The organism is Sphingobacteriaceae bacterium GW460-11-11-14-LB5 (assembly GCA_002151545.1).
Taxonomy (GTDB): Bacteria; Bacteroidota; Bacteroidia; order Sphingobacteriales; family Sphingobacteriaceae; genus Pedobacter.
Window position 1 is genome coordinate 2,710,561 of sequence record CP021237.1, and the last position, 230,686, is coordinate 2,941,246.

159 protein-coding genes, 1 tRNA gene, 1 other RNA gene and 1 pseudogene (2 of these 162 running past the window's edge) are annotated in these 230,686 nt (G+C 39.5%); 63 read left to right on the forward strand and 99 right to left on the reverse strand.

Annotated elements, in window-relative coordinates:
• Window positions 1–520, forward strand: partial view of a hypothetical protein gene (locus CA265_11045; GenBank protein ARS40159.1) — the 3' portion only. It extends 134 nt beyond the left edge of the window; only the last 520 of its 654 coding nucleotides appear in the window; its start codon lies off the left edge, out of view; the stop codon is at window positions 518–520.
• Window positions 521–527: 7 nt separating this feature from the next.
• Window positions 528–1,826, forward strand: a complete 1,299-nt coding sequence (locus tag CA265_11050; protein ID ARS40160.1) for an ABC transporter — start codon at window positions 528–530, stop codon at window positions 1,824–1,826.
• A gap of 281 nt (window positions 1,827–2,107) precedes the next feature.
• Here CA265_11050 and CA265_11055 read toward each other — a convergent pair whose 3' ends face one another.
• Window positions 2,108–2,464, reverse strand: coding sequence for a hypothetical protein (locus CA265_11055; GenBank protein ID ARS40161.1), 357 nt, complete (start codon window positions 2,462–2,464; stop codon window positions 2,108–2,110).
• A gap of 269 nt (window positions 2,465–2,733) precedes the next feature.
• Between CA265_11055 and CA265_11060 the strand changes: the two genes are divergently transcribed.
• Complete coding sequence (locus tag CA265_11060) at window positions 2,734–3,336, forward strand: hypothetical protein (protein ARS40162.1); 603 nt, start codon at window positions 2,734–2,736, stop codon at window positions 3,334–3,336.
• Window positions 3,337–3,404: 68 nt separating this feature from the next.
• Here CA265_11060 and CA265_11065 read toward each other — a convergent pair whose 3' ends face one another.
• From CA265_11065 to CA265_11125, 13 genes are all read right to left on the reverse strand, one after another.
• Complete coding sequence (locus tag CA265_11065; protein ARS40163.1) at window positions 3,405–4,934, reverse strand: hypothetical protein; 1,530 nt, start codon at window positions 4,932–4,934, stop codon at window positions 3,405–3,407.
• Window positions 4,935–4,939: 5 nt separating this feature from the next.
• On the reverse strand, window positions 4,940–6,565 hold the full coding sequence (locus CA265_11070; GenBank protein ARS40164.1) for a hypothetical protein: 1,626 nt from the start codon (window positions 6,563–6,565) through the stop codon (window positions 4,940–4,942).
• A gap of 32 nt (window positions 6,566–6,597) precedes the next feature.
• Window positions 6,598–8,019, reverse strand: a complete 1,422-nt coding sequence (locus tag CA265_11075) for a hypothetical protein (GenBank protein ID ARS40165.1) — start codon at window positions 8,017–8,019, stop codon at window positions 6,598–6,600.
• A gap of 2 nt (window positions 8,020–8,021) precedes the next feature.
• The gene (locus CA265_11080; GenBank protein ID ARS40166.1) at window positions 8,022–8,882 is read right to left on the reverse strand and encodes a hypothetical protein; all 861 of its coding nucleotides are present in this window, start codon (window positions 8,880–8,882) and stop codon (window positions 8,022–8,024) included.
• Between the two features lie 13 nt (window positions 8,883–8,895).
• Window positions 8,896–10,374: a hypothetical protein gene (locus CA265_11085; GenBank protein ID ARS40167.1), complete on the reverse strand. Its 1,479-nt coding sequence runs from the start codon at window positions 10,372–10,374 to the stop codon at window positions 8,896–8,898.
• A 10-nt stretch (window positions 10,375–10,384) separates the two neighbouring features.
• A complete protein-coding gene (locus CA265_11090) occupies window positions 10,385–14,008 on the reverse strand; it encodes a hypothetical protein (protein ID ARS40168.1) in 3,624 nt (1,207 codons plus the stop codon).
• A gap of 57 nt (window positions 14,009–14,065) precedes the next feature.
• Window positions 14,066–15,223 (reverse strand): hypothetical protein, encoded by a 1,158-nt coding sequence (locus tag CA265_11095; GenBank protein ARS40169.1) that lies wholly within the window; start codon window positions 15,221–15,223, stop codon window positions 14,066–14,068.
• 120 nt (window positions 15,224–15,343) lie between these two features.
• On the reverse strand, window positions 15,344–15,910 hold the full coding sequence (locus CA265_11100; GenBank protein ARS40170.1) for a hypothetical protein: 567 nt from the start codon (window positions 15,908–15,910) through the stop codon (window positions 15,344–15,346).
• A gap of 301 nt (window positions 15,911–16,211) precedes the next feature.
• A complete protein-coding gene (locus CA265_11105) occupies window positions 16,212–18,638 on the reverse strand; it encodes a hypothetical protein (GenBank protein ID ARS40171.1) in 2,427 nt (808 codons plus the stop codon).
• Between the two features lie 141 nt (window positions 18,639–18,779).
• Entirely contained in the window at window positions 18,780–22,385 is a 3,606-nt protein-coding gene (locus tag CA265_11110) for a hypothetical protein (GenBank protein ARS40172.1), read from the reverse strand.
• A gap of 372 nt (window positions 22,386–22,757) precedes the next feature.
• Window positions 22,758–23,663, reverse strand: a complete 906-nt coding sequence (locus CA265_11115; GenBank protein ID ARS40173.1) for a hypothetical protein — start codon at window positions 23,661–23,663, stop codon at window positions 22,758–22,760.
• 187 nt (window positions 23,664–23,850) lie between these two features.
• On the reverse strand, window positions 23,851–25,890 hold the full coding sequence (locus CA265_11120) for a polyphosphate kinase 1 (GenBank protein ID ARS42961.1): 2,040 nt from the start codon (window positions 25,888–25,890) through the stop codon (window positions 23,851–23,853).
• Window positions 25,891–25,898: 8 nt separating this feature from the next.
• On the reverse strand, window positions 25,899–27,113 hold the full coding sequence (locus tag CA265_11125) for a phosphohydrolase (protein ARS40174.1): 1,215 nt from the start codon (window positions 27,111–27,113) through the stop codon (window positions 25,899–25,901).
• Between the two features lie 373 nt (window positions 27,114–27,486).
• Between CA265_11125 and CA265_11130 the strand changes: the two genes are divergently transcribed.
• The 3 genes from CA265_11130 (at window position 27,487) to CA265_11140 (ending at window position 31,656) form a co-directional block, all read left to right on the forward strand.
• A complete protein-coding gene (locus CA265_11130) occupies window positions 27,487–27,750 on the forward strand; it encodes a hypothetical protein (protein ID ARS40175.1) in 264 nt (87 codons plus the stop codon).
• Between the two features lie 20 nt (window positions 27,751–27,770).
• Window positions 27,771–29,957: an alpha-galactosidase gene (locus CA265_11135; GenBank protein ARS40176.1), complete on the forward strand. Its 2,187-nt coding sequence runs from the start codon at window positions 27,771–27,773 to the stop codon at window positions 29,955–29,957.
• Window positions 29,958–30,033: 76 nt separating this feature from the next.
• Window positions 30,034–31,656, forward strand: coding sequence for a heparan N-sulfatase (locus CA265_11140; GenBank protein ARS40177.1), 1,623 nt, complete (start codon window positions 30,034–30,036; stop codon window positions 31,654–31,656).
• A gap of 164 nt (window positions 31,657–31,820) precedes the next feature.
• On the opposite strand, the gene CA265_11145 is transcribed toward CA265_11140, so the two are convergent.
• From CA265_11145 to CA265_11305, 33 genes are all read right to left on the reverse strand, one after another.
• Entirely contained in the window at window positions 31,821–32,708 is an 888-nt protein-coding gene (locus CA265_11145; protein ARS40178.1) for a hypothetical protein, read from the reverse strand.
• 222 nt (window positions 32,709–32,930) lie between these two features.
• Entirely contained in the window at window positions 32,931–34,238 is a 1,308-nt protein-coding gene (locus tag CA265_11150; GenBank protein ARS40179.1) for a hypothetical protein, read from the reverse strand.
• Window positions 34,239–34,636: 398 nt separating this feature from the next.
• Window positions 34,637–36,334 carry a hypothetical protein gene (locus CA265_11155; GenBank protein ID ARS40180.1) on the reverse strand — a complete coding sequence of 566 codons (1,698 nt, stop codon included), beginning with the start codon at window positions 36,332–36,334 and terminating at the stop codon, window positions 34,637–34,639.
• Between the two features lie 19 nt (window positions 36,335–36,353).
• A complete protein-coding gene (locus tag CA265_11160; GenBank protein ID ARS40181.1) occupies window positions 36,354–38,342 on the reverse strand; it encodes a hypothetical protein in 1,989 nt (662 codons plus the stop codon).
• 14 nt (window positions 38,343–38,356) lie between these two features.
• Window positions 38,357–40,117, reverse strand: a complete 1,761-nt coding sequence (locus CA265_11165) for a hypothetical protein (GenBank protein ID ARS40182.1) — start codon at window positions 40,115–40,117, stop codon at window positions 38,357–38,359.
• A 24-nt stretch (window positions 40,118–40,141) separates the two neighbouring features.
• On the reverse strand, window positions 40,142–41,800 hold the full coding sequence (locus CA265_11170; GenBank protein ARS40183.1) for a hypothetical protein: 1,659 nt from the start codon (window positions 41,798–41,800) through the stop codon (window positions 40,142–40,144).
• 30 nt (window positions 41,801–41,830) lie between these two features.
• Window positions 41,831–42,583: a hypothetical protein gene (locus tag CA265_11175; protein ID ARS40184.1), complete on the reverse strand. Its 753-nt coding sequence runs from the start codon at window positions 42,581–42,583 to the stop codon at window positions 41,831–41,833.
• Between the two features lie 10 nt (window positions 42,584–42,593).
• Window positions 42,594–44,096 (reverse strand): hypothetical protein, encoded by a 1,503-nt coding sequence (locus CA265_11180; protein ID ARS40185.1) that lies wholly within the window; start codon window positions 44,094–44,096, stop codon window positions 42,594–42,596.
• A 13-nt stretch (window positions 44,097–44,109) separates the two neighbouring features.
• The gene (locus CA265_11185) at window positions 44,110–47,280 is read right to left on the reverse strand and encodes a hypothetical protein (protein ARS42962.1); all 3,171 of its coding nucleotides are present in this window, start codon (window positions 47,278–47,280) and stop codon (window positions 44,110–44,112) included.
• A 38-nt stretch (window positions 47,281–47,318) separates the two neighbouring features.
• Window positions 47,319–48,350, reverse strand: a complete 1,032-nt coding sequence (locus CA265_11190) for a hypothetical protein (protein ID ARS40186.1) — start codon at window positions 48,348–48,350, stop codon at window positions 47,319–47,321.
• Window positions 48,351–48,354: 4 nt separating this feature from the next.
• Window positions 48,355–49,023 (reverse strand): hypothetical protein, encoded by a 669-nt coding sequence (locus tag CA265_11195; protein ID ARS40187.1) that lies wholly within the window; start codon window positions 49,021–49,023, stop codon window positions 48,355–48,357.
• Window positions 49,024–49,035: 12 nt separating this feature from the next.
• Window positions 49,036–50,661, reverse strand: coding sequence for a hypothetical protein (locus tag CA265_11200; protein ARS40188.1), 1,626 nt, complete (start codon window positions 50,659–50,661; stop codon window positions 49,036–49,038).
• 16 nt (window positions 50,662–50,677) lie between these two features.
• Window positions 50,678–53,647 carry a hypothetical protein gene (locus tag CA265_11205; GenBank protein ID ARS40189.1) on the reverse strand — a complete coding sequence of 990 codons (2,970 nt, stop codon included), beginning with the start codon at window positions 53,645–53,647 and terminating at the stop codon, window positions 50,678–50,680.
• Between the two features lie 1,500 nt (window positions 53,648–55,147).
• Window positions 55,148–59,254: a hybrid sensor histidine kinase/response regulator gene (locus CA265_11210; protein ID ARS40190.1), complete on the reverse strand. Its 4,107-nt coding sequence runs from the start codon at window positions 59,252–59,254 to the stop codon at window positions 55,148–55,150.
• A gap of 292 nt (window positions 59,255–59,546) precedes the next feature.
• Window positions 59,547–62,231, reverse strand: coding sequence for a heparinase (locus CA265_11215; GenBank protein ID ARS42963.1), 2,685 nt, complete (start codon window positions 62,229–62,231; stop codon window positions 59,547–59,549).
• 200 nt (window positions 62,232–62,431) lie between these two features.
• The gene (locus CA265_11220) at window positions 62,432–63,799 is read right to left on the reverse strand and encodes a sulfatase (GenBank protein ID ARS40191.1); all 1,368 of its coding nucleotides are present in this window, start codon (window positions 63,797–63,799) and stop codon (window positions 62,432–62,434) included.
• A 176-nt stretch (window positions 63,800–63,975) separates the two neighbouring features.
• Entirely contained in the window at window positions 63,976–65,301 is a 1,326-nt protein-coding gene (locus tag CA265_11225) for a sulfatase (GenBank protein ID ARS40192.1), read from the reverse strand.
• A 30-nt stretch (window positions 65,302–65,331) separates the two neighbouring features.
• Complete coding sequence (locus CA265_11230) at window positions 65,332–66,849, reverse strand: hypothetical protein (protein ID ARS40193.1); 1,518 nt, start codon at window positions 66,847–66,849, stop codon at window positions 65,332–65,334.
• Window positions 66,850–66,924: 75 nt separating this feature from the next.
• Window positions 66,925–67,752: an ATP-binding protein gene (locus tag CA265_11235; protein ARS40194.1), complete on the reverse strand. Its 828-nt coding sequence runs from the start codon at window positions 67,750–67,752 to the stop codon at window positions 66,925–66,927.
• A gap of 23 nt (window positions 67,753–67,775) precedes the next feature.
• Window positions 67,776–70,538: a hypothetical protein gene (locus tag CA265_11240; GenBank protein ID ARS40195.1), complete on the reverse strand. Its 2,763-nt coding sequence runs from the start codon at window positions 70,536–70,538 to the stop codon at window positions 67,776–67,778.
• A gap of 200 nt (window positions 70,539–70,738) precedes the next feature.
• A complete protein-coding gene (locus CA265_11245) occupies window positions 70,739–71,431 on the reverse strand; it encodes a hypothetical protein (GenBank protein ARS42964.1) in 693 nt (230 codons plus the stop codon).
• A gap of 70 nt (window positions 71,432–71,501) precedes the next feature.
• Window positions 71,502–72,353, reverse strand: a complete 852-nt coding sequence (locus CA265_11250; protein ARS40196.1) for a hypothetical protein — start codon at window positions 72,351–72,353, stop codon at window positions 71,502–71,504.
• A gap of 207 nt (window positions 72,354–72,560) precedes the next feature.
• Window positions 72,561–73,631, reverse strand: a complete 1,071-nt coding sequence (locus tag CA265_11255) for a hypothetical protein (GenBank protein ARS40197.1) — start codon at window positions 73,629–73,631, stop codon at window positions 72,561–72,563.
• 41 nt (window positions 73,632–73,672) lie between these two features.
• A complete protein-coding gene (locus CA265_11260) occupies window positions 73,673–74,872 on the reverse strand; it encodes a glucuronyl hydrolase (GenBank protein ID ARS40198.1) in 1,200 nt (399 codons plus the stop codon).
• Between the two features lie 42 nt (window positions 74,873–74,914).
• Complete coding sequence (locus tag CA265_11265; GenBank protein ARS40199.1) at window positions 74,915–77,866, reverse strand: silent information regulator protein Sir2; 2,952 nt, start codon at window positions 77,864–77,866, stop codon at window positions 74,915–74,917.
• 172 nt (window positions 77,867–78,038) lie between these two features.
• On the reverse strand, window positions 78,039–79,484 hold the full coding sequence (locus tag CA265_11270; GenBank protein ARS40200.1) for an alpha-L-fucosidase: 1,446 nt from the start codon (window positions 79,482–79,484) through the stop codon (window positions 78,039–78,041).
• A 422-nt stretch (window positions 79,485–79,906) separates the two neighbouring features.
• Complete coding sequence (locus CA265_11275; GenBank protein ID ARS40201.1) at window positions 79,907–80,281, reverse strand: hypothetical protein; 375 nt, start codon at window positions 80,279–80,281, stop codon at window positions 79,907–79,909.
• 27 nt (window positions 80,282–80,308) lie between these two features.
• A complete protein-coding gene (locus CA265_11280; protein ARS40202.1) occupies window positions 80,309–81,760 on the reverse strand; it encodes an alpha-L-fucosidase in 1,452 nt (483 codons plus the stop codon).
• A 17-nt stretch (window positions 81,761–81,777) separates the two neighbouring features.
• Window positions 81,778–83,673 (reverse strand): RagB/SusD family nutrient uptake outer membrane protein, encoded by a 1,896-nt coding sequence (locus CA265_11285; GenBank protein ID ARS40203.1) that lies wholly within the window; start codon window positions 83,671–83,673, stop codon window positions 81,778–81,780.
• Window positions 83,674–83,683: 10 nt separating this feature from the next.
• Entirely contained in the window at window positions 83,684–86,833 is a 3,150-nt protein-coding gene (locus CA265_11290) for a SusC/RagA family protein (protein ID ARS40204.1), read from the reverse strand.
• A 33-nt stretch (window positions 86,834–86,866) separates the two neighbouring features.
• The gene (locus CA265_11295) at window positions 86,867–87,787 is read right to left on the reverse strand and encodes a hypothetical protein (protein ID ARS40205.1); all 921 of its coding nucleotides are present in this window, start codon (window positions 87,785–87,787) and stop codon (window positions 86,867–86,869) included.
• Window positions 87,788–87,798: 11 nt separating this feature from the next.
• Complete coding sequence (locus CA265_11300; protein ID ARS40206.1) at window positions 87,799–88,521, reverse strand: Tat (twin-arginine translocation) pathway signal sequence containing protein; 723 nt, start codon at window positions 88,519–88,521, stop codon at window positions 87,799–87,801.
• A 513-nt stretch (window positions 88,522–89,034) separates the two neighbouring features.
• Window positions 89,035–89,976, reverse strand: a complete 942-nt coding sequence (locus CA265_11305; protein ARS42965.1) for a sugar kinase — start codon at window positions 89,974–89,976, stop codon at window positions 89,035–89,037.
• Window positions 89,977–90,326: 350 nt separating this feature from the next.
• Between CA265_11305 and CA265_11310 the strand changes: the two genes are divergently transcribed.
• The 10 genes from CA265_11310 (at window position 90,327) to CA265_11355 (ending at window position 107,399) form a co-directional block, all read left to right on the forward strand.
• On the forward strand, window positions 90,327–91,532 hold the full coding sequence (locus tag CA265_11310) for a glucuronyl hydrolase (GenBank protein ARS40207.1): 1,206 nt from the start codon (window positions 90,327–90,329) through the stop codon (window positions 91,530–91,532).
• Window positions 91,533–91,601: 69 nt separating this feature from the next.
• A complete protein-coding gene (locus tag CA265_11315) occupies window positions 91,602–93,044 on the forward strand; it encodes a hypothetical protein (GenBank protein ID ARS40208.1) in 1,443 nt (480 codons plus the stop codon).
• A 116-nt stretch (window positions 93,045–93,160) separates the two neighbouring features.
• Window positions 93,161–94,264, forward strand: coding sequence for a clostripain (locus CA265_11320; GenBank protein ARS40209.1), 1,104 nt, complete (start codon window positions 93,161–93,163; stop codon window positions 94,262–94,264).
• 131 nt (window positions 94,265–94,395) lie between these two features.
• Window positions 94,396–96,276 carry a hypothetical protein gene (locus tag CA265_11325; GenBank protein ID ARS40210.1) on the forward strand — a complete coding sequence of 627 codons (1,881 nt, stop codon included), beginning with the start codon at window positions 94,396–94,398 and terminating at the stop codon, window positions 96,274–96,276.
• Between the two features lie 51 nt (window positions 96,277–96,327).
• Window positions 96,328–97,896, forward strand: a complete 1,569-nt coding sequence (locus tag CA265_11330) for a hypothetical protein (protein ARS40211.1) — start codon at window positions 96,328–96,330, stop codon at window positions 97,894–97,896.
• A 48-nt stretch (window positions 97,897–97,944) separates the two neighbouring features.
• Complete coding sequence (locus CA265_11335; protein ID ARS40212.1) at window positions 97,945–99,933, forward strand: heparinase; 1,989 nt, start codon at window positions 97,945–97,947, stop codon at window positions 99,931–99,933.
• Window positions 99,934–100,030: 97 nt separating this feature from the next.
• A complete protein-coding gene (locus tag CA265_11340; GenBank protein ARS40213.1) occupies window positions 100,031–101,983 on the forward strand; it encodes a heparinase in 1,953 nt (650 codons plus the stop codon).
• Between the two features lie 774 nt (window positions 101,984–102,757).
• Window positions 102,758–104,317 carry a hypothetical protein gene (locus tag CA265_11345; protein ID ARS40214.1) on the forward strand — a complete coding sequence of 520 codons (1,560 nt, stop codon included), beginning with the start codon at window positions 102,758–102,760 and terminating at the stop codon, window positions 104,315–104,317.
• A 224-nt stretch (window positions 104,318–104,541) separates the two neighbouring features.
• Window positions 104,542–105,447 (forward strand): hypothetical protein, encoded by a 906-nt coding sequence (locus CA265_11350; protein ID ARS40215.1) that lies wholly within the window; start codon window positions 104,542–104,544, stop codon window positions 105,445–105,447.
• Between the two features lie 338 nt (window positions 105,448–105,785).
• On the forward strand, window positions 105,786–107,399 hold the full coding sequence (locus tag CA265_11355; protein ARS42966.1) for a hypothetical protein: 1,614 nt from the start codon (window positions 105,786–105,788) through the stop codon (window positions 107,397–107,399).
• 120 nt (window positions 107,400–107,519) lie between these two features.
• Here the strand turns inward: CA265_11355 and CA265_11360 are convergent, their stop codons facing one another.
• The 8 genes and pseudogenes from CA265_11360 to CA265_11395 all read right to left on the reverse strand — a co-directional run bounded on the left by CA265_11360 (window position 107,520) and on the right by CA265_11395 (window position 120,343).
• Window positions 107,520–108,842 (reverse strand): hypothetical protein, encoded by a 1,323-nt coding sequence (locus CA265_11360; protein ARS40216.1) that lies wholly within the window; start codon window positions 108,840–108,842, stop codon window positions 107,520–107,522.
• Between the two features lie 18 nt (window positions 108,843–108,860).
• Entirely contained in the window at window positions 108,861–109,763 is a 903-nt protein-coding gene (locus tag CA265_11365) for a nucleotide pyrophosphatase (protein ARS40217.1), read from the reverse strand.
• A 321-nt stretch (window positions 109,764–110,084) separates the two neighbouring features.
• Window positions 110,085–111,010: pseudogene (locus tag CA265_11370) on the reverse strand (xylose isomerase).
• A 370-nt stretch (window positions 111,011–111,380) separates the two neighbouring features.
• On the reverse strand, window positions 111,381–111,950 hold the full coding sequence (locus CA265_11375) for a hypothetical protein (GenBank protein ARS40218.1): 570 nt from the start codon (window positions 111,948–111,950) through the stop codon (window positions 111,381–111,383).
• 110 nt (window positions 111,951–112,060) lie between these two features.
• A complete protein-coding gene (locus tag CA265_11380; protein ARS40219.1) occupies window positions 112,061–113,437 on the reverse strand; it encodes a hypothetical protein in 1,377 nt (458 codons plus the stop codon).
• 4 nt (window positions 113,438–113,441) lie between these two features.
• Complete coding sequence (locus CA265_11385) at window positions 113,442–115,427, reverse strand: hypothetical protein (GenBank protein ARS40220.1); 1,986 nt, start codon at window positions 115,425–115,427, stop codon at window positions 113,442–113,444.
• 165 nt (window positions 115,428–115,592) lie between these two features.
• Window positions 115,593–117,248, reverse strand: coding sequence for a hypothetical protein (locus CA265_11390; GenBank protein ID ARS40221.1), 1,656 nt, complete (start codon window positions 117,246–117,248; stop codon window positions 115,593–115,595).
• A gap of 11 nt (window positions 117,249–117,259) precedes the next feature.
• On the reverse strand, window positions 117,260–120,343 hold the full coding sequence (locus CA265_11395) for a hypothetical protein (protein ARS40222.1): 3,084 nt from the start codon (window positions 120,341–120,343) through the stop codon (window positions 117,260–117,262).
• Window positions 120,344–120,677: 334 nt separating this feature from the next.
• On the opposite strand from CA265_11395, the gene CA265_11400 reads away from it, so the two are divergent.
• Together CA265_11400 and CA265_11405 are read left to right on the forward strand one after the other, a co-directional pair.
• Window positions 120,678–121,694, forward strand: coding sequence for a GntR family transcriptional regulator (locus CA265_11400; protein ARS40223.1), 1,017 nt, complete (start codon window positions 120,678–120,680; stop codon window positions 121,692–121,694).
• 10 nt (window positions 121,695–121,704) lie between these two features.
• A complete protein-coding gene (locus CA265_11405) occupies window positions 121,705–123,303 on the forward strand; it encodes a solute:sodium symporter family transporter (protein ID ARS40224.1) in 1,599 nt (532 codons plus the stop codon).
• Between the two features lie 4 nt (window positions 123,304–123,307).
• Here the strand turns inward: CA265_11405 and CA265_11410 are convergent, their stop codons facing one another.
• The gene (locus CA265_11410; GenBank protein ARS40225.1) at window positions 123,308–124,276 is read right to left on the reverse strand and encodes an AraC family transcriptional regulator; all 969 of its coding nucleotides are present in this window, start codon (window positions 124,274–124,276) and stop codon (window positions 123,308–123,310) included.
• Window positions 124,277–124,412: 136 nt separating this feature from the next.
• Between CA265_11410 and CA265_11415 the strand changes: the two genes are divergently transcribed.
• Both CA265_11415 and CA265_11420 read left to right on the forward strand, forming a co-directional pair.
• On the forward strand, window positions 124,413–124,967 hold the full coding sequence (locus tag CA265_11415; protein ID ARS40226.1) for a dihydrofolate reductase: 555 nt from the start codon (window positions 124,413–124,415) through the stop codon (window positions 124,965–124,967).
• Between the two features lie 28 nt (window positions 124,968–124,995).
• Complete coding sequence (locus tag CA265_11420) at window positions 124,996–125,385, forward strand: hypothetical protein (GenBank protein ARS40227.1); 390 nt, start codon at window positions 124,996–124,998, stop codon at window positions 125,383–125,385.
• Between the two features lie 41 nt (window positions 125,386–125,426).
• Here the strand turns inward: CA265_11420 and CA265_11425 are convergent, their stop codons facing one another.
• The 9 genes from CA265_11425 to CA265_11465 form a co-directional block, all read right to left on the reverse strand.
• Window positions 125,427–126,023 carry a hypothetical protein gene (locus CA265_11425; protein ID ARS40228.1) on the reverse strand — a complete coding sequence of 199 codons (597 nt, stop codon included), beginning with the start codon at window positions 126,021–126,023 and terminating at the stop codon, window positions 125,427–125,429.
• A complete protein-coding gene (locus CA265_11430) occupies window positions 126,024–128,744 on the reverse strand; it encodes a hypothetical protein (GenBank protein ARS40229.1) in 2,721 nt (906 codons plus the stop codon).
• Window positions 128,737–128,928, reverse strand: coding sequence for a hypothetical protein (locus CA265_11435; protein ID ARS40230.1), 192 nt, complete (start codon window positions 128,926–128,928; stop codon window positions 128,737–128,739). The genes CA265_11430 and CA265_11435 overlap by 8 nt, the downstream gene beginning before the upstream one ends.
• 195 nt (window positions 128,929–129,123) lie before the next feature.
• Window positions 129,124–129,573 (reverse strand): polyketide cyclase, encoded by a 450-nt coding sequence (locus CA265_11440; GenBank protein ID ARS40231.1) that lies wholly within the window; start codon window positions 129,571–129,573, stop codon window positions 129,124–129,126.
• A 200-nt stretch (window positions 129,574–129,773) separates the two neighbouring features.
• Window positions 129,774–131,285, reverse strand: a complete 1,512-nt coding sequence (locus CA265_11445) for an alpha-L-fucosidase (GenBank protein ARS40232.1) — start codon at window positions 131,283–131,285, stop codon at window positions 129,774–129,776.
• 128 nt (window positions 131,286–131,413) lie between these two features.
• Window positions 131,414–133,297 (reverse strand): hypothetical protein, encoded by a 1,884-nt coding sequence (locus tag CA265_11450; protein ID ARS40233.1) that lies wholly within the window; start codon window positions 133,295–133,297, stop codon window positions 131,414–131,416.
• Between the two features lie 9 nt (window positions 133,298–133,306).
• On the reverse strand, window positions 133,307–136,738 hold the full coding sequence (locus CA265_11455; protein ID ARS40234.1) for a SusC/RagA family TonB-linked outer membrane protein: 3,432 nt from the start codon (window positions 136,736–136,738) through the stop codon (window positions 133,307–133,309).
• 169 nt (window positions 136,739–136,907) lie between these two features.
• Window positions 136,908–138,068, reverse strand: coding sequence for a hypothetical protein (locus CA265_11460; GenBank protein ID ARS40235.1), 1,161 nt, complete (start codon window positions 138,066–138,068; stop codon window positions 136,908–136,910).
• 69 nt (window positions 138,069–138,137) lie between these two features.
• Window positions 138,138–138,698, reverse strand: coding sequence for a hypothetical protein (locus CA265_11465; protein ID ARS40236.1), 561 nt, complete (start codon window positions 138,696–138,698; stop codon window positions 138,138–138,140).
• A gap of 268 nt (window positions 138,699–138,966) precedes the next feature.
• Between CA265_11465 and CA265_11470 the strand changes: the two genes are divergently transcribed.
• Genes CA265_11470 through CA265_11480 form a run of 3 tightly spaced genes read left to right on the forward strand, consistent with a single transcriptional unit; the run spans window position 138,967 to window position 141,621 of the window.
• Window positions 138,967–139,830: an AraC family transcriptional regulator gene (locus CA265_11470; GenBank protein ID ARS40237.1), complete on the forward strand. Its 864-nt coding sequence runs from the start codon at window positions 138,967–138,969 to the stop codon at window positions 139,828–139,830.
• A 60-nt stretch (window positions 139,831–139,890) separates the two neighbouring features.
• Window positions 139,891–141,072, forward strand: coding sequence for a chromate transporter (locus tag CA265_11475; protein ID ARS40238.1), 1,182 nt, complete (start codon window positions 139,891–139,893; stop codon window positions 141,070–141,072).
• Between the two features lie 33 nt (window positions 141,073–141,105).
• Window positions 141,106–141,621 (forward strand): hypothetical protein, encoded by a 516-nt coding sequence (locus CA265_11480; protein ID ARS42967.1) that lies wholly within the window; start codon window positions 141,106–141,108, stop codon window positions 141,619–141,621.
• Here the strand turns inward: CA265_11480 and CA265_11485 are convergent.
• A complete protein-coding gene (locus CA265_11485) occupies window positions 141,618–142,043 on the reverse strand; it encodes a VOC family protein (protein ARS40239.1) in 426 nt (141 codons plus the stop codon). The two genes, CA265_11480 and CA265_11485, sit on opposite strands and share 4 nt — an antisense overlap.
• A 355-nt stretch (window positions 142,044–142,398) precedes the next feature.
• On the opposite strand from CA265_11485, the gene CA265_11490 reads away from it, so the two are divergent.
• From CA265_11490 to CA265_11525, 8 genes are all read left to right on the forward strand, one after another.
• Window positions 142,399–142,791: a hypothetical protein gene (locus CA265_11490; GenBank protein ID ARS40240.1), complete on the forward strand. Its 393-nt coding sequence runs from the start codon at window positions 142,399–142,401 to the stop codon at window positions 142,789–142,791.
• Window positions 142,792–142,926: 135 nt separating this feature from the next.
• On the forward strand, window positions 142,927–143,553 hold the full coding sequence (locus CA265_11495) for a hypothetical protein (protein ID ARS40241.1): 627 nt from the start codon (window positions 142,927–142,929) through the stop codon (window positions 143,551–143,553).
• A gap of 1 nt (window position 143,554) precedes the next feature.
• Window positions 143,555–144,364, forward strand: coding sequence for a hypothetical protein (locus CA265_11500; protein ARS40242.1), 810 nt, complete (start codon window positions 143,555–143,557; stop codon window positions 144,362–144,364).
• Between the two features lie 72 nt (window positions 144,365–144,436).
• A complete protein-coding gene (locus CA265_11505; GenBank protein ARS40243.1) occupies window positions 144,437–144,811 on the forward strand; it encodes a hypothetical protein in 375 nt (124 codons plus the stop codon).
• A 137-nt stretch (window positions 144,812–144,948) separates the two neighbouring features.
• The gene (locus CA265_11510; protein ID ARS40244.1) at window positions 144,949–145,656 is read left to right on the forward strand and encodes a hypothetical protein; all 708 of its coding nucleotides are present in this window, start codon (window positions 144,949–144,951) and stop codon (window positions 145,654–145,656) included.
• 11 nt (window positions 145,657–145,667) lie between these two features.
• A complete protein-coding gene (locus CA265_11515; GenBank protein ID ARS40245.1) occupies window positions 145,668–146,591 on the forward strand; it encodes a hypothetical protein in 924 nt (307 codons plus the stop codon).
• Entirely contained in the window at window positions 146,582–147,103 is a 522-nt protein-coding gene (locus tag CA265_11520) for a hypothetical protein (protein ARS40246.1), read from the forward strand. Before CA265_11515 ends, CA265_11520 begins: the two co-directional genes overlap by 10 nt.
• Window positions 147,093–147,734 (forward strand): hypothetical protein, encoded by a 642-nt coding sequence (locus CA265_11525; GenBank protein ARS40247.1) that lies wholly within the window; start codon window positions 147,093–147,095, stop codon window positions 147,732–147,734. The genes CA265_11520 and CA265_11525 overlap by 11 nt, the downstream gene beginning before the upstream one ends.
• A gap of 232 nt (window positions 147,735–147,966) precedes the next feature.
• Here CA265_11525 and CA265_11530 read toward each other — a convergent pair.
• Window positions 147,967–148,040 (reverse strand) — tRNA-Met (locus CA265_11530).
• 226 nt (window positions 148,041–148,266) lie between these two features.
• Here CA265_11530 and CA265_11535 point away from each other — a divergent pair.
• Complete coding sequence (locus CA265_11535) at window positions 148,267–150,360, forward strand: hypothetical protein (protein ID ARS40248.1); 2,094 nt, start codon at window positions 148,267–148,269, stop codon at window positions 150,358–150,360.
• A 4-nt stretch (window positions 150,361–150,364) separates the two neighbouring features.
• On the opposite strand, the gene CA265_11540 is transcribed toward CA265_11535, so the two are convergent.
• A complete protein-coding gene (locus CA265_11540) occupies window positions 150,365–151,333 on the reverse strand; it encodes a hypothetical protein (GenBank protein ARS40249.1) in 969 nt (322 codons plus the stop codon).
• A gap of 151 nt (window positions 151,334–151,484) precedes the next feature.
• Between CA265_11540 and CA265_11545 the strand changes: the two genes are divergently transcribed.
• On the forward strand, window positions 151,485–152,753 hold the full coding sequence (locus CA265_11545; protein ARS40250.1) for a heat-shock protein: 1,269 nt from the start codon (window positions 151,485–151,487) through the stop codon (window positions 152,751–152,753).
• 1,076 nt (window positions 152,754–153,829) lie between these two features.
• On the opposite strand, the gene CA265_11550 is transcribed toward CA265_11545, so the two are convergent.
• The 9 genes from CA265_11550 to CA265_11590 all read right to left on the reverse strand — a co-directional run bounded on the left by CA265_11550 (window position 153,830) and on the right by CA265_11590 (window position 163,231).
• Window positions 153,830–154,033 (reverse strand): hypothetical protein, encoded by a 204-nt coding sequence (locus CA265_11550; protein ID ARS40251.1) that lies wholly within the window; start codon window positions 154,031–154,033, stop codon window positions 153,830–153,832.
• Entirely contained in the window at window positions 154,034–155,452 is a 1,419-nt protein-coding gene (locus tag CA265_11555; GenBank protein ARS40252.1) for a sulfatase, read from the reverse strand.
• A gap of 2 nt (window positions 155,453–155,454) precedes the next feature.
• Window positions 155,455–156,957 (reverse strand): RagB/SusD family nutrient uptake outer membrane protein, encoded by a 1,503-nt coding sequence (locus CA265_11560; GenBank protein ARS40253.1) that lies wholly within the window; start codon window positions 156,955–156,957, stop codon window positions 155,455–155,457.
• Between the two features lie 6 nt (window positions 156,958–156,963).
• Window positions 156,964–160,050 (reverse strand): SusC/RagA family TonB-linked outer membrane protein, encoded by a 3,087-nt coding sequence (locus tag CA265_11565; protein ID ARS40254.1) that lies wholly within the window; start codon window positions 160,048–160,050, stop codon window positions 156,964–156,966.
• A 620-nt stretch (window positions 160,051–160,670) separates the two neighbouring features.
• Complete coding sequence (locus CA265_11570; protein ID ARS40255.1) at window positions 160,671–161,447, reverse strand: hypothetical protein; 777 nt, start codon at window positions 161,445–161,447, stop codon at window positions 160,671–160,673.
• A gap of 127 nt (window positions 161,448–161,574) precedes the next feature.
• Window positions 161,575–161,784, reverse strand: a complete 210-nt coding sequence (locus tag CA265_11575) for a hypothetical protein (protein ARS40256.1) — start codon at window positions 161,782–161,784, stop codon at window positions 161,575–161,577.
• A 105-nt stretch (window positions 161,785–161,889) separates the two neighbouring features.
• Window positions 161,890–162,087 (reverse strand): hypothetical protein, encoded by a 198-nt coding sequence (locus CA265_11580; protein ARS40257.1) that lies wholly within the window; start codon window positions 162,085–162,087, stop codon window positions 161,890–161,892.
• Window positions 162,088–162,091: 4 nt separating this feature from the next.
• The gene (locus CA265_11585; GenBank protein ID ARS40258.1) at window positions 162,092–162,280 is read right to left on the reverse strand and encodes a cold-shock protein; all 189 of its coding nucleotides are present in this window, start codon (window positions 162,278–162,280) and stop codon (window positions 162,092–162,094) included.
• A 726-nt stretch (window positions 162,281–163,006) separates the two neighbouring features.
• Window positions 163,007–163,231: a hypothetical protein gene (locus CA265_11590; GenBank protein ID ARS40259.1), complete on the reverse strand. Its 225-nt coding sequence runs from the start codon at window positions 163,229–163,231 to the stop codon at window positions 163,007–163,009.
• A 430-nt stretch (window positions 163,232–163,661) separates the two neighbouring features.
• Between CA265_11590 and CA265_11595 the strand changes: the two genes are divergently transcribed.
• The 3 genes from CA265_11595 to CA265_11605 all read left to right on the forward strand — a co-directional run bounded on the left by CA265_11595 (window position 163,662) and on the right by CA265_11605 (window position 167,660).
• Window positions 163,662–166,370 carry a hypothetical protein gene (locus tag CA265_11595; GenBank protein ARS40260.1) on the forward strand — a complete coding sequence of 903 codons (2,709 nt, stop codon included), beginning with the start codon at window positions 163,662–163,664 and terminating at the stop codon, window positions 166,368–166,370.
• 325 nt (window positions 166,371–166,695) lie between these two features.
• Complete coding sequence (locus CA265_11600; protein ARS40261.1) at window positions 166,696–167,331, forward strand: haloacid dehalogenase; 636 nt, start codon at window positions 166,696–166,698, stop codon at window positions 167,329–167,331.
• A gap of 8 nt (window positions 167,332–167,339) precedes the next feature.
• A complete protein-coding gene (locus tag CA265_11605) occupies window positions 167,340–167,660 on the forward strand; it encodes a hypothetical protein (protein ID ARS40262.1) in 321 nt (106 codons plus the stop codon).
• A 438-nt stretch (window positions 167,661–168,098) separates the two neighbouring features.
• Here the strand turns inward: CA265_11605 and CA265_11610 are convergent, their stop codons facing one another.
• The gene (locus CA265_11610) at window positions 168,099–169,283 is read right to left on the reverse strand and encodes a proline dehydrogenase (GenBank protein ARS40263.1); all 1,185 of its coding nucleotides are present in this window, start codon (window positions 169,281–169,283) and stop codon (window positions 168,099–168,101) included.
• Window positions 169,284–169,377: 94 nt separating this feature from the next.
• Here CA265_11610 and CA265_11615 point away from each other — a divergent pair, with 94 nt between their 5' ends.
• The 10 genes from CA265_11615 to CA265_11660 all read left to right on the forward strand — a co-directional run bounded on the left by CA265_11615 (window position 169,378) and on the right by CA265_11660 (window position 179,242).
• The gene (locus CA265_11615; protein ARS40264.1) at window positions 169,378–169,584 is read left to right on the forward strand and encodes an RNA-binding protein; all 207 of its coding nucleotides are present in this window, start codon (window positions 169,378–169,380) and stop codon (window positions 169,582–169,584) included.
• On the forward strand, window positions 169,584–170,642 hold the full coding sequence (locus tag CA265_11620; protein ARS40265.1) for a 3-dehydroquinate synthase: 1,059 nt from the start codon (window positions 169,584–169,586) through the stop codon (window positions 170,640–170,642). The genes CA265_11615 and CA265_11620 overlap by 1 nt, the downstream gene beginning before the upstream one ends.
• 1 nt (window position 170,643) lies before the next feature.
• Window positions 170,644–171,606: a sterol desaturase gene (locus CA265_11625; GenBank protein ID ARS40266.1), complete on the forward strand. Its 963-nt coding sequence runs from the start codon at window positions 170,644–170,646 to the stop codon at window positions 171,604–171,606.
• A 366-nt stretch (window positions 171,607–171,972) separates the two neighbouring features.
• The gene (locus CA265_11630) at window positions 171,973–172,590 is read left to right on the forward strand and encodes a hypothetical protein (GenBank protein ARS40267.1); all 618 of its coding nucleotides are present in this window, start codon (window positions 171,973–171,975) and stop codon (window positions 172,588–172,590) included.
• Window positions 172,591–172,951: 361 nt separating this feature from the next.
• Window positions 172,952–173,785 carry a prephenate dehydratase gene (locus CA265_11635; protein ARS40268.1) on the forward strand — a complete coding sequence of 278 codons (834 nt, stop codon included), beginning with the start codon at window positions 172,952–172,954 and terminating at the stop codon, window positions 173,783–173,785.
• A gap of 127 nt (window positions 173,786–173,912) precedes the next feature.
• Complete coding sequence (locus CA265_11640) at window positions 173,913–175,052, forward strand: 3-deoxy-7-phosphoheptulonate synthase (protein ID ARS40269.1); 1,140 nt, start codon at window positions 173,913–173,915, stop codon at window positions 175,050–175,052.
• A 224-nt stretch (window positions 175,053–175,276) separates the two neighbouring features.
• Window positions 175,277–176,545, forward strand: coding sequence for a 3-phosphoshikimate 1-carboxyvinyltransferase (locus CA265_11645; GenBank protein ID ARS40270.1), 1,269 nt, complete (start codon window positions 175,277–175,279; stop codon window positions 176,543–176,545).
• A gap of 103 nt (window positions 176,546–176,648) precedes the next feature.
• Entirely contained in the window at window positions 176,649–177,746 is a 1,098-nt protein-coding gene (locus tag CA265_11650) for a chorismate synthase (protein ARS40271.1), read from the forward strand.
• Window positions 177,747–177,755: 9 nt separating this feature from the next.
• Window positions 177,756–178,364, forward strand: a complete 609-nt coding sequence (locus CA265_11655) for a hypothetical protein (GenBank protein ARS40272.1) — start codon at window positions 177,756–177,758, stop codon at window positions 178,362–178,364.
• 125 nt (window positions 178,365–178,489) lie between these two features.
• Window positions 178,490–179,242, forward strand: a complete 753-nt coding sequence (locus CA265_11660) for a hypothetical protein (protein ID ARS40273.1) — start codon at window positions 178,490–178,492, stop codon at window positions 179,240–179,242.
• Between the two features lies 1 nt (window position 179,243).
• On the opposite strand, the gene CA265_11665 is transcribed toward CA265_11660, so the two are convergent.
• On the reverse strand, window positions 179,244–181,559 hold the full coding sequence (locus tag CA265_11665; protein ARS40274.1) for a hypothetical protein: 2,316 nt from the start codon (window positions 181,557–181,559) through the stop codon (window positions 179,244–179,246).
• A 272-nt stretch (window positions 181,560–181,831) separates the two neighbouring features.
• Complete coding sequence (locus CA265_11670) at window positions 181,832–184,234, reverse strand: transketolase (GenBank protein ARS42968.1); 2,403 nt, start codon at window positions 184,232–184,234, stop codon at window positions 181,832–181,834.
• Window positions 184,235–184,422: 188 nt separating this feature from the next.
• On the opposite strand from CA265_11670, the gene CA265_11675 reads away from it, so the two are divergent.
• From CA265_11675 to CA265_11695, 5 genes are all read left to right on the forward strand, one after another.
• The gene (locus CA265_11675) at window positions 184,423–184,815 is read left to right on the forward strand and encodes a hypothetical protein (protein ARS40275.1); all 393 of its coding nucleotides are present in this window, start codon (window positions 184,423–184,425) and stop codon (window positions 184,813–184,815) included.
• 62 nt (window positions 184,816–184,877) lie between these two features.
• Window positions 184,878–186,077 carry an aspartate aminotransferase gene (locus CA265_11680; protein ARS40276.1) on the forward strand — a complete coding sequence of 400 codons (1,200 nt, stop codon included), beginning with the start codon at window positions 184,878–184,880 and terminating at the stop codon, window positions 186,075–186,077.
• 153 nt (window positions 186,078–186,230) lie between these two features.
• Window positions 186,231–186,596, forward strand: a transfer-messenger RNA (tmRNA) gene (gene ssrA / locus CA265_11685).
• Between the two features lie 259 nt (window positions 186,597–186,855).
• The gene (locus CA265_11690) at window positions 186,856–188,124 is read left to right on the forward strand and encodes a recombinase (protein ID ARS40277.1); all 1,269 of its coding nucleotides are present in this window, start codon (window positions 186,856–186,858) and stop codon (window positions 188,122–188,124) included.
• Window positions 188,114–188,656: a DNA-binding protein gene (locus CA265_11695; protein ARS40278.1), complete on the forward strand. Its 543-nt coding sequence runs from the start codon at window positions 188,114–188,116 to the stop codon at window positions 188,654–188,656. Before CA265_11690 ends, CA265_11695 begins: the two co-directional genes overlap by 11 nt.
• 92 nt (window positions 188,657–188,748) lie before the next feature.
• On the opposite strand, the gene CA265_11700 is transcribed toward CA265_11695, so the two are convergent.
• Window positions 188,749–189,315 carry a hypothetical protein gene (locus CA265_11700; GenBank protein ID ARS40279.1) on the reverse strand — a complete coding sequence of 189 codons (567 nt, stop codon included), beginning with the start codon at window positions 189,313–189,315 and terminating at the stop codon, window positions 188,749–188,751.
• 180 nt (window positions 189,316–189,495) lie between these two features.
• Between CA265_11700 and CA265_11705 the strand changes: the two genes are divergently transcribed.
• From CA265_11705 to CA265_11730, 6 genes are all read left to right on the forward strand, one after another.
• Window positions 189,496–189,891 carry a hypothetical protein gene (locus tag CA265_11705; GenBank protein ARS40280.1) on the forward strand — a complete coding sequence of 132 codons (396 nt, stop codon included), beginning with the start codon at window positions 189,496–189,498 and terminating at the stop codon, window positions 189,889–189,891.
• Between the two features lie 303 nt (window positions 189,892–190,194).
• On the forward strand, window positions 190,195–190,761 hold the full coding sequence (locus CA265_11710; GenBank protein ARS40281.1) for a hypothetical protein: 567 nt from the start codon (window positions 190,195–190,197) through the stop codon (window positions 190,759–190,761).
• A 68-nt stretch (window positions 190,762–190,829) separates the two neighbouring features.
• Window positions 190,830–191,963 carry a hypothetical protein gene (locus tag CA265_11715; protein ID ARS40282.1) on the forward strand — a complete coding sequence of 378 codons (1,134 nt, stop codon included), beginning with the start codon at window positions 190,830–190,832 and terminating at the stop codon, window positions 191,961–191,963.
• Window positions 191,964–192,153: 190 nt separating this feature from the next.
• The gene (locus tag CA265_11720) at window positions 192,154–195,513 is read left to right on the forward strand and encodes a hypothetical protein (protein ID ARS40283.1); all 3,360 of its coding nucleotides are present in this window, start codon (window positions 192,154–192,156) and stop codon (window positions 195,511–195,513) included.
• A gap of 101 nt (window positions 195,514–195,614) precedes the next feature.
• Entirely contained in the window at window positions 195,615–197,270 is a 1,656-nt protein-coding gene (locus tag CA265_11725; protein ARS40284.1) for a RagB/SusD family nutrient uptake outer membrane protein, read from the forward strand.
• Window positions 197,271–197,370: 100 nt separating this feature from the next.
• Window positions 197,371–198,867: an arylsulfatase gene (locus CA265_11730; GenBank protein ID ARS40285.1), complete on the forward strand. Its 1,497-nt coding sequence runs from the start codon at window positions 197,371–197,373 to the stop codon at window positions 198,865–198,867.
• 264 nt (window positions 198,868–199,131) lie between these two features.
• Here CA265_11730 and CA265_11735 read toward each other — a convergent pair whose 3' ends face one another.
• From CA265_11735 to CA265_11780, 10 genes are all read right to left on the reverse strand, one after another.
• Window positions 199,132–199,977: a hypothetical protein gene (locus CA265_11735; GenBank protein ID ARS40286.1), complete on the reverse strand. Its 846-nt coding sequence runs from the start codon at window positions 199,975–199,977 to the stop codon at window positions 199,132–199,134.
• Between the two features lie 409 nt (window positions 199,978–200,386).
• Window positions 200,387–200,695 carry a hypothetical protein gene (locus CA265_11740; protein ARS40287.1) on the reverse strand — a complete coding sequence of 103 codons (309 nt, stop codon included), beginning with the start codon at window positions 200,693–200,695 and terminating at the stop codon, window positions 200,387–200,389.
• Window positions 200,696–200,706: 11 nt separating this feature from the next.
• Window positions 200,707–200,991: a hypothetical protein gene (locus tag CA265_11745; protein ARS40288.1), complete on the reverse strand. Its 285-nt coding sequence runs from the start codon at window positions 200,989–200,991 to the stop codon at window positions 200,707–200,709.
• Between the two features lie 89 nt (window positions 200,992–201,080).
• Window positions 201,081–201,878: a hypothetical protein gene (locus CA265_11750; GenBank protein ID ARS40289.1), complete on the reverse strand. Its 798-nt coding sequence runs from the start codon at window positions 201,876–201,878 to the stop codon at window positions 201,081–201,083.
• Window positions 201,879–201,932: 54 nt separating this feature from the next.
• Window positions 201,933–202,739, reverse strand: coding sequence for a hypothetical protein (locus tag CA265_11755; GenBank protein ARS40290.1), 807 nt, complete (start codon window positions 202,737–202,739; stop codon window positions 201,933–201,935).
• Window positions 202,740–202,801: 62 nt separating this feature from the next.
• Window positions 202,802–203,404 carry a hypothetical protein gene (locus tag CA265_11760; GenBank protein ARS40291.1) on the reverse strand — a complete coding sequence of 201 codons (603 nt, stop codon included), beginning with the start codon at window positions 203,402–203,404 and terminating at the stop codon, window positions 202,802–202,804.
• Window positions 203,292–205,250: a mobilization protein gene (locus CA265_11765; protein ARS40292.1), complete on the reverse strand. Its 1,959-nt coding sequence runs from the start codon at window positions 205,248–205,250 to the stop codon at window positions 203,292–203,294. Before CA265_11765 ends, CA265_11760 begins: the two co-directional genes overlap by 113 nt.
• 3 nt (window positions 205,251–205,253) lie before the next feature.
• Complete coding sequence (locus tag CA265_11770; protein ID ARS40293.1) at window positions 205,254–206,099, reverse strand: conjugative transposon protein TraN; 846 nt, start codon at window positions 206,097–206,099, stop codon at window positions 205,254–205,256.
• A 12-nt stretch (window positions 206,100–206,111) separates the two neighbouring features.
• A complete protein-coding gene (locus tag CA265_11775) occupies window positions 206,112–207,302 on the reverse strand; it encodes a hypothetical protein (protein ARS40294.1) in 1,191 nt (396 codons plus the stop codon).
• Window positions 207,303–207,312: 10 nt separating this feature from the next.
• On the reverse strand, window positions 207,313–207,597 hold the full coding sequence (locus CA265_11780; protein ARS40295.1) for a hypothetical protein: 285 nt from the start codon (window positions 207,595–207,597) through the stop codon (window positions 207,313–207,315).
• A 799-nt stretch (window positions 207,598–208,396) separates the two neighbouring features.
• On the opposite strand from CA265_11780, the gene CA265_11785 reads away from it, so the two are divergent.
• The 3 genes from CA265_11785 to CA265_11795 all read left to right on the forward strand — a co-directional run bounded on the left by CA265_11785 (window position 208,397) and on the right by CA265_11795 (window position 212,729).
• Window positions 208,397–209,911 carry a hypothetical protein gene (locus CA265_11785; protein ARS40296.1) on the forward strand — a complete coding sequence of 505 codons (1,515 nt, stop codon included), beginning with the start codon at window positions 208,397–208,399 and terminating at the stop codon, window positions 209,909–209,911.
• A gap of 268 nt (window positions 209,912–210,179) precedes the next feature.
• The gene (locus tag CA265_11790) at window positions 210,180–210,872 is read left to right on the forward strand and encodes a hypothetical protein (GenBank protein ID ARS40297.1); all 693 of its coding nucleotides are present in this window, start codon (window positions 210,180–210,182) and stop codon (window positions 210,870–210,872) included.
• Between the two features lie 30 nt (window positions 210,873–210,902).
• Window positions 210,903–212,729 carry a hypothetical protein gene (locus tag CA265_11795; protein ARS40298.1) on the forward strand — a complete coding sequence of 609 codons (1,827 nt, stop codon included), beginning with the start codon at window positions 210,903–210,905 and terminating at the stop codon, window positions 212,727–212,729.
• A 476-nt stretch (window positions 212,730–213,205) separates the two neighbouring features.
• Here CA265_11795 and CA265_11800 read toward each other — a convergent pair whose 3' ends face one another.
• Window positions 213,206–213,391 carry a hypothetical protein gene (locus CA265_11800; GenBank protein ID ARS40299.1) on the reverse strand — a complete coding sequence of 62 codons (186 nt, stop codon included), beginning with the start codon at window positions 213,389–213,391 and terminating at the stop codon, window positions 213,206–213,208.
• A gap of 84 nt (window positions 213,392–213,475) precedes the next feature.
• Window positions 213,476–213,925: a hypothetical protein gene (locus CA265_11805; GenBank protein ARS40300.1), complete on the reverse strand. Its 450-nt coding sequence runs from the start codon at window positions 213,923–213,925 to the stop codon at window positions 213,476–213,478.
• 710 nt (window positions 213,926–214,635) lie between these two features.
• Between CA265_11805 and CA265_11810 the strand changes: the two genes are divergently transcribed.
• The 3 genes from CA265_11810 to CA265_11820 all read left to right on the forward strand — a co-directional run bounded on the left by CA265_11810 (window position 214,636) and on the right by CA265_11820 (window position 221,190).
• Window positions 214,636–216,102, forward strand: coding sequence for a hypothetical protein (locus CA265_11810; protein ID ARS40301.1), 1,467 nt, complete (start codon window positions 214,636–214,638; stop codon window positions 216,100–216,102).
• Window positions 216,103–216,210: 108 nt separating this feature from the next.
• A complete protein-coding gene (locus CA265_11815; protein ID ARS40302.1) occupies window positions 216,211–218,418 on the forward strand; it encodes a hypothetical protein in 2,208 nt (735 codons plus the stop codon).
• An 834-nt stretch (window positions 218,419–219,252) separates the two neighbouring features.
• The gene (locus CA265_11820) at window positions 219,253–221,190 is read left to right on the forward strand and encodes a hypothetical protein (GenBank protein ID ARS40303.1); all 1,938 of its coding nucleotides are present in this window, start codon (window positions 219,253–219,255) and stop codon (window positions 221,188–221,190) included.
• Between the two features lie 551 nt (window positions 221,191–221,741).
• On the opposite strand, the gene CA265_11825 is transcribed toward CA265_11820, so the two are convergent.
• The 6 genes in view from CA265_11825 to CA265_11850 are tightly spaced (at most 43 nt apart) and all read right to left on the reverse strand, a layout consistent with a single transcriptional unit that may run on beyond the window.
• Window positions 221,742–223,007 carry a hypothetical protein gene (locus CA265_11825; protein ARS40304.1) on the reverse strand — a complete coding sequence of 422 codons (1,266 nt, stop codon included), beginning with the start codon at window positions 223,005–223,007 and terminating at the stop codon, window positions 221,742–221,744.
• Complete coding sequence (locus CA265_11830; GenBank protein ARS40305.1) at window positions 223,004–224,116, reverse strand: hypothetical protein; 1,113 nt, start codon at window positions 224,114–224,116, stop codon at window positions 223,004–223,006. Before CA265_11830 ends, CA265_11825 begins: the two co-directional genes overlap by 4 nt.
• 1 nt (window position 224,117) lies before the next feature.
• Window positions 224,118–225,503 (reverse strand): hypothetical protein, encoded by a 1,386-nt coding sequence (locus CA265_11835; GenBank protein ARS40306.1) that lies wholly within the window; start codon window positions 225,501–225,503, stop codon window positions 224,118–224,120.
• Window positions 225,504–225,517: 14 nt separating this feature from the next.
• On the reverse strand, window positions 225,518–229,051 hold the full coding sequence (locus CA265_11840) for a hypothetical protein (GenBank protein ID ARS40307.1): 3,534 nt from the start codon (window positions 229,049–229,051) through the stop codon (window positions 225,518–225,520).
• A gap of 32 nt (window positions 229,052–229,083) precedes the next feature.
• Window positions 229,084–230,103 (reverse strand): hypothetical protein, encoded by a 1,020-nt coding sequence (locus CA265_11845; GenBank protein ARS40308.1) that lies wholly within the window; start codon window positions 230,101–230,103, stop codon window positions 229,084–229,086.
• Window positions 230,104–230,146: 43 nt separating this feature from the next.
• Window positions 230,147–230,686: the 3' portion of a hypothetical protein gene (locus CA265_11850; protein ID ARS40309.1), read on the reverse strand. The gene runs 24 nt beyond the window's last position; the window shows 540 of its 564 coding nt (coding positions 25–564); its start codon lies off the right edge, out of view — the gene reads right to left on this strand; its stop codon occupies window positions 230,147–230,149.

Below are 230,686 nucleotides of genomic sequence, written 5' to 3' on the forward strand. Positions count from 1 at the left end.
TTTCGAAAGCATAGAAAAAACAATCTGGTTCGAACTTACCTTCGAAACCATTAGCAAAATCAAAGAACAGGAAGTTTGGCCCCAGTATACTTCCAGAGAAAAAATGCTTTCTTTCTTTTACAGTTACCTGGAAAACCTGAAAAACGAACGCAGTTTTGTGATTTACAGTTTAAAGAATCACCATGGTAAATTTTCTACTCCTGATGTTCTGGCTGGCGTAAAACCCATTTTCGAAAATTTTGCTCAGGAAATTATTGAAGAAGGTTTAGATAGTGGCGAACTTGCTGAACGTCGTTTTTTAAGTAAGCGTTACAAAGATGCATTATGGATTCAGTATGCTTTTATTGTTAATTTCTGGATCAACGATGATAGCGAAGGTTTTGAAAAAAGCGACGAAGCCATCGAAAAAGGCATCAATGTCACTTTTGATCTTTTTCAGCATTCGCCAATTGATAATTTATTGGAATACGGAAAGTTTTTATCCAGAAATGGGAAGTTTGCAGATAAGATGAGGTTTTAAATACCAGATGAAGACACAAAAAAGTATTCCAACTACCAAGGTAGAGCGTTCGGCAAAATTTGTTAAAACCGGTATTCAGATTGGGGGCAATTATATTAAACATTACTCCAAAAAATTGTTTAACCCTGAAATGGACCGCGAACAGCTAAACGAAGATAATGCCACCGACATTTATAAATCACTGAGCGAATTAAAGGGAAGTGCCTTAAAAATTGCACAGATGCTGAGCATGGATAAAAATATCCTGCCAAAATCATATGTAGATAAATTTACCCAGTCGCAATACAATGCCCCGCCCCTTTCGGGTCCATTAATTGTCCGGACTTTTACCAAAAATTTCGGTAAAACACCTGAAAACATTTTCGATAGTTTTAACTTAAGCTCCAGCAATGCAGCTTCTATCGGACAGGTGCACCAGGCAACGCTTAATGGTAAAAAACTGGCCGTTAAAATTCAATATCCAGGTGTAGGTGATAGCATTTCTTCTGATTTAAAACTGGTAAAACCTTTCGCTTTCCGTTTATTGGGCATGTCGGAAAGGGAATTGAATATCTATATTAAAGAAGTTGAAGAACGTTTGCTCGAAGAAACAGATTACGAACTGGAAGTTAGGCGTTCAATAGAATTTTCTGAAGCCTGTAAAAACCTCTCTCATGTGATTTTTCCGAAATATTATCCCGAATTATCTGGAAAGCGGATCATTACCATGGATTGGATTGATGGCTTACATTTAAAAGAGTTTTTACAAACCAATCCTTCTCAAGCGCTGCGAAATAAAATCGGTCAGGCGCTGTGGGATTTCTACAACTTTCAACAGCACGAACTCAGGGCCGTACATGCCGATCCACATCCGGGAAATTTTATGATTACGCCGGACGAAAATTTGGGTGTAATTGATTTTGGCTGTATTAAGGAAATGCCTGATGATTTTTATTACCCGTTTTTCTCCTTAATTTCAACTGATGTAATTCATGATAAAAATAAAACGATAGATGCTTTTAGAAAACTGGACATGATTCATGCAGACGATTCTCCTGAACAGGTTGAGTTTTATCATCAATCGTATAGAGAGATGATCAGCCTGTTTGCCAAGCCTTATACCAGTAAATCTTTCGATTTTAGTAAGCCTGACTTTTTTGAGCAACTGTATAGGTATGGTGAAAAGATTTCGAAAATGCCGGAATTTAAGCAGGCACGGGGCGTAAAACATTTTATTTATGTTAACCGGACTAATTTTGGCCTGTATACGATATTACATGAATTAAAGGCAACGGTTAAAACAGATACTTATAAACCTAATGTATAGTGCATAGTTGTCATTTCAAGCTCGGGGCTTCGAGAAGAAATTTATATTACTTTGATATTGGTCCTTCCTTACTGGATGAATACTAACCATTAAGGAATTAAGAAAATTAAGGTTTTTCTAAGATGTTATAGAGGAAGTTATCTCTTTGGAAGATCCGTCATTTCGAGCGTAGCCGAGAAATCTATGAGTAAATTTTAATAATACAACTTATAAACTTCTCTCTCTAAAGTTCGGAATTGCTCTCCAGCCGCAAAAACGACCATTCGATCGAATAAGCTATTTTATGAATTTTTCTTTACTACTTCAACCATATGATCGATATCAAATGGTTTTTCGATATAGTCATCAGCTTTGCAATCTTCGGCCTGTTGTGGTAAGTTATTTGATGTTGAGGTTAGCACGGCCGATACATCTTCGGTTTCAGGGTCAGATTTAAGTTCTTTAATCACCTCTGATCCTTTCTTTTTACCCTTGATGTGATCATCTACAATCACTACATCGGGTTCAATTTCATCTATTTTATCTATCGGCTCGGTTGTCAATGATGCCGTAACATCAAAGCCTTCCTCTTCCAATACCTGGTCCATTATATCGAGGATATCTTTATTATCCTGAACAAGTACAACCTTTTTCTTCATAAATAAACAGACTAAATTCTCACTAAAGATAAAGAAAAAGACTAATCCAATAATAAATCTTAAAATATTTTACAATTGGTTAGTAAATGTTGCAGGTTTTCGTCTTGAATTAATGCCTGTTCGTCGAGTATTACCTATCGATTGTATAAAAACGCAACATGGCCTGCAACGTTTTTCATTTCATTGCGTCTTATCTACAAAACTACAACAAAAAGACTTAAACATTTAAATAACAATTAATTAACATTTAATTATTAAATAAAAATATTATGAAAACCTCAATCAAAACCCTAATCGCAACTTCATTAACAGCAATCGTTTTATCTTCAGCAGTATTTACTACAAGTGTTTCTGCAACAGAAAAAGAACCGGATGCCATTTTAAAAATATCGGCTTTTAAAAGAATTTCTGTAAAAGGAAATGTAGAAGTAACCATTATCCAGCGGAGTAATCCTGGCATTTCTTATACTGATGACAACACCGGAACAGCAAAGGTGATGCAGGATGGTGATAATTTAAAAATCGCTTCTACCAGTACCGAAAAAGCAAAATTAACCGTTTATGTAAACGATTTTTACAGAATTGAAGCTTCAGAAAATGCAATTGTTAAAACAGAAGGAAAACTAAGAACTAAATATCTTCAGATCTTTTTAAAAGGAAATGCACATGCCGAAATCAATACCAGCTCAGAAGGTTTATATACTGTAATTTCTGATCAGGCAGATTTAAAATTAAGTGGTTCTACTGATAACCATACTTTAGTAATGGGTAAATCGCAAAAATTAACCATCGATAGATTTGCAGCTTTGAAAACCAACATCAGCTCTGTAGAAACTGTGGCTGTTGAAAAAGAAATTGCCGCAATCAAATAATCATAAAACACACCAATGAAACAAGGCTTTCTGATCGCAATCAGAAAGCCTTTTGTTTTTAAAGGTGATTATATTATAAACTTCTTTAATTCTATTTTCATTTTCTGCTGGTTTCGGTTAACCTCCAGTTGAATTTTATTCCTGGCTAAAACCCTCAATTGTTGTGTGATCTGATCAACAGATTCGGGCACAAGCTGATTAACTTTTATCAGTTCATCACCCTTTCTCAAACCCGCCTGATAAGCCAAACCATCCTCATCAACATTTTTAACAATAAATTTACCACCCTCTTTCTGGAAACCCAAACCCAGTGCATACAATGGTACAATTGGTGTTTCGAAATTTTTATTCGGACTTAACTGGATATAGTTTAAACTATAATTAAACAGCATATTGAATTTACCGATTAGCGACATGCCCAACAAACCATGACTGTTAAAACCATATGGATTTTGTTCTTTGGGCAAATCGACCGTTACCACGGGGTTGTTAAGATTATAGCCTGCAATACTAATTGCATCAATCCCTCCAATTTGCGCTTTACTAATCTGATTGGTTAAATCCATCGAAGCACTTGATCTTTTATTTCTCAATTTATCAACCAGGCCATTTACATAAGTATTTAAAAAATAATTACCTGAAATACTGCCACCATTACCGGTATCAAACATTAAAATACTGGGATAATTAATGCCATTCACTTTTAATGTAACTTCTAATTTGGCTGTATTTCCATTCAGTTTTACAGGTACTTTATTTCCTGTTGATTGATCAAAATAGCCGAAATTATAAATACTCATCAAGTTATCGTCTAAATTAACGGCAACCTGATAATCTTTTAAAAGATCAAAGCCAATAATGCCATCCATTGGCTGGCCTACTACCTGCGATAAAGCATTTAAATTGGCAACAACAACTTGTTTCCCCCGCACATTTACACCTTCGATATTTAACGCTAATGAATCGATGGTTTTAAATTGTCCGCCCTTACCCGCTGTTTTAATATCGATGGCTTTTTGATTGATTTTTATATTTAAGCTTGTGGCCAGACTTTCATTTATAGTTGTTGCACCCGCACCGCTATCGAACAGGAAATTGTATTTTTTACCTGCTATGGCTACTTCTACAAACATTAAACCTGCTGAACGTTTAACATTTACTTTCGACAGTAATTTAGCTGGTTGCAATTCTTGAAAAACAGGATCAGCAAGCCCCATTAACAGCTCGAAATGACCGATTCTTTCAAAAGTTAAAAACTTGCTCATCCGCAACCAGGAGATCATTTTCGGTCCAGTTTTTGGAACGGCAACCTGTTTTGCATAGATTTTATTGTTCTTTTTAACTACCGTTTCATAATAAACCGTATCTAAAATAACCGGATTTACGAGTTGCGGCACAACCGGATACACATCCCTGTCACTATATTCGGCAATACGAAAAGATGGATCGAGTGCATCGAGGATATTTTTAATATGATGTGTCTTTAAATTTTCACCAAACTGCTGCAATGCATATTTAATCTGAACATCATTGGCTTCCTGTTGTGCAAATGCATGTTGACTAATCAACAAAAGCACAATATATACTATTTTTTTCATGGTAGTTATTTAGTTGAATGAGTAGATTGATCGGCCATTTTCAAGGCCTGATAAGCATTAACGATTCCACCAGAAACAGAAATGTTCTGTAGCTTTTGCTTTCCCTGCCATTCTTCCGGAACGATGGTTACCGTTTTCATTAAAATATTTCTAATCTCCGGAGCTGATAATTTTGGATAATAGGAACGCAATAATGCTGCAATACCACAAACTACGGGAGAGGCCATACTGGTACCATGCATGCCCGAGTACTTATTATCAATCATGGTCGAATACACATCAAAACCCGGTGCAAAAAGATCTACCGATTTCTTCCCATAATTAGAGAAGCCCATAATTTCGCCAAATGGACTGGTTGCCCCTACTGTAATTACATTTTTCGCCTGTTTACCATTGTTATAAAACTGTGAAGGATAAAAAACAAATTGATCAGTATCTTCGGTAAAATTCCCTCCACCTCTTACAATCACGACATCCTTTTTTTCTGCGTACCGAATGGCTTCATCAACCAGGTATTTCAAGGGTGAAACACGTTTTCCAAAACTCATATTGATTAGCTGTGCTCCGTTATCTACGGCATAACAGATCGCTTTGGCTACATCCCGGTCATACTCATCCCCACTTGGCACCACTACACGGATCGGCATAATTTCTACCTGACCAGCAATACCTTCAATACCCAGGTTATTGGTACGGTCTGCAGCGATAATTCCAGCCACATGTGTTCCATGATCAGAACTTTGAAAACTCAATTGATTATTGCCCCAGTTTTGCCCGTCCTTAACGTCTTCCATTACAAAAGCACGGTCATCTTTCGATGCTGCAACCAATTTATTCTGATAATTAATTTTAGCCTGACTGATCATAAAATCGCCCATGGTATATAAAATATTTGCAGGCTGACTTACACTATATTTCGCCCCCTGAGCTCTTAATTTTAAAAGTTCGAAAGCAAAAACTAAATCTTTATCGTTTGCGAACTCCGGTTTTTCTTCGTTAAAAGTCTGAATAGTAACCACCTTATTGGGGTACTTTTTACGGAAATAATGATCAATTGAATCAAATTTAGAAGCCATTTTTTCCGCTAAACCGATCGAAGATGCCGTTCTGTATACATCCGATTTACGTTTAACAAGTTCTAAATATTTTTTCTCTTCCCCTTTTAATTTTGTGGTATCTACATTTTCATATTTACGGACCAAACGCAAATATTCACGGTCATTTTCGTTGGCCGTAACCTGAATATTCCTTTTTCCATCAGCACTGCCTAAGAAGTTCCATCCATGAATATCATCTATGTAGCCATTATGATCATCATCTATTCCATTATCAGGAATCTCTTTTTTATTGGTCCAGATTACTGATTTTAAATCTTCATGGTTAATGTCAACACCGGCATCAATCACGGCCACCAGCACTTTATTAGCGGTCTTTCCTTTCAAAATTTCGGCGTAAGCTTTGTTTACCTCCGTACCATAAACACTATCCTTATCGAAGGATAACAGGTGCCAGTTTTGAGGATGATGTGTAAACAGGTCTTTCTTTTTAGCTGCAGATAAACCACCTTTTTGCTGTGCATTTAGACAAAGCGGTAGCCATAAGACCAGGAATAGTCTTGTTATTTTTTTCATTTTCGTATTGATTTTTGGTTCTTTCTCTAAAGCTATTTGGCTTGGAGCGCTGTTTGAATTAAGGTTTCATAAGCAGGTTCTGATGCCTGTACAGCATGATCTTCGATAATTTTGCCGTCTTTACCAATTAAGATATACCTGGGTATGCCAGTAATGTTATAAGCTTTTTCGAAAGCAGATGAAGTTTTATCTCCGGCATGCAGATCAACACCATTCATATTTTTCGATTTCAAAAAAGCAAGCCACTTCGTTTTGGATTCGGCATTATCGGTAGAGATCGACATAAACACTACATTCGGATTATCTTTATATTTATCGCGGAATTTTAGGAAATATGGGAGTGAATGCATACAAGGAATGCACCAGGTGGCCCAAACATCTATCGCCACGACTTTTCCTTTAAAATCAGCCAGACTAATCATTTTTCCGTTAGCATCTGGAATAGAAAAAGTAGGCGCCATTGCGTTTTTAGCAACCTTACTGTATTTTTCTCTTAAAGAAATCAAATTTTTCTTGGCTGCCTCATCAGTTGTTTTTTCGATGGCCACAACCATAATTTTGTCCAACTCAGGGTTCCATCCTTTTATAGAGAGATGATAAACAATACTCTGGCTCAGCTCTTCGTTGATGATCCGTTCGTTGCTTACATTTTTAAGTATATAGGTCATTTTGCCTAATGATGAATTGTCGCTTAAATCTTCATCTTTGATATTTGCACCCTGACTCAATTTTAAGAACATGTAAAAATTGGACACCAGCGACCTAAGCCCGATAGATTTTAATGAATTAACCGCTGGATGATTTAAAGAGATCTGGTTTGCAATACCGAAGAAACGTTGGTCAGCCTTTTCGGTTGGATGTGCCCTTAAATATTGTAATTTTGCTTCCAGATAGCGTAAATCATTATAGAAACTGGCTACTCGATTAATCCCTGTATCTTTAGATCTGGAAATTAGCTTTGTTTCGGCTTGATAGGCCTGATCAATTTCTGTTTTGGTTGGGATGCCTTTTTTTTCTTTGCTAAAATTTGCCCAGGCCACATTAATTTCATTAATCAATAAATTATTGATGGTTGGTTTTCCTGCCAGTTTAATGTTGGTTTCGGTAAGCATTCCTAGCGTAGCGGCTTTCTGTCCGACAGGCCCTCCTATTACAAAGGCACCTGATTTGCGTTCAGGCAGGATAATTTCGAGACGCTCATTGGGCTGTACGTATACCGGGAAATTATCAATCCAATACACCAAAGCTTCATTTGTAGGGAATTCCAAAACAAATTTGCCGTTTTCATCAAATTTCAAGCTTTTATAAAGCACTCTTCCCTGTTTAGAAAAAGCTTCTACAAAAAATCCAGAACTTTTCTCGTTCGCACCTGTCCTACTGCCATGGATGGTAGCAGAAAATACAGGTAACACAGCAACGGCCGAAATCAATAAACTTAATATTTTTGCTTTCATAACTAGTTAATTACACCTGCATTACCTATGGCCTGCAAATCGATATTGTATTTCGTTTTATAATAATTGATAATGATATCGTATTTCTTTTTAACCAATCCAGCGGTATCATTTGATGGTTTTAAGATGGTCGTATCAAGCTCTGCTTTAGTTTTTGAAGTAATTAAAGCGATGTAAGAAAGAAAATCTCTTATAGGTTTGTTATCCTGTAGAGAAACTAAATAGGATACATAACCATAGGTATAAAAATTAGTTGCGGTAACCCCTGTTTGGGTATAATTTGTTACAGTGGTAAACTCTACGGGAACATCAAGTTTACCTCTGTTAAATATGAAGTTGAAAAACTCAGTGTGCAAATTATTTACATATGTTTTTTTCTGTGCATCGGTCATCAGATCAAAATCTGCTGAAAAGTTGCTGAGGGTAATCTGATTATAATTGGACAAAATAGTGTATTTAGTGGTTGGAGATGCTTTCATCCTTAAATTCTGTCCCAGTAAAACTTTAAATGGAAGGTTATTTTTCAAAAAATCATCAGAATAATAGTTAAGCCAGTTTTTTTGAATAAACGCAAGTGCTTTACCCACATAGGTTTCATCTGCTATATCTGCAGTGTAAGTTTCATTAAAGCCATTAGCCAGATATACAGGATTGGAAGCAAAATCTACGGCACTCCATTTATATAGGAAAAATGTGCCGTACTTTTTGTTCAGTTCTACTAATATCGGATCGTAATCGTGGTTACCTTGTGGCAGCTTATATTGTACATCTATTTGCGAAGGCGTGAGCGTTTCTTCTTTCTTACATCCCCAAAGCACACAGCTTAGTATTGCTGTAAAGACTAAATATTTTATTGTTTTCATTTTCAATCTGAGTTTATGGATTTTGGATCAAATTCGGATTACGTCTTAATGCTTCAGTTGGCACATCTAAGGTATATCGGCTATCGTTTTGACTTAAGGTAACCGTTTGAGGTGAGCCAGCAACAAGCTGGATGGTATGCGTCATTTCGGGCATGCCCCATCGGCGAAGATCAAACCAGCGATGATCTTCCAAACAAAGTTCGCGGCGGCGTTCTGCTTTGTAGTAAGTAAACAGAGCTTGCGGATCAGTTATCATTATTGGCGAATAATTAGCGGTTCTAATCCGGTTTGAACGCAAGAGATTGATATCTGCTAAGGCTTTTGCTATTCCTGAAGCATCGCCGGCTATTCCTTTTTGAATATAGGCTTCGGCACGGTTAAGATATGCTTCAGCAGTTCTAAATGCTTTACCATTGCTAATGCTGGTATTTGCAGTTGAGTATTTCGCGGAGCCCGATTTGTAGCTTACAATTACTGATGTGAGATAAGCTGTACTTCTAAAACTATAGGTAACTCTCAAATCACCGGTTTCAAAGGTATTTAAAAAATTATCTGAAATGGAAAAAGCGGCTTTAGCAGCAACACCAACAGCTAAACCAAATGGCATCCCCGTTAATTCTGTTGAACTTCCATAGCCCCAAATCACTTCTGGGGATGAAACACCGTAAGCGATTGGAAATAGTGGTGTAGTGATGGCATTGTATTGTTGCAAAGTTGGTTTTTGCAGTATAACTGCATCGGCATATTTAATACTGGCATCCCAATTCCCCATATAAAGATAAACCCTCGATAATAATAATTTTGCCGCCGTAGCATTAAATTTATAAATATGGTTACCACTTCCATTTGCCTCAAGCAAAGGAACTGAGCTCAGTAAATCTTTCTCGATTTGTGTATAAACTTCTTTAACTGTAGATCTGGCAACCGGAGAATCAGAGACTTCGGCCGTTAAAATAAGTGGCACACCTAAATCTGTTTCTGGATGTACGCTCGTGCCTACATAGGGTTTACCGAAAAGATTTACCAGCATAAGGTAATAATAAGATCGTAACGCTAAAGCCTGTCCCCGAAGGTTATCTTTTTCAGATTGCGGTCCATCTACGCGATCTACATAATCTAAAATCACATTACAACCTTTTATCCTTGCGTAATAATTGTACCAGGTATTGCTATAGGTTGGAGCAACATCAATCAGCTTATCAATCATGTTGCGCTGCCAGGTATAAACAGGAGCATATTTATTCAAACCAGCAACAATCGTTGCGTTTGCATTGAAATCAGACTGAATATCGTCAGTTAATAAATCAAAGTAATCGTTCAGGAATGATTCGGCAGTTAATGCATAACCTTCGCCAGACAATAGCTGATTTAGTGCCGCTGTTGTGGTAGGGCGTACCAAATCCTGACTGCTTTCTTCCAGGAAGCTTTTTTTGCAGGAAACAGCGCTTATTGTTAAACAGATAAGCATTAGTATTTTATAATATTTTCTCATGATCTACAGATTATAAACCAACATTTAGTGTTAAAGAATAGGTTCTGGGAATAGGTAAACTATTTCCTGTTACTTCAGGGTCTTGTCCATTTAATCGCTTATTTGCCACATAGAATAAATTGGTTACCGAAGCCATTAACTGGAGTGATTTTAAACCTAAATGGGTTACCTGTTTGTTTGGAACAACGTATCCAAGTGCTAAATTTCTTAATCTGATAAAACTTGCATCAACAACCCTGGCATTCGAATAATCGTAAAGCGTTCTCGAATACACGTAACCAGAGGTTCCCGGAACAACTAAACCTGTACTGGCTTGTGGTCCGGCTGTTGGTAACGAAGGAATAATGGTATTGGCCTCATCGCCAGGCTGACGCCACCTGTTAACAAGTTCAGATGAAAGATTCTGGAATGAATATGGTGCAGAACTTGCTGAGGTTGCTGTTGGATAGAGTTCGGCCAGACGTTTTACATTGCCTGTACTGATGTAGAGAAAGGTATTAAGCGTAAATGATTTATACCTGAAATTATTGGTTAAACCACCGGTAAACTTAGGATCTAACTGACCTGAATAAACCATTGCTTTGGTCACATCGGTAACAGCACCTGGGTTACTGGCTACATTTAACCCATTAAAGGTTGGGTTTCCATTAGTGGCATCTAAACCTGCAAAGTCGAATGACCATATTGCAGATGACGGATATCCAATCTTATACAAGCCCCCGGAAACAGCCGTTTTCCAATCTGTTAAAGAGATTGCACCAGACTGCTGCACATTATTGGTAACTTTTGAGGTATTAAAGCCTATATTCCAGTCAAAATCCGATGTTCTGATTGCACCAACATTCAAAGAAAGTTCAAAACCTCTGTTATCTACATTCCCTGCATTGATGGGCATGGTTGTTAAACCATATTCTAATGGAATGGTCTTCTGAACAATAATATCGTATCCTTTTTTAATATAATAATCAAAAGTTCCTGATACCCTGTTTTTCAGGAAGGCAAAATCCAAACCCAGATTTACAGTTTTGTTGCGCTCCCACCTTAGATCTTTATAAGCTAAACTTTTAATCAATAATAAAGGCTCACCAGATACTTGACTCACTGAAGAAACACCTGATGGTATTCTTGCAATTAAATCAGGACTAAAGTTTTCGGCAACATTTCCCTGAAAACCATAACTAACCCTGGCAGAAAGCTGATTTAACCAGATAAGGTTATCAAATAAATGCTCTTCTGCAATATTCCATTTTCCGGCAATAGACCATACCGGTAAAAATCTGTGGTTTGAATACTGACCGAAACGATTTGATGCATCGGTGCGGATATTTCCATTGATTACATATTTCTGATTGAAATTATAAGTTGCGGTTCCAAAATATGATACAAAATTAGAAACACGATCTGTAATCACTGGAATAGTTTGCCCATATATTTGATTTATAATCGCTCCACTCGATGTGGTAATCGTTAAAGGAACTTGTGCAAATGATTTCCCACGGTCGGGCAGATAACCGAAGTTGGTTTGACTTAAACCATCATATTTTGAGCTTCTCACCTCCTGACCAACCATAACGCTCAGGTTATCTTTATTTTGGCGCAATGATTTCGAGTAGTTTAAGTTATTTCTTACAGTAACGGTTTGATTGCTCATTGAAAAGCCGTTGTAAACTCCACCAACAGGCAGTGGAGATGAAAGATAAGCAACAGATCCGGGCAAGGCACTTCCAAATGCGTAACCCCTCATAACCGTAATGTAATTTGAGTTTTCTGTTGCGAAAGTATGAGCAGAAGTTTGATTATAACCGTAACCGAATAAAGACTGAAAAGTAAAATCTTTTAAGAATTTATATTCCAAATTTGCAGCCATATTAATGGTGGTTAACCTATTGGTATTGCCCGTTTGAGATTGCTCGTAGCGCGCATTATAATTATATGACCCTGTTGTAGTATTTGGGGCGGTATAGAAAAAATAAGAGCCATCATCATTAAAAGCGGGTATTGTTCTGCTCGTATTATAGGCATATTTAAAAGGATCAACCTGGTAAAAACCACTTGTTGTGCTTTTAGAACCATTTAGTTTTAAACCGATGCGTAAGTTATTGGTTAAATTGCTGTTGATATTTGCTGAGGCTGTATAACGGTTTTGCTCGTTACCTTTTGAGTTGCCTCTATCATTCATATAACCAATAGAGCTGTAATATGTTGTTTTATCAGAACCACCAGAGACACTTAAGCTGTGGTTCTGACTTACAGGTGTTTGAAATAACGCATCAAACCAGTCCATATTTGTAGTCTCCAATTTATTTACACCAGCAACAAACTGCTCCTGGGTAATTTTCTTATCGAACAAACTGGTCGCTAAACCTTCATATGAAACCGGATCTGGCATTACAGCAAATTGCAGACCTTTGGCATAAACTTCTCTGGATACATCTACACGCTCTTTCGAGTTCATTAGATTAAACTGGCTGTAATTTGGTCTTTGAGAGGTAGTAAAATTTGTAGAATAGTTGATGGTTGGCTTACCAATTTTACCTTTTTTCGTGGTGATTACAATTACACCATTGGCTGCCTTTACCCCATAAATCGCGGTAGATGCGGCATCTTTAAGTACTGTTATATCCTGAATATCTTCAACATTTAAAAAAGCAACGGTACTGCCCACCAGGTTCTTTATCGCATCACTTGAAGACTGTCCGGACAGCGAGTTTAATTGCTGATAATCGAACGGAATCGGATCTTCCTGGATAATCCCGTCCACTACCCAAACCGGTTCTTGATTACCGAGCAGTGTTGAGGTACCACGCACCCTTACTTTTGGTTTTGAACCTATCAGACCAGAAGAATTGGTTACCGCAACACCCGGCAATTGACCCTGCAATAATTTATCGATCTGATTGGTTCCGGCAACTTTAATATCTTCCATTTTAACAGAAGCAATAGCTCCAACAAAATCTCTTTTGGCAATGTTCTGATATCCTGTAACCACTACATCATTAAGCCCTTGTGCCGATTCCTCTAATTTAATATTCAACACCAATACTTCAGTAGTTGCATTTACATTAACTGCTTTTATTTCTGCTTTGTAACCAATATACTGATAGCGAATGGAGCTGTTATCATTAACTAAAAGCACGTAATTCCCATTTTCGTCGGTTGAAGTTGCATTCTGCTGGCCAATTTCCTGTATGGAAACACCAGGCAAAGCGTTATTCTTTTCGTCGGTAATTTTACCTGTTAACCTAATTTTCTTTTGTGATATGGTTGGTTTTCCTGATGTGCTAAAAGCTTTTGTTTTAAAAATCACCACATCTTTATCAATTACAAAGGTGATGTTGGTTCCGTTTAACAGGCTGGTTAATACCAGCTCTAGACTTTTATTTTTTAAAGAAATACTTACCCTTGGATTTTTATCCAACTGGTCGGCATTATAAAAAAACTGCATCCTGGCCTGCCTGCTCACCTGTTTAACCGCATCAGACAGTTTTGCATTTTTAACACTAATGCTAATGTTAGTTTGAGTTTGCGCTTTTAGGGATGAACTGAAAATTATAATTGCACAGATTGCAACACTTATCGTTTTTACTAAAAAGCTTAATCCAGGCGAAAAATAATTTTGTAAATATTTTTTCATTTAATTTTGAATAGTTTGGTTGATTTTTTCGATTTTGGTTTGGTTAGATGTCCGTTTTTAACGTTGATCTACATATATCCTCCTGTTTTTAATGCTGAACTTTACTCCTCCGGTCTGTTCAATAATGTTTAGTATTACTTGTATATCTTTATATCTTTCAATTTCTCCAGAGAAATGGATTTGTTTTATTTTTTCAGACTGGAATTCGACATCATAATCGTACCATAAGCTCAACTGATCCATTACCTCGTCAAGTGTGGCTTCTTCAAATACAATTTTTCCATTAGCCCAGGCCACAAAAGGTGTTACATCTACAGCTGTTTTGCTTAAAACATTGCTTTGCTGATTATATATTGCCTGTTGGTTTGGTGCTAAAATGGTAGTCTGATTGTTCGCACTTTTGGCTTCAACCTTACCCTCAACCAAAGTAGTGCGCGTAATTTTGGTATAGGTATTTACATTAAAAGTTGTACCCAAAACCTTTACATCCATACCATTTGCATGAACAATAAATGGTTTGTCGGGATTTTTTGCCACCTGAAAGTAAGCCTCTCCTTTTTCTAAATACACCTCTCTGCTATTGGCTGCATTTATGTTGACCGGAAAACGAAGTACCGACGCAGCGTTAATCATTACAGTAGTTCCATCAGCTAAAGCCAACTTATACTCGGCTCCCCTCGGAATAATTAACTGATTAAAAACCTGCTTTCTGCTTGTTGTACCGCTTTCTTTATAACTTAACAATTCTTTATTTTTATTGGTAATGCTTGTTCCACCTACCTCTGATAATTTTTGGTCGCCTTGTTCAGAGAGCTCAACCGAACGACCGTCAGATAAAATCAAAGTAGCCCGGTTATGATTGGTAGGTGCCAGTTTGGCTAAGTTTAACGCAACAGGCTCATTATTTTTAATATAATAGAAAATACCTCCGGCCAATAAAAACACAGGTAATAACAAAACTGCAGCGTACCTTAACCATCCTGGCATTAAACGCGCACGCTTTGCTTCGAAATGATGCTGTACCATTTTCCAGGCATGTTGCTCGTCCAATCGGTTAACCAAAAGGCTGGCATTTGCAATCAGTTTATCAGCTTTCAAAGCATCAATCAGTTCTCTTTCCTCCAAACTTAATTGTTCGAGTAATTGCTGGTCGGGCAACTCATTGTTGTTTAACTGTTTGATCACTTTAACCCAGATATTTTCTGTTGCGTTCATTTTCTTAGACGGATTAATATATAGTATAACATATGTTAATTTAGGGTGACAGCAGTATTAAAAAATTATTAAATAATTTTCAACTAACTGATTATCAATAAAATAAATTATATATTTTGATTAGAATTTTCCTTTACCCAATAGGATGGCGATGAAAATTACCGAAAGCGGATCTTCTGCTGCTTTGGCTTTTAGAAAAGCATAAGCCCTTTTCATCTGTGTTTTTACGGTATTAACAGAGATTTGATTTGCCTTAGCAATATCGGCATAACTTAAACCTTCTACCACGTATTGCAGAAACACTTTTTTGCGTTCATCGGGCAAAAGATTAACCAAACCCAAAACCTTTTCGTCCGTGGTTTCCTTTAATTGCAAAGCCTCTTCTTCTTCCAGGTAATCGGTTTGAATGGCTAAGGGTGTTTGCTCGGTTAATTCAACCGAAAGTGGTTGCTTTAGAAAGGTTAAAGAAAGATTTTTAACGGCACGGGTGGCGTACGATTGAAAAGAAGTTTCGATGGTAACTTCTTTTCGCCTGTTCCAAAAGTTGATAAAAAAATCCTGAACAACATCTTCAGCAGCAGCTTCATCTTTAATCATTTGATAAGCAACAAGCACTAAAAACTTATAATGTTTTTTAAACAAGTTTTCGAATGAGGCTATATCAGAGTATTCTGCCAATTTTATTATGAATAAGGATGATTTTAAGGAATATCAATTGTAAAATTAATTTAAAACTTGGCAAAAAGAAATATAGTGGTGTATTTAGAATAATTATTCAGCCACAAAAACAGGGACATTTTGTAAATGCTTTTTATTATTTATTATCTTGAGTGTAATTAAGGATCTGTATTAAACAGTTTGGGTGCTGCGTTTCATAGCCTAAAGATGCTTCACTGCGATCAGCATGACAGACATCCGTTTAATTTATTAAGCTAAAAAAAATCCCCCGGTTTTATACCAGAGGATTTCAAAATTATATTTTATCAACTTAGTGCTGTAATACCTTAGCGATTTCCTTTTCGATAGATTTGATCTCTTTAGGTTTAAGCTTTTTAGCCGCATCTGTTTTGGCAGTTACTTTATTTTCCAGGTATTTCACACCTACCCTTAAAGCTTTTAATCCGGAAACACCTTGAAGTTCATCCAGTTCCAGTTCCTCTAAATCATCGTTTAAATAACCTTGCACCTGCATGTATTTAATGTACTCCATATATTCTTTGGCTTCTTCAGGATTGAAATAAACCATGGCAATTTTATGGGGCTGTGTTAAACGTTCGGTGGTACCTTTAACCAATACTTTATCAATACGTTTTTTAACAACTTCGTAACGGATATTGTAAGCACCTTCTACATCGAAACGGCGTTCATCATTCCTGAAGCTAATGTCAATTGCATTAGAGTGGATAAAGATCAGCTGTGTAGTTTCTAAGGCACGAGGCATTTCGCCAATTAATCCTTTCGATAAACGCGCAATATCGACCATGGAGGTTAACTGCCAAAGGCGGATATTTTTCAGGTACAACAAATCAAATGGCCTGTCTGGCGCAATTTCCTGTCCGATGTAAATATCGTATTCTACCCCGTCTGTTCTGAATTTGGCGAAATAACAAGGGTAAGAAGCCTGTAAATTGGCCTGCGATTTCTCCAGGTATTGACTCACTTCGGTATTGATCAGTTGCATCGAAACTTCCAGCTGCCTGCGGTTGGCAAAACCAGCGCCGGTTTCTGGAACAATAACTTCGAAATAACGATCTACAAACTCAGCTGTTATCGGGTAGTTTCCTTTTATAATGGATAAAAAAGGATAAACTTCGATTTCTAAAAACTCATTCAGTTTGTTTTCTTCATTTGATGAAGCAAAATCACCGATGCGTTTAATCCAATCTTTACAATTGAATAATAGTTTATCGGTCAGTTCTAAAGAAATATGCTTGCGGATGGCCTTTAAAGTATCAATTAAACTGTTTAACTGCACTTCCATGTCATCTTTTAAAGCTTTATTACGCTCTATGGTAGAATTACGGATATCTATTGCACCAAACAACGGATACATATGTTTAAAGGTGATCGTTTCGATTTCCTTTAATTTATGGTAACTGTTATTTTGTTGAAGAAAATGCCAAACCGCTTCGTTAAATTTCCATTGTACCGATGGTTGCAAAGCCGTAAACTTATCCATCAGCACTTCATCCATTTTGGCATCAAATTCTTCAATACTGTATTGGAAAAGCTGCCCGATTAAAGGCATTGCCGGACGCAACCTCGATAACAATTTATCATCAACCAACACTTCCTCACTCGAATAAACCTCTAAAACACCTGCCAGCTGGGTATTGTAATACACCGGCAATACCGAATAAGAACAAACTCCTGCTGCTTTTAAAACCCTCAAAAAAGGATCTTTATCAATCTGATCGTCGTTGATTGAACTCACAAAAATCGACCGTGGGTTTTCTTTATACTTATCAACCAGCGAATAAAAAACCTCTTCTTCGAGATTGGATGATTTTGCAGAATTAATCAGCATACTTTGTGAAAACTCCTGATTATCAAAAACGAGTTTGTTGTTAACGGTTAAAAAAGGCATTAAGCCAAATTCAAGTTTTCCGTTTCCGCTAAGTGTTTTTAAAGCGTGGATTACATGCGTATACGCCTCCGTTTGATAATTGTGATTAACCAGGGCATCGCGGATACCATCAATGGCATGCTGTAAGGTCACATCAGTGATAGAGATGATGCTGAATCCTTCAAAATGGAAATTTTGCAGCGGCAAATGCGCTACCAGATACTCCAGTTCGGTTTCGTCCTGGAAATGTTTACCCAATTCTTCAAAATTAAGCTCAGGCAAATCGCCTTTATGCATAATATCTACAAACTTGGTATCGGTTTGGATATTATAATATTGCGTAAGCTTCGTGTCCTGATTAATGTGTGCATAAATGATCTCATTTTTCAGTACTGAAGTAAAATTGTAAAAACGGCCTAAAATAATATTGTAGATAAACTTAAGCTGTTTTTTCTCAATAGGCTCATTGTCTTTAGTTACCTTATTTTTAGGATCATGATCCTTAAAAAATTTATAGAATGCATTGGTGCTAAAAAAAATCTGATCTGGAATTGGGGTACTTAATGCCCAAAACAAATCATCTTCATTATCCATTAAAGGGGTTAGAATAGTAAAAATTAATTCTAAAGTATCTTTATATTGAGATAAATCTTCGGCACTGATGTTGCCAAGCAGCACATCGTCTTTTTCAATTTTTTGAAGTAAAAACCTGTAAAATTCAGATTTTACCGATTTTTCTGTTTTCAACCTGCCTTTTAAATATTCCACAAGCGGACGGAAAGACAGAGATGATTCTACCTGGCAATGTATACATTCGTTTTTATGTAGTTGTATTACATTGGTATTCATTGTATAAGTTTTGCTATAGTGTAAAATTTATAGTTATCTGTTTAATTACTAATTCATTGCAAAGATACACACTCCTAAAAGCAATGTTCGTCTGCTGAACGTAATACTTGGATATTACATCTATTAATATGTTACACAAATTTAATACCTAAAATTAAGCGATACGTATGGATACCAGCCATCAGACGAGTGTCCCATCACAAATCGCACAACTGTGAGTGATGCTGGTGCAAAGTAAACGCCCCCTCCTACACCGTGGTGCCACAATGTAGAGGCTTCATCTCTTTTCCAAACCCTACCTACATCATAAAAACCAAGTAAGCCAACTTGTCCGGGTAAAACATAACTTACTAAATCGCCAATTTTAGCACGCAGCTCTAAATTATTATAAAACATATGCTCGCCGGCAAACCTAAACTGACGGTAACCTAAAAGGTTTCCTTGACCGCCTAAAAATAAAGCCTGATAAAAAGCCGGTTTACCAATGGTTACTCCACCACCGAAACGATCGGCTAAAATGAATTTTTTCCGACCATCGAGGTTTTTATACAGCGCTATACTCGCTGTAAATTGCCCGTAAGAATTAGAATATTTGTTAACGCCTTTATAAGCCAGCAGCTTAAAATCGACATAACTACCCAGGGTTGGCAATAAATCGTTATCACGCGTATTATTGGTGAAATTTACAAATGCACCTGCAAACATCTTTTCGTTCCGAACGGTAAGCGAATCGGATGAATGCAATTGTGATGGGTTTTCGATAAAACGGCCTGCATTATCTTCCTGATTAAGTTTATAATATTGATACGATGGACCTACACTAAAAGTAGATTTAGGGCGGCGCCACCGGATGGAGGCATCAACCTGGTAAAGGTTGAAACGCGCACGGTAATACCTGATATCGTCGCCATGTTCGTCAAAACTTGTTTCATTCCCCAGTCCAAAGAAATTCTGCACATTGTTTGGCGCGAAAGCATCAGCTTTTAAAACAAAATCGCCCTTACCTAAAGCTTTTAACCACTCTCCTTTATAATTAAACCTAAAAGCCTTGGTTGAAAACGAATGCAAAAAGGAAACGGTCTGCGAATTGCCGTAAGGCTGTTTTCTGAAACCAGGATTGGTCTGTTTGTAAATCAAGCCCAATAAAACACCATCATCATTATTGTAACCTGCATTTAACAACCACGAATTCCGGCGATACATATCTTTTGGAATATAGCTGAAATTGGCAGTATCGTTTGAGATTATTTTTCTGATTTTATTGGCATCCTCTCCATTATAAGTTGCCTTATCGGTTCTGCCATATAACTTTACAGATCCATTGCTGTTTGCAAAATCGTAAACTTTAGTGCCTTTACCACCGATAATCCGCAGTTTAATGTTCGAATTTTTATTGTTCAGGATCAGGCTATCGTTACCATTATGCATGTATACCCTGATCTCTTTGGTTACTTTCGGATCAAATTTCCGGTCGAAAAGCTCGTCTTTAACATTACCCTCTTTAGAAATTTTATTGATTTTTACGCGTAAGCCATTATCATCTGCATCAACGATCTGAATCCGTTCATTTTTATTGGTCACTTCGATATCCACAATGCGGTTAAAGAAATGATAATACTGGTTCATTAACTTTGGCAAGGTGGCTATCCGATTACGCATCTGTGCCAGAAAGGCATCATGGTGTAAGGAATAACTTGGTTCAGGAAGTTTTTTTAGCGCTTTTTCGAAAACGGCATCATTATAATTTGCGCAGAAATCTTTCACAATTTTATCAAATTCCGCCTCGTCGATATTGGCGGTCCAACGACTGCTGATTTCTCTTCCTTCCCATAAAAACCAATTGATATCTTTTATGCCACGCTCATAACCCTGCATCATGGGTAATAAAGAGGAAGATTGTGTGTAACGCTGTAAAAAGCCGTCTGATCTAAAAAATACCTGATCACGATCTCTGGGTACCGGCGAATATACCGAACCATCTTTAGTTTTGGTTTCTTTCCAGCGCCATTGGTCTTCATGTCTGTCCCAATCGCCGAGCAACACATCAAAGGCCCTTGCTTTTACCCAGGCCGGTCCGTCTAATCTATTATCGTTATCGTCTGTTAGTTTTTTATCCATTTTCGGAGAACTGTCTGATTCTCCCGTTGGTTCTCTTTCTTCGAATAAACACAAGGTATTAGCAAAAGCCGATTCAAATTCGCCCAGATTATCATCGGGCGAAACCCAGCCAATAATCGGGTTGCTATGCGCAATCCCCCCGGCCTTAGCCAGCTCAGGCACCACCAGCGCCGAAAACGGGTGTTGTGCCGACATGTTATCCTTTATAATATCTTTGGCAAAGGTTTCACGCAATGCTGCAGGCAATAGTACCTCAGGGTATTTCTCTACACTGCGCAACACATATTCTTTGCCATTTTTATCTTCTAACCGTAATGAACGTGATTGATTGCCACCGCCGCGTTGTGTCGCTTTTAAGCCACCCATCATTTGGGAAACCCTTAGTACCGGAACTTTTGTTCTTGCAGCATATTCTTTACGGTAATTTTCGCCAAAAATAGCCCGGTGAAAACGACCAACACTATCATATTCGGGTTTAATACGTACAAAAATGCTATCAGCTGTAATCGGTTTATCTCTGTTTCTTACTTTTTGAGGGATGGTTTCGAACTTTTTAATGTAACTGTAAACCCTTTTAACGCTGGTATCTGAATAAATATAATATTCGTAACGCATATCGTTGTTTTTCAACTGATCAGCAACCACATAACCTTGCTGCATTTCGTGAAATAAAGATGTTTTGCCTTCTTTATTTGGCGATACTTTTGAACCAGATCCACTAATAATCTGCAAGTGTTTTCCTTTGATTAACTGCAGACCGTGTTCATGCCCGGCAACATAGGTTACGTTAGGGTAATCGCCGAATACGCCGGTTACTGATTTAATCATATCCTTATAGGCCGGATGGTTTAAATCTTCAGGACTTAACAAGGTAGAACGAAGTAAAGGATACACGGAACCTAAAACAGGCAAAGGGATATATAAATTTTTATCTAAAGATGTTAATGGAAAAATATGGTTTCTTAAATTGAAATAACCGCCGTGTGGCCCGTAACTCTGAAATGGATGGTGCGAAGCCAATAGAATAACTTTGTTTTTATTTTCTTCCAGCAATTGTTCCATTTTGACCAAAACCTCATCTTTTGTCCGGCATTCGCATTCGCCGTTGGGATTTGATTTATTGTATGGGAAAAGCCACCATTCGCTATCGTAGGCAATAATGGTTAATTTATCGGTTAATTTAATCGCTACGGGATCAGGACATCCGTTTTCGGGCATCAGCCTCAATAATGAATCACCCTGTGCTTTAAGGAAATCATCCTGCGCTTTAATTTTGGCCAAACCCTTAGGACCAGATTTATCCCAGTCGTGGTTGCCCGGAACAAAATAAACCGCAGCACCCATTTTACGCATAGGCTCGAACTGCGAACGCAGAATCTTTTTAGTTTCCTCTTCTTCTACACTTCCTGGCAGCCCCATTCCAGTGGGGTAAATGTTATCACCTAAATATACTACCGTTGTTTTTTTGGGAAGAATTTGCTTGGCTGCGTTTTTTAAATCCTGCATCTGCGCAGGATTCATTTCGCCTGCATCGCCAAAAAGAATTACACGATATTTTACATCATCCTGCGCTAAGGCAATGAAGTTAATTAAAAATAAGATGGTAAAAAGGGTAAATCTTTTAATCATAGACTCAGCGTTTGTATAAAGATAAGTAATTTAAATTTTATTTTTTTTTGGGTTCAACCCGTTAAGCATCTCCTTTTCTTACCATTAGGTGTTACATCCTTAACTTCTGAATGTTAAACTAAATTGTAATAATAGACTTCTCACCATTAAGAAGTTAAGGACATTAAGCATCAAAACCTTAATTTTCTTAACTCCTTAATGATCACTTTTTAATATAGCTTGTTTTTATCATTAAGAAATTAAGTACATTAAGGTTAAGCAATCACTTACAATCATCATGCTTCTCAAAGTTTCGAGATCAAGGCCTTTATTACAGGAAGATGCTGAAATAAATTCAGCATGACGCATGATTGAGGTAACCAACATCAATGGTTACTTTTTCAATTTAAACATTAAAATATTTCCTGCCGATAAGGCACCGCCCTCATTAGAGATATAAAGGTTCTGATCGCGGTCAAATGCAATACCTTCTGGTTGATTAAAGAAACTTCCTTTTAATGGATAAGTGGCTTTAATTTTAAAGTTTTCATCAGTAACAACCAATAATTTATTCATGGACGAAAGCACATACCACTCGTTAGTTGATGGGTTTTTAGCCAAAGCAGATGGACGAAATTTGATTTTAGCTTCGCCTGATAAATCTGCAATCTCTTTATAAGGTAATGCAAAGGTTCCACTTGCTGTAAATTTGCCATCAGCATATTTAAAGGCATAGATATCGGTCTGATCACTTTTATTTTTCTTAATTTCTTTCGTTAAAACATACACCAGACCTGCTTTCTCATCAGCAGCTAATCCTTCGTATTCGGCTTTGGGAACCAGATCTTTGGTTTTAACCACATTGGCCACATCTGGTTTATTAATCTCAGAAATAGGGAATGAATGTAATTCGCCATTACTTTTTAACACAATTACGGTATTATTTAGAATAGCTACGTCTTCGTAATCGCCTTTACCGCCAAATTTGGTGAATTTCGATTCTTTATCAGTTAAACCCAGATGAAATAAATCACCATCTTCGTCCTGTATTGCAAATACTTCTTTCGGATCGCCGTTATGAAATACAATTCCAGAGATTTCGAAAAGATTTTGGGGCATGTTATATTTTACCGGATTTGCTAAATCATAAGGAAGACTTGATTTTTCTCCCCCGCCTGAAGAAACGGTTTCAGTTGAATCACTTTTTTTATTGTCGCGGTTACCATTTACGCATGATATACCTATAAAGGCAAGGGCAATGAGAAAGCCGGGCGCTAAGAAGTTTTTATTGTATTTCATAGGATAAAAATTTAATGTCCATGGTCTGTGTCCTCACAGACCATTAATAAGTAAAATCATGTAGTCTGTGAGGACACAGACCACGGCGTTAGTAACTGTTTATTTATCGTCCGTCATTCCCGCGCAGGCGGGAATCCTAATGCAATAAGCTTTAAGATTCCCAATCAAGTTGGGAATGACGACCCTACTAAACAGCATTATTTTTTTTTAATAATTGATAAATATCGTGTTGAGACTCGACAAGAGTCCCGCTCCTTTTGACAGGAATATTGTTCATGTTTTCATCTATACAAACGGCCTGCACGTTATCTTGTTTTTGGATTTCGATAATATCTATCATTTCTTGTTTAATCTGCTCATTATAAATAGGAAAACAAACTTCAATTCTTCGATAGATATTCCGGTTCATCCAGTCGGCAGAACCCAGGTATACATCATTCTTGCCTAAATTGTTAAAAATAAAAATACGTCCGTGTTCTAAATAACGATCAACGATACGGGTAATTTTAATGTTCTCACTCATTCCAGGTACACCTGGAATCAAACGACAAATGCTCCGCACAATCATATCAATCTTTACACCTGCCGATGACGCCTCGTAAAGTTTGTCGATTAAAACCTTCTCTTCGAGGTTATTCATTTTAATGGTAATACCTGATGGCTTGCCTTGTTTGGCGTGTTCGATTTCCCTGTCTATCAAGTTAAGAAAAACCTGCTGTAAATTAAACTGCGCCACCAGCAAATGATTAAATTTAATCAGATCGGCAGAGGTGGGCTTAACCCTTTTGGCCAGAAAAATAAAAAGCAGTTCTACCTCACGTAACATCTCTTTATTGGCTGTCATTAAAATATGATCCGTATAAAAAGCGGCTGTACTTTCATTAAAGTTTCCGGTAGAAAACAAACCAGAATAGCGCATTCTATTACCAACCTGGCGTTTCACTAAGGCTACTTTGGCATGCACTTTTAAGGCCGTTACACTGTAAATAATATCTACACCAACTTCCTTCATTTTTTTGGCCCACTTGATGTTGTTCGCTTCATCAAAACGGGCTTTGAGCTCGACCAAAACGGTCACTTTTTTGCCGTTTTTTGCAGCACTGATTAAAGCATTCACAATTTTCGAATCGCTGGCTACGCGATAAAGTGTAACATAGATTTCCCTTACTTCAGCATCAATAGCCGCTTCGTTAAAAAAGCGCAACACGCTATCATAACTCTGGTAAGGCGTATGTACCATAATATCGTTTTTATAAATGGCTTCGGTTAACGATCCATCTATCAAATCGGTATTGCATAGTTTTGGCCAGTTTTGATTAGATAACTTTGGCGAATTGACAGGAAAACCCATAAAATCTTTCAGGTTATGGTATTGTCCACCTTCCATCCTATTGGCTTTTTTTAAATTGAAAAGCTTTTTAAGGAGTTCGAAAACATTGGCCGGTATACCTGGCTGGTGGAGGAAACGTGTAGCCAAACCCGAATCGCGCTTTAACAATTGTTTTTCCAGCTGCTCTGATAAACTACCCGAATATTCGTCTTTCAGATCTATTTCGGCATCCCGGGTAATTTTGAAACTATAACATCCGGTAACTTCACCTTCCGGGAAAATACGGTCTAAATGAAAACGTACGATATCATCCAGAAAAACAATAAAAGTTTCATCTCCTGTTTCCACCTTATAAAAACGGGGAAGCTGATTGGAAGGGATATTTAAAATAACCACTTCTGCATCTTCCTTCTTTTTTAGTGTAATCAGAAAATAGAGCTCATTATTTGAAGGAAAAAAGTTCGTATTCGCATTAATGTAAACGGGCTGCAAAAAAGCCATTACCTGACTTAAAAAGTATCGGGTTATACTTTTCTGAATTTCTGCGGGGAACGCCTGCCCGTAAATTAAATTGATCTTATTTTCTTTGAGCAGGGGAATAAGATCTGATTTAAGTACTTTACCGTAGCGCTGTTGCTGTTCTGAAATCAGCTGATTGGCTGTGCTCAGCAAATTATCGTCAATCTGAATGTCATTATCTTCCTTATTGCTTAATTTTTCTAAAGCGAGTAATACCGGCATCCTTACTCGATAAAACTCATCGAGATTGGAGGAGAATATCGACAAAAACTTAATGCGCTCTAAAAGCGGAACAGTGTTTCGCTCGGCTTCCATTAAAATACGCTCGTTAAACTTTAACCAGCTTAAATCTCTGTTAAAAAAAGAGGTTTCGACTATCTGTTCCATTAAAGTTTACCGTAAGCTGCGTAAGCAATTACAAATGCCAATACTGCTGCAATTAAGCCAAACATGAAAATATTATAAGCCAAACGGATCAGTTTATATTTCCGGCCCAAAACTACACCTTGCGAGTATACATCGGTAATGAGGGTTCCATATAAAAAATCTTTATCGTTCATCACCTTAATCATACCATCGGTATAACTGGGTAAGCTCATTTTATAAAAGTTGCCGAAAAACAATAAATTCACCTTTTTCTTATCCATATCTTCCTGGGTGAATTCTCCCTTCGGAATAGATGGACGGGTTGATAAAATGGATACCACAACACAGGTTAAACTCACCAATAACAAAATAAAGGTAGGTATAATCAGGTTGCCGTGATCTTCCAGTCGCCTTAACAATAAACTCACAATCAACGAAAGCATGATCGAATTTACAGTGATGAGGATATGTGCTTTATTATCCGCCATGTCGCTCAACCGCTGGTTGTTGGCAGAAGTAATCCTGAACATGGTTTCGATACCCTTATCCGGTCTGTCGTCTTTATCCTTCTTCTTTTTGCCCTGTACCACATTAGGTGCGAAGTTTTTAGTTTCGGCCAGTTCCGTACTGATTTCTTCCTGCGCCGTTAATTTACTTTTCAGTTTACTGATATTTTTTTGTTTCTGATCGCTCAGCAGTAAAGTGGCATAATCGGTATGGTAATGATGAGATTCCATAAACTGGATATCTTTTTTGCGCCAATCTAATTTACTGATATCTTTTTTATAAATCAGTTCATTTTCCTTGTGCATTAATTTACCCTTTGCTCTGAAATCGGCCAGGCCTAAATGAAATAAATCTGCGTCGCAAAGGATTTTATCAATTTCATTTTTGGGTTTCTGGGGAATTTTAGTGGCCAGTATTGCACTTTTAACATGGTCACGGATTTCCTGATTCACCTGGTGTTTGGCTAAAAAATGATCAGCCAGTTCTGCTCCTTTTGCTTCGTGGTTTAATGCATCTTCAAAATACCCTGTATCGTGAAAATAGGCCGCAACGGTTACGGCAAAAAAATCCTGCTCATTTAGCTGGTAATGATTGGCAATTTGCTGCGCAGCATTAACCACTTCCTGCGTATGTTCGAGGTTATGATATACCAGACGGGGATCGTTATGGGTATGGAAGTAATCGCCAACGTGCTTTTCTACATCTTCCTGCAATTGTTTATAGTTCATGAGCGTACTGGGGGTTGCGATAATTTAATATGTTGAAGGCAATGCATTTCTTGAAAATCTTTAAAACTGAAAAATCGTGTTATTTTTTATGATTATAAAATTACGCTAATTTTTTAAAAACAACACCGATCTCCCCTCAACAATAATAATGCCTTGTTTATTTTACAATAAGATTTAGAAATGGCCGGGTTTAAAACTATAATTAGACCAATAAAGTTTATTCTTGTTAAAAAAAGATAATAATTTGATATAAATAGCCTACTTATTAAAATCTGAAAGTTCTAATTTGCATCTTTTAAATTCATGATTGATCACCTATAGTATTTTAATCTGATGCCAATAGCCCAAACTTGAATGGTCAAAAATTCAGGATATGAAATGTAAAAACATTCAAGTACCTGCGAGTTTGAATGCTTTATCTAAAAACGGATTACAACCGATCATTTATCTGATACAAAACCGAAGCCGGCAGCGCACAAAAACCTATATAACAGATTTTTACACATACAAAGATTTGCATTGCTTTTTGTACCTGTACTTATCTTTATTACAACTATTTTGGAATATTTTTACGATTAAAACCAGATCGGTCAATAATCCCGATTTCTTAATAGCAGGTGCAGAAAGCATCACCTAAACTTTTTACCCAAATAAATAATGAAAAGAAAAAACACATTTTTTTTTTTACTCTCGATGGCAATAGGTCTGAATAGCTTTGCGCAAAAGACAATAGAAATTGCTACAAAAAACAATGTACTCATCCTGGAAACAGATCGTGATAATACCTTATTATCGACATACCTTGGCAAAAAATTAGAGAATGCGGGCGAATACCCAGGCATACAGGCATTAGATAAATACAAACCTGGCTCTGACGATCTTTTAAATAAACGTGAAGCTTATATTGCCTCAGGCTCACTTAATTTATTAGAACCTGCATTAACAGTAACCCATGCTGACGGGAACAAATCGACGGTATTGACATTTTCAGATGTAAAAACCGAACAGCTGGATCAGAACAGAAAGTTAACCAGCGTTATCCTTAAAGATTTAAAATACAATTTTCAGGTTACACTAAAATACCTGGCCTATTTTAATGAAAACGTGATTGAGCAATGGGCAGAAATTGAACATAAAGAGAAAGGCACCGTAGTGCTCAATAAATATGCTTCCGCAAATCTGACCTTAAGCGGAAAAAAATTCTTTCTTAAAAACCAATATAGTGGCGCTACACGCGAAATGCGATCGGAAGAGCAACAATTGCTACATGGTATAAAAACCATCGATTCGAAATTGGGGACCAGAACAAATTTGCTTCATTCTTCTTCGTTTATGGTTTCGATAGATCAGCCTGCCACTGAAGATATGGGTGATGTAATTGCAGGCTCGTTAGCGTGGACCGGAAACTTTAAATTAGATTTTGAAACCTTTGACGAATATTACCTCAGGATAACTGCCGGAATTAATAATTTTTCGTCGAACTATACTTTAAAGGCCGGCGAAAATTTCGTTACTCCCCGCTTCATTTATACCTATTCATCTGCAGGAAAAGGTTTAGCCAGCAGAAATTTGCACGACTGGGCCAGAAACTATCAAATATTAGATGGAAAAGGCGAAAGATCTACCATATTAAACAATTGGGAAACCACTTATTTCGATTTCAATGATGAAAAACTAAACGAATTAACCAAGGATACCAAAAAATTAGGGGTTGATGTTTTTTTACTGGATGATGGCTGGTTTGGCAATAAATATCCACGCAATGGCGCCACGTCTGGTTTGGGCGATTGGCAGTATAACAAACAAAAATTAAAGAACGGCATTAGTGCTTTAGGTAAAGAAGCCACAGCAAGTGGTGTAAAATTTGGTATCTGGATAGAACCAGAAATGGTGAATCCTAAAAGTGAGCTCTATGAGAATCACCCTGATTGGATTATCAGACAGCCGGAAAGAAAAGAGTATTATATGCGTAACCAGCTGGTATTGGATTTAACCAACCCTAAGGTTCAGGATTTTATTTACAAAACGGTTGATGATATTTTTAAAGAAGTACCGGAAGTGGCTTTTATTAAATGGGATTGTAATTCTTTAATATACAATGCAAACTCTCCTACTTTAAAAAACCAGGATCATTTTTATCTGGAATATATCAGGGGATTAAATAGTGTGCTGGATAGGATTAGAAAAAAATACCCTAAAATACCAATGATGTTGTGTGCCGGAGGAGGCTCGAGGGTAGATTATGCTGCGCTACAACATTTCACCGAATTTTGGCCGAGCGACAATACCAATCCATACGACCGCATCTTTATTCAGTGGGAATATTCGTATTATTTCCCTTCCATTGCTGTAGACAACCACATTACCGATATGGGTAAACAACCCATTAAATTTAAAACAGATGTGGCCATGATGGGAAAACTGGGATATGATGTACGGGTAAATGAGCTCAGTAAAAATGATTTGCTTTTTAGTCAAAATGCGGTTAAAACCTACAATAGTTTCAAGGATATTATCTGGCATGGCCAGCAATACCGTTTACAGGATCCTTACGAAAACAAAATAGCCTCCATTGCCTATGTAAACGACGCTAAAGACCAGGCTATTGTTTTTAACTATCATGTGGCAACCCTTTTTACCAATGGGGTGATCTTACCGATTAAACTAAAAGGATTAGATCCCGCTAAAAAGTATAAAATAGAAGAAATTAACCTGTACCCGGGGGCTAAATCGCCAATTGATAGTACTAAAGTTTACTCCGGAGATTTTTTAATGAAAGTAGGCTTTAATCCGGAAGCAAATGCCTACAGAACAAGTGTGGTTTTAAAGATACAGGCCATTTAGCATTTTCAAAAACATCAACATGATATTAAGGGTGGCTTTTCGCCCCCTTTTTTGATATAGACCTTTATACATCCCTATGAAAAAATACATTTTTAGCATTTGCGGCATTGTCTTGATTGGTGCAGCTACCCTATCCTTCAAAAACAAAAAAAAACAATCTTCTGATCGTCCGAACATTCTTTTCGCCATTATGGATGATGTTACCTACCAGCACATGGGCGCTTATGGCTGTAAATGGGTAAAAACACCAAATTTCGATCGCATTGCTCAGGATGGGCTTCTTTTTAAAAATGCCTATACACCAAATGCCAAATGTGCACCATCGCGATCGTGTATTGTTACGGGCAGAAACTCCTGGCAATTGGAAGAAGCCGGCAACCATTGGTCTTATTTCCCGGCTAAATTTGCCTCGTTTGCAGAGGTTTTGGCACAAAATGGATATGCAGTTGGGTATACCGGTAAAGGCGTTGCACCTGTGGTGGCCAAACAAGCAGATGGTACACCCAGGGAGATGCTGGTAAAAGCATTCAATCAGCTTAAAACAACACCTCCTACAGCCAAAATCAGTAATGTAGATTATGCGGCTAATTTCGATGCATTTTTAAGTACAACAGACAGCAAACCTTTCTTTTTTTGGTATGGAGGTTTAGAACCACATCGCGAATACGAATTTAATTCGGGCGTAAGTAAAGGAGGAAAAAATCTGAACGATATTCCCAATGCTGAAATTTATCCCTTCTGGCCAAAAACCGATTCGGTACGAACCGATCTGCTGGATTATGCATTTGAAATTGAATACTTTGATAAACAATTGGGGAAGATGCTTAAAATGCTCGAAGATAAAGGCGAACTGCACAACACCTTAATTGTGGTTACTTCAGATAATGGAATGCCTTTTCCACGCGTTAAAGGGCAGGCCTACGAATACGCCAATCACTTACCGCTTGCCATGATGTGGGCTGATGGCATTGCCCATAAAGGCCGTAAAATTGAAGATTTTATCAGCTTTATCGATTTCGCCCCTACCTTTTTGGATCTGGCCAAAGTACCTGCTGCTAAAAACCAGATGAAACCCATTACAGGCAAAAGTTTTAAAGATATTTTTAGTGCTGATCAGGAAAAGGTTTCAGAGAAACGCAATTTCGTGCTTGTGGGTAAAGAGCGTCATGATGTAGGCCGCCCTAAAGATGTAGGCTATCCTATCCGGGGTATTTTTCAGGAAAACTATTTATTTATAAAAAATTTCGAAACCGACAGATGGCCAGCCGGAAACCCTGAAACTGGTTATTTAAACGTAGATGGCAGTCCAACAAAAACGGTTTGTCTCAATACGGTTTATGCTACTGATCACAATTTCAATTATTGGTTATGGTCTTTCGGAAAACGACCAGGTGAGGAATTATACGATATTAAGAACGATCCGGCCTGTTTAAATAATCTGGCATCAAATCCGGCCCATCAAAAGAAATCGGCACAGTTAAGAAGTAAATTACTGACTTTATTAAAAGAACAATCAGATCCCCGCCTTTTGGGTAAAGGCAGTGAATTTGACAGATACCAATATGCCGACCAAAGAGGGGTTAACTTTTACGAAAGATATATGGCTAAAGATCCCAAATTAAGCTGGGGATGGGTAAATGATTCAGATTTTCAGGATATTTCAAAAATAGAACGGGCAAAAAATGCACGTAATAAATAAGTATTGATTGATGATTTCCAGTCACTAGCAATAAAACCTAAAAAAATTGACCGGCCCTGAGCCTGAAGCGCAGCAATGTGGAGATAGCTTTTAACCTGGTTCAAAGCTATCTCCACCCCGGTAGAAAAAACGATGTAACTATAGTAGAATAAGACTTTTCAATATTAAACAAGCTGGCTTAAAGACCTAAATCGTTCTTCGTAAGCTCTTGGCGAAATGCCAACAACGTTTTTAAATACACGGTTAAAATTAGTCATGCTTTTAAAACCAGCTTTGTAAGCAACATTAGCTATATAATCGGCCTTTTTACCACTGGCCAGATTTTTACATACCTCATTAATACGTACCTCGTTGAGAAAGGTGATGAAATTGCGGCCGGTATGGCGCTTAAAATAACGGCAAAATGCACCAGAAGACATAAAGGCCTGATTAGATACTTCTTCTAAGGTGATGGGTTTATGATAGTATTGCATAATGTAATTAATCACCTTACTCAGCTGAACGTTTTCATTCTCGTTCATATTTGGTAAATAATCGATTGAACAAAGCGATTCCAATTGATCTGCAAATCTAAATTCATTGATTAAGTCAATAAAACTGATCAGTATCTGTTCATCGTTTGCCTGATTGATTTTCTCTATTTTACGGGCAATTTTAACGGCAGATTTACCACTCAGCTTAAAACCATTGCTGTAATGATTAAAAACATGACGGGTCTCATTCATTTCCGGCAGTTCAAAAAGTGATCCTATCCCCGTTTTGAGGTTAAAATATATCGAGTATACTTCTACCTGGCCAGTGCTGGCTGCACTAAAATGCTCCGCATCACTTTTTAATAAGTGGGGTACATTTGCCCCAATTACAAAAATATCGCCGGGGCGGAAATTATGGATATTATTCCCCGAAAAGACAATGCCCCTGCCTTTAACGATCCAGGTAATCTGAACTTCCTCATGCCGATGCAAATGAGGGTAAAAATGTGTATCACAAATATGTTCAACAATAATGCTCCGCTCATTAGGATATAAAATAGTAAAGGGCAGTACTTTCATCAGATTTCACAAAAAATATGGTGTACAATCTTAGCAGATATGATTACCCCAAGTTAAGTGTGAAAAGAAAATAGCATAAAGATTTAATGGTACAAATAATAAACAAAAGCATGCACACACAAACTACTCTAAATAAGATTGTTAAACTAACAAACAAAAGAAAATGGACAGAAACAAATCACTTAGCTAATGAGAAATGAATAATCGAAACCGAAGTCGCAACTAGAATATTTCTTTGGTAGAAAGATCCTCCAATTTTGGAGAAATGGCCTTACCAATTCCACTAAATAAAATTTTGATCCCCATCACCTTACCTATCGATCGTTCGTAACTGGTTGTCAGCACTTTTTTACCATTTAAGATTACAGCCGCTTTTTTATTTTCAACCCTGATCTCTATATCGCCTCCGTTTAAAGGATCGAATGCTAAGGCACCTAAAAACTGTTCAGATCCCTGTACCCTTTTCTCCGAAAACTTATATTGTGAAAAAGCCACGCAACTGGCCCGGTTTAAGGTTAATAAATGGCGGTGCTTCTCTCCCAAAATAATCACGGTGGTTTCTACACATTGCGTACCCGGACGGCTTTGCTCTGAAAAAACCCTACAGGTGAAAGAGAAATTATCGCCACTAATGTTTGAGGGCTTAATATTACTATAACCCACCAAAAAAGGTTTATTGGTGGCTAAACCAGCTGAATCTAATTGTTCTTTTGAAACGTAAATATTTTTAGGGTTTAAGGGTTTTAAACCTGCAATGGGATATGCCCTGGAGGTATCGTTACCCGAATTGGCTACCCAGCCTTTTGTACGCATGTATACCGCAACGGTATCAATTGGTTTATCCTGGTATAAAAGTGTTGCGTACACCACGCCTGGATTTCTGAAAAATTTAGCCACTTCTTTTTTACCGCTTATGGCAGATGGAAGCGCTTCATCCATAAAATCTATCTTAAACTCTTCATTGTTATTCACCGAAGTGCCCGATTTTAATTTAAAAACTGCTGTATGTGGAACGTTTCCAACAGGATTCTCGCAGACCAATTTTGCATCAATGGGCCCAGCCGAAGATTTCCAAATGAAAAAACTCCCCGTCAGGACGAGTATGATGATGGCAAAAATGCTTATATAAGTATATTTTCTGCTGGTTTTAGGCTTAATTTCGGTAGGGATGGAGACTTCTTCGATGGGTTTATCGACTTCGGTTTTTACAGGAACGGGTTTTACTGCAGCATGTACGAGCTCAAATTCTTGCCAATCGCGATAACCAATAAACTGGGCAAGTGCATCCCTTGTCGCTTTTTGTGGAAAATATCGCTGGGGTGTTTTCAATTGACCAAACAACCTTTTCAGCGTATTTACACTGAGGTACACCTTTGTTTGTTTACCCAATTGACTACTCAGGCTGTTATAATCAGATACCCGCCAGTCTTCAATCGCCTTATCGCCCATTTTTTCGATTAGCTTCTGGCAACAGATATCCATTGCATCGAGGGCAGGTTGATTATGAGGTTGTAAAGCGCTGGTATCCATTCGACTATTTTTTTAACTATAGGGACTAATTAATTAAAACAGATCAATTCTGTAAAAAGTTCACAAATACTAAACTTTTGTTTTGCAAACATATAAAATAGTGATGGCTTATAAATATATATTTTCTAATTAAAATAGCTTTTTTAATCTTACCTGATGAGTTAAAACTTATCCATTATTTTATTGCCTAAAATCTGACTATTAATATTTTTCAAAATTATTGATTCTAAAAAAGTCAGGCATTCAATTTTGGATAAAAGACTTTTAATCTGGTCAAAATTATTCACCTTAAATTTCTCGTCTGTAGCTAAAAAAAAGAGGCATGCCAATTTTGGCAATGCCTCTAAACTAAAACTGATTCTTAAGAAATTATATATCAAATAGAAGTATTAGCTGTATTATCTGTCTGATCTAATCAAAAATTCTTTTTCAAAATCTTTCAAGAATGGTTTACCGCTAATATCAAATACAGGCTCTATTTTAGTTTTTGTCCAATACATCATTATCGCGCCTATATCGGCAACAGCTGGCGCCAACGAATAACCCGTTGTACCTTCATAGGTTGATTGTGAGGGCGCATCGGCACCTAATGCAGACCAGGTATAAGCGCCTGAAAGGTTCATATTATATCCTGTTGGTGCGGTATTCTGAAGTGTTCCTTCTGCACCCTCGTCCATTTTCCAAAAACCAATTAAGCTATTGTAATTAGGGTGTTTGGTAATATCTTTAAGATTTAAATTCGCCTGAATGGTTGGTCCATCCAGTGCAGTTTGAAAATAAGCTAAATTTGCTACATAATAATCCATTGGATCACCTGATCCACAATATTTAAATCCGATTCTTAATGGATCAGTTGATGTAAGCGTTTGGCCATTCCAATTGGCTTCGGTTGCAGCCTTAACTCCATCATAATAACAAATTGCTGTTCTGGTTGTCGCATTTACCCTTTTAACCGTCATGGTAAGCGTATGCCAGGCTACATCAGTTAGCCTACCCTGATCACCTTGAAACCATGTTCCACTATAATAAGGTCTCCACTGGCTTGCCCAGGTACCGAAAGTCCAGCCTGTACCTCCATTTGGGTTTTTTGCTGCATCCTTATATCCTGTTCCTTTTGAAAGAAACCCAACGTATCCTGTACCACCTTTGGTTATTTTAACCTGTGCCTGAACAGTGAAATCTTTATCGTTCCCAGCATTGTACAACCCATTATCCTGAGCAACCTGCGCAAATACGCTTGTGCCTGTAAACAAAACCGAGTTATAGCCTATTTTCTTTAATTCCTGTGATTTCAATGCCGGATTATTAATAACGAGGAAACCACTTGTGGGGTTATCACTGCTTCCGCCGTGGTTGGATGTAATAATAACCAGCCATTCTTCATTGGTGTATGTTTTGCGTGCTTTAATGGCTTTGATAATTTCATCTACATAACCATCGGCCTTTAGTATGGCATCTTTATATGCAGCGTTAGTGGCTACATAACCACCATTTGCACCCGCAGCTTCAGCTTCTCTAAAATTCACGATGGTAGCCCCTATTCCTTCGTACTTATTTAACAGTGCAATGGTAGAATCTTTAGCGGCTTGATCGGTATTTACCAGGGGCCTGTAATCAGCTACTTTTACATAATTCCGCAGGTTGGGCCAGGGAGTGATAAATGCCGTTTTAGTGCCTATTCCACTCATAATGTAATCCAAAATATTTCTTCTGATGGGCACGGCATCATGCTCTCCGGAATTTGGATCGGTTGTGGGCTGAAAATCATCTGTAGAAACCAGGTGTTTGGTATAAGGCACGCCAGTAAGCATTGAGGTCCAGGTGGCTGCATCAGTTGCCACCGCCGATTTAAATGTTGCGTAAGAGTATTTACTGGTAGGCAACAATGCCGTAATGGCTGGCGGTGCAATGGTTTTCAGTTCTGAGCCTGTAACACCATCTATACTAATTAAGATTACCCTTCTTGATGGGGCTACAGAATTATCAAGCTCCTCGTTAAAAGTTGGTGGGTTAGGATATTTCTTACAGCCAGCAAGCGTTACGACAGCTAATGATAGTGCCAGAAAAATCTGTTTTTTATTTAAAAAATAAATCATGTTAATATATTTTTAGCGCTTATTTAAATAGTGTCAGTTCTGATAAAGACATAAATGTTGTGCTTGCACCTGTTCTTACAATTACTTTTACATAACGGGTAGTGATTGTTCCTCCGGGAAATGCATAATTGTAACGGGTTTCGTTTTGAGGTACTGTTGTCGTGCCTGCAAGCGTATAGGTGACATTATCAGGACTGGTGTAAATCTCCACATTTCTCACATATCCATTAGACTGGCCAATTCTTTGCACAAAACTGATTCCTTTTACTGGTGCCGCAGTAGCTCCTGTGCTCACAACGATACTAATTGGAAGGCTTTCTGCCGGTGTAGGCGATGAATATTTAGAATGATAAATGGTAGCGGTATTGTTATCAACCAGATTTGCTAAAGCACCATCTTGTGCAGGTGAACTGGCCGACACTGCTGTTGTTGGTATTGTTGTTGCGACAACTGGTACGGGCCCATCGCCTCCTGTTCCTGTCATAATATTATAAGTCCATATTGCTTTTGCAAGTGGCGGATAATTTGCGGCTTTTATCTTACTTTGCGAAACGTTACTCACGGTAATACCCCATGCACCGAAGAACTGGATTAAATCGGTTTTGGTGTATTCGCAGGCCCACTCATAAAAATTATCCTTTTTGTCCTGATCGTTATTGGCTAAACGTGGTGCATGTCTTGCTTTGGTATAAATATAGGTTAACAAGCCGTAATCAAATTTTTCTAAGAGTTGTACAAAAGGAACCGTGCGTGCAAACGAACCGTTCTCTCTGCCACTATTTAAATCCACGTCGAAGTTTTTAGTGGCGCTTGGCGGCGTAGCAGCATAAGCAAGGGCCACATCATTCCACTCGTTAGGTGCATGCAGAATTTTGAAATCCTGTCCGTAAGCTTTTGCTACTTTGTATGAGAAAAGATTATTGGTCGATTCTCCCAAAGCAGACCAGTTCCAGGTGGTATTTTGCTGGCAATTGTGTCCAAATTCGTGGTAAGTACCCCAGTTTGGATGCGGCTGATTGGTGGTCAGCTGATTTAAACTTACCCAGGTTTGAAACCACTCGCTGCCATTATAGTTTAATAAACCCATAAAAGGAAAACCAGAGTGTCCGGCTGCCGTAGGGAAACCGCTAATCTGAATATCAACTGTACCTCTCCACGGTCCTTGTGGACTTCTGTCGCGCAAATCAGCTGCATTAGGTGATAAACCCATCCAGGCATTATAGTGTTCATCAAAAATCTCATTCCATTTGGTCATCAATGCCGTTGGATTGGTTAGCGGATCTCTTGATGAGGTAAACTTTTCTACAATCAGGTCTCTTGGCACCAGGTAGACTACACTTCTGCAGCGAAGTTCTAACCAGGGCACTTGTGAGGCTTTAACCTGAGCCATCCAGGCGGCATCGTTTGATTTGCCCAATTCGAAATCGGGAGTTACACATGCGCCTGAAATGCTAAATTCTATCGGATTGGGATAAGAAAAGGTCGCATTGATATAAATGTACCCTCCGTAAAGGTTGCGCACGTAATTTACACCGGCAAACAATTGTTTTTTAACCACAATAATCGGGTCTCTTAACAAAGGGCTTACACCCGTTAAATTATCAGTATGTCCGCCTACCTGTACACTTAATCCATCTGCACCTGCAGGCACCACAATTTTGATCAATTCGCCAGGCGGCGCATAATAACCAGTACCAAATTGTGGTTGTGGTGCAACAGAAATCCTTAACATATCGGCGGTTTGGGCGCTAAAGTTTAAGTTTAGCGTAAACTTTGCATCTGTTACTCTTGGTTCGCCATCGCCAACCAAACCAGGAAAAACCCTGGCTTTAGCAAAGGCAGAACGATCAACAAATAACCGGTTGGTATCTACAGTAATGCTTTTGTTGTTTCCTGAGTTATCATCATAACCATCTTCTACTTCGTAGCCGTATTTTTTACAGGCTGATAAAGTCACCACGCCTATCAATATCGTTAGCTTTAATATGCTTTTCATTTGAAATTTCATTTAATACAATCAAATTAGTTCGTTACCACATCAGTAAAAGTTGGAGGCCAGGCTTTGCCCGATAAGTTCCATTCGGTTCGTGGCAGAATGCCTAACCAGTTATAAATCTGGAAAGGTAAGTCTACATTGTTGGGCACTGTACGGTAGGCTGCTCCTACTATTTCCGGATTAATATTTGGCGACAAATCGTTAAATGTTCCCCAGGTAGCATTACTGGTTAAAATAAAATCGTTGTTTTTGCCCGAGCGGTCTTTCAGTAAAAATCCGGTGCCTTCTTTACAAGGCCACCAGCCTTCTAAACTCGAAAAATAAGGATGGTTGGGTGTTACTTCCCGTTTCATATAAGTAATAACATCCGCATCAGACATGGTGGTTTTGTATATGGCCAGATCCCTGATTAAAAAGTTGGTTACTTTTCCACTAGCTGCACCAATACGAAGAAAACCTGTGTTGGTAATATCTTTACCTGTTACATCTACCGGATAGTTGGTACCAACTGGTCGCTTAACGCCATCAGTAAACATGGTTAAATATCTTTTAGTGCCTTCCATATAAACTTTTACGGCAATGGTATGCCATGCACCATCTCTGATTACAGTAACATCAGGACGCAAGAAAGCACCTGCCGCATTGGTCGCATTTCCCCAGTCAAACTGGAAATAGGTGTTAGAAAAAGCAAATGTCCACGCATTTGCAGCAATGGCAAAATTCGATGATTTAGCCAGAAATGTAGGCCAGGTGGTGTTTACGCCTGCGTCATTTCTGATTTTTAACATCATGACATAATCACCGGTACTTCCAAAATTACCAACAGTAGCATTAGACAACAGGGCTGTTACCTGAGTGGTTTCGGTAGACTGGAACCTTGGTGCACTACCTGCATAAGGTACATCAGAGGTGTTTGGTTTACCGATTAACCTGGCTGCGAATTTTGGATTATACAAGGCCACATAAGTATTGCGCGCATCGTCGCCAAAAAGACTGAAATCGGTACGGGGATTAGTTGTTGCGCCACCTTTGTTTGAAGCAATTACCACCAGCCAATTCTCATCGCGAAAAGTAGCACGCGCTTTTAAAGTGGCTACCATTTCACCAATGTAAGTATCTAAGGTGCCAATAGCGGAATTATAAGCTGCGTTAGTTTCACTGTATCCACCTGCTGCACCAGCCGTTTCTGCACTATGAAACTGTGCAACAATTAAATCAGCATTACCATCTTTTAGCTTGGTTACGGCTGATGTTTTTACCTCAGCATCTGAAGTTAAAGTTTGCTTTTCAGATGCATCTCCGGCTAAATTTTGGGTAAAAGCACTGCTTGCAGCATAAGAAACCGTTGTAAATTTTGATTTTTCTTGTTTGATCCTGGTAAATAAACCAGGATAAGTTGTTAAATCGTTTCCGGTAAAACTATCGCCTGTTACTTTGTGGAATTTTGGATCTACCCCGGTGATTAAACTTGCCCAGGCACCCGCATTGCTTACCGGTAACTGCGTGCTATCCGTTAAGCCTACAAAAGAATAAATTGCATTTTTATTGATTTCTGTAATCTTTGGCGGCTTAATTGCGGCCACAGCCGAACCTTTCACCCCATCCAGAATAATGTAAAGCACTTTTGGCTTACCCGAACTTACCCCGGCAGTATCATTTTTAGTGTTGGCCGGAATTACATTATCAAAATTTTTGTTACAGGCACTACCCAGTAACACAAGGGCAAAAAAACAAACCGATATGCAGCCAGTGCCCAGATTTGAAAGTGATATTTTTCTATGTCCCATATTTGTGAGATTATGAATGTTTAATTAGTTAAGCAGTTCTACCCTTAATATATTTTTAACCGGAATGTTATCGAATCTGAAAATGTTTCCAACTAAAATGATTGCCGGATTTCCTGCTGTAGAAGTGGTTTCGATCATTTTTTCTATCGTACCCTGAAATACACCGGTATTGTTATAACCATTTGCCAAAGTACCATCGGCATTTAAAATCATAAATCCCTGGCGCAGCACGTTGCGGTATAAATTAAAGCTTCCTCCAACGATTACTTTTCCGTTATTCAACTGAGCGGCAAAATTCACTATGCCCCCGTTAAGGCTGGGAAAAGTAAAACTTGAGGTTAGGCTGCCATCAGCATCTAACATGGCTACTCCGGTACGGGACTGCCCGTTAAAATTCTTGAAAGTTCCGCCTACCAGTAATTTGTTTGTCGTTGCATTATAGGTAATGGATGTAATTTCATCATCAGCACCTGTTCCAATATTGAATGAATTATCTACAGATCCATCTAAATTTATTCTTACCACGCGGTTTCTGCTCACCCCATTAAAGGTGGTAAAAGTACCCACAAGCACCAGTTTACCGTCGGGCATTTGTATCGCATCGTTAATATTTCCATTTCCGGCATTAGGACTTTGTTTCGTTCCTGCATTGTAATGAAAGCTCTGATCCATTGAACCATCCATATTCATGCGCACCATTTGCCTCATCAGCACCCGGTCGAAAACTTTAGAATCGTAGGTAGACCTTTCGTAAAAAGCCCTTAAATAATAATCAAAATTGCCAATAGCATAAATCTGATCGTTGAAAGTAAAAATCTTCTTAATGGTACCCTGTACTCCACCATTAAAACTCGGCACGGTATCTCTGTTTTTTGACGGGTCGTTAGGTGTGGCATTTACCACATCAATAATGGTAGAATCTAAAGTGCCGTCTACATTTAAGCGTGTAATGCCGTTTATATTGGCCCTGTTTGGTCGCTTGGTATTAAAGGATGAAAAATTACCTGCAATTAGAAATTTGCCATTATCATTACCACTCGAAATCCTGGTTACTGCATTTACCAGATAGTTTGCGCCGATGCCAAACTTTAAGGCTGTTTCTACGGCACCCGCAGCATTTATCTGTGCAACATTACCTATCGGAAGATCCTTAGTCGCCCTGTTTTCATAATCGGTAAAGGCCCCTGTTAAAAAGTAGCCCCCGGCAGGCAAACGTAAAATATCGTAAATTGGATAATTAGAGCCATTAACCACCTGAAAACCAGCATCAAAACTTACCTTACCCGCAATTTGCATGGTTGGACCGAAAAACGTCTGATTATCAAGTGTAGGATCATTAACGGTAATCCAGATGCCACCTGTACTGGCATTTACCGGCACCTTAAACTTTAAGGTACTGTCGGTAAAATTTAATACTTCAGCCTCAATTTCGTTAACATACAGTTTAAACTTACCGGTATATTTTATCAGCCCCCTGATATTTACATCTACTTCGTCGCCGGAGGAAGCAATAGCAGGGCTAAGGGCTTTTGATTTAAATTGAATGCCCAATGGTTCTTTACCATTGGCATAAGGATCCTTCAGTTCTACTTCATTTTTTTTGCAGGCAAACAAAAGCATGGCCAGCAGAAAAAATCCGATTTGAAAAACCCTGGTTGTATATTTATTATAAAGAGATATCATCTTTTAAATCGCTAATCATTAAAAAAATTATTATTGTATTGGCGTTATGCCACTGGCCAGTACATCATTGATGAAAATGTTGTTCACAAATCCAAAATTATGCTTGTTAACCAGGGTACTCCCCGACAAGGTTGCCTGCCTTAATACGTGTATGATTCCGTTGGTTGGCGCAATATCTGAGGTGGCTACCGGGATATTAACCAAACTTTGCTGTGGTTTAGTGAAGTCTTTTATATAAGAAAGAAACAACTGCCTGTAACCTGCATATTTTATACTGGTAGCGCCACTCACCGCATCATTAAATATGACACCGATATTCATGATCCTGCCATTCTCATAAGAGGAAAAAGACTGTCCGGGGAATGCGGTATAAGCAAGTGTATCCAACTGCGGATAATCTTTCAAACGGTTAGTTCCTTTAAAAATGTACTGCGAAAGTGTTTTGCGCCAAACCTCACGTTTAATCTGCGACAATTCTTTAACCGTGTCTCTTCCGTTCTGTATCAGGTATGCATTTAAAGCCCGTACCGATTTATAAATGGAAGAACTTGTTGGTGCAAAAAAAGTAACATTCTCTTTGTCCAGTACATCATCCATTCCGGCAAGTGCAATTACCCTTACTGTCGTATCGAACATGGCTGGTTTCGATTTCAGGTATTGCAATATCGTTCCGTTATACGTTGGAGTGAGCACCCCAGAATCTACATAATACTCTTTATTGCAGGCAGTTACCAAAATCAATACGATAGCTGCGAATATTAAATTAATTTTTTTATTCTTCATCTCTTTAAGTTTATCTCCAGAAATTATTTAAAGTCATATTAGGATTGTTCGCCAGGGCTGATTCGCTGATGGGCCATGTCCAGGCACCTGCATTAAAATCAGCCACACCTATCGGGTGATCGGAATATTCAGAATCCAAAATTCGTTTGGTACGTACCAGGTCGTAGAAATACTGCCCCTCACAAAACAGTTCTCTTACACGTTCGTAATAGATATCGTCTTTTAACTGATCGCCAATAGAACTGAAAGGAATAGCCTGCGCCCTTGCCCTTACTTTATTTACAAAGGTTTGTGCGGTAGTATTATCATCTAAATTTGCCGCCGCTTCTGCGGTTAACAATAATGCATCTGGCAAACGGAAAATAATGCGGCTATCGTCATGCGAAATGGTGTTGTTTGTACCACTCGGATAGGTGTTGGAAAACTTTTTCAACTGAAAAGTATTGTTGCCTATATCGGCATTTTCGAACCACAGGTTTCTTCGTACATCACCATTTCCTGCAGGAAATACTTTCTGCATAAACTTTACGCTGTAATACATTTGTGAGGTAGTGGTGGTCACCGTTCCGCGGAATGGGTATTTAGAGAAGAAGACCGATGGGTTATCATACTGAGAAAGTACCTCTCCATAATTCGCATTCGAAACAATTTCGAAAAGGCTTTCTTTGGTATTGCCTTTGAAAATCTTTTTATTGTTATCTACTGTATAATCCAGCAGACCATAATCGGCATAACTGCTGAGTTCTTGTCCACATTTAACAACTTGTTCGTAATAAGCTGTTTTAATGCCATTATCAAATCCGGCAGCCCACATGTTCATGTGCATAATTAAGGCTAGTGCCGCACCACGCATGGCCCTTGTACCTACCTGGCTGGCATCAACATAGGTTACCGGTAAATCATCTTTAACTGCTGCCATATCAGCAATACAGTTTTTCATTACGGAAATCTGATTGGTTCTGCCTAAAGGCTGATCATTATAGGCATTAGTATAATACGGAACATCACCATACATTCTCACCAATAAGAAATAGCAAAGGTTTCGTAAGAAAATACCTTCAGCCATATATCTTTTCCTGCTTTCATCAGAAATGGCCGAGTTGGGCATTTCACTTACCTCTTTTACCATCAGGTTTGCACTGCCAATTACATCATAATAAGATTTCCACTCGGTTGCCGCTTTAAAATTATAGAAGTAATAATTGCCGTTTGTTGATGCAATAGCGCCCTTTAAATCATTATTGATGAAGTTGGTAAAACCAGCAATATTAGCAGAATTGATTACCGGTGCGCACCTGAGATCGGCAAAAGTATAAAATGTGCTCCCATTATTCAGTATTCTGCTTCTTAATTTAATATAGATGCCGTTTACAAATTTTTCTACATCGGCTTCATTTTGCCAATAATTATTACCTGAAAGGTTATCTATCGGTGTAACATTTAAAAACTTTTTACAGCTCAGCGCAGCAATGCTGATGATGGCTATAAATATTATATAGATAATTTTTTTCATATCGATTTTCCGGTTAAAATTCGAGGTTTAGACCTAGTACATATTGTTTACTCAAAGGATAACCCCCAGAGCTATCGCGACCAAGTGCCGTTACGGCCTCTGGATTAGGGCCAGAATAATTGGTTAAAAAGCCAAGGTTTTGTGCGGTAACATATACGTTAGCACGGTTGATTCCGAACTTGCTTGAAAAAGTCTTGTTTAAAGTATAATAAAGCTTAATGGAGTTCAGCTTAAAATAAGTTCCATCTTCCTGGAAGAGTGTTTGCCCGTAACGGAATGGATCGATAATGGAAGCCCTGGTATAATCAAGCGGATTCGGATAAGTTCCGTTATTGCCTGCCCCGGTCCAATAGCTGTATTGCGATAAGGGCACTAAATTTCCAAGCGTTGTAGGATTATTAAAGTTTCTGAACTGTGCTGCTAATGCATTGTTCAATATGTCCCTTACCAGGGTAAATGATCCGTTTACTTCAACACTCCAGTTTTTATAGTTTAATAATGCGCCTATACCACCGGTAATTTGTGGCTGGGAGTTACCTGCAACTACCCGATCATTCGCATCTAAAATATAATCTCCGTTTAAATCCGTGTAAATCGGATCGCCAGCCCTAAAATAGTTCCTGATGCCAGTACCACCCGTTCTGTAACGTTTACCAGTCATTGGGTCGAAAGGTACATCGGCAGTACTGTTATAAACCCCTTTGGTATTGTATAGGAAATTGGAAAGCGAGTTAATTCCCAGTCGGTAGTAAATGTCTTGCGCAAAATCCGGATCCAATGCAATCAATTGCCTTGCACCATCAGGTAGTGCTGCCAAAACTTCTTTATTGATGGCTAAGTTGGCATAAACATTAAGTTTGAAAAGACTACTTGGGTTTAAGGGTCTGGAGTTTACCTGAAACTCCCAGCCATAATTCACATTACTGGTTTCTACCGTAGTTACATTTGAGAAAGAGTTGATATTAGCAATTCCTTTTTCACGGAAAATGTTATCAACCTGTTTGTAATAGGTATCGAAACTGAAGTTTAATTTGTTTTTGAAAATGCTAAAATCAAGTCCGGCATTTAAAGTCGTATTTTTAGTTGGCTCTAAGCTCAGGTTGGGTAAACGGCTCAGATCTATCACCACCGATTGGTTATTGCTGTAGGTACCGCCACCAAAATATCTTCCGTACACATCATAAATACTTCCGTTAGGCTGGATGTTACTACCATAACTTAAACGGATATCGCCATAATCCAACCAGCGGTTTCCAGCTAAAAAGTTTTCTTTATCGAAATTCCATTTTACGGAAACAGATGGATTTTTTACATAACCGGCCAATGGCCCGTTGGTAGAAGTTCCATCCACACGGTAGTTGAAATCGATTACATATTTCTGTTTATAGTTATAAGAAAACTGACCTGCAAAACCTACTGATCTGAAATCGCTGAAATTATCTAACGTTCCCCCTAAAGTTTGGTTGTAAGCCGGATTGTGGGTAATTGGCCCGCGGATAAAGCTGTTTACGGTACGATCGTTTAAAATGGCATCTGCTTTAAAATTAGAGCTGTTGATTTCGGTAAAGGCAAAAACACTAAAATTGTGTGCAGGCTCATTGGCCTTATCATTTATGGTATACACATAACTCAAACTACTTCTGTTGTACAATTTGGTAGAACGGTCATTGTAGGAATAAAAATTAGCAAAACCGCCATTAAGCGAAGCTGGCACAAAATTATCCCTGGTACCGGTAATGTTTGTATAGTTGATTACGGTACTCGCTTTAAAATTCTTTAATATTTCATAATCCAGCTGTACTACAGCAAAGGTGTTTAAGGTCTTGTTATCGTTATCGCTTTCTGTAGCCCCCTGTACCTGGTTTACCGACGAGTACAAAGATGGTGGCGGTAATAAAGAAGATGAACTCCCTCCTGTGGCCACCCCGGTATTAAAAATACCATTACCACTTCCGGTTTGCTGTCGCTGCACCGAATTATTTAACTGACCTAAAATTTTAAACTTACGGCTGGGATTGTAAGTCATGGTGGTATTTAAAATATACCTCGAATAGCCTGTATTTTGTTGTACACCATCTTCATCGTATAAACCTAAAGCAACCTTATAGTTAAAGGCCACATCTCCACCGGAAATGGATAAGTTGTGATTCTGGTTATAGGTTGGGCGGTAGAAATACGATTGCCAGTTGGTAGAGTTGTTATAATAAGCGTTTAAGCTATCAGAAAGGAAATCTACCGCATTAATGGTACCCAATGCATGGTAGTAGGTAGAATCGTATTGCATAATCTGTCTTAACCTCATGTTACGTTCTTCTACCCCGCCAATTACCGCTCTTAACTGTGGTACAGTGCTTAAAAATGCAGAACCCTGATAGCGCACTACCGGCACTTTAGAACTACCTCTTTTAGTGGTGATTAAAATTACCCCATAAGCACCACGCGAACCATATAATGCGGTTGCCGCAGCATCTTTTAGTAACTGGATCTCTTCAATATCTTCAGCCGGAATCTGTGAGGCAGGCGAAGTACCCGGGCCCGCTTGCTGGAAACCGTAAGAGAATGTGGCGTTATCATCAACCGGCACCCCATCGATTACATACAAAGGAGATGTTGGCGTTAAGTATGCACTGTTACCCGATCCGCTAACGTTGATATTGGATAAACCACGTACCTGAACTGAGCCCCTGAAACCAGGTGCACCTGTATTATTCTGAATGTTTAAACCGGCTACCTTACCTTGTAGCAGCGAAATGGCATCGCCTGCTGGCTGGCCCTGAATTTCACTGCCAGAAATTTTCACGATTGATCCGGTAGATAATGTTCTGGTTTTGGTTACATAACCTGCAGAAACCACTTCAACTGTTTTTAAGGTACTGTTTAATGGCTCTAAAGTAATGTTGATATTGCGTCTGTTGTTTACTTTAACTGTAATGGGCGCCATCCCAACATAACTGAATTTCAGTTCGGCATTTCCGGCTACCGTTACCCTAAAATTTCCATCGTTATCGGTTTGTCCGATAACCTGGTTGCTAGCAACGAGTATAATGGTTACACCCGGAATTGTTTCTTTTTTTACTGAGCTGGCATCAATTACTTTACCAGTAACCGCAATTTTTTCCTGTGCGTGGACCTGGTTAAATAAACCCATCAGCAGCACCATTACGATTGCATAAAAATATCTCATCATGAATATATTTTGCTTAGTTTTTAATCCTGTCTCCATTAGTCGTTAACAAATTTTGGTTTCTCGGTTTTAAACCAGAAGATGATCTCCCAGTCGCCCTTTTCGTAAATATTATAGTTTAACCCTATGATTGATTTTTGTAATATATTGCCAAAACCAATGCGCTCGAACCTGAATAAAGAGCTCGCCTGTGCGCCCGAACTTGTGGTGTACCGGGTTGGATAATCGTTTAAAGGGATAGGATAAGCCACCTGATAGGTCACTTTCTCGGATGTTTTGACCATGTTAAAACCATGTACAACGTTTTCCCATTGTGTGGTGGCAAATTTATTGGGATCGATGGTACGGAAAAGTGTATCGACAAATTTGAAAGAAATGGTATTTCCAGGACCTCCTGTAACTTTATTAAACAATACCTGTACATCTGAGCTACCCAAAAAACGGTTGGTGCGCTCGCCACGGATATTGCTGATTACCGATGGATTAACAGAGGTTCTTACCTCCTGTCCGGTAACTGCATCAAAATTCGACGGCTCGTAAGGTCTTTCTCTGAAAGGTCTCAACCTCATTTTCTGAAAATATCTTTTACCGCCTGAATTAGACATTTCTACATCGAATACATAACCCGAATCTGGTTGCGATTTTACAAAATCTGATTTAGCAGCATCCCACATCAAAAACTGACCTGAATGTTCTCTGATTTCGAAAAGTTTATGGTTTTCTATCCCTCTTTTAGCTTCTATTTCTGCAAGTGATTTTTCATTACCATCATAAGCTTGTTTCCAGATTTTAACCGGAAAATAATCGTTCAGTTCAGGAGCAGATTCGCCGTTGAACCTCCTCATGTTCACAATTTTAAAATTTAAGGGTAAGGATGATGTGCCCGCGTTAAAGTTTCCGCTAAACAAATTATTACGGCCTAAAACCGGCTCGTATACCGTTTTGGTAAACTGCGTATCTTTACTGAGCGAGAGTGCATCATCTGGCAGGTTTTTTCTGCAGCCTGCTATCACTATTACCAACAGCAATAACAGATAAAATAACTTTGATTTATATATAACTAATTTCATTGCGTTATTTGTTTAATTTGGTGGTAAAATCGCCAAAGCCAAAAATGTGTGTTGGGCTTAAAATATTAATGATACCGTTACTGGTTTTGATATTTACAGCATTCGTTACGCTTCTTTGCCAGTTGGTTTTTACGGTCAGATTTTTCGGATCGGAGAAAGTAACCGTTACCGGACCGCCGCCCTGATAACCAGATGCATTTTGCTTTTGATATTGAATATGCATCTGATAGTTAAATTTGATTGAACTTGCATAAGAACCATCAAGGAAAGGCTTGTAAAAATCAGTCGTGTTCCTACCGGTGATGATATACTTATCCATCATGATCTCTAATTCGGTCAGATCAGCATTCTCTAAGGTTACCGGAGTTTTATTCTGTTCGGTTCTAAGCTGGTTAAGCTCATAAAGGGCAGCTGCAAAATTATCGTTGGTCGGTGCAAAAAGCGTCACCTTGCTCTCTGTAAGTGCTGTTTTTAAAGCAGTTGTTCTGTTCAATACCACCAACAGCGAACTAAATGTAGCGGGCTGGGTTTCGAGATATTGAATCACATTGCCATTAAACTCCGTTACCTCATTCTCATAATCGCGGTATGGCGAATCTTTTTTACACGACGACCAAATCAGGCAGGTCATCGCCACTATTAACAAGTGTTTTATTTTGATATTTAATTTCATTGATATGCTAGATTATTGCCAGAAATTATTTTGTGTAATGCCTGGGTTGGCATTGATTACATCCTGCGAAACCGGCCAGTAAATGGCACCTGCGCTTTCGGCCTGTGCAAAAGTTAAAGGCTGTCCGTTCTTGGTAATGAAAGTTCCATTGGTTCGCTTAATCCTGTTGTAACGGACTAAATCGTACCATCTCCAGCCCTCTCCCATCAGCTCTCTTCTTCTTTCAGCAAAAATTTCGTTAATTAAATCTTTAGTGGAACCATCAGGAAACGGAATGTAACCTCTTAATGCTGCAGCTTTGTTTAGCGCGACAATTGCATTATCTCTCTGGCCCATTACGGCTAGTGCTTCTGCTCTTAACAGAGTGATTTCTTCTAATCTTGTAAATAATACTGCTGAAGAAAATACGGCGTAATCGCTGGTATTCGCCACCGCCTCAATGATCTTCACTTTACTGAACATCGGGCGCTGCGTACCATACTGCGTAAAATAATTTTCTCTGTATAAGCCCGTTTGTGGATCAACACTAAACCTCAGATCTAATGGGTTTGTGAAAATTTTGCGAATACTATCTTTAGGGACATAAATCTCCGGTTGTGCCTTAGGTACAAATGGTGCAGCTAAGGTTAACTGCTCAATATGCCCGTTGGCCGATGAATAGCCATAGCCATACTCAAAAGAGTAACCAACTAACTGGGTGGCACGTTTATAGGCAAATGGATTAACCTGCTGCGTTTCATTGGTACGCACATTTAGCGTAAGTTCATTAATCGTCAGGTATCTGCAATTGTAATCGGTAACCCCTGGTTCTACCAGCTGTGTGTAATTATCCAATACAAACTTGGTATAGATATCTGTTTCCAGGTAATTTTGCTGCCAGGCGGTAACATGTGCCAACAAGCAATAAACCGAAATTCGGGTCATTAATGTACCATACCAATTTGGATCGGTGCTTACCGTTAGGCCATAGTAGGCACCCGGAAGAATTACGTCAGTACCGCCATATCTAAAAGGTACAACCTGTGCAGCAGCCAGTAATTCTGATTTACAAAACGATAATACTCTTTCTTTAGAAGCTCTCGGGGCTTTAATAAAATCACCATCATGAGTAGTGGTCAGCAATGGCACATCGCCCCAGATCCGTACCATATAGAAATAAGCAAAAGCACGTAAAGCTCTTGCCTGGGCAATATCTACATTGTTATTTGCCAGAGTGTATCTGTTGTCAGATTTCACAATTTGCGATGAACGCTCTATAAATATCGTTGTGGCATTTACTACGGCGTAAAATCTTCTCCAGTTGGTTAGGCTATTAATTACAGGATAAGAAGCGTTCAATCTCCCTTCTACAATGGCCTGCAAATCTGCACGGTTGGTTGATGCGAAATCGCCATTTCTTAAATCGCCCATTAACCAGTGGCCGTTATCTGAGGCCAATGCATTCCGCATTAAGGCATACATGCCGATTAAATTGGCCTTGGCATCATCAATGGTTTTCCACGAATCTGTTTCTTTCTGCAACCTGGTAGATTGTGTGTCATCAATCTTTTTGCATGCACCACCAAGCAATACCAGGATCAGCGTAAAAGCAATCACACTTTTGTGGTAAATGCTGTTATGTTTTAAATTAAATGTCATGATTTCTTACTATCGATTATAAATCAAGTTTAAAGCCCAATACAAATGTTTTAGGGATCGTGATATTTGCACCATCGTACATCCCGTTATAGTTTACCAGCTCCGGATCTACTCCCGAAAAATTGGTAAGGGTAAGCAGGTTTGTTCCGGTGGCATATAAGTAAGCCCGTTTAATTGTAGATTTCTTTTTAAGCATACCGCTAAAATCATAGCCAATGGTTACCGATCTCAGTTTAGCATAGGAGGCATTTTCTAAGAACAGGTCCTGATCTTCACGATAAGGCACTACAGAACTGAAAGGATTATAAATCGGGTAGCTTTTAGCATTATCGAATGATTGCCATGCGGTAATTTCTCTAACTGAATTAATGTTATTTGCAGACTCACGATTAATAAAATCGTAACGGGCGGCATCATACTGGTTTATTGCTTTTTGTCCAAGCGCAAAAAACACATTGAAATTAACATCGATTTTTTTGTAACTGAAAGTGTTGTTCCAGCCACCAATAACTTTTGGCAACCGATCACCGGTAATTACTTTATCATTTATATCAATGCGGTAATCATTATTATAATCAACCCATCTCGGATCACCTGCTTTTAAAGTAATACCGTTAAAGGTCATTTTCTGACCAGTTGCCGGATTGGTAGGCACCTCCGCATCGGTATTGTAGATGCCACTGTTGGTGTACAACCAATAGGCACTGGATGATGCCCCAACTTTTAACTTATTGTTCTGATAAATCAGCTCCTCTAAACCATTAGGTAATGCGCCAATTTTGTTTTTATTGTAATTGATGTTAAAACCTGTTGACCAGCTAAGGCCATTTTTATTTTGTACAGGTGTACCATTAATTAAGAGTTCGGCGCCACGGTTATTGATGGTTAAACCTGATTTATACTCGGTAATATAACCTAACTCCTGTGGTACCGGTAAGTTAATCACCTGCCTTTTATCATCACGGTTGTATACGCTGACAGCAGCACTTAACCTCCCTTTTAACATGGTAGCAGAAAGGGTAAGGTTGGTCCTGTCAGAAATTGGTAAAGGAATATTGTAACCTACATAACCTGTTCCATATGGACGGGCAACGCCGATAAAGGTACCGTAACCTGGCAAGGTAGGTTCATCTGCCCAGCCATTAACAGTTGTATATTGCGGACCTGCGGCAAAACGGTCATCAACAAACGGACGCACGGTACGACCCCATCCGGCATTCAGATCAAGGGCATTGAAGAAAGTGTTCTTTGATAAAAACTGATTTTTAATGCTCCAGGTACCACTAAATGAGGGTGCAAATAACCAGCGGCTATCTGGCTGTCCGTTCGATGAACCATCGCGGCGCAAAATGGCATCAAAACTAAAAAGGTTTTTATATTTATATTCTCCACTTGCATAAAGCGAGAACAAACTACTGCGCTCTTTGTCTAAAAACCTGAAAACATAAAAATCCCCGTAAGCATTTAAATAATCGCCTGCGTTTGAGTTACCGTTAACCTGAATAATTTTAATAAAATCATTTGGCCCATTATAACCTCTGGCGTAATTATATTTATAGGTATCAGATTGAAATGTTTGTCCAACATCAACCTTTAACTGATGATTAGTGCTGCCTAAATCGAATTGATAAGCAGCATGGTTATCGAGTATTAACCTTTGGTTGTAACCAAAATAATTAGATACATAACTGATTCCCGCCAATAGTGTTGAAGGTAAAAAAACATCTCTGATGCCTTCAGTATAGTCGCCAAGCAAGGAGGTTGTTAAGGTTAAGCGCTTAAGTTTTGCATTTAAAATAAGGTTACCATTTATCCCGGTGGTTCTATTCAGATCGGTACTGCCATCTACGATGTTCAGGTAAGCACCGTAGCTATCAGAATTAGGTGATAGCGGATTAGATAAATCGGGAATATACTGTGTTTCGGCAAAACGGTCGCGTAAACTGCGATTGCGGTTACGGTCTAACCTGATTGCGTTTATGGCACTCGATACCGTTAACCATTTAAATGGCGCCATATTGATCCCAACTGATAAATTATAACGGCCAAGTTTAGTATTATCGGCATTCCCGGCATCTTGAGTTGCCGCACCGTAAAACCTAAAATTAGCGCGTTCAGAACCACCGGTAATCCCCAGGTTAGCATTATAAGTGGGTGATGTTTGATAATATTGTTTGTCCCAGTTTGATGGCCCGAAATAATCCAGATTAGTAGAATCCCTTAAATAGCTGGCATAGGTATTGTAATTTGCTGTGCTCGCATATTTCTGATAGAAGGGCCTTCTGAAGTTATTATCATAAACACCATTGGTGGGTGCTATGGCCGGAGGGGTTACATAACCGTAATACGAATTAAAACTAATATCGCGGTTACCACTCCTTGCTCCTTTTGTGGTAATATAAATGGCACCATTTGCAGCATTCGGACCAAGTTTAGCCAATTCATATGGATCTTTAATCACCACAATCGACGTAATATTATCGATGTTAATCTGAGATAAAAGGTTATTCGCCGGGCCGATACGGGTATAATCATATTTTTGCACATCGTATGCAAAGGGATGATCCTGTGCAAGCGGCACACCATTTAAATAAACAGCTGGCTGTAATGCATACCTATCTTTTTTACTGAATAATAATGATGATGGTCCCTGAACGATCATACTTTGTTCGGTTCCGGGCTCACCAGATGTTTCCTGTACATAAACACCAGCCAAATTGCCCTTTACCATTTGTTGCAAGGAAAGGTTTGGAACATTTTTCGACCTCGCTACATCAAGGGTATCCTTTAGTTTATTGAACCTGAGGAGGGATTTCATCATCTCTCCTATGGTATCCAGTTGTTTGGTTTTCTTTGTGGTATCCTGCTGTTGAATCAGGTAACGATTACCCATAACAGTCTCCCTGGCTGGGCTGGCAAAAGCCATAGAAATTCCAAAAACAGATAAAAACAAGACACCTATAGTGCTTGTAGAAATTTTAACCATTTTAAATAAAATTTAGTATTAAAAATTTTGATTGTGTAGATTAAGACCGGCGGTTAATTGCCGGGATTTTGTAATGCCATAATCTCCCGTCTGTTTAATGTTTCACTAAGAAAGGCGCTCGTTTATCATTAATATCCGGCCTACAACTTTTGCATTGCTTAACTGAACATTTGTGAATGACATTTTGGAAAAGTAAATTTTAATCATAGTTTTTTTGTTATGGGTTTGTTTTGGTTGTTTGTTGGGATGTGTTGTCGGTTACAGCTGTGGCTCAAAAAAAAGAGGTGGTTCGGTTCTTACCGGCACTCTTAAATAGCAAATAAATACTAAACAAAGTTAATTTATACTAAACATAAAACCACTTAGTTATTAACTGATATTAACAGTATTTTAGCTGATCTAACTTTTGCTAATTGAGCAGCTTAATTTTTATTAGTTATTGTTGTTTAGCGTATTAGCGTTTTTAACATATGCCAAAAAGCGAATTTCTTTTTTGATAAAGTTATATGCAGTGAATCCCGAAAAACACAAATCAACAATACAAAGTGATTTCAAAAAGATGGACAGGTAAATATTTAAAAATCAGATTATTACAATTTTTAAAAATCTAAAATGAACAGATTTATTCCTTCAAAATTCTCCGGTATTAATTTTTTGTTAATGAAATAGCATTTTTTAAGAGCAGTTTATAAAGCAGAAAATCTTCAATCGAGTTGACTTTTACATTTTGAGTGCGTTTGTAATAAGGCTACTACAACATTTACGTGCTAATTTTTATTGTTCTGGGTGCTAGTCGGCTACAGCTGATGCAAAAGAGCTGAAAATTTTAGAGGTGTTATGGCCTTCAAATTATTAAATTGCCGTGAATATGGTTTTAATAATAGGTATCGCAGGAATAGATCGCTAGCCTAACAAGATCGTTAAGCATAGCTATTGAGCTTTTCAAGAGCAGATTTAGTTCTTTACAAATCATATGCTTGTATCATCTCAATGCTATTAAATTAAGCCATAGTTTAGAGATATTTTTTTCCGCTCTATGCCGCGGGGGCATGGTACTTTGGAGCGCCAAAGTACCCAAAGCGCTTTGTCAATCCAGCAATGTGGCTCCTCACCATCCACGCTCATCAAAAAAACAGCAGCACTTTGTTTTGTGTTCAATTCCCCTGAAAGCTTTAAATCAGCGATATGAACACAAAACCACTGCGTTTAAGGTTTGGTAGTACCATTTGTTCTAATCTGCAACTGTTTTTTTGATTTTTCTGCCACTTGGGATTGACGGCGTTCTTCGGTAACACCCTTACTTTATCAAAGTTGCTTAGCAAAATGCATAAAAACCCAAATTAAAACATGTGGCCAAATGATAGGACTCTTAGCAATAAAGCACACACTAATAGCGATCGTTGTAAGATGTTTAGTTGGTCTGAAAAAGCCTGTCATCTGATAATTATCGGATGATACCACTCAACCTATCGCTGCACCAAAAATTCGCTGTCATCTATCCTAACGCTCCATTTCATCTTCTCTGGCTAAGTATTCGCTGGGCATACACCCGTAATACTGTTTAAATGCAGTCGAAAAATAAGAAGGAGAATTAAATCCACACATATAGGTAATTTGCGCGATGGTGTATCGTTTGCTCTGCATCAGTTCAACTGCTTTACTAAATCTGATTCTTTTAATAAAATCGGTTGCCGATTCGCCGGTTATTGCTTTAAATTTAAGGTATAAATTGGAACGGCTCATACCAATTTCCCGGCTAAATTTATCTACTGAAAAATCAGAATCGGCCAGGTACTTTTCTACAATCGCTATGGCTTCTTTCAAAAACTCTTCATCTAATGTATTAAATGCTAAATTTTGAGGAACGACCTCTTTACTTCCGCCATAATATTCTTTTAACCGTTTGCGCGATTTTAACAGACTGGCAATTTTAGCGCCAAGCATCTCCACAGAAAATGGTTTGGTAATATAATCATCCGCACCCATTTCTAAACCCTTAATTTGCTGGTTTACTTCTGTTTTAGCGGTTAGCAGGATCACCGGAATATGGGAAGTATTAATATTTTGTTTCAGCCTTTTACAAAAATGCAGTCCATCCAGCTCGGGCATCATCACATCACTGACAATCAAATCAAACTGCTCGTTCTCTAAAATATCCAATGCCATTTTACCATCAAAAGCTATTGTAATTTCATAACTTTCTTTAAAATAATCTTGCAGGTAGTCTAAAATTTCTTTGTTATCATCAACCAAAAGCAGTTTACTTCTTTGTCCGTCGTTTTCATTAAGACCTATTGTTAAAGATTGATCGGCGTACATCAGGTTATTTTCGGCTATAGCCTCTTCTTCGGGTACGATCGAAAGCTCGTAACGCATATTTTCGGTTTTTACATCCTCCTGGTAAACGGCATCTGCCATCGGGATGGAAACTGTAAATTTACTGCCCCTGCCAAGTTCGCTTTCTGCTTTAATCGATCCGTGATGAAGTTCTATCAGTCTTTTGGTAAAGGCTAAACCCACGCCCGAACCTAAATTCATTTCCTGGTTATTCACCTGATAAAAGCGATCGAAAACCTTTGCAATATCATCTTCTGAAATACCCACGCCCGTATCGGTAACGGTGATAATGGCAAAATTATCCTGCGTAGATAGTTCAACACTGATTTTATTATGTGCACCGGTATATTTAAATGCGTTTGATAAGAGGTTGAACAATATTTTCTCCATTGCATCATTATCAAAATAGAAAGATAATTTTGCTTCGCTTGAATGGTAGGTATATTGTACCTGATTTTTATCCGATAGTGGTTTAAATGATTCGTAAACCTCATGGATAAAACTTACGATATCACTTTTGCTAACCTTTAGCTTTCTGGTACCGGTTTCTGTTTTTCTAAATTCGAATAACTGGTCAACAAGGTTGTACAAACGTTTAGCATTGATCAACATCATTTCATGCCGTTTCGTAATCACTTTATCCGTTGAAGGCTTTTTAATCAACTCTTCTAACGGCGCCAGGATAAGCGTAAGCGGCGTTCTTAACTCGTGCGATACATTGGTAAAAAAGTCCATTTTCACCTGGTTGATATAACGTACCTTTTCTTTATCAATCCGTTCTAGTTTAAGCTGGTGTAAGGCCTTAATTCTTTGATCAATAATCCTGTATGCAATATAACTGGCGCCTACGAGGTCGATAAAAACAAACAGATAAAACCAGGTAGCATTATACCATGGTGGTGATATGATGATTTTCAAGGTCCTTACTGCACTGGCTTCACCATTTGGCCCTACTGCTTTAATTAAAAAGTTATAGCTGCCTGCCCTCAGGTTGTTGTAGGTTATTTTTAAATCTTCGGTATGTTGCCAGTCTTTATCAAAACCATCTAATTTATACAGGTATTTGGTCCTGTTGGCCGAGATATAATTGAAGGTATTGAAATGGATGGTAAATTGTTTATACTCTGCCGCAAATTCGAGTTGAGTGCTTTGATCGATATGGTTCTCGAGTATTTTGGTTTCATCGCCACTGGTTACACTGTTATTAAACACCTCGAGGCCTGTAAAAGTTAATTTTAAAGGTAAGGGTTGTTGTTTAATACTCGATGGGTAGAAATAAGAAAGCCCTTTAATCCCGCCAAATAATAACATGCCATCACTGGCTTTACAAAAAGCATAATCGTTAAACTGGTTGTTCTGTAAGCCATCAGTTTCATCAAAGGCTTGCGAAGTTTTCGCTTCAGGGTTGTAACGGATGAGCCCCCTGTTGGTAGAAACCCAGATATTGCCTTCATTATCGGGCTGCAAACCATAAATGGTGCCTTTTATAAAGTCTTTCCGGTTTTTATAGGTCACAAACGATTGCTGGTTCTCATCATATAAAATCAGTCCTTCTCTCGATCCAATCCATATCCTCCCCTTCTTATCTTCTGTAATACAACTAATTACATCATCGCGAAGCTGATTATTGAGATCATTACCAAATAACATATTATCCGGATAAAATAGCGTAACGCCATTGGTGGTACCAATCCATATCCGATGTTTACTATCTTCAAAAAGGTAGGTAATATCATCTGAACTGGGCCTTTTCCCTGCCTTGTCTAAATGAATATGTGTAAAAGTCTGACTTTGGGGATTAAACTGATCTAAGCCCGAGCGTGTTCCGATCCAGATCCGGTTTTTATAATCTTTCAATATGCCATAAACCAGATCGCCTGCTATACTATTCGGATCATTTTCGCTATGGCGGTACCGCTTTACATTACCGGTATTCGGATTTAAGATATTTAATCCACCGTTGTGCATGCCCACCAAAAGGTTCTGATCATTATCAAAAGCGATGGCTTTGATGTTATTTGCACTTAAACTGTTGGCATTGTTCTCGTTATTGGAAAAATAACTAATGTTATTGGTGGCCCTGTTCCAATAATTCAGGCCCTTATCATTCGTCCCGATCCAGAAATTACCTTTCGAATCTTCTTTAATAGCACTTACTACTTCATCATTTAACGATAACCTACCTGTATTCTGGCTGAGCAGGTTAAATTTGATATCGTTTTTATGATAATAGTTAATCCCGCCGTAAAAAGTACCCAGCCAGATCCCGTTTTGTTTATCTTTAAAAAAACAGCGCACCGAATTCTGACTGATGGTATAAGGTTGAGAAATCTGGTGGTAATAATTCTCTAAAGTGTTGGTATTGAGGTCGAAAATAGTCAGTCCCTTAAAAGTACCCAGCCAGATATTTCCATCGGTATCTTTCCCAACACAGCGGATATTGTTATCGGCAATGCTCTTACCCCCCGGCGAGTGCATGAAAACTTTCTTTTCTCCGGTTTCGAAATGGTATTGAATCAGGCCATCCCCTTCGGTGGCTACCCAAAAAACATCTCCATCAATATATACATCGTTAATGGCGGGTTTATCGGTTCCCAGATCAATTTTTACCAGTTTATTTTTCGGACCGGTCATTTTAAAAAGGCCAACTTCGGTACCGATTAAAATGTTTTGTTTCCAGCTTCCAACATATACCACCCTTTTAATGCCTGTGTTAAAAGAGTCGTAATTAACCTGCTTAAACTGCGATTCGCCCGCAGTCAGCTTAAAAACACCCCCAACGACAGAGGTAGCCCAGATATTATGTTGTGGATCTTCAGTAATAGAGGAAACATACCATTCGCCTAAACTACGGGGCAGTTTGTAATTGGTAAAACTATCAGTAGCATAATTGTAACGGCTTACACCCTGATTGCCACCTACCCACAAACTTCCGGTATGATCGATAAAAAGGGTACGCGTATAATAAGACTGTACACTTTTCGGATCTGACTTAACGGGGCGGTAAACTTTAAAGCCTTTACTATCGTAGCGGTTAAGCCCGTCTTGTGTTCCTATCCATATGAAACCTAAAGTATCTTGTTTAATGGCAAATACCGTGCTTTGTGATAAACCTTTTTCGACAGAAATATTTCTAAAATGCCGGCCGTTTATTTGTGCATGAAGTTTAGAAAAAACACATAAAACAAGTATTGCGGTTAACAGATACCGGCCGAAACCCGGTAACCGTTTAGCTAACTTCCTACGATCTAAAATATCTCTCTGCAACATTGTACCTGGCCTTTTATTTGGATTTGGAGCCTCAAGTTAACAATTTCTTAATAAAACTTGAGTAGCGATAAAGCTAAATTGGTTAAAAAACAGACATTAATGCAAGTGATGCTGCCAGAGGCACCATACAACAACCTTAATTAATGCCAAATCAGCAATACATCCATAGGTATGATGTTGTTTAACTGGTTTTTACAAAAAAATAATACTACATAAAGTTTAGCTTAAGTAAACAGCTGCATCGGGTCATATTTTAGTGCATGTAGCTGTATTTTATTTTCATATTGAACTGTTATTTTGATTCGGGATCGAACTTAACCACATCCGGCAGTTCATCCACTACTTCTTGTTTGTTCATTTGAGCACCCTTCATTTCCAATAATAAACTGCTGTTCTTAATTTGAGTACGATAGGCTTTATTGCGATACACAACAGGCAGGTTTCCGTAATTAAACAAGGACGCTAATTGTTTATCAAAAACCTGCAGGGCAGCGGTTTTATTTCCATCCAGTTGTGCCTGTATATCCCAGTTGCCAACTTTTAAATGAGTCAGGCCATTCACAGCTGTAATGGTTTTAATTACCTCCGGTTTTCCGTCTTTAATTTGTATAATGGTTAAGTACCTGAATTTTTGGGCCGGTAAAGAGGTGATACCGGCATGCCATTGGTTCGTGTATTCAATCAATTTTCCATCAGCGTCAGTAAGTTTGTTCCAGTTTAAAGGCTGTTCGTAAAACTGATCGTGTACATTCATTTTTAAGGCGCTGTTGGCAAATATACTGGCCGTTACGTTGCCCACATCGTTTGTTACGGTAAAATTTTGCTGGTTGGCTTTGCCGCTTTGATCCGCCTTGATGGTATAATACGGGGTATGGAACTGTGTTGTCCATTTTACAGGCTTATCAGCTTCCAGCTCATCATAGAGCACAATATAACCGCCATCTAACTGCAACATATGCCTGCGGTATAAGGTTACACCACTTTCGCCGTAACCATTGGCTTTGCCTGGTTTGAGGTTGATTTGCTCAAACCGGTTTAACCAAAATTCGCTTTTAATATCGCCATAGGCATTGCTGGCATCGCCCAAAGCGTACTGAATGTGATGGCCGGAAATGGCACGGGGTATCCAGCCATAACCTTCTTCGCCCAGTTTTTGGTTCAGGCTATCGGCCAGAATGGTATTATAAGATTTTGTTGAACGGTAGTTAAGCAAATTATGCTTGTCGCTGAAATTGCTGTAATATCCGGCGCCGCCGAAAATAATTTTGCCCTTATAATTAATGGTAAAGGCATTTTGCGAGGCATGGCCGTGGCCTGAAGAACCAAAGGGATTGCTCAACAAAAAGCTGCTTAAACTTTTATCGGGATTTGCCAAATCCTGGTACATCGCGACCACGCCTACATCAGCAAATTTGCGGGTTTTGGGTAAATTTGCTGGCGAGGTTACCTGCAATTTCCGATCAGGCTTATAATTCAGCAATCGGTATAAAAGATATTCGTCAGTACCGGTAAAATATTTGGGATTGCGTTTCTTAGCTTCGTCAACATACCAGTTTAAATAAGGATTATCAATCTTGAAAGTTAGTGCATCGGTAAACCAGGCCTGCCCCCTGCCACCAGTTGGGTATTTCTCCCACATATCGCCGGTGGCCGTATTACCAGCCCCCACCGGATTGGTGTATAACATATAATAGGGCAGGTTTTGCATCCATGGCAGGTTAAAATAATTTACACCACTAAAATCGCCAAACATTTGCGACAGATAAATAATAGACCTGAAGTTTACCATAAAATAGCCATTAGCCTCATGCCAGCCCCCATCGGTAGTGCCTAAAACCGGAAATCTTGCTGTCCAAACTTCGTACAGGTAAGTTAACCATTCTTTGGCTTCGGGTACATCGTTTATTACGGCTACGGTAGCAATGGCGAGGTTGGCCATCGTAATTTGCCATACGTGGTTGTCACTTACATGAAGTTCGAAACGATTGGGCAAATGATCGTACACCAGTTTTGCACGTATGGTAATGGCCTTCTTAAACATTTCTTTTTCCTGTGGGCTTAAGAAATCATAACCCGCGTCGTAAAACCAGCCCAAAGCTTCCAGCACCACACCATTGTTAAAATCGCTACCCGTGGCCGGGGCATTGGGATCCATATTGATGATGTTCAAAGCCCTGCGTTTGGCATCCAGAATAAAACGTTTGTCTTTACTTAACTGATAAGCAATACACAGATTGCTGATCGGTTTACCTACAAAATCGCCAAAACCATGATACATGCGGGTTTCGAGTATTTTTTTCTCTATTGTACTTTTATCTGCAGTATCGATTACCCGCATTGGTTTTTCGGCAGGCAGCGGTGCATCCATCAGCCTTGTGGCAAAAACGATAAACTTTTTGGCCTCGGGATTCTGGAGGTTATTTTTATAAAAATCTTCACCTATGCGATGCATGCCCCACAGTAAGGGATGCTGGCCTTCATTGCGTTTTAAGACCTCAGTGATTGGCGGCGCCACCTTTTGATTGGCATATTTGGCATCAACCACAAAATGATAAACCGGCGACCAGATCCATTTATCACTTCCTTTTAAAGCATAGCTGTATTTCCAGAACCATTGACCAGGTTTTAAGGCCTGATGTAAAGGATAAACTGCCCAACGCTGCTCGGCACCGGTAATTACATTGTTTTTAAAATCTTTATCAGTGGCCAGCACAACTTTATAGCGCACATTGCCAATGGCTGGATCTTCGGGTACTTCACTCCCGCTCTCCATGGGGGTAACTATATTTTTGCCATTGGTGGCCGGCCACATCAAGGCAGGCGCATTGGTAGGAACGGTAATTCCGTTTACCGGATAAGGCCATTCTCGGACACGGGCGTGCAGTTTTTCTGCTGTTAATTTAATAACTGCAGGCCTCTGCTGAGCAAAAGAGCTTAGTGAAAATAGGGATAAGATGAGGATGATTATTTTTTTCATCAGTTCTGCTGCTGCGTTTAATGTTTTATTCTTTTTTATTTGGCGTGCCCCTGCGGGTCGGGCTATTCGCTGCAAGTCCTCGCTACGCTGTGGGCTTTCCGCTGCTATCCCTGCCCGACAACCTCCTTTACGTCCCATGCGTCAGGCGGCCTCACGCAAATCATTTACGGCAAAGTGCTGGTCATCAAAACGGAGAAAACCTATAAACCTGCCGTAAACTTATCACCGTTTGTTTTGCACCATTGTTTTAAATAGGCACGCATAGCCATTAATTTCTTTTTGTAAGCTGTATTTTTTACCAGGTTGCTCATTTCTCCGGGATCTTTGCTCAAATCAAACAACTGTTCTTTGATTTCGCCTTGATTATAAACGATGTACTTAAAATCTTTGGTGATTACCGCTCTGCCATTAATTCCCAAAAGCTGATCATTATCGGCAAAATCAGTTTCTATGACCAAAGTATCACGTAAATTCTTCTCAGGATTTGTTAATCGTTTACTGATATCTACACCTTTTAAATCAGCTGGTTTTTGCACACCGGTTAGGCCACAAATGGTCGGAATGATATCTGTACCGTTACACACCAACATATCGTCGGTACGGCTCTTTATAGAACCATCCATTTTGGCAATGATAAAAGGTATTTTAGCTGCTTCTTCGTATAAAATCTGTTTTTGGTTCCAGCTGTGGCCAGCATAACCATCGCCGTGGTCGGCGGTAAAAATGATGATCGTGTTTTTCTCTACGCCATATTTTTTAAGCGAAGCCATCACCATTTCAATGTATTTATCTACTTTTTCGACCAAACGGTTGTAGGCCCAGCGATACTGGCGCCATTTTTCCGGCGAATAATTTACCGAAGGATAGGTCCGCAGGCCGACCGTTTTTTGTAGTTCGCGGAGTACTTTCGGCTCATCATCCGGAATTTTCCAGTTGGCAGGTAGTTGCGGGCACTGATCAGGCGATGGAGCGTTTTCCAATACATCCATTTTCAATTCTTCATCCCTTGCCCATTCACAGATATCGTGTGGATTTAAAAACGAGGCTACCAGCAGAAATGGATTGTTTTTGTTTTCTTTGATAAAACTGGCGCAAAAGGAAGGCGTTGCAGCATCGTTGTAATCTAAAAAATTAGTATTCTGGATGTATTCGAAACCATGTTGTTTTATCTTTTTGGTAGGAATTGGCAGGTGCCACTTCCCTACGTAACCTGTTTTATAACCTCCGTTCTGAAAAATCTTACCCATGGTCAACAGGCTATCGGCCCATAAGCCGTCTTTTTCAGGCGAATTACCCACAAAACCTGTTTCGAAAGGCATTTTACCACTAAAAATAGCCGTGCGCGAAGGTGTACACAATGGCTGTGCGCAATAGGCTTTGGTAAAACGAACCCCGTTTTTTGCCAGTTTATCCATGGCTGGGGTATGCAGATCTTTATTACCGGCAATACTCATCGCATCAGCAGTTTGCTGATCGGTCATGATGATGAGGATATTGGGTTTACTGGTGCTTTGGGCGTTGGCTACTGCAGCTAAAAAAAACAACAGGCTAAGGATGTTATATTTCATTTCTCGAATCGTTTCTGATAACGAATTTAGCTATACCTGTGCAAAATGGGTTTAGAATATGGTTAAAATAAATGCAGTTTTGATGAAAAAGGCCAGTTGCCGATTGAAAAACAGGTTTAAAACCTTTAACAACCGGCCCCTTTCATATTTGTTACAAAGCTTTATAACACGATTAATTATCCCGGATACTGACCAAACAATTTAATCAGGTGTGCTTGCTGCACTTTGTAGGCTGGTTTATCAAATAGGTTTACCCTTTCTGCCGGATCTTCTGAAAGGTTATACAATTCATTCAGTTTCTTGCCGTCTTTTTCAGTTACCCTTAATTTCCATTCGCCATCTTTAACGCCCTCTAAAACACGGTTTACATAATAAATAGGTTGATGTGGCTTATTGTAATTTTTAATGCTTAATAAGTTTTTTACCGATTCGCCATCTAAAGTATAATTCGGCAATTTTGCACCTGTCCAATCGGCAATGGTTGGCAGCATATCAATATTAGATAATGGTGTTCTGATCACAGCGTTTGTCAAGGTATGGCCTTTATAATAAACGATAAAAGGTACACGATGTCCGGCTTCGTAAGAAATGCCTTTCGAACCTCTGAAGATACCTGCAGTGCCGATATGATAGGGCTGAGTAATTCCATCTTCGAACATTCTTTCCGGTGCATTTAGCCATGGTCCGTTATCGCTGGTAAAAATGAAAATGGTATGATTAGCCTGTCCGTTTTTTTCAAGCGTTTGCCAAAGTTTGGCCATCGACTCATCCATATCTTCTATTACGTTACCTAATGCCCCGCCGGCAGAATGCAAACCATTCTTTTTTGCTGCCAAACCCACCGGCAAATGCGGCATATTGTACGTAAGGTATAGAAAAAACGGTTTTTTTTGAGCGGCTGATTCGTTAACAAACCTGATGCTTTCTTTGGTGTATAATCCTGTTAACGTGGTATCTTCAGGTTTATAAATTTCTGGTCGTGTGTTTCTGAAAATTTTGATTACGGTATCTGTTTTTACATAGGGCGCACGGTAATCATGACTGTATAACATGCCGTAAAATAAATCAAAACCTTGTTGGTTAGGTAAATATTCACCATGATCGCCCATATGCCATTTCCCGATTACTGCCGTTTTATAACCTGCAGGTTTCAGCATTTCAGCAATAGTTACTTCTCCTGCCTTTAGTCCGGGCGCTTCACCTGGTCCTACCGGCCAAACCAAATTGGTACGGGTACAATATCTTCCGGTAATTAACGAAGCACGCGATGGTGAACAAGTAGGTGATGTGGTGACAAAATTGGTGGCTAAAACCCCTTTTTTTGCCATACCGTCCAAAAACGGTGTATTGATTAACGGGCTGCCATAACATGAAATGTCGCTATAGCCCATATCATCGGTCAGGACTATTATTACATTGGGTTTCTGCTGCGAATATGCAGATGAGCATACCAACAGAATACCTGCTACAAATGTTTTTCTAAGTATTTTAATTATTATCATTATTTAGTTTTATCTTTTCTTATTCGTTTTTTATTCAAATACCACTACTACTGCTGTGCGTGCGGGTACGTTAACTACAGTGGTATTAGCGCCTACGGCATACTGTTCTCCGGCACCAGCTGAAAAAGTACCACTGGCACTAACGGTAGCGCCTCCAAAAGTAATTCCTGTTTTTGCAGCAATTGAAGCTGCTGTAAGCCGATAGAGTGTCATTTGTGTTGCAGCGTTGCTAAGGTTTACTGTGTACGATAAATCAGATTGATCTCTGTTCACCATCGTAACATAAGTTTTTCCGTTTTTGGTACAGGCATATGCAGTACACAACTTGCCGTTAGCAGTTAGCGTAGCTGGCAATATTTGGCTTCCACTACCTCCGCCATATTTAAAGGCGAGCATGGCATAATAAGTTGGACGCGGTACTATGGCTCCATTTGTTCTTGCTATAGGTGTATAGTTTGATGTGGCGCTGCCGTGAAAATCAACTCCGCGTCCATTATTGACAGCAACCTGCCACATAAAATCCAAAGCCCATAATGCCGAACCAAAAGCATCGCTAATGCCTGCTACGCCACCTTTAGACACGCTGCCACATTCCGTAATACGGTAAGGAAGGCTGTATGAGGTGGCAAGTGTATTGATTTTACCCAATTGTACGGGCGTGGTTTTATAGGTTTTTATAGAAGTAATGGAATCAAAAACTGATTCGGGATCGGTTGCTACAATAGGTGAATAACCGTTGCCATAGTAATGGCCTGAAAGTAATTTGATATCTGCATGGAGATTATCGGCAAATGGCTTTGAAAAAACAGAGATACTATTGGTCATCTTGCTTACGTCAGGCCCTGCCAGCGGGGCAAGGGGTAAACGGTTGCGTACCGAATCGCGGTAAACGCTCCAGTCGGCCATATAACCATTTACATCATAACCTGGGGGGCGAAGACCGCTTTCACTGAGACTTGCCGGTTCATTGCCAAATTGTAATGCATATAAGTTTGTACCTAATGCGTTCGATACATATACTGCTTCTTTTGCATTAAGCGAAGGATTGTAATGCCCCATATTTAAGCCAAATATGAGCTTCCATCCACCGGTAGCACTGACAAATGCGGCCAATTGATTTATATCGGTTGTAGTGAGCGAATCGATACCTGTATTGCTATAGCGAGGGCCACTTGTCCATATGGTTTCGTCACTTGAGCCTCCGCCTATACGTATTACTCCGTTTGCCCCTAAGTTCTGAATCATCTGTAAAAGCACGGCATTATCTGCTCTTAAAAACGAGGGATCGCGGGCAATATAATTGGTTTCGTAACTCAGTCCGGCAAAATTATCAGCTATTGTAAAACCCGGCTGTGTCTGGTTAATGGATACTGATACCGCCTGACCATTGGCTACAGGAGGTGGTGGCAGCGTAGAAAGTATAGACTGCTGTACTCCAGCTAATTTTTCTGGTGCTAATTCAGGGCTTTTTTGACAAGCGGATAATGCAATTAGAACGATACCCAAATACAAAAAGATACCATTTGAAGGTTTAATCATGCTGTTCATAACTGATCATTTCAGGGATTAAAGATTTTCTACAGGATTGTCATTACTTTTTTTAGCGAAATACGACCGGTAATTTTACTGGAACTGGTAAGCCATCACCCTGTTGTGGTTAAACGTTGGAATATATAACATACCTGTTTGTTTATCATAACCTAAATCGGCAGTATTCATCTGACCTTGTACATCCAGCATTTTTTTTATCTCACCATTGGCTTTTACGTGGTAGATTAGTCCGGCCCAACAGGTAACCAAAAAATCGCCGTTTTTCAACTGTTCTAAACCATCACCTGCCTTTTCAAAACCTTTGGCTACAACAACTATTTTCTTTTGTTTATCAATTTTCCATAGCTCGGTATTGGCCAATACAAAAAGGTTTGAATTCACCCATTTTAAGCCATTGGCATTTGGTACATTTTGGAGATAAAGTTCAGCTCGCCCATTTTTTACACAATAGATTTTATTGGTGCGGGTATCTGAAACATATACCGTACCTTTTTCATCTACGGTTACATCATTAAGGAAAACGGCACTGTCGATTTCTAACTTATTAATGATTTTACCGCTGGTTATATCTATACTTACCAATGCCGTTAAATCGGCCACAAAAAGTGTGTTTCGATACCGGGCCAGGCCTTTGGGGGCGTTTAAATTTTCTACCCATTTCGCATTGATGATGGTGCCGTCGGTATGGAGCATAGCTACCCCGCCTTTACCATCCTTAACATTTCCTGCCCCATCAATCAGACTTACATAGAGCTTTTTCTCTTTTGCACTATAGAGTACAGATTCTGGCACGGCCAGTGGCTTACTTTCCCAAAGAGGTTTTGAAAGCTCCTGGGCTTTGACAGTTGTAATGCTAAGGGAAATCAGCACTAATGAGCGAAGCATATTTTTACGGGTCATATTCTGATAAAGTTTGATATCTGTTACTTATCTGCAACCATCATAGGGTAACGATCTATTGATTCCTGTAAACCATTTTTGTTTACCAATATGGTGCTCAACGAAAATTTACGACCCTGTGCTTTTGTCGCACCATTTGATCGGCCATACAATAAATATTCGCCGGTTGACTTGTTTTCGATCTCTAACCTGGCTTCCTGCTCCGGGTTTAGTTGCCCATTGATTACATAATCGCCAATTACAATATTTCCATTCGCATCTGGCTGTACTTTTTTGAACGATAAAGTATTACTTTCATCTATTTGTATCACGGCTAAAAAACGCATCTGCTTTGCTTTACCGGTGTTTTCTACCTTGTACTGAAATTGCTGTTTCTCAAATTTCTTAGCCGGCCGGCCTCTTTGGGGATTCAACCAATCGAAAGGTTTAACAAAAGAGCTATCTATCAAACTTTTTGCCATGGGCAGACTGCCAAAAACATTTACTGATGCATCGCCGTTATCAGTATGGGCAATTAAAGATTGGTCTTTAGGATTTAACGACATATTGGCCCGTTGCAAACCATTGAGCTGGAAAGCCCAGGTTACTGGTTTTTGTGCTGCTAAGTCGTCATAAACCACTACAATATTGGGACGTAAAAGCACCAGGTGCCTACGGAATTTGCTTACTTTAGGATCGTCATCATCGTTCATAATGAAGCCGTTTTCAGCCGTATAAGCATTGGCATTTTTAAGTACAGTAATCCAGTTCAGGGCTGTCGAATCCATCTTTTTATAGGCGTTAGTCGCATCGCCCATTACGTAACTTATGCTTTCACCATCTAAATATCGTGGTAACCAGCCATAATCGCTTTGCGCATAACCCTGTGTTTTGCCATCAACGGTAATGGTGTTGCGAGCGCGGCTATGTTTTTGTGCCAGCAGGTAATGTTTATCCTGCGTGGTAATGCGGTAACCCGTTGGATAAAACAGCGGTTTGCCTTTGTAAACGATATTAAAGCTATTTTGCTCGGCCATACCATGCGAGCCCACGCCAAAAGGTGAACTATAAAACGACAGGAACAAATTCTTTTTGGCGTTGAGCACATCGGTATTCATAACGGCGATACCACTTTGCGGAAAAATTGCCGACTGTGGAATATCTTTCCAGTTTAAGGGCGCTATTTTTTTAGGCTGATGTTGCAGGCGATATTCTGAGAAATCGGTATTCTTAAACTGATAAACACTATCTAACGACTGGTTGGAAATTTTATAGGCATAATTAATGGCAAAGGCATTGTTTTGCTCCTGCCCGAGGATGTAGGCAAATCCGGTTCGTAACCTGTTCAGCTGAGCCCATTCTTCACTTCCATCTGCAAAACCATCTCCGGCAGATTTAATGGGAACAGTATAAGCCAAAGCGTTGGCACAATTTACATAATAAGGATGGCTGAAAGTATTTACCTTGAACAAATCTTTGTATAATAAAAAACTGCCCACCATCGATTCCATATTCACATGCATATAGCCCATATTGCCGTTAGCCCAAACACCATCGGCCAGAAATCCGCCACCAGGTGATCGCGAAAGGCCAATATTGTACAACATATTGAACCAAACATCTGCTTCGGACAGATGATTTTTCATCACCATAGCCGTAATAAACACATCGTGAAAGATGTGCTGAAAAAAATGTTCAGCCACCAGGCCATCGGCAGCGCCGATATTTTCCCTTAAAGCCTCACCTATTATTAATTTGGCCACAGGGGTGATAAAATTTTCATATTGTTTTTTATCACCTGCCGGAATTTTGTCATTGGCGATATCATAGGCCATTGCCAGCGTAGCCATCGACATTGAAGCAGAGAAATCGGCCATTTCATACATTTCTACACCATTTAAAGAAACAATATGTTTTGCAAATAACAGTGCATGATTTAAATATTTATCACTGTGCGTAACCTCATAAGCCATCAACAAATTTTGGATATCGGCACATATGCCTTCCACTTCATAACGTAAACGGAATCTTAAAATCTGTTCTTTTTCTTCAGGTTTAGCTGTGGCCGGAATTTCCTCTCCCTTTACCTTATATGAGGCTATGTTTTTAGCCAAAGTCGCGTCAGCTTTGCTGATGTATTGTGCCATCAGCTGGCCTTGATCAGCAGTTGGGTTTTTGAGGTTTAAAGGCTTAAAAATACGTGGGTGTTGTGCAGGAATCATTTGCATGGCTACATCTTCTTTCGGCGATTCGAATTTTGGTACGCCGGGCAAAATATCAATTTCATAAACCGGCGACCATTGTTTACCCGCTACACGATAACGCCAATACCAGGTTCCGGGTGCCAGCGCTTTGTGGTTATTGTAAAATGGCATCCGCAAGCCATTTGCCGTAATGGTTTCTTTGCCAGATAAATTTTTGCTTTGCCCCAATTGAAAATCGTAGCGCAGATATTCATCTAATTTTTTGTCGCTTGGCGGAGGGGGGAAAACCTTGTACTGCTCATAATCGCCCATTGGCCAGGTAAATACCGGCGGATTGGCAATTAAGGTATGTCCTTTTGTAGGATAAGGAAATTCCCTGTTGCCTTGTTGCCGAATGGCATTCAGGCCTAATGTTTTAATACCAGTGCCAGTACCGGTTTCATTCTTTTTTACTTTGTAGGCATCGGCAAATTGGTAGAAACCTTTAAAAAGTTGTGCTACGCCATTTTGTGCAAAAGCAGTTTGCACCGATAAAAATAACGCCATTAATAAGGCAAATTTCATTGTTACTTTCTGTGCAGAACGATGATATGATTTAAACATTGCTTGTGGGATATGGTTAATTGTAATGCAATTTAGGCAGATGGATTTCGGGAATGTTTAGGATATGTTTAAACTAGTTTTAAGTTTGATGAAATATGGCAGTAGCAGACCTGTTGGAAGATGTTTGGTCATTTCACTTTGATAAGCCGACAAATTTCACGAGATTTTGGGTGTTTCAGTCTTCAATAACAGGTAGTTTGCTAATCAATTGCATAAATTTTCAAATTCCTGATTTCCTGTCTGGATTGCAAACTCCTGAAACCAAAATATCCTGATGTGAGTGGCGCCGGGTCCGTATAATTAAAAAATAACTCGCCATTTACCCAAAAGCTCGAAGTGCCGTTTTTTACAATCGTTTTAATGTGATACACTTTTTCGGCCTCCAGCAAGTGTCCCAGATCAGTATATTCTTTTATAACCGGTTTTGAGCCAGCCAGGTATTTCCTGAAACGGGTTGTGGTATTGTTCCATCCACCCATCCCCACATAATATAAAGAGAGGTTGTCATATTCGTCAAATTTGCCACGGCGGGTAAATAGGGTATCATTTTTAGGATCAGTAGCCATCCAAAACTGGTTCAGATCGCTCACGCGGTCGTTACAGCCCTTTTCCATACGCAGCACCCGATCATACTCTATTTGCAGGTTACCACTTAGTTTTTTGTTGAGCCAAACCGTTACGCCTCCCCAGGTATCTAAAACCATCGCATTTTTGTAAGTGTAAACCGTAGAGGTATGGCCCGGAATATTATCTATTTCAGCAATCCAGGTGTTACAATCTAATGGTTTGGAAAAATCAGACTGGAAGATGAGTTTCTTTTTCACCTGGGCATTAACAGTAGTTGAAGCAGCCAATAACAAGGACAGTATGATGAGGTGTATTTTTTTTATCATTTGCATTTCTAAAATCGATATTATCTGTATTCAAAATGTTTCAGGCATTAAGCAAGCAAACGATCATTCATTATGGAAGATCGTAAACCTTTATATTATCGTATTCGGCAATGGCGCAAGGCATTAACCTGAATCCCCAGGCTCCACCTCCCAATGGTTCATGATCTGTGTAGGTAAAAACAATTTTTCCATCAACGATATAGCTGATTTCTCCACCTGTTTTTTTTATTTCGCAGTGATAAGTTTTATCTGGATTTTTAGAAATTACATCTTCTCCCTCGTACAATAGTTTGCGGCCCGGAGCCTTGCGGAGGTTCGCCGTTTTGCGGTTAGGCTCGAAGAAAGACAAACGATAATTATTCATTTGTCCGGCCATCATTTCGGTAGACAATCCGTATCGCCGGGGAAATGTTTTATCGAAAATGCTTTTCCCGTTTGTACCTAAAGTAGAAAAAACAACCATATGTAATGGTACCGGGTACAAAGCTTTAAAATCGAATTCAATTGAAAAGTTTTTACCGGTTGGAAATTTTTTATTCCAGAAATTAAAACTTCCTCCTAAAAACTGTGGCTGGTTGCCGGCAGTACCTTCTTTCTCATTAACGGTAGCATAATAGCGTGAAATTTCATCACCATACTGCTGCTTCATGGCATTTTCTACAACCTGCTGGTATTCCTTTGCATCATTCTTTTTTGAGATTTTACCTTCATCCATTAATTTTTTAAGCAAAGGGAAATAAGTGGGTTCAAGGATTAGTTTTCCGTCCCTGATGTATCCCTTGCCTTCGCCTTCTGTAACCCAGTCTTTTAATTCTGCTTTGTTGCTAAAATTGTAACTGCAGCGCAAAGTTTTTTCTTTCGGACTTTGCGCAAAAGAAAGTGATGGAATAATAAAGCTGGCAATAAGCAGTATGTTTTTCATTTAAATTATATTTTGTTTCGGCGGATGGAGATACCACCGATGGAACAATGCTGTTTTTTTTGGTATTTTGCTTGCGTGAGGGATAGTAGTGGAAATCCTTTTGGTGAGGTACGAACAAAAAGATTGCAGCGAATAGCCCGACCCTTGCGTAGCTTGGGGCACGCCCAAATCTTTTTGATTACCAATATCCCTCCACCGCTATCCGGTTTATTTCTTAATTATTTCTGTAAAACCACAATGCTCTACGGTAAAACCACCTTTAAAGGGTTTGTAAATTCCGTATTTAAAGTACGGCCCCAACTCATCATTTTTGCCAATGTTCACGTTTTTGATATCGCAAAGCACTTTATCGTCCATCCACATTTTGATGTATCCTTTTTCTAAAATCTGATCTGCTGTTTTACTGTATTTACTATATTTTATTTCCATTTTAAAATGAACCCATTGATTAATGGGCACCGAACTGGTCGGTTCAGAAAAGGCCAAAAACCCGGTTTTACCCTTCTCGCCAATTTCCTTTCCCACCGCTACCTTGCCAGGATATGGCCTTGTTCTGGTTTCGCTGTCTGATACACGCTCCGCGCTACCTCTGGCCATTAAATATAAATATGGCGGACGATAGCTCATTTCGGCAATCGGACCTCCTGCAGCGGCATCAACCCGCCATCCGTTTGGCTTTTTTGTGGCTTTACTTTTACCGATGTGCAAATCGAAATACATGGTATCTAACATCGCCCTCATTTCTTTGATACTCACCTTAATTTGCTCACCTTTCGGGTTTACCAATAGTGTTCTGTCCGGACGACCATGGATTTGGGCGATAATTCCCCCCTTATCCTTCGCTTCTGCTTCAGGAAATCTGGTATACCAATCGTATACGACAACATCGCCGTAATTGCCATGAAACGAATTGATATAGGCTTCACCAATTTCCGACAATTCTTTGATGTCATCATCTGAATAATCCTTTAGGTTTTCCTTAGTGCCAAAGGTGGAAGATAGTTCGATCCTATTGGCCTCGCCGGTACAACTAAATTTATAAACGACATTGCCTTTGTACAGGTTTTTACGATCTTCTGTAATACTGCCATTGGGTTCTTTATCACCAATGGGGATGAATTTATGGTCCAAAATCTGATTTGGGGTAGGAATACTTTTTTGTTCGCTTAATCTCCAATCTATTTTCCGAATACCATCCGTATTATTGGTTTGTGCATAGCCACTTATTACACAAAGTGTACTGCACAAGGTTAGTGAAAAATTTTTTATCAGGTTCATATGTTCTGGTTATGTTGATTTTAATTTCTGCAGGTCTACTTCTATTTATTTTCAAATTTTTTCTTTAGCTGCTGATACTTCAAAAGGGCTTCTAAAAAATAGTAATCGGCATAAATAAGTCCTGCATCTAATTCAGAGTTTTTTAAATAATTTCCGGTAGCATGGTTTAATAGAAAAATGCCTTTTTTGCTTTCATTTAAATAAGCCGCACTGGCCAAACTGGTTAAGATCTTTTCTCCCGCTTTAAAATATTTTTCTGCGTTTTCTGGTGATACGTCTGCTAATTTCATCAAACCCGATGCCAGTAAAGCACCTGCCGAAGCATCGCGCATGGCTGGATATTTTGGCGCACGATAATCCCAGTAAGGCACCATATCTTTTGGCATATTTTTGTTATTCAAAATGTAAGACGCAATACCATCGGCTTGGTTTAAATACTCTTTTTTACCGGTTAACTGGTACATAAAGCTAAAGCCATACAATCCCCAGCTTTGTCCACGGCTCCACGATGCAGTGGCAGGATCGTTATTGCCATTGTTCCAGTCGCGTTTACGCATTTTTCCGGTTTGAGGATCGTAATCTACCACATGTGAGCAACTAAAATCTGCCCGGTACTGGTTCTTCATCGTCGTGTTAGCGTGGTTGATGGCCACCTGATAATAAACACTGTCGCCTGTAAACTCGGTGCCTTTTAACAGCAGTTCGAGGTTCATCATGTTATCAATAATTACCGGGAATTTCCAATCTTTGGCTGGATCCGGATTCCATGACATTAGCGATTTTACTGTTGAGTTGTACCGTTTAATTGCTGTTTTGGATGCTTCGATAATTACCGCCTTGTATTTCGGATTTTTAGTTAAGCGATAACCGTTGCCATAACTGCAATAAATCATAAAACCGATGTCGTGATCGCCATCAAAATATTTATTGTTTTCAACCAGTGCAGTAGCATATTCAGCTTTTTTAAGGATATCTTGATCCTTTGTAAACGCATAGGTTAACCACAAATTACCAGGATAAAAACCACTTGTCCAATCGCCAATGGGCTGAAAACCTTTTTGGGTAGAGCGTGGCAATTTTCCGGTTTGCTGTACCGTTTTAAAAGCATTGTTCAAATACACTTTTTCAAGTGCAAATATCGACGCAATTTTTTTGTCGCTTAACTGGGCACTAACATTTAGTGCCGCGAACATGGCAACTGCGCCAATTGTTATTTTTTTTAAATATGTTTTAGTATTCATTTTTACTATTTGCTGCATTAAATCAAACTTCTCCGTAAGATGTTATTTATCAATTTCTATACTTATCGGTGCTCCGTTATATAATTCGGCCTGATAATTATAAAAAGCTTCATCTCTTTTATCAGCAAGTTCAGCTACAATTTTACTTCCGTTTCCTTCGTTGGTAACCGTTACAAACTCCCCTTTGCGTGGATAAATACCGCCGTAAGAAAAATCGTATTTACCTGCTTTTAGCTGTTGTGAAGTATGAAATATCAACTGCTGTTTATCAATAGTCGGAGCCGGATTGCTCACCGTCAGTTTCCATTTGGCGCCTTGATCTTTCAGGATCATTAAAGCAGGCGACTCGGCTTTTACGGTTAAAGTACCAAGGGTAATGCTTGCGGGTTTAAAAAAGGCCAGCTCCCAGGTTTTTTCACTTGCCACGTATACGCCATGCGCATCGTTATCTTTTTTATAAACAATGTCTTTGGTGTACTTTTCTAATACAGCGCTCATTTCATCGGCAGTAACATTGGGCACTAAACAATAGAAATAGCCTTTGCTAGCATCTGGATTTAAGCCATGGTTAATGGATATGATAAAATTGGGTACTTTACTGGCTATGCTTGGGTCGGTAATATTGATGGCTGTACCTGTTTTAATGTTTAACTGTTCTTTTCCTTCAGGGAAAATGATATAGCCCTTATCTCCGCTGTGCAGCCACATTGGACCGTTGATATCATATTTCAGATTAACCACTTCGCCAGGCTGGATGACCTCTTTATTCCCATCACGAAAAATGGTTAAGGGATTGATTAATGAAGATTGATCTACTGTGGTTACAATATCTTTTTGCTGACCCGGGCGCAATCTTTTAATGTTATTGCCTAAGGCAATGATTTTATCGCCCACAAAATAATAGCTTTTAAAAGCAGTAGCCGAACTGTACTTTTCGCCGGTTAAATGATGATAGATCCCAACACCTTCTTTTCCATCTGCTGTAACTCCTGCCACCTCATTAATGCCGGGCAAAGAAGCCTGGGCATGTCCACCCGGAATGGCATCAGTGCGCCATTCTTCGGTTAAACCTGGTAAGGCGTGCCAATCCATATTGGCCAAAACTTTTTCTGAATATTCGTCACCCTTTATTTTTAAAGGTAAAATCCCATAACCTGCATACCAGGCCTTACGCACTTTTCCAAAATCTTCGGCACCTACGGTGCGTTTCGATTTCAATTTTAGCGACACATAAAAAGGCTTTTCGGCCTCGCCACGGCGATGTATTAAAAACTCATTTACCCAATAAGCATCGGTTCCAGAATATTCGTGTGTATTGCTTTTAATTTTATTGTAAATATCATCCAGTGCAGGTTGGTTACTGATTTTTGTATTTTCACTTTCAGCTGTTTTCAAATCTTCAATGGCTTCGAGGTAAGTTTGGGTAACGAATTTTTTCAAATCTTCTCCGTAAGATCTTCCGCTAATTAAAAAATCGAACCTGTTTTTATAAATTATTTTAGGGTATACCCTTTCCAATCGATCTGCCGGAAACTGATAAGCGCTATTAGGTAATTTAAAATCGGTGTTTTTAAACTGGTTAAAACCTACAAAAGCATCGGTTAACCATTCGAAACCATAGGCAACCATCGCTGCATCAGTCGCATTGGCAATATGATGTGATACCGTACCATCGGGCTGAAAACCTGATTGAATATATTGGTGGGCCGGCACCTTATACTTTGTCATCCAATGGGCTACATCAGCGACCACACCATTCGGACTCCACCCCGGCGAGAAGCTCATTCCCTTAAAAGGTTGATCTTTATAATAATCGCTATACCAGTATTGCACGTAGGTCATTGGGCGGTTATAATCTGCCCACATAATGGGCAATGCCAGCATCATCCGGCTACGGTGGCCCAGGTTGGCATCGGCCCAGGCGCCTGATGACCGTAAAGTATCGGTAATTTTCCCCCAACGCTCCGTTGGGTCGTTTACCGCCCTTCTGTTTGCTACTTCTGCCATGGCAGTTTGGTAAAAACGTACCAAATCGTAATATACACGCTCAGCTTGCTTATCGCCCTGCTTCATTTCGGCCATTATTTTAGGCATTAAATGCACTACCGGGGCAATCAGGGCATCAGAAATTACCCATTGGTGGGTTACTACCTGTTCTTCAAGAAGGTTGTGCAGTTTTAAGTTCGAAAATCCATCACCCGTGCAATTTCCTATTGGTTTTCCATCAATAATTACATCTTTTCCTTCTACCGGCACCGCTTCGGTATAGGCCATCAGGGCAAGATAAATTGCTTTTTTTAACTTTTCCCGATCAGCAGGATTTCCTTCAGGACCATATTTCTTTGAGGTAGCGTAGGCATAGCCCAAACCTCCAATATTGTTGGAAACCGCTTCCCAATCGTATTCTATGCTTTTGCCTACAGGTTTATAAACTGCAGGATTTTTATGGTAAAAGCCATATTGGGTAAATTCGCCCTTAGTGGCTTCTAAATTTTCAATTGTTTTTTCTACCTCGGCATCTGTTGGTTTTTTTCGCCCGAACATTCTTCCGTTTGCCGTAGTTATCGTTTTATCTTTATAACGGTTAAACAAGGTTTGCCATAAGGTTTCTTTAACCACTTTTACCGTCACCGGAAAAGAATTAAGCTGTTTAGCACCGTCTTTTAAAACCACAGTCAGCTGCTGGTTGCCCAAAAACTTTCCATCGAGGTTTTGTTTGGTGCTAAGTATGCCCATAATTCTTCCGGCTGGATCGAAGCGCGTGCTGATAGCGAACAGATTATCTTTTTGGCTGCTAATGGCGAACTGATAACTTTTTGGAATGGGATTGCTGAGCACATCTTTGTTTCGCTCTAAATGGATGCGTCCGATGACTTCTGTATTTTTCGGACTGTTTACCTCAATATCGAAATAATTGGCAAATACTTTTTCCTGTGCAAAAGCCTGATTAATGAACAATATTGCCAAAACTGCAAGTGTGGTTATCTTTTTCATCTAATGTTTTTAATTTTTCTTTTAATTTTTTGAGTGCCCCCCAGGCGTTGCAAGGGATTGAGTTGTACACTTATTTCCTTGTTTCGTAGCACTTAGCCAAACGGATACTGTCTGGTCATGGTTTTAACAGGCTACCTGCCTCACAAATGAACTATTGAACCAATGAACTAACTCAATCTATCGAACCTGTTTTCATTTTACCGGCCGGCGTAAATTTCTTCTGAGCAAATCCATCTAGTTTTACCGCAATAACACTGGCTATTTTATCGGGTGCATTTTTAGGCAAACCATTAATCTCCAGGCTGCCGTCTTCGCTTTGCGTTAATGTTAATTTAGCAAAATCGCCTAAAAGCTGCACCGTTAAAGCCTTTTTGGTTAATCCAGCCAGTTTAAGTTTGCCATTATCTGGCCAGTTAAATACCGATAAGTAAAGTGTAGTACCTTTTTTATCGTCTTTAGCGGTAATGCGGCCCCAATCTACATCGGCTACCGGGTTAGCATGGCTACCATAAACAGCAACACCATATTTTTTAGTCCATTCGCCCATTTCTTTTAAACGGTCTACACTCTCTTGCGGAAAAGTACCATCGGGCTTTGGACCAATGTTTAATAAAAAGTTACCACCTTTTGAGGCAATATCTATCAACTGATGCAACAATACCGCTGTGCTCTTCCATTTATGGTCGTCGGTTCTGTATCCCCAGGTATCATTCATCGTCATATTAGTTTCCCAATCTTTTCCGTCAAGTTCTGCAAGGGATGGAATTTTCTTTTCAGGAGTTTTATAATCGCCATATTGGGGCTTTCTGATCAACCTGTCATTGGTTATCACATCTGGATTATATTGTTTAACCATTTTCATCATCTGTTCGGCCTGTTCTGGTTTCATTAAATTTGGTGTATCCCAAAAAATTACTGATATCGTACCATAATTCGTCATCAGCTCCTTCATCTGTGGGAAAGAAACTTCGTTAAAATATTCGTCGAAGGTTTTGGTTTGTTGCGCTGGATCCCAGCTACCTCTATGTGCTTTAACATAGGCGTCAATTCTGGCGCTATCAGGATTTGCCCAGCCTTGTTTCATAGGCCGAGGTCCGGTTGCCCCGCCAGGATTAACCCAATCCTGATCCTGTGAATAATAAATACCAAAACGCAAACCTTGCTTTTTACAGGCATCGGCCAGTGGTTTAATCATATCTTTACCATAGGCCGAGTGTTCTACAATATTCCATTTGCTGGCTTTTGTTTTGAACAATGCAAAACCATCATGGTGTTTGGCTGTTATCACGATGTATTTCATTCCGGCATTTTTGGCCATCCGTACCCATTCATTCGCATCGAATTTTTTAGGATTGAAATATTTAGCGGTATCCTTATATTCTTGTACCGGCACTTTCATGCGATTCATCAGCCATTCACCATTATTTACTTTTTGTGGGTGTCCCTGATAGAAACCACCAAACTGGGCGTATACGCCGAAGTGGATGAACATTCCGAAACGGGCATCACGCCACCACTCCATTTTGGTATCTTGTGGGATGGCTTTGGTGTCGCTTTGTGCAAAAATGGTTTGGGTAGCGATGAATAAGATAAAGAGGATCAGGGATGATTTTTTCATTACAATTTGTTTATTGCTATTGGTTAGTTTGATAAACGAATATAGCTGCTTATTGCCGGGAGCAGTTTTAATGATGTTTTAAATGCTTTTAATTTTGATGAAATACCCCGTTATATAACCAATTGAGGGCAATTTTGGAAGTAATGGGATGTTTTTTTTCATCACAGATAAGCAAAATGTTTAGTTACAGGCTCAGGATATTATTTTTGACACGGAAACACAGAAACACGTCAGGCAAACTTAATTAATGCCTGGCCTGATTTTATAATTCGGTTTTTCTGTGAGTGAAATTCATGATTTTTCCCATTAACTGATTAAACAAAAAATGCAGGAAAAATAAAATCCCTGCATTAAATACAATTAACTTATCGTAGCTTATTAATTCTAAATATGTTATTGTGGGTTGTCTCGGTGTTAAAATTTTATTGCTTTGCAGCCGCTTTTTTAGCTTCAGCTTCAGCTTTTTCCTTTGCTTTTGCTTCTTTGTAAGTTTTAAATTGTTCTGGCGTAAGAATAGCCGCAACCTTAGCTTCGTAATCCTTATACCATTGTTTCATGCTTGCTTTTTGTTCATCCGTTGCATTTTCGCCCAATGCTTTCATTTCGCCTCTGCGTGTCTGGCGATCGAGCTCCAGTGCTGCTAATTTAGGCTTTTGGTCTTCTGTTATTTTAACTATTGCATCTAATTTAGCCACTTCAGCTGCTACAACTTTATCATATTTACCGGGTGCAGTTTGTGCATAGCTTGCCGTAAATCCAATTACCACAAAAATTAATGTGTAAAATAGTTTCTTCATTTTTTAGTTTTTTATTCTGTTTATTAATCAATTAATTATAGCAAAAGCTAAAGCCTGTGTTTTTTTACCTGATAAATCTTTAGGCAGCGATACCACAACTTCTTCGCCCTCCATTTTCCAGTCTACATTTTTACTGCTTGAAAGCAATCTGATTTGTCCACCTTTTGCGGGCGCATTGCCTTTCCATTTTAGCGTGGCCGGAATTGTCTCTCCTTCTTTAATGCAGCAGATTGCATATTTCGTTTTGTTATCTTTTGAGCGGGTAAACCAGGTTAGTCCATCATGATAGTTACCGGTAATTCGGGTCGCGTAAATGGCTTCGCCATTGGCTTTCATCCAGGCGCCCACTTCTTTCAAGGGCGCCTCCACTTCTTTCGGAAATTCGCCTTCGGGCGTTGGGCCCCAGCTTAACAGCAAGTTGCCCCCTTTGGCTACAATTTCGGCCAAGGTATGGATGACCCAGGCAGAAGATTTTACTTGTTCTTCAGCAGATTTACGGTAACTCCAGCTTTTGGTTAAAGTTACGCAGGTTTCCCAGGGCGTATTCATCTGTTCTTTGGGGATCTGTTGTTCCGGGGTGCGGTAATTTTCGTAAGGACCATGTACCGTTCTGTCTACCACTAATATGCCGGGTTGTTTTTCTCTAGCCATTTTGGCAATGCGCGGCATATCCACCTCCTGGTTAAAGTTAGGATAGTTTGACCTGCCTCTTTCGTTCAGGCCCCATTCTTTACGTTCCAGTTCACTTTTTAATGCCGGACGGATCCAGCCGCCATCGAGCCACAAAACATCTACCTTGCCATAATTGCCTAAAATCTCGCCAATCTGGTTATAGGTAAAATCCTTAAATCTTTTCCACCTATCGGGATATTTGGTTAAATCATAATTGATATTACGTGTTGGCGTAGGAAAACGATCCCACCAGAAATCCTGTGAGTGCCAGTCTGGCTTAGAAAAATAGGCACCAATCATCATCCCCTCTTTGCGGTAAGCATCAAAAATATATTTCAGTACATCTGCTTTCGGATTGCCTTTGAAAGGACCATTAGTGATTTTATAATCGCTTTGTTTGGTATCGAACATGCTGAAACCATCGTGATGTTTAGTTGTAAAAACCACATATTTTATTCCGGCATTTTTAGAGCTCTCGGCCCATTTCTCAGGATTAAATTTGGTCGGATTAAAATCCTTAGCCAGGCCCCAGTACCATTTTTTATAATCTTCGTAGTTTAAAGTGGTATCGCGTTTAGGCCATGGTTCACCACATATTACCCAGGATTCGGGTATACCGGCCTGCGTATATACCCCCCAGTGTAACATCACTCCAAATTTCTGATCCTGCCATTTCTCCAGCTTGGCTTTCACCAATGGATCGCTCGGGTATTCATATTCTTTAGAAGGATCGTAAATGTCTTCTTGCTGGGCAATGGCTAAAGCAGGTGTTAGGGCAAGTAATAATAATACAAGTTTTTTAAACATTTTTTTTCTATAATTAACTAGTAACCAGGATTTTGCTTGATATTTTTATTCACATCAATTTCACTTAATGGAATAGGAAATAACTCATGTTTTCCGGTTATAAAATTTGCAGGGGCAGGATAATTGTAATTAGACCTGATGGCTTTTACTTTTGTATTGGTATCATCAATGGATTGTTTTAAAGCATTCCAACGGATTAAATCAGCTCTTCTTAAACCTTCGTAACTTAACTCCCAGGCACGTTCCTGCTGCACAGCTTTAAAAAAGGCATCTTTGCTTAAACCCGACTGCAGATCGGCATTGGTGCTTGTAGGTTTAGGCAATAATGTAGCTACAGCGGTGGCTCCACTGCCTTTTCCATCGGTAGGTACGATGCTCACCGTAGGTACAGAGGTATAGCCTGTTCCGGCATTCATCATGGCAATGGTTGCTACGCCTTTTGTTGCATTAACGCTAACAGCTCCAACGGCAGCATCGCTCCCGCCACCACCGGTAATTTGAAATTTTATAGATGAGAAAGTTGTGTAGCCAGTGCCCGGTGCGGTTAGGCTTACTGAAATTCCACTTCCAGGTACGTCAATCCCATAAGCACGTCTTCTTACCTGGTTAATGGCTTCATAAGCAAGTGTATTTGGACCGTTGTTTAATTCATTTTCTACTTCTGCACGCATTAATAATAAATCAGCATAACGCATCACTACGTAATTAATCCGTGTTCCCCCTCTTTCAATTAATTCTTGCTTTTGGTATTCCCTGCTCCATTTAGCAGCCCTCCATGATTCATCTGCTCTTGCTAAAGTCTGTGGTTGTTTATTTCCCAAGGCATCGATGGTGTAGTTGGCGATAGAAAAATCCCTTCTGGCATCGCCGGTAGCAAAGCTATCGTAAAAAGGCCTAACCGCCAGGGTCCTGCCATTTGTGGAAAAATAAACACCCAAAGCAGTAACCGGAGTTCCGTATATTACACCTAAGGCATTACCTGAGGTGGTGTTATTGTCTGAATTAAAAAAAGCGATCTGAAAAATATTTTCTGTCGGTTCTAAAACACCCTGACACTGGTTTTTGAAAACCTGCGAGTAGCTGGGATTTAGCTTGTATTGGTTTTGTGCAATCACATCATCAATCTGCTGCTTGGCTAGAGTATAATATTCCCTGTAATTTGCCGGGCGCTCCATTTGTTTGCTGGTACGGCTTAGCGAATAACCACCGGCATAGAGGGCTACCCTGGCTAACATTGCTTTTGCAGCCCATTTGTTAATGCGCTCATCGGTCGGTAATGCAGTGGGTAAAGCATCTGCCGCCTCCTGCATTTCTTTAAGGATGAATTTATAAATTTCGTAACGATCGGTAACTGGCAGTTTAAAATCATCACCTGTTTGTGAAGGTGTGGTTTTAAAAGGCACGTCGCCCCAATAGTGTACCAGTTCTGAATAGTAGAATGCCCTCAAAAATTTGGCTTCAGCCATATTTCTATTTAAAGCATCTTTTTGGGCCTGTGTACCACTACTGTAAATCCCCATTTGTGGGATGCGGGCTAATACCACATTTGCCCGGTCAATACCTTTGTAAAAGGCCGTCCATGTATCCAGAAAGGCTGCGCGTTCCGGTGTACCGTTATAGTGTGGAATTACCCGATAATCATCGGCTAAATTAGATCCTTCGGTTTGGCCTATATCGGTATCGTTATCATAAACCAAAGGGATGTTGAAGCCATAGGTACTGCGATCAGACATGATATCGTACACACCCAAAGTTGCTGAATAGGCCTCTGTTTCGTTTGAAAAGAAATTATCAGAAGTAAAGAATGAATAAGGTTCTGTTTCTACCGCCTTTTTACACGAAACAATTGCGGTGGCCCCAAAAATTAAGCCTGCCAATAATATTTTATTGTTAAATTTCATATTGCTTTTCATCTCTCTTGATTTAAAATGATAGATTAAGACCTGCCAGGAATGATTTTGCTCTTGGATAAGCACTGGCATCGATGCCTGGAGTTAAAGGATTGTTTACGACACTCACTTCAGGATCATAACCTTTATATTTTGTAAATACATATAAGTTATAAGCAGTAAAATAAACACGCGCATTGGCAATTTTTACTGCACTTAACCATTTTTTAGGAAAAGTATAACCCAGGCTAACATTATTGATCCGCAGGAAAGAACCATCTTCAATAATTTCATCATACAAACGGGAGCTACCTCCACCATTGTAAGATGGTATTGTTTTACCCTGGTTTAGCGCAGCGAGTTCTACCGGACTGGTAACCCTTGCTCCCGAAGTGTTGATGGTGGTCCAGCGATCGGCAAATGAGGCAAAAGTGTTTACGTAATCTAAAGTCAGATCAGAATTGGTTAATCTATTGGCATTATATACTTTATTGCCTAGAGAGAAGTTTACGAATACACTCAAATCGAAGCCTTTATAGCTAAAGTTGTTTCCCAAACCACCTGAAAATTTAGGCTTGGCGTTTCCTAAGGGCACCCTGTCGAAGTTGTTGATGATACCATCAGGCACACCATCGGGTCCGCTAATATCTTTAAACTTAATAAAGCCAGGCTGCACGGTAACAGCATCTCTAACCACGCCTGGTTTTAAAGTATAAGCATTGGTTGTTGGATTATAGTTAAAATCGCTTACCTGATATAAACCTTCTTTTACATAACCATACATTACACCCACCGGGCTACCTACCTGCAAAATATAATCGCTGGCAATATTACCATCGGCCAACCTGCTCGTTTCACCATCGCTTAAGCTTAATACTTTTGTGTTGGTAAAAGCTACGTTTAAGTTGGTTGTCCAGTTAAAATTGGTTGTTCTGATGTTTGTGCTGTTCAAGGTCATTTCAAGTCCTCGGCTCGATGTGGTACCTATGTTCTGAAACTGGGTATTAAAACCTGAACTGGCTGGTATACGCGTATTAAACAACAAATCTTTAGAGCGGTTATCATAATATTCGGTGGTTAAGGTGATGCGTTGTTTTAATAAACCAATATCCAAACCAATGTTTAATGCTTTTAACGATTCCCATTTTAATGAAGGATTAGCCAGGTTTTCCTGAAAAGATGCAGATATCAACTGATCGTTTAACGGGTAAACCCCGGCATTATAAATACCTAATGCGGCATAGTTTGCAATACGGTTATTACCTGCAACACCATAACTTAAACGCAGCTTTAAATCAGAGAATATATGCTGTTGTTTCATAAATTTCTCTTCTATAGCACGCCAGCTTACGGCAGCCGATGGGAAGTATCCCCAGGTATTGTTGGCACCAAATTTCGAAGAACCATCAGCACGCAGGGTTGCGGTTAATAAATACTTTCCTTTGTAAGAATAGTTGGCCCTGCTGAAGAACGACAATAGTTTGCTATCTTCTGCTGCTGTAACCGGGAAGGACGTTACCGTACCCAGTTGAAGTTTATCCCAACCTAAATTAATTGAAGGAAAGTTTGTTGAAGCGGTCAGTAAACTTTGATTGTAATTGTAGATATATTCCTGACCCACAGAAACATCGAGTTTATGGTCTTTGTTAAATACGTTGGCGTATGTTAATGTGTTATTGTAATTAAACTGCTGCGCAGTAGAATAACCCACCCCACCAGTAGCTCCGCCCGAACGTTGTGCAAATAATGATCTGGCATCGTTAAAAATCCTGGCTGAGTTATTATTATCGGTAAAGTTTACCAAACCGCGATAAGTAAAGTGTTTATCAAAAAAGTATGACGCTGTTGCATTCATGTTCAACGATTTTAACCTTGATTCACGGTGCTGAGTCTCCAGCGTAACGATCGGGCTTTGATAAAGCACAGAACTAGGATTCGGATCTAAAGGATCTATATCCAAATCGATTAGCGAAAAATCATCATTACCAATACCCACAACCGGTCTGTAGCGCAAAATGGTATTCAGCAGACTTAATCTCCCCTCGCCCGTACCTAAGCCGGTTATTTTCTGGTTGGCATAATTGACAATAGCACTTAAATTAAATTTTTGACTTACGTTGTGTGAAAGACTCACTTTAGCGATATCTTTTGCCGATGCGGTGTTGAGCAAAATCCCATTGTCATCATTGCGCGAGTAAAATACATTAAAGCGGGTTTCTCTGCCCCCACCGTTAATACTGATCTTATGCGCCTGGTTAACAACGGCATCGCCAAACGATTCTTTTTGCCAATCTACCCCTGGCCTGTTGCCATAGCGGATCTGCAGCGAATCGAAGCTGCCATAGTTTTTCAGAAATGAGGCTAAACGTGCCGGATCGGTTGCGCTCACTTCATAACGCAGCAAAGTATATTGCAAAGGATTCATCATCGGTAAAAAGGTAGTCACCTTTTTTACACCTACGTAACCATCATAGTTGATGGATACTTTACCTTCCTTTATTTTTTTGGTGGTAACCAATACGACGCCGTTAGCACCACGGGCTCCGTAAATAGAGGTTGCCGATACATCTTTCAGTACGTCTACAGATTCGATATCCATCGGATCTAAAAAAGACAATCCATCTGTTTGCGGCACACCGTCTACTACATATAAAGGCTCGTTGCTTTGAGTAATCGAAGTTCCACCCCTGATTACAATTGATGGTGCTGCTCCCGGTGTACCATCAGCCATTGATACCTGAACACCTGCTAAACGGCCTTGTAGTGCCTGTCCAACATTCTGTACCGGAACCTTGGCCAGTTCTTCACCTTTTATAGATGATATTGCACCCGTTAAATCTTTACGGGCTACGGTTTGTCCATAACCGGTAACCACAACTTCGTTCAGGTTATTGGCATCATCGATCAGTTTTGCGTTGATGGTTGTTCTTCCGTTAACCCCCTGCTCTGAAGTTTTTGTACCTAAATAAGAGAATACCAAACGGGCGTTTGATTTTACCTTAATGGTGTATCCGCCATCGTTACCGGTTATGGTGGTATTGGTGGTACCTTTTTCGTTTACAGTTGCACCAGGTAAAGGCTGGTTTGTCTCATCTTTCACTATCCCTTTTACGGTAATAACCTCTTGTGCAAAAAGAAAGTTATAACTGGTAAGCAATAGGAATAAAATTATAATTCGTTTCATGTGATTTCCCTTGTCGGTGAATTAATGGTTTAATTAGATTAGCTGAAACCCGGTTTTAATAAACAGGTTAGCGGCCGTTTTAACTGTTGCAGTTAACAGGTATTCATCAAAAGCTTCTGAAGCAGATCCTGCCGTTAAATCTACATTTCCGGCGATACCCAGCAGCTCTATTCCTGCCTGAGCGGTTTTGGTTTCCCTGTTGAGCAATCCGGCATCAATATCATATACCGGATTTAGTGCACCAATCATCGAATCGTTTCCGGTAATCGGGAGTAAATCGCTTCCATCGGCATCGTTTCTTCTGATACTTACCCATGGACGTAAATATTTGAGTGTGGCAATCTGTAGTTTATTGACCATCTGGCGCAATTGGGCTGAATGACGAGCTTCTACGGTTTGTATCCGGGCGGCAGTGGCCAAAGCTGGTGTTCCCATTAATGTAATCAGTTGTCCTTTATAAGCACGTTCACTTAAATCTTCCAGCACCACAGCGGTTCTTAAAAATGTACCATAATTGGTAGCCACATTCGCATTCACTTTGGTATAATCGAAACTGGTATAAGGCATTAAGGGCCTTGGCGTACCACCCAGATCGGTAACGGCTTTGGTGATTACATTAATATGTGCCTGCTCCTGGTCGCGTAAGGTGGTAATAATGGGCTTATCGGCCACCAGTATTAAAGTTGGTGTAGCGGTTAATGCATTATTATAAAACTGAAACTGCATATAACCTAAAACCAAAACCAGGTTTAGCGAATCTATTGTAGCCGCATTTGTAGTCGTTTGGCTATACGCTTTTTGAAACATGCTGCCAAATGTTAAAGGTAAAGCGGCTAAGGAAACTTTCTTGCCCACGTTTAAAAGGTGCTGCAATGCCTTACGCCTTGGACTCAATTCATTATAAACCTCGCCCTCTACTTTTTCTATTTCCTCAATGATATTTAAAATATTCATACTGTTTTGGTTTATAGATTGATTACATTCAATTTTGTTTTGATATATTTTGATGCTTGTTCCAGCACTTTACCTGGCGCGAGGGTAACATCGAGTGCGTTAGCGGCATCGGCACCTAAAGGAGCCAGTTCGGTAAGATCGGCAAAGCTTAGGGCACTTACCTGGCTACGTACATAGGCTGCATGGCGTGCTTCTACGGTTGCGATCTGACTTAAAATAATCAGGTTATAATCGTTTTTACATTTCACTACCGCATCGTTATAAGCGGCAACCCCCAAATCTTCGAATGTTTTGGCTGCATTGAATACGGCTGTAGCATCGGCAAAATCGATAGATGAAAAATCAAATTCAAGTACACCCAAGCCAGCTGCACCTAAAAATTTCTTAAAAAATTCGCGGTGGGCAATTTCATGGAGCCTGATATCATTGAACAACATTTTTTGCGGAGCGGTAAAAGTTGCCGGAAAACTTGCTGCAGCCTTGATGTAAAACGCAGCCTCTAATTGTTCTAAAGCATAAATATAATTAAGCAAACCTGCATCATCTTTAAAATCGATTGTATTATCGGTATTGTTATAAGGAGTAGATGCAGGTGTTTCTTCCTTTTTACAACCGATTAATCCCATTGTTAAAGCCGCTGATGCCCCTGCAAATTGCAAAAACTGCCTTCGCTGCATGTTGCTGATCGAAAAAGAATCTTTTTCAGCTATCGCTTCAGAATTATTTTTAGTCATTTTGTTAGTTGGTTTATAAAGTTCAGTATTGCAATCGGTATCCGGTTCGGTTATTAACTGTATACCTTATCTGTATTATTTGGTTAAATGTTTTAAACCTTTTCAGGTTTGCTTAGTCTGTAAGCCTGTTAGGAAAATGATATGTGGAGATTATTTTCCACAGGTCGGTTGCCATTCATCTTACTGTAACGAATTTAGCATTAGGGATAGAAAAAGAGTTTCAAATTTGTTTAAAATACTATCAAATTTGGCTAAACATGCCTTAAATGACTTATTTCGGCCTTCCCTGGGGTTATTTGGAGCAGAAATGTTGACAAAACAGCTGAGATAAATGGTAAAAAATTTAACCGATTTATATTTTCCTGTAAGCGATATCCTACATTATTCGACAGAAAAAAAAGGATATTCTAAATTTTAGAATATCCTCTCTGTTTAAATTCAATAATTTTTATTCTGACCGATTCCCAGAAAAGGATACAGATTTAGCTGAACTCCTGTTATTTTTCTGAAGAATTATTTTACGACATAATCAAATGCCTTAAATTTTTGAAAAACATTTGCTGCACAACCAAGCAACCCTGCCTTGTTGCCCAACCTGGCCGCAACCACCAGCTCATTACCAGGTGCAATAGGTACCGCTAAAGTTTTTATTCTTCTTTCTATCTCCCGAACATAAAAAGCGCCCGACTCGCTTATGCCTCCACCAATTACAATTTTTTGTGGACTAAACACATTTACAAAACTAATAATGCCCGTAGCCAGATAATCGAAATGTGATTCCATCGCTTCAACGGCATATTCTTCTCTGGCGAGGTATTTTTCTACCATATATTTACCATCAATCTCTTCTGGTGGATTAGGATGAATAGACTGGTAATGGTTAAGCAGGGCCGTTACCGATGCATAAGCCTCTAAACAACCACGACCTCCGCAAGCGCAGGCAAGTCCGTTATGTTGTACAACAATATGTCCCAGTTCTGTACCTCTATTTCTAAATCCGCCGTAAAGTTTATTATCAATCATCACTGCGCCACCTATCCCTGTGCCCACGGTAAGAAAAACCACATCACTACAATCTTTGGCTGCGCCGTAAGTCATTTCTCCAAGGCCCATTAAATTGGCATCATTATCCATTACAATATTATAACGGGTTACTTCCTGCAGGATTTCGCCTAAAGCCAATTGTTTAAACCCAGGTAAATTATCGGCACCGGCAATAATCTTGTTGTTGTAAATAATTCCCGGAAAACCTATACCTACCCCAAGAATGGGGTTTTTAAATTTTTTAGCACAGGTATGGATCGCCTCTACAATCAGCGCAATAATGGCACCTTGTGTTTTCGCATTTTTTAGCGATACAATAATGGAATATAAAATTTCGCCATTTTGGTTTACTACCCCACATTTGAGTGAAGACCCACCAACATCAATTCCGATAGCATACGATTGTTCCATGTTGAAATTATTTAAAGTAATCATATACCGAACCTAGTTTAAATCTTTTTTGCATTGCTTTAATGGATATGTTTTTGTCGTTTCAATTTAGCATTTAAATATAGGCTAAAAATAGAATTCATGATAAGCCTATACATTAAATTTCAGATCAAAATCTTTAAAAATTGATTAATCCATTAAGAAATAGGTTAACAAACAGCCTTAATTACAAATACAAGGTGTATAGCCCTAAAAAATTTGTGCCTTAACCAATTTCAAAATATTTATGATAATAATCAAAAGTGATTCTGTTTGCGCTGTCTTAATTTCACTTCACAAAACAATTATAATTAAGACCAAATTTCTACACTATGAAAAAAGCTTTTTGCTTGGTAGTGGTAGCCGCCACACTGGTATTAAACTGCTGTGCTGCTCCTGTACAAAATGATCCTCCCTTAAATTGGTTAAAGAAAACCACTGACGTGATTGCATTTCAGTTAAATAAAGCTGCACAAACCTATAAACCTGGCAAAAACCCACGCTCCGTTAATCCGAACGGAACCATCAGGATTGCTGGCATTACCGATTGGACCACAGGCTTTTTTCCGGGAAGCCTATGGTATGGTTATGAGCTTACAGGCGATAAAAACCTGGCCCAGGAAGCCAAAAAATTTACGCTCGCACTAGATTCTATACGCCACATCACCAATACCCACGATGTGGGTTTTATGCTTTACTGCTCTTATGGTAATGCTTTCCGCATCACCGGAGATAAAACCTATTTACCCGCACTACAGGACGGTGCCAAACATCTTGCGGCACGTTTTAACCCAAAAGTAGGTGTAATCCGATCATGGGATTTTTCGTGGTGGCATTATCCGGTCATTATCGACAATATGATGAACCTCGAATATTTATACTGGGCGGCAACCGAATTTAAAAATCCGGCTTACGCCAATATTGCCAGTACCCATGCGACCACTACGATGAAAAATCATTTCAGAAAAGATTTCAGTTCATACCATGTGGTAGATTATGATGCTGCAACCGGAAAGGTCCTGGCCAAAAGAACGCATCAGGGGGTAACTGACGAATCGGCCTGGGCCCGTGGCCAGGGATGGGGACTTTATGGTTATACCATGTGTTATAAGAACACTAAAAATCCTGCTTTTTTAGCGCAGGCAGAAAATATTGCCAAATTCATCATGAACCACCCACGTATGCCAAAAGATAAAATACCGGTGTGGGATTTTGACGTGCATAACGCAACCGGTGTCGAAGAGCCTGCGCCGAGAGATGCCTCAGCAGCGGCTGTTATTGCCTCAGGCTTACTGGATCTGAGCACTCAGGTAAAAGATGGTAAGAAATATTTTGATTATGCTGAAGAAATTTTAAAATCACTTTCTTCTGATGAATACCTGGCCAAACCGGGCGAAAACGGTCTGTTTATCCTCAAACACAGTGTAGGTGCCTTTTTATACAATTCAGAGATTGATACACCTTTAGATTATGCTGATTACTATTATCTGGAAGCATTAAAAAGATATACCGAAATAGCGGCAAAGGCTAAATACTGAATGTAAAATCCTCCAAGTTTTAAAAACTAAAAATTCAACCAAATATTTTAAAAAACCAAACTTAAAACTATGCGTAAACAATTTACATTAACCACGCTTGCTGCGGCAACACTTATGCTGCTGGCGGCCTCCTGCAAAAAAGGCAAAGTCAACACACCTGACGAAAACCTTGATGCAAAAATTTCGTTTACATCCGCTATTCTAGGGCAAGCAAACACCAAAGCTTCTGGCAATACCTGGGATGCAAATGATAACATTGGTGTATTTTCCAAAAAAAGCAGTGATGGAACCTTAGTTGATGTCAACAAAAAGTACACGACTACCGGCAATGGTAATTTTACGGCTACAGGAAGCGAGATTATCAATTATCCTAACGATGGTTCATCGCTGAAATTTGCAGCTTATTACCCATACAACGCAACCAATACCAACAACATCTACAAAGTAAACGTAGCATCGCAAACCAGCCTGCCAGCGATCGATTTAATGTATGCCAGTAACGCTACGGGATTTAGCCAAACCAGTACCACTACACCGAACCTCACTTTTACACACCAGTTATCGAAAGTAGAAATTACCGTAAAAGCAGGTGCAGGCGTGAGCAGTGTAAGTGGTGTTACCGCAGCATTTCAAAGTTTTAATACCTTAGCCGATTTTGATTTAATCGCCGGAGCACTGACTAGTGGCCTGGCCCCTGCCAATATTAATGCCAATATAACAGCATCTGGCGCAGATCAACTGGCCTCGGCCATTATGCTGCCATTAGCCGACGCCAGCAACAAAACAATTGTATTTACACTTCCATCAGGCGACAACTTTACCTGGACTCTACCGGCAGGTTCTAAATTTGAAGCGGGCAAGAAAAATACTTATACTATTGTTTTACAAAAAGTTACCACGCCAGTAGCCGTACAACTGGGAACGGCTACCATTACCAACTGGGTAGATGTACCTGGTGGCAGCACAAACCTGAATCCGGATGTGACCACCCCAACGCCTACCGAGAAGCAAATTTTTATGGAAACTTTTGGAACCAAAGATTTAAGCGGATTTCCAAGTTCCCGCCAGGCTGTTACAGCATATGACAATTATGACAATCCTACCTTTGCCTATGCAGGAAATACCACAATCATTGTGGCCGGTAACGGATTTACCACCAATAATGCCAGATTTGTCGGCACTGAAAATAATATTAAAATGAACAATATTAATACCGATGGCTTTACTAATCTGAAGTTGCAATTCAGGGCGACCTTAATCAATGCACCTGCAACTGGTACTACACTTGATTTTGCCAACATCATCACCGTAAGGTATAACGGAGTTGACTATACTGTGCCAGCCGCACCAAGCAATAATAGCACGACGCCGGTAAGTATCGAGGTCAACTTAAGTACCGCAGCAGCCAATGCGACCAGTACTTTGGAATTTATAGGTAATAAAGGAATAGTTGCCCCGGCGACAGGTTCTTTTTTCCGTATAGATGATGTAAAACTACTGGGCACAAAATAATATCAATAAAATATAAGGGGAGCAGTCTTAAAAGGGCTAGCTCCTCTTTCTTATTTTCGGTAACCATGGAACGCTTTTATATTCAACAAATAACATTCAAAAAGTTCATATTTTATATGGGCATCCTTGTGTTTTTATTCTCCTGTAAGCGGTCGGAAGAAGACATTTTTGTTATCAAAAAAGAAGAATTAAAAAAAGTAGTTATCGTGTACATGTCGGCCAATAACAGCCTTGCTTTCAGTGCTTATACCAATATCAATCAGATGGAAGAAGCATTTGACCAAACAAACGGCAAATTGATTGTATATGCTAAAATATTTGGACAACAGCCTACGATATATGAAATTTCAAAGGATAGCAGTCCACAAATTGTAAGCCGTAAAGTAAAAGTATATAACGACCACGATGCCTCGAACCCCGATATCATGAAAATGATATTCAGCGATATACAGGCTTTATACCCCGCCAAAACCTATGCTGCCATTCTTTGGTCGCATGCAACCAACTGGTTACCCAAAAGTGCGACGATTAGCCTGCGTTCTTTTAGTGATGACAATGGCAGTAAAATGGATGTGCAGGACCTGAAGTATGCCTTACCCAACAACCTTGAGTATCTTATTTTTGATGCCTGCTCTATGGCCTCTACAGAAGTATTATACGAGCTTAAAGACAAAACCCGCTACATCCTGGCTTCGCCAACCGAAGTGTTAAGCGTAGGCCTTCCATACAACCGCATTGAAAAAAATCTATTTGAAGACCCCGAGGTGGGATTACCTGCGATTTGTGACAACTATTATCGTTATTATATGACGCAAAGTGGCAATAACCAATCTGCCACATTCTCGCTCATCAAAACAGAAAAACTGGAACAACTGGCACAAACGACACGCAATTTCCTGTACCAGCATTCTTTTACTTATCCTGATTTTAGACGGGCTGAAGTACAACGCCTTGATTTTGATCCCGCTTCACCTATGTCAGGATTTGATTTTATGGATTTTTTTGAAAAAAACTTCCCAGGTATTTCCCTGCAGGGATTACAAGATGCAGTGAATGATGTAGTGTTATACCAAGTGCATACGCCGAATTTTTTGGGGAAACCGATCAATCGGTTTTCCGGTCTGTCCTGCTATATACCCCACCCGGATAATGAATGGGCACATCCTTTTTACCGGAGTTTAGGCTGGTATCGCGCAGCAGGATTTGATAAAATGTTGTAATGCAGTATTACACGTAAATAAGAAGGAGCAGCGATAAGCAGCATGATCGTTTTAGGCTTTCTTCATCAAAATTGATATTCTTTTGATCCATATCGAAAGTACCCGCAACATTATATCTATAATTTTAACAAATGAATAAAAGATCACCTGCCTTTCTAAATCAAAAAGCAATAGCTACTTTATTCGCATTATTGTTTTTTGCTTATTCGTGCCGAAAAGATAATACAGGTCCATTGTCAGGCCCCGTATCTGATAACAGTCTGCGGTTTACCTCCTCTGTGGAAGGTGAAACCGGAACCAAAGCCACGGGCAATACCTGGCAGGTAAATGATAGCATTGGCCTGTTTATGAAAAAAGCAGCTGATGCAGCAGTAATTGCTGCCAATAAAAAATACATCACCACTGGCGATGGCAATTTTTCAGCACAAGGAGACCATGGTTTGAATTATCCTGATGGTTCTGCTGTAAATTTTGTGGCTTATTATCCATATCAACCCGGCATCTCTGGCAATATTTATCCGGTCGATTTATCTTCACAAACCAGCCTTCCGGCCATTGACCTGATGTACGCCAACAATGCCACTGGCTTTAGCAATAAAAGCACCACTAGTCCAAATTTAAGCTTCACGCGCCAGTTGGTGCAGGTAGATCTTACCATTATGGCCGGCAGCAACATCGACCTGAATGGCATTACCGCCAGTTTTCAAAATATGAACACAAGAGCCAATTTTGACCTCAATACAGGTACGCTAACGGCGGGGTCTACGCTGGCTAATGTAAATGCGAATATTAAGTCTATTGCAGGTACCCCCTATTTAATGGCCTCCGTTATTTTATTGCCCCTGGCGGATGCAGCCGGGAAAAAAGTTATTTTCACCCTGGCCTCTGGCAGCACTTACACCTGGACCCTACCTTCAGGTGCTACATTTGAAAAAGGAAAAAAATACCGATACAACGTTACATTGGGTAACGGACAACCCTGGTTACAGCCTTTTACACGTCGCGTATTTCCGGAAAGGGATAGTGCCCAGTTTGCCAACATTGTAGATAAACAATGGGTGGTTATTGGCAATAACAATCCTTATGCTTTTCAAAAAGATTATGGTATTCTTTTTAATGGCGAACCTTCTTATCGTTTTGAGCTAAAAAGTGATGGAACGACAAGAGACAGGGTTGAACTACAATATGCATACGCCACTAACCAGGATTATGCAGGTATTTCTGCTGCTGATTATATTAAAGACCAAAAAACGTTCAGCACCTACCTCCGTGGTAAAGGTATTACACCACAGGCCAGCAAATGGCGATATCAATATGCGATCTATGTGCCTTCTACTACCGATCCAGCTTCATCGGCAATTTTTTCACAAATTCATGGCATGAACGATCGTACGCTGGTCGTATCACCAAATGGCGAACAAACCATGCTTACAAAAGACCAGTTTTTGGAACTGACACAGACCATGATATTTGATGATGGCCTAGGGTATTCCATCGTAAACGGGGCAAAGGGACCAGCCAACGGATGGAAAATGGATGCTGGTGGTTATCCGCCAATGGAAATGGGCTTTGGCAGAGGACAGTTTTATATTTCCGTAACCTCAGACAGCAAATGGGCAACCGATATTGAAGACCGCAATGGCGCCAATATTGATCGTGTCGGGGTATTACAACCAGTAACCTCAGCCGGGGGATATAAAATAGCGACCAATGTGTACCGCATGCCTTTTGCCAATTATCCCAAAGATACCTGGGTTACCTTTGTTATGGATATTGATTATTCCGCTTACAATGGACCAGGCAACCAAATGATCGCACCCGGCAAAATAGACGTCACCATGAGTTACCATCAAAACGGAACAGCTGTAAGCACAAAAATTGTAAATAATGCCACTGTGGCTATTGGCCGAAACGATGCACCAGGCTATTACTTTAAATTTGGCATCTACCAACCTGGAGATGTCCAATCTTTTGTTGTGAACTGTGCAGGATATTCACAAACACCACGTTAATTAAAATATGTTTAAAAACGACTGCCTAACCGCTATAAATATTTTTAACAAATGAATAAAAGATTAACAAGCTTTCTCTATCAAAAAACAATGGCTGTTGTTTTGTTTGCCTTACTGATTATTGTCTATTCCTGCCGAAAAGATGATAAGGGCTCCAACTCGTCTCCGGAGCCAACACCCGGCAGGCAGGTGCAGTTTACCTCATCCGTTGAAGGCGAAACCGGAACCAAGGCCACAGGCAATACCTGGGAGACTAACGACAATATTGGCGTGTTTATGAAAAAAGCCTCCGATGCTTCGGTGCTTGCGGTCAATAAAAAATATACCACCACTACCGGAAACGGGAATTTTACCGCACAGACCAGCGATGCCTTCAGTTATCCAGGTGATGGCTCTGCCATTAATTTTGTTGCTTATTATCCCTACAAATCAACAATAGCTGGCAATATCTACAAAGTAGATGTGTCTTCACAAAGCAACCTGCCTGCTATCGACCTGATGTATGCCAATAATGCCACCGGTTTTAGCCAGGGCAGCACTACGGTTCCCAATCTAAATTTTGCACATCAGTTAGCACGGGTAAACCTGATCGTACAGGCTGGCGGGGGTATTGCCAGTTTAAACGGCATTACGGTCAGCTTTCAAGACTTCTCCACGCAGGCCGATTTTGACCTGAATACGGGTACATTCGCTGCCGGCACTAATCCTGCCAATATCAGCGCCAACATCAGTGGCACTGCGGCTGCCGAACGGGTAGCATCTGCTGTTTTACTACCCATTACTGGCGCTACCAATAAAAAAGTGGTTATTACCTTGCCCTCGGGAGAATCTTTTACCTGGTTACTACCCAATGGCACTAATCTCGAAAGAGGTAAAAACTACACCTATACCGTGGTGCTGCAAAAGAGCATTCCTGTTTCTATCCTTAATGTAGATTATGAAAGCGGAACCCTCAATTCGGGCATTACGGGTATAAGCTCTTCTCATGCCACAGCAGCTGACGCCAATTATATGGTACAAGCAGGCGCTACAGGAAACTATGCCATTGCCCATAAAGTAGTATATGGCGATAATGCATATTATTCTGATGGCGCTTACCGGAGCGAATCGGATGCGATAGCCCTCACCGCCGCCCGCTACGCGCCGGGAGACGAACGTCGGTATGAGTTTAGTGTTCTGCTGAAAGACTGGACGCCCTGGCTTTCCGACCCTATTTATGAAACCAATATTTTTCAGCTAAAAGTATCTGGCAACTCCACTACCGATTCGGGCGTTCCTTTACAACTGCGTGCTTCGAGAAACGCACTGCGGCTGCGCTACAGGGATAATATTCGGGTAGTTAATTTCCTGTCTGATGTTAGGCCTTATGTAAACCAATGGATACATTTTAGAATAGATGCAAAATGGACTAAAGATGCAACGGGATATATCAGAACTTTTATGAAACTGCCCGGACAAAATGATTTTAAGCTGGTGGATGAAAAAACAAATTACGACACTTTTGCCGGCGATCCAGCTGTCGGAAATATTGGATATATCAAATGGGGCGTTTATGGGATCCAGGAAGGGCTTACCCGAATTACCTATCACGACGATATCAGGATTTATAAATTAAACTAATAATTCCGCTAAAAGCTAATACAAGACCTTGAATAAATATTACAGCATATGATGCGTTTAAAAATAATATTACTGGCCATTACCATAATTTCATCGGCATTCAGCTCCACAAAAGCACAAGAAACAGCGGTTAGCAAAAGCAGTTTCGATGTGGTTAACCTGGATGCCAAAGGATTGGAAAAGGTTAAACATCTGGTAGCTGCTGCAAAGTACGAAGAGGGGGCAAAAGAATTGCTTAAATATTACCGCAGCCGCACCAATGTGCGTCACCTTGATTTTGATACGGATGAGATTAAAAAATTAGCAGGCAAAAAGGTAAATGAAAATACACTTGAGCTGGCCAATAATATTTTGCAGCACAAATTTAAACCACATAAAGGTTATCCTACTTTCGATTATGGCAAAGAGATTAACTGGCAATACCGCCCGGTGCAAGATCAATTACTGACCACTTTTTTACACCGCACTGCTTTTTGGGAGCCTTTGGGCATCGTGTACCAAAGTACCGGCGATGAGCAATATGCAAAAGAATGGATATTTGAACTGCGCGATTGGGTTAAAAAAAACAAACAGGGTGCTTACGCCGATGATAAAGATTACGCCTGGAAGGCTTTCGTGGTATCGTTCAGGTTAAATCACTGGTCAGGTTATTTTAATCTTTTTCTTAACTCGCCAAATTTTACCCCTGCATTTTTAATGGAGTTTTTAAACTCGTACAGCGCACAGGCCGATTATGTAATGGCCAATTATACGGATATAGGCAACCATAGACTATACGAAGCGCTGCACATGATGTACGCCGGTAGCACATTCCCCGAAATGAAACAGGCGGCTAACTGGCGTAAAAGTGGCATAACCGTTTTAAATGAAGAAATTAAAAAACAGATACTGCCTGATGGCGTTCAGTTCGAGCTATCGCCCTCCTACCATATTGGCAGCATTAAAATATTTTTGGATGCGCTGCAAATTGCCCAGTTAAATGGAGCAGCAGCGGAATTTCCTGAAAGCTACCGGAACCTTGCCGAAAAAATGGTGCTTGCAGTAGGTAAATATTCATTCCCCGATTATACCTTTCCGCTTTATGGCAATGCATTTTTAACCACCAAAGCGGCTATGCTTAAAAGTTATGCCTTATGGACAAAGGTTTTCCCTAAAAACAAAGTAATTGAATATTATGCTACTGATGGTAAAACGGGCACAGCCCCAGATTATCGTTCCGGCAGTCTTCCTAATGCCGGCTTTTATGCTTTCAGGAGCGGATGGGACATGAAAGCCACCGTAATGCAGATAAAAGCAGGTCCACCTGCAGCGTTCCACTCCCACCCCGATAATGGCAATTTTGTGCTTTGGGTAAAAGGTCGCGATTTTACACCCGATGCCGGGAGTTTCGTGTATGCCAATGTGGGCGACCAGGCAAATACCAAAAGAGATTGGTACCGCTCTACCAAAGCACACCAAACCCTGACCATTGATGATAAAACCATAGAAAACGATGCGAAACTGCAAAAATGGGAAACAGGAAATAATTTAGATATCCTTAGCTATTCCAATCCCAGTTATAAAGATTTAAACCACCAGCGCACGTTTTTATTTATTGATAAAACATATTTCGTCATTATTGACAGGGCAATTGGCGCGGCAACTGGAAAATTAGCCATCCGTTATCATTTAAAAGAAGATAGCCAGGCCACCCTGAATGCCAGCAATAACCGTATTACCACTAATTATGCCGATGGCAATAACCTTTTGATACAGGTATTAAATAAAGATAAAGTAAGTGTAAAAGAAGAGCCAAGTTTTGTATCGTATGTATACCAAAAAGAAACACCAAGGCCAGCTTTTGCTTTCGAAAAAGCAAAGGCTGATGGTAAAACACAGGCTTTTATTTCGGTATTGTATCCTTATAATGGCAGCACCCCACCAGTGGTCAACTTTACTGAAAATCCTGGCCATGATTTTGCAAATGGCAAAATAGACATTACGCTCAATATTAATGGTAAAACGACAATTGTGAAGCAGGATTTAGGTACGAATTAAGATAATGAACTACAAAGACAAAAAAGACCAAAGAGTAGCTTTGGGCAAAATAAATTGAATGAATAATCATATAAATAACTGATCAGACCCGATAACAATGAATATCAGAAAAAAAATATCGCTTTGCTTCTTACTGACCGCTGGCCTATTTGCAAACGCACAAGATGCACCGCTTACCAAACAAAGTTTTGACAACATCAACCTCGCCTACCCCGGCTTAGAAAAAGTAAACAAACAATTTTTGTTGGGCCAATACGATAATGCAGGTAAAGAATTATTGAGCTATTACCGCAACAAGGCAAACAAGAGCGAAATCATTAAAAACAAAACACTAAACAGTGGCGATAAGGAAAGCGCAGACAATGCTTTAGTGCACAAATTTAAGCCACAGAAAGGTTATGGATTTTTCGATTATGGTAAAGATATTAACTGGCAGTTTTGGCCGGTAAAAGATAACGAGGTCCGCTGGCAGTTACACCGCGTAAAGTGGTGGCAATCGCTAGGTAAAGCCTTTAATAGCACTGGAGATGAAAAATACGCCAAAGAATTTATCTTCGAGTTTGGCGATTGGGCTAAAAAAAATCCGCTGGGTTTATCAAAAGACAATGACAGTTTTGCCTGGCGCCCTTTAGAGGTATCAGAAAGGGTAAACATATTTCCGGCTATTTTTGATCTGACGGTAAATGCACAAAGTTTTACACCCGCATTTTTATTGGAATTTCTAAACAGTTTCAGTTTCCAGGCAGATTATGTTCCTAAAAATTACAGCGAGCTGGGAAACCATTTATTATTCGAAGCCCAGCGTGTTGTGGGTGCAGGTTCGCAATTCCCTGAGCTAAAAAATGCACCGGCCTGGAGAAAAAGTGGCATTACCGTGCTAAATAAGGAAATTGAAAAACAAGTATTTAATGATGGTATGCAGTGGGAAATGTCGCCATCGTACCATATCGCTTCAATTGGTATTTTTTTAAATGCATATCGCGCTGCACAGGTAAGCGGACAAGAAAAGGAATTTCCGTCGAGTTATATTGCTAAAATAGAGAAAATGGTATTGGCTACGGCTAACTTTTCCTTCCCGGATTATACTGCCCCCATGTTTGGCGATAGCTGGCCGGGAGATAAAAATGGGATGATGAAAAACTATGCTGACTGGGGCAAAAACTTTCCTGATAACCAAAGTATTGCTTACTTCGCAACTGATGGCAAAAAAGGTACCGCGCCTGATTATTTGTCGAAAGGTTTGCCAAATGCAGGCTTTTATACATTTAGAAACGGATGGAAAAGCGATGCAACGGTAATGACTTTAAAAGCAGGTCCTCCGGGAGAATTTCATGCCCAGCCTGATAACGGAACCTTCGAACTTTGGGTAAAAGGCCGCAATTTTACGCCCGATGCCGGTTGTTACCTCTACAGCGGTGATGCCGAGATCATGAAAAAAAGAGACTGGTTCCGCCAAACCCGTGTACACAGCACACTTACACTGGACAATAAAAACATGGTGATTACCAAAGCCACCCAGAACAAATGGGAAGCCAGTAAACCAATGGATGTATTAACCTACACCAATCCAAGTTATACCGGTTTAAACCACCAGCGCAGTGTGCTATTCATCAACCAAAAATATTTCCTGATTATCGATCAGGCCATTGGCAAAGCAACAGGTACTTTAGGCACACATTTTCAATTAAAAGAAGATAGTAAACCTGTGTTTGATAAAGCAAAAAACAGCGTATACACCACTTATGCTGATGGCAATAACCTTTTAATTCAAAATTTAAATTCAGATCAGGTTTCGCTCAGCGAAGAAGAAGGAAAAGTTTCTTATGTATACATGAAAGAAATCAGCAGGCCTGCCTTTGTTTTCGAAAAAGCGAAAAGTGATGCCAAAACCCAAAACTTTGTGAGTATCCTTTATCCATTTGATGGCGATAAAGCGCCTGTAATTACGGTAAAAGAAAATGAGGGGAACGATTTTGAAAAAGGAAACCTAAACCTTACCCTAAGCATTGATGGTAAAAAAAGCGAAGTAAAAGTAGCGCTGATGAAGTAAAAAAGCCTACCAGGTTTGGAACTTTGCCAGCGTAAGAGATAGCAACGGAAAGCCCACAGCGATTGAAACGAAGCAAGGACTTAGCATGATGAAATGAGCCTGGCTGGTGAGGACACCAGCCAATAGAGAAAGGTTTGGCGCTTTGCCAGCGTGAGGGATAGCAGCGGAAAGCCCACAGCGGAGTAAAACGAAGCGAGGACTTGCAGCGAATAGCCCGACCCCTTGCGCAGCTTGGGGGCACGCCAAAATAAAAAGCCTGGCAAATAAACTTACAATTCTGAAAATGAATTGAGATGAACCTGGCTGATTAGGACACGAGCGAATAGAGAAAGGTTTGGCGCTTTGCCAGCGTGAGGGATAGCAGCGGAGTAAAACGAGGCGAGGACTTGCAGCGAATAGCCCGACCCCTTGCACAGCTTGGGGGCACGCCCAAATAAAAAGCCTGGCAAATAAACTTACAATTCTGAAAATGAATTGAAATGAACCTGGCTGATTAGGACACGAGCGAATAGAGAAAAGTTTGGCGCTTTGCCAGCGTGAGGGATAGTAGCGGAAAGCCCACAGCGGAGTAAAACGAAGCGAGGACTTGCAGCGAATAGCCCGACCCCTTGCGCAGCTTGGGGGCACGCCAAAAAATGAGAGCAGGACAGACTGATTGAATGCCAAAAACATGGAATGACCGGTTCCCAATAGAGATGATAGATTGAATTAATGACCTTAAAAAAAATACCATGATATAAGAAAAACAATTAACCATTTACTAACCAAAACCACATGAAAAAAAAATCATTTTACCCGCAAAAGTATATGGCTATGGCCATACTATTTTTAGCAAGTGCCTGCAGTAAAATTGAAAATGGCCTGACCAGCCAAACCGAGACAGCGAAATTCTCCATTTCAAAAATGGCTACCGGACCACAAGCCAACCTGAACTATGGCGATAGCATTTTAAACGTAACTTACGAAGATGGCACACTCAACTCTGGTATAACAGGCATAAACCCGACCAATGCCACTGCATCGGATGCTGCTTACATGGTATCGCCGGGTGCTACCACACTAAACCATGCAATTGCGCACAAAGTGGTATATGGTGATTCGGGATATAATTCTGATGGCAACTGGAGAAGTGAAAGCGATGCGCAACAGTTTATTCCTGCCCGTTATTTCCCCGGCGATGAACGGCGCTACGAGTTTAGTGTACTGCTTAAAGACTGGCCGGTATGGAATCAGGGCGATGCCACCAATGAAAGCAATCTTTTTCAGTTAAAAGTATCGGGTGGTGAAAATGTTCCGCTGATGATCCGTGCACAAAGAAATGCGATACGCATCAGGTATCAGGATGTATCGGTGAAAGATATCGTAAGCAACCTCCAACCCTATGTAAACCAATGGATCCAATTTAGGATAGATGTGCTTTGGGCGACGAGCACTACAGGTTATATGCGAACCTATATGAAATTACCCGGACAAAGCGATTTTGTTTTGGTTGACGAAAAAACAAACTATTCTACCTTTACAGGCAATGTTAGCGATGGAAACATAGGCTACATTAAATGGGGATTATACGTGGTGCCACCCAACAGCACCCGTACTGTTTATCACGACGATATCAGGATTATCAACCTTAACCAGGCACCTACTACAACAGGCCTCATCTGGGGCAATAGTATTCCTGACGCTAATCCGGCCTATCTGGATGGCCCGTATACAATCGTTTCAAATATTACAAGCCCTACCGCTTACAACAATACCAGCCACGTATATATTCACCCCAATATTAAATACCAGCCTGCACAAAACATTGTATATGTGAACAGTACCAGTCCTGCGCCAAACCCGGCTGATAATGTTGTGGGTACCCCACGGTCTGATTTTTCCCGTTCAACGCTGTCGGCAGCAGGTATATCAGGCGGCGCTCCTGGCCCAGGCGGACGATACCTGGTCAGTGGATGGGTAAATGCAGTATCATCAACTACACCATCAGCTTTTGATCCGACAGAATATTACGAGTTCAATTTGGAACCCCTAAGTGGCTACCATTTTAACTTTAGCGATGTTAAATTTACCGTGTTAAGGGGCGGCGCCACACACCCCAATACATTTGTGCTCCGCTCTAGTATTGATAATTTTGCCAGCAATATCTCTGCCCCTGTTACAATCAGTGGCACTACTACACCAACATCGATACAATTCAATGCCTCGGCACTTACCAATATTAGTACCGCCGTTACCTTTAGGTTATATGCTTATGGAGCTACCGCAACCAGTGGCAGTACTTCCGTTGGACTTAACGATTTCCAGGTGAATGGCCAGGTATTGCCAAATCCTTAGATCAATAAGCCTGAACAAAGCAGTGGTATAATTTGCTGCTGCTTTGTTCTGAAAACAATACAAGATTAGAAACCAATAATTTGGTGATTAACCTGTCCCCGTTATCAAAAGGCAAAATTCCTATGCACGTATTTAAAATAACCACCAATAGTTTTGATCAAAAAACACCTCTACTTTAAATTAAAAATTAATTCATCTATTTAAAACCTAACCAAAATTAACCTATGAAAACAAAAGAATTTAACCCAAAAACAGCAGGTAAACTGTTGGCAGCAATCGGTATACTGGGCCTATTGTTTGCCTGTACTAAAGAAAGCGTTGGCACATCGGATACTGCCCTAACAAAAGGCAAGGGTCCGATAGAAAAATCGAATAGCCTGAATACCCTAACCGCGGGCGATACGATTTTGAATGTAACTTATGAAAACGGCCAATACGACTCAGGAATTACTGGTGTACGCGGAACAGTAGCAACAGGAGCAGATGCCGTTGGTATAATTAGTCCCGGGCAAAGCAGTTTAAAAGGTATCCTTCACAAAGTTACATTGGGCAAAGAAGGACATTACTCTGCAGAGGCCTGGCGGAGTGAAGCCGATGCTTTAAATTATGAGCCGGCCTTGTTTTTTCCTGGAATGGAGCGCAGGTACGAAGTGAGCATTTATTTAAAAGATTGGGGACAATGGAACAGTGCTAATCCACCGTATGGTGACAATATTTTTCAGTTAAAGGTAAGTGGTGGCGACCCGGTTCCTTTAAGGCTGCTTACCAAGCGCAATAGCATCACAGCACGGTACGATGCGACCGGAAACGGCACGGTGATTTCGGATTTTAGGTCGCAGATAAATAAATGGATAGACTTTCGTATAGATGTGAAATGGACTACAGACAATACTGGTTATTTTAAAATTTACACCCGATATGAGGGCGAACAAGATTATACCTTACGCTTGCAGAATTTAAATGCAAAAACATTTACAGGTACCCAGTTAGCCAACGGGCAGAAGGGCTATATTAAATGGGGTGTATACCGCGAAGCTGGAAGAGATGCGAGTGGCAACGTCATTACCAACGACAATGTTTTAACCCGGATTGCTTATCATGACAATATCCGCATTATCGCATTGAACTAATATTAAATGAGGTTGACTCAAAACTAATTTACGCTAATTTAATCGTCCCATCATCTTTCTAAGGTCGTTGTTCCACCAGCTGGATATAACGACCTTTTTTTTACCATTTGTTAAAAGACTTATACAGGATATTTTAAAGATTTAGATCATATTATTTCAGAAAAAACTATCTTCGTTATCTATCATCCAGACATCTTTTAAGCCTCATTTAAAAAACGCTAAAATGATGGAATGGTTAAAACTTCAACCGAAGAAATTAAATATCCTGAAAGAAAGCTATGCTGTTTACCCATTTTAACGAAGCAGAAAAGAATGTACATTACCCTCCAGACAGGAGGATGTACCTGGGCCTAAAGCCTTATGTTTTCGTTATTATAGCACTGCTGCTGTTAGCCAGCGTTGGTGCAGCCTGGCTACAGTATTTAGTATATGGTTTACCTGACGATCCATCACGCCTGCTTCCTGCTGTGACGGCAGATACGGTTAAAGGATTTCCGGTCTGGGTAATTTTATGCCATTGGGTTAACTTTTTCTTTTTGGTAATTTTAATCAGAAGTGGCCTCTCCATATTGATGGATCATCCCCGGCTTTACTGGCAGAATGGCTGTACCCCGGGATCGGAATGGTTGAAGTTAACCCCTATCCAAATACCAAAAGACAAACTTTGGACCGCCAAGGATGATGCACGTTATATCAGTCCGTTATTGGCACTACCTGGTTATCGGCATACGGTCGGCATAGCAAGAGGATGGCACTTTATCCATGTTCCATTTTTTGTATTAAATGGGGTTATTTTTGTTGCGCTGTTATTTGCTGGCGATCAGTGGCAGCGGATTGTACCTACCTCATGGCAGATTTTTCCTGATGCATGGTCTGTTTTTGTGCATTATGCTACCTTTAATATGCCATTGGAGCCCAATGGTTTTTATTACTATAATGCTTTACAAAAACTATCTTATTTTGGTGCGGTATTCGTGCTCGCGCCATTATCCATGTTGAGCGGTTTATGTATGTCGCCAGCTATAGAAAATAGATTTCACTGGCTGCCAAAAATTTTTGGCAACAGACAAGGCGCAAGGTCAGTCCATTTTTTGGTCATGCTTGCTTACCTGGCGTTTATAATTATCCATGTGGCAATGGTTGTGGCTACGGGCCTTGTTAGGAATTTAAACCACATCACCCTGGGTACCGATCATCCGTCTGACCGGAGTGGCTTGTATATTGGCATCGCCATTCTTCTTTTCACCATTATATTTTGCTTTTATGCGCACTGGGTTTCGTGGAAAAGGCCACGCTGGGTGCAACAGGCAAGTGCTTTTATAAACGGTAATTTGTGGCTCCGCACCATTAATAAGTTAAAGCCAAAAGCTTATTTTAAGAAAGAAGATATTACGCCTTTTTTCTGGGCAAATGGCAAATTACCAGTCTCAGACAAATGGAATGATTTAGCCGCCAACGATTTTAAAAACTATAAACTCAAAATAGACGGATTGGTAGAAAACCCCATCGAGCTATCCATCGATGAAATGAAAGCTTTAGGCAAAGAACAAAACATTACCATGCACCATTGCATACAAGGCTGGTCGGGCATTGCAGAATGGGGCGGCTTACCCCTTAAAACCCTTGTCGATTTGGTTAAACCCAAAGCAAATGTAAAAACAGTTGTATTTTACTCATTTGGAGAAAGCTTATACGGTGGGCCTTATTACGATACCCATACCTTAGATAACTGCCTTAAACCTGGCGCCATACTGGCCTGGGAAATGAATTATGAACCGTTAAGCCATGTTTACGGTGCTCCGTTAAGACTCCGGGTAGAAAACCAGCTGGGTTATAAAATGGTGAAATGGATTGAACGCATTGAATTTATAGAAAATCACGAAAGTGTTGGTAAAGGCTATGGCGGCAAAAATGAAGATGATGAATACTTTGATCTGATAGCCAATACTTAAGTTGAAATCATTTTATTCTTGATGAACATGCGAATGAACTGATTGGATTAAAAAAGGGTAACTCAATCACCTTAATCTGGTTTTTAGTTACCCTTAAAATCTGTAAAAAAATGAGAGCCGTTAATACAGATCAGTGCCGGTTAATTTGATCTGGTAAGGCCATTCGCTGATCAAATCGGGTTTTCTTGGCAATTTAACATGTACTGTTGGCGCAGCACTAACCACAAGCCATAAATAGGCAGTTTTAGCTGGCACTTTAAAGCGGTAAGATCCTTCATTCGAACGATATACTTTTCCGTAAACCCTTTCACCATTTTCTTTAACAGCTAAAAAACAGTATCTCCAGCCGGCATTTTCGGGGATAATATTTTGGTAGCCAGTTGCACCGGCCATTCCTTTAAATTCAAGTTTAACGGAAGTAACCGTAGGTACTTTAAGCCTTATGCCATTATACCCATAACTTTGGAGACAGTCTTTTTTGCTGATTTGGTACCAGCCATCTGCTGATGGATTAAATACGGTTTTGTGTTTGTTGGCATATTTACTCGTTACCTCGCGCACACGGTCTAAATCCCAGGTAATAAACCTGCTTGATGCATCAAAAACCTCATCATTAAACTGTTCCTGATCTATTTTGGTAATGCGTTTGTAAGTCATTACAGGATCTTCTCCCGGGTTTACGCTATTTAATAGTTTTCCATAAAAATCCAGTCCATGTTTTTCCGACCAATATTCTAACAAGAAAGGCGAATGGTACTGATTCTCCGGATGAAGAAAAGCCAGGTTAGTTTGTTTTAAAAATGCAGCTAAATGGAAGTGTTCAAAATCTACCCAATCCGGATAGACCTGCCATAAGAGGTATTGGCTTCCCATTTCGTTTATCGCCCCGTTAAAAGCGCTTCCATGATCGCAGCTGGCCATAAATTGAAAAGAGTGCCCAAGTTCGTGCGCCAATACCCCATAAGGATAACGGTGTACGCGTACAGCAGGTGTCCATAAAATGGCTACACTATCTTTTCCCCATCCGTAGGCAGTAGCGTCATTGCCGCCATAGATAAAAACCAGTGCCTTATAGCGATCAGAAACCGATTTTCCCTTTTTTAATACTTTCAGCTGATCAATGTAATAATTGTAAAAACGCTCCGTTTCTAGCAGCGATTTTTTGACATCGAATGTTTTTGTCGTATCCTTATTCTGCATCGGATCATCTCCAAATTCCTTTGACCAAAAGATTACAACGTTATCTGACTCTACTTTTCTTTTATTGCTAAAAGTGCTGTTATCGTCATTAAAATCGTTGTTATCAGGTACCCTCGATACATTTTTCGGAATAAAAACCTTCTTAGCTGTTTTTAAGCCGGAAACGTTGTTTTGAGCACTTCCAATGAGTGGAAGCGCTACTATTGCCAATACAGTGTATACTCGTTTAAGTGGATTGATCATCTATTTCAACAATGAACTTTATTTAAATACATTTTTGGGTATTGTTCCTGTCCAGGATTCAGGCAGTTTGGTTACGCCAAAAATTTTAGCAAGTACTACCCCGGTATTTTTATTGCTGTTAAAAGAAGTAATTAAACCACCTTTTTTAATCTGTGGCCCAGTGATGCCCCAAGGCACCTGCATTTCGGCCATGGAGATGCCACCATGACCTTTATTTATACCGCCGTGATCGGTAATCAATAAAAAGTGTGTGTCTTTGTAAATTCCGTCAGCTTTTAATTTCTCAAGTAAAGCCCCTATTGCCACATCTGCCTGCTCTATAGCCGTAATATATTCAGGTGTCATCCAGCCAAAACCATGGCCCGCGTGATCGGTGTGTACGCTATATAAAAAGGTAAGTGTAGGGTTTTGTTTGTTTTTTACCATGAAATCGTAAGCTTTCTGGTAGTTGTCTTTATATTGATCTTTTTCTTCAAAAGATACCTCATCCAGGTATTTTTGATTGATTGGATTAATTAATTCTTTCCAGTTGTAGTAATAACTGGTTTTAACATTGGGTACAGCATCTTTCAGTACTTTAAATATCGATGGGTAGTAACCATCCTGATCAGTTTCTATTGACTGTAAGGTGTGTTTTTGCAAGGTCCAGTCGTTTGCGGTAATTCCGTGCTCTTCAGGACCTGAGCCGGTCATGTGGCTGGTCCAGTTTGGTAGTGTAACCGATGGCATTACTGGTCGGGTGGTTAAAGAAAGTACACCATCAGCAAACAGTTTATCCAGGTTGGGGTGTTTGGCTGTTTTAAATCCTTCAGCACTGAAACCGTCAAGGCCAATAATTAAAACGTGTGTAGCTTTACGCTGTGCCATAGCTGAAAGTGATAGTAAGGACAACACCATCACTGTTAAAAAAACTTTTCTCATAAATTAATCTCTTGGTATAAAATTGATATGGTAAATATAAATTATAGAAAATCAAAATGCGGTTTGCATGGAAACACAAAACCTGGCCAAAAGTAAGTATTGCTAAATAAGCTATTAATCAAGCCATTACTTAACAACATTTGATCTAAATGGATATAACGATGATATTCTACATTAAATTATAGCGCATAATTACTAAACAAATGTTTAATAATATTAAACATCAGGTAAAATAATTGTTATATCTTTCTAAAATATACGAATGAAGAGAAAATAGTAATTATGCTGATCAACAAACAGGCTTAAATTATCCTTAAAAACTTACAAATATCTTTTTCGCCAAACCTGCATCATGTATACATTTATTGCCCATTGATCGGCAACCGGAAGGTTGGTAAACGGAATGGTTGGCATATAACTGGGCGGTCCAAATTCAGTTAACATGGTCAGGATTTTGCCCTGTTGCTTTTTTATGGCGACTACTTTATCCCACCAGGCGAAATGGGCTTCAACGGCTTGCTTCCATTCCGGCGCTCGTGGATCGCTTACCTGCGGCCCTTCTGCATGGCCTACCCTGGAGTGAACATGATCGGTACGTGAAATGGCAAGTGCCACAGTTTCGGGTTGATCTTCGAGTAAACTCTCGCTCACATTACACCAGTGAGAAATATCGAGCGTTAGCCTTAAATCAGGATTTTCTGCAAATATGGCAAGGATGCCGGAGCCGAATAAAGCATACGGGAACGATGGGTTTCATGATAAATCGGAACACCCGTTTCTTTAGCATACTGAACGGTAAAATCAATGAATTTTTTGTTGTCCTGGTATTGAAAAAAATCCTTTCCGGAGTGAACATTGATATACAAGGGTTTTTGATATTGATGCTCAATCGCTTCTTTAAGTACTTTTTTAAAAGTTGCAAAGTGTGGTGCCGGAAGGGCTTCGTCGCCACGGCAAAGAAAACCAACTGCTAATTGATATTTTTTTAACGCTTTAAATAATTCTTCAGCAATTTCCGGCGACCAGAGGATTTCGATTCCATCATAACCAGAATCTTTTGCCTTTTTACAAAAATCAGTTACCGGGCCATTAAAGCCCCAATATGGCGCCATTATTTTTAGGGCGAAACCATTCGCCCATTTTTCAGATCCGGGAGAAGGTGAACTAAAAGTTTCCGTTGGCGTTAAAAATAAAGCAGATGTGAGTGCCATGCTACCACCAATAAAATCGCGTCGGTTATACTTCATTTGATATAGGTTTTACGGATTCAAGTTACACATTTTTAGTTTTTAAAGCATTTAGTTCATATCAAAAGGTGGTTAATGGCCGTGGAGATACACTTCTGAAGCCTGCTTTTTTTGCACATATTCTAAAACAAAAAAATATTTATCCCTTACTTCGACCTCGCCCAACACTAACTGGCTACCATTGACAGCATGCATAGAATGATCGTCATTGCGGGGAACGAAGCAATCTTAAAGCGCCCGCTAATAACTATTTTGTTTCTCCTTCCTTTAATGACATTGGTAAGAACACAAAAAAGCCTTTCAGAATGTACTGAAAGGCAAATTTTATAATTACAATAAGGATATTTTTACGGATTGATGAACTTACGCTTTAAAATAATTTAAACCCAACAGAGAGATTAAATAAACCACTTTTTTCCCCTAATCCCTTATTAATTTTGGTAAGGCCCCTGCTGTATCTGGCATCGATGCTGATGTTGCCTATATCTACCCCAGCATTAAGCACGCCGCCGAAATTGAGTTTTTTATAATCAAAGCCAACTGGACCTTTTGCTTCATTAAGGGTGTAATTAACATCAGGACCTGCAGAAACCCTAAAATTTAAAGCTTCGGTATCAATAAGCTTGTAACCCACCATAAGCGGCAAATTTAGTTGGTTAAATTTGGGCGTGTAAGTGTTAGCGGCATAAACATATGAACTCTTAAAGCTAACATAATTCAATTCGGGTTGAAAATATAACGATTTCCCAACCCGGGCGAATACCCCGAAATTATAACCTACCTTACCTTTTTTATCTGTTATGGCCTTTACACTTGTTGGCAATGTGGCATAGTTTACACCACCTTTTACACCAAATACCAGGTCAGAATCTTGTGCTTTTGCCGCTCCTGCTGTAATAACCATAACAGCAACTAATAAATAAAACTTGTTCATTTTCATACTTTTTGTTTTTAAATAATTGAATATTTATTGTGTTTTGAAAGTATGACAACGACATTTGGATTTACCCCTACGTCATGATAAAAAAATGAATAGCTTTATTAAAACAGTTAAGCCCTTTTTAGTTTAACTGAGCCTCCTGGTTTTACCCAAACCGCTTTTTTTACAATGATTTTTCCCTGATCATTTAAAAATTTAGGCAGCCAAAGAATTTTCTTTTGGCCGTTATTGGTTAACATGGTAGCCATATTCCCCTCATGTTTTACTGTGATTGAAGTCATTAATACAGGTAAATCTTTTAATTCGGAATTTGTTGTTTTATGACCACGGTATAAAGTGCTGATCTGATTAAGTCGTGCATCGGCCTCTATCCCCATTAATCCTTCTGTAAAACCTTTAATTACCCCGAAAGAAACTTCAGGATATTCCCTCCTGGCTGTTGCAAGATCGGTTAGGTGCAACAAATAGCCATAAGCCTTTTCGGCCTGTCCGTTCTGGTACATGATTAAAGGGAAATACGACAGGTTTTCTACATTCCAGTCTTTTGACAATAAATGTTGTATGGTTTTTTCTTTACGCTCACCCGCTTTTAAGGCATCGAACCAAAGTAAAAAGGTTTCTCCTTCATCCATACCGAACTTATTGTCGTTCGAATAAAAAGTATGGTACCGAGAAACACGATCATTCCACCACAAAGCATCGATACTTTTCTGATAAGCTGCAGCCTTTTCTTTAAACTGTTTGGCTTGATCATGTTGCCCTTTTAAATCAAGCATGGCTGCATACGACATTAAACCCCTGTAGATGGCACCAACAAGATCGACTCCCATTTTAATATTGGGTACACCTTCGGAATAGGAAGGTAAACCACGGCACCGATGAAAAGCATCCTGATCATTGAAAGGTACCGGGGCATTTGGATGTGTAGGCCTTTTCAGCAATGAATCTGCCTGCAATACCCAGCGGTTAATATATTCGGTTACCGATTTTTCATGAAAGTTTTTAAACCCCGCACCATTGATGTATTCAAGGTCGCCTGTCCATAAATATAACTTCCAGCTGGCATTTAAAATATCAAAATTCGCATTCAGGTTATACCAGAACGCTGTATCATTGCGGTAATCCTCTACGGCTGGCTTTCCTAAATGGTTAATTTCCCAATAAGAACACCAATCTTTAGATTCGGATATATTATTGACAAATAGCCTGAACATATTTTTATTTTCCTTAGCCAGGCCCAGTATCTCCCCTCCAATGCTCTGATGAGCGACATCGCGCATACAGAATGCCGATCTTGGCGGCAATGCAGATTCGTACCAGGGGCCAACCGGATCGGTGGCTTTACCTTTGTAACTCAATGCCATTTCTTTCGCCCGAATAAATGCGGTTTGTAAAGCGGCATCAGTTGATTTAAAAGTTACTCCGCCCTGAGCATAAACGCCACAGCATAGGCAAAGAAAAAAGTGTACAAAAAGAAGTCTTTTCATGTGTTTAATATAAGTTAATTTCTACAGCCTGTTTTCCGTCCCAGTTGATTTCCTGTTTTTTGCCCGTTTCCTGCTCCACCAAAATCCTGATTTTTCCTCCAATTTTGGAAACCGTAATGCCAAAATCGCTGTTAAATGCCCTGATGTGTTTAAGCGACATTTGCTTCCAGTCTGAAGGAAGATAAGGGCACAACCGGAATGATTTAAAGCCCGTAGGTTGTATACCAAACAATCCTTCGGTTATGGCCCGGCAATATAATCCACTCTCTGCCGAAAGATGGCGCTGATCTCCCTCTGGCCAGGCTTCAACAGCATAAGGCACATGTTCGCCCAGCAAACGTTTGGCGGTATAGTATTTCAGGTATTTCATGGTTGTATCGGTTATTCCGGCGTTAAACAAACCGCGTACCGCATATAAAAGCGAACGGTCCCAGAATACTTTTGATCCCGATTCGCTTAACATCCCGTCTTTCGTCCACAGATAATCAGACAATAGTGCCTTGGCGGTCTGTGCTTTTCGGTCGTAAATTCCCATCACCAGGGGCATTCCTATCCATGACCGAAGCTTATCGTTTCCTTCATAATAGCGGTAGGTATCGAATCCCTGCACTTTGGCACCAAAATATTTCTCTATGGCTGTTTTTAATGCAGAAGCTTCTTTACGCAATTTTGCTGAAGTGGTTTTATCGCCAAGACTTGCTGACAGATCAGCTGCACTGATCAATGCGCCATAAGCCAGTGTATTGGTTGACAGGTTAATTTTACCAGCCGGGAACCTGCCTTCCAGCTCATCCGAATCGGAAGCAATTACCCCGTCTGCACTTTTTTTCCTTCTTGAAAATTCCAGGCACCATTCTATCAGCGGCCACAACTGTCGCGCTTCAGCGGTATCCGCGTAAGCCAGTGCAAACCTCGATGCCCCATAAGCAATCATAGCCATATCACCGCGATCGCCAGCACCGTTCCATTGATCTGTTCCTTCGGCAATGATCGAACTTGGAATTGGCTTGTACTCGGGATTCATGTATTTGGCAAACAGGCGGAAACTGTTTTTAGCACTTTCATTCCCCGCAGCATTACCTAAAAAAGGAAAAAACGGATCCATATATTCTGCCTGATCATTTGCCCAGATTGCAGCGTAATAAGATCCACCACCGGGACCATGCATTAAACCATTTTTTGTATCAAAAATACTTTCAGACGCCCTGATTTTAGCAAAAGCAAACATCTGGTTCAAGGTATCATTTGGCGTTTTCAGCACCAGTTGTTGCGTCATTTCGCTTACAAAATTCCTTCGCTTTAACAATTCGTATGCTGATGAAAAAGTATAAGGTTGATCGGCTGTTTTCCTTGCAGAATAAACAATGGCATAACTTTGTTCTTCTCCCGCTTTTAAAATAAACCTGCCAGCACCAAATATTTTTGTATGGAGCAGATAGGTGCCATAAACACCTTTATTTCGTGCGGTGCTATCTGTTTGGTCAAACTCAGGAACAACAATTTCGACTGGTTTCAATCCCTTATTTTTAAATACCGTGTGTTCAATAAATGCCGGTTTATCAGTTGATGGAAAGAGCTCACGTAATACACTTACATTTCCGATCTCAGATTTAACCTTTACCGAACCATTGATTGAGAAAGCCAAAGGTTGCTCGCTTAAAGGTGTTCCGTCGATCAAAACAGGAGGTGTTACCTGATCGAAATCCCTGATTAGGCTCCCACGGGTATCGTTCGGGATCGTCCGCAGCATCGGGAACACGAGTTTTCTTTTTAAGATCAGATTATTTTTATCGTTTACACCATAGGTAATTATTGCGGAAATTTGTTTCCCGCTCATTTCTATCTGATCGGTATGTTTGGCATTTTTTTTAACGGTCCATTCAATGCCCCCGTTCTTTTGCAGGTGCCAGCGTAAATCCTGGGCGTTTACATCAAAACCATACAGCAAAAACAGGATGAACGGTACAAATTTTATCAGGAAAGATTTCATATCAAAAAGGGAAAAATGGAGGTCTGTTCATCAATACAATTTTTCTTCAAATCTGTCACGTTGAGCCTGTCGAAACGCCTTAAATCTTTTAATAATGCCTTCGACAGGCTCAGGATGACAAATTCTATTATTTATGAGACAACCTTCATTAAAAATAGCATTTAATTAATAATTTGGATTTTGCACAATGGCAGGGTTCTTTTGTATTTCACTTCTGGGTATAGGATAGAAATAAAAACTTGGCACCCAGGTACGCTCCTGAACAGTCATTAATGCATAGGTAAAAGTACCATTTGCTTGTTTGGTAATCGTTACCCCTTTAGCATCTTCCGAACCTGTTTCTGCTATCCCCCATCTTCTGATATCAAAATAACGGTGTCCTTCAAAACAAAGTTCTATCCTGCGCTCATGTCTAATCTTATCCATTAATACCGCTCCCGATCCACTTACGGCTGGCATACCCGCCTTTTCGGTTCTTATTTTATTGAGGTAGTTTAAAGCCTCGCCATCTTCACCAATTGCAGCACAGGCTTCAGCATAATTCAAATAGATTTCTGATAACCTGAAAACCACCCACTGGCTGGCATCGTAATCCTGAACATTCCAGTCGAAGGCCTCGTTTACCATTTTTTTCACGCAATACCTGGTTTTAGATGCATTCCATGGTGAATAAGGACTTTGGGGAGAATCATCACCACCTTCGTAAAAGCTGGTTAAACGCCCTTTAAACTGCTGGTTATTGGCCAAAATCGTTGCATAAAATCTGGGCTCTCTGTTCAGATATGGCTCTTTTGCCTGTGCCGGATTGCTCCAGCTAAATTTGGTACCATCGGCCATTTCAAAATCATCAACCATTTGTTGCACCACATTGTAAGCGCTGTAACCATTATAACCATTTGGACTCAGATCCCGGCTCACGGTATTGTAGCGATCGGCTCTCACCAGGCCGCTGTATACCCTCGAAAAGATAATTTCTGAATTGAAAAAATCGAGATAAGTTTTGTTATAGGTACCATTGGCCGCATTGCCGTATAAAGCATATTTAGGTGTAGCGAAATCAATTACGGCTTTGGCGGCTAATTTTGCATCTTCCCACAACTTCTTATCGTTCGTTTTGTTAAAATACGGGCTCGCAGCATACAGTAAAAGTCTCGATTTTAAGGCCAGAGCTGCTCCTGCGGTGGCGCGACCTTTATCATTGCTATTTGCATAAACGGTTGGCAGGGTTTTTAGTGCCTCCGTTATGTCGGCAAGGATGAAATCCTTTGTTTCGTTCCAGGTGGCTCTTTTTTCGTTAAAGCTTTTATCGTTCACATCGTAAACCTTAACAATAAGTGGTACACCACCAAATCTTTTTAGCAGTTCGAAATAGGCCAAAGCACGTAAAAAATATACTTCGCCCTTCATGGTTTTAACCGCATCGCCCCCTCCTGTTACCTGATTAATATTTGCAAAGAATATATTGCTGTAACGGATAGAAGCATACATTTTGTTCCAGTGGTTCAGCGATCCTGAGCTTTGGTTATCTGGCGTGGCTTCCCCACGAACATACAGGTTTTCATTGGTCCAGTTAAAGTTTCCGTAAAGCTCATCGGTTTGCGCGCCCCAGCCTAGTCCGCTATCCTGGTAAGCCAGCACGGTTTGATCGTAAATACTGTTTACAAAAACCTGAACCAATTTTGGATCGGTCCACACATCCTTTTCTGAGTAAGCATTTAAAGGCTGCAGCTCAAGCGCCTTTTTACATCCTCCGGTTAACAGCAGGGTACAAATGAGTAAAACCGCGCTGTTGATTTTATAATTATTGATGTTCAATTTCATGATATAATTTTTTAAAAGGTAATGTTTGCGCCAATATTGATCACACGCTGTTGTGGATAATACTGTCCTGAATTACTTGGGGTTTCGGGATCAAACGATGGCCCGAAGCGATCGATAGAAAAAAGGTTGGTTCCGCTGATGTAAAGTCTTATATTTTGCATTTTTATCTTTTCAATCCATGTTTTTGAGAAGGTATAACCCAGCTCAATATTCTTTAGCCTTACAAAAGCCGCATTTCTTAACCACAAATCCGATTCAAGGGTATTTACGCCGAATGTCCTGCCTGTTGGGCCGCTAAAGTTTCTTGGATATTGATTATCGCCGGGGTTTTGCCATCTTTCTTCAAAAAATTCCTGAACCATATTTAAACCCGCCGGTGCCAGGTAAGATTTGGCCCTTGCCTGCCCCTGAAAGAAAACCGTAAAATCTATGTTTTTCCAGCTGGCACCAACCGAAGTACCAAACATAATTTCTGGTGTGCGGGTAAGTGGTGTTCTCACTTTATCCAGGTCGTTAATTGCACCATCATTGTTGATATCCTTATACCTGATATCGCCTACACCAGTACCTGCCGGATGCGGTGTACTGTTAATTTCCTGTTGATTTTGATAAATACCATCACTCTGGTACAAAAACCACGAATCAATCGGAATATTGGTTTTGCGCTGATAATCGGGAATATTCGCAGCTTCATCCATAAAAATCACCTTGTTCCGGGCGAAAGTGATATTGCCCCTCACGTTGTATTTAAAAGAATCGCCAATGTTGTTGTGGTATAAAACCTCCATCTCTATCCCCCGGTTTAATACTTTCCCCAGGTTTTCACTTGGTAATGTCAAGCCTGTATAACCTGGAACAGATTCACTTCTGGTGATTAGAATGTTAGAACGCAGCGATCTAAATACATCGATATTAACCCCTAACTTTCCCTTAAAAAACTGTGTTTCCAAACCGATATCGGTGGTATTGGCCAGCTCCCAGGTAATGTTCGGATTTGGGGTTGGTCCTAAAATAAGTGAAGAAACCTGCGAAGCGCCAGCGCCCAAAGAATAACCGTAACCACTGCCTAGCAGGTAGGTTTGCAGGTAATTGAATGCAGAAACCGCATCATTACCGGTCTTGCCCCACGAAGCCCTCAATTTCAGTTCATTAATCACTTCAGACTTGAAAAAATCTTCTTGTGAAATACGCCACCCTGCCGATACGCCCGGGAAAAAACCATAACGTTTTCCTTGCGGGAAATTCTGAGAACCATCATAACGCATGGTATAATCTAACAGGTATTTACCTTTATAATTGTAAGAGAAACGGCTAATGTAATTCACACGTGCAGCCTTTGCAGCACTCGAATTGTTCTGCTGACCGATAAGGCTACCTGCAAAAAGCTGATCTAAACTATTGCTCAGGAAATTAGACCGGTTAGCGTTAATGATGTCGGTATTTCCTTTAAAGCTTTCGAAGGCAACAAAGGCATCAAAAGTATGATCGCTGATCGTTTTTGAATAACCTAACTTTAAGTTTAATAAACCCTGGTTAATATCGCCCCGCTGTTCAAATAAAGATGGCGTAATCGAAGAAATCACCTGGGTATAACCTTTCGTAGCCGAATTATAGCGGTATGCAGGTGGCGGTGTTTTGGTAAACGATTTGGTTTTCGATATCGTTTTATCAAACGCATAGTACCCATCCACAAAAAGTCCTTTGGTTACTTTATCCAGCTTCCAGCTAAAAGATGCTTTGGTTTGCAGGTAATCAGTAGTGAATTTTTGATATCCGGCCTCTCCCGAAGTAATGTAAACCATACTGTTATCCGGACCGCCGCCAATACCCACACCAACAAGCTCATTGTCGTATATTGGGGTAAGGTAAGGATAAGCTAACCATAACTCCCTGAAAATTCCCCCTGCATCATAACCACGTTTAGCTGCATTGCGGAATTCGTTACGGTAACTCACATCCACGCCCATTTTAAAATTATCGGTCACATTCACATCTATATTTGCCCTCGCCTGGTCTTGTGTGTAATAAGCGGCATCGCGTTTATAAATACCGTCCTGTTTCTGGTGCTGACCGGAAAAGAAATAACTCACCTTATCTGTTCCGCCACTAAGCGAAAGAATGTGATTTTGCTGTAAGGCACGTTTTTTCATTACGGCATCCCACCAATTGCTGTTGGGATAAGCCAGCGGATCAGATCCGTTTCGGAATTTTTCAATATCTTCTGCTTTCCATGTTAATTGCTGACCAACCAGCGCATCATATTCATTGGTCGCCTGTGCATATTGGTAAGCATTCAGCATTTCCGGCACACGTGTAGGTTCTGTTGTAGCCCAATTGGTTCCAAGTGAAAACACTGGCCGACCCGATTTACCTCTTTTTGTGGTGATGAGGATTACCCCATTTGCCGAGCGGGCACCATAAATAGCCGCACTTGCATCTTTGATCACCGTAAAAGATTCGATATCAGCCGGGTTCAGCCTGGCAAAACCGCCCGATCGGTCGGGAATTCCGTCAATTACCACCAATGCACCTGTACTGCCTAAAGTACTTTTTCCACGGACAAATACATCAGCATTATCGTTACCCGGCTCACCGCTTCTGGTATTTACAATAAGGCCCGGAACCTGACCGGCAATAGAATTGGTCAGGTTGGTTGAAGGCGATTTTGCCAGTTCAGCTCCACTAATAGTGGCCACCGCACCCGTTAAATTTGCCCGCTTCTTGGTACCATAACCCACCACTACCACATCATTAAGGCCAGCGCCCGAGGTTTCGACCAACTGCACCTCTATGTTGGTTTTATCACCTACCGTAATTTCCTGATCGGTGTAACCCACATAACTGAATATTAAAATGGCATTAGCTGGAACGCTTAATTTGAATCTTCCATCGGTATCCGTTTTTGTGCCCTGCTGGCTTCCCTTTACCCTAACCGAAGCCCCTGGTAAGCCCAGGCCATTATCTGTTACCCTGCCCGAAACCTGTTGCTGGGCAAACGAGGGGAGACAAATAGCAAAAAAGAGCAGTAATAAAATAAGCTTTTTCCAGAGCAAATCGGGATAGCCTAACTTTTGAAAAGTAAGTTTTAAGTTCATATTTGGTTTATTTTGGTTGGAATAAAAAGATAGTCTAGTTAATCTAGTCTATTCTGTTCTATTATTATGTAAATATAAACGATCTTTTATTAGAATTGCAAAACTTATTTTTCGTCTTTTGAAAAAAAACCGGATTCAGCAGAAGGCTGCCTTAACAAAACCAGGCCATTTTGTGCCTTTATTGTTACATAATCTATCTTTACAGATCAATATGCTGAAAATGAGATGTGGAATATTTTTTTTCGATTGTTGATTAACTGAATTTTATTACCTTGTAAATTAAAAGGCGAACAAGAATTACAAACCTATAGACTAGTGTAGCCCAATCTACTTTATGATCACTATTTTTGAAAAAATACAGGAGCTCGAAGAAATCCCCTCTTATTCAAAACATGAACAGTTTGTTCAGGGTTTTATTAATGCCATTGATGAAAGGATTATTTCTAAAGGAGAAGCGCTGCCTTCTATCAATGTGCTGATTAAAGAACTTGGTTTTGCCCGCGAGACAGTCATGAAAGGTTATCGCGAATTGATTAGCCGGGGTATAGTGGAATCGAAAAAGCGTTTAGGTTATTTTGTAGCTAACGACGATACCGAACAAACCTTAAAGGTAGCCCTGCTCATGTACCTGATCGACTCTTTCCAGGAGCAGTTTTACCGTAATTTCAGAAACGAACTGGGGCCAAATGTGCACATCGATGTTTTTTTTCACCATGGAAATATTACCATGTTCGAAACGATGCTGGATATGATCAAAGGAAAATATGGTGTTTATGTAATTTCGCCAATTCCACATCCTAAAACCAAACATTTGTTAGATAGCCTGCCGAGCAATAAACTCATTATGTTCGACCGTTACGAAGCTTTAAAAGGTGAATTTAATTATGTTACGCAGGAATTTGAGCATTCTACTTACCAGGTTTTAGCCGAACTTGCTGATACCATCAAAAAGTTCGACGAAATGATTTTCTTCCATGTGCCCGGTTCATTGGATCCTGTCGAAATTATCAGGGCCTTTAAAAAGTTCACCAAAGATTTTGCCGTAAATACACGGATAATAAATGAATATGAGCCTGGAAGTGTAGAAAAAGGCAAGGTTTATTTTACACTGAACAACTCAGAAATCTGGAAAATCCTGAAAGATTGCGAAGCAAAACAGCTTCAGGTGGGCAAAGATATCGGTATTCTTTCGCACAATGATGAGGTTGTAAAAGAGCTTATCGGTGGGGGCATTACCACTTATTCGGCCGATTTTTCGTTAATGGGCAAAAAAGTTGCACAGGCAGTGCTCAAAAAAGAAAAAATCCAGGAAGTCATTCCAACGGTACTCATCAGAAGAAATTCTTTATAAGCCAGAGCAGATGAACACTACAGCCTTTGTTACTTTTATTGTGGTCACCTTTCTGGTTGCCTTAATTTCCTGGATCAAAACCCGAAAGCATAAAATCACCACTTCTGCAGGGCTTTTTCTGGCCAACCGTACCTTAAGTTTTACGGCCGTAGGGAGTGCTTTATTTTTCACCAACATCAGCGCGGCCGAATTTGTAGGCAGCAGCGAATCGGTATACATCAACAACATGACGGTAATGGCCTGGGGGGTAAGTTCTGTATTTGCCATGTTACTGGTTTCAGAATTTGTAATTCCGGTTTATTTAAAAGGCGCCATGTCTACAACCCCCGATTTTCTGGAAAGCCGCTACGATCCGCAAACGAAGAAACTCGTATCCTTACTTTTTCTGATCGGATATCTCATTAACCTGTTGCCTATTGTACTCTACAGCGGTGCCATAGCACTAAATGGCCTGTTTCATTTTTCCGATATCTGGAACATCAGTTATGGCAGCAGCATCTGGATTTTGGTTTGGTGCATCGGACTTGTGGGCAGTTTATATTCTATACTGGGTGGTTTAAAGGCCATCGTTATTTCTGATCTGGTATTAGGTGCCTGTATGTTTACCGGTGCTTTATTGCTGGCCTATTTTGGGGTGCAACATGTTGGAAACGGAGACCTGCAACAGGGCATACACACCATTCTCACCTCAAAAACCGAACATTTTAATTCCATAGGAAAAGCGGGCGATGCCATTCCTTTCTCGACCATTTTTACCGGTATGATTTTGATGAACCTCTTTTACTGGGGTACCGAACAGGTAATTGTGCAGCAGGCCCTGGCTTCTTCAGATCTTAAAACCAGCCAGAAAGGAATTGCACTGGCCTGTGCGGGTAAACTCCTTGGCCCTCTATTATTTATGCTGCCAGGAATTATTGCTGTTCATATGTACAGCAATATGCAGAATACCACTGAAGTTTTTTCGAGGGTGGTAAGCGATGTATCGCCTCCTGTGCTCAGTGGTTTTATTGCTGCCGTTATTTTTGGCGCAGCTATTACCTCATTTTCTCCCGGATTGAACAGCGCAAGCACATTGTTTATCCTTAATATTTATAAACCTGCCAAAGAAAAGAAAGGCATAGTGGTTACTGAAGCGAATATGTTAAAAAGTTCGAAAAGATTTGAAATGTTTGCCTCCTTACTGGCCATGTTCATTGCACCATTATTCATCTTTTCTAATGACAGCTTTTATACCTTTATGCAGAAGATAAACGCAGCGTTTAGTATCCCCATCTTTACCATTATGTTTGTAGGATTTGCAACCAAAAAAGTTCCGCCAATTGCTGCAAAAATAGGTTTGGGATTTTGCTTCGTCGCCTATATTCTTACACAAATGGTTTTTGATACCGGTATTCACTTCCTCCATGTACTGGCCATTCTATTTGTGGTTACCACAGCCATTATGCTCATCATAGGAAGACTATACCCCTTGAAGACTCCCTATGTAGCCCAGAACAAACAGGTTGTTGATTTAAAGCCATGGAAAAACCGTTATTGGGTAAACGGACTCTTACTGCTTATTATGGTTTTAATGTTTTTATTGTTCTCGCCTGCATATCTCGCTGATTGAGGATTTAAGTCCTTGCATATTTTCGTTTATATTCTATCGGCGATAAACCTGTAATGCGTTTAAAGATTTTCCTGAATGCTTTTAAATCGTTGTAGCCGGTATCTTCCATAATAAATGGCAGATCTTTATGGTTCATTTCGATGGCTTTTTTGGCTGATTCTATCCTTACCCTTTGCAGGTATTCGAAAGGCGTATTATTGGTGGCAGCTTTAAACCGGCGGATAAAATTACGTTTTCCCATATTCACCAGGCTGGATACCTCCTCCATGGCGATATCGTTCGGGTAATTTTCTTCAATGTACTGCTGGGCTTTTAAAATATCTTTATCATCATGCTGATGCTGCCCTGTAAATACCTTAAAGTGTGCCTGGCTGGTTCTGTCCATTTCAATGGCAAACATCTTGCTAATCCATAAAGCAGCTTCGCGGCCACAAAATTTCTCGATCAGGTAGAGGATCAGTTTAAGTGAAGAGAATGCCCCGCCGCTGGTATAAACCCCATCCTGGTCGGTAGTTACCAAATCGCTTTTCATGCTGATTTTGGGGTAACGTTTCTGCATATCGGCTGCTACCGCCCAGTGCGAGGTTACTTCTTTGCCGTCAAGCAAACCCGCTTCAGCCAAAAAGTAACTGCCTACGCATAAACTGGCCACTTCGGTTTTGCTGGCGTACATTTCTTTAATCCATTTCACAGCAGCCTGATTTCTGCCTAATACACCATCATTACCTACACTGAAGGAGGGGATAATAATCAGGTCAGCTTGTTGTACATCTTCATCATTCAACTGCCGGATATTGACGTTGTTAAAATGAAAAGGGATTTCGTGGCCTTTCTCTGCAACCAAACTTAGTGCAAATACAGGCTTTTTACCCGCACGTTCCATATAACGGTTGGCACCACTCAATAAATCCACCACACCTGTAACCGAGGAAGGTACAGCTTCATCGAAAATATAAAGGCAAACATTTAACATGCTTAAATAGTTATTTTTATGATTACTAAATTAGGCATTTTACTTGTCACTTTTACGCCCTCAAGTTGTCATTTATGCCACCTAAATGATATCAATAATCTACAGAGATTTGTAAACAGATCAAGAAACATCAACTATGGGCAAATTAAATGTATTCAATTTTATCAGTCTGGATGGCTATTATAAAGATGCCAGCAATGGGATCGACTGGCACCAGCATGGGCAGGAAGAGGGCGAATTCAGCGCAAAAAACCTGGAACACGATAGCATGCTGCTCTTTGGCAGGATAACCTACGAAATGATGGCATCGTGGTGGCCATCACAAAATGCCATTGATGCGATGCCTGAGGTAGCCAGGGGCATGAACCAGGCCGAAAAGGTTGTGTGTAGCAATACCCTGCAACACGCCGACTGGCAAAATACGCGGATCATAAGTGGAGATATATTAACTCAAATAGTAGCCTTGAAGAAAACATCGCCAAAAGACATTACCATTTTAGGCAGTGGTAACCTGAGCGCACAACTGGCGGAAGCAGGATTGATTGATACCTATCAAATCATGATTGATCCTGTAGCCATTGGTCAGGGTACGCCTATTTTCAGTGGGATGCAACAGCAATTGAATTTAAAACTAACTGATACCCGCAGCTTTAAAAGCGGCACCGTATTATTAAGTTATGAAGCGCTATAATTAAGAATCTATACCTAAATATATAATTATGAAAGCAAAAATCTGGGCCAATTTAGGCGTTAAAAATGTAGAGAAAAGCAGGACTTTTTACACCAAACTCGGTTTTGAAAAAAATGCAGGTCCCGAGAGTGATGAGTTAGCCAGCTTTTTATTTGGAGAAGATAATTTTGTGATCCACTTTTTTAAGGAAGATAGTTTAAAAAAGGGCATGAAAGGCGAACTCGCCGATTTGAGCAAGGGAAACGAGGTCATGTTTACCATTTCGGCAGAAACCAAGGAAGAAGTAGATGAATGGGCGGTAAAAGTAAAAGATGCCGGCGGTGCAGTATTCTCACCTCCAGAGGAATTTCAGGGCATGTATGGCTGCGCTTTTGCGGATCCAGACGGCCATAAGTTTAATATATTAAAATGGAAATAAGTATATACCAGCGGCCTGTAATGCAGGCCGCTTGCTTCACATCAATTTTTCATTCTATTTCTCAACGTATCTTCCTTTACTTTATTCCAGTAGGCACAATCCAGTTGCAAAAACACAGAAGTATAAGGAATTACTTCATTTGTTTTGATTACGAGTACTTTGAACAATTTCGATTCAGTATCTAATTTCTTAAAAACAGAATCATGCAGCATCGTTTGTACAGGCAGGTTACCCAGCGTAGTTTCGATGCTGGTTTTAAATTGAGTTAACCCTTTGGCCTGCTGCTCAGTAATAAAACCGAGCTCCTTATCGCGGTAAACAATCGGTTTTACATGGCCCGAGAGATTGATCTGCGCAAGCACCTGTTTCAAAACCGCATTGAGGTCTTCATTTGCATAAATATATTCCATTCCTGCAGCATTTTGTTCCGGGAAAGCCTTATCTACAATTAAAATCCAATTTCGGTGCCCCAGCATAGGCAATTTTGCATTAAATGCCTGTTCCCAGCTCTTAGAAGCACCATTTAAGGGTTCTTTTTCCTTTGTCGGTGCAGTACAAGCTGATAGAAATAGTCCACCTGCAATCAATGAGCGGGCAGCGGACTTCGTTATCAAACGGAATGGGTTCATATATTTCATTTAAGCAATGTTGACAGTTAAAATCTGATTCTTTTGAATGTTTAAGGTTTCTTTTATCAGGATTTCCACCACATTATTTTCCTGTTTAAAAGTTAAAGGGATTTGTTTTCCGCCCAATTCAACCGAAACTGCAGTTAGTTTTCCTCCGCCAAGTTTTTCCAGAGCGATTTTATTCAAAGCCAGTGTACCATATTTCAGTTCGAAATGGTGGATTTGTTTAAGTCCGGCTTTTTGCTGGCTATAAGTTCCCCAGCCCATTGCGGTAGTAAAAGGTGCTTTAAAGTTCTCTTTGTTCCATTTCGGGGCAAAAGCCATATATCCTTTTGGACCATGGTACTCAAAACCACAGGCGGTAATAAAAGTCCCGTAACTTGCCATTGCCCTTGCATAATGGTCGCTACATTCTATTTCATTGAACGGGTTTCGCTTTGCCGCGTGGTGCCTGTCATGAATAACACGGGTTAAGATCAGACTTTCCTGTACCATGCCTTCAGCCATAAAATGTGCGGCTACCTGATGTTCAAAGCCGCTCATGCACTCATGAAAATAACCCAGCTGCCAGCCTACATTTTCTCCAAATGGTTTAGGTTCGTTATGGGGATTGGTATTCATCACCATTCCCCCCTCACCTGGAAGTGCATACGGGCGGCCACCGGTATGGGTCTTGATATAAGGCCCCACATCCATGGTAAAATTATATTTCCATAAGGCTTTTAGTGCAGACAATGCTTTTTCCTTATCCAATACGCGCGGCAAACCCACCTGAAAAGCCCAGCTTTGTCCGTAAACCTGATCAATATGGCAGGTATTATAAGAACCCAGTTTTTCACGGCCCTGAACGGCATCCGGACGGTGGATAAAATACTCTCCATTAAACAGTTCTTTTTCCATATTCCTGCGTCCGTTGTTTACATAATTTTCGCAGATTTTGGCGAATGAAGTATCCTTTACTTCTTCTGCCATGGCCTGTGCTGCTCTTGCCGCAGCAATACAAAGTCCTACTATCCAGGCAATTTCTCCTTCCCATACTGCATCCAGGGTATTCTCCATTGGCGTATCGGTCATGCCATCTCCGTTCTTGTCCTGATCGAGCATAAATTGCACAGCTTTTTTGATCTTTGGCCAGTTGGCCTGTAGGAAAGCATTATCCTTGCTCATTTGATGTTCGCGATAGAACCTGAGCACCGTACCGGCCTGACCATCAATAGCCGGCCTGCTTTCATTTTCTGCCCGGAAAATAATGGCGCCGGTATCTGCTTTAAATCCAACGCCCAGGTCAACATGCTCACGCAGGCCTTTCTCTAGTTCTGGAAAAATCCTGGCTACAGCCTGTGCGTATTGCCAAACGTGGGTACAGGTACCTGCGCAGGCCCCCACACCTTCCCAGCCCCAGAACCTGCCATCGGCAAAGCGGTAGGTATTGGCAGTAGCCAAGGTACCTATGTTTACAAAAGTCCTTTCTAAAAACCAATGCGGCAAGGTCGAATTGTTCCAGGTGCTGCTCCACAGCTCAGTGGTCGCAGATAGTTCCTCGAAATTGGCATCTATAAATGCCGAAACTGCGCCGGCATCTTTAAACTTCGTTCCGTAATGATAGCCATCTTCGGCATCTTTAACCAGTTTTTTAAGCTTTGGATTAGGGTTATTAAAATGCCAGCTTATCGAATAATCTGCTTTCAGTGATTTTCCCGGCAATAATTCACCAGAAAGGCCAATACTACCCACGAGTTTTTCTGGCGCCGCTATGGTTGCGGTAGCTGTTCGTGCCTGATCAAAATCCTTGCTTCCTATAGGCCATGGACTAAATGATGCCTGGGCTTTGCCTCCCGGGCTATGCAACATAAAACTTATGGTTCCACCATCACCAGCGGCCTTTACTTCTTCGTTTGTAGATTCAAAAGATGAAAATATACCCGTAGATTTTTCAAGTGTAATGACCTGGTTTTTTCGCTGTCCGGTATTTAGTTTCCCCGTGAGCTTATTTACCCCATTTTCCATCCAGCCCAAAACAGAAACTTTTAAAGGGTTTTTACCTTTGTTTACGACTGCCAGGCGCAAAATGGTGGCTGGTAAAGCCGATCGTTCCGCATCAAGCGGAATAAAAGGCGAATAAACCTTTAGGTTTACTTCAAGCGGAAATGCTTTGCTGCTGTATTTAATATTGGCTACAGGATAAGATGCGGTAAAACTAACCTCATCCCAATCACTTTCATTGAGTTCTTTTATCACATTTTTTCCATCGATCACCGTTTTAACAGCGAAACCCTGATCGAGTACGCGTTTGTTATCGGCAATGGCAGGTTCTACATATGCCGCACCGTCTCTCACACGTATTTTACGTACCGTAGTCCCATCGTTCCAGTTCACCACTTTCGGGTCTATCCCTTCCTGTGGTCCTTCAAAGGTTTCGTTATAAATCTGCCAGAGCCAAAGCCGTCCATCTCCACCTACATAAACAGTTCCGGCATGCAAGCCTCCTGCAGGCATACCAATATATTTTAATTCATTTTTACTTTTCAGGTAAGTGCTTGCCTCTCCCCTGTTAAAAAGCGAACGTGCCCAAAACGGATCGATTCCTTTATCTTCCGGAATATTGTGTAAGGGATAATCTTGCGCAAAAATGCTCCGGGCCCAAACCGGAAACCATAATGTAGCCAGGCCTGCTGTTAACAAACCTGTCTTTTTAAGAAAATCTCTTCGACCAACTGTATGATTATGCATAAGAATTCTGTGTAGTGATTAATGTGTGTTTAATTGAGCTGATGTTATCCGTTCCTCCACGCTTTTTTATAAGTTCAGCTGAAGATAATGATCGCGAAAGCGGCGTATCTTTAATAAAAATGGAAATAGCTGCGCTATCGATAGCCATCCATTTGCGCCCGGAAAAATCAGATAGTTGGATCATTATTGGTTAGGGATAATACCAATTTAAATATATGTTTATTCAGCCGATATCGCCCCGCTTCTACAAAAAGACTTAATCATTTGGCAAAATCGCTTAATATCAGCTATAAACACAAAAAACCCCCTGAAAGATAATCTTACAGGGGTTTTCAAGCCATGGGTTGGCCAGTGATTAGGTATTAATTCCTTTAATTAATTAAGCATCCGGTATTTCAGGTTCCACCAGTTTGGCTAACTTTTCGAGCGATTCCTGCCAACCGAGGTAACACATCTCTACAGGTATAACAGCGGGAATCCCTTCTTGTGTAATTTTAATTTCAGTACCCACTAGAGTCTTTTTGAACGAAACGGAAGTGATCATCTCACCAGGCAGATTTGGATCATCAAACTGATCGGTATACTTAAGAAATTCGTTTGGTGTAACTTCAAGATATTTCCCCCCGAAGGAATGACTATTTGAGGTGGAAAAATTTTGAAACGACATTTTAAAAGAACCGCCTAGTGTGACTGTCATTTCGTGAACAGTACAAAGAAAACCATAAGGAGGTAACCATGAAGCAATGGCCAGAGGTTCGGTGAATGCACGGTATATTTTTTCTGGCGACGCTTTTAAAACCCTGTGCAATGAAACGCTGTTGTTCGACATAAAATCATTTTTTAATTTCCTACTCTTTAGGCTTTTCGGTTTCGCCCGTTTTTTGGGGTGGTCGCTGCTCCACCAGCTTATCGGTTTTTCATATTAATCCCGACTATACAAAGATGGCATGTAAATCCGGGTTTGCCGGTGGCAATATGCGACAATGTTAGAGGGGCTTTACGGCCAGGCTAATACCCGGGCTTTAGCGTTTATTTTTTTTCATCCAAAAGATACAGTCCAAATTCGGCAAGTGTAGGGTTCAATCTTGACGATAAAATCTTAAATCTTACTTTCTTCGCCGTAACCGCATCAAATTTTAATAAACGTTTATAACCTACAGTGGTTCCCGATGCAAAATCTTTCCATTCAGCACCATCAAAGTATGCTGCTGCAAACTTTTCTATGCGCTGCCCTACTGCAATATTTTCCTGTAATGAAAGTACATTGAAGGTCACTTTTTCAGGCCAGTTTAACTCGAAGGTTACCGTTGTATCTTTATCATTGGGGGTAAAATAAGTATTCAGTTTACCATCGAACATCGCTTTTACTGCTTTTGATGAAATCGAATTGATGGCAGCCGATTTAGCGATATTGTTTGAAAATGTCTTTTTCATTTCCTGACCAAAGGCCTCAAGGTTTTGAACATCGCGATCAGCGATCAATCCTTTAGTATTAGGCGGGATATTTAAAAGCAAAACACCATTTCTTCCAACCGATGTAAAGTAAACCTCCATCAAACGTTTAGGTGTTTTTACTTTTGCATCTTCGTTGCTGTGGTAAAACCATCCCGGACGGATACTGACATCAGTTTCTGCCGGGTACCAAACCAAGCCTGTCGCATTGGCTAGTTTAGCCCTGCTCCCACGGTCCTGATCTTTGTAAGAACCCGATAAAGTTGGGATTACATTTACTTCCTTCTGCGATAAAGCCGCAATCTTTTCCTGGCTTTGTTCGGCCATTGGCAAAACACTCCATTCTGTTTCGCGGCCAACACCAGTTTCGGTACCTACCCAGCGTACATCCGGTCCCTGAACAGCGATAACCGCCTGGGGTTGCAGCTTTCTAATCAGGCTGTACCAGGCATCAAAATCGTAAACCTGCTTTTTGCCGTTCGGTCCTTCACCATTTGCGCCATCAAACCACACCTCATCTACCTTACCATATTGGGTCAATAATTCGGTAAGCTGATTTACAAAATAGGTATTGTAAGCATCCGATCCGTAGGAAGGATTGTTGCGGTCCCATGGCGATAAATACACGCCAAAACCAATATTATATTTTCTGCAGGCATCTGCAACTTCTTTTACGATATCGCCTTTGCCGTTTTTGTAAGGTGTATTTTTGATGCTGTGCTCTGTAAACTTACTTGGCCATAAACAAAAACCATCGTGGTGTTTAGCGGTAATGATGGCCTGTTTAAAACCTGCTGCCTTTATGGCTTTAACCCATTGCTCTGCATCGAGCAATTCGGGATTGAATTTAGAGATGTCTTCTTTCCCATCGCCCCACTCGCGGTCGGTAAAGGTATTGATGCCAAAATGAAAAAAGGCGGTTAACTCCAAACCTTGCCAGCGCAACTGCCTGGCAGAAGGTACAACATTGGCTGCTTTAGTTATTATGGTGCTTTGATTATCTGTTTTAGAGATGCTTACATAACTTTTTTGCTGTCCATAAGCCTTGGCCGTTAATAATAAGGACAGTACAATGAGGGTATTCTTCATTTGATTATTTATCGTTTGTGTGTTTAATAATGTTCTAAAATATATAAAAAGCAGCAACCAACAAGGGCTACTGCTTTCGAGCGCTTATTATGTATGCTTAAAGAAATGTTAAAAACAAGCCATATCCATTACCAGCCTGGATTTTGAACAAGCTTTCTGCTCTTTTGGATTTCGGCTAATGGAATTGGCCATAAGTAGTAAGCCCTTGTAAATACCCTTGTTTCATATTGGGTACGCTTTAGGAAATCAGCATCGGTAGCGCCGCCTACATTCATTCCATAAAAAGGTCCGCCCTGAGCCCCCTGACCAGAAGGTTTCTCTGCAATCATCCATCTGCGCACATCAAAATAACGTTGCCCTTCAAAACAAAGTTCTACCCTACTTTCGGCCCTGATGGCATCGCGTTGTAAGGACTGATTGCCCAGAATAGCCGGATGACTAACGCTCCATTTAGGGATCCCGGCTCTTTCGCGTACCAAATCTACATATTGTGCAATTTTAGGATCAGCAGCATTTACTTCATTTAGCGCTTCGGCATATAACAAATAAAACTCAGCCAAACGGAATATAAATGAAGGGTGATAAAATGATTTGGGTGCGGTGGTAACCGATTGGCTTACTGTCCTGTTTAATCGTTTGTACATATTATATCCGGTAATCGAATAATTAGAAGCAATATCATTTCCATTGCCAACCGTAAACTTAATCAGGGCATTGGTTACCGGCCATTTTTTACCATGATAAACAATAGATGCATAAAAACGAGGTTCTCGGTTCACATACATATTAAAAGTTCCGGCTTCCGATCTGCCCGCCGGCACTTCCGTAACCGTTGAAAAACCAGTTTCACTATAACCGGACCCAGGATCGTTAATAGACTTACCATTTTTCATAAAAAAAGCATCAACCAACTCCTGCGTTGGACCTACATTTCCATATCCGCCCTGGCTTCTAGGAGTAGCCCTACGTACCGTACCATCGCCCGATGAAATACTGCCATAAGCCTCGTTACCACTCGCCCAGATTACTTCTGAGTTCATGGCCTGAAACAACTGGTAAATAGATTTATCGGGATCCAGCACCCCGGCAGTATATTCTCTATACAAATCGTATTTCCCTACCGAGAAACTGATAAAATCCTGTAATGCGTTAACTGCTTTCTGCCATTTCGAATCATCTTTTGCAGGAAACAATCGCTTACCATCTTTATTGGTTAAGGCTAAACCTTCGGTAAAACCGCCGTTATACAATGGGCTTGCTGCCAGTACAAGTGTTTTGGCCTTTACAGCCAATGCAACCCCTTTTGTAGGTAATCCCAGGTTATTAATATCTGTTAATGTTATATACTCATCCAAATCTGGCGCAACGGCATCCATTTCTCTGGTGATATAGTTTACTACTTCATCTACACTATTGCGTTCGAAATCCAAATCTGCATCATCAGGATTAACCGTTTTATCCATAATGGGTACCGGCCCGTAAAGTTCAAACAACAAGTAATGATAATAGGCCCTTAAAAAACGTGCCTGTGCCATTAATTTTTTAAACTCAGGTTCCTCAATGGCATCAGCTACTGTTCCGCCTGAAGATGTTCCGCCTACCCTTGGGATAATTTTGGCATTGGCCATAAATACATTGGCCTGGCGGATATACAGATATAGATCCCAGCGGCTAAAGGGTGCGTTTGAAGCATTAAAACCTGCCGGAGGTTCTACCCTAAATGCGCCCTGTTGATTTCTATTTTCATCAGTAAAAGCCGGCCAAGGATTATCTACCCCCCTAACGGCAACGGTAGACAAACCAAAAACCATTGCCGAAGAAGTACCAATACCGGCAAAAATATTTCGGTGAAAAGAACGCGCATTGGCCGGACTGGAAAAAATCTGATCCAGCGTTAACTGGCCCGCAAGTTCGTCGGATACATTTAAATAATTTTTACTGCATGATCCCAGGCTCAGGATAAAACAGCAAAGCAATATGATTTTATATAATTTTGATTTCATGATTCTCACTTTATAACACTATAAATTAAACTCAAGCCCAATGGTATACGAACGTGGTATTGGATAATTTAACCCTTCGTTGGCATTTCCAAGTTCAGGATCCCACATCTTAATGCTGTCCCAAACGGCAATATTATTCCCCATAACATAGATTCTTCCGGTTTCAAACCCAATTTTCTGAAGCATTTTTTTAGGGAAACGATAGCCCAGTTCTATGTTTTTTAAACGGATAAAACTGGCATCACGCAACCACCAGGTACTGGCCACCTGATTGTTGGCAAAACTGATGGAATGTAACCTTGGGAACATCACATCCTGACTTGGATTGGATTCGCTCCACCTGTTAGACGCTTCGGTTCTTAAATTTGATTCTTCGACACCAAATGCAAAAGGAAAAAAGTTACCTGCTGCATTTTGGCCAAATACAGTTGACGTTTTTGCCACCCCCTGGAAAAATATACTGCCGTAAAAACCTTTGAACTCGGCATTAAGTCCGAAACCATATACTACTCCAGGATTAGCCGGATCCCCGCCCGCATAATAACTTCTGTCGAAGTTATCGATCTTGCCATCGCCATTTAAATCCTTGTACTTAATATCTCCTGGTCTTACGGCTCCACCTAAGGTGCTTACAGGAAGACCATTTTTTAAAGTGTAAGTTCTTTTACCAGCGGCATCGGTAGTGAGTGTAAAATCATTATCGGCGTATAATCCATCGGCTGTATACAAATTCCATTGGCCAATGCTGGTACCGGTTTGGTTCATCCAGGGATAAGGTTGAGCGAGCTCATCAATTTCCAGTATTTTATTTTTAGCAATGGTTAAATTACCTCGGGCCGTTAATTTTACCTGACCAATGTTCTGTCTGATATTGATCGACCCGTCCATTCCTTTGTTTGATACCGAACCAAAGTTTTGCCATGGCGACTGCCTGAAACCAGTTACTCCCGAAACCGTTCTGCGCTGTAATAAAATACTCGAACGGATGTTATTGAAATAATCAACAGATATATCAACCGCTCCCCTGAACAATTCCATATCAACGCCATAATTCTTTTTATTTTCAATTTCCCAGGTTAAATCTGGTGCCTCAAAACGACCTTCAATAATACTTGTCAGGGAATTTAAAGAACCTGTACCGCCAATACCGATGGGATAACCGGTGGTCCCAGTTGTATAGGTTCCTCTATAAAGAAATCTTGCGCCACCTGTATTGTCATTACCTGTTTTACCTACAGAGGCCCTAAACTTTAAGGAGGATACGATATTTTTTAAAGCTTCAGGATAAAAAGGCTCATTACTGGCAAACCATGCCCCACCTACTGCCGGAAAAAAACCAAAGCGGTTTTCCGGTGAAAAAGCTTCACTTCCGGTAATACCAAAATTCCCTTCTATGGAATAACGGTTGGCATAATTATAGGTTATCCTCCCCACATAGGCCTGCTTTTTAAAAGCTAAAGCTTCGCCTTGTTGCTGTGCTTCTTTCTGATAAGTTAACAGCATGGCCCCAACGGTATGGTCGTTGGCAAAAACCCTGTTATAATTTAATGAACTCTCTAAATAGATGTTTTTTTGGCCATTGCTTGATTCTACAGGCTCACCCAGGGCGGTTTCCGCATTCCCAACCTGAGCAAATATCAGTTTACCATTGGCATCTCTGGAGGATGCATAAAACTGTTTAGGCGATTTTAGCCTGTTCATGAGGTAATTCATGGTAGCATCAAAACTAACCACGCCTCTAAAACTCAATCCTTTGGTGATAAAATCTAACTTTTGGTCTAATGATAATTTTGATTGTAAGGTGGTTCTCCATTCTTTTGCATAACCCGATTCCATTAATAAGTTATATGGATTCACCCTGTTCGAACTTGGAATACCTGGATGGCCAGCTATTGTTCCATCAGAATATATGGTTGGAAAAAGGTATCCCGGTACGCCCATCATTCTGGAAAAAATAGTCGCAGTACCGGTACCGGGGTAATTGGTTAAAAGATACTGACCGCTTAAATCTACGCCCAGGATGGTGGTTTTGGTTACATTTAGATCGATATTGCTGCGTAAATTATAACGTTTTAAACCCAGGTTATTATCGTAGATATTATTGGGATTGGATTTAAAAATGCCATTTTCCTGGTAATAAGCACCAGAAACGAAGAATTTCGCCACATCGCCTCCGCCTCTAAAATTTAGCGTATGCCTGGTGTTGTAACTGGTATTGCGGAGCATTTCATCTAAAAACTTAGTATTGGGATATAAATCCCGATCGGATCCGTTTTTATATAAGGCTAACTGTGCATCCGTTTTAAAAACCGGACTATCTTCATTACGCAAGGCTTCATTGTAGGCAAAAAGATAATCGTAAGAGTCCATAAATTCTGGCAGCTTCGTGGGTTCATTTTGACTATACTCTCCGCGGTAGGTAATTTTAGTTTTTTGCACAATTCCCCTTTTCGAGGTAATTAAAATTACGCCATTCGCTCCTTCTGCACCATAAACCGCAGTTGCAGCGGCATCTTTAAGCACGTTGAAAGTTTCAATTTCATCTGGCTCAATATCGCTCATGGCCCTTGGTATACCATCGACTAAAATTAACGGGTTGGTACCGCCGGCAAAGGAGCTGACACCACGGATCCAGAATTCGGCATTATCATAGCCGGGTTCGCCCGATCGCTGAATAGCAATGATACCCGGAACCTGACCTGCAATGGCATTGGTTAAACTCCTGGTCGGGAAACGTAAAGCTTCGCCCTTCACAGAAGAAACCGAACTCACTATGCTTGATTTTTTCTGTTTACCAAAGCCAACCACCACAACATCGTTAAGGTTCGAATTATCCTGCTTTAAAATAACATTTACGATAGTTTTCCCATTCAAAGGAACTTCTTTGGTAACAAATCCCACCAAACGAAATTCCAGTATCGATCCTTCAGGAACATTTTTTATTTTAAATTCTCCATCCAGATCGGTCGCAGCGCCTAAATTGGGTTTGCCTTTAACCTGTACCGTTACACCGGGAAGAGGCATTCCCAATGAATCTTTTACCGTACCTCTTACTTCTACCGTTACTTCGGTAGCTTTGGTTCTCAACTCGATAATGGTAATGGTTTCTCCATGGATATTAAAACCTAATCCCGAATTTTTCAGGGCCCTGGTAAGCGCAACATTTATGTCGGCATTACTGATATTAAAGGTAACAGGAGCTACTTTTTGAATACTTTCTTCTTTATACAAAAAGCGGTATTTGGTTTGTTTGTTCAATTCAGTAAAAACTTCTTTGAGTGGGAGATTTTTTACAGAAATATTAACCTGTTGCGCTTTACTATTGGCGAATACCCCCAATTGGAGCACAAAGGTTAAAAGGATCACAAGTTTCATAATTTTGAAAACTATTGGTATACTCGGAATTGCTTCCCGATTGGCAATATTTTGTCCGTGACAAAAGAAATTCATACTTTCGTTTGATTTAGGTGATAGAAATAAGTTCGGTTTTTATACTGTTTTTTTGAGCCTGAATTACTTACCGGGAGTGGTGGTACACTTCCGGTATTCATTTTTCGGCCAATTTTCACTGGTCTGTTTAAATCATATTTGCTTGGTTAGTTGATGGATATTTGGTTAATTAATTGATTATTAAATTTCTATTTTCGATACTAAACGACAGATCACTTACCTCCTTAAGCATATTGACCACTTCGCTAAGTTTTGCTTTCCTGCTGATGTGTCCGCTGATGTGGATGTTTGGCAATGTTTTTTTATAAACAAGTTTTAAATCATACCACCGGCTGATTTCGGTTAAAGCAGGACCAATTTCATCATTGCTGAAATAAAAATCATCCTTACACCAGGCTACTGCTTTTTCTGTATTGCCTTTGGAAACGGTTAGGCTTGTTAAATCAGCCAATGCTTGTTTTCCCGGAACCAGAATGCCTGAGCTTTTACCGTTACTAACTTTAACTGAACCTTCTAAAAGGGTAGTTTTTGCCGCCTGATCATATGATGAAATGTTAAAATGGGTACCTAAAACCTCCACTTCTGATTCGTCGAGTTTCACTTTAAAAGGGTGTGCTGCATCTTTTGCTACTTCAAAATAAGCTTCACCCTTTAACTCGACCTTTCTTTCTTTTTCTGTAAAACTTACTGGGAATTTAAGCTGCGACATGGCATTTAGCATAACTTTTGAACCATCTGGTAAGGTTACGGTATACGTTCCTGCTTTCGGTACCACTAAGGTATTATACCGGCTTGTTAAAGATGCTGTTGTTGCCAAGGGTTCATAACTGATTTCACCATTTTTGCTGATAATAGTGAGTCCGTTTTCATCCGTAATCGACTGTTTCTCTTTATCCAGGGCTATTTCTGTTCCGTCTGAAAGAATAAGTTTAGCAGTTTGTGTGCCTGGTAAAACATCATTTTTATAGGTTTTGGTCAGATCAGGCACAATACGGGGATCTGATTGATTGATGTTAAAATACAAAAGGAAAGCACCCACAATAGCCAGGAAAATGGCTGCATATTTGAAAAAGGAATATCGGTTTTGATGTGGTACTTTATTCGAATGAAAACGCTTATCTAATTTGAGCCAGGCCTGATCAACATCAAGGTTATTCATGTTGGCTAACCTTGGTTCTATTGGGCCAGCCGTTCTGAAGGCTTCCAAAAGTTTATACCTTTCTTTATCTTCTTCCAAAAGAAACATTAACCTTTGCTCCTGTTCTTTGGTTAAAGTACAAAGCAGATATCCAGAAATTAATTCTGCTAATTCGAAAGCCTCTTCATTCATAGTTTTATACTGGTTATATCACTAAGAAACCTGAAGCTTAAAAAAGGATGGAAAATATTTTAAAAAAAATTAATTATTTAGATACATCACCGTGAAAAGTGCCATAGCTGCTTTTCCAAGATGCATTTTCAGTAAAACAAGGGCTCTCTTTTTTTGACTTTTAACCGTGTTGATGCTAATATTCATCCGGTCAGCAATTTCACTGTTGCTCAATCCTTCCAAATAGCCATACCTGATTACCATGGCACATCCCGGAGGCAGGGCATTAATTTTATCATAAATTTCTGCAATTACTTCCGCATGGATGATGCCTTCCAGTATTTCAGGATCAGTGTAAATATTAAGCGGATTTTTCTTGTTGTAAAGATCAACCACATTGTTGTGCCGGATCTTATTTAAGCAGGCATTTTTTATTGCTGTATATAAAAATGATTTTACCGCATTGAAATTTGTAGAAACGTTTTCCCGCTGCTCCAGATAAACCATAAAAGCATCCTGAACCATATCTTCTGCCAGTTCCTTATCTTTCAAAAGATAACAGGCAAAATCACAGAGTCGGGGATAAAGCTTTTTAAATAGCTGTTCCGGCGGCAACATCTCCATAACACCCTCACTCTTTCTACTGAACATGCTTTGTATTTTAATATCCGGAAGTTACGATAATTTGTAATTTTCTCTTGGTAGAGCTATGCAAATTAAATGGGATTTCCGGGAAGTTTAGGCCTTAATTGTTTATTTGGTAAGCACAAATTTATAAGAATTGCATTAAGATCAAAATTAATTTCAGCCACTCACCAAACGTTTATCTTGTTATTATAAAATTTCGACTCACTGAACAGCAGTTTATTAACATTAAAATCAGCTACGATCGTTAACTTTGCTTATAGGCCAAATACCAATGACAAAATGGATCACCCGTGAACACCCGAAAATTGACCGGATTGCCTGCCCATGGCTGATCAGGCGTTTTATCGATCCTGATGCAGAAATTATTTATGTACCTTCAGATCAGGTGATGATGAAGGCTGAAGCCTTAGGAGCCACACCATTCGACATGCCAGATGTTGAATATACGCATTACGACGATCAGTGCACTTTCGATTATTTCATCAAAAAACACCAGCTAAAAGATACAGCGCTTAATCGCATAGCGGCCATCGTGCGTGGGGCAGATACCGATCGCCATGACTTTGCTCCACAGGCAGCCGGCCTCGAAGCTGTATTTTCGGGATTAGCCTACCACAGTTCAAACGACCAGGAATTATTGGCACTGGGTATACAGATTTATGATGGCCTGTACAGCTGGGCAAAACACCTTTACCACAAAAAGCATACACAGGCGGGACCAGTTGAACAAATGTTACTGGAGATTTATACCAGATACCTTCGGGAAAATAAAGGAAAGAAAGCGCCGGCCTGGGCAAATGAATTACGGGAAATGATACAGGACCAGATGGATACCAATATGTCATTGAGCCTTCAGCAAGCTTCGGATGAACTGGAGATTAACCCGGCCTATTTATCAAGGGAATTTTCCAAATATTTTGATAACTTGTCTTTTGGAGATTATATACGGAAGATGCGGATTGAAAAGGCCATGCTCTTAATAGAAAGCACCTCTTACTCCTTAACCGAAATTGCCTACCTCACAGGTTTTTCAGACCAGAGCCACTTTAACCGGATTTTTAAAAAGCAGACCGGGGAAAATCCATCATTTTACAGGAAAAAACACCAAAAAGGTAAAACGGATACAAATAGTTAAATCTGTACAATTATAAGGTTTTGCGAATCAGCAATATTGTAATGAAATACAATTTGCCTGATGAAAGAACAAACAGATAAAGTCAAACCACTATACTCACTAGCCGAAATCACAAAATATTTCCTGAAACTGGGCACCTGGGGATTTGGTGGTCCGGTTGCGCTGGTTGGTTATATGCAGCGCGATCTGGTGGTGCAGAAAGGCTGGCTCACAGAGGAAGAATACAAAGAGGGACTGGCACTTGCCCAGCTGGCACCGGGACCGCTGGCCGCGCAACTAGGCATTTATATTGGCTTTGTACACTATGGTTTAATTGGCGCTACGCTAACCGGATTAGCCTTTGTATTGCCATCCTTCATCATGGTGGTTTTGCTTGGTATGGCTTACCAGCTTTATGGCGGACTGGCCTGGATGCAAGCGGTATTTTATGGTGTAGGTGCTGCCGTAATCGGCATCATCACCATCAGTGCTTATAAACTAACCATCAAATCAATCAGCAAATTCGAACCAGCTGCCATTAAATCCAAATGGCTTTTATGGCTGTTCTATATCATCGGAATCGTGATCACCGTGATTACCGAAAAAGAGGAAGTTTTACTTTTTCTAGGCTGTGGCATCCTGTACATGCTGATTAAAGCCCCACCACAATGGATTAAAAAACCTTCCCATCTCCCTGTCGGAATCTTATTTAGTACTGGTTTCTGGAACTATGACAGCAAAACCTTACAAGAGATCGGCTGGTTTTTCGCGAAGGCGGGCGCCTTTGTATTTGGCAGCGGACTGGCCATTGTACCTTTCCTGCATGGTGGTGTAGTAAAGGAATTTGGCTGGCTCACCGAGGCACAGTTTGTAGATTCGGTTGCAGTTGCCATGATCACCCCCGGACCGGTAGTGATTACGGTCGGCTTTATCGGTTATCTTGTGGCAGGTTTTCCGGGGGGCTGCGTTGCAGCACTTGCTACTTTTCTACCCTGTTACATCTTTACAGTAGCTTTAGCCCCTTCTTTCAAAAAGATTGCAAAAAACAACAGCGTGAAAACATTCGTAGAAGGAATTACCGCCGCTGTAATTGGCGCCCTGGTGGGTTCGGTCATGGTGATCGGCATGCGCTCAATAAAAGATATTCCAACCGCATTGATCGCCGTAGCCACTATACTGGCACTCCTCTACATCAAAAAATTACAGGAGCCTTATATCATTGGTATAGCGGCCATTATCGGACTACTCATTAAATTCATTTAGCTTTCAATGATGCATAAAACTTTTACCAGATCAATGATCCTGCACTGTGCATTTTCACTGGTTTTCGCTGCTACACTAAGTTTGCCCGCAACAGCGCAACAAACCGTTCAAAGCCCAGTCTATCCAAAAGTAACCGGTTATTTCAGCTTGCTCCACCCCATCGGATCCTGGGACAAAAATGGATTTCATGATAACTTTTCGGAGGTATACACGCTCGCCTTTCCGTTTGGAATAAACATTTTAAAGAACGACAAATTCGGGATCAGTTTCGAAATTGCACCCAGTATCCGCACCGAACAACACATTTCGAAAGTAAGTTCAGTCTTGTTTCATCCGGGGGCGATGTTCCGGTTCAAACACGGCTTTACTTTTATCGGTCGTGTAGCATTTGAAACCAGCGGCCGTTACGGCTTTACACCGGTGTTGAACCAGGTGATCAAAAAAGGAAAAAACGCGAGTGTATACCTGGCCATACCTTTCCCGGTGAGATTTGGGAACAACCTCCCTGCCGCACTTTCAACAGGTTTACAGCTAGGCCTGGGTTTTTAATTTGGATCAAACTCTACCACCCATTCAATGCCATATTTATCCCTGAACATGCCGGCATAGGTGCCCCATGGACTATCGTCAATTGGCCCTTCCACTTCCCCTCCTGCCGACAATCCCTTAAAGATTTGATCGGCTTCTTCGCGGCTTTCGGCATTCACGTGTATTTTAGACCGGTTTTCATTTTCGCTTACCCGCCCCATAAATGCAGGAACATCGTTGCCTATTAATACATTGTTTTGGCCAAGCGGCAAGCCGATGTACATGATTTTATTTGCCTCCTCTTCGGCTACCTGAAAATCGGGACCTGATAAGTCTTTAAAACGGGTGATTTTTGTAAACTCGCCGCCAAAAACGGATTGGTAAAAGGTGAATGCTTCTTCCGCATTTCCATTGAAGTTGATCCAGGGATTAATTGCTCTCATGGTTTTTATTTTTAATTGATGTTGTTGCTTAGCCCAATTGCACGCTTCATAGCTAAGCCCACTTTGTAGTGTGATGCTTTGTACAGCTAAAATAATTAATTGAATCCCAGGTTTTATGAAAAATCAGACAAATGTTTAGGATTTGCTTCGCTATATTCTGGAAAAGATAGTCAGGTTCCACTTTTCAGCTCACCTTTGCAATCGAAATAATGTATTGTGCTTGTGTTAAAACATAAATCGAATCCCGTTATTCCACAGCGAGTAATTCTCACACATCATCTCAGTTCGCGGGCGGTGAGCTATTTAAATGCCAACTGCAATATCTATATTTGAGATAATATTAACGCCTTTATATATGTTAAACTCAAAGACTCTCATTCCTAGTTTCGTATTTCTTATACTATTTAATTTTGCAAGTGCACAGTCTGTCAATTGTAGAAAAATGAGAGAGGGTGTATTTAAGATGGTTACACGAGGTATTCCCACAACAATTAAACGGTATAAAAACTATCAGCTTGAGTATTTCAATAACGCTACTAAGCCAATAACTTTTAAAATTCAATGGATAGATGACTGTACTTATACACTCAAACCCGATGCAAGCGCGTTCCTTAAGTATCCTCAAATTCCTAGGAATGCTTTAATAACTGTTAGAATTACTAAAACCTATGAAAACGGTTATACAATGAAAACCACTGCCAACTTCAATAATAAAACGATGGTTGGGGAAGTAATCAAAGTGAAATAGAATCCGAATACAATTACACAAAATAGATGTATACTGCTTCTTCCAAGCTATTTCAACGACCGTCGAAACATTCATAACGTCTATTCGCCCATATCAAGTTGGATTTATATATTTACTATTCTTAATTAATCTCATATGAAGTATATTGAACCTAAAGTTTTCGCGAAGTCATTTACATGTCCTAATTGTTCAGCTATTGCACAGCAAACTTGGTGGACGAGATCATGGGCTGATGGTATATATGCTAACGAATCCTCAAATCACATTCGTGTGGGCACCTGTGCACACTGTTATAAAAACACACTGTGGATTATTGACAGAATGTATTATCCAGACAATGGCAATGCTCCTACTGCAAACGAAGACATGCCAGAAAACGTCAAACAGATTTACCTTGAGGCAGCTTCTATATACCAAAAATCGCCAAGAGGAGCCGCTGCCTTATTAAGGTTAGGTATTCAGATCCTTTGCAAGGAGCTCGGAGAATCAGGAACAAATATCAATTCTGACATTAAGCACCTAGTTGCAAAGGGACTGCCTATTATTGTTCAACAATCACTGGATATTGTAAGAGTAACCGGTAACGAGGCAGTACATCCGGGGCAGATTGACACAGATGATCCCAAGGTTGTAGGTAGCTTATTCGAACTAACTAATATCGTTGTACAATACATGATATCACTTCCTAAGCAAGTCGGGGATCTTTACAATGCATTGCCTGAAGACAAAGTTTCAGCTATTGGCGTAAGAGATTCTAAGTAATATGGGCGCAGCTGCAAATGATGATTTAATGGAGGTACGAATAGAATCTTTTAATCCCTATGAGTCTAGATTTCCCAATAGAAGGGTTATCACTAGAGATGCTCTGATGCTTGCTAAAACCTTGAGGGCTGAAGGTTATAAGGTAGTGATAGAACCAGATAATGGTCTTCCTGTTTATTACCTTTATAGCAAAGGCCTCAGAGAATGGTTTGCCGACCCGGTAAATCTTCTGTTATTTAATATACCAATCACAGTTATAACAAACCTGATAACTAACCAAGTTCAGAAACTCTTAGATTGGAATGATAAGCAGCCCTCTCATAATCTGAATATACAAACAGATGGTTCATCTATTTCATATAACTATCTAGGTTTAGAACAACCAGTAGGAAATAAACAACGAATAACCACCATAAGAAAAGAGCTTAAAGACGGGTTTGACCGTTGTTTTAACACAATTCCCCCGAACATAAAATTTCCGACACCTATATATTTGGAGCATAAGCCTAAAATCGTTGGTTGGTGTAGATTATGGGAGGATGAACGCGGTTTAGCATCCGAGGGTTATATAACAGATAAATTAGTTAAAAGAAGAATTGCTCAAAATCGGCTAAATGGTGCTAGTGTTACAGGTATGGCAAGTCGCACACTATGTTCTATTTGTAGTTCTAGCTATCTTAATTGCAACCATATAGCCGGAAATGAATACGAAGGGCAAAGCTGTAGCAATGTTATTATTGAGACAGACTTTGTTGAAACCAGCCTTGTCAAAACACCAATTAATCCACAATGTATACTAGGGTGGCAATAGCATAGTTCATAAAAATCTTTGACCAAACATTAACTTTTTACACGCATTAGCTACTAACAACTACAACACTCAATGGATGATAGAGCATTCAAAACCTTAATTGATTACCTAACCCGCATACCATCTGTTCAGACACCAATTTCATTTGGCTCAGATGATGAAGGCAATTGGTGGGTTAAGTTTTCAATAGATATACACCATAACCTTGCTTGGCATGCTGTTCAAGAACTTAGTTGTGTAATTAATTATCTTTCTATAAATGAAAGGCTTCCAAGTAAATTCTATCCAGTATCACCTGCACCGTACTTGAACGGTGGGCCAACAGATTATCTATCATGGGTAATAGAAAATGATGATAAAGACTTTAAACCAGGTACATTAATGAAATGGTTAGAAGGAAGATTGCCACAGCCAGTGGACGATGTTAGTCAATGGATTGATGAGTAAAGTCCATTATTAAGGCTGCACATTTTCTTATCATATCTGTTTTTATTAACCCCTTCAAAATAAGAACGTGCAGACCTACTGATTGTCAACCTTATAATCTTCCTCGATTCTTATATCTTTGTTTTCACTAAATTATAATGACCTCTATAAAAATTAACTCATTTGAGGACTACCTTATTGAAATTGATAAGGTTTGCCAAAAAGGAAAGGCCTATAATCTCTACCGAGGCCAGTCTGATAACAAACCCTTACTGCCATCAGTCTGTAGAGACAATCCAACATTTGACTCATCGAAAAAAGAGTTTGATATGATAAATGATCTTCGAAGAAGATCACCTATGATGTTAAATAAAGACCATAATGAATGGGATTTGTTAGTTATTGCGCAGCATTATGAAATGAAGACAAGACTTCTAGATTGGTCAAGCAATCCTTTAGTTGCCTTGTGGTTTGCATGCAGAAGTGAATACTATGCGAAACAAGATTCTTATGTGTACATCTTTCAAGCTGAAGAAAGTGCTTTAGTAGATATAACAAGTAAAAGTTGTCCTTTTTCGATTTCTAAGACCAAGATTCTACGTCCAACACTCAATAATGAAAGAATAGTTGCGCAGTCTGGTTGGTTTACAGTTCATGCTTACTCAAAGAAGCATAGTCGATTTGTCAAACTTGAAACTAATACTGAACATAAAGATGGTGTTAGCCAAATAATAATTTCAGCTGAATCAAAACCACAGATAATGAGAAAACTATCCCGATATGGTGTCAACAATAGAACAATATATCCAGATTTACAAGGCTTATGCAAACATTTAAACTGGAAATACCTAGATGGGGTTAAATAATATCAGATGGCATGAAAAGCTTTTATGATAAAGAGGATTATACAATTGATGATATTCAATCGTTGATTGAGAACCAAGTGGAAGAGTCTATCTACTTGGATTTTAAAAGCGCTGGTTCATTAGAGAAAAGCGATAAAAAGCGTATTGAAATCTCAAAAGATGTTGCGTCATTTGCCAATTCCGATGGTGGCATAATAGTCTATGGCATCAAAGAAGTTGATCATGTTGCATCGGAGTTTTCTTTTATAGATGGCAATGAATTCACTAAAGAATGGATTGAAACAATCATCAACTCCTATGTACAACGTCGCATATCTGACATTAAAATCTATCCAATTAGGATAGACGGAGACATAAAGAAGAGTATTTATGTTGTCAAGATTCCTTATAGTTATGACGCTCCACACTTAAGTAAGGATAATAGGTATTACAAACGGTATAATTTTATGTCTGTTCCAATGGAGGAATATGAGATACGCCAATCATATAATAGAAAAGATAACACTGAGCTAGTTATTGATAATCTAATTCTTCAGATTGGTTCATCATCCATTGTAGGCTCAAGCTATTTAAAAACCTTACACATGGCTCTCATTTTTCAAGTTTCAAATATCAGTAATAGCATTGAGAACATGTATAAAGTCGAAGTACACATTAACCGCAAGATATTAGCAAGCGGAAACCCTCCAAACTTTATGAGGAATGAAGAAGAAACTGCAATCTTTAGTTTTCCTAACACAAGCCCCTTATTCCAAGACGAGGTAACCTCTATTGCTACAGTACCACTGTTATTTAACGGTAGTAATCATCACCTACTTTGGGAACCAGTTAATGTGCATCTATATTATACTAATGGAAGTAAAGGCAAGACTTTCTATATCAATGAAATGATGGATCTGAAGGGTAAGCCCCTTAAAGATTGGCAATGGCAATAGATCACAAGCAATCGATGCCAGATAATACTACAAGGATTTTAGCTTATAAAGCATTAGATCGTGACTTTGACAGGACTTGGTCTGATTGGGCAGTTGAAATGCTAGTGAGTGGTTTTGAAACTGAACATCTTGTTATTCTGGCAGGTATGGGTGAGCCATTCGATTACTTTGAAATGCAAACCTTGACTACAAAAGCACTTAATGAATTGGGCTTGTCCTTCTCTGACAAACTCCAAACTGTATGGAATTACGTCAGTTATCTTATACAGATGTGCCTTGATGGTACGCTAGAATCAGTAAAAGTTCTTACTGAGCTTAGAGATCTTTACCTTGAACTTGATTATGAGAAATCACTTCAGCAGTTCTACTTTCTGTATTATGCCAAGAGTGATTTAATAAGTGATGAAGTACAATGGTATATTGATGGAGTGGACAGAAGCAATATTGATGAGACAGTAATTAGGTACTTTAACGAGTGGTTAAAACTAAAATCACATACAAATGAACAATAGGAAGTTAATTGTACTGATCTTTTTAATGGTAGGATGCAGGTCACCATTTGTAGATTCATTTAAACAGATTCAGTCATCGATAGAGAAGTCAAATGCTGTCTTACAAGTCTCAAACCGGAAGATATTAAAAGAGATTAAGGTTAAGGAAATTAACACAATTTCAAACGAGGCTGATTCTATACAGTTTGCTAATCAAAATCTCAATGGCTTGATTGACGAATACAAAAAGCAAATCGAGAACCTTGATCTAATTGGATCCGATGTAGATATCGCCTATAAAGTCCTTGCTACTCCAGATTTTATTAAAGGTGCTTTAATGTCTGCAACCTCCACACTTGTTGAGCGAGTTTCAAAAGTTGAAGTTGAGCAGTCAATGAAGAACCATCTTGATAGTCTTATACTCGAAGTTGCTCAGGCTCATACAAATTCATTATATTTTGAACAGCGTTTCAAAGGCATCCCTTCTGCTAACGCCTTGGTAGAACTTGCCAATCTGCAGTTACAAAGCTCGGAAATGACAAATATCAGTTTAGCGGCTCTTGATAAAAAGAGTTTGCTTATAAAGCATGGAGTTGGCGGCTCACCTTTAAAATCCAAAGACGGATATCCTAAACTAAAACTTTCCCCTTAAAAGAAAGAAATAGATTGAAAGATGGATATTGAGAAGTAGGGATAGGTAGTATCTATCTAACTACTGCACCAATTTAAGCTTGTCCCCTCAACACCTTTCAAGAAATTCCGGCATAAACGCTCATATAGCCATTATACAGCCTACCAACACAAAAGCCCTTAAACGGTCTAAAGCATAGTTTTTTGATCAACAAAAAACCCCTTCAAGTTATCCTTAAAGGGGTTTAAAGCAGTGGGCCCACCTGGGCTCGAACCAGGGACCAAAAGATTATGAGTCTTCTACTCTAACCAGCTGAGCTATAGGCCCGGAAAAAAGGTTATTCTTTTTTGCGAGTGCAATGTTACAAATTTGAATTGAATTTTCGAAAATGTTTTCGGCATTTTTTCATAAAAAGGAAGAATATAAACTCATTTTCAAGTGCTTAATTTTACTTTTCATTTTACCTTCCATCTTTTTTAATCTCAAATTGTGGATAAAACGCTCGTTCATCTGTCCTCAAATCCATTTCGAATAGGTTAATTTTGTAATTGATATGAATACGCCCGATCCGGACAACCAGCTTCTTTTAGATTTTTTAGCCACCACCAACCAGCCTGTTTTTTTAACCGGTAAAGCCGGAACGGGTAAAACCACCCTCCTGCGCAAGATTAGAGATACCACGAAAAAGAATTTCGCCGTTGTTGCCCCCACTGCGGTGGCCGCCATCAATGCCGGAGGCGTAACGCTTCACTCCTTTTTTCAGATTCCTTTCGGTCCTTTGGTTCCGGTTGGGGATGAACATGCGGAAACTAATTTTAAATACTCGGATGAAAAAACAAGGTTATTACGCTGCCTTGATTTATTAATTATTGATGAGATTAGTATGGTTAGGGTTGATCTGATTGATTTCATCGACCGTACTTTAAAGCGTGTTAAAGGCTCAAACCGTCCCTTTGGTGGCGTTCAGGTATTGATGATTGGCGATCTTTACCAGCTCTCTCCTATTTTTCATGATGCCTGGCATATCCTGGGCAGTTATTATTCCAGTCCCTACTTTTTTGATAGCCTGGTTTTCAGGTCGACACCCATGCTTACTTTTGCCCTGGATAAAGTTTACCGCCAGTCAGATCCCGTATTTCTGGATATTTTGAACGGCATGCGCGAAAACAGCCTCGATGCTGGTCTTCTTGCAAAACTGAATGAACGTTACGATCCCTCTTTAAATCAGGAATGGAAAGACGATTACATTACGTTAACCACACATAACCAGCTGGTAAACGAAATTAACCAGGGCTGTTTGGAAAAATTACCCGGAGAAATTTTCGAATTCAATGCGGAGGTAAGTGGCGATTTCCCGAAGGATGCCTATCCTACTGATGAAAAACTCCAGTTAAAACTGGGTGCGCAGGTCATCTTTATCAAAAATGATTCGTCGGGCAAAAGGCAGTATTACAATGGAAAAGCGGCAAAAATAACGGCAATTAGTCAGGATTCGATAAAAGTAACTTTCACTAACGGTGGCCGGGAAATCGAAGTGGAAAAAGAAATCTGGCAAAATGTTAAATATAGCCTGAGTGCCGAAGAAAATAAAATCGACGAAACCAGCACCGGATCATTCTCGCAATATCCTTTTAAACTGGCCTGGGCCATTACCGTACATAAAAGCCAGGGATTAACCTTCGATCAGGCGATTGTGGATGTAAGCACCGCATTTACCCACGGACAGGCTTACGTAGCACTCAGTCGCTGCAGAAGTTTAGAAGGACTTATTTTAAAATCACCTGTGGTTGCCGAAAACATCATTACCGATGCCAAAGTAATCAGTTTTACAAAGGTCACGCACCAGGACAAACCTACGCCTGAGCTGCTGGCACGTTATAGTCAGCAATATGCCTGGGGATTGATCCATGAATTGCTGGATTTCTCGCTGGTAGCCAAAGACTGGGAAAAGCTGGGGCGTTCCAAACTGATCGACAAAGATGAGAAGAATGCCTTTTTATCTATTTACGAACAGGGCAACCAGATCCTTCAGCAGGAAATCTTTAAAGTAGCCAGGAATTTTATCGCAAAGGAATTTTCGAAAATCAGCACCGATGAAAATCCGGCCAATGAAAGTGCTTTTATGGAACGTTTGCAGAAAGCCTCTGCTTATTTCGTTCCAAAACTCGAACAGCTCATTAGCTTAATGGCAAGAATTGTGGCCATCAACTTTTATAATGATACCCACTCTGATAAACTGCTTACGGTATTAAACGACTGTAAAGATGCATTGCAGATCAAGCTGGCTTTATTTAAAATTTCGTGGAATCCTTTTTCGATCAAAGATTATATCCACACCTTGCATGCAGCAGGGAATAAACAACCCGAGAAAAAACCGGTTAAATCGAGCATCAAACCAAAAGAGATTTCCAATCCACAGGTTTATAAAAACCTGGTTGAATGGCGCAAAACCATCGCATTGCAGCGGGGCACGCAGGATTATGCTGTACTTTCTGACTTAGCGCTACTTTCTATTGCCGAAAAAATGCCCAGAACGACCGACCAGCTGGCGGCGCTTAAAAGCGTAGGGATTGGTAATGCAAAAGAACTGGGCCAGCAAATTACCCGCATTGTAAACGCCCATTTGGGCACAAGCGAGTTATTTTAAATGATTAAGCATTTATAGCCTTTACAATAAAGAAAATATTTAAAAGAAGGTAAATGGTTAAAAGCGAGATGGAGAAAAACCGGTCAAACTTTTCCGCTTTTTTCTCTTCTCCTCTTTTGATCATTTTTAAAGAAAAGGCCGTTAATATGATCACAATCAAAATAAATACCAGGGTAATTCCGTGTAAGGTATCTACCAGCGTAAAAGTAGTCGATTCGGGCAGCGAGCCATCAATAATGTATTTATTACCAATTACGGCAAAAAGCGAGCCTACACTTAGTCCAAAGCGCGAATCGATGCTATCTGCATGGATATAAAAACACATGTAGGCAATAAAAAAAGCAACATACATGCCTAAAAACATTTTCCAGAACAGGCCAAAAGCATCTCTGCTAATCCCGATCCTTACCTTATAACTGCTGTATTCGGTTCTCGGCACTTTTATACTGGGATCGCCAAAAGCTGTTTCATAAATTTTATTGGCTGCAGAAGTTTTTAAACTGTCGATATTCCAGCCGCGCAGGGTAAAACGGGGATCAAATTGTTTGCCCAGGGTATCGGGTACAAATATGAGTGATGAGGAATCGAATTGTGAATTTTCTACCGAAAGCCTCAGTAACTGATGGTCGAATGGAAAATTGTTAATCGACCATGAATCTTTCATTACACATTGCAGTTTCATCAGCATGTACACTTCATTTCCACTGGTATCGATGGTAGAAAACGACTTACTAACGGTTTTAGCCTGAGGCACTTCAAGGTTATCGGCAAAATTAAATTCTTTGTTTTTATATTTCAGCCATAACCAGAAGTTAACGGTATATTCTTTGTCTTTAAAATCTATATCGTGTATACTGGTAACGTAAATGCCGGTTTTTACCGTATCTGGTGTGTTTTTCTGTGCGAAAGAAACGGTAATGATACAGAAAAGCTGGAGCATTAAACCCAGTAAAAAGAGTTTGGCGGTTTTCAACTGTGTTTTTAATTTATGGTGTAAAGAATTTCTTAAATATACAGAATAAGACTTTATTTATAAGCGATATTTTAGCTTATCGCTTTCAGGCCTCGCTTTTTTTTAATACTTTCGCAACCCCATTTTAGTCGCCAACCACAGCATTTCAAGCATGAGCAAGTTTTTATACGGAATCGATTTTGGAACAACCAATTCGGCACTTTCTATTTATGATGAAGAGAAGAAAGAAATTGTAGATACGATTTCTATTCCTTCGTTAATTTATTTTACAGAAGTAAAAAGCATTGTTGATGGTGAAAGTCATATTGTGGGCGAAAAAGCAATAGCTGCTTACCTAAGCGATGGCATGAAAGGGCGCTTTATCAAATCCATCAAACAGATCCTCTCGAGAACGACGTTTACCGAAACCCGTATCCACAATAAAAGGTATACCGCTTCCGATCTGGTTACACTGATTCTTAAAGACCTGAAAGAAAAAGCCGACCTGATTACCGGCGAAGATTGCCACAAAGCCATTATCGGCCGTCCGGTTTTCTTTGACGACGATAACACCATGAAAGATACCCTGGCACAAACCAGGTTAAAAAAAGCTGCCGAAAGCGCGGGTTTTACTGATGTTCGTTTTCAATTCGAACCTATTGGAGCGGCTTTTGCCTACGAGAAAACCATTCAGAAAAAAGAACGCGTTTTAGTAGCCGATTTAGGTGGAGGTACTACCGATTTCACCTACCTGATCCTCGATCCGGATAAGGTGGGTAGCAAAGACCGTAAAAACGATATGATTGCCTCTGGTGGTATCTACATTGGTGGCGATAGTCTCGATTCTGCTTTTATGTGGGATAAAGGCACACCCTATTTCGGAAAAAATACCATGTACGAGGCTACCCCTGGTAAAGTTTTAAATGTGCCGAAATCGCTTTTTGCCAATATTTGTACCTGGGATAAAATGAACTTTTTTAATGGTTTAAAAATCCAGAAAGAGATTGAAGAATATTATTATTACTCGGGCAACGATCCGAAATTCAAAAACCTGATTACCCTGATCGAAAACAACCTGGGTTATTCGTTGTTCAGATCGATCGAGAAAACAAAAATCGAACTTTCTGACCAGCCTGTATCTAATTTTGCTTACAGCAATATGGAAATTGAAATCGATGAAAATATTTCACTCGAGCAGTATAATTCGATTATCGAAAAAGACATTAATAAAATCGATGCTTACCTGGATCAGTTTATGGAAACCCACAAAATCAATCCAGAAGACATTGACTGTTTATTTTTAACCGGAGGAACCTCGATGGTTTCTGCCGTACAAAACCTGTTTAAAAACAAATTCCCACACATCCCGTTAAACTCCGGCGATAACTTTAAAAGTGTAGCCAAAGGACTGGCATATAGCGGTTACCTGTTTGAGGATTAAAGATAAATCTGCAACATAACAGCGCTGTCTGCACACGCCATAGGTCGAAGAGAAGAAAAACTGATTTGGATTTGGAGCGCAATGTCTGTGCAAACAGTCAGTTTCTTATACCATGGTCTGTGTCCGCACAGACCATTTAATTTAAGATCTTGAACCACATAAGAAATATAAGTTCATTGAAGCTAATATGTTCTTAAATGACTTATATGGTTAAAATTAGATGTTCAGTAGCCAAATAATCACAAAGAATCGTCAGCATCATTCATGTTGGGATCTTCACAAACCATTTAATTTTAGATTTCGGAGAGAAGTCAAGTTTTGAAAACTTGACTTCTCTGGCATTGCAGCCGCGGCTTATGGACCAAAACAGTGTTTCATTTTTAGGGTTGTTAGGCGCACCTTATACCATGGTTTGTGTTCGCACTGGCCATTAATTTAAGATCTTGAACCACATAAGAAATATAAGTTCATTGAAGCTAATATGTCCTTAAATGACTTATATGGTTAAAATTATATGTTCAGTTGCCAAATAATCACCAAAAATCCTCAGCATCATTCATGATTGGGATCTTCACAAACCCTTTAATTTTAGATTTCGGCCTGTGAGGACACAGGCCAAGGAGAAAAAATGTTCAATAAACAGAGAGAAGTCAAGCTTTAAAAACTTGACTTCTCTGGCATTGCATCCTTGGCTAGTGAGCAAAAACAGCATTTCATTTTTGGGATTGTTAGGCGCACCTTATACCATGGTCTGTGTCTGCACAGACCATTTAATTTAAGACCTTGAACCACATAAGAAATATAAGTTCATTGAAGCTTATATGTTCTTAAATAACTTATATGGTTAAAATTAGATGTTCAGTAGCTAAATAATTATAAAAAATAGCATCATTATGGTTGGGACCTTCATAAACCATTTAATTTTAGATTTCGGCCTGTGAGGACACAGGCCAAGGAGAAGCCAGGAACCACAAGCTATTCCTTTTCTAATCATTCATAAAAATAATTATCCCTCCACTTTACGACGATATCAGATTCAAAAAAAAGGTTGGTGAGACACCAACCTTGAATTCATTTTACAATGATTTTTTAACCTGTTTATCGCCAAATGGCAGCACCTTACTTGCTGCTTTTATACCAAACCTGGAGGGCAGATTGGACGAGCAACAAATTGCCGGTTTCTTTTTCTCTTTTACCTGCGCAATTTCTTTAACCTTGCCGTTTTTACAGGTGAAAAGCAAAGCGCAGCTTAAAACTAGCATTATCCTGATCACTTTCATCTATTTTTCAATTTCTGACCAATCAAAACGTGGATTTTCTGCCGGCGTTTTAGCCTGTTTCATTAATGCATAAAGCGCCTTTACCGTATCAGGGTTTTTGGCTGCAATATCATGCTTTTCACCGATATCCGCTTTTAAATTATATAATTCTAACTTTTCGGCAGTGCCTTTATCTTTAAAACGGATTAATTTCCAGTCGCCTTTGGTTAAAGCTTCTTTTAAACCGCCTTCGTTAAACTGCCAGTAGAAATAATCATGTTCTTTAACTGCTTTTTTGCCGCTTAACAATGGAGAGAACGACAGCCCATCAATATTTTTTGGTGTGGCTGTTCCGCTAAGTTCACCAAGCGTTGGCAATACATCCCAAAAGGCCCATGGCGTAGGATTAACCTGACCGGCAGCAATTTTACCTGGTGCCCTTACAATTAAAGGTACACGAATTCCACCTTCGTAGAGATCTCTTTTTACGCCCCTAAACTCGCCACCACTGTTAAAAAACACCGGATCGGCACCTCCTTCTTTATGCGGACCGTTATCACTGGTAAAGAAAATGTAGGTATCGTTATCCAAACCTAACTTTTTGATCAACGCCACAATCGTACCCACATCGGCATCCAGTTTATTTACCATTGCTGCAAAAGTAGCATGTGGCTGCGCCTGACTGTCGTAGTTTCCTTTTTTCTCAAAAGGCGTTTCAGGTGGAAATTTACTCGAACCATCTGCATTTTGGAATTTCTTCAATAATTCTGCAGGTACTTTCAATTCCGCATGCGGAACTGTTAATGGCAGATACAAAAAGAAAGGCTGATCTTTATTGGCGTTAATAAAATCAACAGCTTTATTTACAATCAGGTCTTCGGTATATTTTGTGGTATCAACAGGTACTTCTACAGTTTTACCACCAACAATTTCGTACAAACGATTGGTGTAATAATCGTGTGCATGCGATTGATCCAGGTATCCGTAAAAACTATCGAAACCTTTTAAATGTGGCGCTCCTTTGCTGTCTTCATCGCCGAGTCCCCATTTACCAAACATGCCGGTTTTATATCCGTTTCCTTTTAAACGTTCGGCCAGGGTAGTATCCTGTGCACGTAAGGCAGCAAGACCGTCTTTGGCTTTTGCGTTGCCCCTTACCCAGGCATGGCCCATGGTATAACCGGTCATTAAGGCGCATCTTGAAGGGGCACAAACGGTATTTCCGGAATAGAAACGGGTAAACTTAATTCCCTCTTCGGTAAGCTTATCCAGATTTGGCGTTGGAATTTTAGAATTCGGGTTAAAGCTGTGTACATTACCATAACCTAAATCATCGGCCAGGATAAAAATAATGTTGGGTTTCTTTTTACTTTGTGCCTGTGCCGTAGCTAAACTGCCCATCAGACCAGCAAAAACGATAAATTTTAATATTTTTTTCATCTCTATTTGTTATAGTTAGGATTCTGTTTTAACGCCGGATTATTCTGGATCGCAATGGAAGGTACCGGCCATAAATAATCTTTATTGGCATCGAAGAGGCGGCTATCAATCCTTGCCCCTGCGCTATTGGTAATATTTCCGTTTAATAACTGATCGGCTATCCTCCACCTGCGTATATCGTAATAATACAAACCTTCGCCTGCCAGCTCTACTCTCCGCTCGTGTCTGATCTCTGCCCTCAATTCTTCCTGACCTAAGGTAGATGGAATATTTGGCATCTTCGCCCTTGCCCTAATTAGGTTTAAAGCATCAAAAACCGATTGATCTGGTCCGCTGTCTTCATTTTTTGCTTCGGCGTACATCAGGAGCACATCAGCATAACGAAGTAAAATTAAATTTAACTCTGATGTTCCGCTGGTTGGTGCGGCCACAGGTTTTTCATTGTCTTTAAAAATAGTGTATTTTTTTAATCCGTAACCTGTACTCGGGTATTGAATTGCGGTTACGGTAGCACCTTTAAACTGCGTACCTGGTAAAATTACAGTAGCCTGCAATCTGCTATCGCGGTTTTCGAAAGGTTTTGCGGCATTATAAACGGCAGAACTGTTAATCGGCTTACCATCCGTTGCGTAATAGGTATTAACCAGATCGGGCAAAGGTGCTGAACCCAATTGCTGATCTAAACTGATATCGAGTGAATGGGTAAACTCCGGATATTTGTATTGCACATCAAAAATAACTTCTGCATTGCCTTCATTTTCCAGATAAAACAAGCCGCGGTAATCCGGAAATAAACTGTAGGTTTTTAAATCGATAACGGCTTTTGCAGCTTCTGCAGCTTCTTTCCAACGTTTGGCATACAACAAAACCCTCGCCTTTAAAGCCAAAGCCGCACCACGCGTAGCCCTTCCTTTATCTACACCTGAGTAGGTTAAAGGTAATACGGTTCCTGATGAAGCTTCGGTTAAATCTTTTAAAATCTGCGCCAGCAACTCATCGGCAGTGTTTCTTGGCAAATTGGCCTGCGTTTCGTAATTGGTGGCATCGGTAATTAATGGTGCACCACCAAACAGGTTCCAAAGGGGAATATAATATAAGGCGCGGAGGTATTTGGCTTCTGCTTTATACCTTTCTTTTAAAGCGCCGTCCATATTTACTTTATCGATATTGGCCAATACGTTATTGGCCCTGCCTATACCTTTGTAACTGCCATTCCAGGTTTCGTTAAAATAACCCGTTGCCGCGTTGTGCAAGCCCCTCGAAATGATGTTATAATCGTTATTATACTGATAGGTATTCGGACTTAAAGCATCCAGATAAATGGAATTGGCCGCATAAACATTATAGTAAATTGCTGCATAGGTTCCGTTCAGGGCAGCTTCTGCCTGAACTTTTGTATTCCAATAGGTGTCTTGTGTAAAACGATCTGTTGGCGTTACATCCAGATAATCTTTACAGCCAAACAGGAACACCGAAATTAATATGAATAGAATATATTTTTTCATGACCGGTTATTTAAATGATACATTAATTCCCGCACTAATTGTTTTTGCATTTGGGTATTCAATCAGATCGGCCCGGGTTAAATTCCTTTCCGGATCGCTAAACTTGAAGTTCGAGAAGGTTAAATAGTTTTGTGCATTCACAAATACCTTTAACACATCAATGCCTGCTTTATTGAGCCATTTATTGGGAAAGGAATAACTGATCTGCACATTTTTCAACCGGAGATAAGAGGCATCTCTTACCCAAAAACTCGAAGTCTGAAAGTTTTGAGGGTAGCCATTCGATGTCGTTAAACGCGGTAAAGAAGCGCCAGTATTGGTAGGCGTCCACGAATCGGTAAGCCAGTCTTTGGTTACACCTGCGCCATTTTTAAATGGCTGTGCTAAATTTCCGGTTAAGTAGGTATCCACATCCTGCAAGCCCTGGAAGATGAAACTGAAATCCCACCTCTTATAACCAAAACCACCTGAAAAACCGTAAACAAATTTTGGAATACTATTACCGATGACCACACGGTCGTTATTATCGATCACTCCATTGGCATCTACATCTTTATATTTCAAATCGCCGGGAACCGTACCTGCATTTTGAAAAGCGTGTGCTTTCACTTCTTCTGCGCTTTGAAAAATTCCTTCGGCCTGTAGTCCAAAAAAGCTGTCAATTGGCGATCCTTCCTGAATAATGGTATTACCGCTATAATATTTCTGGCCGTTTACATTGGTGACTTTGTTTTTCACATAGGTAAGGTTCGCGTCGATGTTGTAGCGAAAATCTTTAACAGAATCTTTAAAACCCAGTGTGATTTCAAAACCACGGTTATTTACCGCACCGATGTTTTTTACAGGTCCGGCTAAATTGCCTACCTGCCCCGGAACGCTGATCTGTCTGAGGATTTTCGAAGTCTGTTTATCAAAAAAATCGACTTCAAAAGTCAGCTTGTTTTTAAAGAAACTACCTTCTAAGCCGATATCGCTCATGGTGGTGGTTTCCCAGGTAATGTTAGGGTCGCTTAGCTGCGTAATGGCCGCGCCACTTACAATGGTTCCGTTAAAATTGTAATTCTGTCCCAGGGCAATGGCATCTACATAACTGAATAAGGGTACATTCTGATTACCCAGCTTACCATATGATGCCCTAAGTTTTAAGTTGCTAAAAACATTTAAATTTTTAATAAAATCTTCTTCACTGGCTCTCCATCCTGCTGAAAAGGAAGGAAAAAAGCCCCACCTGTTGTCTTTAGCAAATCGTGACGAACCATCATACCTGAAATTGGCCTCGAACAGGTATTTTTCATTGTAATTGTAGTTGAAACGACCAAAGTAAGATTGTAATCTAGAAGCGCCCGAGGTACCGGTCACCTGTGGTGATGTGCTTCCGGCATTGAGTTCGGTTAGGTCATTGCCCAGATAACCCTCATTATAAGCAGAGAAATTGCTGTCATCAAAACGTTCTAAACTAAACCCTGCCAAGGCACCAAAATGGTGTTTATCAAGTGAACCTTCCCAGTTTAAGGTATGAAAATTGGTAATATTGATATTGTTCTGGCTGATTTGTCTAACTCCTCGTGCCGGTGTATTGCCAATTGGGGTTACTACTCCGGTTTTGGGGTTGGTTAAATTAATAGCCGGATAAGAATATTTGTTGATACCATAAAGTAAGTTAGCACCTAAGGTGGTTTTATACCTGATGTTAAATGGCAACTGATATTCTAAAAACACATTGGCCAGGGTGCGGTACTGGTTATTTTTATTAAAACCTTCGTTCGCCAGGGCAACGGTATTCCTGAAAAAGTTATGTCCGGGTACCCTTATCCATTGATCGGCATAAGTACCATCCTGTGCATAGGGTGTTTGAAAAGGCAAACCACGATAGGTTAACCCCATTAAACCGCCCTCGCCATTGCCATCATCGGCGCTATAGGCACTTTCTTTACTATTCCAAAAGTTAGCAGTCAAACTTGCACCCACCTTTAGGTTTTTGGTGATATCAGAGCTGATATTCGAATTTAAGGAATAACGTTTACCCGAAGAGGCGATTAAAATCCCATCCTGATCTAAATAACCCAGTGAAATGGAAAAAGCTGTTTTTTCTGATCCGCCGGATATACGCAGGTTATGTTCCTGTATGGCAGCATTGCGGAACATGATATCGAACCAGTTGGTATTTGGATAAATAAAGGGATCGGTACCGTTTCTAAATTCGTTAATCAATGCGTCGCTACTTTCGGCAGGCTTGCCTTCATTAGCCAGGGCACGGTTTTTACCGATCATATAATCGACCGTATTGGTTACCACATCGGGAAACTGCGTGGCTTTTTGCGAACCTGCGTAAAAGTTATAATCGATAGAAAATGTTCCTTTTTTACCGGTTTTAGTCTTTACTAAAATGACGCCGTTTGCGGCACGGTTACCGTAAATGGCAGCAGATGCGGCATCTTTTAAAACGGTTACACTTTCAATATCGTTTGGATTAACATCGCCCAGGGGGAATTCAACACCATCAACCAGCACCAAAGGGTTGTTGTTATTCAATGTACCTGCCCCACGGATGCGAATGGTTGCGGCATCAGCCCCAGGACGGCCTTTGGTTTGATTGGTAAAAACACCAGGTACATTTTGAAGTGCCTGGGTAGCATTGGTAATGGGTCTGTTGGCCAATGTTTTGGCATCTACAGTGGCTAACGATCCGGTCAGGTTAATTTTCTTCTGTGTGCCGTAACCTACAACCACCACATCATCCAGCGGATTATAGTCTTCTACAAGTTCTACCGTAATCTGACTTTGGGTAACCACCACCTCGGTTTGTTTATACCCAACAAAATTAACCAGTAAAGTAAAGGGGAACTTTTGTCCGGTAATTAAACGAAACTTCCCTTCCCTATCGGTTGAGGAACCGTTGGTTGTACCCTGAATTTTAACTGATGCACCGATTAAGGTTTCTTTGGTTTTTGCATCAATTACAGTTCCCGATAAGGTGGCATTAATGGTAGGTTCTGATGGGTTTTGTGCCTGCGAAAACAGTGGAGAGCATAAAAACAGCACAGGTAATAAAATACGGCAGGTTTGCCGTATGCCCAACCGAAAATTGGACATCATACTTCGTAAAGCCAGATCCCCTTGTACGGGATTGACTTTCTCAAAATTTTGCATAACTTTGAAATAGGTGATTTGATTGATTTGAAACAGGTGCAACGCCAATTGAATTCCTGTTTCGTTAATTTTGCCTGGGGAAAATACACTTGTATTTTCCTTTTTTGTTACTACACGAGTAGAAACAAACCATTATTTTTAAATCAACAGCAACAATACATTCTATTTACAGCGATAAATAAAGGGCCGGGTATGAGAACGGATTTCGTAAACTCTTGTTTCATAATGATTATATTTTTGGCAAATATAATTTTTTTCAAATAGACTACAAATTTACTAGACTTTTTATTTTTCCCACGCCAAACTGAGGCAGATACCCATTTGTAAACGCCGAAATACAGCTATGTAACATTATTAAGAATATTTTTTTTCTTTAGCCTGAGATTTTATAATTTAGCCGATGTAAAATTGGTGCGGCTGATAAAATAGCGTCAGTAAGCAAAACTTTACGCGTTAGGCGCGCAAGCAATTAATGTGGTGAGGTCTGGAATACCTGTCTTCTAGAAGAGATGAAATCAAACTGATGAACATTTCTTTGGCAGACGCACCAATTTTCATTCAACTTAGTTTTGGCGGCTAAACTGCAGTACCGATATGCCTTTGTGGCGTCTAAAACTGGTGCTAAAATTAGTGGTTTGCTCAAAACCCAATAGCTCAGCTATTTCATCAACAGTATAATCACTATGCAGCAGCAATTCTTCTGCTTCGCGCATAATCCGATCTTTGATCAGTACAGTCAGGCTTTTCCCAAGTACACGGTCTAAAAATTTATTTAATTTACCAGTACTCATCCCCATGCCTTCTGCATAAAACTGAATGGATCTTTCTTGTTTGTAAAATTGTTCTAAAATGGCCCTAAACCGCAACACCTGCTGCAAATCATCTAAGGTTAAGGCCGCAAGATAGCCATCTAAACCAGCCGTAAATCCAAGAAATAAGGATAAGTATTGTGCTAAAAAGGGCATATCCTTTTTAATATTGATTTCTCTTTTTAGCTGATCGAGTAAACTATACGTTTTAGTTGATTCTTGCAAATCGAGATCCCTGAAAGACAGATTTAAAAAGAGGTTCTTAGCCTGTGGATCTAAGTGCTGAAGTAAAAATTCGGCATACAATAAGCTACTGAAACTTAACCAGTAACCTGAAGTAATTTCTCCATCGATCCTGACCAGGCCTTCCTCAGGGATAAAAAAAATCCTGCCTTTTAACAGGGGGTAATCGCCAGAATTCATGCACAAAAAGCCATTCCCTTCGCGTACAATCAACATACGCATAGGGTATATTGCCTGCAACGCACGTTCTCTTTTAAAAAACCCGTTAATTGGCTCTAATTGTATCATAAAAACTTAAGGATAAACAACAGTAAGACCAAATTTATCAGATTTGGTTACAAGTTGCTAAATTAATTTATTATAATATTAAATGCTATCTGTAATACAGACGAAGAATCAAAGCATTAAACAATCATTAATCTTTCGGCTCAAGAATTAGCACATTTACTGCAATTGATAATGTTTGATGCAGTTCAAAAGAAACTTTTAACCCCCTTCTTGGATTAAATCCATTTATCGGGCCGCTTTGATAAAACAGAACTTCTTCTCCAATATCGCTCCTGATTTTCCCAAAGCCTTCAGTCTCATTATAATAATCTATTGTTCCCATTTCTTTTGCCTCCATTTTCGACGATTTGCGTTAACTATTGTATAGCTAACCCAAAAAACTGTGCCAAATAATAACAGAAGCCTATATAATATAAAAACAACTTTACAATAAATGTATTGTCTATGCAGATAACACCATCACCTGAACAGCCTCAATGCCACTTGGTGTAAATTCGATGTCAAACTGAACAATATTATTGGATTTTATCGGATCAATTACACCATGGGCAAAAACACTCACTTCTCTCCCTCCGTTTGATGGTGTGATACTGCCAACGCCTTCTTCCTGATTATAAAATTTTACGGTACCTAATCTCATAGAACTACTGAATCAGTTTTACATTAACCGCATTGGGTCCTTTTTTCCCCTGGGTGATTTCGAATTCTACCCGATCATTCTGACTTATTTTATCAGTTAAACCTGTAACATGAACGAAAACTTCTTCTCCGTTTTCTGTGATGATGAAACCAAATCCTTTAGATTCATTATAAAATTTTACTGTTCCTTGCATTTAATTTAGATTTTAATACAACAAACATACAAAAACTCAAAAAGGTTTTGGGAATTAAATCGATTTCTATACTAAATCTATAGATTAAGCAATAATTTGTGCTGATTTTGGAATTTAGACAAGCAAAGCGCATTTAAACAAAAAAGTCGCAGACTGAATCCACAACTTCCCTATTTTGATACCATACACTAAGCATTGATCAACTGGATTAAAATAAAAGAAAGGATATAATGAAGAAATTACCGGTATAGAAATCCCGATAGGCATACAACAAGGCATAGCAAGCGGTTAGCTTACATTGTTGCATAGTCAATCAATCCTAGTTATATAGGACTGTGTAATACCAGAAAGTGAAATCTTTTTTATTTGGATACCGAATTTTGCCGAATCATCAAAATAAACCATTCAAGGAGGAAAGTCCCTCCTGAAAAAAGTATTTGAAAATTGAACTAACCCTTTTTTCCACTAAAAATCACAACGAAAACACTAAAACCACCTAAAAGGAAAACTATTCCAAGAATCAAATTTACTTTATCGCCCATTCCGTAATTTACAGATTAAAATGACAATGACAATAGGCTGACACAAAATAATTCTAAAAAACAACTTAAAGTTGTACGATTATTAAATTAGCTTACATTTTTACGCAGTTGTTATAAGCTGATAACGAGCCAAAGGGAATGTTGAGCAGGAGATGATATGAGATTTAAAATCGAAAGCTGTGTATTAAATTAAGGTTTTGGGTCTGATCTTTAATTTAGCCACGCCCATGATGTTTTTAGCCACTACTCCTCTTTTGGTAATAGCGGTATCAAACTCCACTGTACTCCCAACATACAAACCTTTTGCTTTGCAATCTACTATATCAAAATAGATGCTTTCTAAAACTAAATATTGAGAGATCAAACCGAAACCTCTTTCTTTATTATAAGCTGTTATTACTCCAGTCATAGCATTATTTTTAGCGATTTTACCTATATAAAACTAACATTATCAACGCAATACCAATTCAACAGTAGAGATCCTGAAAGAAAAAATAGATAACCTTAATAAATTTGTTGATGACTGGATTTTGATTAAAAACGTTTTATAACATCCTTTTTTGATTTTCAGCATGAGCGAAGCCTTCCTTAATAAAATTAAACAGGCCCACATTACTTCCTGCTGTTTAAGTTACATAATCTTTACTTATTGTGAAAAAATTAACCCGATATCTTTAACGCAGTGATGTGCTTTATTTAATCATTGCTTCATGCTATAATTCAATCATTCATTAAATAATAACTAATTCTATTTTGACATTATTCGCATAAATTTTGATACAATACCACAGGCTATAAAACTATATCCTATATTTATTAAAAATCTCTGAACCAAATAAATGAAAACAACTTTTACCCTACTGTTATCTGCCCTTGCATTTGTATTTATATCGGCAACCACATTAAACAAAAACATTTACGAGAGCAAGGCTTTCGAATTTTTCACCAAATCTAAAATAGACACACCAGATCAAGATCGTTTTGTAAAAGTTACCCTCGCGCAGGGAGAATTTACAGAACCTACCGAAATGACCATCCTCCCTAACCTGGATATTTTGGTGGCACAGCGCAGAGGAGAAGTGTTGATTTATAAAAACCAGACTAAAAAAATTAAGGAGGCGGGTAAACTCGATGTTTATTTTAAAACCTCTGTACCCGACGTGAATGCTGAAGAAGGTTTACTGGGTATGGCTGCAGATCCGAAATTTGCAGTTAATCAATACATCTATCTTTTCTATAGTCCGTTTGATAAATCGGTAAATCGATTATCCAGATTTAAATTGATAAACGATCAGATTGTAAAAGAATCAGAAAAAATCATTTTAGAATTTTATTCTCAACGCGAAATCTGCTGCCATACCGGAGGATCTATTGCTTTTGGATCGGATAATTTACTTTATGTTTCAACAGGTGATAACTCTACTCCTTTTGATGTACCCAAACAACAATATGTGAACAAAGGTTATGCCCCGCTCGACAATAGAAAAGGTTTAGAACAATATGATGCCAGAAGATCGGCCGGAAATACCAACGATTTAAGAGGCAAAATTTTAAGGATCAAAGTAAATGAAGACGGCACTTACAGCATACCTGATGGCAACCTTTTTTCTAAAAACGATCCAAAAGCCAGACCAGAAATTTATGTAATGGGCAATAGAAACCCTTACCGCATTTCGGTAGATCAAAAAAACAACTTTTTGTACTGGGGAGAAGTTGGTCCCGATGCCAGTAATGATGACGCTTTAAGAGGCCCAAGGGGTTATGATGAAGTTAACCAGGCTCGTAAAGCAGGTAATTTTGGCTGGCCATTATTCGTCGGTAATAACTATGCGTATAAAGCTTACGATTATACCAATGGCGCCAACGGGAATGCATTTGATCCTGAATCGCCTATCAATAACTCCCCAAACAATACGGGTTTGGAAAAACTTCCGGCGGCACAACCGGCATTTATCTGGTATCCTTATGGTGCATCGAAAGAGTTTCCACAGGTGGGTGCAGGTGGCCGTACAGCAATGGCTGGTCCGGTATATTATGCTACAGCAAACTCACCCTACCCGGCTTATTATAACGGCAAGCTGATTATTTATGAATGGGTACGTGGATGGGTTAAAGCGGTAACCATGAATGCACAGGGCGATTACCTGAGCATGGAGCCCTTTATGGCTAAAGTTTCTTTAGCAGCACCTATTGATATGGAATTGGGACCTGATGGAAAAATATATGTCCTTGAATATGGTAAAGGCTGGTTCACCAAAAATCCTGATGCTGCCATTACCCGAATCGATTACCTGAAAGGTAACCGTCCGCCAACAGTTGAAGACCTAAATATTGCAAAAACAAGTGGCCTGCTTCCCTATAAGATGACAGCAACAGTTACCGCTAAAGATCCTGACGGAGATGCTTTAACTTATATCTGGAACCTGGGCAAAGGAGTAACCAAAACAACCACTATACCAACCATACAGCATACCTATACCAAAGCAGGCGAATATCCGTTAAGTGTTACGGTGATGGATAAAAGTAAAGCTTCAGCAAAAAGCCAGGTAATTCCGGTTTTTGCAGGCAACGAACACCCTAATGTGAATATAGATTTAGCCGGTAATAAAAGTTTTTATTTCCCGAATAAACCCGTTGATTACAAGGTTTTAGTGAGCGATAAGGGCGCAAAAGTAAATAATAGCCGCATTTATATTTCCAATACCTATACCGAAGGAAGCGATTTAGCTGGAGCACAATTGGGCCATCAGCAGGCAGCACAAACCCTTGTGGGTAAAACCATAATGTTAAAATCTGATTGCAGCACCTGCCACAAAGAAGCTGCTGTTTCCATCGGACCTGCGTTTAACAAAATTGCCGCAAAATATAAAAACGACAGCAAAGCGGTTGATTACCTGGCTTCGAAAGTGATTGCGGGCAGCCATGGTGTATGGGGAGAAGTACCCATGCCGGCACATACCACGATGAAAGAAGCTGAAGTGAAAAAAATTACAGAGTGGATTATGACTTTGGGTAACAAGGAAGCCGTTAAGGCATCACTCCCAACTTCTGGCAAAATTGTTCCGCCAGCAGCTACCGATAAAAAGAAATCGGTACTTACCTTAAAAGCAACTTATACCGATGCAGGTGCTGCAGGTTTAAAACCTTTAACCACGACCAATCTCATTAACCTTAAAAGCAGCGTAATTGATGCGGACGACATTAAAGATTTTGGAGGCTTTCAGCGAAAAGATGTTTTTGGTGGAGAAAAACTGGTATTAACGAAGGATAATGGCTGGTTAGCCCTCAAAAATATCGACTTAACCGGTATTTCTGGCTTTGGTTTCTCATTCTTAAACCTTGATCCGGGTGCTGATGGAGAGATCGAAATCAGATTGGATGACAGCAAAGGCATTATGATCGGAAAATCTACTTTTAGAAAAAGTATACCAATCAACATGCTTTCGGATGGAAAATTTCATTCCATTTATTTTGTGTTCAAAGAGTTAAAAACAAGTGATAAAAAAAACAGGCCAATTATTCAATCGATAACGGTAGAGCCTAAATAATATAAATCATTATGGAGTTGTTGTCAGTCTGAGCTTGTCGAAGACCTTTTGATAACGAAAACAAAAAAACATTTGTCCTTCTACAGGCACAGGATGACAATGTTTTGTTTTCTCCTTAATTTAACAACATTGGCTGGGAATCTTAAGATAAAAAAAACACTAAAGCATTAAGGTTCCCAATCCAGTTGGGAATGATGATATCGCAAATTATGAAGCCCGAAACTTATCGACTATAGGTTTCGGGTTTTTTATTGTAAAAAAACTTCGTTTAATACACTTCATTAAACCAGCAATAATATCTTTGCAGCAAATCAAGATGATTTCCATGCAAAACATTAAAAACATTATTTTCGATTACGGAAACGTAATATTTGATATCGATTTCAGAATTGCTCAGGCATCTTTTCAAAAATTGGGCATCACCGATATTGAGAATTTCTTTGCCCATAAAGCACACAATCAATTATTTGATGATTTTGAAACCGGGGCAATTTCTCCTGCCGAATTTAGGGCTGGAATTAGAAGGGCGGCAGGAAAACCTGAATTAACCGATCAGCAGATTGATGAGGCATGGAACAGTTTATTAATTGGCACCATTCAGGAAAACCACGATTTACTGCTTGAAGTAAAAGAAAAATACCGTACTTTTTTGTTAAGCAACAACAACGAAATCCACTACGACTGGATCATTGATTACCTGAAAGCAACTTTCCAGATCAATAATTACGATGCTTATTTTGAGAAAGCTTATTTCTCTCAGCACATGAAACTGCGCAAGCCCAATACCAATATTTTTGAGCAGGTATTAAAAGAAAACAATCTAAACCCGGCCGAAACCTTATTTATCGACGATAGTCCGCAACATATTGAAGGTGCTAAAAAAGTGGGTTTAAATACCCTATTGATGACCGAAAAACCTGCTCAACTGGGGGCCTTTTTAAAAGCAAATGGAATTTTGTAAATTAGTATATGTCAGAAAAAAAGTTTAAGTCGCTAAAAGAGTTCTACCCTTTTTACTTGTCAGAACATACCAATACCACCTCGCGTATTTTACATTTTATCGGGACCGGATTGGTTTGTCTTGCCTTTTTTACTGGTTTTCTTTTTCACAACTGGCATTTCTTTCTCGCCATACCTGTATTGGGATATGGTTTTGCCTGGGTTGGACATTTCTTTTTCGAGAAAAATAAACCCGCTACTTTTCAATATCCCGGTTACAGCTTAGTGAGCGATTTTATTTTATTCTACGACCTCTTAACTGGCAAACAATCTTTTGTGGTGAAGAAATAGTTAGTAGTTTTCAATTGACAATTTTCAGTTCGCAGCATCTATTGACTACCCTGGCCTGGAGCGAAAGAGGACTTGGGAAGTTTAAGCCATAGATTTCAAAATCTACTACCGCTCAACCTAAACTCGATTGAAGCGGCATCCTTTTTGGCTGTCACCCTGAGCGTAGTTGAAGGGCAGCCAAAAAGATATAGCGCAAAGCGAGACTGTACGTCCCGAAGAACTACTGCATGCTCATTTTCAAAAAAATAATGGATTAATAAGATGCTGAACTAAATTACCTTCGGTGAGCTCGCTTAAGGCTCGGTTTACTTCGTAGCTTTCCACTTCGTTACAGGTCAGCATGACGATACGAAAATAAAAAACAGCTGGCAATTTCCAGTCAGCAGTTTCTATTACCGCCCAAAACTGAAAATTTCCAACTGTTAACCGAAAACCGAACTACAGTTTCCTTCTTTTTAATTCTCTTTCAATCAAACCTAATTCACGGCCTGTTTGTCCGGCAACAGATGTATTTTCTTGTGCCCTTCTGAACAAATAAGGCATTACCGCTTTAATCGGTCCATAAGGAACATATTTGGCTACATTATAATTCGAATCGGCAAGGTTAAAGCTTAAGTTATCGCTCATCCCCAACAACTGGGCAAAATAAACATGCGGGTGATTGTGTGTAATATTCTTTTCCTCTAAAAGATATGTCAATAAACGGCTGCTATCTTCATTGTGCGTTCCGGCCACAATGGCAATTTCTTCAATATGATCTACACAATAACGCAAAGACTCATTGTAGTCACGGTCTGAAGCTGCTTTATCTGGCTGAATTGGCGAAGGATAACCCATTTCTGCTGCGCGTTTACGTTCTTTTTCCATGTAGGCCCCACGAACCATTTTCACACCGAGAATAAAACCATCTGCTTTAGCAATTAAATGATCAGCTTTCATATCGGCCAGCTTATCATGACGGTACATTTGATAGGTATTGTAAACAATAATGCGTTCACGGTTAAATTTACGCATCATATCCAGGGCCAATTCATCAATTGTATCCTGAATCCAGGTTTCTTCCGCATCGATCATAATGGGAACCCCTTTATCGAAAGCGGTCTGGCAAATCTTCTCGCAACGTTGTTTCACCTTTTCGTACTCAGCTTTTTCGCTGGCATTTAGCGTTTCTTTAGCGTCCAATTTCTGCAACAAGGCAAAACGACCAATTCCGGTGATTTTGAAAACGGTAATCGGGATTTTGACATCGCCATCAGCGCGCATAATGGTGCGGATAATTTCGGCACAGGTTTCATCAAAAACCTGCTCTTCTTCTTCTCCTTCTACCGAATAATCTAAAATGGTACCTACACCACCTTTATGTAATTGTTCAATGGCTTTATCACATTCGGCAATGGTTTCGCCACCACAAAATTGCTGAAAGATAGTTGCTTTTATTGCGCCCTGAATGGGTAAACCGATATTTAAAAAGAAATTGGTAATGGCAGGACCAACTTTGGTAAGAAAATTACTGCCAATCATTTTAAAAAGCCAGTAAGCTTTTTTTAGTTCGCCGTTTGTTTTTTGTCGGAAAGCGACTTCCGTATTATCGAAATTTGGTTGCTTGTTGGGGGATAAATCCATTTTTTATCTATAATTAAGTCAGATTGGTGCAAAATTATAAAAAGCATTGATTGTTAAAACTAAAAACCTCTAAATAATCGTATTTTTGCAGAAAATGATACAATTCAAATTAGAAGGCGAATTTATTCCACTCATCCAGCTGTTAAAAGCAAGCGGATTGGTTGGCAGTGGCGGCGATGCCCAAACCGTTGTTGAAGATGGTTTAGTAAAAACAAACGGCGAGGTCGAATTCCGCAAACGTTATAAGGTTAGGGTTGGCGATATTATTACTTTTGGCGAAAACAAAATAGAAGTTATTTAATGAAACCACTAACCAGCGCAGGTCACACCCTATATTTCGAAAGTAGTTTAGCCGCACTAAAAACACTTTTAGAAAGCAACAAATACAGTAAAGTTTTTGTACTTGCTGATGAGCATACCAGCGAAATCTGCTTACCGCTTTTTCAGTCGCTTTTAGATGATTTTTCTGAATTTGACCTGATCGAAACTTCGGCAGGTGAAGAAAACAAGAATATTGATTTTTGTATCGGCATCTGGAAAACGCTTTTAGATTTTGAGGCCGACCGCAAAAGTTTAATGATTAATTTAGGTGGCGGTGTAATTACCGATATGGGCGGATTTATTGCCTCTACCTACAAACGAGGTATCGATTTTATCAATGTACCTACTACCCTTTTATCGCAGGTTGATGCTTCGGTAGGTGGTAAAACAGGAATTGACATCGACAATGTAAAAAACATGGTGGGTACCTTTACCTTGCCACAAATGGTTTTTATCGAAACCGCATTCTTAAAAACATTGCCACAACGCGAGCTTTTATCGGGCTTTGCCGAAATGATTAAACATGGCTTGATTTATGATAAGCCCTATTACGAAAAGTTAAAAGAAAGCAACTACTTAACCCCTTCTGCTGAAGACATTTATCGATCTGTAGAAATTAAAAACGAAGTGGTTACCATCGATCCGCATGAGAAAAACCTGCGTAAGATTTTAAACTTCGGCCATACCATTGGGCATGCCGTTGAAGGTTATTCTTTGGCTAATGACGAAAATCCGCTAACGCATGGTGAAGCCATTGCTATCGGTTTTGTTTGTGAAGCTGCATTATCGATTAAAAACAGTACGTTAACACAAGCGGAACTGAAAGATATTAGTGAATATATTTTATCCTTATATCCTAAATACCACATCAAAAAAGAAAGCTTTGATACGCTTTTAGAATTGATGCAGAGTGATAAAAAGAATGAAGATGGAAACATTCTCTTTTCGCTTTTAGAAACAACAGGCAAATGCACGTTTAACTGCCGTGTAAGCACTGCCGATATTTTGAGCAGTTTAGATTATTATAACAGTTTATAAAATGAAATTTACAGGAAGTGATATTTCTGTTGTTGGCCTGTTTGGTTTTGTAATCGTTTTAACCCTGGTTGAAATGTATTTCAGCTATGTGCACGACAGAAAATTATATACTAAACGCGATACCTGGACCAATATCTACCTGATGACGGCCGCTATTGTGATTAATTTAGCCACAAAAACAGGCACTTTTTTTCTATTGCAGTTCTGTTATCAATTCCGTTTGTTCCAAATTCCTAATATTTGGCTTTACTGGTTCGTTTTGATTTTAGCGCAAGACTTCCTGTATTGGTTTTTGCATACGGTTGGTCATTATGTACGCTTTTTCTGGGCCATGCATGTTACACACCACTCGTCTGAACATTTTAATTTAACCACTGGTTTCCGTTCAACTGTTTTCGAGCCATTGTACCGTGTTTTCTTTTATTTGCCACTGGCATTTATGGGTTTCACCGCGGTTGACATTCTTTTTGCTTACCTGGTGACCCAAATTTATGGTAATCTGGTGCATACGCAGTACAACATTAAACTTCCGAAATGGTACGGATATATTTTCGTTACCCCATCACATCACCGGGTGCACCACGCCAGCAATGTACGTTACCTTGACAAAAACATGGGCATGGTTTTAATCCTTTGGGATAGATGGTTCGGCACTTTCCAGGAGGAGTTACCTGAAGATGTGGTGAAGTACGGCTTAACAACCCAGCCTGAAGATACAGGTGCCGTTAACATTATTTTCCATGAGTTTGTTGCATTAAGTGCCGATGTTAAAAAAGCACCAACTTTTATAGATAAAGTGAAATACATTTTCAATCCGCCGGGTTGGAGCCATGATGGAAGCACCAAAATTGCTAAAATTATGCAGCGGGAATTACGTGAAGAGGAAGAGAAAAGGTATGAAGCGTTACAACAGAATAAAGTAAAAGGGCTCAACGACCGCGGAGAGTTAAGTTCTACCGGATAAAAAATAATCTAAAGGTCTGTGGCTCCACAGGCCTTTTTTGTTAACATCTTTTCTATGTTTTTTTTGCCACGGATGCACGGAAAAACACGGATGACGTTTTAGCACGATAAGGTGCTGTGATTATGAGGGGTAATTTATTTTAAACAAATAAATATAAATGACGTTTAAATATCAGCAAGTATATAATTCCCCTCTTTTAGAGGGGTGTCCGCAGGACGGGGTGTTCTATTTGCCCTAGCCAGACGGGCCTCTCTTTTTCTAATCACTTGCAGATGCTGAACGGCAAAGCATTCGATCTGTAATTAATAGATCTCACTTATGCATAACTTTAATTCGATATTTAGCATATTGCAGTAAATTATCGTCATGAAAAAACTAATGCTCTCGCTCCTCTCCATTTTCTTCCTCACACTCAGTGTTAAATCGCAGCAAATTAATAACATCAGGTATTTTGATATAGATAGTAAGGAAATCAGTAAATCAATCTTCGAAGAAAAACGGGCAAACCATGCTGTGCTGGATATTTCTGGTGATTCATTAAACCATCGTAAATTAATTAAAAGAGAAGAGCAGGGAAAAATCGGCAACCGTAAAGAACTCATTGCCCTGCTCCAAAATGCTTCGCATAAAAAGATCGACACTTTACAACAGATCGTCATCATCTATTATCCCGGACCGGATCCCTGCAATGCTAATGGCAATACCAGCTTCATCACATCAGCCTACAAGGAGATTGAAAAAGGCGTTAGAGACATCGCAAATGCCAAAACACTTTATATTTATAAAGACATTGCAGGCCTTGAGAAATATAAAAATGCCATTCCATGGATAAAAGATCCGGAACAAATTGTAGAAAAGACATTTTTTAAACACCCCTATCCTTGTAGCAGCTTTACCGTTATTTCGAAAGACGGCAGCTATTTCAGTTATTTTGGAGAATTTTATAGCGGTTTTGTGCTGGAAATCTCAAAAAAAATGCGGTAAATAATCTCGGTCTTTACATGATTGATAAATTCGATACCTTAAGCACAAAGCATCTTTAACCATATAAAAATCCGTTTTTCAACCGTTTTAATCAACAAAAAGACCTATTAAGAAACCAGTTCATTTTAAACAAAATTAAATTTTATTAAAAATATTTTCAATTTCCTATTGACAAATAAAATTTTGTTACTACATTTGGCTCAACAAAAAAAAGAGATGCAAATTACAAACACATATTACTTTGGTTACTTTTACTATTTTAGTAAGAGCCGGGGCTAATATGCAAAAAGATATATAACAATATTAAAATGTATAAGAAAGTCCCGGCAAACAGCCGGGACTTTTTTGTTTTAACGCAAAAATGGAAACGACAAAACGAGTAGCAATTCAGGGTATTAAAGCATCTTTCCACGAAGAAGCTGCATACAAATTCTTTGGTAAAGACATTGAAACTGTTGAGTGTAATTCTTTTAAAGAAACCTGCGACAAGCTAGAGAAAAACGATGCCGATTTCGTAGTAATGGCTATCGAAAACTCTATCGCTGGCAGTTTATTGCCAAACTATACACTGATCCGTGATTTTGGTTTTTCGGTTGTAGGCGAAGTTTACTTACCTATTCAGTTGCACTTAATGGCGCTACCAGGCGTAAAATTTGAGGATATTAAAGTAGTTACTTCTCATCCCATCGCCATCCGCCAGTGTATCGATTTCTTTTACGATTATCCACACATTAAAATTGTAGAAAGCAACGATACCGCTGCCTGCGCTAAACGGATCCAGGAAGAGCAATTAACCGATACCATGGCCATTGCAAACAGTTTAGCTGCAGAACTTTACAGCCTGAACATTTTAGAACGCCGCGTAGAATCGAATAAAAAAAATTACACCCGTTTTTTAATCCTTAAAAAAGATAAAACAGACGAAGGAAAGAAAATAAACAAAGCATCAATCTGTTTTCAAGTTGGACACAAAGCCGGCTCGCTGGCCACAGTGTTAAATATCTTTGCAGAACAGGATGTAAGCTTAACAAAAATACAATCTATGCCGGTTTTAGGTAAGAGAAATGAGTATTACTTTTACGTCGATTTAGAATGGCCAAGTACTGAAAAATACGATAAAGCCATTAGAAAAGCATTAAAATATACATCGAACTTCAACATTTTAGGAGAATATCAGAAGAACGATAAAGTATAAAAAGTCGGGAGTCCGAAGTCAGGAGTCCGCAGACAAAGTGAGCATTCAAACTTGTAATAATAAAATAATTAAAATATAACTCCGGACTTCCGACTAGGAACTCCGGACTTTAAACAACCCCATCATCATGAAACTTAATTTAAACATCCAATCCTTAAACACCTGGTTAAACGTAAACAACGAACCATTAATCATTTCTGGTCCTTGTAGCGCAGAAACTGAAGAACAATTATTAACTACAGCGCATTTATTGGCTGCTACCGGTAAAGTATCGGTATTGAGAGCTGGTATCTGGAAACCACGTACCCGTCCGGGAGAATTTGAAGGTATCGGAAGTATCGGTTTAGAGTGGTTAAAACGTGCTAAAGCAGAAACTGGTTTACCAACAGCTGTTGAGGTTGCGAATGCAAAACACGTTGAAGAGGCTTTGGCAGCGGGTGTTGATATCCTTTGGATTGGTGCACGTTCTACTGTAAATCCTTTCACTGTTCAGGAGATTGCTGATGCTTTAAAAGGCCATGATGTTCCGGTATTGATCAAAAATCCGGTTAACCCTGATCTACAATTATGGATTGGTGCAATTGAGCGTATTAATGGTGCAGGAATTACTAAAATTGGTGCTATTCACCGTGGTTTCTCTTCATTCGAGAAAAGTTCTTTCCGTAACGAACCAATGTGGGAACTTGCTATCCAGTTAAAAACACTTTGCCCTGAATTACCAATCATCAATGATCCAAGTCACATTTGCGGTAACCGTGAGTTAATCCCTTACATTTCTCAAAAAGCATTAGATTTAGATATGCAAGGTTTAATGATCGAATCTCACGTAGATCCTTCAGTTGCCTGGACAGATGCTAAACAACAAGTTACTCCAGCAGCTTTAGCTGAATTGGTTGATCGTTTAACTGTTCGTGAACCAGAAGCACCAAACGAAGCTTTCGCTGATAAATTAGCTGATTTACGTAAATCAATTGATAAAATTGATGATGTATTATTGCAAAAACTAGGCGAACGTATGGCTATTGTAGAGAAAATTGGTGAATTTAAACGCGATAACCAGGTAACTATTTTACAGGTTAACCGTTGGGATGCCATCATTAAAAAAGGTCATGCTTTTGCAAAAGCTTTAAAATTAGACTTAAACTTTACCGAGAAATTCTTAGAATTGGTGCACGGTGAATCGATCCGTAAGCAAACTGAAATTATGAATGCCGGCAAAGCTGAACAAGGCATTGCTGCTGAGCAACATACTGAAGTTAAAGCATAATAAAGCTGGAAGGTTTAGCAGTTTAGGGTAAAACCAAATGCTTAACCCAAACTTGAAAACTGAAAGACGAGAGCTTAAAGCCGAGTTTAACAGTGGTGTCATGCTGAGCCTGTCGAAGGATTTATGATAATTTTCGGCAAACTCAATATGATATAAAAAACAAATATAATGTGGTGTCAGATGTTTCATCTGACACTTACATTTAAGAATAAAAACAGAATAAAATGTCGAAAAACGCCTTAGTTTCTTTTAAAGGAACCAAGAATATTAATACGGAAATCCAATTAACGGGCTCGAAAAGCGAATGCAACAGGGCTTTAATTATTAGCGCTTTAAGCAAGAAACTGGTTAAAGTTGAAAACCTTTCCAATGCTGCCGATACGGTAACCTTAAATGGCATTCTGAATAATCTTGAAGAAGAGTTAGAAGTAGAAATCCAGGAATCAAAAACAGTTGATGTTGGCCCTGCCGGAACCGCTATGCGTTTCTTATCGGCTTATCTTTCAGCTAAAAATGGCAATTTCTTACTTACCGGTACCGAGCGGATGAAACAACGTCCTATTGGTATTTTGGCAGAAGCCTTAAAAACAATCGGGGCTGATATTTCTTATGCAGAAGCCGAAGGTTTCCCCCCATTGAATATTGTTGGGCCCTTAAATCAAAAAACTGCTGAAGTTAAAATTAAAGGCGATATCAGCAGTCAATATATTTCGGCTTTGCTGATGATTGCCCCTATCCTACCTCAGGGTTTAACTTTAGAAATTGAAGGCGAGCTCACTTCTAAACCATATGTAGATATGACTTTAGATATGTTGGCTGAAGTTGGCATTGCACATTCCTGGAATGGAAATTCAATCTCCATTAAACCACAGGCTTTTAAACCCGGCACCTTGGTTGTAGAACCCGACTGGAGTGCAGCATCGTATTGGTACAGCATTGCAGCTTTAGCTGATGAAGCAGAAATTAGTTTACCTGCCTTAAAAGAAAAAAGTTTGCAGGGTGATAGCCAGATCAAAAATATCATGAAGATTTTTGGCATTGCAACCAGCAAAACCGATAATGGAATTGCGATTAGCAACTTAGGCCTTTCTTTAGATACAAAAGAAGTTTTAGACTTAAAAACCTGTCCTGATTTAGCACAAACTATTGTCGTTATTGCGGCAGCTTTGGGTAAAAACATGGCCTTTACAGGTTTAGAAACCTTAAAAATTAAAGAAACAGACCGTATTGCAGCCCTTCAGAACGAATTGGCCAAAATAGGTGTGACATTAACGGAAGACAACCTGGTGTATACACTAAACACTGACAATCTTCATTTCCCGGATAAAATTACGATTGCAACCTACGAGGACCACCGTATGGCAATGGCTTTTGCACCGCTTGCACTATTGATTAACGAAGTTGAAATTGAAGAAATGCAGGTCGTAGAAAAATCTTATCCGTATTATTGGGAAGATTTGAAAAAAGCGGGATTTGATGTTAGCATCAAGTAGCGAGAAGAAAGTATAAAGAACTAAGTATCAAGAACCAACTATTAAGATTGGGTGTTAAAATCCATTCAATAATTTAATCAATCTATAATTCAATCACTAAATAATGGCAGGCAACTCATTCGGACAACTATTTCGCATCACCACTTTTGGCGAATCTCATGGCGTAGCCATTGGGGTAATTATTGATGGCTGTCCGGCGCAATTGGATATCGACATGGATTTTATCCAATCAGAACTGGATAAACGTAAACCGGGTCAATCCAAAATTACCACCCAAAGAAAAGAAAGCGATACCGTACAGATTTTATCGGGTGTGTTTGAAGGAAAAAGTACAGGTACGCCTATTGCACTTTTAATTCCGAACGAAGATCAGCGGTCAAAAGATTACGGTCATAATGTTGATGTTTATCGTCCCAGCCATGCCGATTATGTTTACGATGCGAAATATGGTATCCGCGATCACCGTGGCGGAGGTCGTTCCTCAGCCCGCGAAACAGCTGCCCGAGTAGCCGCCGGGGCAATTGCCAAGCTATTTTTAAAGCAGCAGGGCATTGAAATTTTTGCACATGTAACTTCAGTAGGTACCATAGAAGCACCTAATTTAGAAAGCAATGATTTATCGGCTTTGCTGCAAATCAGGGAAGAAAATATTGTACGTTGTGCTGATCCTGCAACGGCACACGAAATGATTGAATTTATCGATTCGGTTCGTAAAGATGGTGATACCGTTGGCGGAAAAATTGGCTGTGTAGTTAAAGGCTGCCCTGCGGGTTTAGGCGAGCCTGTTTTTGATAAATTACATGCCGATTTAGGTAAAGCCATGCTCAGCATTAATGCGGTTCATGGTTTCGAATACGGCTCAGGCTTTGCCGGAAGCGAATTAAGAGGATCGCAGCACAATGATATTCCTCAGCCAAAAGCTGCCGATTCGAAAGTTTTTAAAACCACCACCAATTATGCCGGTGGTATTTTAGGGGGCATTTCTAACGGAATGGATATTACCTTCAAGGTAGCTTTTAAGCCAGTTGCCACCATTATGCATAACCAACAAACCATTAATGCAGCTGGTGAAGCCTCAGAGATTAAAGGAAAAGGCCGACATGATCCTTGTGTGGTACCCAGAGCGGTAGTTATTGTTGAGGCCATGGCAGCACTTGTTTTAGCCGATCAGTTTTTAAGAAACAAAGCCAGCATTATTTAATTTGCATTAATGAGAATTATTACCTTCTTACTGCTATTGATCAGCATGAATAGCTTTGCACAAAGTTATGCTGAACAGATCGCAAAACATCGTGAAGCCTATAAACAGGATTTCATTAAAGACGAACGGTCTCCACTGAAGAAAAACGACCTGCAAAACCTCCACTTTTATGAGGCAGACAGTGCCTATAAAGTTTTGGCTGACGTGGAAATACTGAAGAATGAAAAAGTTTTCAAAATGCCTACATTTAATGGCTCCAGCAGCGATTACTATAAATATGCACATGTAAATTTCGTTCTGAATGACCAAAAAATTCAAATGACTTTATATCGAAGTGTTGCTTTATCAACCAACCCGGTTTATAAAGATCACCTCTTTCTCCCTTTTACTGATGAGACCAACAATAAGGAAACCTATGGCGGCGGCAGGTACATCGATCTGGACGCAAAAGAAATCATAAACAACCACATCGAAATCGATTTTAATAAAGCCTATAATCCTTATTGTGCCTATAGCGACGGATACCGTTGCCCTGTTCCACCAGAAGAAAACGACTTGCCATTGGCCCTAAAAGCAGGCGAGAAATTATATACTGGTGAAAAGAAACATCAGAAATAAAAGTTAATGTTACGTTTATCTATAAAATGATACCTGGATTGTATTATAATCCACATTTTAACGTAAATTACAAACATTAAGTAATAATAAGTGTTCTCTAAATAAATTATATAACCTATCCCTAAATGACGTACAGCTGTTTAATTGTTGATGATAACGAAATTGAAAGAGATGCCATAGAAATGCACCTCAAAAAAATCCCATCATTAAATATTATTGCTGTCTGTAATAACGGTATAGAAGCTTCTCAAATTTTAACCAGTACCCCGGTAGATATCGTTTATTCTGATATTGATATGCCAGAGCTGTCTGGTATGGATTTACTAAAAAGCCTTAAAAAACAGCCGTTATTTATCTTTATCACTTCATTTAGTGAGTACGCCGCAGAAAGCTTTAACCTGGATGCCCTTGATTTTATTGTTAAGCCGGCAACATTCGAACGCATATTAAAAGCTACCAATAAAGCAATTGAGTATATTGAATTGAGAAAACAGGTTAATAAACTTCCTGTTGAAAATTTAAACAACGAAGATAAAGACGACGATTATTTCTTTTTTAGGGAAACTAAAGGCATTACCAAGCTGAAATATAATGATGTGATTTATATTGAAAGTATGGGTGATTTTTCGAAGCTGTTTACCAGTATCGATAAACATGTGATTTTGGTCAGCCTAAAAAATTTAGAAAAACAATTGCCTTCGAAAATTTTTTCAAGGGTACACAAACAGTATATCATTAACATTAACCATATTGTAACCTTAACCAATCACGAGGTTCATTTAGATCATAACTTCCTGGTTCCAATTAGCGCTTCAAACCGTCAGGAATTACTGGAGAAATCCATTGACAAGAAAATTCTGTCGAGATTTTTAAAATAAGTTATTTCTTCAAAATAATTTTAAAATAACTTCCGCCTGCCGGATTAGTATCAGCGCTGATTTTACCGTCCATTAAGCTAATAAAGGTTCTACAGAGCAATAAACCTAAACCAGTACCTTTTTCTTTATTGGTACCCAAGGTGCTCACACCCGCCCCCAAATAACCTGCTTTATTAAAATGTTCGACCTGTACGGCTGTTAAACCGATACCCGTATCTGAAATTTTAATTTCCAGCGAATTTCCATTAGAAACTGAATTTATGGTGATGGCACCACCATTTGGCGTAAACTTAATGGCATTACTAACGATATTGCGAATAACCAGCATAAACATATTCGAATCTGCTTTGCAAAATGTTTTGGCTGGCACTAAATTCTCGATAGCTAAGTGCTTATCATTGGCGTTATCCTGTAAAGAAAGGATGACCTCATTAATCAGCTCATGAACGTCTAATGCTTCTAAATACGGATTAAATCCCTGCATCTGGCTTGCCGCCCAATTGAGGAGGTTCTCCATCATGGTGGAGGTATAGGTGAGGTTATTTTTTAGTGATGCAGCATATCGGTTTAACTTCTCTTGCTCAATATTGCCACCTTCCAATAACTGCATAAAGGAAATTAACGAATTAACAGGGGTACGCATATCATGACTTACCACACTAAAAATACGATCCTTAACCTTACTTAATTGCTCTAACTCCCGTTTTTGAGTATTGATGATCTTATTCAGCCTGGTGGTTTTCCGCTGATTAAAAAATATAACAACCGCAATAACCAGAATAAGTGTAGTGGCTATGGTCAGGAATAATTTTACACGTTCATCAAATTTAATCTGCTGTACCTGTTTACTAATCTGTTTATCCTTTATTCCGGCGGCTAACTGTGCTTCGAATTTAGCATTGGCAAATTTGCTATCCTGAGCCAAGCGCTGAATATCGAGATCGGCTTTTGCTTTTTGAAAAGTTAACAGATCCAATGCTTTTTCTTTATCGCTCAACACCAATTGCTGCCTTTTTAATGCAAGTTCCTGTTGTTGTCTTTTTAACTCGCCTTCTGTCAGTTTCTGCTTCAGTAAATAATCGCGCTCTTTAATGCCAAAATCGAGCTGCATCTGCCTCCTGGTGATTTCTTTTTCCTTTTCCTGGTCGAAAATCTTATCCCTAACGGCAATATACTGCCTGTAATAGGCTAAGGATTTGTTATAGTCTTTTTGTTTTTCATATACAGCACTCAGCCCTAAACTTGATTGTTTTTCAATATCCAACAACCTGTTTTCTTCTGCAATTTTTAAGCTGTTATTGAGTAATACAATTGCATTTCCTAAATCATTTTCTTTTTGGTAAAAGTTTCCCAAAGCATATAAACTTGCCGCATAAGCCTCCTTATCTTCGCCCGATTTATTGAGCTCAACCGATTTTTGATATGATTTTAACGCCACATCCTTTTGCCCTATCGAACTGTACAAGTCGGCAAGGTCTCGTTTAACGGTTGCCACTAATCCTACATCTCCAATCGCTTCTGATACCCGTAACGATTTGTTGTAATACTCTAAGGCCAGTTTTATTTTCTGGCCAGGCACTACATTCATCTCCGTTAATTCACGATCTGAAGCCTCAAAATAATTGGTTCCAATCAGGCCATAAACAACGGCTACACCTCTTGTATTTTCGCCTTCCTTAGCAAAAACCTTGAGTGCCATGTTCATGTACACCAGTGCCTGACTCTGATTACCCAGACTCTGATAAATGGCAGAAATATTGGTATAACAACTTGCCATATCGGTTTCGTTGCCCATTTTTTCGTAGATGGCTATTGCTTTTTGGTTAACTTCTAATGATTTGACATAATCAGGAATACTGCCATATAAAGCTCCCAGATTGAGGTAAGTACCGGCTACCATATCCAAATTGCCTATTGAGGAAAACTCAGCAACTGCATTTTGATAGTTTTCTTCTGCCTTTTGATAATCAGACCTGCCATGATACATTAAGCCTCTGCGGTAGTAGGCCATGGCCGAGAATTTTTTTAGGTTTTTCTCATGCGAAAGCTGAATGGTTTTATCTACGTATTCTTCCGCTTTATCTACATTTTTCATCCTCATGTATTGGCGGTAAACTTCCGTCAATATTTTGATTTTGGTAGAGTCTGATTTTAGATTATTATAATTTAAACTTAAAAGGCTATCCAGTTTCTTCTGCGGCGCACTCACCTGGCTAAAGCCGGCTTTGCATAAAAATAAGAAAAAGAGCAACAGCATGCCTTTTTTAAAAAAACACACTTTACTAACGAACTGAGCATTTACAAGATAGCGCTTCATTTGCAGGTCAAACCAATGAATTATTTTTACTACAAAATGAGCATGAAAAATCTTGAAAATGACAGCGTTTCATATCCGGGATGAGATAAAACATACTGAAATAACAAAATAGAATTTGGTTTATAAAAGTAAGTAAAAAACTGATCAATAGGTAACTGGTTTTTTACCTTTTCATCAAAATCTTAATCATTTTAAGCTTCAACCAAATAAGAAACTGATTGTAAACCCTTTAAATTATTCAGCGGGTTAAATCTTTTAGCTTATCTACGCTATTAAAAAAATGAAGGATATTTAACAGGATTGGCATCATGCATCATCTGGTAAATGGTTTCAATAACATCATCAACCGATGGTTTACTGAAATAATCACCATCTGATCCAAACGGCGGACGATGTGCTTTAGCAGACAATGTTTTCGGCTGACCATCTAAATGGAAATAACCTTTTTGTTCTTCCAGTACCTTTTGCAGGATATATGCCGATGCACCTCCGGGAACATCTTCATCCACCACCAGTAATTTATTGGTTTTGGCAAGCGAGTTGACACAAACCTGTGTGGTATCGAAAGGCAATAGTGTTTGCGGATCTATAATTTCTACTGAAATACCCAATAAACTCAATTCTTCTGCCGCTTCCTGGACAATTCTTAATGAAGAACCATACGAGATTACCGTAATATCAGTTCCTTCTTCTAAAACCTCAGCTTTGCCTAATGGAACCGTAAATTCGCCAACATTAACCGGTAGTTTTTCTTTAAGCCGGTAACCGTTTAAACACTCAATTACTACTGCAGGTTCATCAGCCCTGAAAAGGGTGTTGTACATCCCGGCAGCCTGGGTCATATTTCTGGGTACACACAAATGCATCCCTCTTAAGGCACCTAAAATCATGCTGATTGGTGATCCCGAATGCCAGATTCCTTCCAAACGATGGCCACGGGTACGCACAATAACGGGTGCCTTCTGAATCCCTTTGGTACGGTATGAAAGTGACGCTAAATCATCGCTCAGTACATTTAGTGCAAAAATTAAATAATCCAGGTATTGTATTTCGGCAATCGGTTTTAAGCCCCTCATGGCCAAACCAATACCCTGCCCCATAATGGTCATTTCCCTGATTCCGGTATCGGTAATTCTCAGTTCACCATATTTGGCCTGCAAACCAGCAAAACCCTGATTTACATCACCAATATTCCCTAAATCTTCTCCAAAAGCTACTAAACGCGGATCGCGGGCAAAATTTTCGTTAAAGCAGGCATTAAGCACTTCCCTGCCGTCAACCATTTTCGATTGCTCATCATAAGCCGCGTTAACCACTGCAATCATATCCGGGCTTTCTTTACCGTTGGTATGCAGTTTAGAATTATAACGGTCGTAATTAAACTTAGCCTGTTGTTTGTACCATGCCAACAGCTCATTCCGTTCAGGAGAGTTAAAACTAGCCGATAAACGTATGGCTTTCCGGGCTGCAGTAAAAACTTCCCTTCGCTGTGCATCGGCCGTTGAAGCCAGGCTTGCTGCAATTTTAGCCAGCTCAGGTTGATGTTTAGCTACGCCACTAATTAAATCAATTACTTGTTTTTGTTCGGGTTTAATACTATCCAAAAACTCATTCCAGGCTTCTTTTTGTGCATTACGTACAAAAACCTTTGCTTCTTTTTCAATTTCTGCAATCTCCTCTTCGGTTGCTACCGCCGAATCGAGCATCCAGGCACGCATTTTCAGGATACAATCGTGCTCGGTTTCCCAGGATAAACGATCCTTTGACTTGTATCTTTCATGCGAGCCAGAAGTAGAATGTCCCTGGGGTTGAGTAAGTTCGGTCACGTGAATTAAAACAGGTACATGTTCATCTCTACAAACATGTATTGCTTTTTCATATACCTCACATAAAGCGGGATAATCCCAGCCTTTTACTTTATAAATTTCATATCCTGGCTGATCAGCATCACGCTGAAAACCTTTTAACACTTCAGAAATATCTTCTTTTGTAGTTTGATATTTTGCCGGAACCGAAATACCATAGGCATCATCCCAAATCGAAATGGCCATCGGTATCTGTAAGACGCCTGCTGCATTAATGGCTTCAAAAAATACCCCTTCCGAAGTTGAGGCATTGCCAATGGTACCAAAAGCAACTTCATTTCCGTTTACCGAAAAGTTTTTCAGGTAATCGAGTTCTTTATTTTGTCTGAATAATTTAGAAGCATAAGCCAAACCAACCAAACGGGCCATCTGGCCACCTGTTGGAGAAATATCTGATGAGCAGTTTTTAATCTGCGTTAAATCGTTCCAGCTGCCATCTTCATTAACTGATTTTGTTGCAAAATGGCAGTTCATTTGCCTCCCGCCAGAAAAGGGATCTGCTCCTTCGGTTGGATTGGCGTAAAGCTGTGCAAAAAATTCTTTAATGGTAGAAATGCCTGTAGCAAAGGCAAAAGTTTGATCGCGGTAATAACCCGAACGCCAGTCGCCGTTTTTAAAAGCTTTCGCCATAGCCACCTGGGGCACTTCTTTCCCATCGCCGAAAATACCAAATTTAGCCTTCCCTGTTAATACTTCTCTACGGCCTAAAACGCTGGCCTGCCTACTTTCAAAGGCTATTTTGTAGTCGTTTATCACGATCGATTTAAAATCGTTAAAACTGAGTTCGGAAGCATCAATAGTGTTGGTCATCAATTTTTCATTCGGCATAGTAATCAAAGATTGGTTGCGGCAAATATATACAAAATTAAAAGTTTGCCTTTATCCTCCATTGTAAAATTATATATGGATTTGTAAAATATATTTGGAATAGTTTTTGTTTTAATATGAAAACATTAAATTTGTTTTAGAATTTAAAAAATAAATTACAACCACATAACATGAAAAAGATCTTAGTATTATTCGCTTTTGTTTTAGGTTTAGGTATTGCTGTAAATGCACAAACTAAACCTGCAGAGTTTAAATTTGAATCGGAGACGCACGATTTCGGTAAAATTGTTTTGAACAAACCAGTAACATACGATTTTAAATACACCAACGTTGGCGAAGAACCTTTAATTATTACCAAAGCTGAAGCAAGCTGTGGATGTACAGTACCTAAATACACTTCTACTCCATTGAAAAAAGGTGAAACTGGTGTTATTTCGGTAACGTTTAACGCTGCTGCTGGTCCATCTAGTTTTTCGAAAACCGTAACCATTACTTCAAATGCTAAAACACCAATTAAAGTGCTTTACATTAAAGGTGAAACCGTTGCCGCAGCTTCAAAATAATTTTTTAAACGATAATATTTAAAAAGTCCCGATTTTCATCGGGACTTTTTTATTTTTGTGCCATGCCAAAAATTTCACAAAAAGGCGTGCAGATGCCTGCATCGCCAATCAGAAAGTTAACTCCATTTGCAGATCAAGCTAAAAAAGATGGTAAAAAAGTTTTCCATTTAAATATTGGTCAACCCGATATAGAAACACCTGAAGGAATGTTAAATGCCATCAAAAATATTGATTTTAATGTTTGGGCTTATACACCATCAGAAGGTACACTTGCGTACCGTTTAAAACTGACCGAATATTACAATAAACTGGGTTACAATATTACACCTGAAAATATTTTGGTAACAGTTGGTGGCTCTGAGGCCATCACCATTGCGATGCAAACCTGCGTAAACGAGGGCGACGAAATTATCATTCCTGAACCTTTTTATGCCAATTATAATGGTTTTGCCTGTATGAGCAATGTGGTGGTAAAACCAATCCTTTCTTATATTGAAAATGGTTTTGCCTTACCGCCAATTGCCGAATTCGAAAAATTGATTACAGAAAAAACAAAGGCGATCATTATCTGTAACCCCAATAACCCGACTGGTTATTTATATTCAAGAGCAGAATTAGAGGCATTAAAAACACTTTGTGTTAAATACGATCTGTTTTTATTCTCTGACGAAGCTTATCGTGAATTCTGTTACGATGGAAGGGAATTTATTTCTCCAATGCATTTAGATGGCTTAGATGAAAATGTGGTCATAATGGATACGGTTTCTAAACGTTACAGCGCTTGTGGTGCACGTTTAGGTTGTTTAATTACCAAAAACAAGGAAGTTATCGCATCAGGATTAAAATTTGCGCAGGCAAGATTAAGCCCGGGCATGGTTGAACAAATTGCGGGTGCAGCGGCTGTAGATACACCGGATAGTTATTTTGAAAAAGTAAATACCGAATATACTTTACGCCGCGATACTTTAGTTGGCCGGTTAAATCAAATAGAAGGTGTTTTCTGTCCTAATCCAGGTGGTGCATTTTACGTAGTCGCAAAATTCCCAATTGATGATGCGGATCAATTCTGTCAATGGATTTTAGAGGATTTTAACCACAATAACCAAACGGTAATGATGGCACCTGCAACGGGCTTCTACTCTACCCCAGGTTCTGGTAAAAACGAAGTGCGTATGGCATACGTATTAAATACCGATGATTTAAACGCAGCTATGGACTGCCTGGAAGTAGCCTTGCAGCAATACCCTGGAAGAACGGTATAGTTTGCAGTTGGCAATTTCCAGTTTTCAGTTTTAGATGCCAAATATTAGTTTACAGCTATTATTTGGCATTTTATTTGTATATTTGCATTGGTTAATCTGTTTGATGTGTTGCCAAGACCAGGCAGCTGCAAACTGATAACCGCAAATTAAACTGGGGCCGTTCTTGGATTTGACAGGGTGGCGAAGGTTATGTTAGCATGCAGTGCGTTGTACGGAGAGCACTTAAAGTGAACGTTCACATTTTAGTTGGCGAAAATACTTACGCCTTAGCTGCTTAGTTTAGAACTAACTAGCTTTTGTCCCTCTAACTGCTGCATTGTTGGGTTAGAATCCGGGGCATCGAAACAACAAAGCTGGCTTTAAGGAGATACGACTTAAAGTGAGACAAAGTATCTAAGGATTTAAATAAGGTCGGTTTTCAGCCCGTTTATTTCCCTAAAATCAATTGAAAAATAAGCATGTAGAAGGTATAATTTATCTCACAACTGGACAAGGGTTCGACTCCCTTCGGCTCCACTGAAATCAGTATCAAAAATCACTGAAAAACATTAAAAGCCTGCAAATCAACGATTTGCAGGCTTTTGTTTTTTGGTATTTAGTGGCTTTTTTGACCAAATAACGCATATGCGAGGTGAGTAAAGCGGTGAGTAGAACTACGAAAGTTTCGGACTCACCGCTTTAGGGGTTAATCGATTGTTAATCAACTAGTTTACCTCGTACACATCTTGACTTTTTTTGACTGCAATCTTAACTTTATTTCACCTTTAAGATTACTTTTATGAAAAGAAATTTCAGTTTACTTTACTTTTTAAAAAAAGCAAAGACAGATCAAGAGGGTATTTCCTCCATCTACATGAGGATTACAATCGAAAAAAAACGCGTCGATCTTGCAACAGGCAAACAATGCGCAGATACCGACTGGTTGAATGGCAAAGTAGCGGGAAATTCTGCCCATGCAAAAACCATCAACCAATACCTAAGACAATTAGAATCAAAGGTTCATGAATCACATCGTAACCTAATCATGATCGGTGACGAGGTGACGGCCAAAACTTTGGCGGATGATTTTCTGGGAAAAGGAAGCAAAGTAAGAAAACTAGTAGAAGTTTTTGAAGACCACAATAGAGAAATGGCAGAACTAGTGGGCATAGAATTCGCACCAATGACGCTGCTACGTTACCAGACGGCACTTAGACACTTGCGGCAATATCTTCAGGAAAAACATAAAGTCCATGACATTGACATCAAAAAAATTGATCACCAGTTCCTGACGAACTACGAATTCTTTTTAAGGACAACCAGAAAATGCAATAATAACTCGGCAGTAAAGTATATTAAAAATCTTAAAAAAATCATCAAAAGATGTTTGGCAAATGGCTGGCTATATAGAGATCCGTTTGCAAACTTCAAAGCCAAAGTAAGAGTTATTGAAAGACCCTGCCTCTCTGAGGAGCAAGTAAGTTCTTTGGAAATGCGCGAATTTACTAACGAACGACTGAACCGTGTAAAAGATATATTTCTTTTCAGCTGCTACACTGGACTTGCCTACATTGATATTTACCAGTTGAAAAGGTGTGAAATCATTAACAAAAATGGGGATGAAAAGTGGATTATGATTAATAGGCAGAAGACAGGCACTCCAACCCGTGTACCGCTTTTACCTAAAGCCGTGGCCTTGCTCGACAAATATGAAAATCATCCACTTTGTGTTGATCTGGATAAAGCTTTCCCGGTTAGCTCCAATCAAAAAATGAATGCCTACCTCAAAGAAATCGCAGATGTATGTGGCATTAAAATTCCCCTATCCTATCATATTGCCCGCCATACTTTTGCTACAACAATAACCCTTCAGAACGGAGTCCCCATCGAAACAGTAAGTAAAATGCTGGGACATAAGGACATAAGGACAACACAGCACTACGCCAAAACCCTGGATGTAAAAGTGGGCAGAGACATGGCAATGCTGAAAGAGAAGCTTGCGAGAGCAAAACCTTTAGCCAAAAATACCATCTACAACTACACTATAACTAATAATAATGGAAAATAACCCACAACACCCGATCACCGAAGAAACGATCACTGGCAAAATATACCACATAAGAAATCAAAAAGTAATGCTGGACAGTGATTTATCTAATCTTTACCAGGTCGAAACCAAACAGCTTAAGCGGCAGGTAAAGAGAAACCTTTTAAGATTCCCTGCTGATTTTATGTTTGAACTTAGTGATGACGAACAGAAAATCCTAAGGAGCCAATTTGGCACCTTAGGACATGGAACGTATTCGAAATATCGGACTATGGCTTTTACAGAACAGGGAGTTGCAATGCTTTCAAGTGTTCTGAACAGTGAACGGGCCATTCTGGTCAACATCGAAATCATCAGGACATTTACTAAAATTCGTTCAACGATTGCGCAAAGCATAGTTTTAAAACAAGAAATCGATAAGATCAAAAGCCGTCTGGACAATCAGGACAAAAATCTGGAACTTGTATTTAAATACCTAGATGAGCTCATTTCACCAAAGGTTCCTGAAGCTGTTCCAAGACAACGGATTGGCTTCAGACCTGACATAATATAAGCAAGCAAACGCACCTCGGAGGCGATTTGCTTCCGAGGTATTATCAAGTTAGTAGGAAATACTCAGTCAATGAAAAACATTAAAAATCAAGCCTAACTAAAAATTCTTCTCCCCAGCTCGATAGCTGCCAGCACAACACTGGATCGGGCTGAACCAATACCCTTGAACCTTGATAAATCTGCATGTCGTACCGCCGCCAGACATCTCAGATCAGACCCACCGGCTTTAAATATCTGATCGCCGATATCCAAGGCACTGTTGTCAGGTGTCCCTGAGCCAATTAGTATCGCCAGCAACTCAGCAGTTTTCATCTTGTCTCCTCCTGATAAAAGAAGTTTCTCCCTGGGCCTTAACTCCACAGGAAGCCCCTTTATCCCATAGATACGTTCCTGTTTATTTTCATGAAATAAATCAAGTACAGACTTTTCCTTTTCTTCAATCTGCGTGGCAGTGGTAAACAGCGAACAAAACGCCGAAATCAGGAATTCAAAATCTTCTTGAAAAACAACTATCCTACGCATGTTGTAACTACCATCCTGCTGCTCGTCACTTCTGGTTATCTGGATATAGTTAGTATTATTCCTCGCTGTCTTAAAATCAAGAAAAAAATTCCTTCTTCCGGAATTAAATGTTTCTGTGGCAATCGTTCTGTTTTTCATAGCATAAAAAATTGATTAACCCAAAGCTGCATCACAATTACATTTTAAACGGAAATTAACCGATTATAAACGTTTAAAATCGGTTAGCAGTAAATGTTTCATACTTATTAGAAGCTGAGAGAATTACCACTTTTGGCAGATAATACTTAAATTCAATAATGAATCATCAACGCTTAAATTATGAAGACCGACATCGCCCCAATCAAGATCCATTGCGAAGAATGTAATGAAATACTCCACGGGAGAACAGATAAACGCTTTTGCAGCGACCTTTGCCGCACCAGTTTCAATAATCGCCGAAGGCAAAAAGAAGCTGCAATTGATCCGCCCTTCATCCAGGAGATACCCAAGGTTATCCTGAAAAACTACCGTATACTTCGTAAACTTAGTGCTGGAGAGAAAATAACAGTTAAAAAAAGTATGCTTGAAAAACAAGGCTTCAATTTTAAATTTATGACCAGTTATTATACCACTTTAGATGGCGACATCTATCATTTTTGCTTTGATCTGGGGTATCTGCCCATTAAGAGTGATAGAATACTCATCGTCAATCAGCCTTCGCAGATAGAAATCTAACTGACATCAGTTCAAAATACCCACACAAAGCACCGGCAAATACTATTGCTCTTCGTTTGATAGAAATTATCGGAAAAATGAACCGGTACGTTAATGCCTATTTTGCTACAACTCATACCAATTATAACTTTCCTGCTTTAGTTTGGATCAGATAAATATTTTGACAAACAAATTCGGCATAAGACTGATCATGGAACAGTTTTAGATTCCCCCATTCTTCTTGGATTTAAAAAAGTAAAATCATTACATTTGGCTTGCTGATTTTGGGTTTTCCTGGCCCGAGAAGCTTAACCAAATTGCTCTATGACAGAAATGTCGTCTATAACTGAGAAATCACTTTTAAACGCTTTAATCGGAGGCGACAGGAAAGCATTTATTCAAATTTATGAATATTATTGGCTACCCTTATTGCTTCATGCCGAGCGGATGTTGAACGATGAACAACAAGCTCAGGATGTTGTTCAGGATGTTTTTGTCATGCTATGGGAAAAAAGGGACACCTTGATTATTCAATCCTCCATTAAAGGTTTTTTATATGCCGCTACTCGAAATCGGATTCTCAATGTTTTCAAAAAGGAAAAGGTAAAAGCGAACCATTTTAATACATTGGCCAACTCCGAGGAATCCGAAACCATACAAACTGATTATTTAATACGTGAAAAGGAGCTTGAGGCATTGATAGAAAGTGAAATTGAAAAGCTACCACCAAAAATGAGAACAGTTTTTCTGCTAAAGCGTAAAGACCAATTGTCATATAAGGAAATTTCAACAACCTTAGGTATTTCTGATTTAACGGTGAAAACACAGATGAACAAAGCCATTAAGATTCTAAGATTGAGACTGGAAGGCTTACGAATTTTATTTTTCTAAATAAATTAATTCTCCAATACAACATTGCCTTAAGCAAATTGTCCTAAGTATATAAAGGAGAATTTATTTTGGACAAAAACAAAGATCAGCTACTCGAAAAATACCTGTCAGGCCACTGCAGTGAAGAAGAAAGAGCCGCAATAGAACAAGAATATAACCACTTTGCCAAAAGTAAAGAGAATCTGATTAAGCCTGACCAAAATCGGTTAGCGCAAACCAAACTGGCGATGTGGTCTCAGATAGATACTCGTACTTCTCTAAAAAAACGCAATTATACTGGCAGATGGCTTATTGGCGCAGCCGCATCACTGATCATAGTATTTGGACTGTATTATTCTTATCGGAATACTGAAGCCCCCCTACCAGCAGGTAAATCAGCTAAACACCTAACGAGTATTCCTCCAGGTGGCAATAACGCGACGTTAACATTGGCCAGTGGCCATCAGATTATTTTAAACAACCTAAAAGATGGAGCGATCCAACAGGAAAATGGTGTACGTATCCAAAAAAATAAAGATGGAGAATTAACCTATGTATTCGCTGCAAACCAAAACCAGAACGTAAACTCCTATAATACAATTACCACACCACGAGGTGGAAAATATACCGTTAAACTTGCTGATGGCACCCTCGCAATGCTTGATGCGCAATCTTCTATACATTTCCCTGTGGTTTTCCAAGGTAAAACAAGAGCTGTTACCACGACAGGTCAGGTTTATTTTGAGGTAGCCCATGACCCAACAAAACCTTTTATAGTAACTTCTGGCAAACAAAGCATTGAAGTTTTGGGCACACACTTTAACATAGAAAATTATAATGAAAAAGGTGATGCAACTACAACCCTCATTGAGGGAAAAGTTAAAGTCCATTTTAATGGCCGTACCGCAGTTTTAAAGCCTGGTCAACAATCAACTGTAAATGCTACGAAGCCAGAAATTATCGTCGGCACTGTTGATGATATAGAGGAAGTTCTTGCCTGGAAAAATGGATTCTTCAAATTTAATTATGCCGATGTTGTGAGTATCATGCAGGAACTGAGCAGATGGTATGATATAAAAGTTCAGTACCAGGGCAGTGTAGCTACTAAAAGATTTTCTGGTAAAATTTATCGAACCTTAAATTTCGATGAAGTTTTGAACATCCTGAAGTTTTCTAAAATAAAGCTAAAACGGGATGGGAATACGATAACCGTTACCAATTAACTAACCAAAACCAAACCAACAAACTATGCAACTCATCTACACATAAATCCACCTGAGCATTAAAATATAAAAACCGCAAAAGTGATGCAACACTTTTACGGTAAGTTTTATTGAGCTCCCCGTTTCTAATCAAGGATTAGAAACGCCAATCTTAAGAAAATCAAGAATTTCAACTCAAACCACTAAGTTAATGAAAATATATTTTTTGTTGGCCAAAATCAAGTATTGGCTAAACTTTATTCCACTCTATATGAAATTGAGTACACTTTTATTATTTATTGTAATCATGCACACCAATGCAAAAAGTGTTGGGCAACAGATTACAGTAAACGCAAAAAACCAACCACTGCAACAATTGTTCAAGGTTATTGAAAAGCAAAGTGCTTACGTGTTTTTCTATAGTCCTACAGATATAAAAGAGACAAGATCTACAGTATCTGCAGTCAACCAAAACATTGAGGCAATCATGGAGCAATGCTTGAAAAACTCTTCCCTGATTTATAAAGTGGTGGGCAAAAACATTATCATCTCTAAAAAGGATGAGGTATTAAGCCCTGTGGCCGACATTGTTATCAGAGGAAAGGTAACCGATACTACCGGCCAAGCCCTTCCCGACGTAAGTGTACTGGTAAAGGGAACTACCCAGGGTACGAGAACAGACAAAAACGGAAATTTTATGTTAACCTTAAAAGATAGCAAATCTACGCTTATTATATCGTTGATTGGCTATTCAAGTAAGGAAATCAATGTAAGCTCAAGTGGTGTTTTAGATATCGTACTTAAAGAAGCAGCAAATCAGTTACAAAATGTAGTTGTGGTAGGTTATGGTAGCCAGAAGAAAGAAAATTTAATCGGTTCAGTGGCCCAGGTAAGTGCCAAAGATATCAATAACAGAACAGCTCCATCTCTTTCCAATGCCTTAACTGGCCAACTACCAGGGGTAACACTAATTCAAAGGAGCGGTCAGCCTGGTTCAGATGGGGCCAATATCCAGGTGAGAGGATTAGGATCATTTGGCGCCAGTGCAGTTCCGTTTATTTTGGTTGACGGTATTCCGGTAAATTCTTTTAATGATATCAATCCCAATGAAGTAAGCAGTATATCGGTATTAAAAGATGCCTCCACTGCCGCAATCTACGGATCAAGGGCTGCCAATGGTGTTATTTTAGTCACGACCAAAACAGGACAGGGAGCAGATGGAAAACTGGCAATCAATTACAATGGTTATGCAGGTTTCCAAAAACCTACGGCCTATCCAAATTTCGTGAATTCCACAGATTATGCCCGACTAATAAACGAGGCTCAGCCAGGTACTTACTCTGCAGCAGAAATTCAAAAATTTACTGATGGAAGCGACCCGAATAATTATCCGAATTCGAATTGGATTGATATGGTTTTCAAAAAATCGGCATTTCAAACAGGTCACAACCTTAGTTTTGCAAATAACACCAAAAACACGCAATACCTGGTCGCGTTCGGATTATTAGATCAGGATGGAATTGTAGCCAAGAACAATTATAACCGTTATAACCTTCGATTAAATTTAACCAATAAAATATTAGACAACTTAACCTTAACGTCGAGAGTTAGCGCAGCCCAATACAGTGATAACCAGCCTGCCCCACCGGCCAACCTGGATTTTAATGATATGTTAACTGCTATTGGTCAGGCGGTAAGGACCCCTCCCACTTACGTAAACCAACTTACAAATGGCGATTATGGCTTGGGATTTATTGGCAAAGGCACCCCATACACCTATTTGAATAATGAATCATTCTATAAAAACAAACAAACTGACCTGTTAATTAATGAACGTATAGATTATAAAGTTATACCAGAACTCACCCTTTCTGTTATTGGTGCTTACACCCAGTTGAGCGGCACAGAAAAACGCTACCTGTCTACGCAACGGCTTAATTCATTGGTAAATACCGGCCCTGGTAACTTAACTCAAATAAGCACGCTAAACTATTATAAAACATTCCAGCAACTAGCAGAGTTTAAAAAGAATTTTGGAGCACATCAATTGGGTGTTTTAGCCGGGCATACTTTTGAATATAACTATAACAGCCGAAACGCAGCAAGTAGAGGAAATTACTTTACCAATGCCTTAACAGAGCTTAATGCAGGTGATGCAAGTACACAAACCAATAATGGCACTGCAAGTGAGGCGGCATTAGATTCCTATTTTGGGCGTTTAAATTATTCATTTGCGAATAGATACCTGGTAGAAGGTACGATACGGTACGATGGTTCTTCCAGATTTGGACCTAGCAATAAATATGCTACTTACCCTGCGGTGGCAGTGGGATGGCGAATCTCTGAAGAGAAATTCTTGAAGAATAAGCTTTCGTGGCTAAATGAACTGAAATTTAAGGCTTCATACGGTACATTGGGCAACCAGAATATCGGAAATTATCCTTACCAGGAATTATTAGTATCAGGTTTTAATTATTCATTTGGCAATGTTATCTATCCAGGTGCGGCATTAAACAATGTTGTCGACCCTAATATTAAATGGGAATCAACCCGTACAAAAGATATCGGTATTGAAGGTACCTTATTTAAAACACTGAATTTTTCGGCAACTTATTTTGATAGGTACACATATGATATCCTTGTAGTGCCAACGGGCAGTGTGTCGCGAGTGCTGGGCTTTTCGCTTAGCAATGTAAACTCTGGCAGTTTAAGCAATAAAGGTTTTGAATTTACTTTAGATTACCGTAATAAAATTGGTGAACTCAGTTACAATGTGGGCGGTAACTTAAGCATTATCACCAATAAAGTACTTGATTTGGGTGTTGGCAACGTCAATCAGCCAAATGGCCTGATAGGTAATGGAAGTACTATTTTTATAGGTTACCCGCTAAATATATACTATGGTCATGTTGCCGATGGTATATTCGTTAATCCGGCTGATGTGGCCAGCTACCCCACTCAGACAGCAATTAACCCTACGGTGCAGCCAGGAGATATTCGGTATAAGGACATTAGCGGCCCCAATGGATTACCGGATGGTAAAGTAGACGCTACCTACGATCGTACCTATCTGGGGAGCCAAATTCCCAAATATACTTTCGCACTCAATATAGGGCTTAATTATAAAAATTTTGACCTACAAATCAACGGACAGGGTGTAGCTAAAGTTAAAGGGCAATTAAACGGATATGCTGGTTTTGCCTTCTTTGGAAACGGCAGCATTCAACAATACATGGCTGATGATCACTGGACAACCAGTAACCCTAACCCTAATGCAAAGTATCCAAGGCTACAGGTGATACCTAATGCGGGTACACCAAACACACTAGCTTCTTCCTTTTACTTGTTAGATGCAAGTTATTTTAAAATTAGAAATATCCAACTGGGTTACACATTGCCAGCAACATTGTTCAAAAACACCCTTATAAAAAGTTTAAGGATCAATGCCAGTGCACAAAATGCCATCTCATTTCATAAATACCCTAAAGGCTGGGATCCTGAAATTAACAGTGGCGGTGCTTATTATCCGATTATGGCTAATTACACTTTTGGACTAAACGCGAATTTTTAACCTTACACTCCTCGATAAATGAAGACTCAATGGCTTTTAACTAATACCATAAACGGAAAAGTAAATCATAGAGGCATCATCAAGGACAAAAAAATAAACAGATGAAAAAATATATTTATTCATTGAGCATCGTCATCTTATTAACTGGCTCAATATCGTGCCGCAAACAACTCGATACCACACCATTAGATAGTTTTGCTAACGAAACCTTCTGGACCACTCCGCAAAACGTGCTCATAGCACTTACAGGCGTTTATAGAGGAAACATACAAATGCTAACCATTCCCGCAACAGATGTTGAGTTTAACCCCACAGACTGGTGGTCCTACAACGGACTCTTGTTTACTGAGTTTGCTACCGATAATGTATATGATAGAAGAGGTGATAATTCAGCTTATAATACACTCACTAATGGTGCACTAACCAATTCAAATGCAAATTTGAGCCAGGTTTGGAATTTTAGCTACGGTAAAATTGCGAGATGCAATTATTTTCTAGAAAACATCAGTAAAGCAACTTCCTTAGATGCTAAGTTACTTAAACGTTATATGGCAGAAGTCAGGTTTATTAGGGCTTGCCAGTATTTTTATCTTTCCCAACATTTCGGATCGGTACCATTGGTAACTAAAGTGCTTACCAAAGAGGAAGCCAATACCGTAAAAAAGGCATCGGTGCTAGAGGTACAAAATTATGTAGAAAGTGAGTTAAAAACAGTTATCCCGGATTTACCTAAATATGGCGCAATACCAGCCTCTGAGAAAGGAAGAGCAAGTGCGCAGGTTGCAATGGCTTTTTTAGGCCGTTTGTACATGGCAGAACAAAAATGGGCTGATGGCGCCGCAGTTTATAAACAGATTATCGATTATAACGAAAATATCATCGATCCCAAATTTAGCAGCCTGTTTGATGGCACCAACGAGAGCAGTAAGGAAATCATCTTTGCTACACAATATCAGCAAGACCTGGGACCAAATTCCATGCTCTTGCATATGTATCCGGCAGCTTTAGGTGGTTATCATTTATCTAATCCCTTGGGTAACCTGGCAGAATCTTACGAATTTAATGATGGCACACCTTTTTCTTTTACAGATCCACGTTACAATCCTGCCGACTTAGGGCAAAATCGCGATCCAAGGTTAAAGTATACGTTGCTTTATAATGGCCAGTTGTTCAAAAATATAATTTATGACTGCCATCCCGACCATACCTCTTCACCAGATCAACTTACAACAAGTAAACAGGCTACCCGTACGGGCTTTGCACCACGCAAATTCCTTGCTGAAACCTTTGGCGGCAGTAATTTAGCAAATAGTGGTATCGATCTCCCTATAATTAGATATGCAGAGGTATTATTGAGTTACTTAGAATGTCAGCTAGAGGCTGGCTCAGCTATCGATCAAACATTACTAGATGCAACCATTAATAAAGTAAGGGGCAGAGCCGACGTAAGCATGCCTAAAGTAACTGAAACCAATCCTGCCAATTTAAGAACCATTTTAAGAAGAGAAAGAAGGAATGAACTTGCCCTTGAAGGTATTAGGCTGTGGGATTTGTTAAGATGGAAAATAGCTGGAACGGTTTTGAAAGGAAACTTTTACGGTGCAGCCTATCCTGGGGCAACGAATTTAAGGAAAAACGGAACAACTGTTGACCCTTACAGCAGGTGGTTTGTAACAAGTAAAAACTTTAGGACTGGTCAGGATGAACTATGGCCAATTCCACTATCAGAAGTAAGTATTAACCCAAATCTTAAATAGTATCATTATTTATAGAGCGTGTTCTAAATGCAATATTATTTAGGTCTGTACCTGACTGAATTAAAAACTTCATTTAGACATGCTCATTTACATCATCAATATGAATAAATTTATTGCTACAATCTTTTTTGTACTATCCGGCTTTGCCCTTTATGCACAAAACAAACCTAACGTAATTATCATTTGCGCGGATGACCTGGGTTATGGAGACTTAAGCTGTTATGGCGCAACCAAAATCCATACGCCTAATTTAGATGCACTGGCTAAAAACGGATTACGTTTTACCAATGCGCATGCTACAGCATCAACCTGCACGCCATCTCGTTTTTCACTAATGACAGGCCAATATGCCTGGCGTAAATCCGGAACCGGGATCTTGCCCGGCGACGCTGCCTTAATTGTACCTACTGATGGTACCGCTTTGCCTGCGATATTTAAAAAAGCGGGTTACACTACAGGCCTTGTTGGCAAATGGCACCTGGGTTTAGGCAATCAGGTAGAAAAAGACTGGAATAAGGAAATTGCTCCCGGACCAAGGGAAGTAGGATTTGACTATTCATTTATTTTCCCCGCAACAGCAGATCGTGTGCCTACAGTTTTCTTAGAGAACCAAAAGGTAGTTGGGTTAGATCCTAACGATCCGATAACGGTAAGTTATGGTAAAATGATTGGAAATGACCCTATAGGCAAAGAACATCCCGAATTACTGAAGATGTTTCCATCCCCGAACCAGGGTCATAACCAAACCATTGTAAATAACATTGGTAGGATCGGTTATATGACAGGTGGTAAACTAGCCCGTTGGACAGACGAGGAAGTGCCATTAACTTTCTTGGCAAAAGCACAAGAATTTGTCGAAAAACACCAGACTCAGCCTTTTTTATTGTATTATGCTTTAACAGAGCCACACGCGCCCAGAATGCCGGCAACGATGAACAAAGGTAAAAGTGATTTAGGTTACCGGGGAGATGTGATCTTGCAATTAGACTGGGCTGTGGGAGAATTGATGAAACGTTTAAAATCTTTGAAATTGGATAAAAATACCATCGTCATTTTTACCAGCGATAATGGCCCTGTACTTAATGACGGGTACCTCGATAAAGATGTAGAACAGCTAAATGGCCATACACCAGCTGGGGTATTAAGAGGAGGAAAATATAGTATTTTAGAAGGAGGCAACAGAGAGCCTTTTATCGTTTCCTGGCCTAAAGAAATCAAACCTGGAGTAAGTGATGCCATGATTTCGCAGGTTGATCTGGTTAAATCATTTGCCAGTTATTTTAATATCCCTGCTGAACCAATGGATAGTCAAAATATGTGGCAAGCATTGATTGGCAAAAATAAGGTAGGCCGTTCAGTTTTGATCGAACAAAGTAACCAACTGGCCATTATACAGGATAACTGGAAATACATCAGACCTTCGAAGGGTAAAGCATATTATGCAGACACCCATACAGATAGTGGCAATCTTCCCACTGCACAGCTTTACAACCTATCTAACGATTTAGGAGAAAAAACCAATCTTGCGGATAAATATCCCGATAAAGTTTTAGCACTGGAAAATTTATTAAAAAAGGAAGAGACCAGAGTTAGATAATCCGCTGTAAAGAAAAGGATAGTCGTTAAGTTCTTTTTGAAAAGAAAGGTTCAAGTGATTTAGTATGATGTAATTCTTATTAAACCACCTTTGTAACTGACAATATTTGCGGCTACCCGTTCAAGTTTAGGATATCTATTTCAATATGCCTGCTCAAAAATAGTTAACAATACTTTGAGCAGGTATATATAATTTCGATCTCAAAAAAAAAGCGCCCCACTGTTGTGGGAACACTTTCTTTTTTAAACAAAGCCTAGTATACATTTATTTGTATAAATAATTGAGTGCAATAACATCATTAGCATTAAAGGTTCCGGACCCACTGCCAGCACACGCCAGCATGAATGATCCGGCATCAGCTGCAGATGGCGTTCCCGGTATCCTGATGGCTCCGACACCCGCTTGTCCTTCATTGTTCGTCCTTGCATCATAAGGGCAACTGAAATCACGGTTGAAATAATCTGTATGGCGGAAACCGATGCAATGTCCCACTTCATGTTGGATTACAGATGTTATGAATGCTGTACTTCTGCTTCCGTAAGCATCAGGATGTGTGTTCATTTGGATCTGACTGCCTGGCTGTCCTGACGCATTAGGAAAACTGCCAATGCCTAGCGTTACCAGCCCATTTTCGTCAGCTGGTTCAGAAAATCCGAAGAGGTCAATATTTCCTTTCGTACCTGCTGCTGCGCGCTGAAACCTTAAGCGAAGTCCCAAGGAATTATATCTGGAAATCATCGTATTGGCCGCATCACTGAACTTTTGTGGCAGATTGGTCAAAGAAATGGTAACTACACGGGGTAGGCCCTTAACTATGTTTGTAGTCCTATACTGTTCAGTTTCCGCAATATTCAAACTTGTACCGGCAGAAAGCCCCGTTAGATTTTCATCAGTCAACAGCAGATCACCCTCGACAATATAACCACTAGCGGTCTTTTTGACACCATTTGTGCTAAAGCCCAAAGCTTTTATCTGGGCCAGTTTTTCAGCACTTACAGGATCCTTGTCAGGTGCCTCAGTAATCTTTTCTGTATTGTTTTCTTTACAAGAATAAAAACATACAACTACAACTAGTAGTGCCGTCTGAATTAAAAATTTCATTTTTTTCATTTTGTAGATAAGTTAGTTAATGGATAATTTTATACTAGGCTTTAGGTTAAACTCAACTATATAATATACCAAGTCAATATTTTGACACTGGTTTTAAACTGATGGAACAGACAGTAATAGCTTGCGGGATACCTGGAATTCAGGAACCGTTCGGTCATAAGTATTATAATAAAGAAATGGTGGAAGAGCCTTTTGGCGTGTTTGACTACATAGAATTTTCCCACAGTTAATCTAATTAATTTGACAATATACGTGTGGGATGTATACAAATATATGTAGGAATAAATTACATCACCGACGTTGATTATTGTTTTTTACACCAAAAGAGATACTACCATGCACAGATAACATATATCCCAACATTTAACACAAAACTTTACACGAAACCTGGGTAAAAGATATAACACCTCTAAACCTTTAAATCTTGCCTTCTTCCCCAAGAAACCATACTCCCAAATTTTGGATGGTATGATGGAGTATATACAATGTATCCAAGATTGACTAATTTTTTAATGCTCTTATGATAGGTGCGCGTTGAAGAGATTTTACTTATTTCCATCAATCCACTACGCGAAACCTGAAAAATCTCCCTGTACTCCGCCTGAGAATAGTAAATAATTATAGCATATAACAAAGCCATATCAGTAGTGGTAATGCTGGCATCTGAATGAACACACCTTAAAATCAGACTCAGTTTTTTATCTTTGCCGAAACCCATCATTGCTTTACCTATATTTTTTGTTTTTCAGCCCCTACAGTTTTTCGTTCCAGTAAGTCATCCACCAGTTTGGAATCATAGTAATAGATACTCCCAATCTTTGAATACGGAAGTGTTCCATTTAATCTGAGATTTTGTAAAGTCCCTTGCGAAATGCCCAATATTTTTCTCACCTCATGCCCTTTCAAAAACCTTTTTTTGACGGGTTCCCTGATGTTGACGATCTTTTTAATCTCTTCAATCAAAAAAGTTCCGAAGCCAGCCAGATCTTCTTTGGTTAATATTTCTATACCCATAATTCATTTTATTTTCGATAAAAATTTGGGACATACAAAAACAGGGGACTAAAAGTCCCCTGCATAAGCACACCAATGTCCGCATTCGACTATCTACCCCGACCCATTTTCTCTTCCACCTGAGGCTCCGTTTCAACCGAAACTACCCTTTCTCTACTATTGTCATCCTTCACCAAAGGCTCATGACGGTCGATAGCTTTACTATAAACCTGGCTTAAATCTTTATCGTAAAAATCCAGCGTTTTAAACTGCGGATTTGCAGTGACAAAACCGGAAGCCTCCTTTCCATTCTTCATAAATGATACCTCATGAAGGTTACCCCTTTCCAGGCTTTTCAGCAGCTGATCCTTAAAACCGGGTTTTTCCATATTCAGTATTTTGAATTTGTCTATAGTTTCGGCTAAATTAAAACCATATTGCTCCCCATAACTTTTCATCCCATATCCCTTTTCCGGAGTATGTTCCGAGAAATCCAGCTTCATCCATAGATTGGCCTTTTCTCCACTCTTGAGCACCACATCCTTATTTACCGCACGTCCGGAAAGCAGATTGTAACTTTCTTTGGCTGTTACCCCCTTCCCTTTGTTGATATAAAATGTCTGCGAAACCAGGTCGGTTGTATTAGCCTTTTTTACTGTGGCTTGATAGTGATTAAAAAAATACATATCTGTTTCCTTACTTTTAGAAAAGTTAAGCAGATAGGATATTTTATCTCCAAACCCTGGGTCATATCGTTTTGCAGGATCCGGCATCTCACTGGTGGCACTTTGAAGGTTAAAACCTTCGGGACCATGTGCAATTGATTGTTTTAGACTTTCATTTAGAGAATCTCCAAACCCAAGATATTTAAGCGTGTTCTGAAGATATTCAAGATTACTTTCATTCATAACTAAAAAATTAATGGTTAATAACTCAATTGATTATATTTTATTCATGCTGGTCTATCTGGAAACGCCCGATCTGCCATATCCACGCGAATATTCATTGTGGTTCGCATTAGCAGCACCTGGTTCTGCTGCATGCTTGTGGGTAGATTTTTGGGCAGCATCCTGTAGCGCTTTTTGATAGTTACTATTGCGCTCATCAGTCTGCGACAATAATCCGCGATCACCCACCATAGCCTTTAGCCCTGTTAATAGCAGATAGGTCAAACCGCCATCCATCACCAGAGAAACCACGAGCACTAACCTGTTGGAGCGGACTCCTTCAGGCGAGGTACTACTGGCTTGAAAAGTCGTTCCGTCCGGCATCTCAATCTGGCGCCCATTGGCATACCGTTCTTTCTGATAGGGAGTCAGTTGCATTCCGTTGACCATTTCAGGCACACGTAATCTTGAGGTGTCAGTCACAATGAACTCTTTGGTATCCCAATCATATTCAACTATCATTTTTTTGTGTCTGCCATCCTCCGTTGTCTCTTTAATAAGGTTCGCTTTAAGCCCGGTGATCAGATCATCTCCTTCAGTGCTGGAAATAATAGCAGGTACATGGGATTGTTTATACACAGGATGCACCAGCAACTCTGGCTTTCCCGCTGCACTTTTTGCCAATGAAAGCTTAACATGGATTTCCTTAACCTCAATATCGCCATGATTAATATCCTGAAGTTTAACCAGTCCTGTCCGCATACCGCTAATGAGCGCATCAATATCTTTTTTTGGAAGAGTAACCTCTCCGTCCTTAATTAGTCCTAGATCGCGCAAATCTTCCATGGGAAGATCCCGCACATTCAAATTTGAGTACTGCATATAGGTACATTTTAAAATGTTTGAATTAAAATTTGGTGGTTTAAAAACAATGGAAACCTGAATTACCGCGAAAGGTAGTCCAGCAGATCTTCACCCGACCTGGATAGTATATTCAGCAGGAAATAGAGTGGATTTATTGCCAGCCCATTGTACTTAACTGATAAGTGCAAGTGTTCCCCAGTTGTTCTACCGGTAGATCCGGTGAGGCCGAGGGGATATCCTGAGAAGAGTTTCTGCCCACTAATGCAATATACTTTGGACAGGTGCGCATAATATACGGCGTAACGGCCATGCTTTACCACAACATAATTTCCCATTATCGATTGATAGGCAATTTTTACCACCACACCGTCCAGAACTGAACTTACAATCTCATTCTTAGCCCTAATATCGATTCCCCTATGAAAAGAGTTTTTTTCTCCGGTTACCGGATGAAGTCTGTAACCAAAGCCTGAACTCAGATTAAAATGCTGTAGTGGCAGCTGCGCATCAAGATTACTTGTTCTTACAGTATCTTGAAAAAGATAGTAAACGCTGGCCAAACAGGAAACATTACATAAAAGCAGTAACCAAAGACTCAATATCCTGATTGATCTGAAGAAAATTCCTTCTGAGTATCTCTTCTTTATGTCCGCCAAAATCATAAAAATCGGGAAGTTCAACATATTCCTTTTCCTCCTTTTCTATTTCCTTTAAATCAAGACTGACCCGGCAATTGATCGCCGAAGTCTCATATTGCCCGGTAAAGCTGGAACTTGCATCCGCTGCGATCACGCCAACAATCTCTCCGGCCCCTAATGAGGCGATCTTGCCAGCAGGAATGAGCACCTCCAGCTTTTCACTAATCGATTTAGAAACCTTACTACGATCTATAGAGATACTCTCTCCCATCTGTTTGGATTTTCCCAGTATCCGCTCCAGCCAGTCCAGTGTTTCCTTGTTTCGCACAGATCCGGAGAGTACATTCCCCACAACTGAAGTGATTGTGGTCGCCGTGTCCTTACCATATTGCTGCTTAAACTGCGGCAACTCCTGAAGCCCCATCAACACTGCTACTTTGTTCGATCTTGCTGTGGCAATCAGGTTTTCAATACGGTGTACAAATAAGGTAGGTACCTCGTCTAAAATCAATGCAGAAGGAAGATTTCCCTTACTATTGATCAACCTGGTGAGCCTGTTTAGAACCACTGAGTAACATCCGGAATTAATATTCTGCGTATTGGGGTCATTAGCCAGTACCAGAATCCCAGGTGAAGAAGCATCGGATATTTTCAGGTTAAAATCATCCCCGGAAAAAACCCAAAAAGTCTCTTTGGTAGCCATCCGGCTAATAAAAATCTTTAAAGTCCCAATCTGTCCTTCGAGCTGATCAAAAGCCTTAGCCATAAATGCAGAACGAAACGGCGACAATAAAGAGACCAGCTCCGGTTCGGTAAAAAGAACCGTAAAAATCTCCTGATAAGGCCTGTTTAAAAAAGACATCACATGGGGAAGCGAAGAAAATATACCATTATTATACCTGCTCATAAAATAGATGCAGGAAGCTAAAAAGTTAATGGCACTCTGGGTAAAAAAAGCATCACTGCCACTGGCCTTGTCTCCTTTCTTTAGTGCCTCCACTAACGCTTCAGCAGTTTCAGAGGCATCTGCAAGTGTCCTGATATAATCCGCTCTGAATGGATTGATCCGCCTGCTTTTTTCAACCTGATTGAGGTTGATGACATGAAAACCAAAACCCTCCAGTTTTCCCTCAAGCCTGCATTTGCGGAATTGATGATAGGCAATCCTACCCAGGTCAGGGAACTTGAAATCATAAATCAGGGAAGCAAACCCTTTAGCGATGAGCTGCCTGATAAAGGGATTAACAATCGAAAAAGATTTCCCAGATCCCGGAGTTCCGATCACCATGGTAGCCCTGAAGGGATTAACCAAATTAATCCAACCCTTCCTCACCTTTCTTTTATAATAAAAAAGCATCGGAATATTCACCGAATAAGCATGCTCAGTCTTAATGGTCTGTTGCATAAAACTTTCCGCTTCTACATTCCACTTGTCTTTCCCCAATCCTGAACGGATAATTTTGGAGACATTGTCAATGGAAATACTGATCACTATAGCACCTAAAAATGAAAGTATCATGTAAACCAGATCGGTGGCAGAGGTGTACGAAAATAGCAAGACAGATTTCTTCCCATAAAAAAGCATACTTCCGAAATAGCATAACAATCCCAGACATAAGGGGTAGACAATTTTAGTCTTTGGATCCAGGTCCAACTGCTTTTTGGATAAGGTGCCAATGCTGACCAGACAGATCAATAGCAGCACAGCGAGTTTACTATATAAAAGTTCATGGAATATGATTAGCGACTTTACCTTAAGCAGCCCCGCATTAAAGATTCCCCAGAATGGTGCACCAAGGTAGACAAAAACCGATACCTCCGTAGCTATCATAAAATAGATCAGGCATTGCAGGAAACCGTGGAGCTTCTGAATCTCTCTAGTTTCTTCCATTACCTAGTGCCTAATGATTACTTCTTTAGCTTTTAGGATATCGGAGTGATGGATACTAAAAGTGATTGCGCGACCCGAAATCTGCTTTTCGGAGAGTTCCACCTTCAGCACCTTATGATCAGGAAAGGTCAGCCTGCGCAGCACAAATATATTCCGGTAGTGTTGCCCAAAAACAGTGACATCCTGCAGACTGGACAAGGGCACAAGCTCCAAAGACTGCACAGTGGTCGCCTTATGTTGCTTCTGATCTTCCAGGCGAAACCTCAGCCCATCAATTTCGTACGGGACGTGTGTAGTATTTTCAAAACCAAGATCCAACAGCAGGAACTCGCCTACTGAAACGATGCCGTTAAGCGTAGCCCTGATGCCGTATTTCTTTTTCCTTACTTCCGCCTTTACCGGTTGCCGCTCCAGCATTTCCCTTGCAATACTATCCAGTTCAGCACTGGATATCATTGAGCTTTTTGGGTCAATGACCCTCATCTCTCCCATGCGGATATCAATCAATGAAGTAAAAGCCGTTTCCGGCCGTTCCTCAAAAATGATGGAATATTGCTTGATCCTTTTTTCGCCGAGTATAGTAAGCACACCAATGAAAGCCTCTTTTATTTTAGCAGAATCCGGTATTTTTATCCTAAGCAGGTTTTTATCGGGAAGATCCCCAATGAGCCCTTTAGGAATATCCACATAGGTGATCTTCTCCGGAGCGATAAAATGTAAAGTCAATGCCCGCTTAATAAAGATTTTGGGGATCGACTGCCCTGCTCCTACAGTATTGGCTGAAACCTGCGCAAAAAGTGATCCTGCCATAGCCAGCAGCAGGAAAACCGTTAATATTGTATTTTTCATATTATCTTATTTTTATTTCTGGAGATCTCGTGGATCAACCAGAAAAACCTGGTTATTGTATTTTAATTTCGCCCTGTTTTTTCTGACCATATTGGCTATCGCCGATGACGTAGACTGAAAAAGCCTACTGGCAGTACTCATCACAAATTCGTTCTGATCTAAGGCACTACCCATGGTATTAAAACCCTGAACAGAACTTGCTCCCAGTCCCTTGGAAAACTCCCTGAACGCAGACGCAGGAACATATGAACCCGGCAAACCATCCAGGTCATAAAGCAAGAGTTTAACGGGCAGAATCTTTCCTGCGCAGTGTACAGAATTAATCTCCAGTTGCACGCGCTGCTCGGAAAAGCCACTAATTCTGGCATAGAGATAAGTTCCCTTTGTCAGCAGCGATTTCCCGGCATATACTTCCTCAAGCAACCTCAATCTGATCCTGGAACCGGAATATCCGGTGATATCCTCATCAATAATTGCTGTGATTAACTGCTGTTTTTCCCTAACGCTAATGGTATTGAATTCTCCTGAAACTTCTGCAGACCTGGAAATCCGAAGCACATTCTTACCCACCAAAACTCCCTCTTCCGTTCTCTTTTTTTCCTTTTGCTGCGCGATATAACTGGGATCAGCCGCCTTCCCCATACTGTCCATATAGGCCATCTGTTTTTTAAAAAGATCCATCGGATCAGTTTCTTTATTCACCATAACCGCTGCATGGCGCTCTCTTTTCCTGGCCTCCTCGAGACTCGCCAATGCCTGCGCCACAGCCCGATCCTCAGGCTTTAACCCAGTGATCTTATCCGGCTTAATAGCAGCATAGCCAGAATGGGATTTAGCCTCCGAGGGCCTGGACATGTAGGCCTGCTTTTTTATTGATGCTTCAATAGAATCAAGCTTTTGTTTTTCCCGTTCGGAATAGCTACCCGTAATGGTGGCCTCGGGCAATCGGTCTTCGTCTACCGTTTTGATCGCCGAATAACCATCAGCCTCTTTGAAGCTATTTTTGTAAGCTTCGAGTTTATCGGAAAGGCCCTTTTCGCGAACCTGGTCTGAGATTTCGGCCAAGTTTCCGTTCACATCCTTTTCCATCACCACTACCTGACTTTTAGCATGCCACTGCTGATAAGCATAAAAGAAAAGGCATAAAAACGGAATAGCAATCAGCGGAATAATATACCGTGGTTTTTTAAAATCTATTTTCATAATTTACTCATTAACGGAGTCGTTTTAACTCCTCTAGTTTAGCTGCCAGAAAAAGTGTATCTCTATGGTTCAACCGCTGCCTGTCTAGTACAGAATCCAACTGTTTTCTGATTTCGACCGTTTTCCTGAGTTTAACACTAGTGCTACTGATCTTTGATAAGCCATCGTCAATGCCAGCAGGCTGCTTTCCCTTTTCAGCCTTGCCAGCCGGTGGCAAGAGCTTAATTTCCTTTGTATTTCCAGAAGGAAGTATGCCAAAAGAAAACAGCACCGAAAAGATGAGCATCAAGACCATGAGCGCAAAGACCTGTCTGGAATAAGTTTTCAGCAAACGGACCAATCTCCTGCGAAGCAGCGTCAGATAAGGCCTAAACTGTTGATAGAGTGTGTATTTCAGTGAAAGTGACCCCTCTGTTTCGGGCCAAACTGGCCACCAATTTGGTTACCGGATCATGCACATCTAAGTTCCTTTCCCTCTGAACAAATATACATTTCGGATCCAAATCCATTTTCCTCAAGACTTCTCAGTTCAATCTATCCTACTGCCAGATTTATCTTCAATTCAGACCTTCCTTAAGATCAAAATCCGCTCGCTTGCATCGGAACGCTTAAAAAAACGTCATAACCCCTCCAAAATAGCGAAACGACAATAGTCTACTCCGAATTGTAGATATGCTCCCAGGAGCCTTTATTTTACGCAGAAACGAAAAGATTATTCTCAAAAGTAAGTCGTGAAAAAAGTTGATCGAAAGATCAGAGTGGCCAGTTTGCCCCGGAACAGGTGGTCACTTTAAAGCGAAATGGGGTGACAGCTTAAACCCGGAACGGGCGGCCATTTTTGCCGAAATGCCCACCCAAAGCCCATGCCAAATATTGTAGGATAAGTTGCAGTAACGATGTCGCCAGTTGGAACCAGAAACCAGTATTCTCGCTAACTCCTACATTAAACTAAAGCGAATCCCTTGATAGAGGGTTAGTAAATATGATTTCAGCCCTGATATAAAAAGTATTTATTTTGTATAAATCAAAATTTTAATAGTTATTTATGTTGAAATGAAGTAGTTCAGAAAAAAAACAATAAAGTACTTTTAAAAATGAAGATCATCGGTAAAACGAATTTATTAATATCGCTGACTCTGATCAGTATCGTGGGTATTGCAGCCTGTAAAAGAAACGATAATGTTGACTTTGATCAGCTGATTAAACAGTATTCGGCAAATCAAAAAGACAGCTTGAAATTGCAATCTTTAAAATTTATAAAAACTAATATTGAAGGAGTGACATCTGACGAACCGTATTTTTATAACGAGAAAGGTGAAATGCTGGATTTTAATTTGGATACAATTACCTCAGACAGTTCCCTTAGATCGATATTATTAAATAAAAAAATAAACTATTCGTATACTCGTTTAAAGGATGTTGATTTTTTGTCTTCAGAATTATTGGAGGAAAATATAGATAAAGCGCTATCAGACTGGAAAAAGTATCCTTGGAATAAGAATGTACCTAAAGATATTTTTTTAAATTATCTTCTGCCATATAAGGTTTTAAACGAACGTCCAGATAATTGGAGGATGGTTTTGTTTAAAAAATATAAGGATAGCATTTCTAATCACATGGCAAATTGGGATAGTGACAGTGAGAAACTATATTTAGGTCTACGTACAGAAGCTTGGTCCTGGCTGAAATATACCTCTGACTTTACCAAGCTGACTCGGTATCCTTCTTTCAAAGAATTGATAGCAATAAAAAAAGGAGAATGCCCTGAACTTTCCAATTTGTTTGTATTTATAGCAAGGTCTGCCGGAATACCTGCTACAGTAGATATAGTGCCGTTGTGGGGAAAAACAAGTGGTAGTCATGCCGCAGAGGTTTTCTATGGGCCGATCAAAAAAAACAACAAGGTTGTAAAATATGGCATGAGGCCGTGGGATCCTTTTAAATTTCCACCCAAGGTTTTCAGGACTAGCTTTAAAAAAACAAACTTATGGTCAGATTCCATAAAACCACTAATGGGAAAGAAAAATTATTTTATCCCGACCTTCCTAAAATCAGACAGATTATTGGATGTTACAGCAGATTACACCCCAACAACAAACTTCATTTACAAATTTGAAAAAAAAGAGAATAATATCCCCTTAGCTTATATCTGTGTCTTTAATTACGGAGTATGGAAACCCGTTTTCTATGGCAAGGTTACTTCAGATGGCGGATACGTTATATTCAATAATATGGCAAAAGATATGGCATATCATGTTGCAGTACCCGAGGGCAATAGGTATAGATTGATCGGCAAACCGTTTATCATAGATTCCCTTAATCATGTTGTATACTCTACACCAGATTTTGGCAATAAAAGCAATACCATTTTGAAAAAGATAAATATGGGCGCTGAATCTTGGGTGAAAAAGTCTAGAGAATATACATTAAAATATTTGGATAAGAACAATGAATGGCAAGATTTAGACAGCAGGATCTGCAAAAAAGACTCTTGTTTAATTTTCGACAAAATACCAGCTAATGCATTTTACATGATTGAAGACAGAATCGGCGATAAAAGTTTAAGTAGGATATTTCTTATTAAGAACAAAGAGCAACTCTGGTATTAAGATTATGTTTTATTTAATTCAAATTGCTGCTTAAATGAAGTTGGTAGCATCGGTTAACTCTTCTCAAAAGGCTACTCACGTATCATTAATCAGTATTTTTATGCATCTAATTTGTTACATTAGATATAAATATGCATATTTGCGCATGTTTAACCCATTATCTATCAAATATGAATCCATCTACTGGTCTTGTACTCTACACTGCGCTCACAGCCATTTTTGTTAGCGTATTAATCTATCTACTAATCAAATTTTTGAAAAAAAAACAATGAAACAAAAACAAATTCTAATTCTCTCTCTTATTTTTGCCTTTTTTGCAGGTATAATTTATTCCTGCAAAAAACAAGATGCCTCAAAATTATCTGTTAATGATTTAATTGAAAAATACGATCTCAAAGTTGTTCAAGCTGCTGTACAGGATACAACGAAAACTAACATGGTTTTCGCCTCAGCCGCGGAGGCGGATGCATTTATAGCCAATATCAAAAATGCTTCCTATACAACAGAGATCGGCTCCACTATAAGCTTAAATGCAAACAAGAACCTGAAAGCTTCCAATAAACCATCAGGACTACAAATCTCTGGGAAAATTATGTTTGAGGAAGAGCCTGATCTAGTGGTTGAAGGAAAACCTAAACCAGGCTCTAGAAATGTGAAATACAATGCATCACCTATCTCTGGTTATTTGGTTAATGTTAACTGGGGAAGTAATTATTCAAATATAACTACAACAGGTGCTCTTTTTGGTTTCACCCTTGGTACATCATTTACTCAAACTGGCACGGGAACATCAACTTACAATTCTCAAACAGGTCTTATTAACTTTACTGTGAATGGCTTGCAGAATTACAACATTATCGTTGAAGGACTTGGAACGATATATAGTCAGCCTATTGTTATGACTGGTTCGCTTAATCCTACTACCGGAACTTCGACCATGACAGTGACAAATGCCCAATAACATTCATATCTAATTATTTAGAATAAATTAATGGTCATTAAACTAAAGTTTGGAAGATGTGGTTTTAACCCGCATCTTCCATTTTTTTTTTCTGAAAGTTTACTTCGTCAAGTAATATTTGCATTTGTGCTGCTTCAGATCTTTTCTCCTATATTAAATATTACAGGAGTCTATCTCTTTAGTGAAAGAATCGAAAGTTTTTATATAGAATTTTCATCCCTTATCATTGTTCTACTCTCCATATATTATTTTATTATACGTGGCAAAAGTTTCGAGTACACGAGATTGGATTTATGCATTCTATTTTTGATTGTATACATGTGTTTGATTAACCTGGTAACTAACGGAAAAGAAGACAATTATCTCTTATTCTTCTTTATCACCATTTTTTCTCAATTGATACTGCTCAAGAATTTAAACTTCTCACCAAATAAAATCGAATCGGGTATTTTCTTAGTTAGCTCTCTTCTTTCAATCTATATCATAATACAACAATTATTCAATTCTTTAGGGTTTCCAGAGATAAAATTATCGGAAACCGTATTTGATAGCACAACGACAACTGGGAATTATCTAGCTCTTACTTTTCCTTACATTCTGTTTAGATCTTCAGACAAAATGCTTTTGGCACATAAGATATTTTTTCTCATCAACCTTGTCGCTATTTTTTTGTCAAAGGATGTGAGTTCAATCATATTGGTGATGTTGATGTGCTATCTATTTTTTACCTTTTTCTACAAAAGGACCAAGAATTTATTGTGTTTTAAAAAACATCTACTTTTCCATGTATTATTTTTAATAATCAGCTTTTCGGCTATTATGACCACCTTGATCAATAGCAACAAAGCACTAAGGGCACTGGAGGGCCGGATTTTTATTCAAAGTACAAGTATGCCAATGTTAAAGGACAATTTGTTGTTTGGTATAGGGACAAATAAGTTCGGTGCACAATATAATTATCTACAGGCAAGCTATTTTGTAAGCGAAAAAGACCAGGCTAAGTATGGTAAATATCGGGATCTTGCAAATAATTCTTTTAGCTGTTTTAATGAATATCTGGAATTATGGATTGAGATCGGAATTTTTGGTTTGATACTACTTCTGATTGTAATATTTTATATTTACCGGACAATCAAGTACAAGCCTCTGAAACCAGCAATAATCTCAATAACAGTATTTTTTATACTTAGCTTGAATGATGGCCTATTCCACAATATTTCACTTTTACCCATAATGATCATTAATTTTTGTTTGATGGGCGACCAGTACAAAAATTACACACTTCATAGTCGATTGGTAAAAATTCAGAGCATTGTAATCGTTAGTTTGACATTGTGGTATGCCTATATTTTGACCAATCAATTTAAATCAACGTTGGCATATAATAAAACATTTAGTGAAGCTACCAATTCGCAAAAACTAAGAAACTATCAACGGGCTTATAAATATCTCCAAAACGATGGAATCTATCTTTACCACTATGGTACTTTTTTAATAAAAAAACAGGCTAAAGTTAAAGAAGGAATAAAGATTCTGAAGAAGGCTATCAGCAGGTTACCACATACGGACATATTGAATTTACTCGGCGATGCATACATAATGGAAAATAAATTCACGGATGCTGAATATTATTATAAAATTTCTGCGAACATAGTGCCAATTAAAATTATCCCTAGATACAAGCTATTTCAACTTTACATTCTCAAAGGTGAAAATGATAATGCCATCAAGCAAGCCAAAATAATAGATTCTACCCCTGTAAAAGTATCATCAAAAACAGGAGATAGGATAAGATGTGAAATAACTCGTTACCTAGATAAGCAAGAAAATTGTGAACTGAAGAAGGAATGCCTATAAGATAAGTGATTTGAAACTTCGGTTTCTTACACCCTCAGGATAAATAGCTTTAAAAAAGCTCACTTTATGGCCTATAAAAGACTTGATCAAGTCATAGAATACTAAAACAAAGTTAATGCGTAAAGGTTCGACAGCCTTTAGCTCTGAAATTCGAGAACTTTCAACCACCCTTTCTTTGCCTAAACCAGCCCTTAGATATAATAAATCAATTGGGTATCAACCGCACCTTTAAAAGCAGCGATTACCCTGTCCAGATCATCGGCGAGAGCATATTCAAATCCTTTCCAATAATCGATTTTGGCTAAAACAAGCTTAGATTTTTCTGACCAAAGCGCAAACTGAGTATCGAGGGTTAATTTAATAAGGCCATCTTATAAAAGCACTTAAGAAATTCCTATTTTTAAACTGCCCTTATCCAGCCAAGTGTCCGCAGGAGACGAGGCTTCCGGCCGTCCGGTGGACGGCCGCCACGCATTTTATCCCGCTCTTAAAACAATCAGCTTCTGATAAAAGTCCTCCCAGTAAGCCCGAAGCCTTTTGTCCAGCTCTGAAAACCTGGGGTCTTCATGGTAAAGGTTTCTAAAATGATCTGCCTCTTTGATGGCAGCTTCTAAATCGTTGACCCTGATGGATCTTCCAGCAAAATCGATAACATTCATCATAATTGAATTACACCCAGTTTGGGCAGGTCAAACAGCTAATTTTAAGATATAAATATTAAACTATCTCTAAGGCTTCTATTCTCCTCATTTCACCTCACCAGCGCTTAATTCCACTTCATTTTCAATGAGCCAGTATGTTGCACAATCTGAAAGTTCGTCGAAATGCCCGCTGCATCCAGAGAGTACAGCGCGCAACCGCTCCCGATCTTCCTCTGCCCCTTCAAAAGATGAACACATAAAATTGCCATAAACGTAAAAGTTAGCATCATTACAAACATCAAAACCGCTCAAAGCTTCAATTTCATTCCTGGCCTGTTGAAAAATGCCATCCATTACGATATAACAGGGGTCAACGTCCGAAAACTTCATACCACATTCATCACAAAACAATTCGATCTGATCGAATGCCCAAGCTGAATCAAAACCAGCGTTAATCGCATGCGAAACTGCTGTTTTAATATCCAAATAACCATAAGGGCAAAAAGCCTCCCTAAAGCTTGCGATCTCATTTTCTAGGTACTCCAAATTTTCCATAATCAAATCCTTAGATAATCCGTTTTATTTTCTTTGTTTCCCCTTTTCCCAAAAAATCTTTTCAAAAGAAAAAACGGAAAAAAAGAAAGTCCGGAAAAACGGGCGTAAGAGAGAACGCAGAGCTATAAGTCCCAGAGGGTGTTCTGGCGCAGCCAGGACATTATGCGCTCGCAGAGAACGGAGCGCCCGAAATTTACGGCCTTTTTATCCGTTTCGATTTGAATGACCCTGATGATCAGTTCACATTAAAAAAAGTGCATTTATTGAATACCGAATGAAAACCAACTGGTCCATAACCTAAAAGTAGTATACCCCTTTATTCATCTACTTAACGAAGCGAGTTTCCGGCATGTAAGAGACTTGATCAAATCGCAGGATATTGAAACAGTTAATACGAAAAGGTCCGACTCCCTTTCGATCTAAATTTTTTAAATGTTTAATATTTCAACCTTACATTATAGCATAATCATATATGCACAATAGTTGTTGGGAATAATAAAACAAAAAATAATGGCAACAAACTAAAGGACTGCATTGTTGTTGGCAACCATGATAATTGTAGCCTCCAAGCTATAAAGTTTCGACACCGACGGGCACTTCAGCAATTTTTGCTGTTTCTTACGTCAGCTATTTTCACGAAAAACATATTACCAGCAAGCAAAGAAGATTATTATATTTGAAACCATATCTAAAACCCAAAATTACGCCTCATGAAAAAAACACTTTTAGTCATACTGGCAACCGCTTTAAGCCATTCAGGTTTTACCCAGTTCAAAAATGAAAGCTTCGAAACCAAAAAAGACCATTCACTGGCCCCTTCAGATTGGAACTTTACATCCGTTGCCGGCTATACAGGCCAGAGAGATGATTCCATCTCACATTCGGGAAAATCCTCATTCAAATTAACAGGTAGCGACCAGATTAAAGCGAATACTTTCCAGAACGTTTCACAACTCATTGCTTATGAAACTAAGGGCTTTGAGCAGATCCAGCTCTCGGGATACGTAAAACTGAAAGAGGTTGAACAGAGCCTGGCATTCTGGTGCCAGGTCTGGGATAAGGACAATAAAATGATAGGATTTGAAAACATCCAGTCACAGCAGCCGGTACTAAAGGGAAGCAGTGAATGGAAGCAATATTCCCTTAGACTCAGCCTGCCCAAAGAAACCAAAAAACTTTATTTCGGGGTCTATCTGATGGGAAAAGGAACAGCCTGGATAGACGATTTCACTATAGAAAAACTCGACAACCCCTACTCACCACCCAGTGAAGAAATTACCCGCTACATCAGTGAAGTGCGCAAAATAATAAAAGAAAATTCCATTTACAGGGATTCCCTTAACTGGGCAGATATCGACGAAGGCATTAAATTCTTCTCTTCAGGTCTGAAAACCGTGACCGATGCAGCCAAAATCAACAGCTACATCCTTAGCACTTTAAAAAAGGCAGGTGACAACCACTCCTTCTTCCAGACCCGGGTAAATGCCCAGAAATATGCTTCGGAGAATACCAATCCTGAAAAAACTACGTCGGCACTGCTTGAAAACAATATGGGCTATATCCAGGTACCTGGTTTTGGTTCACTGGATAAGAAAACAATGGATGAGTTTGCGAACGATATCCAGCAGCAGATTTGCCGGCTTGACACAGCAAACCAAATTCAGGGATGGGTAGTTGACCTGAGGAAAAATACAGGTGGCAACATGTACCCCATGATTGCAGGGCTCGGTCCGCTGATCAGCACCGGAGAACTGGGTTACTTTGTCTACCCCGACGAAAAAAAAACAAAATATCACCCATGGACCTACACCTCCTCAGATAAACCAACTTCAACCATGGGTATCACCATCAGCAAACCTTACCAGATTAAAAACAAAGACAGTAAAGTTGCCGTATTGATTGGTCCGCGTACTTCAAGCAGTGGTGAGATGACCACGATATCCTTTATCGGCAAAGCGCACACAAAACTGTTCGGAGAACCGACAGGTGGCTACACGACTGCAAACCGGGGGTTCAAATTAGCGGACGGCTCTTATCTTTATCTGGCCTCCAGTTATACTGCAGACCGCAATAAGAAAGAATACCGTGGAAAAATACAGCCGGATGTCCTAATCAAGCCTTCAGGTGATGGGGATGAGGTATTAAAAGCTGCTGTAAAATGGCTGAGCGAAAAGTAAATTACTCACAAATAGCTCTATCGACCGTATCTTATCGATCCCTGCACCAGCAATGCTAAAAAAACACAGTAACCCTAAATTAACGCAAATTTAAACTTTAACAATCTCATGAAATCACAGCACACCTTCCGTTATTTATTTTTTCTTTTTTTCCTTGTATACGGCTGCCTTTGCCAGGCCCAGACTTTTGAACATGGTGAAACTATTAACGGACCTGGTTTCGGGTACGGCGGCGTTAAAACTTTTGATGCCGACGGTGATGGTGACCTGGATGTATTGTACTTTCCAAACTTATATCTGAATGACGGCCATGGCAGAAAACAAAAAACGATCCTCATAGGAGATGCCAAAGAATATGAAGATTATAGTCTCGAAGACCTTGACGGAGATAAAGACGTCGATATTGTCGTATTATATAAAGACGGGGAAATAGTGGTTTTCATTAACGGACCGAAGGGCTTTAACAGGATAGCGCAAAAAAGCAAGGTAAGCTACCTTCCTGCCGAGTATGCCAAATTGTATTTATATGATGCCAATTCGGACGGAATACGCGATATCATTATATCCGGACTCAGAGGAGTTCCAATTGCCTACACAGGAGCTTCCAACCATCAATACAGCTATTTCAAAGTATTTAATGATAATTTTCGAAGGCTGAGTGATGTAATTGGGATTGACATCGATAAAAACGGCATCCAGGAACTACTGGTTCCTGTTTACCCGCAAAAAAGGGGTGAAAACCCAGTGCTCCAAGCTTACGCTTTCAAAGGCGATAAATATGTTGTTGCCCAAACCATCCCCCTAGCTACCGGGATAAGCAGCTTTAGGTTAATGGATATGGATAAAGACGGCGACCAGGACCTGGTATACTCTTATACAGACCAGAATGGCGGTATATACTGGATAGAACGTAACAGCAAAGGCGCATTAGGTAAAACTCATACACTCATAGACCACCTTGAACTGGAAAGCTTCAGGCTTGAAGACTTTGATTCAGACGGCGATCTTGATCTGGCTTATTTTACCCAACGCAATCAATATACTTTTATCAATTGGGCCGAGAATAAAGGGAACAATGTTTTTGTTAAAACCCAGAAAAGTCTACTCCCCAATATCAAAGAATCTCAGTTATTTGTTTTAGGGGATTTCGATGGCGACAAAGTCAAAGACGTGCTTTTTTATGATGATGAAAAAGAACAGATAAGGCCTGAGTATACCATGCTATTACAGCAAAAGAACGGGCAGGTAAAACAAAAGAACACGTGGCTTGTAAAAGCTGACTGTTCCGGCTTTGCTTTTACCGACCTGGATAACAACGGCACCAAAGATATTCTAGGATATTATAACCATGAGTTGTTTTATATGCTATCAGACGGAAAAGGAAAATATGCCAAGTCTACGCAACTGCTAAAAAGCCCGTTTAAAATTGAAAAACTTGAATCAGCCGATCTTGATAATGACGGGAAAGAAGATTTGGTGGTATGCTCCGGCGAGCGGGAAAACGGCATCCTGGGTTGGTATAAAAACCTGGGAGGTTTCAAATTCAGCCCGATATCGATATTGCTCCAGGAAAAAGGAAGACTGATCAGCTTCGAGCTTATCGATTATGATCGCGACGGCAATAAGGATGTGGCCGTGAACTACTGGACAGACAACATTCGCGGTCTCTACCTTTATAAAAACACGGGTAAGGGCATTTTCAGCAAAAGCCGTACAGCAGTTAGCGAAACCAGTAAGTTATTCCCGTCCATTGCCGTATGGGATATTAACGGGGACAAGGCCGATGACCTGATCGATTACGGGTCCCAAACCTGGTTCAACTACAAAGGGAATGAAAAATGGGAGGAGCAACCAAGTCATTTTCAGCAGCAATTTATCAGCAGCATTCATAGAGCCAAAGTGGACAACGATAGCTCAGCAGACTATCTGGTCCTTGCAGGCAGCCAGCTTAAATGGTTTGAAGAAAATAACGGACAATGGGAAAGCAAAGTTATTCCCAAAAATTTTGGCATCGAGATGCTCAGTGTCGGGGATATCAACGGTGATGGCTATAGCGATATTGTCTGCCTGGCTGACCAATATGGTCTGGCAGAGGGGCTTAACGAGGAAATTGCCTTCAGTTCCAAATATTCCATCATCTGCCTTATAAACGATAAGTCAGGAAACTTTACCTCCAAACCACTATCCCGGGTTTCCAACTTAAGCAGCCTTCAACTCCAGGACATTGATAAGGATGGTGACCTTGACATCATCGCCTCCTGCAGCCAATGGCCAGGTTCAGGTATCACCATATGGAAAAATTCAGGCAATAAGTAACTACAAGTTTTCCCCGAGCCATTCACAGACTCGATGTGACTGAAGCTGAATGCACTATGGGCGGGTTTAAATGTTCGTGATAGTTACTTCAGAAAAACGAAAAATGCAGGCAAAATGCTCATCGTCTGAGACCCCATAATTGCTTTTGCCGAAAGCATTACCCGCAGGCCGGCTTTCAGAAGATTTTTTAATGATAGAAGGTGCTCCATGAATGTAGTCAGTCTACAAAAAAAGCGCCTCAATCCTGAAAGCGCTAGTTTAGATAAAAAGTGCAGCCCCTATAGGTTTGCAGCGCGAAAATAGAAAACAGCTCCGAATAGAGGAAACTTAGCTCAAAAAAATTATTAATTAATATCCCTGCCTTGCATACAAACTGTCCTGTCAGGGACAGACGCGGCATCCTTTTGAAGCGAAAGACACAGCAAATGGCCCGGCCCGCAGGGGACAGCCAAAAACAACCCAAACAACAGGTCAGTCATAACACAAACGACAAACTACCTCCTCATATCCCTCCACCGCAAATAATCCTCAAACTCCCTACTCTGCCCCCTCCTTTTATTCCTATTCCAATAAACAGCCATCATAAACAGCACCCATCGTCATTTCCTTTATTCCTGCGTGGGGTTAAGCTCATCAGGTTAATTTCTATTTGCACACGACTTAAACTCTTTGTAGTTTAGGGAATGAAAAAATTAATCTCCTTTTGCACTCTCTTTTTTATCGTATTTGCTGTGAAAGCCCAGTCCGAAGGCGAGCTTCTTTTAGGTTTGAAGTTAGACTAATAAACCGCTCAAAAAATTGCATCAAAATACTTAATCCAATAATCACAATTCCATGAAATACTTTATCGCCCTCTTCTTATTTTTTGTTGTATTTGTCACAAAATCACAAACCATCAATAACCTTCAAAGCGAATTTACCAATACAGGCATTTACCATATTGATAAAATCACATTTATTGATACCGCAACTATTGTTGAGGTCAAGATCAGTTTTTTACCAAACTGGTGGACTACATTCAGCGATAAAGCATATTTAGAAAATGCAGACACAGGAGAAAAATACACGGTAAAAGCTATCGAAGGAGCTAAATTCAACACAAAACTGCTAACACCAAAATCCGGTGATACCACGGTTAAGTTGATTTTCCCTAAACTGGAAAAGAAAATTAAGCGACTAAATTACGGTGACGATGGTAAAACTTCGGTATACGGTATATCATTGCAAAAAAAAACTAAGACTAATCAAACGCCTTCAATACCTGAAAATGTTTCGAAATGGTTGAATGTTCAAATGGCAGCCAGCAAGCGCAAAGTAGACCCGAACCAGTTCTATGTGAGCGATTCGATTAAAATTGTTGGCTACATTAAAGGTTATGATAAAAGAGCAGGCTTTGCCAGTGGCATTATCTATCACCAAAATCACCTCACCAGAGAAGACTTTCCGACCACAGTAAGAATATATGAGGACGGACGATTTGAATGTAGCATGTTGGGCATACATCCAATTTCTTCGAACATATATTTTAATAATCAAAACATTAATTTTTATGCCGTACCAGGGACGACAACAGGAATAATTTTAGATTGGAATGACTTTTTATTGGCAGATAGATATCGCGATAAGCGGTATGAATTTAAACACGTACAATACTTGGGTGTAAATAAGTTGATTAACGAAACGCTCGCCTCCGTTAAGTTTACCTTGCCCAACTACAGTAAATTAAGTGAATATAGAAAAAAACAAAAACCGGAAGACTTTAAAAATATTCAAATTCAAAATTGGGAAAGCGCCAGAAAGACAGTAGATAGTACGATATCTATAAACCAGATAGCGGACCCCATCAAAAAAATGATAGTTAATCAAGTGGATTTAACCTATGCCAACTATATTTTTGACTATGAGAATTCACGTGACTATTACCGTAAGGAAGAACCCAACAATGAAATTCTTAAGTTACCGATACCTGCTAATTATTTCGATTTTCTAAATAAAATTAATTTGGACGATGAATCCCTTCTAATTTCCAATGCTTTTTCAACGTTCATTAATCGCTTTGAATTTTCGCCTGTATACGATAGAGCATTACTCTACGATCGTGACAATAATGGTAATGGCTATTTAAAATTAGATTCTGCATATCTTACTAAAAACAAGAAATCACTGGTTTTTGATATTGCCAAGCTTCGTTCATTGACTTCAAACTTTAAATTTAACCAATACAAAAATAAAAGTTTTGCTAAAGAAACTACTTTCTTAACACAAAGCATAAAAGAGCCCTTTGTGGTTAGTGAAATGAATCGAATGTACAACAAGTATAAAATAGGTAATGTAGCTTACGAGCTGCCTAATAGCGCTGCTGCATCAGTATTCAAGAAAATCATCAATCCATTGAAGGGAAAAATATTAGTTGTTGATTTTTGGGCGCAATGGTGTGGCCCTTGTCGCGAAGGTATTGAAAGTAGCCTGGCATTAAGAAAGAAATACAATGATAATCCCGATTTTGATTTTGTATTTATAACGGACGCAGAAAGCACCGACGCTGCTTTTTATGGTGAATATATTGTAAAAAACTCAATGATCAATACACACAGAATTAAGGCAGATGAATATTTAGCATTGAGAGAACTGTTCAAATTCAATGGGATACCCCGTTATGTTTTGGTGAACGCAGAAGGGAAAATACAAGACGACAACTTTTCATCATATAATCTGAAAAATGAATTCAGGAAATACTTTCCTGGAAAATTTACAGATGCATACTGGAAATAACAAATTGAACAATTGCATCATAATTAAAAGATACTTCAACTTAAAAGAACTTCATTTGAACGAACCCTTATACTGACCAAAAAATATTTTATGTTTCAAAGCGTAGGAATTTGCATAATCATACTAACTAAATGCCTATTATTGGCCATTTCCTTACATTAACTTGGTATGGTCAACGAGGTATATTATAAAATAACGGTAAAGGGGTTTGAATGGAACATTAATCGCTGCTACAGCGAATGGCAATATGCTTTTACTGGGACGTTCATTTCGATGGTGAGCTTGATAATGCATAAACAACACCTTCTTATCATGCGCGAATAGTTGAAGAAAGCCTAATCTCACCAAATTGGTAGCGGCATCAGGGCTATCAGTAAGAACGTGCCACACCGTTATGCCCCAATACCTTATTGTACAGAATAAGGATTTTTTGCCTAATAGTACTTTTTTGTACCATGCATTGTTGCATTTGTACTATCAGCAATATTTAAGTTTATTCTGAAATTAGCACGTATGTAATTTTAACAACTAAGAGAATATGAACTAAATAATTACTCATGGATAACATCCCCGTCTTTAATTACTTTTTCAGGGGAGAACAATGTCTCTAGAGTCAATCGTGGATCTTGGTTTAAAATAAGTAAGTTGGCTTTCTTACCTTTTCTAACAACTCCCCGGTCACTTAGCCCGGTAACTTTTGCCCCGTTCATTGTTGCCGCTTGTAATACTTCTAAATTGCTCATTCCACATTTCTCAGCTAGTAATTTCATTTCATACATTAATGGTAAGTTTTCGTTTTTGGTTGGATAAAACCAATCTGTCCCAGTAACCATATTAACTCCTAATTCATGCGCTCTTTTAGTGATTAGAACCGCATTTTTTAATTTATTATTCTCGGAAAGAAACACTGTTGGATCTAAATAAATATTACGTTTTTTCATTTCTAAAAGCAACTGATCACAAGCGGCACTATCAATTTTTAAACCTTTATTCAGTTTCGCCCAAGCTACGCTACTATTTAGTGTATCTCCTTTAATACTTTGAAAAATTAAATCACTGGCATGCGACATGCTGTTTACGCCAGCTAGTGCTACATCTATTGGCTTTGCCGGAAAAACAGCGGCGTGTGCCCACACCATTAGACCTTGCTTATGCGCTTCTTTGGTAATACCATTAATTAAGGTTTTATTTAAATCGGAATAGACCTTTATTCCTGTTACCCCTGCGTTCTTTGCATCTTCAACAGCTTGTTTGATGTTTTCCTGTTTACTGATCGTTTTATACCAGGGTGTGTTTCCCACATCCTGGTCATCTTTTTTAAATTTTGTTATAAGTTTAAAGTATGCAGGGCCGGCAAACTGTGCAGCGTAATAAATATCTGGCCCAATAACCTTACCTGCCTTAATATCGTTTTTATAATGAGCTAAATAGGGCGCATTACCAGTCATGTCACGTACGGTCGTAACCCCATGTCTAACAAAATTCAGCAAAATGCTATCGGTATTTAAACGAGCCTTTTTGATATTGGATAAATTGCCGGTTGCAAAATGTACATGGCTATCCATCATACCTGGCACTATAAATTTCCCGCTACAGTCAACTACATCAGCATCTTTTTCTTTTACCTTGGATAATTGATCATAAACTCCTTTTATTAACCCATTTTCAATAATTATTGAACCAATTCTGGGTTTAACATTTGCATCACCATCTATTATTGTAGCGTTTTTGAGGATAAGTTTTTTCGCCTGATTCTGGGCACAGCAAAGCCCTGACACCGCTGTTAACAGTGTTAGCATTAAATATATTTTTTTCATAATTTTTCGAGATCTGCTATTGTTGCATTTTGTTTAATAATGATTCCATTTTTATCAACTAGGAAAGTAGAGGGTAATGATTTTATCTGGTATTGGGTAGCAAAAGTTCCTTTCATTCCATGATCAGCAATTAACTGCATCCATGGAATTTTATCAGCATCAATGGCCTTTTTCCATGCCTCTTTAGCATCATCTACCGATACCGAAACCAGTTCAATCCCTTTGCTTTTTAAGCTGGCATAAACCGGAACGAGGTTACGATTAGCTGCTCTGCAGGGTGTACACCATGATGCCCAAACATCAATTAAGACATACTTATGGCGCTTAAAAATACTATCAATAGCAATAGGATTGCCTTCTTTACTTTGCAAAGTAAATGATGGTGCCATTTTACCAACGAACAAAGTATGCTGCAATACCTGAGCCTGAAGCTTTTGCCCAATCATACCTGATACGTGGTTAGTACTTTTAGTGGGTAAGAAATATGCATCGATTTTTTTCAAATCACGAAGATTAAATAAATTCAGATTACTATAGGCAATCCACTCGCCAGCAGCATTATTAATATTGTTGTGGATAAAATTTAACCTTGCAGTTTCTACCTTTGCTTCTTGTATATCATTTTCTTTGGCTGCAATCAGTTTTTCTTCCAGGTTAGCTGCTTTCATGTATTTATTTCCGGTGGCGGTCCATTGTTTTTGCATCGGTTCCATCTCAGCTAAATATTTATCGAGTATGGTTTGCAATTTACCTCCGCTTACAACAATCTGAGAATCAGCAGAAAATGTAATGGTACACATTCCTTTTTCAAACATAATTACCTGGTTAACAAATGGTTTTCTGCACTGTAAGGTGTAAACTGCCGGTACACTATCGGTTAGATGAAAGGTGTAAGCATGCTGGTTATCTAAACTTGATGTATCTATCAGTGTTCTTTTAGGCCATTCTCTGTACAGTTTAATTTTTGATCCAGCTGCATGAACAGCTGAGCTAAATTTGATATCCATCCCTAAGGCTCGATTTGATTGAGCTTTCGCATTTTGGAAGGTAAAAGCAATTGTAATTAAAACAACAAGCGTTTTTATATATTTTATAAAGGAAAATTTCATATTACCGGCGATTTTGAACAATTAATGGATTGATATCAATAATTTTTGGAGCAATCTGCAGTAAATACGCAGGACTATTTGGTTCCAAAGTATAAGTAGTTGAGCCAATAACCCGGCTAATTGTTTTCTTAAACCGGTCATCACGGTTTAACCTTTTCAAATCAAACCATCTGACACCTTTGTACAGAAGCTCTCTGCGGCGTTCTGTTAAAACCTTCGCTAATGCATCATCAGCTGAGCTTGCAGTTAACGCAACATAATCAGCAGGTTTAAAACGTTTAATCCTTAATGTATTTAAAATGGCAACTGCACCATCCTTATCACCTGCCCTGGCCAAACACTCTGCCTTAATCAACATGATTTCTGGTACTCCAATGCTGTAATTTGGTGTGGTACCCAGGTAATCGGGATTTACGCTGGTACTTGCTGCACCTGTTGAAGTTAATCTGGTAAAATTGAAAACGTAACGTAAGTCTTTTGTATCTAAAACGGTCAATAAATCTGAACTGGCCATAAAGCGCACGAAAATTCCACCGTTGGTAACCAGTTTACAGTAGAGATTTTCTACATTACTTTGTGGTAATGGATTGTTTACAATGGTAGATGCGGTTGGTTTAGCGGGATTACTAAAACTCAAAGAATTCCAGTCAAAAAGTGTATTTTTCTTTGCTAAAATATCATTGGCACATTTTAGTGCATTCGCATAATCGCCTTTAAAAAGATAAACCCTGGCTAACAAAGCCATCGATGCCAGTTTGCCTGGATGAACATAATTGCGCCCAACATCCGGAAAATCTGCAATTGAAATGGCCGTTTGTAAATCACTGATCACCTGATCGTAAACTTGTTGTACCGTTGCACGTGTAGCTTTTGCTTCCAGATCGCCATGAAGCATAATCGGAACCGACAAATCGGTAGATGCGGTTGCGGCTACATAATCGTTACCATATAAATTGGCAACAGTGAATAAATAATAAGCACGTTGAGTAAGGGCCTCTGCTCTTAAACGATTTCGGGTTTCTTCAGTTCCCTGTGCTGCATTTTGTAAATTATCTAAAACCAGATTACAGATATAAATATAGTTATATGGCGTATTCCATTCAGCATCGTCATCCGTTGCAAGCAGTAATTCTTTTTGCCAGGTATAAGATCTTGACATTCTGTTCGTATTTACGGAAGTAATAGAACTATTCAACATATCATCCGTCATGAACTCCGGATAGATGTATCCTGATTGACTAAGTATAATGTCATTTAAAAATTCTTCATAATCGGCAAGCGTTTTAGGTACCACTTTCCCTTTTATGGGTGATTCATCTAAATACTTTTTACAAGATCCAAAACCAGTAAGAATCAGGATTGCGAGTATAATCAATTTAATTTTCATACAATTTTATCTTATTAAAAACCTGCTTTCAGGCTTATGGTTGTAACTTTGGGTGTAGGCAAATAATAACTTCCCGTTTGCGGATCAATAGCTTCGGGATCTATACCATATTTATTTTTAGTCCATATGGCAATATTGTTCATTTGAACGGATAGCGATAAGCTTTTAATTGCGCTTTTACCTAGTATTTTGGCAGGTATCTTGTATCCAAGTTGTACTTCTCTTAACCTGATAAAACTGCTGCTTTCTACGCTATTACTCGAATACATTGCGGCACGGGTACGTCCATCGTATAATGAATTTGGTGAAGCTAAAAAAGAAGCGATATCTGTAAAAGCCTCATCACCTGGTTTTTTCCATCGGTTTGCCACCTGGTAATTGATAACGGGACTCCAGTCGTAACCATTCATAGAAGGCATTTCTCTTCGAAATACACCACCAAAATTGTATATTAATACTGCACTGGCAAAAACCCCTTTAAAATTAAAGATATTGGTAAAGCCACCTGTATATTTAGGGCGGTAAGAGCCACTGTTTTCTAACGAACCATAAACAGGTACTAAAACCTTATTGCCATCACCATCGTATACCTGAGGATCGCCGGTATTGCTCAAACCTGCCCATTTATAACTCCAAAGTGTCTCGCGGGAATAGCCTTCTACATAAAATGGCACAGTACCTGTTACCCGCCCAACTGCTGGATTGCTTTCTGCAATTTTGTTCTCCGTAATTTTATTGGTGTTGTATGAAAAATTGAACGTGCTTGACCAGGAGAAATCGCCTAACTGCAATACCCTGCCTGTTAAAGTGCTCTCTATACCCGTATTTACCATACTGGCACCATTTAATTTGGTTGAGGTAAAGCCAATAGTTGGATCGAGTAATTGTGTACCCAATAAATCATAGCCATATTTTTTATAGGCATCTACGCTTAGCTGAAATCTATTTTTTAAAAAAGCGATGTCGGCTCCCAGATTATAGGTTTTAGTTCTTTCCCATCTCAACTTTGGATTGTATGGATTACTGGCATCAACTCTCGAGCGATAATCGAAAGTTGATGCCTGGTAAGCTCTGCTCGCAACGAGTAATGAAGTCGTATTGGCGTCGTAGTTTCCGGTTAAGCCTACAGTTGCCCTCAATTTCAGTAAATTGATAAAATCAACATGGAAAAATTTCTCTTTTGTGATGTCCCATGCCCCACCTATTGACCACAGTGGTGTTCTTCTGTATTTAGGATCTACCCCAAATAAATTCGATTCATCAAAACGCAAACTTCCCTGCAAGGTATACTTATCATCGTAGGTATAGGTAGCAGTAGAAAAATAAGAAATTTCACGTGTATTTTTATAGCTGAACCGATCATAGGCTGTTGCATCGTAAATGGTATTGGATCCGCTTTGACCAACAACGCCATTTAGAAGTGCGATCTGGTTAATCGGCGACCAGGATTGTAAATCGTCTATATAATTAAACTTACGATTTGTAAAGCCATTGGTTAGATATTGTTTAACTTCTACTCCTCCTCCAAAATTAATAAAATGCTTGCCACCGAACAGGTTTGTATAGTTTAACTGAGATCTAAATGCCGCATTGTCGTTCGTTGTTTCGGCTAAATCGAGATAATTTCCTTTAGGAAGGTTAAATACGGCCTTTCCATTCGCATCTAAGCTGGCATATTGATTTAATAAGCTCCTGGCGGCATAAGAATTTTCGTCTACCAGTTTATTATTTGTGGTTTTCATTTTATCGTACAGGAAATAAGCGTTAGCCGTCAAACCTTTTACAAGGGTTGCTTCTAACCCTACTTTCGTTCTCAAGCCAAAAACAGCACTGTTATTGTTGGCTAAAGTGGCATCCTGCAATAAATTTTTACCATTGTTATAATAACCTTTAGCCATTAAAGTGCTATTGGTATTTTTGTTAAAGGAGCCATAATCGTAAACATAATTACCATCAGCATCCAGCTGCATTTGATATGGCGCTAGCCCGTAAATTTGAGATCGTAGGTCAACACCTATATCCTGATTATTGAAAACAGTATTAATATCTGCCACAGCGTGCAGCCAAGTTGTAATTTCATAATCGTTACGCATATTAATTTGCACAGACCGATAAGCATCACCAATGAAATTGGATTTGGTATTATCATAAGAACCTGAAAACATAAAACGGTATTTAGCAGCGCCTCCAGATAAAGATAAATAGTAGTTTTGCCGAACACCTGTGCGCATTAAAAGGGTTTTATTTTGTGCCAAATTTGATAAACCGGAAAGCGAATCTTGTTTATGGGTTAATTGTGCTGCAGAAATTAAACCTTGCTCTTTTTGTAAAATATAATCAAATGATGGAGAAAAACCACCTTGGGTACCTTGAAAGTATGCTGAACTAAAATAACCTTTTGCGTAAATTTCATTATCTACACTGATCATATCTGCTGAACTGGCCCTGTTAAATACATTAAAGTTATTTTTTTGTGTGAGGTATAAATTAGAGGAAAAATTGATGCTTAAGGCACCTTGTTTACCTCTTTTAGTCGTAATTACAACTACCCCGTTTGCTGCCCTTGAGCCCCAGATTGCTGAAGCAGACGCATCTTTAAGTACATCAATTTTTTCTACGTCATTAAAATTATCAGGAAGCTGATTAACAGGAAAACCATCAACAATAATTAAGGGTGTATTTCTTTCACTTTGGATGGCACTTCCACCCCTTACCTGGATATCGGATCCTGTTTGGGTTCTTACGCCATTTACGGACCTAAACCCATTATAAACAGAAAGGCCCGGAACAGCTCCTTCTAAAATACGATCTAAAGACTGATTGCTTCTGCGCTCTATATCGGCATTAGAAATGGTAGCATAACTGCCCGTAGTATTTTTCTTTGCCAATGTTTGGTACCCGTTCGAAACTACTGTAACTTCTTTTAAGGTATTGGCATCTTCAAGCAGGTTAATGTTTAACAATGCATTGCCACTTACATTTATTTCTGTAGTTTGATAACCAATATAACTAATTGATAGTTTAGGTGTAGATGTGCTGGTGACAATTTTAAAGTTACCTCTGTCATCAGTTAAAGCAGCATTATTGGTTCCTGATTCGCGAATGGTAATTCCGCCAAGGTGCACAATATCATTCCCAACCGATAAACCGGCCTTACCTCTTATTTCCACAGTCGCTTTATTCAATGGATTACCAGAAGTTGTTTCTTTTTGCTTTTTACTAACTGCAATCATATTGCCTGTAGTTTTAAACTCAAAAGCGTAGTTAATTTTTAAATAATCTAAAACTTCATTTAGTGATGAAGTTTTTAAAGCCATACTCACCTTTTCCCTGGTGTCGATGGTTTTATCTGAATAGTAAAAACGTACTTTAAATTCTTTCTCCAGTTTAGAAAACACCTCATTAACCGGATCTTGGTTAAAGGATATTTGTTTTTTTAACTGCGCAAATGTGCTTATTGAAAAAAACATGATGGAAAAACTAATCAATAGTATTCTACTTAACGGTGCTTTTACAAGTTTTACCCGTTTTAATTTTCTTAAATTCATGAAAATGTTTGGTTATTTAGTTGTTTGTTGGTTTAGTAAATAGTGATATGACTGGAATCGTTAAATTTATAGCGTTTGTTTATAGAAAAACACAGTACTTCCATTACAGACTGCAGCGAATCTTGCCTAAATGTTCCGTTGAAAGTTTTTTTATTAAGATTACTTTCATCTGCTTTTATTGATACGTTGTAGTAAATTTCAAGCTGCAGTAAAACCTCTTTTAAAGGCGCATCTTTAAAAATAATTTCCTGAATTTTCCATCGGTTAAAGTTCTTATCTGAAAATTTCTGATTGGCTGGAGCCTTTGTGTGGTTACCAAAACTGATGCTTTCTTTTGGATTCAGGGTAGCAACCAAATTCCACAAATTCCCTTTTCTAGTTGCAATGGTCACTTTACCTTCTTCTAATTCTACATTTAGTTTATTGAGTAGATTGTTTGATTGCAACTTAAATGCAGTACCCACTGCCGTAGTTACATAATTGCCGGTATAAACTTTAAAAGGGTGCTGTTTATCTTTAGCTACTTTAAAATATGCAACTCCAGAAAGGTACATCTTCCGATCATTTTTACCGAAACCGCGATCGATAGCTAATTTGGCCCCCTTATCTAAAATAATAAAACTACCGTCCCATAAATCGATAGCTTTTCTTTGGGTACCGGCCTGGTAAAAATATTGATGAGTAGCAAATTTCGCAAGCTCCGGTTTAAGTGGAGGATTTTGATGAAAGTAAAAGAAAAATGTAACGGCAGATATCATGACTAACACCGCTGCTGCAATTGCGGCATACTTCCATGTATAAAGCTTAACAGTTTTTTTATTCTTATTTAAATAACTTTTTAATAAATAAACAGCCTGAGGTTTTAATTTATCTGCCAAAAGCAGTAACTGGGTATCCTGAATTAAAGTTGCTGCCTCTTGTATGTAAACTTGTTTATCTGGATTTTTAACAAGATAATCTCTCCAATATATTACATCATCTTCATTAATTTGAAGGCAACTATTTACAAAGGATTCATTTTTAAGAAAATCTTCGCTTGAATTAAATTCCATTCTTTTTCTTTCTTTTTAATACAGAGGAGAATAAGCATGAAATTTACCACAGCCAAAGAAAATTTTTTTCATTTATTTCTGAACGTAGCTTGTTGATGCCCCTATTGAGCAAATTATAAACTGTTCGAATACTCGTTTTTTTATAATCGACAATTTCTTGCATCGATTTATTTTGTAAAAACCGAAGTTCTATAACCTCCCGCTGGGCAGGACTAAGTAAGGTTAAGGCTTTTTCGAGCTTAGCAAATTGTTCTGTTATCAATTCAGCATCTAAGAGTTCTGAATCATCGATTTTAATCGCTTCAACAAAATCAGAAATGGGCTCTATTTTTTTATGCTTTTTCCATTGATAGGTTAACTGCCTCCTAAAGGAAGTTAATAAGTATGCTTTCACATTAATATCGAGTGCAAGCTTTTCTCTTCGTTCCCATATATAAATAAAAAAATCGTGTAGCTGGTCTTTAACAAAATCATGCTCACCATTTAACCACTTACAACCCCATACAAAAAAACTGCTGTAATATTTCTCGTAAATATCAATAAAAGATTGTTCGTTGCCTGCACAAAAAGACTTCCAAAGTAA

Bases quoted from the DNA above. Each gene is read 5' to 3' on its own strand.
- CA265_11050 (ARS40160.1), top strand. From the start codon at position 528: ATGAAGACACAAAAAAGTATTCCAACTACCAAGGTAGAGCGTTCGGCA.
- CA265_11055 (ARS40161.1), bottom strand. From the start codon at position 2,464: ATGAAGAAAAAGGTTGTACTTGTTCAGGATAATAAAGATATCCTCGAT.
- CA265_11060 (ARS40162.1), top strand. From the start codon at position 2,734: ATGAAAACCTCAATCAAAACCCTAATCGCAACTTCATTAACAGCAATC.
- CA265_11065 (ARS40163.1), bottom strand. From the start codon at position 4,934: ATGAAAAAAATAGTATATATTGTGCTTTTGTTGATTAGTCAACATGCA.
- CA265_11070 (ARS40164.1), bottom strand. From the start codon at position 6,565: ATGAAAAAAATAACAAGACTATTCCTGGTCTTATGGCTACCGCTTTGT.
- CA265_11075 (ARS40165.1), bottom strand. From the start codon at position 8,019: ATGAAAGCAAAAATATTAAGTTTATTGATTTCGGCCGTTGCTGTGTTA.
- CA265_11080 (ARS40166.1), bottom strand. From the start codon at position 8,882: ATGAAAACAATAAAATATTTAGTCTTTACAGCAATACTAAGCTGTGTG.
- CA265_11085 (ARS40167.1), bottom strand. From the start codon at position 10,374: ATGAGAAAATATTATAAAATACTAATGCTTATCTGTTTAACAATAAGC.
- CA265_11090 (ARS40168.1), bottom strand. From the start codon at position 14,008: ATGAAAAAATATTTACAAAATTATTTTTCGCCTGGATTAAGCTTTTTA.
- CA265_11095 (ARS40169.1), bottom strand. From the start codon at position 15,223: ATGAACGCAACAGAAAATATCTGGGTTAAAGTGATCAAACAGTTAAAC.
- CA265_11105 (ARS40171.1), bottom strand. From the start codon at position 18,638: ATGAATACCAATGTAATACAACTACATAAAAACGAATGTATACATTGC.
- CA265_11110 (ARS40172.1), bottom strand. From the start codon at position 22,385: ATGATTAAAAGATTTACCCTTTTTACCATCTTATTTTTAATTAACTTC.
- CA265_11115 (ARS40173.1), bottom strand. From the start codon at position 23,663: ATGAAATACAATAAAAACTTCTTAGCGCCCGGCTTTCTCATTGCCCTT.
- CA265_11125 (ARS40174.1), bottom strand. From the start codon at position 27,113: ATGAACTATAAACAATTGCAGGAAGATGTAGAAAAGCACGTTGGCGAT.
- CA265_11130 (ARS40175.1), top strand. From the start codon at position 27,487: ATGAAATGTAAAAACATTCAAGTACCTGCGAGTTTGAATGCTTTATCT.
- CA265_11135 (ARS40176.1), top strand. From the start codon at position 27,771: ATGAAAAGAAAAAACACATTTTTTTTTTTACTCTCGATGGCAATAGGT.
- CA265_11140 (ARS40177.1), top strand. From the start codon at position 30,034: ATGAAAAAATACATTTTTAGCATTTGCGGCATTGTCTTGATTGGTGCA.
- CA265_11145 (ARS40178.1), bottom strand. From the start codon at position 32,708: ATGAAAGTACTGCCCTTTACTATTTTATATCCTAATGAGCGGAGCATT.
- CA265_11150 (ARS40179.1), bottom strand. From the start codon at position 34,238: ATGGATACCAGCGCTTTACAACCTCATAATCAACCTGCCCTCGATGCA.
- CA265_11155 (ARS40180.1), bottom strand. From the start codon at position 36,334: ATGATTTATTTTTTAAATAAAAAACAGATTTTTCTGGCACTATCATTA.
- CA265_11160 (ARS40181.1), bottom strand. From the start codon at position 38,342: ATGAAATTTCAAATGAAAAGCATATTAAAGCTAACGATATTGATAGGC.
- CA265_11165 (ARS40182.1), bottom strand. From the start codon at position 40,117: ATGGGACATAGAAAAATATCACTTTCAAATCTGGGCACTGGCTGCATA.
- CA265_11170 (ARS40183.1), bottom strand. From the start codon at position 41,800: ATGATATCTCTTTATAATAAATATACAACCAGGGTTTTTCAAATCGGA.
- CA265_11175 (ARS40184.1), bottom strand. From the start codon at position 42,583: ATGAAGAATAAAAAAATTAATTTAATATTCGCAGCTATCGTATTGATT.
- CA265_11180 (ARS40185.1), bottom strand. From the start codon at position 44,096: ATGAAAAAAATTATCTATATAATATTTATAGCCATCATCAGCATTGCT.
- CA265_11185 (ARS42962.1), bottom strand. From the start codon at position 47,280: ATGAGATATTTTTATGCAATCGTAATGGTGCTGCTGATGGGTTTATTT.
- CA265_11190 (ARS40186.1), bottom strand. From the start codon at position 48,350: ATGAAATTAGTTATATATAAATCAAAGTTATTTTATCTGTTATTGCTG.
- CA265_11195 (ARS40187.1), bottom strand. From the start codon at position 49,023: ATGAAATTAAATATCAAAATAAAACACTTGTTAATAGTGGCGATGACC.
- CA265_11200 (ARS40188.1), bottom strand. From the start codon at position 50,661: ATGACATTTAATTTAAAACATAACAGCATTTACCACAAAAGTGTGATT.
- CA265_11205 (ARS40189.1), bottom strand. From the start codon at position 53,647: ATGGTTAAAATTTCTACAAGCACTATAGGTGTCTTGTTTTTATCTGTT.
- CA265_11210 (ARS40190.1), bottom strand. From the start codon at position 59,254: ATGTTGCAGAGAGATATTTTAGATCGTAGGAAGTTAGCTAAACGGTTA.
- CA265_11215 (ARS42963.1), bottom strand. From the start codon at position 62,231: ATGAAAAAAATAATCATCCTCATCTTATCCCTATTTTCACTAAGCTCT.
- CA265_11220 (ARS40191.1), bottom strand. From the start codon at position 63,799: ATGAAATATAACATCCTTAGCCTGTTGTTTTTTTTAGCTGCAGTAGCC.
- CA265_11225 (ARS40192.1), bottom strand. From the start codon at position 65,301: ATGATAATAATTAAAATACTTAGAAAAACATTTGTAGCAGGTATTCTG.
- CA265_11230 (ARS40193.1), bottom strand. From the start codon at position 66,849: ATGAACAGCATGATTAAACCTTCAAATGGTATCTTTTTGTATTTGGGT.
- CA265_11235 (ARS40194.1), bottom strand. From the start codon at position 67,752: ATGACCCGTAAAAATATGCTTCGCTCATTAGTGCTGATTTCCCTTAGC.
- CA265_11240 (ARS40195.1), bottom strand. From the start codon at position 70,538: ATGTTTAAATCATATCATCGTTCTGCACAGAAAGTAACAATGAAATTT.
- CA265_11245 (ARS42964.1), bottom strand. From the start codon at position 71,431: ATGATAAAAAAAATACACCTCATCATACTGTCCTTGTTATTGGCTGCT.
- CA265_11250 (ARS40196.1), bottom strand. From the start codon at position 72,353: ATGAAAAACATACTGCTTATTGCCAGCTTTATTATTCCATCACTTTCT.
- CA265_11255 (ARS40197.1), bottom strand. From the start codon at position 73,631: ATGAACCTGATAAAAAATTTTTCACTAACCTTGTGCAGTACACTTTGT.
- CA265_11260 (ARS40198.1), bottom strand. From the start codon at position 74,872: ATGAATACTAAAACATATTTAAAAAAAATAACAATTGGCGCAGTTGCC.
- CA265_11265 (ARS40199.1), bottom strand. From the start codon at position 77,866: ATGAAAAAGATAACCACACTTGCAGTTTTGGCAATATTGTTCATTAAT.
- CA265_11270 (ARS40200.1), bottom strand. From the start codon at position 79,484: ATGAAAAAATCATCCCTGATCCTCTTTATCTTATTCATCGCTACCCAA.
- CA265_11275 (ARS40201.1), bottom strand. From the start codon at position 80,281: ATGAAGAAACTATTTTACACATTAATTTTTGTGGTAATTGGATTTACG.
- CA265_11280 (ARS40202.1), bottom strand. From the start codon at position 81,760: ATGTTTAAAAAACTTGTATTATTATTACTTGCCCTAACACCTGCTTTA.
- CA265_11285 (ARS40203.1), bottom strand. From the start codon at position 83,673: ATGAAAAGCAATATGAAATTTAACAATAAAATATTATTGGCAGGCTTA.
- CA265_11290 (ARS40204.1), bottom strand. From the start codon at position 86,833: ATGAAACGAATTATAATTTTATTCCTATTGCTTACCAGTTATAACTTT.
- CA265_11295 (ARS40205.1), bottom strand. From the start codon at position 87,787: ATGAATATTTTAAATATCATTGAGGAAATAGAAAAAGTAGAGGGCGAG.
- CA265_11300 (ARS40206.1), bottom strand. From the start codon at position 88,521: ATGACTAAAAATAATTCTGAAGCGATAGCTGAAAAAGATTCTTTTTCG.
- CA265_11305 (ARS42965.1), bottom strand. From the start codon at position 89,976: ATGGAACAATCGTATGCTATCGGAATTGATGTTGGTGGGTCTTCACTC.
- CA265_11310 (ARS40207.1), top strand. From the start codon at position 90,327: ATGAAAAAAGCTTTTTGCTTGGTAGTGGTAGCCGCCACACTGGTATTA.
- CA265_11315 (ARS40208.1), top strand. From the start codon at position 91,602: ATGCGTAAACAATTTACATTAACCACGCTTGCTGCGGCAACACTTATG.
- CA265_11320 (ARS40209.1), top strand. From the start codon at position 93,161: ATGGGCATCCTTGTGTTTTTATTCTCCTGTAAGCGGTCGGAAGAAGAC.
- CA265_11325 (ARS40210.1), top strand. From the start codon at position 94,396: ATGAATAAAAGATCACCTGCCTTTCTAAATCAAAAAGCAATAGCTACT.
- CA265_11330 (ARS40211.1), top strand. From the start codon at position 96,328: ATGAATAAAAGATTAACAAGCTTTCTCTATCAAAAAACAATGGCTGTT.
- CA265_11335 (ARS40212.1), top strand. From the start codon at position 97,945: ATGATGCGTTTAAAAATAATATTACTGGCCATTACCATAATTTCATCG.
- CA265_11340 (ARS40213.1), top strand. From the start codon at position 100,031: ATGAATATCAGAAAAAAAATATCGCTTTGCTTCTTACTGACCGCTGGC.
- CA265_11345 (ARS40214.1), top strand. From the start codon at position 102,758: ATGAAAAAAAAATCATTTTACCCGCAAAAGTATATGGCTATGGCCATA.
- CA265_11350 (ARS40215.1), top strand. From the start codon at position 104,542: ATGAAAACAAAAGAATTTAACCCAAAAACAGCAGGTAAACTGTTGGCA.
- CA265_11355 (ARS42966.1), top strand. From the start codon at position 105,786: ATGTACCTGGGCCTAAAGCCTTATGTTTTCGTTATTATAGCACTGCTG.
- CA265_11360 (ARS40216.1), bottom strand. From the start codon at position 108,842: ATGATCAATCCACTTAAACGAGTATACACTGTATTGGCAATAGTAGCG.
- CA265_11365 (ARS40217.1), bottom strand. From the start codon at position 109,763: ATGAGAAAAGTTTTTTTAACAGTGATGGTGTTGTCCTTACTATCACTT.
- CA265_11375 (ARS40218.1), bottom strand. From the start codon at position 111,950: ATGAAAATGAACAAGTTTTATTTATTAGTTGCTGTTATGGTTATTACA.
- CA265_11380 (ARS40219.1), bottom strand. From the start codon at position 113,437: ATGAAAAGACTTCTTTTTGTACACTTTTTTCTTTGCCTATGCTGTGGC.
- CA265_11385 (ARS40220.1), bottom strand. From the start codon at position 115,427: ATGAAATCTTTCCTGATAAAATTTGTACCGTTCATCCTGTTTTTGCTG.
- CA265_11390 (ARS40221.1), bottom strand. From the start codon at position 117,248: ATGAAATTGAACATCAATAATTATAAAATCAACAGCGCGGTTTTACTC.
- CA265_11395 (ARS40222.1), bottom strand. From the start codon at position 120,343: ATGAACTTAAAACTTACTTTTCAAAAGTTAGGCTATCCCGATTTGCTC.
- CA265_11400 (ARS40223.1), top strand. From the start codon at position 120,678: ATGATCACTATTTTTGAAAAAATACAGGAGCTCGAAGAAATCCCCTCT.
- CA265_11405 (ARS40224.1), top strand. From the start codon at position 121,705: ATGAACACTACAGCCTTTGTTACTTTTATTGTGGTCACCTTTCTGGTT.
- CA265_11410 (ARS40225.1), bottom strand. From the start codon at position 124,276: ATGTTAAATGTTTGCCTTTATATTTTCGATGAAGCTGTACCTTCCTCG.
- CA265_11415 (ARS40226.1), top strand. From the start codon at position 124,413: ATGGGCAAATTAAATGTATTCAATTTTATCAGTCTGGATGGCTATTAT.
- CA265_11420 (ARS40227.1), top strand. From the start codon at position 124,996: ATGAAAGCAAAAATCTGGGCCAATTTAGGCGTTAAAAATGTAGAGAAA.
- CA265_11425 (ARS40228.1), bottom strand. From the start codon at position 126,023: ATGAAATATATGAACCCATTCCGTTTGATAACGAAGTCCGCTGCCCGC.
- CA265_11430 (ARS40229.1), bottom strand. From the start codon at position 128,744: ATGCATAATCATACAGTTGGTCGAAGAGATTTTCTTAAAAAGACAGGT.
- CA265_11435 (ARS40230.1), bottom strand. From the start codon at position 128,928: ATGATCCAACTATCTGATTTTTCCGGGCGCAAATGGATGGCTATCGAT.
- CA265_11440 (ARS40231.1), bottom strand. From the start codon at position 129,573: ATGTCGAACAACAGCGTTTCATTGCACAGGGTTTTAAAAGCGTCGCCA.
- CA265_11445 (ARS40232.1), bottom strand. From the start codon at position 131,285: ATGAAGAATACCCTCATTGTACTGTCCTTATTATTAACGGCCAAGGCT.
- CA265_11455 (ARS40234.1), bottom strand. From the start codon at position 136,738: ATGAATTTCTTTTGTCACGGACAAAATATTGCCAATCGGGAAGCAATT.
- CA265_11460 (ARS40235.1), bottom strand. From the start codon at position 138,068: ATGAATGAAGAGGCTTTCGAATTAGCAGAATTAATTTCTGGATATCTG.
- CA265_11465 (ARS40236.1), bottom strand. From the start codon at position 138,698: ATGTTCAGTAGAAAGAGTGAGGGTGTTATGGAGATGTTGCCGCCGGAA.
- CA265_11470 (ARS40237.1), top strand. From the start codon at position 138,967: ATGACAAAATGGATCACCCGTGAACACCCGAAAATTGACCGGATTGCC.
- CA265_11475 (ARS40238.1), top strand. From the start codon at position 139,891: ATGAAAGAACAAACAGATAAAGTCAAACCACTATACTCACTAGCCGAA.
- CA265_11480 (ARS42967.1), top strand. From the start codon at position 141,106: ATGATCCTGCACTGTGCATTTTCACTGGTTTTCGCTGCTACACTAAGT.
- CA265_11485 (ARS40239.1), bottom strand. From the start codon at position 142,043: ATGAGAGCAATTAATCCCTGGATCAACTTCAATGGAAATGCGGAAGAA.
- CA265_11490 (ARS40240.1), top strand. From the start codon at position 142,399: ATGTTAAACTCAAAGACTCTCATTCCTAGTTTCGTATTTCTTATACTA.
- CA265_11495 (ARS40241.1), top strand. From the start codon at position 142,927: ATGAAGTATATTGAACCTAAAGTTTTCGCGAAGTCATTTACATGTCCT.
- CA265_11500 (ARS40242.1), top strand. From the start codon at position 143,555: ATGGGCGCAGCTGCAAATGATGATTTAATGGAGGTACGAATAGAATCT.
- CA265_11505 (ARS40243.1), top strand. From the start codon at position 144,437: ATGGATGATAGAGCATTCAAAACCTTAATTGATTACCTAACCCGCATA.
- CA265_11510 (ARS40244.1), top strand. From the start codon at position 144,949: ATGACCTCTATAAAAATTAACTCATTTGAGGACTACCTTATTGAAATT.
- CA265_11515 (ARS40245.1), top strand. From the start codon at position 145,668: ATGAAAAGCTTTTATGATAAAGAGGATTATACAATTGATGATATTCAA.
- CA265_11520 (ARS40246.1), top strand. From the start codon at position 146,582: ATGGCAATAGATCACAAGCAATCGATGCCAGATAATACTACAAGGATT.
- CA265_11525 (ARS40247.1), top strand. From the start codon at position 147,093: ATGAACAATAGGAAGTTAATTGTACTGATCTTTTTAATGGTAGGATGC.
- CA265_11535 (ARS40248.1), top strand. From the start codon at position 148,267: ATGAATACGCCCGATCCGGACAACCAGCTTCTTTTAGATTTTTTAGCC.
- CA265_11545 (ARS40250.1), top strand. From the start codon at position 151,485: ATGAGCAAGTTTTTATACGGAATCGATTTTGGAACAACCAATTCGGCA.
- CA265_11550 (ARS40251.1), bottom strand. From the start codon at position 154,033: ATGAAAGTGATCAGGATAATGCTAGTTTTAAGCTGCGCTTTGCTTTTC.
- CA265_11555 (ARS40252.1), bottom strand. From the start codon at position 155,452: ATGAAAAAAATATTAAAATTTATCGTTTTTGCTGGTCTGATGGGCAGT.
- CA265_11560 (ARS40253.1), bottom strand. From the start codon at position 156,957: ATGAAAAAATATATTCTATTCATATTAATTTCGGTGTTCCTGTTTGGC.
- CA265_11565 (ARS40254.1), bottom strand. From the start codon at position 160,050: ATGTCCAATTTTCGGTTGGGCATACGGCAAACCTGCCGTATTTTATTA.
- CA265_11570 (ARS40255.1), bottom strand. From the start codon at position 161,447: ATGATACAATTAGAGCCAATTAACGGGTTTTTTAAAAGAGAACGTGCG.
- CA265_11575 (ARS40256.1), bottom strand. From the start codon at position 161,784: ATGGAGGCAAAAGAAATGGGAACAATAGATTATTATAATGAGACTGAA.
- CA265_11580 (ARS40257.1), bottom strand. From the start codon at position 162,087: ATGAGATTAGGTACCGTAAAATTTTATAATCAGGAAGAAGGCGTTGGC.
- CA265_11585 (ARS40258.1), bottom strand. From the start codon at position 162,280: ATGCAAGGAACAGTAAAATTTTATAATGAATCTAAAGGATTTGGTTTC.
- CA265_11590 (ARS40259.1), bottom strand. From the start codon at position 163,231: ATGACTGGAGTAATAACAGCTTATAATAAAGAAAGAGGTTTCGGTTTG.
- CA265_11595 (ARS40260.1), top strand. From the start codon at position 163,662: ATGAAAACAACTTTTACCCTACTGTTATCTGCCCTTGCATTTGTATTT.
- CA265_11600 (ARS40261.1), top strand. From the start codon at position 166,696: ATGCAAAACATTAAAAACATTATTTTCGATTACGGAAACGTAATATTT.
- CA265_11605 (ARS40262.1), top strand. From the start codon at position 167,340: ATGTCAGAAAAAAAGTTTAAGTCGCTAAAAGAGTTCTACCCTTTTTAC.
- CA265_11610 (ARS40263.1), bottom strand. From the start codon at position 169,283: ATGGATTTATCCCCCAACAAGCAACCAAATTTCGATAATACGGAAGTC.
- CA265_11615 (ARS40264.1), top strand. From the start codon at position 169,378: ATGATACAATTCAAATTAGAAGGCGAATTTATTCCACTCATCCAGCTG.
- CA265_11620 (ARS40265.1), top strand. From the start codon at position 169,584: ATGAAACCACTAACCAGCGCAGGTCACACCCTATATTTCGAAAGTAGT.
- CA265_11625 (ARS40266.1), top strand. From the start codon at position 170,644: ATGAAATTTACAGGAAGTGATATTTCTGTTGTTGGCCTGTTTGGTTTT.
- CA265_11630 (ARS40267.1), top strand. From the start codon at position 171,973: ATGAAAAAACTAATGCTCTCGCTCCTCTCCATTTTCTTCCTCACACTC.
- CA265_11635 (ARS40268.1), top strand. From the start codon at position 172,952: ATGGAAACGACAAAACGAGTAGCAATTCAGGGTATTAAAGCATCTTTC.
- CA265_11640 (ARS40269.1), top strand. From the start codon at position 173,913: ATGAAACTTAATTTAAACATCCAATCCTTAAACACCTGGTTAAACGTA.
- CA265_11645 (ARS40270.1), top strand. From the start codon at position 175,277: ATGTCGAAAAACGCCTTAGTTTCTTTTAAAGGAACCAAGAATATTAAT.
- CA265_11650 (ARS40271.1), top strand. From the start codon at position 176,649: ATGGCAGGCAACTCATTCGGACAACTATTTCGCATCACCACTTTTGGC.
- CA265_11655 (ARS40272.1), top strand. From the start codon at position 177,756: ATGAGAATTATTACCTTCTTACTGCTATTGATCAGCATGAATAGCTTT.
- CA265_11660 (ARS40273.1), top strand. From the start codon at position 178,490: ATGACGTACAGCTGTTTAATTGTTGATGATAACGAAATTGAAAGAGAT.
- CA265_11665 (ARS40274.1), bottom strand. From the start codon at position 181,559: ATGAAGCGCTATCTTGTAAATGCTCAGTTCGTTAGTAAAGTGTGTTTT.
- CA265_11670 (ARS42968.1), bottom strand. From the start codon at position 184,234: ATGACCAACACTATTGATGCTTCCGAACTCAGTTTTAACGATTTTAAA.
- CA265_11675 (ARS40275.1), top strand. From the start codon at position 184,423: ATGAAAAAGATCTTAGTATTATTCGCTTTTGTTTTAGGTTTAGGTATT.
- CA265_11680 (ARS40276.1), top strand. From the start codon at position 184,878: ATGCCAAAAATTTCACAAAAAGGCGTGCAGATGCCTGCATCGCCAATC.
- CA265_11690 (ARS40277.1), top strand. From the start codon at position 186,856: ATGAAAAGAAATTTCAGTTTACTTTACTTTTTAAAAAAAGCAAAGACA.
- CA265_11695 (ARS40278.1), top strand. From the start codon at position 188,114: ATGGAAAATAACCCACAACACCCGATCACCGAAGAAACGATCACTGGC.
- CA265_11700 (ARS40279.1), bottom strand. From the start codon at position 189,315: ATGAAAAACAGAACGATTGCCACAGAAACATTTAATTCCGGAAGAAGG.
- CA265_11705 (ARS40280.1), top strand. From the start codon at position 189,496: ATGAAGACCGACATCGCCCCAATCAAGATCCATTGCGAAGAATGTAAT.
- CA265_11710 (ARS40281.1), top strand. From the start codon at position 190,195: ATGACAGAAATGTCGTCTATAACTGAGAAATCACTTTTAAACGCTTTA.
- CA265_11720 (ARS40283.1), top strand. From the start codon at position 192,154: ATGAAAATATATTTTTTGTTGGCCAAAATCAAGTATTGGCTAAACTTT.
- CA265_11725 (ARS40284.1), top strand. From the start codon at position 195,615: ATGAAAAAATATATTTATTCATTGAGCATCGTCATCTTATTAACTGGC.
- CA265_11730 (ARS40285.1), top strand. From the start codon at position 197,371: ATGAATAAATTTATTGCTACAATCTTTTTTGTACTATCCGGCTTTGCC.
- CA265_11735 (ARS40286.1), bottom strand. From the start codon at position 199,977: ATGAAAAAAATGAAATTTTTAATTCAGACGGCACTACTAGTTGTAGTT.
- CA265_11740 (ARS40287.1), bottom strand. From the start codon at position 200,695: ATGGGTTTCGGCAAAGATAAAAAACTGAGTCTGATTTTAAGGTGTGTT.
- CA265_11745 (ARS40288.1), bottom strand. From the start codon at position 200,991: ATGGGTATAGAAATATTAACCAAAGAAGATCTGGCTGGCTTCGGAACT.
- CA265_11750 (ARS40289.1), bottom strand. From the start codon at position 201,878: ATGAATGAAAGTAATCTTGAATATCTTCAGAACACGCTTAAATATCTT.
- CA265_11755 (ARS40290.1), bottom strand. From the start codon at position 202,739: ATGCAGTACTCAAATTTGAATGTGCGGGATCTTCCCATGGAAGATTTG.
- CA265_11760 (ARS40291.1), bottom strand. From the start codon at position 203,404: ATGTTGAACTTCCCGATTTTTATGATTTTGGCGGACATAAAGAAGAGA.
- CA265_11765 (ARS40292.1), bottom strand. From the start codon at position 205,250: ATGGAAGAAACTAGAGAGATTCAGAAGCTCCACGGTTTCCTGCAATGC.
- CA265_11770 (ARS40293.1), bottom strand. From the start codon at position 206,099: ATGAAAAATACAATATTAACGGTTTTCCTGCTGCTGGCTATGGCAGGA.
- CA265_11775 (ARS40294.1), bottom strand. From the start codon at position 207,302: ATGAAAATAGATTTTAAAAAACCACGGTATATTATTCCGCTGATTGCT.
- CA265_11780 (ARS40295.1), bottom strand. From the start codon at position 207,597: ATGGTCTTGATGCTCATCTTTTCGGTGCTGTTTTCTTTTGGCATACTT.
- CA265_11785 (ARS40296.1), top strand. From the start codon at position 208,397: ATGAAGATCATCGGTAAAACGAATTTATTAATATCGCTGACTCTGATC.
- CA265_11790 (ARS40297.1), top strand. From the start codon at position 210,180: ATGAAACAAAAACAAATTCTAATTCTCTCTCTTATTTTTGCCTTTTTT.
- CA265_11795 (ARS40298.1), top strand. From the start codon at position 210,903: ATGGTCATTAAACTAAAGTTTGGAAGATGTGGTTTTAACCCGCATCTT.
- CA265_11800 (ARS40299.1), bottom strand. From the start codon at position 213,391: ATGATGAATGTTATCGATTTTGCTGGAAGATCCATCAGGGTCAACGAT.
- CA265_11805 (ARS40300.1), bottom strand. From the start codon at position 213,925: ATGGAAAATTTGGAGTACCTAGAAAATGAGATCGCAAGCTTTAGGGAG.
- CA265_11810 (ARS40301.1), top strand. From the start codon at position 214,636: ATGAAAAAAACACTTTTAGTCATACTGGCAACCGCTTTAAGCCATTCA.
- CA265_11815 (ARS40302.1), top strand. From the start codon at position 216,211: ATGAAATCACAGCACACCTTCCGTTATTTATTTTTTCTTTTTTTCCTT.
- CA265_11820 (ARS40303.1), top strand. From the start codon at position 219,253: ATGAAATACTTTATCGCCCTCTTCTTATTTTTTGTTGTATTTGTCACA.
- CA265_11825 (ARS40304.1), bottom strand. From the start codon at position 223,007: ATGAAAAAAATATATTTAATGCTAACACTGTTAACAGCGGTGTCAGGG.
- CA265_11830 (ARS40305.1), bottom strand. From the start codon at position 224,116: ATGAAATTTTCCTTTATAAAATATATAAAAACGCTTGTTGTTTTAATT.
- CA265_11835 (ARS40306.1), bottom strand. From the start codon at position 225,503: ATGAAAATTAAATTGATTATACTCGCAATCCTGATTCTTACTGGTTTT.
- CA265_11840 (ARS40307.1), bottom strand. From the start codon at position 229,051: ATGAATTTAAGAAAATTAAAACGGGTAAAACTTGTAAAAGCACCGTTA.
- CA265_11845 (ARS40308.1), bottom strand. From the start codon at position 230,103: ATGGAATTTAATTCAAGCGAAGATTTTCTTAAAAATGAATCCTTTGTA.